We start from the raw sequence: 230,686 nt of genomic DNA on the forward strand, positions 1-230,686 counted from the left end.
TGATGTTGAAATGAAACCAATTTTTACAGATGGTTTATATATTGAAAATTCAACAATTGATTACAACAATATTAATAGATACGCAGTTCCTTTAAAAGAAAATGGTGCAACCGTTAAACAAAGTTGAAATGGTGCATATTACATTGAAGGTGAATTTGAAAACAAATCAGCCGCAATCGAATGATCAAAAGCTACAAAAGCTATTTCTCAACAACATAAAATTATTTTTATGTGAATTAACTTAGATGAATTAGTTGATTATGCTAAAGTTCAATTCCCTACTGAATGAAAAGAAGCACATGAAAACCCAGCTAACTTCTCATTCGTTTCAAATACTCCATTCAACCCAACAACACAAAAAATGAATGCAGTTAAAAAATATTCATTCGATGCTGCTAAATATTTAATTAGTATTGTTAGAGTTGATAGTGCTGCTCAAAATAATTTATTCTATATTCAAGGTAATGCTAAAGGTGAATATTTAACTAAATCTGAAGCGCAAGCTATTAGTTCAAACATAAACTTTAGTTCTAAAAATGGTTTAAAATTAAGCATTATTGGGACACCAAGTGTGGTTACACCACAAAACACAGAATACAATTTCAAATTAGTTTGAATAGCTGGTTTAGTAATTGTTTCATTAATTGCTATTATGTTAATGGTTAACTATGGTTTATTAGGTGCTTTAAGTACAATTGCAATGGCACTTTACATCTTCTTAACCCTAGTTATGTTCACGGTACTTAGAGGAGAATACTCACCTGCATCATTTGCGGCGTTATTCGGAGCATTACTATTAGGTGCAATGAACCCTATAGTCACGCTGAATAAGTTTAAACAAGATATTTATAAAGGTGAAAAGCCTAAGAAAGCCTTACGGAATGCTCAAAGTAAGACATTTATAAACTTACTGGATGTCAATGTAATGGTTTTAATCACTGCGATTATCTTCTTCTTTATGGGAACACAAGATATGAAAAACTTCTCGATTGTGTTTGCCTTCAGTTCATTATTCAGTATTGCTGTAATGTTATTAATTAATAGATTATGAATTACTTTAGTAGTTCATACCGAAACCTTTGATAATAAATTATCATGATTTAGTGTTCATAGTAAGAAAATTGGCGTATTTAATACGGATGCTAAATATAGAAAATTTGATTATGTTCACCTTGCTAAACTTTTAATGTTTATTCCAATTATTTTCTTTGTTGCCTCAATAATCGTTTATGGTTCAGTTGCTGGTGTTAAACATGATGGATGAGCTGGATTTAATAAATACGATATCTCCAGCGACCCTTCTAACTTAAACATCAGAATTGAAGTAGTTGAATTGCTTAAAGCATTAAGTATTGTCCTAGTTGCTATTCTTATTTATACCCTTGTAAGATACAAATGAACATTTATGGTTTCTTTTGTAGTTTCGATGATTATCAATATAGGATTAACATTTAGTGTTGTTGTAATTACAAGAATTCCATTTGATCACATTACTATATTAATCTTTATGATGAGCGTTATCTTCTCAGAAATTCAAACGATGGTATTATTTGGCTCAATTAAAGCTAAAATGCATGCCGAAGAAAGAGAAAGTGCATTTACAAAAGAACAAATTAGAACAATTTCAAACTCAGTATTCTTTGAAGAATTTGCTGATTACATGACATTGATGCTAGTTCAAATTGGTGTGTTTGCTTTATTAATTGCTTTCTATAGATCAACTAATGTATGATTAAACTTATTAGTAATTCTAGCTGCAATTTATGGCACATACAATGTCTTATTTATTACCATTTCATTATGATCAAAATGTGAAGAAAGAAGACAACACAATATTCAAAAAAGAATTGATACCAAATATTGAGTTATCCCAGGAATTCACGAAGAACAAGTGTTCCCTGGTATTAATTCATTTACTGCATAATTTTAAATCACCGCGAGGTGATTTTTATTATAATTTAAGTCCTAATATATTTAAGTAGCTAAAGGAGAAAAATGTTTTATCTTTTAAACAAAAAGAAAGGAGAATCATCCTTTCAAGCAATCAAAAAATTTGCTAGAGCAAATAGCATTCCCAAAATTGGACATACAGGTACATTAGACCCTTTAGCTAGCGGTTTATTATTAATAGCCACTGATTATGATACCAAGCTAATTCCTTATTTAAATAATGAAGACAAGACCTATGAAGTTGAAATTGAATTTGGCAAACAAACTGATACATATGATGCTGAAGGTAAAATAATTAACTCTTCAGATAAGCTAGTTAATCAAAAAGATTTAACTAAAATCCAAGAATGATTTATCAAGCAAAATTGTCAAATACCACCGATTTATAGTGCTAAAAAGATAAATGGACAACGCAGTTATGACTTAGCTAGACAAAACAAATCAGTTGAATTAAAACCTCAAAAGATAAAAGTTTATGATGCTAAAATTTTAGATTTTGATGAAAAACAACAAATTTTAAAAGCATCCTTGAAGGTTTCAAAAGGCACTTATATTCGTTCTCTTGTAAATGATTTAGGAGTATTTTTAGGAACCTTTGCCTACATGAAAAATCTTAAAAGAACTGCTATAAGTAATTTAGATATTTCACTATTAAATGGTTGAGATTTTGCTAAAATTAATATTACACACATTATAGGATTACCTATATTTGTTCCAACAAACAAAGAGTTTAATGAAATTAAAAACGGTAAAAAAATTAAAGTTTTTAACCACACAAATGGTGAGCATATACTAGAATTTCAAAACACAATTTTAGGCATAGTTTCGATAGAAAACAATCAACTCACTGTTAAAAAACTTTTTGGAAATAGACTAAAAGAAATAAATATTAATTAGGAGCAATCATGGATAAAATGAGCAAAACAGATTTGAAAAAGAACATTAAATTAGCTGCTTTTGATATTGACGGCACATTATTACCACATGGTGAATTAGAATTTAATGATACTGTTGTTAACATGTTTGATGAATTGCATAAAAACGGTATTAGAACAACTTTAGCAACTGCTAGAGAATTTGTAACAATTGGTAAATTAATGAAAAAACCTAGATCATTAGATTTTTTTATTGGTGCTAATGGTTCATTTGCATTTGATAATAATTCTAAAAAAATTATTTATGAAAAAACAATCAAGTTTGATCAATTTAAACTTTTATATGAAGCTATGATTAAATTTGAACCTTGTGATAGCGTTTTAATCATGGATCAAAATTATGGTTTTAAATCACCTAACATGGATACAAATACATGATTCTTACAACCACATAACGAAAAATTAATCGATATGGATTATGATAAAATGGACAAAAACCACTTACACATCATTACAATTGGTGCTGACGGTGATGAAAAAACGGTTAAGTGTGCTGAATATGCTAGAAAAATTATTGCAGACAATAATTTAGATTTAGAAATTGCAGCTAAATGAAGTAAAGGTATTTTCATTACACCTAAAGGTGTTACAAAAGCTGGTACATTAGAATGATTATGTAATTATTTAAATTTAGACATTAAAAAGAATTTAATTGCTTTTGGTGATAGTTCAAATGATTACGAAATGCTTAGAGAAGCAGCTTATGGTGTTGCTATGACAAGAGCAAACGACTGAGTTAAAGGCGTTTCAAAAGACGTTGCATTAGATTGTGAATATGATGGAGTTTACAAAAAACTTTGTGATTTACAATTAATTTAATAGGAATTAATCAATGAGTTTAGATATCTATAATTTTAATAATTTTCCAACTTTCAAGGATCCAGTTTTCATAATTGGGTCTTTTGAAAGTTTTCATTTAGGGCATTATGAGCTTTATAAAAAAGCAAAAGAATTGCAAGCAAACGAACCCGAAAGAGATATTGTTTTAGTTTTTTTTAAAGATATTGAAAACATTAATAAATATAAGAATCCATTTATTTTTAGTGATTTTAATAACCGCATTCAAGAATTTGCCAATCTAGGTTTTCAAAAAGCAATTTATTTAGAATTCAACAAAATAGCTAATTTAGAACCTTCTGAATTTATTAAAAAGTTAACAACCAACCAAAATAATTTTCATATTATTGTGGGCGAAGATTTTAAATATGGAGCTAAAGCAAAAGGGAATGTAAGCACTTTAAAAGAGGAAATTGGCTCTGATAAAATTACCGCAATGCCTTTTTTAAAGGTAAATGAGTCAATTAAGATTTCAACTTCTTTTCTAAAAGAATGCCTTGAATTAGGTGATATTGAATTAGTAAACTCATTAAATTGTTTTACATATAGCTTTAGTTCTAAGTTGATTAATCATAATTTAGACGACCATGTTATTAACATGCAAGTTGATGATAATTTAGTCTTATTAAGAGCTGGCTTATATTTAAGTTATGTAGAAATTAATAATTATGTTTATTATGCAATTTTAAGAGCAAACCTTGATGGCGATTATGATCTTAAATTTGTGGACTTTGCTTTAAAAGATAACGAAGAAATTAATTCTAGAATTAAAGTTCTAAAACCATTAAGGTTCTTTGTTAAACCTAGCGATGAAGCTATTAGTGAAACTGATATTAACAACAGCAAAAAACAATTTATAAAAAAATAAAATTATGGTAATATTAAAGAGCATTTAATATGAAACAATGCATTTTTATACTTGGTTTTAATTAAAATTAAAACTAGGGTAAAACATATATTTTAAATTCAAATATGGAGATTAAACATGATTACAAAAGAACAAAAAGCTCAACTTGTTTCAAAATACGGTAAAAACAAAAAAGATACAGGTAACATCTTCGTACAAATCGCTATCTTAACAGCTGAAATCGAAGACTTAAAACCTCACTTCCAAAACAACCCTAAAGACAACCACTCACGTAGAGGTTTCTTAGCAAAAATTACAAAACGTAGATTATTATTACAACACTTAAAAGAAGAAGATTTCAATCTTTATAACAAAGTTATTACCGAATTAAACATCAGAAAATAATCTTTTTTCAAGAAATAGTGAGAAATCACTATTTTTATTTTTTACAATATAGGAAGATCATTAATTCAAGCGTTCATTTATTCAATATTGCTGCTTTATAGTGGTTTTAGGAAATTACATCACATTATTTTTGCGGCTAATTTGCATATATAACACCATCTAAAATACATAACGAAAATGAAAAGTAGTATAAGTTAAAATACAAACGAATTTATTAATTTTTCAAGTTTTTTCATAATTAAATTTCTTAATGATACAAGCCTCAAAATTATTTATTGGAAACAATACCTATTTATTTATAAAATAAATAATTATTCTCTTTACTATGTGTGTGAACTGAACTTCAAAAATAACGATTTTTTTAAAACAAATTAATTATTGGAAAAACATTAAAATTCTTCTTTTTTAAAAGAAAAAAACTATAATCATCTTGGGTAGATTATAGTTTTAAAATTTTAAAATCTTTGCGTTTAAATGACGTCGAGATTTTTTGATTCTATTTCTAAAAGTCATTTATGGAAAAACTCTAGAATTTCATCGTTTTGAACAACAATATTCTTTAATGTTTCATCATCTGGATCAAACTTAATTAAAGCTTCTTTAAGCTTAAAAACTAAGTCATCAAGCATTCTATAAAAAGAATAGCCTCTTTTAAATCATTGATATATTTCTTTCGAACATGACTGACTAGAATCAAATTTAAAGTGAATACAAAATTGCCGAAAATCATTTAGCTCCTTGTCTTTTAAAATTTCAGTTTTGTATTCTTTTTGGTTTATTGAGAAACATAAACTTCCATCACTTTTAATAATAAATGCAGCATCGTCATCAGGCGAAATAAATTGCCTTTTGTTTTCTTCGTTAACAGCAACATAAAACTTATTTTGAAATTGTACAGTTGATGCGTATATCTTTCTTTTTATTGTTAAGTAGACACTACATTGACTTTCATCCATTTTAGAAAATATATTTTTCTTGTGCTCATAATCTTTTTTATTTCTTTTATTATAAGCTTGAATGATTTCTTCTTTATTGTGAATAAAATCTTCAAATGTTTTTATTTTCTTTAAATGTAAATATGGAGGTAAGAATTGTTGTAGAGAATTATTTGCTCTTTCAACATGAGGTTTAAAAATGGCAATACTAGAGCTTTGGAGTTCTATACCTTTTGAATTTAAATACTGTTTTAAAGGCGTATCCGAATAATCAGTACCTCAAAAAGTTCTTCTTTTATCAGTTCTAATTATTTTTGGTTTACCATAATTTCTAAATAAATCTTCCAATAATTTCATATAGCCTAGATTAGTCTCTTCTTGTTCAATATGTACTGCTAAAACTCTTGAAGTTGATGAATCTACAGCTACATAAATATTAGATTTTTCGCCATTCATTCAACGATGTTCACAAGCATCAAGTTCAACTATTTCACCAAAATCAAGGTTATTATCTCTACATTTTCTTGCTTTAAACATTGTCGTTTCCATAGTTTCATTATATTTAATTAATCTTTTTATTGCTATTACATCTCCATTATTTTCTTTAAGTTTTCTTAAATTTTCTCTTTCTTTTTTCTTTGTTTTCTTGGTCATATTTTTTGAATAAAAACCCTTAGCAACCAGATTCTTTATGAATGATTTATAAGTCATATTGTTCTTGTCAAAATCTTTTAAGCAATAATCATAAAAAAATATTAATGAAACAGAACAATCGCATTTTCGGTCATATACATCATCAATAAAAGTGAGATATTCATTAATCAACTCATCAATCCTATTAGTGCTAATTTTTCTATGGTGTTGATTACCTTTATTTTTATGAGAAATAATTAAGCAATTGTTTAACACTTTATCTCTAAGTTTCTTTGCTGTATGCCAATTAATTTGCAAATATTTACTAATTCAAGTGATGGATTTATTCATATTTTTTGCTATAAATTCTAATCTGTACTCATTTCTAAGTTCATAATTCAGAACAATTTATTTTTTCAATTTTTTTCATAGCATAAATAAAGATACCCAAAAGTTAAAAATTCGTTATTTTTGAAGTTATTATAAGTATCGTATTTTTGAAGTTCACTTCACACAATTTATAAAATAAATAATTATTCTCTTTACTATGTGTTTTTTCTAATTATAATATTAATTACTATGGATAACAAAGAAGAGCTAGGATTAAAAAAATTTAAAATTTTTTGCGATACAGTATCATTCAAAATTACTAAAGAATTCGAAGGAACTAGATTAGAAACATTATCTAGTTCATTAGATGATCCAAATGCTGGTTTAGATGTAAGATTTACATTTGCTCACCCTATTCCAGTAAAGGCTTTTAATAGTTTTTATGAATCTTGAAAAGACGAAAAAGTGTTTAAACTTAATCCTAGATTTGTTTTTCCAAAAGAACAATATACAAAGAAAATGTTGATTGAATATATTAAAAAAATCACTGATAAAAAATCTAAATGAAGTAGATTAGCAAAATTCAATTGAACTCAAATTATTAAAAATATTACTGAAACTGAAGATGGGACATTCAATGTATTAATTAGCAATGATAATATTGATTTTGAAAGCCAATATAAAGATATCATTGAAGCGTTGCAACATAAACTTGCTTCATATGGTTTCCAATGATTATCTTTTGTATTCCAACAATATAGTCCAGTTGATTATAAAGTTAAAGATAACACAAAAGAATGATACGAAAAGAATCAATCTACTCTCAAAAAGATGATTGAAGAAAATAAAAAAGAACTAGAAACTCCAACTTATGAAAGCGGTAGCAGACTAGCTCAATATGCTTCAAAAAATAGAAGAAAGTTCAAAAGAAGCTATACTGAAACTACAATTGATAATTTAAAAAATATGCCAGAACGTTCTGGCGTAAGTTTTGTTGGTGAAATTTACAATGTTAAAAAAGATATTACTGATGATAATGCTTTCCCTATTTATACAATTAAATTAGGTGATTATCGTGATGCTGTTACTGCGACATGATATACAAGAGATTTCTTGCCTAAAGAAATTGATGATATTTTAAATAGTGCTAAAAATGGTGAGCAAGGTATATGAATTAAAGTTGAAGGTAGTTTACCAAGCAGCGATAGAATGAAACGTAATGTTTTTGTTTATGTTGATAATATTTATCCAGCTGAACCGGCAATTGAACTTAAAAAAGAAACCTATCAAGGCGATATCAAAAGAGTTGAGTTGCATGCTTCAAGTAAAATGAATGTTATGGATAGTATAATTGAGCCTGAAAATATTATTGATGCAGCTAAATCATTAAATATGAGCGCTGTAGGTATCATGGATACTGATGGCGTTCAAGGCTTCCCAGCATTTTATACAAGAGCTAAAAAGAAGAAGATTAAACCTATTTTCGGAGTTGCCTTATCAACAATTACTAAAAATAATCACAGTATTTATGGAGCTATTCCTGAAGGATCAATTAAAGATGCAACTTATGTTTCATTCGATATTGAAACAACTGGTTTAAGTCCAAAATATCATGAATTAATTGAATTTGGTAGCATTGAAATCAACGAGAACTTCAAAAAGATTAATAAAAACCAATTCTTTATTAAACCTAAGACAAAACTCAAAGAATTTACCACTGACTTAACTGGGATAACAGATAAGATGTTAGAAAAAGATGGTCTTGATATTAAAGATGCCTTATTAAAAATTTATGACATTTTAAATAATAAGATTGCAATTGCTCACAATGCTAAGTTTGACTACAACTTTTTAAAAGAACAATTTAGAATTAATAATATTCCATTCCCAAATGTTACTGTTGTAGATAGCTTGATTGTTTCAAGAATTGCTTCACCAGAAAACACAAGACATAGACTTGAAGATGTTGCTAACCGTTTAGGTGTTAAATATGATCCAAATGTAGCACACCGTGGAGATTATGATGCTGATGTTTTAGCTGATGTTTGAATTCAATTAACTAGTTTATTAAATAAAGCTGGCGTATCTACTTTTAAAGAATTATATGATTATTCATCTCGTAATCTTTATGCGAGAGACTTCTCATATGAAATGGGAGTTATTGCTTTAAATAATGATGGAATTAAAACAATGTATGGGGCAATCACAGATTGTTTAACTAAGAATTTCATGGGTAAGCCAGTTACTTTTGTTGAAGATTTAGTGAAGATTGATAAAGAACAAGTATTAATAACTTCAGGTACTTTAAAAGGAAGATTGCTTGAAAAGTATTTCTATTCTTCAAGAGAAGATTTCATAAAAGAACTTAAACTTTATGATGTTATTGAAATACCTGCACCGCAAGTTTTTGCTCACTGAGTTGAAGATGAATTCATTACTCAAGAACAACTTTATGACGGCTTAAAAGACATTATTTTAACTGCTAAAGAAAATGGCAAAATTGTGATTGCAACTGCCGATCCTAAATATATAAATACAATTGATAAAATGAGTTATGATGTGCTAGTTTATGCAAAAGGTATAAAGAATGCTCGGCATTATTTATATGACTATAAAAAAGCCCAAACTGGAAAATTGAACATACCAAATTTTGACTTTTTAACTACTGCTGAAATGCTTGATCAATTTAAGTTTTTAAACGATGAAAAATTGATTAATGAAATTGTAATTGATAACACAAATTACATAGCTAACAAAGTTGAAAATATTGAAATAATTAAAGACAAATTATTCACGCCTAACTTTGATGATTCAGCTAAAAAACTTTCACAATTAGTTTATGAAAATGCTCATAAACGTTATGGTGAAAAACTACCTGAAGCTATTGAACAAAGAATAGCAGCAGAGCTTAACCCTATTATTAAATATGGGTTCGATGTTATTTATTGAATTAGTTATAAGCTTGTTCAAAAGTCATATAAAGAAGGTTATATTGTTGGTAGCCGGGGATCTGTTGGTTCATCATTTATTGCAACATTAATTGATGTTTCAGAAGTTAACCCACTTAATCCACACTATAATTGTCCAAATTGTAAACACTTTGAATTTGTTAATAAAGAAGGAATTACAAGTGGATTTGACTTAGAAGATAAAGCTTGTCCTAATTGTGGAACTGTAATGCATGGGGACGGACAAAGTATTCCATTCGAAACATTCCTAGGTTTTAATGCTGATAAAGTTCCTGATATTGACCTTAACTTCTCTGGTGTGTTCCAACCTGAAGTTCATAATGAAATTAAAAGACTATTTGGTGGCTCACACACATTAAGAGCTGGAACCATAGCCAAAATTGCTGAAAAAACTGCTTATGGTTATGTTAAAGCATATTGCGAAGAAGCCAAAAAAGATTATTCACCATCATTAATTGAATTCTTAGGTTCAAAAATTGAAAAAGTTAAAAGAACAACAGGACAACACCCTGGTGGTATCATCATTATTCCAAAAGAATATGATGTTTATGATTTCACTCCAGTGAACTATCCTGCTAACGAACCCGAATCTGATTGATTAACTAGTCATTATGATTATCGTTCAATTCATGATAATGTCTTAAAATTAGATATTTTGGGACATGATAACCCTACTATTATTAAGATGCTTGAAAAGTACACGGGTGTTAATATTAAAGATGTTCCAAAGAATGATCCTAGGGTTTTAAGTTTATTCTATTCACTTGATGAACTTAAAATTAAACCTGAAACAATTTCAGGAGAATTAACTGGAGCCTTAGGCTTACCTGAATATGGAACTCAATTTGTTAGACAATTGCTTCGTCAAGCACACCCAACTAGCTTTGCTGACTTAATTTCAATTTGTGGACTTAGCCATGGTACAAACGTTTGATTGCACAATGCTCAAAACTTAATTTTAAAACAAGGCTTATCATTAAAAGAAGTTATTTCCTGTCGTGACGATATTATGATTATGTTAATCGATCAAGGTGTAGATAGACTATTCTCATTTAACGTTATGGAAAAAGTTCGTAAAGGTAAAGGACTTAACGAAGAAGAAGTTGCAAAATTAAGAGAACATAAAGTTCCAGAATGAAAAATTGATAGTATGCAAAAAATTGAGTATATGTTCCCTAAAGCCCATGCTGTTGCTTATGCTACAATGGCTTGATGAATTGCTTGATTTAAACTTTATTATCCATTAGCTCACTACGCTTGTTATTTTGCAACACACGCTAAAGCTCTAGATATATCTACCATGATTGATAAAAGACATGGTACTAAAGTATCAAAAGGTTTATCTGATTTAAATAAAAAGAATGTAAACGAACTTTCTAATAAAGAAAGTGCGCTAATTACTGTTCTTGAAATAACCCAAGAAATGTATGCTCGTGGCTTCTATATTGCTAATATCGATATAGATAGATCATTAGCTCACGAGTGAATTATAGATGAAGAAAATAACTGCTTAATTCCACCATTCGATTCAATTGATGGATTAGGTGAAGCTATTGCTAACTCAATTGTTGAAAACCGTGAAATTAAACCTTATAGTTCGAAAGAAGACTTTAGAGTAAGAAGCGGTGTTAATAAAACATTGTTTGAAAAAATCGTCGATCTTAAGGCATTAGATTCAATGTCTGAAAGCGATCAATTTAAATTATTCTAGTTCACCTAATTTTCTAATTAAACTGTTTTATAGTTAAATAATGAAAATATAGAACCTATTAAAATGTAAATAATTAATTCAAATCCTAGTAATGCCGCTAGGATTTATTTTTATAACTTGTGGCAACCTGAGTTTCCAAGTTGGAGCTCTTTTTTATTACTTTTTTCAGTGTTATTTATATATAAATAAAAAAAGTTATTTTTTTACATAATTACATTGTAATTTGTGGTATAATAAAGATATGAAAAAAGACAAATGACTATTAATTTCAAGAAAAAATAAGAACTCTACTTACTTATCTTTAGCACTTTCAGGAGGATTTGGCAAAGGTTATAAGAAATCTATCGGTATCGGTACAGTTGAAAAATGAGAAAAATATTGTTCTGATCCAGTAGAAAAAATTAAAAAACTATCTCAAAACTACAATACTGATTGAGATAGAAATATGATAATTAGACAATTAGAGTTAGATATAAGCAAGGTTAAAATTGAAACAAAACAGTTCAATTATGGATATGATTTGTTATACAGTTTCTTAGAAAAATTAAATCCTTTTAAAGATGCTAAAGTATCAAAATCCAAGTATTTAAATGATTTATTAAAATATATGATTTCAAATAGAATTGTAAATCCGGGTAGCATGCTTTCATCCTTTAAAAATAAAGACAAATTCAATATAAATTTAGAAGTTGAAAAGACGACATTTTATAATACTTTAGACTATTTAGCTGAAAATAAAAATAACATTTTAAAGAGTGTTAACGATACATTGATCAAAGATAAAAATAGAAAAATAGATATTATTTGATACGACTCTTCAACGGTATATTTTGAAAGTTTTGTAAGAGAAGGATTGAGATATCCAGGTTATTCTAAAGATGGAAAATTCAAAGAAGATCAAATTGTTTTAGGTTTAGCAACAGATGAAAACGGCATTCCAATTCACTATAAATTATTCAAAGGGAACACTGCTGATGCATCAACATTTATTAATTTTATTTTGAATATAAAATCACAATATGAATTAAACAAAGTAACACTCATTGCTGATAGAGGAATGAGTACAAATAGAAACATAAGATTCTTAGAAGATAACGATATTGATTACATTTTATCTTATAGATTAAAAGCGGCTTCAAATGACCGAAAGACCTTTGCAATAGATGAATCCGGCTATTTTGGAGACAATAATTTTAAATATAAAGAAACTACTTTTTATTCGTTTTGAAAGAATAGAAGAGCAAACGGACACAAGAGAAGATTGGTAGTAACATATAGTAAAAAAAGAGCATTAAAAGATAAAAATGATAGACAAATTTTAATCGATAATTTTATTAAAAGACAAGATAAAGACGGACTAGTTCATGATCAAGTAATGTTCGGTCAAAAGAAATTTAAATTCTTCGAAAAAGTTGGTGGTAAAGGTTATTACAAACTTAACTATGACAAAATTATCGAAGATGAAAAGTTTGACGGATATTATGCTTATGAAACCTCTAGATTTGATTTATCACCTGAAGAAATTGTGAATTTATATTCAAAACAATGACAAATAGAATCAAACTTTAGAGCTTTAAAAAGTGCTTTAGCTGTAAGACCTATTTATGTATGAAGTGAAAAGCATATTGAAGGTCATTTCGTACTTTGCTTCTTATCTCTTGTTTTATTAAATTTTGTTATTTATTATTTAAACAAAGGTTTGAAAGAACTCGGTGTTGTAGATGAAAAAATCACAATCAAAAAATTACAAGATGTAATAAAAGAAACAATCAAAACATGCAAGATTATTGACGGAAAAATTGAAAGTGAAGAATATATTATTAACGACAACAATAATCAAGCAATTCAAGATTATCAAACATATTTAAGAATTTTAAATGAATTAAAATTTTAAATTATTAAAAACAGCTCATCAAACAGATGAGTTGTTAAAAATTACATTGTAAAAGTTGGAAACTCGGGAGAACCTATTAAAATGTAAATAATTAATTCAAATCCTAGTAATGCCGCTAGGATTTATTTTTATAACTTGTGGCAAATTGATTAAGAATATTTGACTAATTAAAGGCTCCGAAAAACAAAAGAATTCAGGATATTCATTTTTTAAAAAAACTATTATAAACACTAATATTTTTTACGAAAATAAAATACTTTTAAGTCAATTTAAAATAAAACAAATATAGTAAATTAATGAGTCAATATGTTATTCAAATGCTTAAATTTTAAGAATCATTAACCTTTTTGCACGCTTCATAAAAGCGCTAATACGATCGCAAATTTTCGTTATTTATTTAGTAATAAAAAACCCGACATTTTATAAATGTTGGGAATTTTACTTTTAGAATGAATATAAATAATTTTTAATATTCATTCCAGAAATAAAAGTCCCAACATTTATAAAATGTCGGGATTTTCTGTCCTTTTGGTAAAATAAAAATGATAAAAAGAAAGGACAACATAATTATATATGAAAAACGATAAAAAAATTTTCTGTACTTTGGTTAGAAGTAAAAATGTGCATAACAAAATTCAAACTTCACAAATTCATTTCGCTGTTGATAAGAATTACTCTGAAATTTTAAGCCGCTCGAAAAACTACTCGACACACAAAAACCATATCGGTTTTGCAGAAGTGTTTCAGATAATATATGGATTACTAAATTTTCAATCTTTAAAAGAAATATCTCAAAATATTGAAATATCGACTAAAGCGATTAAAAGGTTTTTATTTAAATATTCAAAAGGAATATATTTAGGCAAAGGCGATAGAAAAACCTGTGATTGTTGTGATGCTAAAATTAAAAAAGTTCGTTATTTAGATCTTGATGAATTTATGATAAATGTTGCTAATTTTGATAAAAGTAAAAGAATAGCATATTCAAAAAAGAAAATAGAACAATATCAAGATTTTAGAAATTTTTGAACAGAGCTTTTTGATGATTATACCCAAAATAGAAATAATAAAGATTTAGCAAAAAGAACGCCTAAGCTAAGCGCTAACGAAATATTAAGAAGATTTGAAGAAAAGTATCCAAACAGCTATAAACCTTCAAAATCTATGGTATATAATTTGATATCACAAAGAGTCTTTAAAGACCTTGAAATAGGCATTTTGGTCAATTTATCCACCAAAGGAATTAAACAAAAACGACCCCCAAAAAGAGACAGTCGAAAGCTTAAAAAGATTGGAGTTAGCATTGATCAACGCAGCACAGAAATCAATGAAAGACTTAGAGATAATGATTATGAATTAGATACTGTTATTGGTTCAAAAACTGATCAATGTTGTTTCGTAACGCTAATTAATAGAAAGACTAGACGCTTCTATTTTCATATGGTACGGCGGACTAGCACTGGTGTTAGAGATGGGCTGATATACCTAATGCAAAAATATAACTTGACAATAGATTCGCTAACCATAGATAATGGTAGTGAAAATGCGAAACTAGATGAAGTGCCAGGTATTAAGCAAATATATAAATGTCACCCATATTGTTCGGGAGAAAAAGGCTCTATCGAAAACTGCCACAGGTTATTAAGACGGTATTTTAAAAAAGGCAAGTCTATAGACCCTTACTACGGTCAAGATTTGACTCCTGTTATGGATTTTATAAATAATTACAAGAGAAGCATTCGCTTCTAATCCAAACTTTTTATGTGCTAAAAAGTTTGACAAAAAGGCACTTACTTTTTTGGAAAAAAGTAAGCAAAAACTCAAGTTTTTTACAAAACTTGGTATTTTCGTTTAAATTTTTTTAGGATTTTAAAGCTTTTCTTGGTAATAATTTATAATTTTTGTAACATTTTTGATTTTACGCAAAATTAGGACTTTTAAAATTGGAATTTATATAAATAATTTTTAAAAAAATATTTATCTTATTTTATTTGCTTTGCTATATAATATATATGCGTGGTCGCGTAGCTCAGCAGGATAGAGCACAAGCCTTCTAAGCTTGTTGTCAGAGGTTCGAATCCTCTCGTGATCGCCATTTTTTTATTTTGTTTTTGGGGCAAACAATATACAATAAATATAAATTATTAAATTAACTTAAAGATTTAATATAATTTATTTAGTAAATAAGTGTTCACGTAGCTCACAAGGTAGAGCACAAGCCTCCTAAGCTTGGGGTAATGGGTTCGATTCCCGTCGTGAACGCCATTTTTTTAGTGTTCAAACATAATAATGGAAGCAGTTATACTGCTTCTTTTTTAAAATAAAAAAACTGCAAAAGCAGCTTTATTTGGTTGATGCATAAATTGCATCTTTAATATCTTTTATATCTTTTAGAACGACAATTGTTGCATTTTGATTATTTGGCATTTTTTGGAAAATAGCCACTTTTTGAACGGTTTCATTTACAAATTGGAAAGGAATATCAGAAACCTCTGAAATAGTTTTTCCATAAATAATTTTTAGTTTGTCACTATTATTAACTACATCTTTTACAGCAACAGTTGTTAATTTTTCTAATTCATTTTTATTAATAGCTACTAAGAAATTATTGCTATCTGTGTGTTCGCCACTTACTTTGAATGCGATAACTATATCATTACCTTTGATAGTAGGTTGTTGCAAGACAATAAAAGATGAAGAATTATTTTTGCCTTTACCTTTAACTTCTTGAGCTAAAACGATTTCATTAGCGTAATTAAAATCAGTAATTTTATTGAAAGCTACTGCGTTAACAGCATTAGATACATTCACGGTATCTTTAACAAAAGCATTTTGAGTATTTACATTAAAATAGTAATAATTCGATTCTGTATTGAAAACAAATTGTGTTCAAAAAACGCTATTTTTTAGGCTTTTACTTAAAAGTGAGGTGTTAGCAAATGAGAATGTTGGTTCAAGCGTAGGTCTAATAAAGTAATCGATTTTTTTGCCATTAACTTCGTATTTTTTAAGAGTTTGAGCAAATGATTTAAAACCATCAAATTGAACAATTCTATTTACTTGAATACCTTTATATGTTCCAAAAACCGTAACATCTAAATTTCCAGTATAGTCTGATGAAGAGAATTTAAATGAAGAAGGATCAAGATTCATTTTAAAGTCTTTATCAATATCACTTGGAACTTCAATTTTAATATCAGCAGCTACAATATCTGAAGCAAATAATTCATTTTTGTTTTTGCTTGCATCTAAAGTTACATTAACTTTTGCAAAAATTTCTGTTGCTTTTCGTACATCTTTTGATGAGTTAAGCTCGCATCCTGCACTTAAAGCAATTAAAGGAGTGGCTAATGTGCTAGTCACTATAATGTTTGTAAATTTTTTCATTTTATCCTTAATTTTTAAATATTTGAATTAAATAAATTAACATGTAAATGTAGTCAAATGAAAGTCTGAATCCAAAGTATAATGAAAGTTTAAACATTTCTTTTTTAAGCATATCATCTCTTTGAATTGTCATATTGTATGCTTTATTGATTTTAGTAATACAGAATCAATCTAAAGCCATGTAACATAACATTAACATGAAACCTAAAGCTGGGAATAAAGCTCTAATTCATGAGTTAAATACAAAGAAACTTAAAAAGAATATAAAGAAGAATCCAATAGCAAAAATAATACTTGCTATAGTTCAAACATTAACTTTGATCAAATCATACATTCCTAAAATTCCAAATAGTCCCATTAATAATAATGGTGCAAGAATGATTGATAATATTTTAATTAAAACTAATGTTGAGTTTACATTATCACCAGGTGAAAATGCAAGAACTAGATTGAACAATCCAACTGATAAAACTACTACTCCTATTCCGATCATTGAGATTGTTACAACAAACAATTGAAGTCAAAAATTCATTTTTGGACCAACAAAAAATTCAATGGTTATTGCTATAAAAGTTACACAACTAAAAATAATCATAAAAATATAATTAGTTGTTAGCATTTCGAATGTTTTGGTGTTTTTAATAACAAATAAAGTTACAATTGCTGAAACAAAAGCAATTATAGTACCGTATATAAATCAAATAATAGAACCTGCTAAAAAGGTATTTTGTCTTGCCTTTTTAAGACTTTTTTGTTCTTGATTTAGTTGTTGGTAGTCTTGGTTAGTATTAATATTTTCCATAGTAAAATTATAGCATTATAAAAAGAAATAAAAAAAATCACCAAATGGTGATATGGCTGCCCCAGTTAGATTCGAACTAACGCGTGACGGAACCAAAACCCGTTGCCTTACCGCTTGGCTATGGGGCAAAATGGTGGAGGGGGAGGGATTCGAACCCCCGAACCGTGAGGAAGTGGGTTACAGCCACCCGCGTTTGGCCGCTTCGCTACCCCTCCATTTACTTTAAAAAGCAAAATTATTATATTATAAAATGTTAAAATAAAAAATAATTTTTCTTTTTTTCGTAAATGGGTTGTTTTATACTAAAACAACTGATTTATTGCTCTAAACGGCAATTTATAGACCGTTTATTCGTTAAAGAAATTTGCTTTAAAAATAAAAAATCTTTATTTTTCATTAATTATTGGTGTACCTGTGTCTTTATTATTTATTATTGATTAACCTTTATTATTAAGAATGAAAGCAATATCAATTTTTCAATTCATTTAAAAACAACAAGATCAAATAAGAACTAAATAAGTATCGGAACAGATATATAGCATGTTCAACGCTACAATTCGTTTCTAATATTATTCATTGGATCAACGTTGTTAATTTAACCAATTTTGATCTCGTTTTTTAGACAACGAAATTTAACAATTTGAGCAGCGAATAAAAACTCATTATCTGTTTTCATTAGCATATTAATCCTTCTAACATTTTATGTTAGATTTTTTATTTAAAATTTTTTAAAAACACAAAATTAGGTATTTTTGACCAAAAACTCTATTTTAAAGTTTCATAGTTAAACTATGTGTTATTTATTCCATTAAAAGTGCATTTTAACCCTTATTTATTTAGTATCGTAAATAGTTTTTAATATATAATATTACATGCAAATTATTAATATATATAGTATTTGCCATTTAAAATTTTTTTAAAACATTTTTTCATATACAAGAAGGAGGAAAAATGAAAATTAATTATGATGATAAAAAATATCTTAATAAAGTTGATGCTTGATGAAGAGCCGCAAACTATTTATCAGTAGGTCAAATTTATTTAAGAAATAATCCTTTATTAACAAGACCTTTAGTTTCAGATGACATTAAAATTTACCCAATTGGACACTGAGGAACATGTGCAGGACAAAACTTTATTTATGCTCACTTAAACAGAATTATTAACAAATATGACTTAAATATGTTTTACATTGAAGGTCCAGGACATGGTGGTCAAGTTGTTTCATCAAACGCATACTTAGACGGAAGTTATACAAAATTATTCCCAAATGTTACACAAGACATCAAAGGAATGACACACTTATTTAAATACTTCTCATTCCCGGGTGGTACAGCAAGTCACTGCGCTCCAGAATGCCCTGGCTCAATTCACGAAGGTGGTGAATTAGGTTATTCATTATCACATGCTGCTGGTGCTGTTTTAGATAACCCAGAAGTTATTGCTGCTGCAGTTGTTGGTGATGGTGAATCAGAAACAGGTCCATTAGCTTGTGGTTGATTCTTAAACTCATTTATTAGCCCAGCAAATGATGGTGCTGTATTACCTATCTTACACGTTAACGGTGGTAAAATTTCTAACCCTACAATTTGATCGCGTAGATCAAGCAAAGAAATCGAAGAATACTTTGCAGGTATGGGTTGAAAAGCATTTATCGTTGAAGGTGCCGACCATGAATACATGCATGAACACATGGCAAAAGCATTAGATGAATGTGTAAGAATGATTAAAGAAAACCAAGAACATGCAAGAAAAATTGGTGCTGAAAATTGCCACAGACCAGTATGACCAATGGTTGTTCTTAAATCACCTAAAGGTTGAACAGGTCCAACTGAATGAAACGGAGAAGCTATCGAAGGTAGCTTTAGAGCACACCAAGTTCCTATTCCTGTAAATGCTGCTAACATGCAATTTGCTCCAGCATTAGAAGATTGATTAAAATCATACCATCCAGAAGAATTATTTGACAAGAACGGTAAATTATTACCTGAAATTGCCGAAATTGCTCCTAAAGGAAATAGAAGAATGGGTATGAACCCTGTAACAAACGGTGGAATTAATCCTAAAGTTATGAATTTAGGTGACTGAAAACAATTTGGTCTTGATTTCAAAAAACCAGGTTCAGTAATTAACCAAGATATGGTTACATTAGGTACATACTTTGGTGATTTAGTTCTTAAAAACCCTACAAACTTTAGAATTTGAGGACCGGATGAAACTAAATCAAACAGACTTTACAACTTATTTAAAGTTACAAAACGTCAATGATTAGACAGAATTGACCCAGTTTATGATGAAGCTTTAAGCCCAGTTGGTAGAATTATTGACTCACAATTATCAGAACACCAAGCAGAAGGTATGCTTGAAGGTTATGTATTAACAGGTCGTCACGGTATCTTTGTATCATACGAAGCATTCTTAAGAGTTGTTGACTCAATGTTAACTCAACACATGAAATGATTAAGAAAAGCAAAAGAAATTCCTTGAAGAAAAGATTACCCATCATTAAACGTTATGGCTACATCTAATGCATTCCAACAAGACCACAACGGTTACACACACCAAGACCCAGGTTTAATTGGACACTTAGCAGATAAAAGACCAGAACTTATTAGAGAATACTTACCAGCTGATACAAACACATTATTAGCTACAATGGATAAAGCATTCAGAGAAAGAAATGTAATTAACTTAATTATTTCTTCAAAACAACCTAGAGAACAATTCTTCACAATGAAAGAAGCTCAAGAATTAGTTGATAAAGGTTTCAAAACAATTAGCTGAGCATCAACATGTTCAATGAATGAAGAACCTGACTTAGTTGTTACAGCATCAGGTACAGAATCAACAATTGAAGCTCTTGCAACAATTTCAATTCTCCACAAAAACTTCCCAGATCTTAAAATTAGATTTGTTAATGTACTTGACTTATTAAGATTAAGACACCCAAGCATTGACCCTAGAGGTTATAGTGATGCTGAATTTGATAAAATCTTTACAAAAGATAAACCAGTATTATTCGCATTCCACGGTTTTGAAGGTATTTTAAGAGACATCTTCTTCAACCGTCACAACCACAACTTAATCCCACATGGTTATAGAGAAAATGGTGATATTACAACATCATTCGACATTCGTTTATTAAGTGAAATGGACAGATTCCACATGACAATTGATGCAGTTAAAGCTGTTGAAAATGTTGTAGGTAAAAAAGCTGCAAACAAACTTATTAAAGAAATGGAAAAAATGATTCAATACCACCGTGAATACATTAAAGAATACGGTACAGATATTCCTGAAGTTAAGAACTGAAAATGAGAAAATGTTAACAAAAAATAATCATAAAATAATGAAAGCGGCTTAGTGCTGCTTTTTTATATATTTTGCTGTTTTATAGGCTAATAAAGAAAATAGCAGTCCTCAATATTACTTATATATTCCTAAATTTTTCCCGAGTTTCCAACTTTTACAATGTAATTTTTAACAACTCATCTGTTTGATGAGCTGTTTTTAATAATTTAAAATTTTAATGGATGTGTAGGAAAATGTAGGGTTAGCAAAATCATAAAGTGATTTTTCTTATCAATATAATTCTACCAAAATTTTATTAAATAATATAAATTTCTTTTTGAGTTTGCACTAGTGCAAGCACAAAAAGTGGCCTATATACGCGCGCGTATGCGGGCGCGCACCCTTGAATAGGGCAAGGGAAGAACCACTAAAACTACTTACCGTAGTGCGGTTTTTCCCTTTTAATATATTATTACAAAGTAATAATATATTATTTTTGCATGCACTTCAGTTTGCACTTTTTGATTTTTTAAAAAAAGTGCTTGCTAATTGTTAGCACTAACAACTTTTATATATAATTACTATGTAATTATATATAATTTTTTACAAAAAGTGCAAACTCAAAATAAAAAGGCAATAAAAAAACGTGATTTTATAAGAAAATCACGTTTATATTTTTAGGAATATTTAATAGAATTTTTAGTTTTAAAAGATTAATATTTTGTCTTGAAAATGCATTTTTTGTATATTTTTTTAAGTAATGTCCAATAAAAGTTTCAGCATTTCCACCAAAATAATTAGCATTTTCATAGGTATTTATAAGATAGTTTTTATTATTTTTTCACAGTCTTAATAAGCTTTTTATTTCTCAAATTTTTAATTTTGATATTTTATTTTTCTTTAAAAAATCAATGTTTTTTCTCAATAAATTTTCAAATTCATCATATTTTTTATTTTGCAAAAATCATAAAAATAAAGGAAATTGATTGCCAAATTCTTTTCCAAAAATATTTTTGTTTTGTTTATTTTTATTCTTGCTATAACCAAGACAATTGAACAAAATTTTATGAAAATGAAACTTATCATAGTGTCTAATAGCTTTAATATTTTGACTAAATTTTGTAATACATCTAGCACCATCACCTGATAAATTTATATTTTTATAGGTATAAAATTTATCTATTATTTCTTTAGTTTTGTTAGTTAAAAAGTCCATATTTTGATAAGCTAAAGCATTCTTATCAAATTGAAAAATAATCGTTTTATTTAATAATTTATGATTATTTTTATCCTGATATCCATTATAAATTCCTACCATTCTTACTCGATATTTACCATTATTTAAATGTATAAAAGCATCATCATTTTCTATCTGAATTGTTTGATATTTTTGAGTTAAAAATTTATCGTATTGAACCATAAAAGTTATGTATTTTATTTTTAAATAATAATGATAAATATCATAAGGAATTTTGCTTTTTAAAGCTTCATTTTGTTCCTTATTTCTACGTCTTAAATTTTGAGTTTTTATAGCTACTAAAACACTGCCTAATCAGTATCTTTTCTTACCCATTAATTTCAATATTTCATTATGATAATATGTAAATTTTTTACCTGTTTTTTTATCTAAATATTGAGTTAAATTGATAGTATATATTTCGCCATCGATAATAATAGTTTTAATTCTTCAATCCGAAACAATTCAATCTTTATCCCGAGTTTCCAACTTTTACAATGTAATTTTTAACAACTCATCTGTTTGATGAGCTGTTTTTAATAATTTAAAATTTTAATTCATTTAAAATTCTTAAATATGTTTGATAATCTTGAATTGCTTGATTATTGTTGTCGTTAATAATATATTCTTCACTTTCAATTTTTCCGTCAATAATCTTGCATGTTTTGATTGTTTCTTTTATTACATCTTGTAATTTTTTGATTGTGATTTTTTCATCTACAACACCGAGTTCTTTCAAACCTTTGTTTAAATAATAAATAACAAAATTTAATAAAACAAGAGATAAGAAGCAAAGTACGAAATGACCTTCAATATGCTTTTCACTTCATACATAAATAGGTCTTACAGCTAAAGCACTTTTTAAAGCTCTAAAGTTTGATTCTATTTGTCATTGTTTTGAATATAAATTCACAATTTCTTCAGGTGATAAATCAAATCTAGAGGTTTCATAAGCATAATATCCGTCGAACTTTTCATCTTCGATAATTTTGTCATAGTTAAGTTTGTAATAACCTTTACCACCAACTTTTTCGAAGAATTTAAATTTCTTTTGACCGAACATTACTTGATCATGAACTAGTCCGTCTTTATCTTGTCTTTTAATAAAATTATCGATTAAAATTTGTCTATCATTTTTATCTTTTAATGCTCTTTTTTTACTATATGTTACTACCAATCTTCTCTTGTGTCCGTTTGCTATTCTATTCTTTCAAAACGAATAAAAAGTAGTTTCTTTATATTTAAAATTATTGTCTCCAAAATAGCCGGATTCATCTATTGCAAAGGTCTTTCGGTCATTTGAAGCCGCTTTTAATCTATAAGATAAAATGTAATCAATATCGTTATCTTCTAGAAATCTTATGTTTCTATTTGTACTCATTCCTCTATCAGCAATGAGTGTTACTTTGTTTAATTCATATTGTGATTTTATATTCAAAATAAAATTAATAAATGTTGATGCATCAGCAGTGTTCCCTTTGAATAATTTATAGTGAATTGGAATGCCGTTTTCATCTGTTGCTAAACCTAAAACAATTTGAATCTCTTTGAATTTTCCATCTTTAGAATAACCTGGATATCTCAATCCTTCTCTTGCAAAACTTTCAAAATATACCGTTGAAGAGTCGTATCAAATAATATCTATTTTTCTATTTTTATCTTTAATCAATGTATCGTTAACACTCTTTAAAATGTTATTTTTATTTTCAGCTAAATAGTCTAAAGTATTATAAAATGTCGTCTTTTCAACTTCTAAATTTATATTGAATTTGTCTTTATTTTTAAAGGATGAAAGCATGCTACCCGGATTTACAATTCTATTTGAAATCATATATTTTAATAAATCATTTAAATACTTGGATTTTGATACTTTAGCATCTTTAAAAGGATTTAATTTTTCTAAGAAACTGTATAACAAATCATATCCATAATTGAACTGTTTTGTTTCAATTTTAACCTTGCTTATATCTAACTCTAATTGTCTAATTATCATATTTCTATCTCAATCAGTATTGTAGTTTTGAGATAGTTTTTTAATTTTTTCTACTGGATCAGAACAATATTTTTCTCATTTTTCAACTGTACCGATACCGATAGATTTCTTATAACCTTTGCCAAATCCTCCTGAAAGTGCTAAAGATAAGTAAGTAGAGTTCTTATTTTTTCTTGAAATTAATAGTCATTTGTCTTTTTTCATATCTTTATTATACCACAAATTACAATGTAATTATGTAAAAAAATAACTTTTTTTTATTTATATATAAATAACACTGAAAAAAGTAATAAAAAAGAGCTCCAACTTGGAAACTCAGGTCGCCATCGATAATAATAGTTTTAATTCTTCAATCCGAAACAATTCAATCTTTATATTCTTCATTTTCCAATCTAGTTTTGGTTCGAAATATTTCTTCTTCATCATTTAATTTTTCTATTATCATTTGTCCAGTAGATAAAATATCTTTCTCACTTACACCATTAACAAATAAATCTGTAGTCATAATAAATAAAATTAAAACAAAAAGCTAGAATAAACTAGCTTTATAGTTTTAACGTGAACGTCCTTTCGTTTCTTCTTCATCTTCGATATCATCATTAGAATTAGTATTCTCTTCTTGATTAACAATAAAATAATTACCAGATTCTTTATCTAATTCATATTGAAAGAAATATTCATTAGCTATATTTTGTTCTTTATCGATACATAATTTAATATCTTTTAAAGCTTCTTGTGTATTTTCTATATTAGATGTATTTACATTGTTAAGAAATTCATTTTTATCAAAATGTTTAGAATAATAATCTTTTGTTTCTCAATCAATTAATTTATTTTTAAAACTAAGAGTTGAAATTAATTGATTTTCAATTAAATCATTATTTGTATATAAAACTAAATTATTTTGTAAATTATTAGATACTTTTAAAATATTTAAATTTGGTGGTATTGAATTAATGCGTTTTTCTAAATCATTCAATATTAATTTTTTATCTTCTTTGCTTAATGTTTTTGTATTTTGATAGATAGTTTGATTAATATTATTTTCTAATAATTCTTTATCAATAATAAAAACATCTTTTGTAACAGCTACTTCATTAACTTTATTTCAATAGTTTAATTTTTGATATGAACTATTATCAATTAAGACATTATTTCTTATAGTAGAAGGAGTTGCGGTTTGTAAACGAATACAATAATAAGTTTTATCTTTTTTGCTTTCAAAAATAATTAATGGATGTGCTTGTATATTTCCATTAGATAATATTTTTCCATCTATGGGTAGATTAAATATATTTTGTAATAAAGGATTATTAATTTTTAAAGGTTTTCATAAATCTAAACTCATAGAAAAATTATACAAAAAAAGAGGCATTAAACCTCTTTTTAAGACGAACTAAGAATCTAATCGGTATCAGCAAACTCTAATATTATATGATCTTGTTTGCGTTCGTATTTATCATATAACATCAGCTTAGATAATGGTAAAAGTATAGCATATAAAAATTATTTTTTATGTATATTTTTATTTTATAAATTCCAATTTTAAAAGTCCTAATTTTGCGTAAAATCAAAAATGTTACAAAAATTATAAATTATTACCAAGAAAAGCTTTAAAATCCTAAAAAAATTTAAACGAAAATACCAAGTTTTGTAAAAAACTTGAGTTTTTTGCTTACTTTTTTCCAAAAAAGTAAGTGCCTTTTTGTCAAACTTTTTAGCACATAAAAAGTTTGGATTAGAAGCGAATGCTTCTCTTGTAATTATTTATAAAATCCATAACAGGAGTCAAATCTTGACCGTAGTAAGGGTCTATAGACTTGCCTTTTTTAAAATACCGTCTTAATAACCTGTGGCAGTTTTCGATAGAGCCTTTTTCTCCCGAACAATATGGGTGACATTTATATATTTGCTTAATACCTGGCACTTCATCTAGTTTCGCATTTTCACTACCATTATCTATGGTTAGCGAATCTATTGTCAAGTTATATTTTTGCATTAGGTATATCAGCCCATCTCTAACACCAGTGCTAGTCCGCCGTACCATATGAAAATAGAAGCGTCTAGTCTTTCTATTAATTAGCGTTACGAAACAACATTGATCAGTTTTTGAACCAATAACAGTATCTAATTCATAATCATTATCTCTAAGTCTTTCATTGATTTCTGTGCTGCGTTGATCAATGCTAACTCCAATCTTTTTAAGCTTTCGACTGTCTCTTTTTGGGGGTCGTTTTTGTTTAATTCCTTTGGTGGATAAATTGACCAAAATGCCTATTTCAAGGTCTTTAAAGACTCTTTGTGATATCAAATTATATACCATAGATTTTGAAGGTTTATAGCTGTTTGGATACTTTTCTTCAAATCTTCTTAATATTTCGTTAGCGCTTAGCTTAGGCGTTCTTTTTGCTAAATCTTTATTATTTCTATTTTGGGTATAATCATCAAAAAGCTCTGTTCAAAAATTTCTAAAATCTTGATATTGTTCTATTTTCTTTTTTGAATATGCTATTCTTTTACTTTTATCAAAATTAGCAACATTTATCATAAATTCATCAAGATCTAAATAACGAACTTTTTTAATTTTAGCATCACAACAATCACAGGTTTTTCTATCGCCTTTGCCTAAATATATTCCTTTTGAATATTTAAATAAAAACCTTTTAATCGCTTTAGTCGATATTTCAATATTTTGAGATATTTCTTTTAAAGATTGAAAATTTAGTAATCCATATATTATCTGAAACACTTCTGCAAAACCGATATGGTTTTTGTGTGTCGAGTAGTTTTTCGAGCGGCTTAAAATTTCAGAGTAATTCTTATCAACAGCGAAATGAATTTGTGAAGTTTGAATTTTGTTATGCACATTTTTACTTCTAACCAAAGTACAGAAAATTTTTTTATCGTTTTTCATATATAATTATGTTGTCCTTTCTTTTTATCATTTTTATTTTACCAAAAGGACAGAAAAATCCCGACATTTTCAAATGTTGGGACTTTTATTTCTGGAATGAATAGTATATTTTTATTTTTTTCTAGTTCTTTTTGATTTTTGATATGTTCTTTTTCTAAAAATTTCTTACGTTTTGCAATAGCTTTTTCATATTTCTTATTTTTATTACGTCTTGCTCTTTTACCAAAACTTCATCCATATTTTCTTAATAATGTTTTAGTTAAAAATATTCCGCCCACTAATAAACCAATAATACTAATCACCATAACTAAAGGGAATCATCAAGTTTTAGCTATTTTCTTAAATCCCTTATCTTTATTAGGTTTATTACTTGGATTAACAATATCATCATCTTCATTAGGATTAGGATTTGGTTTTCATTCTGGATATTTTGATGGATCATATGCCTTATCTACTCGATTAATAATATATCCATAACCAAAACCTTTAGTAGTATTAGTAGGTAATAAAATAATTTTTTTACTTAATACTTTTTCATTTAAACCATTATTATTTATTTCTCTTAATAACTCTTCAATAATTAAATTTTTATAATGTTCTAATTGATTTTTAATATTTAAATCTTTTGATTCAAATTCGATATCAATATCTTTATCTCCGTATTTAAAAGTTTTACGTTTTTTAAGTTCTTCTAAAGCTTTAACTAATTTATCATAAAACTCTTTATTTTCTTTTAATTTAGGGTCATCATATTTAGATACTAATTCTAATCAGTAAGCATCATTATTAATTGCAAATATTTTATAATCTTTATCAATTTGTAAAGCCAATTTATTTGCTGCTTCCTTGACCAATTCAATAACTTTTTCTTTAATCTTAGATGGGTTAGTTTCTTTAATTATGTTTTTATTATCCATTAAAACATAACTTAAATTTTTAAGATTAAACTTACCTCCATCTCCAAGATTTTTAAAATTAATAGTTTTATAGTTATATAAATTAGCATTTTTGCCAATAAGTTTTAATTCGATAGGTTTATCTAAAACCTTGCCTCTCATTAAATGTGCAATTACTTCATTAAAATTAGCTATTTCTAAATCTTTACCTAAAATCATTTCGATTTTTTTACCATTTTTTTTAGTTTTATTTTTATATTCTAACAATTGAAAATTAATAAAACTTAATACTTTATTTTCAATAGCTTTTCGATAATTTTCATCAGCAACTTCTTCAGGTATATTTTTACCTTCGAATGTTTGTTTTGAAATATTAAAAGTTAAATTATCTTGAATATCGATTTTAGATAAATCAATGGGAGGATTATAAATATGTCAAGCTTCATTTCTAATATTAAAGTTTCTTTTTTGGTTTGCTATTTTGCCATTTCCTCTAAGAGTAAAATTAATTCCTTTGTATTCTTTTTGTTCTTTAGTATTAAAAATATAAACCTCAGCCGCTTGTTTTAATCAATTAGCTTTTGAATTTTGATCAGCTCATTCTTCTATAAATCAATTATTCGAACTAACTTTTCATCACTCATTTTGATATGGAAAATATTCACTAAGTTTTGCAGATTGTTTTAAATTAAATTCAATATAATCAATAATTGTTTTTTCTATACGCTCTGTATTTGTCCTGAGTTTCCAAGTTGGAGCTCTTTTTTATTACTTTTTTCAGTGTTATTTATATATAAATAAAAAAAAGTTATTTTTTTACATAATTACATTGTAATTTGTGGTATAATAAAGATATGAAAAAAGACAAATGACTATTAATTTCAAGAAAAAATAAGAACTCTACTTACTTATCTTTAGCACTTTCAGGAGGATTTGGCAAAGGTTATAAGAAATCTATCGGTATCGGTACAGTTGAAAAATGAGAAAAATATTGTTCTGATCCAGTAGAAAAAATTAAAAAACTATCTCAAAACTACAATACTGATTGAGATAGAAATATGATAATTAGACAATTAGAGTTAGATATAAGCAAGGTTAAAATTGAAACAAAACAGTTCAATTATGGATATGATTTGTTATACAGTTTCTTAGAAAAATTAAATCCTTTTAAAGATGCTAAAGTATCAAAATCCAAGTATTTAAATGATTTATTAAAATATATGATTTCAAATAGAATTGTAAATCCGGGTAGCATGCTTTCATCCTTTAAAAATAAAGACAAATTCAATATAAATTTAGAAGTTGAAAAGACCACATTTTATAATACTTTAGACTATTTAGCTGAAAATAAAAATAACATTTTAAAGAGTGTTAACGATACATTGATCAAAGATAAAAATAGAAAAATAGATATTATTTGATACGACTCTTCAACGGTATATTTTGAAAGTTTTGTAAGAGAAGGATTGAGATATCCAGGTTATTCTAAAGAGGGAAAATTCAAAGAAGATCAAATTGTTTTAGGTTTAGCAACAGATGAAAACGGCATTCCAATTCACTATAAATTATTCAAAGGGAACACTGCTGATGCATCAACATTTATTAATTTTATTTTCAATATAAAATCACAATATGAATTAAACAAAGTAACACTCATTGCTGATAGAGGAATGAGTACAAATAGAAACATAAGATTCTTAGAAGATAACGATATTGATTACATTTTATCTTATAGATTAAAAGCGGCTTCAAATGACCGAAAGACCTTTGCAATAGATGAATCCGGCTATTTTGGAGACAATAATTTTAAATATAAAGAAACTACTTTTTATTCGTTTTGAAAGAATAGAAGAGCAAACGGACACAAGAGAAGATTGGTAGTAACATATAGTAAAAAAAGAGCATTAAAAGATAAAAATGATAGACAAATTTTAATCGATAATTTTATTAAAAGACAAGATAAAGACGGACTAGTTCATGATCAAGTAATGTTCGGTCAAAAGAAGTTTAAATTCTTCGAAAAAGTTGGTGGTAAAGGTTATTACAAACTTAACTATGACAAAATTATCGAAGATGAAAAGTTTGACGGATATTATGCTTATGAAACCTCTAGATTTGATTTATCACCTGAAGAAATTGTGAATTTATATTCAAAACAATGACAAATAGAATCAAACTTTAGAGCTTTAAAAAGTGCTTTAGCTGTAAGACCTATTTATGTATGAAGTGAAAAGCATATTGAAGGTCATTTCGTACTTTGCTTCTTATCTCTTGTTTTATTAAATTTTGTTATTAATTATTTAAACAAAGGTTTGAAAGAACTCGGTGTTGTAGATGAAAAAATCACAATCAAAAAATTACAAGATGTAATAAAAGAAACAATCAAAACATGCAAGATTATTGACGGAAAAATTGAAAGTGAAGAATATATTATTAACGACAACAATAATCAAGCAATTCAAGATTATCAAACATATTTAAGAATTTTAAATGAATTAAAATTTTAAATTATTAAAAACAGCTCATCAAACAGATGAGTTGTTAAAAATTACATTGTAAAAGTTGGAAACTCGGGCTTCATTAAAATTAGCTATTTCTAAATCTTTACCTAAAATCATTTCGATTTTTTTACCATTTTTTTTAGTTTTATTTTTATATTCTAACAATTGAAAATTAATAAAACTTAATACTTTATTTTCAATAGCTTTTCGATAATTTTCATCAGCAACTTCTTCAGGTATATTTTTACCTTCGAATTTTTGTTTTGAAATATTAAAAGTTAAATTATCTTGAATATCGATTTTAGATAAATCAATGGGAGGATTATAAATATGTCAAGCTTCATTTCTAATATTAAAGTTTCTTTTTTGGTTTGCTATTTTGCCATTTCCTCTAAGAGTAAAATTAATTCCTTTGTATTCTTTTTGTTCTTTAGTATTAAAAATATAAACCTCAGCCGCTTGTTTTAATCAATTAGCTTTTGAATTTTGATCAGCTCATTCTTCTATAAATCAATTATTCGAACTAACTTTTCATCACTCATTTTGATATGGAAAATATTCACTAAGTTTTGCAGATTGTTTTAAATTAAATTCAATATAATCAATAATTGTTTTTTCTATACGCTCTGTATTTGTATTTCCATTTAAATTATTTAATTTATTTCATTTCATAAATGAATCACTAAATAAATCAATATTTTGTATTTCAGCAGGAATTATATCAGGCAGATCATATCTTTGACTTCATGTAACAAATCTTTGATATTTTTCTAGTAAAGACTCATAGCTTAATTTTTGAGCTTCTTCTTTAGATATATTATCCTCTCAATATAAATAATTGTAAAAAGCTTCACTTATTGCATTTGTAGAATTTCAAAATTTATTAAATTTATTAATTAATTCTATTCCGTGATTATCTTTTGCATGTCTTATTTCATCTGTAAAAAAGTTTTCTGGTTTATTATTCTTATCAATTAAAACTAATTGTACGTTAGATATACTAGAATCGATATCAGTGAATACAATTCATAGTCCCTCCTCAGACATATAACTAAATTCTGAAGTTCCATTAGTTAAGGGTATTTCTGTTAATTGAATATCATTTTCTTTTGTTCATTCTAAAGTTTTAGTTTGATCATTATTAATTCTAAAATCTCCAATTTTACACTTTCAATATTTTGCTCCAGAAGCTTGTTGTATGTCTTTATCAATTGATATATTTCTTAAAGCACCCATTCCTAAAACAGAAGCTTCTGCAATTATTCCATAATCTAAAATTTTATTTCCGTTAGGCAAACAAGGATAAACAAAAGATAATTTTTCTTTAATTTTTTTAGATAATGAAGAATTATTAATTCAAATTATTTGTTTTTTGGTTCCTGTTGTTGGATTTAATAATGGATTATATTTAGGATTTTTTATAGGATTACCATCTTTATCATTTTTTATTTCACCTTTTGAATCTAAAATATATTTAGTAATTAATTCTTTTTGATGTGGATTTTTATCTGGATCTCATCCATAATATTTAAATATTTGATTTGTTGGTTTTTCAACTATTTTATAAATAACTTTATATCTTTTAATTGGCTCTCCTGTATTGTTAGTTCCAACCGCAAATTGTTTAATTTCAATAACATATTCATTTTTAGCTACTGAATTAGTACTATTAAATTTATCTTTATCTAATCCTTCTTGTAATCCTATTCTTGAATCATCTTTGATATTTTTTCTATTATCAATTAATTTTTTGTTGAATTCTAAATTCAATACATCTATTTTTTGACCATTAACAGTTATAATCTCATTTTCACTTTTTGAGCTCCGGTAATTTATATCAATTGGTCCATGAATTAATCATTTTCCGCCATATCATTCTTTATCTTTATCTGGATCATCTTCATTATCAGGTAATTTAATTGGTTCATCTTCCTTAAAAAAACACTTTCCTTCTTATCATCATAATAATTAGTGTTTGAATTTAAATCTGATAATTTGTAGTTGTTTGGAACTTTTGATTTTGTAATTTGCAATTTAGCTTTCAGTGAATCTGATGAATATTTTTTGTATATATCACTCTCTACAAATTTGACTGTTTCTTTTTCTCTCAATACTATTTGTTTTTCTTTTGTTATTTGAAAAAGAAAACTAAAGGCTTGTTGTCAAAGAATTTCTTTATCATTTGTAATAGAATTAAAAGTTTCTTTTAAACTTCTTTTTAAGTTATTATGTTCTTTATCTTCATCGAAATCTTTTAAATTAATAATCATATCCATATTTGAATTTGCAACATCAATTACTTTTAATAATTGAATTGAAATATCAATTTTATTATCAGGTTTTATTAATGGCACATATTTATATTCAAAATTGAAATTATTTATTTTTTTTGTAAATATTTTGTTGAATAAAATATTCAATTTTTCAATATTAGAAATTCCATTTTTAAAAACTAAGGTATCAATTTTTGTATTAATGTTGCCCATTGAATCACTTTCAATTTCAATCCATTTTTTACCATTGCATATATTCTCAATATCATTATTAATATTTGATTCATTACAGAAAGTTTTTAATTCTTTAAATAAATCTATAATTCGGTTTGTTTTAATATTTGTATTATAAAAACGATTATCTATATATTTTAAATAAGCTTCTTTTTCATAACTGATATTAAAATTTTTCATATAAGCTACATAATAATTATATCAATTAAAATGCCCATCTTTGAATGCATATTTAAACTCAAAACCCTTACCGTTATCAAGTTTTATAGCTTCATTAAACACAGAATCAAAATTAGAATTAATAAAATTGATTCTATGTTTTTTTCTAAAAAGGAATAATAACCGATATCAAATAAATTTTTATTTAAATTAAAAATATTATCTTCTAAACTTGTATCTGACATATAGTCTTCTTTAATTGAATATGTACCATTTTTATATAGTCAACCTCATTTATCAACTTTATTTATCATACTTTCATAATCAATCATTGATGTTCCTGTTTTGTATGATAAATTCATATTTAAATGATTATCAGCATTTGAAAAACCAACAAAAGGGCGATGTTTTAATATTTCATTGCTAGATGTATAATAACCATTTGAGTATCCTTTTGTTCTGCCAACAGCTATATGTCTATTTATGCCTCAAGAATCATTTTTTTTAATCTTTGCATCATAATAATTTAATGTTTTATTTTCTGTTTTTGTTAAAGTTCTTATTTTATAATCCATTTTTAAATTTTGTTCAGTAAATTTATATAAAAATTTGTAATTGTTTAAATTATTGAAGTTTTTATTTGTAGTACTTTCTCTTTTTGAATATGAAACACTACTACTTATAGAAAATAAAGAAGCTGAAACTAAACTTAAACTTCCAACTATTAATAATTTTTTATTTTTATTCATCTTGAATTGTTTTAAAGCCAAATTCGTTAAAGTCATTATTTTCTTCATTTTCTATTTCATTATTAATTAAATTTTTATTCTTTTTAGCTTTTACAGAGAAAGTAATATTTTTTGCTACTATCTCTGTTTTGTAAATTGTTTCATCATTTTTGTCAATATATTTAGAATTATTTAACTTACCTTCTATTTCTAATAAATCTCCTTTTTTAATATACTTAGAAATATTCATAGCTATTTTGTTAAAACATACAATTTCAACGAAATTAGTATTTTTACTTTTTTCAATTAAAGCAACTTTAAAAGTTAAAGACGTTCCTTTTTCTGATTCAAATAATTTAAAATCGTCATTAACTACTCGACCACTTAATATAACTTTATTCATAGTTTTTCTCCTTAGTAATTTAGTTTTATATAATGTGTTTCACATTCAGCAGAGCAAAATTTTAAAATACCTTCTTTTGTATCTAAAAAATATTGCTCATTATTAATTTGTTTTTTGCAAAAGCAACATTTATATATCATTGTTTAAAACCTTTCTAATTTTTAATGGTATTTTTTTATTTCTAAATGAAATAGGATCACAATCTCTTACATAAAAAAATTGATCCTCCTTATTTTTGTAATAACAAGTTATTTTAATTTCACATTCTTCTTCACCACAATAATCACAAAATAAAGAATATTCAAAATCATAAGTCATAATAAATCCTTTTTTGTCTTACACACGCTCGAGCATGTGCCTATTAATATACGCACACGTGCTAAAACTTATTTTTCTTCAATTTGTTCTTGAACAGTAGAATTAGTAGCTCCTATTTCTTCCAAAATATCATCAAATTCATTTTCACTTAAACTAGCTAAAAAATCATTTCAAGCACGTTCACCATTTTGAATTTTCTTAGCTATTTTTTTAGTTCAATCTTGAGATAGTTTATTTACCGCACCTCTAATTGTTTTTTCAAAGAATTTAGATTCAGTAAGTATTTCAGAACTAGGATTATCTATTTCTTTTTCTAACTCATCATTGCTCTTAAATAAAGCGTTAATAATCATATTAAGCTTTAAGTTAATAATCGACAATTCAATATCCATACTTCTAAATCTTCGATTTATTTGTAATTGATATGGACTTAAGGCCGATCAACTTACTTTTCTTAAAGCTTGAAATAAATCGTGTTTCCATTCACGCATTATTTCTTTTTTTTCATTTGCTAATAAATAGCTACGAATAATATTATTTATTTCTTTATAAACTGTTTTGCCATTCTTTTCAATTTCTTTTTTTCAGCGGTAAAACATTCCTACATCTTCAGCTTCAGTAAAACGACCGGAAAATTGAGCATCATAAGCACTTTGTGTTTTATCTCTAAATTTTTCTTTTTTAGTCATTTCTTTTTCTTTAGCTTTTTCTGTGTTTAAAGAATTCATAATATTATCTATTTGGTTATCTCCACTTAAATTAATACCATCAATGAAATCATTAACTTCTTTTTCTTTTTCGAGTTCTTGCAATCTTTCTTCTGATGGTAATAATGTTTCGATAGTTTTATCACTAATTTTATTTTTCTTTTTCATAATTTCCTTTCTTGCGCACGTTCGAACGTGTGCCTATTAATATATGCACACGTGCCTACGCGTGCTAGTCTGATGCATAAGTAAAAAACATCTCTTGTTCAATTTGGTTATAATAAATATTTACTCTAATACGTTTATTTGAACTAATATTAAACAAACATCTTCCTTTTTTATGATTAGTCAAATATCTAATTTCACTATTTAATAATTGATTAGAATTTTTAAATAAAGTTTGAACTTTTTCTATATCAGTATCTTTAAGCCCAAAAAATACTGAATATTGAGAGTTTTGAATAATTCTAGAAGCATCTTCGACTGTAGAACTAGTAATGGTAAAATCACCTGGATTTTGAGTAGTAAAAATCATACCTGCATTAAATTTCCGAACTGTTTTAGTCATTTGAACCATATATTTTAAAATCGAAGGATTATCAGGATCAACGTATAAATGTGCTTCATCTACTATAACAGCACAAAATTTAATAGTATCTTCAATTTGTTTAGCATTCATTAATCGAATATTATTTTTAGCAATATACTCTCGTTTTAATATTTCATTATTCATTCAATTATTAAAAACAATTTCGCTAACAAAATTTAATAAACACATTGTTCCTAATTTTGCACCTGTATTATCAGCACCATTAATAAGATTTTGTGTATTAAACACTACAAAATCATTATCAAGCTTAATATTAGAATGGCCATTAAACAAATTTTGATATCTTCCATCATTTTCAAATGAAAAAGTTAAGTTCTCTACTAATTCATCTAAAATAGCCTTTTTAGCCATAGGGTTATTTAAATGATTAGTTTTGTATTTAGACATATATTTTATCAACTCACTCATTGTAGGTCATTTAGAAGCCTTTAAATGCTCAATATCATTAAGTTCATATATTTTATTTTCTTTATAGAAATCTTTAATTACATTTTGAAGCAAAATTCAACGATGAGATTCTAAATTTAAAAGTGTTTTAAAAAAACTTTCTAATCAAGATAAATGATTATTAATTAAAGAAACTACATCATGTTTCATTGAATCTTTTAAAGTATTTCTAACTTGTAAAGGATTAATAATAGTATTTTTACCTGCTCCTAAATCGATAATTTGTCCATTTAATTTTGTAGCTATATCAGTATATTCACCTTGTGGGTCAATAACTACAACTTTATTATTAGCAGCTAAAATAGAAGTTAATAATTTTTTCGTAAAAGTAGTTTTACCCATACCACTAGTTCCATTAACAAACATATTAAAATTAGTTCGATTCGAGTGATACATATCAAATAATCTAAAACTAATAGGTGTTCTAGTGTTCTCTGTAAAACCTAATAATAAGTTATTGTTATCATTATGGTTTTCACTTTCAAAAGGCCAACCTAAAGCCAAATTAATCGAAGTAATTTGATAATATTCTTGGTCTAATCTTTCAAATGGATAATTACATACTTCAGATCAAGCTAATAATTGTCGATATCTCAAATCATTAAGTGTAATATTCTTTTTGCTTGCTATATTTTTAGCAATTCGATATTTATTATTTAAATTGGCTATATCTTGATCTTTAATCACAAAAAAGAAATTACTATCAAAAAGTTTGTAATCGTCTCTGTTTACTTGTAAAGCCATTTCTGTCGTAGCTTGTTCATCAATAGACCCGACCATATTAGAAACAGGACTTCCTACTGCATTAGTAGTGTCAATAGAAGCGAGAATTGATTTATCTAATTTTTTATTAGCAAAATCATCAGATAAAGGAAAATTATTTCATACACAAGTTCCTTTAATAGAAAACAATGTTTTTCCTGAGTTTCCAAGTTGGAGCTCTTTTTTATTACTTTTTTCAGTGTTATTTATATATAAATAAAAAAAGTTATTTTTTTACATAATTACATTGTAATTTGTGGTATAATAAAGATATGAAAAAAGACAAATGACTATTAATTTCAAGAAAAAATAAGAACTCTACTTACTTATCTTTAGCACTTTCAGGAGGATTTGGCAAAGGTTATAAGAAATCTATCGGTATCGGTACAGTTGAAAAATGAGAAAAATATTGTTCTGATCCAGTAGAAAAAATTAAAAAACTATCTCAAAACTACAATACTGATTGAGATAGAAATATGATAATTAGACAATTAGAGTTAGATATAAGCAAGGTTAAAATTGAAACAAAACAGTTCAATTATGGATATGATTTGTTATACAGTTTCTTAGAAAAATTAAATCCTTTTAAAGATGCTAAAGTATCAAAATCCAAGTATTTAAATGATTTATTAAAATATATGATTTCAAATAGAATTGTAAATCCGGGTAGCATGCTTTCATCCTTTAAAAATAAAGACAAATTCAATATAAATTTAGAAGTTGAAAAGACGACATTTTATAATACTTTAGACTATTTAGCTGAAAATAAAAATAACATTTTAAAGAGTGTTAACGATACATTGATCAAAGATAAAAATAGAAAAATAGATATTATTTGATACGACTCTTCAACGGTATATTTTGAAAGTTTTGTAAGAGAAGGATTGAGATATCCAGGTTATTCTAAAGATGGAAAATTCAAAGAAGATCAAATTGTTTTAGGTTTAGCAACAGATGAAAACGGCATTCCAATTCACTATAAATTATTCAAAGGGAACACTGCTGATGCATCAACATTTATTAATTTTATTTTGAATATAAAATCACAATATGAATTAAACAAAGTAACACTCATTGCTGATAGAGGAATGAGTACAAATAGAAACATAAGATTCTTAGAAGATAACGATATTGATTACATTTTATCTTATAGATTAAAAGCGGCTTCAAATGACCGAAAGACCTTTGCAATAGATGAATCCGGCTATTTTGGAGACAATAATTTTAAATATAAAGAAACTACTTTTTATTCGTTTTGAAAGAATAGAAGAGCAAACGGACACAAGAGAAGATTGGTAGTAACATATAGTAAAAAAAGAGCATTAAAAGATAAAAATGATAGACAAATTTTAATCGATAATTTTATTAAAAGACAAGATAAAGACGGACTAGTTCATGATCAAGTAATGTTCGGTCAAAAGAAGTTTAAATTCTTCGAAAAAGTTGGTGGTAAAGGTTATTACAAACTTAACTATGACAAAATTATCGAAGATGAAAAGTTTGACGGATATTATGCTTATGAAACCTCTAGATTTGATTTATCACCTGAAGAAATTGTGAATTTATATTCAAAACAATGACAAATAGAATCAAACTTTAGAGCTTTAAAAAGTGCTTTAGCTGTAAGACCTATTTATGTATGAAGTGAAAAGCATATTGAAGGTCATTTCGTACTTTGCTTCTTATCTCTTGTTTTATTAAATTTTGTTATTTATTATTTAAACAAAGGTTTGAAAGAACTCGGTGTTGTAGATGAAAAAATCACAATCAAAAAATTACAAGATGTAATAAAAGAAACAATCAAAACATGCAAGATTATTGACGGAAAAATTGAAAGTGAAGAATATATTATTAACGACAACAATAATCAAGCAATTCAAGATTATCAAACATATTTAAGAATTTTAAATGAATTAAAATTTTAAATTATTAAAAACAGCTCATCAAACAGATGAGTTGTTAAAAATTACATTGTAAAAGTTGGAAACTCGGGCGTCTCTGTTTACTTGTAAAGCCATTTCTGTCGTAGCTTGTTCATCAATAGACCCGACCATATTAGAAACAGGACTTCCTACTGCATTAGTAGTGTCAATAGAAGCGAGAATTGATTTATCTAATTTTTTATTAGCAAAATCATCAGATAAAGGAAAATTATTTCATACACAAGTTCCTTTAATAGAAAACAATGTTTTTATTCACTTATCATTTAATTCAAATGGTAAAGTATTTAAACAACTAACTTTTACTAGTTCATTATTTATCATTAAATGATCATTTTTAATAATGACTTTATCATAAATAAATAATTCATCCAAAGAATTTTCATTATTATATTTAGCTTCTAATTCATTACAATAACTTTCAATTTGTAAATTATCGGATGTGTAGGAAAATGTAGGGTTAGCAAAATCATAAAGTGATTTTTCTTATCAATATAATTCTACCAAAATTTTTATTAAATAATATAAATTGTTTTTTGAGTTTGCACTAGTGCAAGCACAAAAAGTGGCCCTATATACGCGCGTATGCGGGCGCGCACCCTTGAATAGGGCAAGGGAAGAACCGCTAAAACTACTTACCGTAGTGCGGTTTTTCCCTTTTAATATATTATTACAAAGTAATAATATATTATTTTCGCATGCACTTCAGTTTGCACTTTTTGATTTTTTAAAAAAAGTGCTTGCTAATTGTTAGCACTAACAACTTTTATATATAATTACTATGTAATTATATATAATTTTTTACAAAAAGCGCAAACTCAAAATAAAAAGGCAATAAAAAAACGTGATTTTATAAGAAGATCACGTTTATATTTTTAGGAATATTTAATAGAATTTTTAGTTTTAAAAGATTAATATTTTGTCTTGAAAATGCATTTTTTGTATATTTTTTTAAGTAATGTCCAATAAAAGTTTCAGCATTTCCACCAAAATAATTAGCATTTTCATAGGTATTTATAAGATAGTTTTTATTATTTTTTCACAGTCTTAATAAGCTTTTTATTTCTCAAATTTTTAATTTTGATATTTTGTTTTTCTTTAAAAAATCAATGTTTTTTCTCAATAAATTTTCAAATTCATCATATTTTTTATTTTGCAAAAATCATAAAAATAAAGGAAATTGATTGCCAAATTCTTTTCCAAAAATATTTTTATTTTGTTTATTTTTATTCTTACTATAACCAAAACAATTGAACAAAATTTTATGAAAATGAAACTTATCATAGTGTCTAATAGCTTTAATATTTTGACTAAATTTTGTAATACATCTAGCACCATCACCTGATAAATTTATATTTTTATAGGTATAAAATTTATCTATTATTTCTTTAGTTTTGTTAGTTAAAAAGTCCATATTTTGATAAGTTAAAGCATTCTTATCAAACTGAAAAATAATTGTTTTATTTAATAATTTATGATTATTTTTATCCTGATATCCATTATGAATTCCTACCATTCTTACTCGATATTTACCATTATTTAAATGTATAAAAGCATCATCATTTTCTATCTGAATTGTTTGATATTTTTGAGTTAAAAATTTATCGTATTGAACCATAAAAGTTATGTATTTTATTTTTAAATAATAATGATAAATATCATAAGGAATTTTGCTTTTTAAAGCTTCATTTTGTTCCTTATTTCTACGTCTTAAATTTTGGCTTTTTATTGCTACTAAAACACTGCTTAATCAGTATCTTTTCTTACCCATTAATTTCAATATTTCATTATGATAATATGTAAATTTTTTACCTGTTTTTTTATCTAAATATTGAGTTAAATTGATAGTATATATTTCGCCATCGATAATAATAGTTTTAATTCTTCGATCCGAAACAATTCAATCTTTATATTCTTCATTTTCCAATCTAGTTTTGGTTCGAAATATTTCTTCTTCATCATTTAATTTTTCTATTATCATTTGTCCAGTAGATAAAATATCTTTCTCACTTACACCATTAACAAATAAATCTGTAGTCATAATAAATAAAATTAAAACAAAAAGCTAGAATAAACTAGCTTTATAGTTTTAACGTGAACGTCCTTTCGTTTCTTCTTCTGATTCTTCATTAGAATTAGTATTCTCTTCTTGATTAAGAATAAAATAATTTCCAGAATCCTTATCTAATTCATATTGAAAAAAATATTCATTAGCTATATTTTGTTCTTTATCGATACATAATTTAATATCTTTTAAAGCTTCTTGTGTATGTTCTTTGTTTAATTCATTTGTATCATTTAGAAATTTTTCTTTGTTAAAATGATAAGCATAATAATTTTTAGTCGATTGCTTAATTCGATTATTAGATAATGTAGAAAATATTTGATTAGCAATTAAATTATCATTAGTATATAAAACTAAATTATGTTCTAAATTATTTGATATCTTCAAAATATTTAAATTTGGCGGAATAGAATTAATTCTTTTATCTAAATCTTGAATGATTAAATTTTTATCACTATCATTTAGTTCGATAGTGCTTTCATAAATATCTTGATAAATATTATTTTCTAATAATTCCTTGTCGATAATAAATATGTCTTTAGTTACTGCTACACCTTGATGAGTTTTTCAATAATCATTAGTTTGATATGTTTTATCGTTAATTAAAATGTCATTTTTTATTGTTGATTTATTAGCTGTTTGTAAACGAATACAATAATATGTTTTATCTGATTTATTTTCAAAAATAATTAATGGGTGTACTTGAATTTTTTTATTAGATAATACTTTTCCATCTATTGGTAAATTAAAAATATCTTCTAATAATGGATTGATAATTTTTAATGGTTTTCATAAATCTAAACTCATAATAAAAATTATACAAAAAAAGAAGCATATGCTTCTTTTTAAGACGAACTACAACTTAAGACTTATCATTAGGCATTATAAATGTTAGATTTATGGGCTGCCTACTGTTCGATTACCCATAAATGTCCTCTTAAGTTAATTAAAAATATCATATCATAGAAAAAAATATTTTTTTATTTTTCTTAATTTTTAAGTATATTATAAATTCCAATTTTAAAAGTCCTAATTTTGCGTAAAATCAAAAATGTTACAAAAATTATAAATTATTACCAAGAAAAGCTGTAAAATCCTAAAAAAATTTAAACGAAAATACCAAGTTTTGTAAAAAACTTGAGTTTTTTGCTTACTTTTTTCCAAAAAAGTAAGTGCCTTTTTGTCAAACTTTTTAGCACATCAAAAGTTTGGATTAGAAGCGAATGCTTCTCTTGTAATTATTTATAAAATCCATAACAGGAGTCAAATCTTGACCGTAGTAAGGGTCTATAGACTTGCCTTTTTTAAAATACCGTCTTAATAACCTGTGGCAGTTTTCGATAGAGCCTTTTTCTCCCGAACAATATGGGTGACATTTATATATTTGCTTAATACCTGGCACTTCATCTAGTTTCGCATTTTCACTACCATTATCTATGGTTAGCGAATCTATTGTCAAGTTATATTTTTGCATTAGGTATATCAGCCCATCTCTAACACCAGTGCTAGTCCGCCGTACCATATGAAAATAGAAGCGTCTAGTCTTTCTATTAATTAGCGTTACGAAACAACATTGATCAGTTTTTGAACCAATAACAGTATCTAATTCATAATCATTATCTCTAAGTCTTTCATTGATTTCTGTGCTGCGTTGATCAATGCTAACTCCAATCTTTTTAAGCTTTCGACTGTCTCTTTTTGGGGGTCGTTTTTGTTTAATTCCTTTGGTGGATAAATTGACCAAAATGCCTATTTCAAGGTCTTTAAAGACTCTTTGTGATATCAAATTATATACCATAGATTTTGAAGGTTTATAGCTGTTTGGATACTTTTCTTCAAATCTTCTTAATATTTCGTTAGCGCTTAGCTTAGGCGTTCTTTTTGCTAAATCTTTATTATTTCTATTTTGGGTATAATCATCAAAAAGCTCTGTTCAAAAATTTCTAAAATCTTGATATTGTTCTATTTTCTTTTTTGAATATGCTATTCTTTTACTTTTATCAAAATTAGCAACATTTATCATAAATTCATCAAGATTTAAATAACGAACTTTTTTAATTTTAGCATCACAACAATCACAGGTTTTTCTATCGCCTTTGCCTAAATATATTCCTTTTGAATATTTAAATAAAAACCTTTTAATCGCTTTAGTCGATATTTCAATATTTTGAGATATTTCTTTTAAAGATTGAAAATTTAGTAATCCATATATTATCTGAAACACTTCTGCAAAACCGATATGGTTTTTGTGTGTCGAGTAGTTTTTCGAGCGGCTTAAAATTTCAGAGTAATTCTTATCAACAGCGAAATGAATTTGTGAAGTTTGAATTTTGTTATGCACATTTTTACTTCTAACCAAAGTACAGAAAATTTTTTTATCGTTTTTCATATATAATTATGTTGTCCTTTCTTTTTATCATTTTTATTTTACCAAAAGGACAGAAAAATCCCGACATTTTCAAATGTTGGGACTTTTATTTCTGGAATGAATAATTTTTAAGTATATTTTTATTTTTTTCTAATTCTTTTTGATTTTTGTTATGCTCTTTTTTTAAAAATTTCTTACGTTTTGCAATAGCTTTTTCATATTTCTTATTTTTATTACGTCTTGCTCTTTTACCAAAACTTCATCCATATTTTCTTAATAATGTTTTAGTTAAAAATATTCCGCCCACTAATAAACCAATAATACTAATCACCATAACTAAAGGGAATCATCAAGTTTTAGCTATTTTCTTAAATCCCTTATCTTTATTAGGTTTATTACTTGGATTAACAATATCATCATCTTCATTAGGATTAGGATTTGGTTTTCATTCTGGATCTTTTGATGGATCATATGCCTTATCTACTCGATTAATAATATATCCATAACCAAAACCTTTAGTAGTATTAGTAGGTAATAAAATAATTTTTTTACTTAATACTTTTTCATTTAAACCATTATTATTTATTTCTCTTAATAACTCTTCAATAATTAAATTTTTATAATGTTCTAATTGATTTTTAATATTTAAATCTTTTGATTCAAATTCGATAGGAATATCTTTATCTCCGTATTTAAAAGTTTTACGTTTTTTAAGTTCTTCTAAAGCTTTAACTAATTTATCATAAAACTCTTTATTTTCTTTTAATTTAGGGTCATCATATTTAGATACTAATTCTAATCAGTAAGCATCATTATTAATTGCAAATATTTTATAATCTTTATCAATTTGCAAAGCTAATTTATTTGCTGCTTCCTTGACCAATTCAATAACTTTTTCTTTAATCTTAGATGGGTTAGTTTCTTTAATTATGTTTTTATTATCCATTAAAACATAACTTAAATTTTTAAGATTAAACTTACCTCCATCTCCAAGATTTTTAAAATTAATAGTTTTATAGTTATATAAATTAGCATTTTTGCCAATAAGTTTTAATTCGATAGGTTTATCTAAAACCTTGCCTCTCATTAAATGTGCAATTACTTCATTAAAATTAGCTATTTCTAAATCTTTACCTAAAATCATTTCGATTTTTTTACCATTTTTTTTAGTTTTATTTTTATATTCTAACAATTGAAAATTAATAAAACTTAATACTTTATTTTCAATAGCTTTTCGATAATTTTCATCAGCAACTTCTTCAGGTATATTTTTACCTTCGAATGTTTGTTTTGAAATATTAAAAGTTAAATTATCTTGAATATCGATTTTAGACAAATCAATAGGAGGATTATAAATATGTCAAGCTTCATTTCTAAAATATATTTCTTTTTTAGAATTAGCATATAATCCTTTTCCTATTAAAGTTAATTTAACTCCTTCGTAATTATTATTTTCACTTGTTCCATAAATAGAAACATTAGCTAAAGCTTGTAAAAATTTATTTTCATCATTTATATTAGTAAATTCGGAAATAAATCAATCTTTATTTTCAATTAAATTTTTAGTTAATTTATTAGAAGCTATATTTTTTCTAATGTAATTCAGAACAAATTCCTTAATAGCTTTTTGATTAGTAAATCCATTAAGATTATCTAATTTGCTTCATTTAAAATCATTAAATATATCAATAGTTTTATCTATCTCATTAGGATTATAAAATTCTCAAGAACCATTTACATATTCATTATAAAGAGGTAATAAAGCATCATAAGATATTTTATTAATTCTAGCTTCTTCATAATGTTTTTCATTTATTAATCAATTTTTGAAATAACCCCCTAAAGTAGAATTTCAAAAAAGTTCAAATTTTCTAAATAATTCAATTCCATTGTTATCAAATTTATTTTTAAGCTCATCAAGAAAGTAATTTTTAGGAGTGTTATTTTCATCAATAATTACAAGCTTAACATTAGATATAGAGCCATTAGAACTAGCAGCAATAAGTCAAATACCTTCTTCAGACATATAAGCATTTTGACTAGTTCCATTTTCTGGTGAAAGTTCTTGCATTTCTAATTCATCGTTTTTTAATCATTTATTAGTTTGTTTATCATAGATTTTACATTTATAGTATTTAACATTAGAGTTTTTAATAATGTTTTTATCTACAATTAAATTTCTTAAAGCACCCTTGCCTAAAACAGAAGCTTCAGCAAAAATACCATAATCATTTAAAATATCGATTTTAGGATATCAAAATTTTAATTTTTCCGTAATCTTCTTATTTAAGGTGCTTTTAGGAATTCAAAGAATTTGTTTTTTAGTTCCAGTATTAGGATCAATAGATTCATCATATTTAGGATTAATCAAGGGATTACCATCTTTATCAGTTAAGGTTTTACCATCTTTAGTAAGTTCTGGAGTAATTAATTCTTTTTGTTCAGGATTAATTTCTGGGTTTCAAGCAAACCACTTCAAAGATTGATTTAAATTTTGTTCGACAATTAAAAACTTAATTTTATATGTAGAAATAGGCTCACCACTATTATTTGAGCCACTTTTATATTTTTTAATTTCAATAATATATTCATTTTTCTTACGTGAATTATTATCATTTAATTCATTTTGAGTTTTATTTTTGTCCTTTTCATCTAAGGCAATTTTTTCTTCATCATTTGCTGAAGTTCTTAAATCTTTTAGATGATATTTAAAATGACGGTTTAAAACATCGATTTTTTGTCCATTAATAAATAAAACTTCACTTTCTTCTCGATTAGCTATAAACTCAACTTGTAAAGGAGAATTAATCAATCATTTACCACCATAATTACCATTAGGTTCTTCTAATTTAATAGGTTTATCAGTTTCAACTTGTTTAGTAATATCAAAATTAGGATCTTTTTGAATATCATGTAATGATCTTTGATTAATTACTTTTCCATACTTAAAGAATAAACGACTTTTAAATCCTTTCTCTCCATATGTATCATAAATAGAACTAGCTTTAAAAGCTACAGGGATATTATTAATTACATTTTGTCCATCAAATAAAACTTCATAAAACATTTGATAAAGTTTTCTAGATTTTTCTTTATTTTCTGGACTTTGAAAATTATTAGAAAAGGATCAATTATTCATTTTCCCCTTTCTTTTAATTCAACCCTTAACTTCTTTAGCAATAGCTTCTTTAAAAGTTTTAGTAATATCTTTATCTTTATAAAATATTTGTTTAACTTTAAAAACTAAATTAAAACTTTTAGCATCTAAATTAACTATGACATCATAACCATATTTAACCTTAAAATTATTGAATTCCACTACTTTTTCCAAATTAGCAACCATATCTTTTAATTTATCAATATTACTTTTACCCCCTATAAAAACATTAGTATCGATAGGAGTGGATAAATCGCCCATAGTATCAGAATCAATAATTATTCTTTGATTAGTATTTTTTAACTTAAAAGTTTCTAAGAAAGTTTTTAAGTGATTAAAACTATTAATCTTTGTGAAATATTTAATTAAACTATAAGCATCGTCTAAATCTAATTGATTTCATTTTTTTAAACTAAAATTTACATCAATTTTATCTGAACATTGCAAGAAAAATCTATCATAAACCGATACATGTTGATCTATATTTTTTGATTTAGATTTTTGCTCGATAAATTTGTTATTAGCATTTCATTTTGTAAAAGTAATTTTATTATTAAATTTATGTATTTCAATATCATAATCTTTAGTTAAAGAATCAAATTTATATCGATTAATTCAATTAATAGAATAGTTTTCCCTTTTAATAATTTGTTCAATTTCTCCATCTAATCATTTACATAAATTAGTTTCCAATCCTGTGCCAGGATCTATGAAACAATCATATCGAGAATATTTTATATTTTTTAAATATTTTTTAATTTCATCAGGAATGCCTAATTCATTTTCATCCCTAGCGTAAATTTTTGAACTTGCATTAAAATCACCAAAAGGATTTCGTTTATAAGTTTCATCTAAACTTTTAGCTTCGGTTTCAAAATACGTTTCTAATGTGTCAGCATTAATAAATTTTTGATCTTTATATGGATTATTATTTCCATTAGTTTCATTATTAAATTCAAAATTATTTTGATAATCATTACGATTAAAATTTAAATTAGTAAATAATGATTCTAATAACTTTTGATTGTTTAAAAAACTATACTCATTATTTTGAATATAAAATTCATTATTAATTTCTATATTTTTAGAAAGACTTAAAGAAAATAAAGAAGCTGAAGCAATACTAAATATTCCTCCAGCTATAAAAAGAATTTTTTTACTCTTCATCTTCATCATAAAAATCAAAACCGTAAATATTATGGTTATTAAATTCTTCTGTTTTATTTTCTTTTTTGTCTTCTTTTTGTTTGTGCTTTGATCTTACAGAAAAGGTAATATTTTTTGCTAATATCTCTGTTTTATAGATAGTTTCATCATTTTTAGCAATGTATTTAGAATTATTCAATTTACCTTCAATTTCTAATAAATCACCTTTTTTAATATATTTAGTAATACTATTAGCTAATTTATCAAAGCATACAATATCTACAAAATTAGTCTTTTTACTATTTTCAATTAAAGCAATCTTAAAAGTTAAAGATACTCCTTTATTTGATTTAAAAACTTTAAAGTCATCATTAACTAGACGACCACTTAATATAACTTTATTCATATTTTCTCCTTAATATTTTATTTTCATATATTCATCTAGGCATTTACCAGAGCAAAACTCTAAAATGTCTTCTTTTACATCTAAATAATATTTTTGATATTTAATAGGCTTTTCACAAAATAAACATTTATATATCATTGTTTAAAACCTTTCTAATTTTTAATGGTATTTTTTTATTTCTAAATGAAATAGGATCACAATTTCTTACATAAAAAATTTGATCCTCCTTATTTTTATAATAACAAGTTATTTTAGTTTTGCATTCTTCTTCACCACAATAATCACAAAATAAAGAATATTCAAAATCATAAGTCATAATAAATCCTTTTTTGTCTTGCACACGCTCGAGCGTGTGCCTATTAATATATGCACACGTGTCTACGCGTGCTAAACTTATTTTTCTTCAATTTGTTCTTGAGCAGTAGAATTAGTAGCTCCTATTTCTTCCAAAATATCATCAAATTCATTTTCACTTAAACTAGCTAAAAAATCATTTCAAGCACGTTCGCCATTTTGAATTTTCTTAGCTATTTTTTTAGTTCAATCTTGAGATAGTTTATTTACCGCACCTCTAATTGTTTTTTCAAAGAATTTAGATTCAGTAAGTATTTCAGAACTAGGATTATCTATTTCTTTTTCTAATTCATCATTGCTCTTAAATAAAGCGTTAATAATCATATTAAGCTTTAAGTTAATAATCGACAATTCAATATCCATACTTCTAAATCTTCGATTTATTTGTAATTGATATGGACTTAAAGCTGACCAACTTACTTTTCTTAAAGCTTGAAATAAATCATGTTTCCATTCACGCATTATTTCTTTTTTCTCATTTGCTAATAAATAGCTCCGAATAATATTATTTATTTCTTTATAAACTGTTTTGCCATTCTTTTCAATTTCTTTTTTTCAGCGGTAAAACATTCCTACATCTTCAGCTTCAGTAAAACGACCGGAAAATTGAGCATCATAAGCACTTTGTGTTTTATCTCTCAATTTTTCTTTTTTAGTCATTTCTTTTTCTTTAGCTTCTTCTGTGTTTAAAGAATTCATAATATTATCTATTTGGTTATCTCCACTTAAATTAATACCATCAATGAAATCATTAACTTCCTTTTCTTTTTCGAGTTCTTGCAATCTTTCTTTTGATGGTAATAATGTTTCGATAGTTTTATCACTAATTTTATTTTTCTTTTTCATAATTTCCTTTCATGCGCACGTTCGAACGTGCGCCTATTAATATATGCACACGTGCCTACGCGTGCTAGTCTGATGCATAAGTAAAAAACATCTCTTGTTCAATTTGGTTATAATGAATATTTACTCTAATACGTTTATTTGAACTAATATTAAATAAACATCTTCCTTTTCGAAAATGTCTTAATAATTAGTAATAATAACTTCTTCTACGCATCCTCTTCCATCACCTTTTGAACTGATGAGTCTTCTTACTTCAATTACATGAATATTGAAATCTTTATAAAGCTCATTTATAAATGGAGTATTGAGATTAGATAGCATTAGTTTTACACCTTTTTTGTCTAGTTTTTTAAATACTTCAGCTAATCTTATTTGTTCCTCTTTTCCGAAACCGTCTTTTGAATAATCAACAAATCCTTTTTTATCAGGAAGAACATCGTAAGGAGGATTGAAGTAAATGAAGCCATCTTTTTTAGCACCTTTTGTAGCTTTTTCAAAATCCATCATTGTAATTTTGACTTTATTATTTGCAAAATAATTTTGTATATTACACAAATTCGTTGTATCAAATATCTTAATTTTTTGTTTTTTGCCTAAAGGAACATTAAAATATCCTTGACTATTAACACGATATAAACCATTAAAACAAGTTTTATTTAAATAAATCATTCTTGCTGCTCTTACATAATCAGGTAATTTATTATAGTTAGGATCTCTATCCATGTTTCTTATTTCATAATAATATTTTTTGGAGTGATTTAATTCATGTGTTTGTAATAATTCAATTAATTTTGTAAAACTTTTATCATTTTGAAAACAATTCAAAGTTATAATTAATTCTTCATTAATATCATTGATATGAGCTTTTTTAGGTGTTCAATTAAATAATAGAGCTCCGCCACCGAAAAAAGGTTCATAATATTCTTTAATAGTTGTAGGATTAGGCAGATAGTGTTTTAATTTATTAATAATTTGACTTTTACCACCTGCTCATTTTAAAAAAGGATGAATAATATATTTTCTTTCAATATCCATACTTCTAAATCTTCGATTTATTTGTAATTGATATGGACTTAAAGCTGACCAACTTACTTTTCTTAAAGCTTGAAATAAATCATGTTTCCATTCACGCATTATTTCTTTTTTCTCATTTGCTAATAAATAGCTCCGAATAATATTATTTATTTCTTTATAAACTGTTTTGCCATTCTTTTCAATTTCTTTTTTTCAGCGGTAAAACATTCCTACATCTTCAGCTTCAGTAAAACGACCGGAAAATTGAGCATCATAAGCACTTTGTGTTTTATCTCTCAATTTTTCTTTTTTAGTCATTTCTTTTTCTTTAGCTTCTTCTGTGTTTAAAGAATTCATAATATTATCTATTTGGTTATCTCCACTTAAATTAATACCATCAATGAAATCATTAACTTCCTTTTCTTTTTCGAGTTCTTGCAATCTTTCTTTTGATGGTAATAATGTTTCGATAGTTTTATCACTAATTTTATTTTTCTTTTTCATAATTTCCTTTCATGCGCACGTTCGAACGTGTGCCTATTAATATATGCACACGTGCCTACGCGTGCTAGTCTGATGCATAAGTAAAAAACATCTCTTGTTCAATTTGGTTATAATAAATATTTACTCTAATACGTTTATTTGAACTAATATTAAACAAACATCTTCCTTTTTTATGATTAGTCAAATATCTAATTTCACTATTTAATAATTGATTAGAATTTTTAAATAAAGTTTGAACTTTTTCTATATCAGTATCTTTAAGCCCAAAAAATACTGAATATTGAGGGTTTTGAATAATTCTAGAAGCATCTTCGACTGTAGAACTAGTAATGGTAAAATCACCTGGATTTTGAGTAGTAAAAATCATACCTGCATTAAATTTCCGAACTGTTTTAGTCATTTGAACCATATATTTTAAAATCGAAGGATTATCAGGATCAACGTATAAATGTGCTTCATCTACTATAACAGCACAAAATTTAATAGTATCTTCAATTTGTTTAGCATTCATTAAGTGAATATTATTTTTAGCAATATATTCTCGTTTTAATATTTCATTATTCATTCAATTATTAAAAACAATTTCGCTAACAAAATTTAATAAACACATTGTTCCTAATTTTGCACCTGTATTATCAGCACCATTAATAAGATTTTGTGTATTAAACACTACAAAATCATTATCAAGCTTAATATTAGAATGTCCATTAAATAAATCTTGATATCTTCCATCATTTTCAAATGAAAAAGTTAAGTTCTCTACTAATTCATCTAAAATAGCCTTTTTAGCCATAGGGTTATTTAAATGATTAGTTTTGTATTTAGACATATATTTTATCAACTCACTCATTGTAGGCCATTTAGAAGCCTTTAAATGCTCAATATCATTAAGTTCATATATTTTATTTTCTTTATAGAAATCTTTAATTACATTTTGAAGCAAAATTCAACGATGAGATTCTAAATTTAAAAGTGTTTTAAAAAAACTTTCTAATCAAGATAAATGATTATTAATTAAAGAAACTACATCATTTTTAATTGAATCTTTTAAAGTATTTCTAACTTGTAAAGGATTAATAATAGTATTTTTACCTGCTCCTAAATCGATAATTTGTCCATTTAATTTTGTAGCTATATCAGTATATTCACCTTGTGGGTCAATAACTACAACTTTATTATTAGCAGCTAAAATAGAAGTTAATAATTTTTTAGTAAAAGTAGTTTTGCCCATACCACTAGTTCCGTTAACAAACATATTAAAATTAGTTCGATTTGAATGATACATATCAAATAATCTAAAACTAATAGGTGTTCTAGTGTTCTCTGTAAAACCTAATAATAAATTATTGTTATCATTATGGGTTTCACTTTCAAAAGGTCAACCTAAAGCTAAGTTAATCGAAGTAATTTGATAATATTCTTGGTCTAATCTTTCAAATGGATAATTACATACTTCATATCAAGCTAATAATTGACGATATCTCAGATTATTAAGTGTAATATTCTTTTTGCTTGCTATATTTTTAGCAATTCGATATTTATTATTTAAATTGGCTATATCTTGATCTTTAATCACAAAAAAGAAATTACTATCAAAAAGTTTGTAATCGTCTCTATTTACTTGCAAAGCCATTTCAGTTGTAGCTTGTTCGTCAATAGACCCGACCATATTAGAAACAGGACTTCCTACTGCATTAGTAGTGTCAATAGAAGCGAGAATTGATTTATCTAATTTTTTATTAGCAAAATCATCAGATAGAGGGAAATTATTTCATACACAAGTTCCTTGAATAGAAAACAATATTTTTATTCATTTATCATTTAATTCAAATGGTAAAGTATTTAAACAGCTAACTTTTACTAGTTCATTATTTATCATTAAATGATCATTTTTAATAATGACTTTATCATAAATAAATAATTCATCCAAAGAATTTTCATTATTATATTTAGCTTCTAATTCATTACAATAACTTTCAATTTGTAAATTATCAATATTAAACATATTTAGTTTAGATAAAAAGTTTAGTAATTTAACTTTTTCTAATCTTTCCAAACCAATCCCATTATCATTAAATTTATCAATAATAATTTCTAATGCTTCACTTAATCCAGATAAAGAATCACCATTAACAATTAAATAGTAATTATTTTGTAAAGCTTCTGTGTTTAATTTAGAAAAATCATTTTTGTTTAATTTGTAATAGTCATTCCAAAATGAATCATTATGTAATTTATTTTCTTTTGTTTGAATATATTTTATATTTTCATCATAATTAACTTTTTCTTCAAGCTTAACAAACGAAATTTTATAAGGAACATTATTTAAACTTTTAGCAAAAGCATCAATGAAAGAATCACGAGTAAATTCATCTTCGTTTCAAATATTAATTCCATTAAGTTTAAAAACAGATAAATAATTTTCTCTATCATTTTTAGGATTATAAAAACTAATTTTAGCGTTTTTATTTTTAATAGTATATTCATTAACTAAACAAGAATAAGGATTTAAATCAATGCTTTCACGCATATTTTTATCCTTATTTTTAGAATAATGTTTTGGTGTCGTTCAAAATACAAACATTCTTCATATGAGAATATAAACTTTACAGTTATTTTTACGATTAGGCAAAATAAGTATTAAACCTAAAATAAAAGTAGGAACTCAAAAGGCAAAAAAGATTAATCTAACATTTACTAATTTACTTAAACCAAAACTAATAAAAAACGAAGATATAAGAATAACGGTAAATTCAATAACATCTCTAGTTTTAAATTTCTTTCAAACTTTACTACTTCGATTTTTTATTCTACTCGGCTGTAATTGTGTCATATTATCTCCTTATTTATTTAAGGGCGGAAGTAATTAAACTTGCTCCACCAGTAGCCTTAGCTTTTGCTGCCTTAGCTCACATTTTTGCTATACTCATACCAGCCTTAGCGCTTTGACCACCACTTACTTCGCTACCTATAAATGCAATTGCTATTTCTGATAATTTTTTGAATGCAAAACAAGAACCTAATACTAAAATAACTATAGAAATTAAAGTAAATATAGCTTGATAACCACTAGCAACAATAGAAAATGAACCTAAAATATTATTTATTTGTGAATTTATAAACGTGTTAGATAAACCAATAAAAGCACCTAACATCATAAGCCCCAATCCATAAACTGAACAAGCTAATAAATTACCAAAATATTTTTCTTTTCATATTCTCATTTTCTTTCCACCATCATTAATTCCAAAAGCCGGAATAAATGGAAAAGAAATAAATAATAATCAGTTAATAAAAACTCTTGAAACAATATCAAACATAACAAAAATTAAAGGTATAGAAATTAATATTCCTACAAGAGCAATAGAAATACCAGTAGAAAAAGCATACCCCACAATATTAGCGTGTATATCTCATCAAAGAGGAAATGTATACACCCAATAAAGATTAGGGAATATCCCACCAATAAAAGGATCTGTATAATGTTTAGGATTAAATCCTTTTGATGGAATCATATTTCTAATAATATTATTTGCTATATTATCAAAACCTAAAGAAGAATTAGTAGCTCCATTAAAAATAGCTTTAGTTATTTCAATGAATAAAATATTAATAAATAAAATAATCACTTGAAATAATATAAGTGTTAAAATGCCTCCTACCGTAGCCTTTAAAGCACTAACATATATTTCTTTAGCTTTGGCTCCATTTGTTTCTTTAGCATATCTAAAAATGAAAAAGAAAAAATTAATAAGTCAAAGAATAAAACTAATAATTAAAAATTGATATCAAGGTCTAGCTGTAGCAAATTGACTATAGCTTTGGCCTGGAACTAAATTAAACATTAAGTAATTATTAAGATTTAAACTAAACAATTTAAATAAAATGAATATTAAACTAAATAAAGTAAAACCAATCAATCCAATTGTTGCTAATGGTGCAAATATTGCTAATCTAATTGGAGCAGAAACAGCATTAATAATTGGATTTATTATTGCTTGTATTAATTTCATCTTATACCATTAAATTTAGTTTAGGTAATTTAAGCATTAAAGCATTTTGCATTACTTGATTGTTTAAAGAATTTTGTGCTGTTCCAGAACCACTAGGTTTTTTAACATTAGATTTAATAAGTTCAATTAATGGTCACATAACAATAATGATAATAAGTGCAGATAAAGCACCTCATACCTTTAAATTATTTTGTTTTCTTTCATTAGGATTCTTTGTAGCGGCATTTTGGCTTCTGGCTCAAAGTATCATCCCAATTAAAACGATAATAGCTACAGGAATTAAGGCAATAAAAATACCTCTCATTACTGTTTCGCTAAAATCTCCTAAAAAACTAAAACTTTTATCATTGATTTTCATATTTTCCTTTCATGCGCACGTTCGAGCATGTGCCTATTAATATATGCACACGTGCTTACGCGTGCTAACACAATAAAGTTTTAAAGTAATAAAAACTAATAGAAATAAACAATTCGTTAAAATTGTTAGTTTTTTCTATTAGTTAGTTAGTTTTGTTTTTGTTTGCCCGCGTGATATTAATATACGCACACGTGCACTATGTTAAAATTCATTGGTTTTAACATTTATTTTAAATTGATAATTTCAGTGTTTTAAAACATTATCTAAAAATTTTTGTTTTCAAAAATCTTTATTTGTAATGTTTAAATAAGTTTTACGTTTTTCTAATAAGTTTATATCAGGAAATTTATCTTTAAAAATAACATTTAAATATTTAAAGATGTAATCATAAATATAAGAATCTTTACGGTTAGTATCAATTAAATTCTTTTCAAAATTGTCAAATTCATCAGGCATCACTCAATCATTAGCAATCATCGTAGGAACTAATTTTTCATATAAAAATTCATAAGCAAATCTATAAGTATATTCAAAATCAATTTTATTATCATCAAATGCTTTCATAGCAAATAAATCAGCTAAGGTATTTTTTTTATCACTAGGATCTTCAAATTCGCCAAGCAATAAATGATGTCAATCTAAATATTTGATTAATGTTTTTACTAAATTAATTGAAGCATTTTCTAATTTAGATTTATCTTCGATTTCACTTCATTTATTTTTATTTTCTGGATTTAATCTATTAAAAGCCTTAAATCATTTAATTAAATTTTTATAAACTTCAAAATTTAATCTTTCTGATAAATAAAATCTACTCATTTGATGAAAAGAAAAAGCCACAGGATTATAGTTATTATAAGATTGGTTATTATCAGTTTCATCTAATCCCTTTTTATGGGTATACATATTAAATTGTTCATTAGGAAATTTATTATTTATAAACTCATTAGAACCAAAAGAATAAGGAGCTATAAATCAATTTCTAGCATCATTTGCTTCATTTCACCCATTTTCCATAGCGTAAGTATATTGCTTTAATAAATTAAAAACAAAAGGAATCTTTACCATCTTTTTTAATTTTTTCTAATAAAGAATTTAAATAATTATTTCTAATATAAGAAGAAGGCATTTCAGTAGAAGCAGAATAAATAAGCTTAGTTTTTAATCAGTTCTTATCATTTTGAATTTCTGGAATTACTTTGTAATTAAAATAATCTTCACTACGATAAAGGCTATTAAATGCCATAGATGGATTTAAATAATCATCCATTTCATTTAAAAACCGCATTAATGCTTCATATTTTGTCTCATCATCTCTAGCTTCAAAATGCCCACCTTCACTAATTCCGTGCTTTGTAGCATCACTATTAGCAAAAGTTCTAATAATATTTCAAATGCCTACGGCAGCTTTCAAAATCATTAGTATATTCTTTATCAGTTAAATAAACTCCTAAAGCCTGAAATTTAGCAAGTAAATTATCCGCTTCTTTTAATGCCATTCACATTCTAGGACGATAATTTTTTCATCCCTGATTGTTATAAACTTCATTAGTTAATTTAACAGGTTTATAAGTTAATTCTTTAAAATAATAATTATTATTTTTCTTTAAATAATTTTCATTAGTAGATTTATATAAGACATAGCCATCTTTTTTAAGAGGTTTATTATCTTCATCAGGATTATTTCCATTAGGTTTATTAGGATTAGGAAATTTAGGATTTTCTACTTTATTATTTGGGTTAAAAGTCTTATTTCACCAATCACAACTCATAGTAGTTAATGGTAAAATCGAAATAGTTAAAGCAGAACCAAAACCTAATCAAATTTTATTTTTTTTCATATTTTTTCCTTATTTAAAATTTAATACACTAAAATTATAATACTAACTAATAGATTTAATGAATTTTCGCCTTTTTCTAACTCAAATATAAGGATAAATAAGGCTACTTAGTAATATTGCACATATAATATATAAAGCAATATTAAATTGTTTAATGCTTCATATCTTTTTTCTACTGATATTTTTGCTCCAAAAACATACATTCCGCAAAATAATCAAATAATAATTAAGAAAATAAAATATCAGATAAAACTTTTCCAAGTTAATCAAAAAGGTAAAAGCATTTTGATTTGCTTAGTAATTCTTATCACCTCCTTTATCACCTTCGTTTCTAACAATTTTGATAATTTGAATACGTTCAATTTGAACTTCTTTATATTGTTTCTTATCAATGACTTCTTTTGCTATTTCCATAGCTTTATCATATTGATAAGCTGAACCACAAGGGAAACTTTTTGCATTCTTACCAGTAGTATTACTTCCTCTCAAACGATAAAATCATTTAGCCATAAATACCTCTTATCTTTTTAATGAATTAGCATTGGTTTCTTCTTTTGATTCTTCATTATCACTATTGAAAAAACCAAAAAAAGTTATTTGATATTCATTATTATTTGCATCAATACTTTCTTTATTATTTAAATCAATGATTTCATCTAATTTTAAAGAAGCTAAATTTTCAATGTATTCTTCTTCAATATCCTTAATATCTTTATTATGCATATGTAAATATGGATCAATATATACATAATCTCCATATTCATTATTTAAAGCACTAGATGAATTAAATGAATAAATATATTGGCTATTTATTCCATTTTCTTTAAAATCTTGATCAATGATTTCTAGCATATCTTCTTTTAAAGCGTAATTATTTTCTGACATAAAATCACTCATACCATATTTTAAGTTTTGATCACTTTGATTTCATACATCTTCATTTCCAAGTGTTTTTAACAATACGTTATATTGTTTTAAATTTTCAATATTAGTATCACCGCCAAGTAAATTTCAACATATTTTTTGATTTATATCATCATGCACATTTGGCATATTGTTATTAATCTTAATAACTTCATTTTTATAATGATTTTGTAATTCATTATCATTAATTACCTTTAATCAGTAATTAAATTGATTTAAAACATCTTGGTCATTTTCTAATAAATCGGCATATTGAGTTAAATAAGAAATATCATCATATTTAAAATTAATCATTATTTATCTCCTTTATTTCTTAAAGCATCTTTTAATTCTTGAATACTTATTTTTTGATTATCTTCAAATTTAATAGGATCAAGTTTTTTTAAAGTGTCTAAATAAGGTTTTAAATAAATGCTTTTAATCCCATTTTGTTTTAAATCTTGATCTAATTTTTGTTTTGATTCTTCACTTAATAAAGTTTCATCAAATTTATTGTTTTTAATTTCTTGCATAATTTTTCCTTTCTGATAAAACTATGTCTTAGTCTTATCATTTTTATTAATTTGTAATTTTTGATCTGGATGTAATAAATCAATTAAAGTATCTGCATCTAAGTCATGATAATTAGGAATTTGTTTTTCTTTAGCTTCAGCTCAAAGAATATTAATCAAATCATTTTCTAAATCATCATTAACATATTGATCTCACATTTCAGAAAATATTCGATCTAATTTACCTTTAAGTATATTTTTCTTATGAGGAATTAAGGTTCGCATATGATCATTTTTAGTATTCTGATATTCATATCAAAGTTTTAACTTACCAAAAACTATTTTCATACGTTTAATTTTTTGTGCTTCAGTTAAACCATTATTTTCATTATTATTGGTATCAATTTGTTTATTTTGATTATTTTGTTTTTCTTCAGCTGCATTAATTCGAATTATTTTTTCTAAGCTACGAATATCAAATAATTCAAAATCTGCATTTCTAATTAATTTACTTTCATTTTTTGTATATACATAGTTATCATTAGAAAAATATTTATAAGCTAATAAAGTTTTAATTAAAATTGGCTTATATCCATTTTTAATAATTATTAAATCATCTGGTTTTTTAGATTTTAATTCTGCTACTTCCATTACAGGTTTAGATTTTTCACTCTCAGTAGAACTAGAATTATTATTTGTATTTGAAGAAGTATAACTTTTAGCAACAACTTCTTTAGTTCCTAAAGCTTTTGAAATATCATTAAGTGTTTGTTCATCATTAGAAGCTAAAAAATATACTACTTGACAACTATTTTTAATAACTTGTGCTGTTCCCTCTCCATAAATGTTATATTTTTTAATTTGATTGTAATCTTGAACAACTAACATAAAAAATATATTTCTAGAACGACAAATAGTTAATTTATTATCAAAATTTACAACTACTGGTAAATTTCCAAATTCATCAAGTAAAAAGAATGCTTTTCTATCTAATTTGAGTGTATCCGTTTTATTAGCAGTTTCAATCAAAGCTTGATAAATTTGTTCTACTAACATGCTGACTAAAAAATGAGAAGTAGGTTTATGATCTGGATAATGTATAAATATAGCAAAAGGTTTCGTATCAGAAGCAATATTGACTAAATCAAAACTATCAGTATCTCTTAAAATCATTTTTAAATTTTCATCATTATTAAAAACGTTTAAAACACTTTGTGCTTCGGCTAATATGCCACCAAAAGTTTCTTTAGGAGTTTTAGATAAATCTTCAATATTGTTATAAATTTTCTTTCAATAATAATCATTATCAACAAGAGCACGTTTTTTAGCATAAAGAATTCAACTAGAAATTTTCTTATCATTTTCTCAATGAGAAGTATTTAATAAAGAAGCAATAGTTTCAAAATTAAAGTTATCCTTATGAATTAAATTTTTATCATCAAGTGCTAAAAATAAAAGAAAGTTAGCGATAACAATTAAAGATTTTTTGCCTTGGCTAATTCACATATTACCATTCGTAGCCTTACCTCAATTAAGACTTTCAATAACATTATTAATTACTTCTAAAGCTTTATTGATTCTATCTTCCATAGTTAAATCTTTAAATTTATTATCATTTTTAACTAAATCTCAGGCATAAGATAATGGATTTCACTTTAAAGATAATTTTGGTTCACTAAAATCAATTGTATAAATTTTGTAATTATTTTCTTCTAAAAGTTTACCTGTAAACTTAATAATTTCTTTTTTAGGATCACTAATAATCAAATGAGGTTTTTTATAATAATCAAGCTGAGCCATAAATTCTATATTAGGCAAAATTACTCTATGTGTTTTACCAGAGCCAGGCGGACCATTAACTATTGCATTATCATCTTTATCATTTATATATCAATATTTTTGACTTTTACTAAAAGTAAATAATCAATTAGCTTCAGTTTTATTAGTAATCATTTTTCTAAATAATTTATTGTATTTACTTTTAGAACCTTCATTTAATCGATAATTTCATAGTCAATTTTGGCTAGCTTTGGCACCCAATAAATAGTTTGATATTTTTTTACCTAATGATTTAATTTGAGGCCAAAAAATAAAACCAAAAGTAAAAATCACAATTCCTATACCAGTGTAAATAAAAATATTAGTTTTTGTTTTCATTACATTAACTGTAGATTTTCAAAACAATTGATAATTTGTTGGACTTTTGTTTTTGCCTATCAAAATATTAATAATAAAAGCAAAAACAAAGAACAAAAATACACTAGCTATAATAGAAAGCAATGTTTTTCCAACTATTTTACCTTTTGAAATTCTTTCATCATCCATAATTACCTCTAATGTAATCTACTACGATATACATCTTCTATCATTTCTAGTTCTTTCATATCTTTAGCTAAGAATTCTCTTTCTGCTAAATTTCTTAATGCAAGTTCAGAACGGTTTAAACCAAATATATTCATAAACAATCTAAAAAAATTTCCAAAACCTTTAATATTGCTAAAGGCTTTTTTATTAGTTTCTTCGTAAGCTTTTAATAATGATTTAATAATTTTGTTTCCAACTTGTTTTTGAAAATCGTCCATTTCTTTTTCAATAATTTTATTAATTCGTTCTTTAAGAAATTTATCTTCTATATCCAATTTGTTTAAATTTTCAATTTGCTTTTGATATGAATTAAACAGCTTAGAGTAATCATTATCAGAATTTAGTAAAAATTTCTTAATAATTTCAATGTTTTCTTTGTTTTCATCAGATAAACGCATATATGAAATATTCTTTTTATTATTTATTTCATCAAGAATATTTTTAGATGCTTTAATAAATTCGCCATATAAATTTTTGTTATTATCAGTTTTAATATTATTTTGAAAATGTTTACTTATAATTTCTGTAATTTGTTTTCTAGTATCTCAAATTTCTTTAGTAAGTTCATTTATCTTTTGATAATCTTCATCATATTTAATTGACAAACCAACTTTATATCCAAATACATTTATAGAATTTAAGTCTAATTTTGCTCTTTTATGCTTAGGTTCTTTTTCATATCAAAACATATGTACATGAGGATAATTAGTATTTCCATGTATTGAATAATAAACATTAACATTATCTATATCAAAGTTATTAGCTTTTAAAAATCGCTTAAAGTTTTTCTTGTAATACTTCATGTCATTTATCTTTACATAAAATATTATTATCAAGTCCCAAATCACCAGGATTAACAATTAATTCTCAAAAATTACCTTTCAAATTTTTTAAATCATTTTTAACTTTTCCAAGTTCTACATCATTGGGTTCAGTGTCTAATAAGTTATAAAGACCAGATTGTTCGCTATTTTGATTAATTTTTAAATGTGAACGATATCAAGCAATTTTTTCTTTTTTGTTCATCATTAAATTCATAGCATCATAGTTATTTTCATCATTATTAAAAACAACGCATTTATCTTTTCTAGTAATATATTCAACTACCATTCCAGAATTAACTCAGTTTTTAAAATTATGTTCATTTCCTAATCCTGTTTTATATGAAGTATTAGGAGTTATGAAATTAAACTTTGTTTCTACTTTAAACACTACTTTCCCCATCATATGCAATGATTCACGGTAATAAATATTTATTACCGTTAATAATTTAAATTAATAATTTTGTCCTTAATAAAATTACTTAATTACAAATTTGTTATTTTTTTTCATCAACTTAAAACTAAAATAGACACATAGTGCCAAAATCATTATCAAAACATAAAATTCAATTAGTTTTTAAAACAGTAATTTTTTTTGGAACTTAATCCATATGGCGATTTAGACGGGAATTGAACCCGCGATCTCTTCCGTGACAGGGAAGCGTATTAACCACTCTACTACTAAATCATTTATTACCGTTTTAAAAAAGTTTTAAATCTAATTAAATTTGCATTAACAAATAACGTAAAGTTTTAAATTCATAACCAATAAATTTATGAATAAGTTTTTCTTTCTTACTTTTAACCGTTATAAATTTAGTTTTTCGTTTATGAATAATTCCAAACATTTCTCTATAACGAACTAAAAAATAATTACAAATCATTTTATTCAATAAATAAATTTTTGTATCCGAAATGTTTAAATTTTTATAGTAAGCATTTCGCAAAATTACCCTTCGTCTTGTAGGGACTGAATGCAATTTTCTATCTCACTTATAAACCTTACTTTTGAAGCTATTAATCACATACATAATAGCTGCATCTAAACCATAAAGCAAAAAGATTTTTCAAGTATCTTTTTTCTTCAAAATTCAAAAACTTTCTTTAGGTTTTTTAAGGACTATTTTTCTTAATTTTAACAATCTAAATTCTTTATAAATTTTCGAATCTAAAATTCCTAAATTAAGTAGTTTTTTAATAGCATTTTTAATACTTGTTTTTTTAAAACCAAAAGCTATCAAATCAGAAGTTTTAATTCCTTTTTTGCCTAATATTTTTAGCACTATAAATATTTCAAGTAATACCTTATTTGTTTTTAGCTTTTGATAATAACTTTCACCAATAACTATTTTTGATTTTAGTATCACCTCAATCAATTTTTCATCTAACTTGTCATAGATTTTTTTATCATAATTTTCCTTTCATTTCTGTTCTCTTCAAAATTTATCCAGTTCACTATAATCATTGTTTTTTCTAGCATCTTGTTCTAAAAAATGAAGTTCACTAAATTTACCCATAAAATGTCTCCTAACAAATTAAAAGTTTTTTTAAACGAAGGAAGAACATTTCTGGTATAATATATTTAGTGTTCTTCTAGGGGGTTCTTCCCTCGTTTTTTTATTCTTTTAACTAACTAATTTTTTTAACTAACAAAACGATAAAAAAGCAAGACCTTACGATCTTGCTTTTCCTTTTTTCTTAAAGGTTCAACCCTACATTTTTAAACACTTCCATTTTAATTCATTTAAAATTCTTAAATATGTTTGATAATCTTGAATTGCTTGATTATTGTTGTCGTTAATAATATATTCTTCACTTTCAATTTTTCCGTCAATAATCTTGCATGTTTTGATTGTTTCTTTTATTACATCTTGTAATTTTTTGATTGTGATTTTTTCATCTACAACACCGAGTTCTTTCAAACCTTTGTTTAAATAATAAATAACAAAATTTAATAAAACAAGAGATAAGAAGCAAAGTACGAAATGACCTTCAATATGCTTTTCACTTCATACATAAATAGGTCTTACAGCTAAAGCACTTTTTAAAGCTCTAAAGTTTGATTCTATTTGTCATTGTTTTGAATATAAATTCACAATTTCTTCAGGTGATAAATCAAATCTAGAGGTTTCATAAGCATAATATCCGTCAAACTTTTCATCTTCGATAATTTTGTCATAGTTAAGTTTGTAATAACCTTTACCACCAACTTTTTCGAAGAATTTAAACTTCTTTTGACCGAACATTACTTGAACATGAACTAGTCCGTCTTTATCTTGTCTTTTAATAAAATTATCGATTAAAATTTGTCTATCATTTTTATCTTTTAATGCTCTTTTTTTACTATATGTTACTACCAATCTTCTCTTGTGTCCGTTTGCTCTTCTATTCTTTCAAAACGAATAAAAAGTAGTTTCTTTATATTCAAAATTATTGTCTCCAAAATAGCCGGATTCATCTATTGCAAAGGTCTTTCGGTCATTTGAAGCCGCTTTTAATCTATAAGATAAAATGTAATCAATATCGTTATCTTCTAAGAATCTTATGTTTCTATTTGTACTCATTCCTCTATCAGCAATGAGTGTTACTTTGTTTAATTCATATTGTGATTTTATATTCAAAATAAAATTAATAAATGTTGATGCATCAGCAGTGTTCCCTTTGAATAATTTATAGTGAATTGGAATGCCGTTTTCATCTGTTGCTAAACCTAAAACAATTTGATCTTCTTTGAATTTTCCATCTTTAGAATAACCTGGATATCTCAATCCTTCTCTTACAAAACTTTCAAAATATACCGTTGAAGAGTCGTATCAAATAATATCTATTTTTCTATTTTTATCTTTGATCAATGTATCGTTAACACTCTTTAAAATGTTATTTTTATTTTCAGCTAAATAGTCTAAAGTATTATAAAATGTCGTCTTTTCAACTTCTAAATTTATATTGAATTTGTCTTTATTTTTAAAGGATGAAAGCATGCTACCCGGATTTACAATTCTATTTGAAATCATATATTTTAATAAATCATTTAAATACTTGGATTTTGATACTTTAGCATCTTTAAAAGGATTTAATTTTTCTAAGAAACTGTATAACAAATCATATCCATAATTGAACTGTTTTGTTTCAATTTTAACCTTGCTTATATCTAACTCTAATTGTCTAATTATCATATTTCTATCTCAATCAGTATTGTAGTTTTGAGATAGTTTTTTATTTTTTTCTACTGGATCAGAACAATATTTTTCTCATTTTTCAACTGTACCGATACCGATAGATTTCTTATAACCTTTGCCAAATCCTCCTGAAAGTGCTAAAGATAAGTAAGTAGAGTTCTTATTTTTTCTTGAAATTAATAGTCATTTGTCTTTTTTCATATCTTTATTATACCACAAATTACAATGTAATTATGTAAAAAAATAACTTTTTTTATTTATATATAAATAACACTGAAAAAAGTAATAAAAAAGAGCTCCAACTTGGAAACTCAGGGTGAATACATTAAAGAATACGGTACAGATATTCCTGAAGTTAAGAACTGAAAATGAGAAAATGTTAACAAAAAATAATCATAAAATAATGAAAGCGGCTTAGTGCTGCTTTTTTATATATTTTGCTGTTTTATAGGCTAATAAAGAAAATAGCAGTCCTCAATATTACTTATATATATTCCTAAATTTTTATAAATAATTAAGTATAATTTAAATAATTTATTTATATATAGAAAGGTATATTATGATTTTAGAACAAAAAGAAATTAAAAGCTTTTATTCAAAGTATACAAAGAACAAAAATAATAAAGTTGTTGAAAATGCCATGACTAAAAATGGTATTAAGAATTCAAGCATTAATAATGATGTTTTAAGATTCCACAACAATGAATTCTCAATTCAAGTACCTAAAGCTGGTATGACCAACCAAAAAAATTCAGGAAGATGTTGAATCTTCTCATCAACAAACATGTTAAAGACCAATGTATTAAAATCGTTAAATGTTGAATCATTTGAATTTTCAGAAAACTATTTATTCTTCTGAGATAAATTAGAAAAAGCTAACACCTTTTTAGAATTAATGATCAGTAATCCAAAATTAGATTACACAGATAGATTATTCTGTTCATTTATGGAAATGATGGTTTCTGATGGTGGATACTGAGAATGAGCACAAGGTTTAATTAAAAAATACGGTTTAGTTCCTAAAGGCGTAATGGATGAAACATTTAACTCAAGTAGTACAGGTGCTTTAAATGAAGTTTTAAACTTTCACTTAGTTGATGCTGCAAATAGAATTATACAAGCAGCTAAGGCTAAAGCAAGCATCGAAGAATTAAGAAAAATCAAACATGATGCATTAGCAATCGTATTTGAAGTAAATGCTAAAGCATTAGGTTTACCTCCAAGAACATTCGATTTTGAATATAGAGATAAAGATAAAAACTTTCATAGAATTGAAAATGTTACACCTCTACAATTTTTAGTAAAATATGTAGGTATGGAATTCTTAAATAAAGTAAACCTTCTTCATGATCCAAGAGATATACATCCTAAAAATAGATTATATGTTTCAAAATACTATAAATCAGTTATTGAAGAAAAAGCAGTTAACTCAATTAACACAACTCTTGATGAAATCAAGAAAGCTATTATTGTTTCATTAAAAGAAGGAACACCAGTTTGATTTGATTGTGATGTTTCATTATTTAGTGATAGAAAAGATGGTATTTTTGATACTGAAATCTATAACTATGAAGATTCATTACACATCTACAACACATTAACCAAAAAAGATAGAGTAAACTTCAGAATGTCTACTCCAAACCACGCAATGACTTTTGTTGGTGTTGATTTAGATAACGATGGTAACCCAATTAAATGAGAAGTTGAAAACTCATGAGGTGATGAAAACGGTAAAAAAGGTTACTTCTCAATGAGTGATAAATGATTTGATGAATATTGTTTTGGTGCAATCGTTGATCCAAAATATGTTTCTAAAAAAGTTTTAGATGCATTAGAAAAACCTGCTATTGAATTAGAACCTTGAGACCCAATGGCTTAAGATTAATAAAAATAGACATCCACGCGATGTCTTTTTATTTCACCAATTTCTTAAGAATATTAAGTTTCTTTTCATTATATGGATGGTAAGCTAAGTTAAAACCTAGTTTACCTTTTTTATAAAAGGCTTTAGCGTTGCTAAAAGTTTTAAAACCTTCAAAACCATGATATCTTCCAGTACCTGATGAGCCAACTCCACCAAAAGGTAAATAATCCGATGATAGTTGGCTTAATGTTTCATTTATAACTAATGAACCAGCTGATATATGTTTTGAAAAGTCATTAATATAATCATTATTTTTGCTAAACACATAAGAAGCTAAAGGCTTACCAAAATGTTTAATAAAATCATAAACTTCATTGATATTTTTATATTCAATAACTGGAAGAATAGGTCCAAAAATTTCGTGTTTCATAATTGGATCTTGTCAATCTGTTCTATAAATATAAGGAACTATTTTTTGATTTATACATCTGTTTTGTAAGTCTTTTGGTAAATATTGATTTAATCTTTCATGATGTTCTGAAGTTATAATTTTAGGATATTCTTTGTTATTTTCAGGTCGCTTTGTAAGTCATTCTTCAACAATTTCATTTGCATATTTTATAAACTCATTTGCTTTATTTTTAGGAACACAAACATAATCAGCCGCAACACATGTTTGACCTGCATTAACTAATTTACCAAAAAGAATTTTTTTAGCAGCAAACTTTAAATCTATATCATCAAATATAACTGTTGGAGATTTACCACCTAATTCTAAAACAACTGGAGTGTGATATTTAGATGCTTTTTCTGAAATAATTGTTCCAACTCTTTCACTTCCTGTGAAAAAGATTAAATCAAAACGATGTTCTAATAACTTAGTGATGTTTTCAATTGATGGTTCAATAACATAAACATATTTAGGATCAAAAGTATTATTGATTAGTTCAATTAAAACATTAGTTGTGTGTCTTGAAAATTCACTAGGCTTTATTATTGCTCTATTACCAGCAGCAATTGCTGCGATTAATGGAGATAATGATAAATAAAAAGGATAGTTTCATGGACTAATAATTAAAGTTAAACCTAATGGTTCATAGATAATTTTAGATGTTCCTGAGAACAATGTAATAGGTGTTTTAACACGTTTAGGTTTTGCTCATTTTGCTAAGTGTTTCAAGTTGTATTTGATACTTTTTAATACTAAACCAATTTCAGCAAAATATGCTTCATTAGGACTCTTGTTTAAATCTAAATATAAAGCATCCATTATTTTCTTTTCATTGTTTTTAACTAAGTCATAAAGTTTTGTTAATAACTCTTTACGCTTTGAAATAGGCATATATGGCATTTTAAGGTATTCAGTTTTTTGAAGTTCATAAATTTTTATATCATTCATAATAACCTCCACTATTTCCCGAGTTTCCAACTTTTACAATGTAATTTTTAACAACTCATCTGTTTGATGAGCTGTTTTTAATAATTTAAAATTTTAATTCATTTAAAATTCTTAAATATGTTTGATAATCTTGAATTGCTTGATTATTGTTGTCGTTAATAATATATTCTTCACTTTCAATTTTTCCGTCAATAATCTTGCATGTTTTGATTGTTTCTTTTATTACATCTTGTAATTTTTTGATTGTGATTTTTTCATCTACAACACCGAGTTCTTTCAAACCTTTGTTTAAATAATAAATAACAAAATTTAATAAAACAAGAGATAAGAAGCAAAGTACGAAATGACCTTCAATATGCTTTTCACTTCATACATAAATAGGTCTTACAGCTAAAGCACTTTTTAAAGCTCTAAAGTTTGATTCTATTTGTCATTGTTTTGAATATAAATTCACAATTTCTTCAGGTGATAAATCAAATCTAGAGGTTTCATAAGCATAATATCCGTCAAACTTTTCATCTTCGATAATTTTGTCATAGTTAAGTTTGTAATAACCTTTACCACCAACTTTTTCGAAGAATTTAAACTTCTTTTGACCGAACATTACTTGATCATGAACTAGTCCGTCTTTATCTTGTCTTTTAATAAAATTATCGATTAAAATTTGTCTATCATTTTTATCTTTTAATGCTCTTTTTTTACTATATGTTACTACCAATCTTCTCTTGTGTCCGTTTGCTCTTCTATTCTTTCAAAACGAATAAAAAGTAGTTTCTTTATATTTAAAATTATTGTCTCCAAAATAGCCGGATTCATCTATTGCAAAGGTCTTTCGGTCATTTGAAGCCGCTTTTAATCTATAAGATAAAATGTAATCAATATCGTTATCTTCTAAGAATCTTATGTTTCTATTTGTACTCATTCCTCTATCAGCAATGAGTGTTACTTTGTTTAATTCATATTGTGATTTTATATTCAAAATAAAATTAATAAATGTTGATGCATCAGCAGTGTTCCCTTTGAATAATTTATAGTGAATTGGAATGCCGTTTTCATCTGTTGCTAAACCTAAAACAATTTGATCTTCTTTGAATTTTCCATCTTTAGAATAACCTGGATATCTCAATCCTTCTCTTACAAAACTTTCAAAATATACCGTTGAAGAGTCGTATCAAATAATATCTATTTTTCTATTTTTATCTTTGATCAATGTATCGTTAACACTCTTTAAAATGTTATTTTTATTTTCAGCTAAATAGTCTAAAGTATTATAAAATGTCGTCTTTTCAACTTCTAAATTTATATTGAATTTGTCTTTATTTTTAAAGGATGAAAGCATGCTACCCGGATTTACAATTCTATTTGAAATCATATATTTTAATAAATCATTTAAATACTTGGATTTTGATACTTTAGCATCTTTAAAAGGATTTAATTTTTCTAAGAAACTGTATAACAAATCATATCCATAATTGAACTGTTTTGTTTCAATTTTAACCTTGCTTATATCTAACTCTAATTGTCTAATTATCATATTTCTATCTCAATCAGTATTGTAGTTTTGAGATAGTTTTTTAATTTTTTCTACTGGATCAGAACAATATTTTTCTCATTTTTCAACTGTACCGATACCGATAGATTTCTTATAACCTTTGCCAAATCCTCCTGAAAGTGCTAAAGATAAGTAAGTAGAGTTCTTATTTTTTCTTGAAATTAATAGTCATTTGTCTTTTTTCATATCTTTATTATACCCAAATTACAATGTAATTATGTAAAAAAATAACTTTTTTTATTTATATATAAATAACACTGAAAAAAGTAATAAAAAAGAGCTCCAACTTGGAAACTCAGGATCCATTATTTTCTTTTCATTGTTTTTAACTAAGTCATAAAGTTTTGTTAATAACTCTTTACGCTTTGAAATAGGCATATATGGCATTTTAAGGTATTCAGTTTTTTGAAGTTCATAAATTTTTATATCATTCATAATAACCTCCACTATTTATAAATAAATTATATTTTAAAGTTTTCAATTATGATAAAAATGAGCATAAAAAAACGGGCAAAAACCCGTTAATTATTAGTAGTTATTCATTCTTTCTAGAGAAAACATAATGTCCATTTTCAGTAACAATTACATCATCTTCAATTCTAGCTCCACCTAAACCAGGAATGTAAATACCAGGTTCAACAGTAATTACCATACCAGGTTCTAAAATGTAGTTGCTGAATTTGCTTACTCTAGGTAATTCGTGAACATCGATACCTAAACCATGTCCGGTTGAGTGAACAAAGTATTGACCATAACCTTGTTGTTCGATGTAATCTCTACAGATTTTATCAATTTCAGATGCTTTAATTCCTGGACGAACTGCTGCTCTACCAAGTCTTGCTGCTTCTTGAACGATTTCTAAAATTTTAAGAGCTTCTGGATTCTTGCAACTAGGTGCGCCACCAAGAATAATTGTTCTTGTAATGTCAGCACTATAACCTTTGTATAAAGCACCAAAGTCAACTTTAAGTAATTCGCCTTCTAATAACTTAGCATCAGTTGGGTGGTGGTGTGGTTCTGCTGCGTTTGGACCAGTAGCAACAATTTCATCAAAACTTTCTTTATCAGCACCATGTTTTTTAAGTAAGTAGTTTAAGTATGCAGCTACTTCTTTTTCAGTCATACCTGGTTGAACTCATTCCATTAATTCATTGTATGCTGCTAAAGAAATATCTATTGATTTTTGCATAATTTCTTTTTCTTCTTCATCTTTTTGGATTCTTAATTCTTGACTATGAATTCATCCAACGATGTTTGGTTTGATCATATTTACAAGTTTGTCATATTGTTCGTAAATTAAGTAATCTTTTTCTAAAACAATACTTTTATAGTGCTTTTCGTTAAAGAATTGTTGTAATGAATCACCTTCTAATAAACAAACTTCAACATTTTTAGCGTTTTCTTTGCAGTATTGAATGTAACGACCATCAACAAATAAGTATGCTTTATCTTTTTCGATAATAATGTAACCATCTGTTGTTTGGATACCTGCATATCAAAGTCTTGTTTGAGGTGCATCTGACACAATAGCATCAACATGTTTTGTTCTAAATAATTGATCTAATCTTGATCTGTTCATATCAATCTCCTTTTATAATTCCTTAATACTTAAATTATAAATTATTATAGCCAAATTTTTTCAATGACTTTTTATCATTTACTCATTTATCAGCTACCTTAACTTTTAGGTGCAATATAACTTTTGTTCCAAATTGATTTTGCATCTTTTTTCTAGCATTTGTGCCAATTTTTTTAATCATTGAAGCATCTTTGCCAATAAGCATTCCTTTTTGTGAATCTTTCTTCACATAAATAATGCCATTTATTTCAATTTGGTCCTCATCTTCAATAAAATCTTGTACTTCTACCGCAATTGAATGAGGTAATTCTTGATAAAGACAATTAATAGCACTTTCTCTAATGATTTCTTTTGCTATAAATCTCATTGACTTATCAGTTACATATTCAGGATCATATAGTGGTTCTGATTCAACTGCATATTTTTCAATTTCATGTTTTAAATCTTCAATTGAATTTGGATTATTAACTGAAACAGAAAGAATTTGGTCAAAATTATATTTTTTCAATTCAGTAATTTTATTTGTAATTTCTTCTGGTGATTTAGCAAGGTCAATTTTAGAAATAACAGCAATTTTGTGAGGAATTTTAGCTATTTTTTCTAAAATCATAGTATCGCCTTGCAAAATAGGTTCGTTGATTGGACTTAAGAATAATAAACAATCAACCCCCTTGGTTGAATCAAAAGCCTCTTTATTTAATGCTTCGCCTAATAAGTTTTCTGGTTTATGAATTCCCGGTGTATCCACAAAAACTAATTGATAGTCATCATCTGTATAAACTCCAGTTATTTGGTCTCTAGTTGTTTGTGGAGTGCTTGAAACAATAGTGACATCATAATTAACGATTTTGTTTAATAATGATGATTTACCAACATTAGGTCTTCCAATAATACTTGCTACACAAACTTTCATTATTTAATTTGCTCACTTCTTATAGCGTAAGGAATTAATTCTTTTATAGTGTTTACTCTAAATTTATCACCCTTAGCATTATATTGATATACTTTGGCGTCATCAGGCATGAATTCAGTCATAACTTGTCTGCAACCAGCACAAGGTGATATAAAGTCTTCACCTGATGAAATAATGTGCATTTCTTTAAAAGTTCCAACTTTAGCACCATATGCTACAGATCCAAATAATGCGCTTCTTTCAGCACATAAACCTGATGGGAATGCAGCATTTTCAACATTAACACCATAATGTTCTTTTCCATTTTCATCAATAGCAATAGCTGCTACTTTAAAGTGTGATCAAGGGCAGTATGAATATTTTAGTAAGCCTTTTAATTTTTCAATATCCATTTTAATTATCCTCTCTTGTAATTTTTAATGCTTCAAAAATGTCATCAACAATTTTATTCATTTGAATTCTTTCATTTTCTTCTTCATGGTCATAACCCATTAAATGAACTAATCCATGTGTAAATAAGTAGCAATATTCTCTTTTAACTGAGTGGTTAAATTCTTTGGCTTGCTCTTCTACTTTTTCATGACTAATAACCAATTCTCCTAATGGAAGAATAGGCAATGTTTCATATAATGATTTATCTCCAAAATCAAATGAAAGGATATCAGTTGCATAGTCTTTGTGTCTATATTCGTTATTTAATTTTTGAATTTTTTTGTTATTAACGATAGCCACATCGACTGAAACTAATTTATTTTCTAAATGAAAATATTTTTGAAAATTTTCAAGAATTTGAGTAAATTCTTTTTCAAATTTAAATGATGTTCCATTTTCAATATCTATGTTTATTTTGACCATACTTTAAATTATAAACTAATATTAAGTATTAAATTGTATATTAATACTAGGTTAAGAACAATTTGTTGAATAACGTAGTCGTTCCATAAATTAACTTAGAATTTAATGTCATGTTAGGCTTTAATTTTTCAATAAGTTGATACTCATTTGTTGTGAAATTAATTATTATTCCATCGTTCTTATATTTGAAGTTTTCAATGGTAATAATGTAATGTTTATTTTCTAAATCAAGTGTTAAATTTTGTCCAACTTCAAGGTTGTATAAAACATTATGCTGACCTACAATATATAGTTTTCTGTTCTCATCTATATTAATCACAACATTTGTTAATTTCTCTATTTTATAGGTTAATATGAAAAATATAATTCCAATAGAGACCATTAAAATTAATATAAAATAAGCTCAGATTCAATTAGAAACTTTGGTTAATTTCATCGAGTCTTACCTCCTTATTATTAAATATAAAATTGCTATTATGACTAATTTCAATAAAGAGTGAATCTTTATGAAAATCTTTAATTGCCTCTTTTAATTTAGCGCTATATCTTTCATCAATATTTTCAAATGCTTCATCTAAAATTACAAGATTATATTTTTTACAAAATAGCTTGAGCAAAATAATAATTTGCTTTTGCCCACTTGATAAGTTTGAACCATCATTATTAGCTTCTGAATTTAAATTTAGATTGATTTTGCTTAAATAATTAAATAGATCATATTTATCCAGATTATAGTTAAGCATTTGAAGGTTTTCATTATCACCGTTAGTTATATAATCAATTATCTTAAGATTTGGTAAGTATGTTTTGTTACCAGCATAGAAGATGGAGTTTTTAAAGTCTTCAAAATTGATTTGATTAAAGTTAGTGTTATTAATTAAATAATGACCATTAAAGTTATCAAAATCTCCTTTTAATAGTTTAACTAACGAACTTTTACCACAACCATTTGAACCAGTTAATTGGACATTTTGGTCAATTAATAATTCTTTAATATTTAAGATATTTTTAGAATCTTCATACCCAAATGTTAAATTTGTAAGTTTAATTTTATTGATTTTTTCAATTTTAGTGCCTTGCGAAAAGTTTTCTCTATTCTTTAATAAGAACACAAAATTTAATTGGTCTGAAAACTTCTTCATTAAGGTGTATGAAGTTAAAATACTTGACATTGATAATAATGGATTTATAAAGAAAGTAATTCCAGTTAAAAACATCATCATATCACCAGTTGAAAGTTTTTGTTTAATAATTAAAAAGGTTGAGATAAAGATAACTATATTAGAAATATTATTGATTAAAACTCCATTTAAAGTCATGTTATTATTTTTTGAATTAAAAATAATTTGGTCTTGTGTTTTTAAATTAATTGTTTTGTTATGCAATTTTCAAAGCATAAAATCAGCATATTCTGGATTTGATAAATCATGTTTTGAATTTACTAAATCAAGATCAATTTGTACTTTCTCATAATTTGCTAACATCAAGTTTGAATACTTTTTATCTATTTGATTTTGATGAATTACGTTGATGATAATTAGAATTAAACTAATAGCAAAAATAGTAACAAACAAAATGTAATTCAATCAAATTAATAATAAAGTAGCGCCAATGAAACTCAAGATTTCACTTATGAATGTATAAAAGAAATTAGCTTTATATTCACTAATAAATGCAATATATGAAGCTCTTTTAAAATAGTCAGCATTGTTTAGTTTATTTAGATTGTTTATTGAAGTATTTTTGAGTTTGTTAAAGTATTGTTCAGTGACTTTTAAAAAGATTTTATTACTTATCTTTTGGACGATATACCGTTTAAAATAGTCGTTTAGGAATTTTAAGATAGATAATCACAAGAACAAAACAAAGATAACGATCAGCGTTTGCTTCAAGAAATTTGGTAGAACTAAATCAAAGATTATCTTAATAAAAAATGTTGAAGAAAACGTCAAAATCAAATTAATGATTGCCGATAACAATAAAGGATAAATATATTCTTTACTAGTTATTAAATCTTTTAATTTATTTTCAATATGAAAGTTCTTATCGCTGATTTTCATATTAGTACTTGCTGTTGAAAGCACAATTCCTTGGTAAGTTTGCTTGAGTTCTTCTTCAGTATAAATTCGTTTTTTACCATAAGCAGAATCTAAAATAACAAATTTATCATTTTTAATATTTGTCAAAATAACATAATGGTTCAAGCTATTGTTTTGTGTCAAAAGCACCAATGGGAATTGGTCTTTAGGTATGCTTTTTAATGATTCTAAATCACAATAATATGGTTCTAACTTAACACCATGCATTGATGCTAAGTTTTTTAAATTTAATAAACTAATCCCTTCATTACTATAAGTTGAGTTAATTTTTAAATAATTTATATCTATCATGCGATTATGATATTTATAAATCAAACTTTGGAGCACATAAAGCCCACAGTCTTTTTGATCTTCTTGCTTGTAAATTTTCATACACTCCAATTTAGTTAAATAAGAAAAACTTAACAAAAAAAGAAAAAAATGGGAAAAATGCCTTGTTTTTACCAAAAATAGCATAATATTTATTAAGTATTAATAATTAGTAAGGAGATATATACTATGTCAAAAACAGTAGTACTTGCTAGCGACCACGGCGGTTGTGAATTAAAAAATGAAATTAGAGATTATATTAAAAGTTTAGGTTATGAAATTGTTGATTTAGGACCAGCGGATGCTTCGAAATCAATTTCATATGCTGAACAAGGACATAAATTAGCTAATTATGTAAATAGCCATGATGTTGCTTTTGGTGTAGGTTTATGTGGTACAGGTTTAGGTATTTCTTATGCTTTAAATAGACACAAAGGCATTAGAGCAGCTAGAGTTACAGATGTTGAAGATGCTAGATTAGCTAAACTTCACAATAATGCTAATGTTTTAGTTTTAGGTGGAAGATATGTACCATTAGCTGAAGCTAAAGCTATAATTGTTGAATACATTCACACTGAATATGAAGGTGGCAGACACCAAGCTAGAATTGATCAAATTGATGAATTTTAATTTATTTGCAAACAAAAAACTAACGCTTATGAGGTGTTAGTTTTTTAATTATTATTTGATGTTTAAAGCACTTTTTACATCCCCGAGTTTCCAACTTTTACAATGTAATTTTTAACAACTCATCTGTTTGATGAGCTGTTTTTAATAATTTAAAATTTTAATTCATTTAAAATTCTTAAATATGTTTGATAATCTTGAATTGCTTGATTATTGTTGTCGTTAATAATATATTCTTCACTTTCAATTTTTCCGTCAATAATCTTGCATGTTTTGATTGTTTCTTTTATTACATCTTGTAATTTTTTGATTGTGATTTTTTCATCTACAACACCGAGTTCTTTCAAACCTTTGTTTAAATAATAAATAACAAAATTTAATAAAACAAGAGATAAGAAGCAAAGTACGAAATGACCTTCAATATGCTTTTCACTTCATACATAAATAGGTCTTACAGCTAAAGCACTTTTTAAAGCTCTAAAGTTTGATTCTATTTGTCATTGTTTTGAATATAAATTCACAATTTCTTCAGGTGATAAATCAAATCTAGAGGTTTCATAAGCATAATATCCGTCAAACTTTTCATCTTCGATAATTTTGTCATAGTTAAGTTTGTAATAACCTTTACCACCAACTTTTTCGAAGAATTTAAACTTCTTTTGACCGAACATTACTTGATCATGAACTAGTCCGTCTTTATCTTGTCTTTTAATAAAATTATCGATTAAAATTTGTCTATCATTTTTATCTTTTAATGCTCTTTTTTTACTATATGTTACTACCAATCTTCTCTTGTGTCCGTTTGCTCTTCTATTCTTTCAAAACGAATAAAAAGTAGTTTCTTTATATTTAAAATTATTGTCTCCAAAATAGCCGGATTCATCTATTGCAAAGGTCTTTCGGTCATTTGAAGCCGCTTTTAATCTATAAGATAAAATGTAATCAATATCGTTATCTTCTAAGAATCTTATGTTTCTATTTGTACTCATTCCTCTATCAGCAATGAGTGTTACTTTGTTTAATTCATATTGTGATTTTATATTCAAAATAAAATTAATAAATGTTGATGCATCAGCAGTGTTCCCTTTGAATAATTTATAGTGAATTGGAATGCCGTTTTCATCTGTTGCTAAACCTAAAACAATTTGATCTTCTTTGAATTTTCCATCTTTAGAATAACCTGGATATCTCAATCCTTCTCTTACAAAACTTTCAAAATATACCGTTGAAGAGTCGTATCAAATAATATCTATTTTTCTATTTTTATCTTTGATCAATGTATCGTTAACACTCTTTAAAATGTTATTTTTATTTTCAGCTAAATAGTCTAAAGTATTATAAAATGTCGTCTTTTCAACTTCTAAATTTATATTGAATTTGTCTTTATTTTTAAAGGATGAAAGCATGCTACCCGGATTTACAATTCTATTTGAAATCATATATTTTAATAAATCATTTAAATACTTGGATTTTGATACTTTAGCATCTTTAAAAGGATTTAATTTTTCTAAGAAACTGTATAACAAATCATATCCATAATTGAACTGTTTTGTTTCAATTTTAACCTTGCTTATATCTAACTCTAATTGTCTAATTATCATATTTCTATCTCAATCAGTATTGTAGTTTTGAGATAGTTTTTTAATTTTTTCTACTGGATCAGAACAATATTTTTCTCATTTTTCAACTGTACCGATACCGATAGATTTCTTATAACCTTTGCCAAATCCTCCTGAAAGTGCTAAAGATAAGTAAGTAGAGTTCTTATTTTTTCTTGAAATTAATAGTCATTTGTCTTTTTTCATATCTTTATTATACCACAAATTACAATGTAATTATGTAAAAAAATAACTTTTTTTATTTATATATAAATAACACTGAAAAAAGTAATAAAAAAGAGCTCCAACTTGGAAACTCAGGAAAAACTAACGCTTATGAGGTGTTAGTTTTTTAATTATTATTTGATGTTTAAAGCACTTTTTACATCGGTTCATAATGAACTATTTGTAATTGATTCTTCTGTTGGATTTTTAGGATCGTTTTTGTTTTCAACGAAGTATTTTTTTAGAGCAAGTTCACTAAGAAAACTGTATGTTTGTTCTGAAGAATTATAAGCAAAAAATCTGCTTAAATTCTTATATGACTCACGATATTCTTTAACTCCTTTTAAGTCATTAAAGAAGAAAAACATATTTGGATAAAGTGTTGATAAACTAATATATGAATAATTTTTGTTTTTATTTAAGTAGGTAATTAAATCATCAATATCTAATGCAGATTTAAAATTAATATCCTTAATAATCGGTTCAAATTTTTCTTTATTTGACTGTAAAACAGAGTTATTTGTTCCAACACCAAGTAATTTTACATTACCATAGCCATAAAGTTCAAGCAAAGCTGTATCGCTTGAAAGCATAAATGATGGAACTCAAATATTGATTTTACGATCAGCATTAGCTTCAATTAATTTTCTAATTTCGTCAACTATTTTTCTAATACCAATAAAATACTTTTCTTTAATGTAAGATACTGAAGAAAGTTTCTCACTTTCAGCTTGAATTGTTTCAGTACTCATTTTCTTATTTTTAATTAATGAATTATATTTATCAATTACGCTTTTATCTAAAGATGTTGAATCATTTTTTTCTTCTTCGATATAAACTTTAACAGGCGTATCAGCAATTAAAGATAATTCCACTAAATCTTTTATAAAAGTATCTTGAGTATTTGATTTGTAATCTTCCAATAATTTAAAAATGAAAATGTTAAGCCCCGCGTTTTCATTACTTTTTGTTAAGTTCATTAAATTTGAAACTGGTTGCATATTTGGTGATGCGTTTTCATTGTTTAGAAAGTCTTGGTTTCAGTTGTAAGGAACAGTAGCTAGAAAAGCGTTATTTAAATTAGTTGTATTAGCGTTTGTTACATAATATTTTTTAGATGAGTAGTAACTACCCACTGTAACTAGCGTTGCAATTGTTACTGCTGCAATTGGCACACCAATACCAATTCCTAATTTAATTCTACGTTTTTTCTTTTCTTCTTTTATAGTTGGATCTTGCATAATATTTGTGTTTTTCATAATAAAAAGATTATATTAAATAATAATTGAACTAAAAGAAAACACTTAAGCAAAAAAAGTAAATAAAAAAATGGGGCGGATGAAGGGATTCGAACCCTCGGATGACGGGACCACAACCCGCTGTGTTAGACCGCTTCACCACATCCGCCACAAGCATTTTTTATTATAAAGGAAAAGTTAAGATTTTGAAATAAAAAATAATACTATTCATGCGAAATTAATTAATATATAATTTTGGATGTGTAGGAAAATGTAGGGTTAGCAAAATCATAAAGTGATTTTTCTTATCAATATAATTCTACCAAAATTTTTATTAAATAATATAAATTGTTTTTTGAGTTTGCACTAGTGCAAGCACAAAAAGTGGCCCTATATACGCGCGTATGCGGGCGCGCACCCTTGAATAGGGCAAGGGAAGAACCACTAAAACTACTTACCGTAGTGCGGTTTTTCCCTTTTAATATATTATTACAAAGTAATAATATATTATTTTCGCATGCGCTCCAGTTTGCACTTTTTGATTTTTTAAAAAAAGTGCTTGCTAATTGTTAGCACTAACAACTTTTATATATAATTACTATGTAATTATATATAATTTTTTACAAAAAGTGCAAACTCAAAATAAAAAGGCAATAAAAAAACGTGATTTTATAAGAAGATCACGTTTATATTTTTAGGAATATTTAATAGAATTTTTAGTTTTAAAAGATTAATATTTTGTCTTGAAAATGCATTTTTTGTATATTTTTTTAAGTAATGTCCAATAAAAGTTTCAGCATTTCCACCAAAATAATTAGCATTTTCATAGGTATTTATAAGATAGTTTTTATTATTTTTTCACAGTCTTAATAAGCTTTTTATTTCTCGAATTTTTAATTTTGATATTTTATTTTTCTTTAAAAAATCAATGTTTTTTCTCAATAAATTTTCAAATTCATCATATTTTTTATTTTGTAAAAATCATAAAAATAAAGGAAATTGATTACCAAATTCTCCTCCAAAAATATTTTTATTTTGTCTATTTTTATTCTTACTATAACCAAAACAATTGAACAAAATTTTATGAAAATGAAACTTATCATAGTATCTAATAGCTTTAATATTTTGACTAAATTTTGTAATACATCTAGCACCATCACCTGATAAATTTATATTTTTATAGGTATAAAATTTATCTATTATTTCTTTAGTTTTGTTAGTTAAAAAGTCCATATTTTGATAAGTTAAAGCATTCTTATCAAACTGAAAAATAATTGTTTTATTTAATAATTTATGATTATTTTTATCCTGATATCCATTATGAATTCCTACCATTCTTACTCGATATTTACCATTATTTAAATGTATAAAAGCATCATCATTTTCTATCTGAATTGTTTGATATTTTTGAGTTAAAAATTTATCGTATTGAACCATAAAAGTTATGTATTTTATTTTTAAATAATAGTGATAAATATCATAAGGAATTTTGCTTTTTAAAGCTTCATTTTGTTCCTTATTTCTACGTCTTAAATTTTGAGTTTTTATAGCTACTAAAACACTGCCTAATCAGTATCTTTTCTTACCCATTAATTTCAATATTTCATTATGATAATATGTAAATTTTTTACCTGTTTTTTTATCTAAATATTGAGTTAAATTGATAGTATATATTTCGCCATCGATAATAATAGTTTTAATTCTTCAATCCGAAACAATTCAATCTTTATATTCTTCATTTTCCAATCTAGTTTTGGTTCGAAATATTTCTTCTTCATCATTTAATTTTTCTATTATCATTTGTCCAGTAGATAAAATATCTTTCTCACTTACACCATTAACAAATAAATCTGTAGTCATAATAAATAAAATTAAAACAAAAAGCTAGAATAAACTAGCTTTATAGTTTTAACGTGAACGTCCTTTCGTTTCTTCTTCATCTTCGATATCATCATTAGAATTAGTATTCTCTTCTTGATTAACAATAAAATAATTACCAGATTCTTTATCTAATTCATATTGAAAGAAATATTCATTAGCTATATTTTGTTCTTTATCGATACATAATTTAATATCTTTTAAAGCTTCTTGTGTATGTTCTATATTAGATGTATTTACATTGTTAAGAAATTCATTTTTATCAAAATGTTTAGAATAATAATCTTTTACTTCTTGATCAATTAATTTATTGTTAGGGCTAATAGTAGAATAAAATTGATTAGTTATTTGTTTATTATTTGTATATAAAACTAAGTTATTTTCTAAATTATTAGATATTTTTAAAATATTTAAATTAGGAGGTATTGAATTAATACGTTTTTCCAAATCATTTAATATCAAACTTTTATCTTGATTATTTAACGATAATGTATTTTGATATATAGTTTCATCAATATTATTTTCCAATAATTCCTTATCAACAATAAAAATATCTTTTGTAATAGCAATTCCTTGATGGTTTGTTCAATAATGATCTTTTTGATAAGTTTTATTATTTACCCAAATATTATTTCTTATGGTAGAAGGAGTAGCAGTTTGCAAACGAATACAATAATAAGTTTTATCTTTTTTGCTTTCAAAAATAATTAAAGGATGTACTTGTATTTTTCCATTAGATAATACTTTTCCATCTATAGGTAAATTAAAAATATCTTCTAATATTGGATTATTTATTTTTAGGGGTTTTCATAAATCTAAAGACATAATTAAAATTATACAAAAAAAGAGGCATTAAACCTCTTTTTAAGACGAACTACAGCTTAAGTCGTATAAGTAGATTCTCATAATGTATAAGCATATCTACCGTTCGATTACTTATACAAATCATCATAAGCTAATTAAAATTATAATACCATAGAAAAAAATATTTTTTTATTTTTCTTAATTTTTAAGTATATTTTTCTTTTTTTCTAGTTCTTTTTGATTTTTGTTATGCTCTTTTTTTAAAAATTGTTTGCGTTTAACTATAGCTTTTTCACATTTTTTATTTTTATTATGTCTAGCTCTTTTACCAAAACTTCATCCATATTTTCTTAATAAAGTTTTAGTTAAGAATATTGCTCCTATTAATAAACCAATAATACTAATAACCATAACTAAAGGAAATCATCATTTTTTGCTAATAGATTTTAACCTATTTTGTTTATCATCTGGATTGTTTTTCTTTTCTATTGGTTTAACTCATGGATCATCAATAGATGGATCATAATCTTTTTCAACTTTATTAAATACTTTAAGCTGCGCAAATCCTTCAGTGTTTTTTGTTGGCATTATTACAACTCATTTTTCAAATAAATTAAGATTTAAATTTCTATTAAAAATATCATCTTTAATTTCATTTTTAATCTTTTCATAATACTTAATAAGTTTATTTTTTAAAATTTTGTCTGTTGGTTCAAATTCAATATTAATTATATTATTATCGATAACTATTGTTTTATAGTCATTAATGAATTTTAGGCTTTTTAAAAGCTGCTTTTTAAATTCTGGGTTTTTATTAATTCTAGGATCATCATAAGCTTGCACAAGTTCATACCAATAAGCTACAATATCAATACAATATATTTGATAATCCTGTTCATATTTTAAATTAAGCTGTTTAGCTTTTTCTTCTATAAAATTTTGTACCTTTTGAATTATTTGGTTGGGTTGTGTTTCTTTAAGTATTAGTTTATCTTCAAGAAACACATGGCTTAAATTTTTTAAATTAAACTTTCCACCATCACCTAAATTTTTAAAACTTATTTTTTTAACATTTAATAAATTTGCATTAATACCTTTTATCTCAGCTTCAACTGCTTTATTTAAAGCTTTGCCTCTAATGAGTTGTGATACAATTCCTTCAATATTACGTAATTCAACATCTTTATCTAATCACATTTCAATATTGTGTTTAACATAATAGTTATTTAATTCTTCAATAATTAGTTCTTTAATTTTTTGTTCAATTGCTTTTCTATAATCAGCATCAACTTCATCTATTGTTTTATTTGGCAGTTCAAATTCTTTTTTATCTAATTTAAATTCAAAGCTATCTTTTATATCTAATTTTGATAAATCAATTTCTTTATCATATTTATGTCAAGCTTCATTTCTAATATTAAAGTTTCTTTTTTGGTTTGCTATTTTGCCATTTCCTCTAAGAGTAAAATTAATTCCTTTGTATTCTTTTTGTTCTTTAGTATTAAAAATATAAACCTCAGCCGCTTGTTTTAATCAATTAGCTTTTGAATTTTGATCAGCTCATTCTTCTATAAATCAATTATTCGAACTAACTTTTCATCACTCATTTTGATATGGAAAATATTCACTAAGTTTTGCAGATTGTTTTAAATTAAATTCAATATAATCAATAATTGTTTTTTCTATACGCTCTGTATTTGTATTTCCATTTAAATTATTTAATTTATTTCATTTCATAAATGAATCACTAAATAAATCAATATTTTGTATTTCAGCAGGAATTATATCAGGCAGATCATATCTTTGACTTCATGTAACAAATCTTTGATATTTTTCTAGTAAAGACTCATAGCTTAATTTTTGAGCTTCTTCTTTAGATATATTATCCTCTCAATATAAATAATTGTAAAAAGCTTCACTTATTGCATTTGTAGAATTTCAAAATTTATTAAATTTATTAATTAATTCTATTCCGTGATTATCTTTTGCATGTCTTATTTCATCTGTAAAAAAGTTTTCTGGTTTATTATTCTTATCAATTAAAACTAATTGTACGTTAGATATACTAGAATCGATATCAGTGAATACAATTCATAGTCCCTCCTCAGACATATAACTAAATTCTGAAGTTCCATTAGTTAAGGGTATTTCTGTTAATTGAATATCATTTTCTTTTGTTCATTCTAAAGTTTTAGTTTGATCATTATTAATTCTAAAATCTCCAATTTTACACTTTCAATATTTTGCTCCAGAAGCTTGTTGTATGTCTTTATCAATTGATATATTTCTTAAAGCACCCATTCCTAAAACAGAAGCTTCTGCAATTATTCCATAATCTAAAATTTTATTTCCGTTAGGCAAACAAGGATAAACAAAAGATAATTTTTCTTTAATTTTTTTAGATAATGAAGAATTATTAATTCAAATTATTTGTTTTTTGGTTCCTGTTGTTGGATCTAATAATGGATTATATTTAGGATTTTTTATAGGATTACCATCTTTATCATTTTTTATTTCACCTTTTGAATCTAAAATATATTTAGTAATTAATTCTTTTTGATGTGGATTTTTATCTGGATCTCATCCATAATATTTAAATATTTGATTTGTTGGTTTTTCAACTATTTTATAAATAACTTTATATCTTTTAATTGGCTCTCCTGTATTGTTAGTTCCAACCGCAAATTGTTTAATTTCAATAACATATTCATTTTTAGCTACTGAATTAGTACTATTAAATTTATCTTTATCTAATCCTTCTTGTAATCCTATTCTTGAATCATCTTTGATATTTTTTCTATTATCAATTAATTTTTTGTTGAATTCTAAATTCAATACATCTATTTTTTGACCATTAACAGTTATAATCTCATTTTCACTTTTTGAGCTCCGGTAATTTATATCAATTGGTCCATGAATTAATCATTTTCCGCCATATCATTCTTTATCTTTATCTGGATCATCTTCATTATCAGGTAATTTAATTGGTTCATCTTCCTTAAAAAAACACTTTCCTTCTTATCATCATAATAATTAGTGTTTGAATTTAAATCTGATAATTTGTAGTTGTTTGGAACTTTTGATTTTGTAATTTGCAATTTAGCTTTCAGTGAATCTGATGAATATTTTTTGTATATATCACTCTCTACAAATTTGACTGTTTCTTTTTCTCTCAATACTATTTGTTTTTCTTTTGTTATTTGAAAAAGAAAACTAAAGGCTTGTTGTCAAAGAATTTCTTTATCATTTGTAATAGAATTAAAAGTTTTCTTTTAAACTTCTTTTTAAGTTATTATGTTCTTTATCTTCATCGAAATCTTTTAAATTAATAATCATATCCATATTTGAATTTGCAACATCAATTACTTTTAATAATTGAATTGAAATATCAATTTTATTATCAGGTTTTATTAATGGCACATATTTATATTCAAAATTGAAATTATTTATTTTTTTTGTAAATATTTTGTTGAATAAAATATTCAATTTTTCAATATTAGAAATTCCATTTTTAAAAACTAAGGTATCAATTTTTGTATTAATGTTGCCCATTGAATCACTTTCAATTTCAATCCATTTTTTACCATTGCATATATTCTCAATATCATTATTAATATTTGATTCATTACAGAAAGTTTTTAATTCTTTAAATAAATCTATAATTCGGTTTGTTTTAATATTTGTATTATAAAAACGATTATCTATATATTTTAAATAAGCTTCTTTTTCATAACTGATATTAAAATTTTTCATATAAGCTACATAATAATTATATCAATTAAAATGCCCATCTTTGAATGCATATTTAAACTCAAAACCCTTACCGTTATCAAGTTTTATAGCTTCATTAAACACAGAATCAAAATTAGAATTAATAAAATTGATTCTATGTTTTTTTCTAAAAAGGAATAATAACCGTTATCAAATAAATTTTTATTTAAATTAAAAATATTATCTTCTAAACTTGTATCTGACATATAGTCTTCTTTAATTGAATATGTACCATTTTTATATAGTCAACCTCATTTATCAACTTTATTTATCATACTTTCATAATCAATCATTGATGTTCCTGTTTTGTATGATAAATTCATATTTAAATGATTATCAGCATTTGAAAAACCAACAAAAGGGCGATGTTTTAATATTTCATTGCTAGATGTATAATAACCATTTGAGTATCCTTTTGTTCTGCCAACAGCTATATGTCTATTTATGCCTCAAGAATCATTTTTTTTAATCTTTGCATCATAATAATTTAATGTTTTATTTTCTGTTTTTGTTAAAGTTCTTATTTTATAATCCATTTTTAAATTTTGTTCAGTAAATTTATATAAAAATTTGTAATTGTTTAAATTATTGAAGTTTTTATTTGTAGTACTTTCTCTTTTGAATATGAAACACTACTACTTATAGAAAATAAAGAAGCTGAAACTAAACTTAAACTTCCAACTATTAATAATTTTTTATTTTTATTCATCTTGAATTGTTTTAAAGCCAAATTCGTTAAAGTCATTATTTTCTTCATTTTCTATTTCATTATTAATTAAATTTTTATTCTTTTTAGCTTTTACAGAGAAAGTAATATTTTTTGCTACTATCTCTGTTTTGTAAATTGTTTCATCATTTTTGTCAATATATTTAGAATTATTTAACTTACCTTCTATTTCTAATAAATCTCCTTTTTTAATATACTTAGAAATATTCATAGCTATTTTGTTAAAACATACAATTTCAACGAAATTAGTATTTTTACTTTTTTCAATTAAAGCAACTTTAAAAGTTAAAGACGCTCCTTTTTCTGATTCAAATAATTTAAAATCGTCATTAACTACTCGACCACTTAATATAACTTTATTCATAGTTTTTTTCCTTAGTAATTTAGTTTTATATAATGTGTTTCACATTCAGCAGAGCAAAATTTTAAAATACCTTCTTTTGTATCTAAAAAATATTGCTCATTATTAATTTGTTTTTTGCAAAAGCAACATTTATATATCATTGTTTAAAACCTTTCTAATTTTTAATGGTATTTTTTTATTTCTAAATGAAATAGGATCACAATTTCTTACATAAAAAAATTGATCCTCCTTATTTTTATAATAACAAGTTATTTTAGTTTTGCATTCTTCTTCACCACAATAATCACAAAATAAAGAATATTCAAAATCATAAGTCATAATAAATCCTTTTTTGTCTTGCACACGCTCGAGCGTGTGCCTATTAATATATGCACACGTGTCTACGCGTGCTAAACTTATTTTTCTTCAATTTGTTCTTGAGCAGTAGAATTAGTAGCTCCTATTTCTTCCAAAATATCATCAAATTCATTTTCACTTAAACTAGCTAAAAAATCATTTCAAGCACGTTCGCCATTTTGAATTTTCTTAGCTATTTTTTTAGTTCAATCTTGAGATAGTTTATTTACCGCACCTCTAATTGTTTTTTCAAAGAATTTAGATTCAGTAAGTATTTCAGAACTAGGATTATCTATTTCTTTTTCTAATTCATCATTGCTCTTAAATAAAGCGTTAATAATCATATTAAGCTTTAAGTTAATAATCGACAATTCAATATCCATACTTCTAAATCTTCGATTTATTTGTAATTGATATGGACTTAAAGCTGACCCAATATCCATACTTCTAAATCTTCGATTTATTTGTAATTGATATGGACTTAAAGCTGACCAACTTACTTTTCTTAAAGCTTGAAATAAATCATGTTTCCATTCACGCATTATTTCTTTTTTCTCATTTGCTAATAAATAGCTCCGAATAATATTATTTATTTCTTTATAAACTGTTTTGCCATTCTTTTCAATTTCTTTTTTTCAGCGGTAAAACATTCCTACATCTTCAGCTTCAGTAAAACGACCGGAAAATTGAGCATCATAAGCACTTTGTGTTTTATCTCTCAATTTTTCTTTTTTAGTCATTTCTTTTTCTTTAGCTTCTTCTGTGTTTAAAGAATTCATAATATTATCTATTTGGTTATCTCCACTTAAATTAATACCATCAATGAAATCATTAACTTCCTTTTCTTTTTCGAGTTCTTGCAATCTTTCTTTTGATGGTAATAATGTTTCGATAGTTTTATCACTAATTTTATTTTTCTTTTTCATAATTTCCTTTCATGCGCACGTTCGAACGTGCGCCTATTAATATATGCACACGTGCCTACGCGTGCTAGTCTGATGCATAAGTAAAAAACATCTCTTGTTCAATTTGGTTATAATGAATATTTACTCTAATACGTTTATTTGAACTAATATTAAATAAACATCTTCCTTTTCGAAAATGTCTTAATAATTAGTAATAATAACTTCTTCTACGCATCCTCTTCCATCACCTTTTGAACTGATGAGTCTTCTTACTTCAATTACATGAATATTGAAATCTTTATAAAGCTCATTTATAAATGGAGTATTGAGATTAGATAGCATTAGTTTTACACCTTTTTTGTCTAGTTTTTTAAATACTTCAGCTAATCTTATTTGTTCCTCTTTTCCGAAACCGTCTTTTGAATAATCAACAAATCCTTTTTTATCAGGAAGAACATCGTAAGGAGGATCGAAGTAAATGAAGTCATCTTTTTTAGCACCTTTTGTAGCTTTTTCAAAATCCATCATTGTAATTTTGACTTTATTATTTGCAAAATAATTTTGTATATTACACAAATTCGTTGTATCAAATATCTTAATTTTTTGTTTTTTGCCTAAAGGAACATTAAAATATCCTTGACTATTAACACGATATAAACCATTAAAACAAGTTTTATTTAAATAAATCATTCTTGCTGCTCTTACATAATCAGGTAATTTATTATAGTTAGGATCTCTATCCATGTTTCTTATTTCATAATAATATTTTTTGGAGTGATTTAATTCATGTGTTTGTAATAATTCAATTAATTTTGTAAAACTTTTATCATTTTGAAAACAATTCAAAGTTATAATTAATTCTTCATTAATATCATTGATATGAGCTTTTTTAGGTGTTCAATTAAATAATAGAGCTCCGCCACCGAAAAAAGGTTCATAATATTCTTTAATAGTTGTAGGATTAGGCAGATAGTGTTTTAATTTATTAATAATTTGACTTTTACCACCTGCTCATTTTAAAAAAGGATGAATAATATATTTTCTTTCAATATCCATACTTCTAAATCTTCGATTTATTTGTAATTGATATGGACTTAAAGCTGACCAACTTACTTTTCTTAAAGCTTGAAATAAATCATGTTTCCATTCACGCATTATTTCTTTTTTCTCATTTGCTAATAAATAGCTCCGAATAATATTATTTATTTCTTTATAAACTGTTTTGCCATTCTTTTCAATTTCTTTTTTTCAGCGGTAAAACATTCCTACATCTTCAGCTTCAGTAAAACGACCGGAAAATTGAGCATCATAAGCACTTTGTGTTTTATCTCTCAATTTTTCTTTTTTAGTCATTTCTTTTTCTTTAGCTTCTTCTGTGTTTAAAGAATTCATAATATTATCTATTTGGTTATCTCCACTTAAATTAATACCATCAATGAAATCATTAACTTCCTTTTCTTTTTCGAGTTCTTGCAATCTTTCTTTTGATGGTAATAATGTTTCGATAGTTTTATCACTAATTTTATTTTTCTTTTTCATAATTTCCTTTCATGCGCATGTTCGAACGTGTGCCTATTAATATATGCACACGTGCCTACGCGTGCTAGTCTGATGCATAAGTAAAAAACATCTCTTGTTCAATTTGGTTATAATAAATATTTACTCTAATACGTTTATTTGAACTAATATTAAACAAACATCTTCCTTTTTATGATTAGTCAAATATCTAATTTCACTATTTAATAATTGATTAGAATTTTTAAATAAAGTTTGAACTTTTTCTATATCAGTATCTTTAAGCCCAAAAAATACTGAATATTGAGAGTTTTGAATAATTCTAGAAGCATCTTCGACTGTAGAACTAGTAATGGTAAAATCACCTGGATTTTGAGTAGTAAAAATCATACCTGCATTAAATTTCCGAACTGTTTTAGTCATTTGAACCATATATTTTAAAATCGAAGGATTATCAGGATCAACGTATAAATGTGCTTCATCTACTATAACAGCACAAAATTTAATAGTATCTTCAATTTGTTTAGCATTCATTAAGTGAATATTATTTTTAGCAATATATTCTCGTTTTAATATTTCATTATTCATTCAATTATTAAAAACAATTTCGCTAACAAAATTTAATAAACACATTGTTCCTAATTTTGCACCTGTATTATCAGCACCATTAATAAGATTTTGTGTATTAAACACTACAAAATCATTATCAAGCTTAATATTAGAATGTCCATTAAATAAATCTTGATATCTTCCATCATTTTCAAATGAAAAAGTTAAGTTCTCTACTAATTCATCTAAAATAGCCTTTTTAGCCATAGGGTTATTTAAATGATTAGTTTTGTATTTAGACATATATTTTATCAACTCACTCATTGTAGGCCATTTAGAAGCCTTTAAATGCTCAATATCATTAAGTTCATATATTTTATTTTCTTTATAGAAATCTTTAATTACATTTTGAAGCAAAATTCAACGATGAGATTCTAAATTTAAAAGTGTTTTAAAAAAACTTTCTAATCAAGATAAATGATTATTAATTAAAGAAACTACATCATTTTTAATTGAATCTTTTAAAGTATTTCTAACTTGTAAAGGATTAATAATAGTATTTTTACCTGCTCCTAAATCGATAATTTGTCCATTTAATTTTGTAGCTATATCAGTATATTCACCTTGTGGGTCAATAACTACAACTTTATTATTAGCAGCTAAAATAGAAGTTAATAATTTTTTAGTAAAAGTAGTTTTGCCCATACCACTAGTTCCGTTAACAAACATATTAAAATTAGTTCGATTTGAATGATACATATCAAATAATCTAAAACTAATAGGTGTTCTAGTGTTCTCTGTAAAACCTAATAATAAATTATTGTTATCATTATGGGTTTCACTTTCAAAAGGTCAACCTAAAGCTAAGTTAATCGAAGTAATTTGATAATATTCTTGGTCTAATCTTTCAAATGGATAATTACATACTTCAGATCAAGCTAATAATTGACGATATCTCAGATCATTAAGTGTAATATTCTTTTTGCTTGCTATATTTTTAGCAATTCGATATTTATTATTTAAATTGGCTATATCTTGATCTTTAATCACAAAAAAGAAATTACTATCAAAAAGTTTGTAATCGTCTCTATTTACTTGCAAAGCCATTTCAGTTGTAGCTTGTTCGTCAATAGACCCGACCATATTAGAAACAGGACTTCCTACTGCATTAGTAGTGTCAATAGAAGCGAGAATTGATTTATCTAATTTTTTATTAGCAAAATCATCAGATAGAGGGAAATTATTTCATACACAAGTTCCTTGAATAGAAAACAATATTTTTATTCATTTATCATTTAATTCAAATGGTAAAGTATTTAAACAGCTAACTTTTACTAGTTCATTATTTATCATTAAATGATCATTTTTAATAATGACTTTATCATAAATAAATAATTCATCCAAAGAATTTTCATTATTATATTTAGCTTCTAATTCATTACAATAACTTTCAATTTGTAAATTATCAATATTAAACATATTTAGTTTAGATAAAAAGTTTAGTAATTTAACTTTTTCTAATCTTTCCAAACCAATCCCATTATCATTAAATTTATCAATAATAATTTCTAATGCTTCACTTAATCCAGATAAAGAATCACCATTAACAATTAAATAGTAATTATTTTGTAAAGCTTCTGTGTTTAATTTAGAAAAATCATTTTTGTTTAATTTGTAATAGTCATTCCAAAATGAATCATTATGTAATTTATTTTCTTTTGTTTGAATATATTTTATATTTTCATCATAATTAACTTTTTCTTCAAGCTTAACAAACGAAATTTTATAAGGAACATTATTTAAACTTTTAGCAAAAGCATCAATGAAAGAATCACGAGTAAATTCATCTTCGTTTCAAATATTAATTCCATTAAGTTTAAAAACAGATAAATAATTTTCTCTATCATTTTTAGGATTATAAAAACTAATTTTAGCGTTTTTATTTTTAATAGTATATTCATTAACTAAACAAGAATAAGGATTTAAATCAATGCTTTCACGCATATTTTTATCCTTATTTTTAGAATAATGTTTTGGTGTCGTTCAAAATACAAACATTCTTCATATGAGAATATAAACTTTACAGTTATTTTTACGATTAGGCAAAATAAGTATTAAACCTAAAATAAAAGTAGGAACTCAAAAGGCAAAAAAGATTAATCTAACATTTACTAATTTACTTAAACCAAAACTAATAAAAAACGAAGATATAAGAATAACGGTAAATTCAATAACATCTCTAGTTTTAAATTTCTTTCAAACTTTACTACTTCGATTTTTTATTCTACTCGGCTGTAATTGTGTCATATTATCTCCTTATTTATTTAAGGGCGGAAGTAATTAAACTTGCTCCACCAGTAGCCTTAGCTTTTGCTGCCTTAGCTCCCATTTTAGCTATATTCATACCAGCCTTAGCGCTTTGACCACCACTTACTTCGCTACCTATAAATGCAATTGCTATTTCTGATAATTTTTTGAATGCAAAACAAGAACCTAATACTAAAATAACTATAGAAATTAAAGTAAATATAGCTTGATAACCACTAGCAACAATAGAAAATGAACCTAAAATATTATTTATTTGTGAATTTATAAACGTGTTAGATAAACCAATAAAAGCACCTAACATCATAAGCCCCAATCCATAAACTGAACAAGCTAATAAATTACCAAAATATTTTTCTTTTCATATTCTCATTTTCTTTCCACCATCATTAATTCCAAAAGCCGGAATAAATGGAAAAGAAATAAATAATAATCAGTTAATAAAAACTCTTGAAACAATATCAAACATAACAAAAATTAAAGGTATAGAAATTAATATTCCTACAAGAGCAATAGAAATACCAGTAGAAAAAGCATACCCCACAATATTAGCGTGTATATCTCATCAAAGAGGAAATGTATACACCCAATAAAGATTAGGGAATATCCCACCAATAAAAGGATCTGTATAATGTTTAGGATTAAATCCTTTTGATGGAATCATATTTCTAATAATATTATTTGCTATATTATCAAAACCTAAAGAAGAATTAGTAGCTCCATTAAAAATAGCTTTAGTTATTTCAATGAATAAAATATTAATAAATAAAATAATCACTTGAAATAATATAAGTGTTAAAATGCCTCCTACCGTAGCCTTTAAAGCACTAACATATATTTCTTTAGCTTTGGCTCCATTTGTTTCTTTAGCATATCTAAAAATGAAAAAGAAAAAATTAATAAGTCAAAGAATAAAACTAATAATTAAAAATTGATATCAAGGTCTAGCTGTAGCAAATTGACTATAGCTTTGGCCTGGAACTAAATTAAACATTAAGTAATTATTAAGATTTAAACTAAACAATTTAAATAAAATGAATATTAAACTAAATAAAGTAAAACCAATCAATCCAATTGTTGCTAATGGTGCAAATATTGCTAATCTAATTGGAGCAGAAACAGCATTAATAATTGGATTTATTATTGCTTGTATTAATTTCATCTTATACCATTAAATTTAGTTTAGGTAATTTAAGCATTAAAGCATTTTGCATTACTTGATTGATTAAAGAACTTTGTGCTGCTCCAGAACCACTAGGTTTTTTAACATTAGATTTAATAAGTTCAATTAATGGTCACATAACAATAATGATAATAAGTGCAGATAAAGCACCTCATACCTTTAAATTATTTTGTTTTCTTTCATTAGGATTCTTTGTAGCGGCATTTTGGCTTCTGGCTCAAAGTATCATCCCAATTAAAACGATAATAGCTACAGGAATTAAGGCAATAAAAATACCTCTCATTACTGTTTCGCTAAAATCTCCTAAAAAACTAAAACTTTTATCATTGATTTTCATATTTTCCTTTCATGCGCACGTTCGAGCATGTGCCTATTAATATATGCACACGTGCTTACGCGTGCTAACACAATAAAGTTTTAAAGTAATAAAAAACTAATAGAAATAAACAATTCGTTAAAATTGTTAGTTTTTTCTATTAGTTAGTTAGTTTTGTTTTTGTTTGCACGCGTGATATTAATATACGCACACGTGCACTATGTTAAAATTCATTGGTTTTAACATTTATTTTAAATTGATAATTTCAGTGTTTTAAAACATTATCTAAAAATTTTTGTTTTCAAAAATCTTTATTTGTAATGTTTAAATAAGTTTTACGTTTTTCTAATAAGTTTATATCAGGAAATTTATCTTTAAAAATAACATTTAAATATTTAAAGATGTAATCATAAATATAAGAATCTTTACGGTTAGTATCAATTAAATTCTTTTCAAAATTGTCAAATTCATCAGGCATCACTCAATCATTAGCAATCATCGTAGGAACTAATTTTTCATATAAAAATTCATAAGCAAATCTATAAGTATATTCAAAATCAATTTTATTATCATCAAATGCTTTCATAGCAAATAAATCAGCTAAGGTATTTTTTTTATCACTAGGATCTTCAAATTCGCCAAGCAATAAATGATGTCAATCTAAATATTTGATTAATGTTTTTACTAAATTAATTGAAGCATTTTCTAATTTAGATTTATCTTCGATTTCACTTCATTTATTTTTATTTTCTGGATTTAATCTATTAAAAGCCTTAAATCATTTAATTAAATTTTTATAAACTTCAAAATTTAATCTTTCTGATAAATAAAATCTACTCATTTGATGAAAAGAAAAGGCCACAGGATTATAGTTATTATATGAATGATTATTATCAGTTTCATCTAATCCTTTTTTATGGGTATACATATTAAATTGTTTATTAGGAAATTTATTATTTATAAAATCATTAGAACCAAAAGAATAAGGAGCTATAAATCAATTTCTAGCATCATTTGCTTCATTTCACCCATTTTCCATAGCGTAAGTATATTGCTTTAATAAATTAAAAACAAAAGGATCTTTACCATCTTTTTTAATTTTTTCTAATAAAGAATTTAAATAATTATTTCTAATATAAGAAGAAGGCATTTCAGTAGAAGCAGAATAAATAAGCTTAGTTTTTAATCAGTTCTTATCATTTTGAATTTCTGGAATTACTTTGTAATTAAAATAATCTTCACTACGATAAAGGCTATTAAATGCCATAGATGGATCTAAATAATCATCCATTTCATTTAAAAACCGCATTAATGCTTCATATTTTGTCTCATCATCTCTAGCTTCAAAATGCCCGCCTTCACTAATTCCGTGCTTTGTAGCATCACTATTAGCAAAAGTTCTAATAATATTTCAAATGCCTACGGAGCTTTCAAAATCATTAGTATATTCTTTATCAGTTAAATAAACTCCTAAAGCCTGAAATTTAGCAAGTAAATTATCCGCTTCTTTTAATGCCATTCACATTCTAGGACGATAATTTTTTCATCCCTGATTGTTATAAACTTCATTAGTTAATTTAACAGGTTTATAAGTTAATTCTTTAAAATAATAATTATTATTTTTCTTTAAATAATTTTCATTAGTAGATTTATATAAGACATAGCCATCTTTTTTAAGAGGTTTATTATCTTCATCAGGATTATTTCCATTAGGTTTATTAGGATTAGGAAATTTAGGATTTTCTACTTTATTATTTGGGTTAAAAGTCTTATTTCACCAATCACAACTCATAGTAGTTAATGGTAAAATCGAAATAGTTAAAGCAGAACCAAAACCTAATCAAATTTTATTTTTTTTCATATTTTTTCCTTATTTAAAATTTAATACACTAAAATTATAATACTAACTAATAGATTTAATGAATTTTCGCCTTTTTCTAACTCAAATATAAGGATAAATAAGGCTACTTAGTAATATTGCACATATAATATATAAAGCAATATTAAATTGTTTAATGCTTCATATCTTTTTTTCTACTGATATTTTTGCTCCAAAAACATACATTCCGCAAAATAATCAAATAATAATTAAGAAAATAAAATATCAGATAAAACTTTTCCAAGTTAATCAAAAAGGTAAAAGCATTTTGATTTGCTTAGTAATTCTTATCACCTCCTTTATCACCTTCGTTTCTAACAATTTTGATAATTTGAATACGTTCAATTTGAACTTCTTTATATTGTTTCTTATCAATGACTTCTTTTGCTATTTCCATAGCTTTATCATATTGATAAGCTGAACCACAAGGGAAACTTTTTGCATTCTTACCAGTAGTATTACTTCCTCTCAAACGATAAAATCATTTAGCCATAAATACCTCTTATCTTTTTAATGAATTAGCATTGGTTTCTTCTTTTGATTCTTCATTATCACTATTGAAAAAACCAAAAAAAGTTATTTGATATTCATTATTATTTGCATCAATACTTTCTTTATTATTTAAATCAATGATTTCATCTAATTTTAAAGAAGCTAAATTTTCAATGTATTCTTCTTCAATATCCTTAATATCTTTATTATGCATATGTAAATATGGATCAATATATACATAATCTCCATATTCATTATTTAAGGCACTAGATGAATTAAATGAATAAATATATTGGCTATTTATTCCATTTTCTTTAAAATCTTGATCAATGATTTCTAGCATATCTTCTTTTAAAGCGTAATTATTTTCTGACATAAAATCACTCATACCATATTTTAAGTTTTGATCACTTTGATTTCATACATCTTCATTTCCAAGTGTTTTTAACAATACGTTATATTGTTTTAAATTTTCAATATTAGTATCACCGCCAAGTAAATTTCAACATATTTTTTGATTTATATCATCATGCACATTTGGCATATTGTTATTAATCTTAATAACTTCATTTTTATAATGATTTTGTAATTCATTATCATTAATTACCTTTAATCAGTAATTAAATTGATTTAAAACATCTTGGTCATTTTCTAATAAATCGGCATATTGAGTTAAATAAGAAATATCATCATATTTAAAATTAATCATTATTTATCTCCTTTATTTCTTAAAGCATCTTTTAATTCTTGAATACTTATTTTTTGATTATCTTCAAATTTAATAGGATCAAGTTTTTTTAAAGTGTCTAAATAAGGTTTTAAATAAATGCTTTTAATCCCATTTTGTTTTAAATCTTGATCTAATTTTTGTTTTGATTCTTCACTTAATAAAGTTTCATCAAATTTATTGTTTTTAATTTCTTGCATAATTTTTCCTTTCTGATAAAACTATGTCTTAGTCTTATCATTTTTATTAATTTGTAATTTTTGATCTGGATGTAATAAATCAATTAAAGTATCTGCATCTAAGTCATGATAATTAGGAATTTGTTTTTCTTTAGCTTCAGCTCAAAGAATATTAATCAAATCATTTTCTAAATCATCATTAACATATTGATCTCACATTTCAGAAAATATTCGATCTAATTTACCTTTAAGTATATTTTTCTTATGAGGAATTAAGGTTCGCATATGATCATTTTTAGTATTCTGATATTCATATCAAAGTTTTAACTTACCAAAAACTATTTTCATACGTTTAATTTTTTGTGCTTCAGTTAAACCATTATTTTCATTATTATTGGTATCAATTTGTTTATTTTGATTATTTTGTTTTTCTTCAGCTGCATTAATTCGAATTATTTTTTCTAAGCTACGAATATCAAATAATTCAAAATCTGCATTTCTAATTAATTTACTTTCATTTTTTGTATATACATAGTTATCATTAGAAAAATATTTATAAGCTAATAAAGTTTTAATTAAAATTGGCTTATATCCATTTTTAATAATTATTAAATCATCTGGTTTTTTAGATTTTAATTCTGCTACTTCCATTACAGGTTTAGATTTTTCACTCTCAGTAGAACTAGAATTATTATTTGTATTTGAAGAAGTATAACTTTTAGCAACAACTTCTTTAGTTCCTAAAGCTTTTGAAATATCATTAAGTGTTTGTTCATCATTAGAAGCTAAAAAATATACTACTTGACAACTATTTTTAATAACTTGTGCTGTTCCCTCTCCATAAATGTTATATTTTTTAATTTGATTGTAATCTTGAACAACTAACATAAAAAATATATTTCTAGAACGACAAATAGTTAATTTATTATCAAAATTTACAACTACTGGTAAATTTCCAAATTCATCAAGTAAAAAGAATGCTTTTCTATCTAATTTGAGTGTATCCGTTTTATTAGCAGTTTCAATCAAAGCTTGATAAATTTGTTCTACTAACATGCTGACTAAAAAATGAGAAGTAGGTTTATGATTTGGATAATGTATAAATATAGCAAAAGGTTTCGTATCAGAAGCAATATTGACTAAATCAAAACTATCAGTATCTCTTAAAATCATTTTTAAATTTTCATCATTATTAAAAACGTTTAAAACACTTTGTGCTTCGGCTAATATGCCACCAAAAGTTTCTTTAGGAGTTTTAGATAAATCTTCAATATTGTTATAAATTTTCTTTCAATAATAATCATTATCAACAAGAGCACGTTTTTTAGCATAAAGAATTCAACTAGAAATTTTCTTATCATTTTCTCAATGAGAAGTATTTAATAAAGAAGCAATAGTTTCAAAATTAAAGTTATCCTTATGAATTAAATTTTTATCATCAAGTGCTAAAAATAAAAGAAAGTTAGCGATAACAATTAAAGATTTTTTGCCTTGGCTAATTCACATATTACCATTCGTAGCCTTACCTCAATTAAGACTTTCAATAACATTATTAATTACTTCTAAAGCTTTATTGATTCTATCTTCCATAGTTAAATCTTTAAATTTATTATCATTTTTAACTAAATCTCAGGCATAAGATAATGGATTTCACTTTAAAGATAATTTTGGTTCACTAAAATCAATTGTATAAATTTTGTAATTATTTTCTTCTAAAAGTTTACCTGTAAACTTAATAATTTCTTTTTTAGGATCACTAATAATCAAATGAGGTTTTTTATAATAATCAAGCTGAGCCATAAATTCTATATTAGGCAAAATTACTCTATGTGTTTTACCAGAGCCAGGCGGACCATTAACTATTGCATTATCATCTTTATCATTTATATATCAATATTTTTGACTTTTACTAAAAGTAAATAATCAATTAGCTTCAGTTTTATTAGTAATCATTTTTCTAAATAATTTATTGTATTTACTTTTAGAACCTTCATTTAATCGATAATTTCATAGTCAATTTTGGCTAGCTTTGGCACCCAATAAATAGTTTGATATTTTTTTACCTAATGATTTAATTTGAGGCCAAAAAATAAAACCAAAAGTAAAAATCACAATTCCTATACCAGTGTAAATAAAAATATTAGTTTTTGTTTTCATTACATTAACTGTAGATTTTCAAAACAATTGATAATTTGTTGGACTTTTGTTTTTGCCTATCAAAATATTAATAATAAAAGCAAAAACAAAGAACAAAAATACACTAGCTATAATAGAAAGCAATGTTTTTCCAACTATTTTACCTTTTGAAATTCTTTCATCATCCATAATTACCTCTAATGTAATCTACTACGATATACATCTTCTATCATTTCTAGTTCTTTCATATCTTTAGCTAAGAATTCTCTTTCTGCTAAATTTCTTAATGCAAGTTCAGAACGGTTTAAACCAAATATATTCATAAACAATCTAAAAAAATTTCCAAAACCTTTAATATTGCTAAAGGCTTTTTTATTAGTTTCTTCGTAAGCTTTTAATAATGATTTAATAATTTTGTTTCCAACTTGTTTTTGAAAATCGTCCATTTCTTTTTCAATAATTTTATTAATTCGTTCTTTAAGAAATTTATCTTCTATATCCAATTTGTTTAAATTTTCAATTTGCTTTTGATATGAATTAAACAGCTTAGAGTAATCATTATCAGAATTTAGTAAAAATTTCTTAATAATTTCAATGTTTTCTTTGTTTTCATCAGATAAACGCATATATGAAATATTCTTTTTATTATTTATTTCATCAAGAATATTTTTAGATGCTTTAATAAATTCGCCATATAAATTTTTGTTATTATCAGTTTTAATATTATTTTGAAAATGTTTACTTATAATTTCTGTAATTTGTTTTCTAGTATCTCAAATTTCTTTAGTAAGTTCATTTATCTTTTGATAATCTTCATCATATTTAATTGACAAACCAACTTTATATCCAAATACATTTATAGAATTTAAGTCTAATTTTGCTCTTTTATGCTTAGGTTCTTTTTCATATCAAAACATATGTACATGAGGATAATTAGTATTTCCATGTATTGAATAATAAACATTAACATTATCTATATCAAAGTTATTAGCTTTTAAAAATCGCTTAAAGTTTTCTTGTAATACTTCATGTCATTTATCTTTACATAAAATATTATTATCAAGTCCCAAATCACCAGGATTAACAATTAATTCTCAAAAATTACCTTTCAAATTTTTTAAATCATTTTTAACTTTTCCAAGTTCTACATCATTGGGTTCAGTGTCTAATAAGTTATAAAGACCAGATTGTTCGCTATTTTGATTAATTTTTAAATGTGAACGATATCAAGCAATTTTTTCTTCTTTGTTCATCATTAAATTCATAGCATCATAGTTATTTTCATCATTATTAAAAACAACGCATTTATCTTTTCTAGTAATATATTCAACTACCATTCCAGAGTTAACTCAGTTTTTAAAATTATGTTCGTTTCCTAATCCTGTTTTGTATGAAGTATTAGGAGTTATGAAATTAAACTTTGTTTCTACTTTAAACACTACTTTCCCCATCATATGCAATGATTCACGGTAATAAATATTTATTACCGTTAATAATTTAAATTAATAATTTTGTCCTTAACAACATTACTTAATTACAAATTTATTATTTTTTTCATCAACTTAAAACTAAAATAGACACATAGTGCCAAAATCATTATCAAAACATAAAATTCAATTAGTTTTTAAAACAGCAATTTTTTTTGAACTTAATCCATATGGCGATTTAGACAGGAATTGAACCCGCGATCTCTTCCGTGACAGGGAAGCGTATTAACCACTCTACTACTAAATCATTTATTACCGTTTTAAAAAAGTTTTAAATCTAATTAAATTTGCATTAACAAATAACGTAAAGTTTTAAATTCATAACCAATAAATTTATGAATAAGTTTTTCTTTCTTACTTTTAACCGTTATAAATTTAGTTTTTCGTTTATGAATAATTCCAAACATTTCTCTATAACGAACTAAAAAATAATTACAAATCATTTTATTCAATAAGTAAATTTTTGTATCCGAAATGTTTAAATTTTTATAGTAAGCATTCTGCAAAATTACTTTTCGTCTATGTAGGGACTGAATGCAATTTTTTATCTCACTTATAAACCTTACTTTTGAAGCTATTAATCACATACATAATAGCTGCATCTAAACCATAAAGCAAAAAGATTTTTCAAGTATCTTTTTTCTTCAAAATTCAAAAACTTTCTTTAGGTTTTTTAAGGACTTTTTTTCTTAATTTTAACAATCTAAATTCTTTATAAATTTTTGAATCTAAAATTCCTAAATTAAGTAGTTTTTTAATAGCATTTTTAATACTTGTTTTTTTAAAACCAAAAGCTATCAAATCAGAAGTTTTAATTCCTTTTTTGCCTAATGTTTTTAGCACTATAAATATTTCAAGTAATACCTTATTTGTTTTTAGCTTTTGATAATAACTTTCACCAATAACTATTTTTGATTTTAGTATCACCTCAATCAATTTTTCATCTAACTTGTCATAGATTTTTTTATCATAATTTTCCTTTCATTTCTGTTCTCTTCAAAATTTATCCAGTTCACTATAATCATTGTTTAATCTAGCTTCTTGTTCTAATAAATGAAGTTCACTAAATTTACCCATAAAATGTCTCCTAACAAATTAAAAATTTTTTAAACGAAGGAAGAACATTTCTTGTATAATATATTTAGTGTTCTTCGAGGGGGGTTCTTCCCTCGTTTTTTTATTCTTTTAACTAACTAATTTTTTTAACTAACAAAACGATAAAAAAAGCAAGACCTTACGATCTTGCTTTTCCTTTTTTTTAAAGGTTCAACCCTACATTTTTAAACACTTCCATAATTTTTCAGCATAATATTAAATTCAATATTAAGCAAAAATTAAAATAAAAAGGAAGTTTTTGTAAAAAAAGCAGCAAAAATGGAATAGTTTGACTTTTTTAGGTATTTAGGCTAGATCAGTTTTACGAGAGAATCAATTTAAATTCATAGTAGTGAACTTGGAAATTGATATTCAATAAACTTTATTCTTGTTTGCTGTAGTCATACCAAAAAACTATTCTTTAGATAACAAGACATTTTTTATTGTGTCTTTTTACTTAAAAACTTTCAATTTAAAATAGTTTATGAAGTGAAAACGAAAAACTAATTATGTATTTTCTTTATATAAAATAAGAAAACGATATTTTGAGTTTCACATAAATTCTAAATTTTTACATTATCATTCATATTTGCAATTGCATTTATTCTTAATGTTAAAAAAATATAATTTCACGGATTAACAACCAAGGAGATGAAAATGAATAAAGAGAAAAAAGTCGCAGGTGCGCTTTTAGGTATTTGAATTGGTGCAGTTATTTTATCAATAGTTATGTTTGTAATTTGAATGCCAGTACTTACTCAATTATCGAAGGCAGATAATACTACTTCTGCTGAGGCAATAACTAAAAGTACACTCAAATCAACATTTTGAGCAATAATAGTACTTTTAGCTGCAGCAGCTCTTTCAATTACCTCATTTGTTCTTCAAATTGTTTTATGTGTTATTACACACAGTACAATTGTAAGAATATTGATGATTATAGGATTCTTTTTCCCATTATTATCTTTTATAGCTGCATGTATTAGTTTGGCATCAAGCAGCACTTCTAACTCAAAATAATAATAACAAGTGAAAAATCTTATTTAATAATTTTGAAAATTTTAAGTATCCTTCATGGATACTTTTATTTTTTATACCACAAAACAATTGAATAAGTTAAAATGAAAACACAAATAACAGCATGAATTGAAATTCAAAAATAACGATTTTCTAAAGCAACTTAACTAACAAAAAATGTTAAAAATATTGAGTTTTTAAAGAATTGTTAAACATTTTTTTGATCATAAAATAGCCTTATATGCGATATTAATAACATAGAATTTATTGCTAATTTCAGGTTAATAAATTGCAAAAACACAAACCTGACTTTTTTAAATGTTAAGGATTTTCAAATTTTAGAGAAGCATTTTAAAAGCTTATAAATTCAATTATTAAAAAATTATTAAAAATTAAATTAAATATTAAAATTAATCTATTATGAAAAATAAATATGAAGCAATAGTTGTAGGTGGAGGTCATGCAGGGTTAGAAGCTGCATTTGCCTTATCACATAAAAACCATGAAACGTTATTAATTTCTTTTAATTTGAAAAGACTTGGAATGATGCCATGTAATCCATCAATTGGTGGACCAGCAAAAGGAATTATCACAAGAGAAATTGATGCTCTTGGTGGTATGCAAGGATTATGAGCTGATTTATCAATGATTCAACTCAAGATGCTAAATCAATCTAAAGGACCTGCCGTGCGTGCTTTAAGAGCACAAATTGATAAAGAAAAATATTCTAAAATAGCTTATGAATATGCTGCAAAGCAACCTAAGTTAGATCTTTTAGAAGGCGTTGTAGAAGAAATTATAACTGATGAAAATAACAATTTTATAGGTGTGTCGGTAAAAGACCATGGCATTATTTATGCTGATGTTTGTGTAGTTACAACCGGTACATATATGGCATCAAGAATCTTAAGAGGAGAATCTATAACAATTAGTGGACCTGATGGTGAAAAAACCACACCAATGTTAAGTAAATCATTAAAAGACAAAGGTTTCATTATTCAAAGATTAAAAACTGGTACACCTCCAAGAATATATTCAGATTCAATTAATTATGATGAAGTTGAAGAAGAAGTTTTAAGCGATATAAATCTTTCTTTTTCATCTAGATCAAATGTAAAATTACCTAAACAAATTGCTTGCTATTTAACTTATACAACTCCAGAAACTCATCAAATTATTAGAGATAATATTAATCGTTCAGCAATGTATTCAGGTTTAATTGAAGGCATTGGTCCAAGATACTGTCCTTCTGTTGAAGATAAAATCGTTAAGTTTTCAGATAAAGAAAGACACCAAATTTTCTTTGAACCTGAAACTGCTGATGGAACTATAACTTACATTAATGGTTTATCAACCTCAATGCCAGTTGAAGTTCAAGAAAAAATGGTTAGATCAATTCCAGGATTAAGAAACGCGAGAGTTCAAAAATGAGCTTATGCTATTGAATATGATGCTATTGATCCATTACAACTTAAAAGTTCATTAGAAACTAAAGAGGTTCATGGTTTATATACAGCTGGTCAAATTAATGGAACAAGTGGTTATGAAGAAGCTGCTGCGCAAGGTTTAATTGCTGGCATTAATGCTGCTTTAAAATTAGAACATAAAGATCCAATTGTGATTTTAAGAAATCATGGATATATTGGAGTATTAATTGATGATTTAGTAACTAAAGGAACAAAAGAACCTTATAGAATGCTAACATCAAGAGCTGAATATAGATTGCTTTTAAGAAATGATAATGCTGATATAAGACTTGCTGAATATGCTTTAAAATCAGGAATGATTACTCAAGAAGAATACGACAAAGTAATTAAAAAATATAAATTAATAGATGATGAAATTCAAAGATTACATACTACTCACTTATCAAGTAAAAGTGAATGTGCTAAAAAGTATGGTATTTACAATGGTTCAACATTATTAAATGTTTTAGCTCGTCCTGATGTTGATCCAGCTGATGTCGATCCTGATTTTCCATATCTTGAAGAATTAACTATTATGGTGCGTTTGTATGGTTATATTGAAAAACAAAAATCAGATGCTAATAAAGTAGTTAGATTAGAAAACTATAAAATTCCTGAAGACATTGATTATAAACTTGTTCCTAACGTTGCAATTGAAGCTAAACAAAAGCTTGAAAAAATTAGACCTAGCACGATTGGTCAAGCAAGTAGAATTAGTGGAATTAATCCAGCAGATATTCAAATGCTTATGTTTTATTTAGAATCTAGAAAAGGTTCAAATGACAAAAATTAAGATTATTGCAGTTGGGACATTGACTCCAAAATTTAAAGCAATTTATGAATCGTATGCTAAAAATATCAGCAATTATGCTGAGTTAAATTTAGTTGAAATTAAAGAATTTAGCGAAGAAAAAAACATCGAAGTTAAAAAGGACAAAGAGACGAAAAACATTATAAAACAGGTGTTACCGAATTCTTTAGTTGTTTTAACTTCGCTTAGAGGCAAGCAATATAGTTCAGAAGAATTTAGTGAAATTATAAGAGAAAATATTAATAAAGATATTACCTTTATAATTGGTGGTTCTGATGGCGTGATTGAAGATGATATAGCTGCTAATTTAAAAATTTGTTTTTCAAAAATGACTTTTCCACATCAATTATTTAGAGTTATGTTAGTTGAGCAAATTTATCGTGCTTTTATGATTATTAATAATAAGAAGTATCACAAATAATAAATTTAAAACTTATAGATATTACTAGAAAAAGAATAGTAAAAATTGACGTTTTTTATAATTTAATATAAAATTTAAATATTATATATAACTAAAGGAGATAATTATGGTTATTAAAAGTAAAGAATTAAATAAAGATAAAACTTCTGTTGTTGTTGAAGTTGAATTCAGTGGAGAAGACTGAAAGAAAGTTTATGACACAGTAAAAGCTAAAAAAATTAAAGAATTAAAAATTCCTGGTTTCCGTCCAGGTAAAGCTCCTCAACATGAAATTGACAAAAGAATTACACCAGTTGTTGTAGCTTACGACGCTATTGAAGATATGTACCAACAAGATGCTCAAAAAATCTTTGATGAAGTACATAAAAAATATCCATCAGTAGTTGCTATGCCTGCATTAGTAGACTTACCAGTATTGTCAGAAGAAACTTCAGTTGTAAAAGTTGAATTTCCTTTTTTACCTGATTTATCAAAACTTGATTTATCAAAAATCAAAGTGGCATACGACAAAGTTTCTGTATCTAAAAAAGATATTGAAAAAGCTATTAGAAGATCTTTTGAAAATGAAGCATTATTATTACCACTTGGAAAAGATGACAAAACTGAAGAGGGTGATGTTTTAATTATTAACTACAAAGGTTATGTAAACAATGAACCATTTGATGGTGGTGAAGCAGAAAACTTTGAAATTAAATTAGGTTCTAAGACATTTATCGACAATTTTGAAGATCAATTAATTGGTAAAAAAATTGGTTGAAAAGGTGAAGTTAAAGTTACATTCCCTAAACAATATCCTGTTGATTCATTAAAAGGTCAACAAGCTACATTTGACTGTGAAATTGTAGATGCTAAGAGATTAGAAAAAATCGAAATTACTGATGAAAAAATTAAATCATTAAATATGCCATCAGGTGCTACTACAGTTAAAGAACTTGAAAAAGAATTTAAAGACAACATGACTATTGCTGAAGTAGTTGCTGCTGATAGAGATGCTATTTATTTCTTAGCAGATGCTGCTGTAGTTGAAAACAAAATCCAAATTGCTCCAATTATTGTTAGACAACAAGTTGAAGAAAAATTATCACAAATTAAAGCTCAATTAAAATCACAAAATATTAAATTAGAAGATTACTTACAATTACTTCAAAAAACTGAACAACAATTCACAGAAGCTCTTTACGAAGAAACAAAACTTGAAACAATTAAACAATTAGTAATGTCTCACATTATGCAAGAAAACGAAAAAGACTTCAAAGAACCAACAGAAGCTGATAAATTATATGCTTACTGCCTTATTGCAACAAGAGCAAATATGCCTCTTGATATGATTGTAACAATCTTTGGTGGTGAAGCTACTAAAGATAACGAACAATTTAGTAAGATGATAGCAGAATCTGCTAAAGAAGCTCACGCTTTAAGAAAATTAGCTGATTCACTTAATGCTGAAAATTCAAAACACAACCATGATGAAGTAGAAAAAATTGTTAAAGCTACAATTAAAGCTGCAAAAGAAAAAGAAGAAAAAGGAAAAGCTGAAGAAGCTAAAAAAGAAGAAAAGCCAAAGAAGACAACTACTAAAGCTAAAACAACAACTAAAAAATCAACAACAAAATCTGAAGAAACCAAAAAATAATAAGAAGTGAACTTTTTACAAAGTTCATTTTTTTATTGCCTTTTTTCCTGAGTTTCCAAGTTGGAGCTCTTTTTTTATTACTTTTTTCAGTGTTATTTATATATAAATAAAAAAAGTTATTTTTTTACATAATTACATTGTAATTTGTGGTATAATAAAGATATGAAAAAAGACAAATGACTATTAATTTCAAGAAAAAATAAGAACTCTACTTACTTATCTTTAGCACTTTCAGGAGGATTTGGCAAAGGTTATAAGAAATCTATCGGTATCGGTACAGTTGAAAAATGAGAAAAATATTGTTCTGATCCAGTAGAAAAAATTAAAAAACTATCTCAAAACTACAATACTGATTGAGATAGAAATATGATAATTAGACAATTAGAGTTAGATATAAGCAAGGTTAAAATTGAAACAAAACAGTTCAATTATGGATATGATTTGTTATACAGTTTCTTAGAAAAATTAAATCCTTTTAAAGATGCTAAAGTATCAAAATCCAAGTATTTAAATGATTTATTAAAATATATGATTTCAAATAGAATTGTAAATCCGGGTAGCATGCTTTCATCCTTTAAAAATAAAGACAAATTCAATATAAATTTAGAAGTTGAAAAGACGACATTTTATAATACTTTAGACTATTTAGCTGAAAATAAAAATAACATTTTAAAGAGTGTTAACGATACATTGATCAAAGATAAAAATAGAAAAATAGATATTATTTGATACGACTCTTCAACGGTATATTTTGAAAGTTTTGTAAGAGAAGGATTGAGATATCCAGGTTATTCTAAAGATGGAAAATTCAAAGAAGATCAAATTGTTTTAGGTTTAGCAACAGATGAAAACGGCATTCCAATTCACTATAAATTATTCAAAGGGAACACTGCTGATGCATCAACATTTATTAATTTTATTTTGGATCTAAAATCACAATATGAATTAAACAAAGTAACACTCATTGCTGATAGAGGAATGAGTACAAATAGAAACATAAGATTCTTAGAAGATAACGATATTGATTACATTTTATCTTATAGATTAAAAGCGGCTTCAAATGACCGAAAGACCTTTGCAATAGATGAATCCGGCTATTTTGGAGACAATAATTTTAAATATAAAGAAACTACTTTTTATTCGTTTTGAAAGAATAGAAGAGCAAACGGACACAAGAGAAGATTGGTAGTAACATATAGTAAAAAAAGAGCATTAAAAGATAAAAATGATAGACAAATTTTAATCGATAATTTTATTAAAAGACAAGATAAAGACGGACTAGTTCATGATCAAGTAATGTTCGGTCAAAAGAAGTTTAAATTCTTCGAAAAAGTTGGTGGTAAAGGTTATTACAAACTTAACTATGACAAAATTATCGAAGATGAAAAGTTTGACGGATATTATGCTTATGAAACCTCTAGATTTGATTTATCACCTGAAGAAATTGTGAATTTATATTCAAAACAATGACAAATAGAATCAAACTTTAGAGCTTTAAAAAGTGCTTTAGCTGTAAGACCTATTTATGTATGAAGTGAAAAGCATATTGAAGGTCATTTCGTACTTTGCTTCTTATCTCTTGTTTTATTAAATTTTGTTATTTATTATTTAAACAAAGGTTTGAAAGAACTCGGTGTTGTAGATGAAAAAATCACAATCAAAAAATTACAAGATGTAATAAAAGAAACAATCAAAACATGCAAGATTATTGACGGAAAAATTGAAAGTGAAGAATATATTATTAACGACAACAATAATCAAGCAATTCAAGATTATCAAACATATTTAAGAATTTTAAATGAATTAAAATTTTAAATTATTAAAAACAGCTCATCAAACAGATGAGTTGTTAAAAATTACATTGTAAAAGTTGGAAACTCGGGATTTTTTTATTGCCTTTTTTAGCCTGCAGTATATATTTATGAATTGCTATATTTCCCTATAAAACAACTTAATAAAGAAATTTAAGCTATAACAAAGGCAAATAAAAAACTAGCTTTATTATTGCTAGTTTAAAGATAATTTAAGTATATTAGTTTTTCTTAACTTTTTTGAGTGTTGGGAATAAAAGAACATCACGAATTGAATCAGTTTCAGTTAATAACATAACTAATCTATCAATACCAATACCACATCCACCGGTAGGAGGCATACCATATTCAAGAGCTTCTACGAAGTCTCAGTCGATATCACCAGCTTCATCATTACCCGCATTCTTTTCAGCTAATTGTGATTTAAATCTTTCAAGTTGGTCGATAGGGTCGCTTAATTCAGTATACATGTTTGCATATTCTTTTGTGTTGATAAATAATTCAGCACGTTCTGTAAATCTTGGATCGTCAGCTTTAGCACTTAAAGGTGAAATTTCAATTGGGTGTCCATACAAGAAGGTTGGTTCAATTAAAGTTTCTTCTACTAATTCTTCGTAAAGACCATTGATAATGTGACCGATTGTTCAGAATTTTTCAATTTTAACATTGTGTTCTTCCCGAGTTTCCAACTTTTACAATGTAATTTTTAACAACTCATCTGTTTGATGAGCTGTTTTTAATAATTTAAAATTTTAATTCATTTAAAATTCTTAAATATGTTTGATAATCTTGAATTGCTTGATTATTGTTGTCGTTAATAATATATTCTTCACTTTCAATTTTTCCGTCAATAATCTTGCATGTTTTGATTGTTTCTTTTATTACATCTTGTAATTTTTTGATTGTGATTTTTTCATCTACAACACCGAGTTCTTTCAAACCTTTGTTTAAATAATAAATAACAAAATTTAATAAAACAAGAGATAAGAAGCAAAGTACGAAATGACCTTCAATATGCTTTTCACTTCATACATAAATAGGTCTTACAGCTAAAGCACTTTTTAAAGCTCTAAAGTTTGATTCTATTTGTCATTGTTTTGAATATAAATTCACAATTTCTTCAGGTGATAAATCAAATCTAGAGGTTTCATAAGCATAATATCCGTCAAACTTTTCATCTTCGATAATTTTGTCATAGTTAAGTTTGTAATAACCTTTACCACCAACTTTTTCGAAGAATTTAAACTTCTTTTGACCGAACATTACTTGATCATGAACTAGTCCGTCTTTATCTTGTCTTTTAATAAAATTATCGATTAAAATTTGTCTATCATTTTTATCTTTTAATGCTCTTTTTTTACTATATGTTACTACCAATCTTCTCTTGTGTCCGTTTGCTCTTCTATTCTTTCAAAACGAATAAAAAGTAGTTTCTTTATATTTAAAATTATTGTCTCCAAAATAGCCGGATTCATCTATTGCAAAGGTCTTTCGGTCATTTGAAGCCGCTTTTAATCTATAAGATAAAATGTAATCAATATCGTTATCTTCTAAGAATCTTATGTTTCTATTTGTACTCATTCCTCTATCAGCAATGAGTGTTACTTTGTTTAATTCATATTGTGATTTTATATTCAAAATAAAATTAATAAATGTTGATGCATCAGCAGTGTTCCCTTTGAATAATTTATAGTGAATTGGAATGCCGTTTTCATCTGTTGCTAAACCTAAAACAATTTGATCTTCTTTGAATTTTCCATCTTTAGAATAACCTGGATATCTCAATCCTTCTCTTACAAAACTTTCAAAATATACCGTTGAAGAGTCGTATCAAATAATATCTATTTTTCTATTTTTATCTTTAATCAATGTATCGTTAACACTCTTTAAAATGTTATTTTTATTTTCAGCTAAATAGTCTAAAGTATTATAAAATGTCGTCTTTTCAACTTCTAAATTTATATTGAATTTGTCTTTATTTTTAAAGGATGAAAGCATGCTACCCGGATTTACAATTCTATTTGAAATCATATATTTTAATAAATCATTTAAATACTTGGATTTTGATACTTTAGCATCTTTAAAAGGATTTAATTTTTCTAAGAAACTGTATAACAAATCATATCCATAATTGAACTGTTTTGTTTCAATTTTAACCTTGCTTATATCTAACTCTAATTGTCTAATTATCATATTTCTATCTCAATCAGTATTGTAGTTTTGAGATAGTTTTTTAATTTTTTCTACTGGATCAGAACAATATTTTTCTCATTTTTCAACTGTACCGATACCGATAGATTTCTTATAACCTTTGCCAAATCCTCCTGAAAGTGCTAAAGATAAGTAAGTAGAGTTCTTATTTTTTCTTGAAATTAATAGTCATTTGTCTTTTTTCATATCTTTATTATACCACAAATTACAATGTAATTATGTAAAAAAATAACTTTTTTTATTTATATATAAATAACACTGAAAAAAGTAATAAAAAAGAGCTCCAACTTGGAAACTCAGGAAAACAACTTAATAAAGAAATTTAAGCTATAACAAAGGCAAATAAAAAACTAGCTTTATTATTGCTAGTTTAAAGATAATTTAAGTATATTAGTTTTTCTTAACTTTTTTGAGTGTTGGGAATAAAAGAACATCACGAATTGAATCAGTTTCAGTTAATAACATAACTAATCTATCAATACCAATACCACATCCACCGGTAGGAGGCATACCATATTCAAGAGCTTCTACGAAGTCTCAGTCGATATCACCAGCTTCATCATTACCCGCATTCTTTTCAGCTAATTGTGATTTAAAATCTTTCAAGTTGGTCGATAGGTCGCTTAATTCAGTATACATGTTTGCATATTCTTTTGTGTTGATAAATAATTCAGCACGTTCTGTAAATCTTGGATTGTCAGCTTTAGCACTTAAAGGTGAAATTTCAATTGGGTGTCCATACAAGAAGGTTGGTTCAATTAAAGTTTCTTCTACTAATTCTTCGTAAAGACCATTGATAATGTGACCGATTGTTCAGAATTTTTCAATTTTAACATTGTGTTCTTTAGCTACTTTTTTGGCTTCTTCTAATGTAATGTTTCTAAAGTCATGACCTGTTTTTTCACTTACAGCATCGACCATGTTAACTCTCTTAAATGGTTTTGATAAGTCAATTTCACGACCGTTGTTCATGAATTTAGATTTGCCTAATTTTTTAATTAAGAACTTGAATAAGTTTTCTGTTCTATTCATCATACCTTCAGCATTTGAGTATGCTTCATAGTATTCGATTGTTGTAAATTCTGGGTTATGTGTTGTATCGTATCCTTCGTTTCTGAAAATACGTCCTAATTCATAAACTCTGTCTAAACCACCTACGATACATTTTTTAAGTGGAATTTCAGTAGCAATTCTTAAAACAAAGTCTTGGTTTAATGAGTTATGGTGAGTTGTAAAAGGTTTAGCGGCAGCACCAGAAATATAGTCATGTAAAAATGGTGTTTCAACTTCTAAATAGCCTAAATCATTAAAGTATTCTTTAATTCATTGAATGATTTTAGTTCTTAAGATGAATTTTTCTTTAGATTCATCATTCATAATTAAATCTACATATCTGTGACGGTATCTTTCTTCAGTATCTGTTAAACCGTGGAATTTATCTGGTAAAGGTTTTAATGCTTTGGTTAATAAATCAATTTGATTTGATTTAACTGTTAATTCGCCAGTGTAAGTTTTCATCACTATACCTTTAACTCAAATAATGTCGCCTAAGTCATATGTTGCAACGATTTTAGCAACTTCAGGATCATCTTTTTTATTGAAATAAACTTGGATTAAGCCATCTCTATCTTTTAAAACTAAGAATGGTCCTCTAACTGTCATTAATCTACCAGCGATGCATACTTCGTTGTGTTGTGCTTCTAATTCTTCACGAGTAAATTTACCAAATTTTTCATTAATTTTGCCACTTAAAACTAATTCACCTAAACCGTAAGCTTTTTTAAATGGGACTACATTATTTTCTTTGTAAAATTCTAATTTATCACGCCTTACTTGTTCTTGTTCTGTGTATTTTTCCATAATAGTCTCCTAAAAATTAAGATATTTAATATATATAATAATTTATATATATATTTTAATATAAAACTTCTATATTAGATTTATATTTTTATAACTTACTTAAGAATATTTTGCTAGCCGCAAAAACCAAAATGATTGAGATAAAAAGCAGCGAAAAAGTCTCATTTTTTTATTTTATTCCAAGCAGAATATTTGAAATCATTATTAAAATAATGAATAATATCATTTATAATTAAATAACTAATTTATATAAAAATGAAAGGTGATTAAAAATGACAAGAAAATATAATGGTGTTGATTACATTTTAGATGAAAGTAAACATGTTGTAATTTTAAAACCTGAATATCACAATTTGCTTTTAAATAGCAAATCAGCATTTCAAGGTTTTAAATTATTTGGTGGTTCATCAATTGCTGATATTTTAGAAACTGATAGTTTCAAAAGCCAATTCGGTGCATTTTGCCATATGGCTAGATTAAAGTTGCCTGCATTACAATTAAAATACATTAATGCCGGTGTGGCTGTAGAACCTAAAATTTTTGAAGTTTTAAGAAAAAGTTCGCCAGATAAAAAGTTTGATCATATTATAGCTAGCGAAGTCGGATATAACTATTTTAAAGGCTTAAACGAATATATCGGTGGTGTTCCTGATGGTTTAATTCAAGCCGATAAAAACGTTTTAGAAATGAAAGCAGTTAATATCAAAAAATACGACCAATGAACTAGAAATAATAATAGTGGAGTGCCAACAGATTACATTAAACAAGCTCAACTTTATGCTTATTTATTGAATTATAAGCGCTTTACAATTGTGGCCGCTTTCCTTGAAGATGGAGACTATGCTGATCCTGAAGCAATCGATTTAAATCAAAGAATAGTTAAGACCTTCCCATATAAAATTAATGTTGAAGAAGCAAAAGACGATATCGAAAAAGTAGAAAAGTTCTACAAAAAATATTCAGTTTCTGGTGTTTCGCCTCAATATGAATTACCAAGAGATAGCGACCAAGTTGAATACTTAAGATGTAGAAATGAACAAGAATGAGAAGCATTATTTAATAAATGAAAAGCAATGGGAAAAGTTGACAAAGACCTCTCATTTGACAAATTTAAATAATATAAGGAGTTTTTATGGATTTATCAATTAAATATGTTGCAAATAAATTAAATTTAAAAGAAGAACAAGTAGAAGTTGTTTTAGATTTGCTTAAAAATGATGCTACAGTTCCATTTATAGCTAGATATAGAAAAAATGTAACTGGCGGATTAGACGAAGAAGTTATTAATAACATTTCAGATATGTACAACTACAATGTTGAGTTAAACAAACGTAAAGAAGCTGTTATTAATATTCTTAAAGAAAATAAATTATTAACTCCAGAGTTAGAACAAAAAATTAACGCTGCTGAAACTAAAGCAGAAGTTGAAAACATTTACGAACCATTTAAGGTTGGTAAGAAAACTAAAGCAACTGAAGCTATTGCTTTAGGTTTAGAACCATTAGCATTAGCAATTATGAATGCAACTGATCCTAAATTTAATCCTTATAAAGAAGCTCAAAAATATGTAAATGACAAAGTTCCAATGGCTGAATTTGCAATTGAACAAGCTAAATTTATTATTAGCCAAATCATGTCTCAAGATGCTAACAATCGTGAGTTTATCAAACATCAAATTTATGATTATGGTACAGTTCAATCAAAAGTTAAGAAAAATGCGGAAGACGAAAAAGAAAACTTCAAGCAATATTATGACTTTTCACAAAGAGTTAATAAGATTCCTAATTATAGAGTTTTAGCTATCGCTAGAGGTGGAGATCTCAAAATTTTATCATATGATATTGTTGATTACAACATCAAGAAAATCACATATGATTTAAACGAAAAGTACTTTAAAATAAAGACAACGGGAAAAATTTTAAATGAAGCTCTAAAAGATAGTTTAGACCGTTTATTAATTCCTTCAATCATTAGAGAAATTAAAAGCGAACTATTTGAAAGAGCTGAAAAAGAGGCAATTAAATTGTTTGCTGAAAATGTTGAAACAATGCTTTTATTCCCAGCTGTTAAAGATAAAACAGTTATGGCAATTGACCCAGCTTATATCAATGGTTGCAAGATTGCAATTTTAAACCCTCAAGGAACTTTCTTAGAAAAAGCCTTAATTTTCCCAACAACTAATTCAGATTTCAAAATCAAAGAAGCTAAAACAATAGTTAATAAATTAATAGATAAATATAAAGTTAATATTATTGTAATAGGTAACGGAACAGCTTCAAGAGAAACGGAAGCATTTATTGCTAATATTATTAAGGAAAGAAAGAAAAATAATCCAAATGAAGAATTACAATATGCTGTAGTTTCTGAAGTTGGTGCTTCAGTTTATTCTGCTTCACCAATTGCTCAAGAAGAATTTCCAAATTTACACGTTGAAGAAAGAAGTGCAATCAATATTGGTAGAAGATTCCAAGATCCACTTAATGAATTAATCAAAATTGATCCTAAATCTATCGGTGTTGGTCAATATCAACATGATGTTAACCAAAAAGAATTAAATAAAGCATTAAGTTTTAAAGTTGATAAAGCCGTAAACTTAGTTGGGGTTGATTTAAACAGTGCAACTAAAGAAATTCTTTGCTATGTTTCAGGTTTAAGTAAGAAACTTGCTGAAAATATCGTTGCTTATCGTAATGAAAATAAGAAATTCAAAAACAGAAAAGAACTTCTTAAAGTTCCAGGCGTGGGTCCTAAAGCTTACGAACAAGCAATTGGTTTCTTAAGAATCCATGATTCAAAAACTTTTTATGATAGAACAAACATTCACCCTGAAAGCTATGCTTTAGCAGATAAAATTGTTAATGAATTAAATATTGATTTATCAGATATTGATACAGTTGTTCTTGAAAAAGCAAACATCAAAGAACTTGCAAAGAAATTTGATTCAAACGAATATGATGTTCAACTTATTGTTAGCGCTTTATTAAATCCAACTAAAGACATTAGAGATGAAAAAGATGGATATGTACTTAAAGATGATATTTTAAAATTAGAAGATTTAAAACCAGGTATGCTAGTTCAAGGATCTGTTCAAAATATTACAGACTTTGGTATCTTTGTTTATATTGGTATTAAACAAGCTGTCTTAATTCATATTTCACAAATGAAAAGAAATCCTAATGAAAAAATTAATCACCCTAAAGATGCTGTAAAAGTTGGAGACAACATTACTGTCGAAATTCTTTCAATTGATAAAGACAAAGAAAAAATCCAAGGTAAGTTAATTTATAAATAATTTTTAGTTAATTTTCATGATAAAAACTAGGTTAAAAAATTAGACATTTTCGAAAGGAAGTGTTTTTTTATCTATAAAACAACCTAATATGGAAATTTAGGTTAGGAGCAAAGCATAAAGTTTCAACCTTAAGTCTATTCGCACCTGCTTTATTAGCAACCCGCTTCTACATTAAAGGTTTTTATAATCTTATATAAATAATGTCAAGAATAATAACTGAGTCTCGCAAAGGAATATCCTAAATAATATTTAATAAAATTATCAATCTTAAATCTAGTCTATTCATATATAGCGAAACACCAAAATAAAAAAAATAAAAATTTTTTAGCAGTCGAAGGCAAAGAGTGCTAAAATATAAATATATGAAAATAAAGGAGGCACATTATGGATTTCAATTTTGAAGATTTATTTAACATGGGTAATGATGGACAAAACAAAAAAGAAGATGAAAAAGATCCATTAAAACTCTATGGTAGAAATTTAACAGATTTAGCAGCAAGACATGAACTAGACCCTGTTATTAATAGAGATGATGAAATTCGTAGAATTATACGTATTTTATCTCGCAAGACTAAGAATAACCCCGTTCTAGTTGGTGAACCAGGTGTTGGTAAAACTGCTATTGTTGAAGGACTAGCTAGAAAAATTGTCGAAGGTCAAGTGCCTGAAAATTTAAAAAATAAAGATGTTTATGAACTTGATTTGGCAAGTATGATAGCTGGTGCTTCATACCAAGGTCAATTCGAAAAAAGACTTAAAGATGTTCTTAAAAGAATTGAAGATTCTCATGGCGATATCATCGTATTTATCGATGAAATTCATATGTTAGTTGGAACCGGTAAAAATGCTGATGGTGGTATGGATGCCGCAAACATTATTAAACCATTAATGGCTAGAGGTAAAATGCATCTTATCGGTGCAACAACTTTTGATGAATATAGAAAATACATCGAAAAGGATGCTGCACTTGAAAGACGTATGCAAAGGGTTGATGTTAAAGAACCATCAATTGATGATACTATAACAATCCTTCGTGGTATTAAAGCAAGGTTTGAAAATTATCACAATGTAAAAATTCAAGACGACGCTTTAGTAGCTGCAGCCAGATTAAGTGCTAGATATATTTCAGATAGATTTTTACCTGATAAAGCTATCGACTTAGTTGATGAAGCTGCTGCAACGATAAAAACCGAAATTAACTATGAACCAGAGGAATTAGAAAAACTCAAACAAAAACTTGCTAAACTTAAAATGGAAAAAATCGCTTTAAGTGATAACAAGAAAAGAAATGAAAAACGGATTGCAGAAATCAATACGGAAATCTCAGAAATTAATTCTAAGATTGATACATTGCAAGCCAAATGAAATACAGAAAAGCAAAGATTAGAAGAATTATCAAAACTCAAAAAATACCTTGATGATTTGAAATATAAATTAAAAATTTATCAACGTGATGCTGATTATGATAATGCTTCAAGAGTTCTATACTTTGAAATTCCTAGAACTGAAAGCAAGATTAAAGAAATCGAAAAAGAACTTAACGACTCTTCTTCATCTTTAATCAAAGATAGTGTAACTGCTGAAGAAATAGCTTCAATTGTTTCTAAATGAACTAGAATTCCTATTACTAAATTACTTGAAAGTGATAGAGAAAAATTATTAAACCTTGAAAATGATCTTAAATCAAGAATTAAAGGTCAAGATAATGCTATTAATTTAGTTACAAAAGCTGTTTTACGTGCTAAAGCAGATATTAACGACCCAAATAGACCACTTGCAAGTTTCTTATTCATGGGACCTACAGGTGTTGGTAAAACTGAATTAGCACGGGCATTAGCATTTTCATTATTTGATAGTGAAAAACAAATGATTAGATTAGACATGTCTGAATACATGGAAAAACACAGTGTTTCTAAGATTATTGGTGCTCCTCCAGGATATGTAGGTTACGATGCTGGTGGATCATTAGCTGAAAAAATTAGAAAGAATCCTTATACTATTTTATTATTTGACGAAATTGAAAAAGCAGATAGAAATGTATTAAATATTCTTTTACAAATCTTAGATAATGGTGCATTTACAGATTCACAAGGCAGATTAATAAACTGTAGAAACTTAATTGTTATTATGACTTCAAATATTGGCTCAAGTGAAATCATCAATAAAATGAATGATGAAATTCCTGGGCTTAAGGCTGAATTACTTAAGTTCTTAAGCCCAGAATTCGTAAACAGAATTGATGAAATTATTAAATTCGAACCATTAAGTGAAAAAGTAATACAAGAAGTTGTTGTATTAGAATTAGATAAATTAATTAATAGAATTAAAAGTTCAAAAGATATCAAACTTGAATATACACAAAAATTAATAGAATATGTCGCTAAAAACGCCTACGATCCAAACTTCGGTGCTAGACCAATTAGAAGATATATTCAAAATAATATCGAAAGCATTCTAGCTTACCAAATTATTGATGGTTCTATCAAACCAAATAATTCATATGTAATCGATGTTTTTGCTAACAAAATTATCGTTACTGACAAGAAGAATGCAATCAAAGAAAGTATTAAGAAAGATTCAGATAAAAAAGAATCTTCAAAATAATACGCAAAACAGCTGCCGCGAAAGCGGTGGTTTTTTTGTTGCTGGTTTCTACCTTAGCACGCCTTACACAAGTTAATAGCAATTTACTAATTAGGCTATAAAACAGAATAATAAAATAAATAGCACCCTTTAAAAGTGCTATTGTTTTTGAAATTTTATTGGAAACACAAGAATAAGTTTTTGAAGTTTTCTAATGTTTTTCCTGAGTTTCCAAGTTGGAGCTCTTTTTTTATTACTTTTTTCAGTGTTATTTATATATAAATAAAAAAAGTTATTTTTTTACATAATTACATTGTAATTTGTGGTATAATAAAGATATGAAAAAAGACAAATGACTATTAATTTCAAGAAAAAATAAGAACTCTACTTACTTATCTTTAGCACTTTCAGGAGGATTTGGCAAAGGTTATAAGAAATCTATCGGTATCGGTACAGTTGAAAAATGAGAAAAATATTGTTCTGATCCAGTAGAAAAAATTAAAAAACTATCTCAAAACTACAATACTGATTGAGATAGAAATATGATAATTAGACAATTAGAGTTAGATATAAGCAAGGTTAAAATTGAAACAAAACAGTTCAATTATGGATATGATTTGTTATACAGTTTCTTAGAAAAATTAAATCCTTTTAAAGATGCTAAAGTATCAAAATCCAAGTATTTAAATGATTTATTAAAATATATGATTTCAAATAGAATTGTAAATCCGGGTAGCATGCTTTCATCCTTTAAAAATAAAGACAAATTCAATATAAATTTAGAAGTTGAAAAGACGACATTTTATAATACTTTAGACTATTTAGCTGAAAATAAAAATAACATTTTAAAGAGTGTTAACGATACATTGATCAAAGATAAAAATAGAAAAATAGATATTATTTGATACGACTCTTCAACGGTATATTTTGAAAGTTTTGTAAGAGAAGGATTGAGATATCCAGGTTATTCTAAAGATGGAAAATTCAAAGAAGATCAAATTGTTTTAGGTTTAGTAACAGATGAAAACGGCATTCCAATTCACTATAAATTATTCAAAGGGAACACTGCTGATGCATCAACATTTATTAATTTTATTTTGAATATAAAATCACAATATGAATTAAACAAAGTAACACTCATTGCTGATAGAGGAATGAGTACAAATAGAAACATAAGATTCTTAGAAGATAACGATATTGATTACATTTTATCTTATAGATTAAAAGCGGCTTCAAATGACCGAAAGACCTTTGCAATAGATGAATCCGGCTATTTTGGAGACAATAATTTTGAATATAAAGAAACTACTTTTTATTCGTTTTGAAAGAATAGAAGAGCAAACGGACACAAGAGAAGATTGGTAGTAACATATAGTAAAAAAAGAGCATTAAAAGATAAAAATGATAGACAAATTTTAATCGATAATTTTATTAAAAGACAAGATAAAGACGGACTAGTTCATGTTCAAGTAATGTTCGGTCAAAAGAAGTTTAAATTCTTCGAAAAAGTTGGTGGTAAAGGTTATTACAAACTTAACTATGACAAAATTATCGAAGATGAAAAGTTTGACGGATATTATGCTTATGAAACCTCTAGATTTGATTTATCACCTGAAGAAATTGTGAATTTATATTCAAAACAATGACAAATAGAATCAAACTTTAGAGCTTTAAAAAGTGCTTTAGCTGTAAGACCTATTTATGTATGAAGTGAAAAGCATATTGAAGGTCATTTCGTACTTTGCTTCTTATCTCTTGTTTTATTAAATTTTGTTATTTATTATTTAAACAAAGGTTTGAAAGAACTCGGTGTTGTAGATGAAAAAATCACAATCAAAAAATTACAAGATGTAATAAAAGAAACAATCAAAACATGCAAGATTATTGACGGAAAAATTGAAAGTGAAGAATATATTATTAACGACAACAATAATCAAGCAATTCAAGATTATCAAACATATTTAAGAATTTTAAATGAATTAAAATTTTAAATTATTAAAAACAGCTCATCAAACAGATGAGTTGTTAAAAATTACATTGTAAAAGTTGGAAACTCGGGATTAAAGCCAGAAGAGAACAAGCAAGATTAATTAGAGAGCTTTATGCTAAGAAATTTAAAAACAAATTTAAATTAGAAATTTATAATCCAATTGAATTAAACGATACAGTAAAAGATGATGAACCTCAACTTAATATTTTTTACTACCAAAACGATATTGGTTTCATTGATAAAACTAACTTTATGATTATCGATATTGATAATTATGATTCAGGAACATTACTTGAATTTGGTTATATAAGTGCACTCAAAAAACAAAAACCAGGTATTAAAATAATTGTCTACAGTTCAGACTTTAGAAATCAATTAAATTGAAGTGAAAGAATGAATAGATTTTTAGATGGAATGATTCAATGCAATGCAACATTAGTTCATAATGAAGCAGATTTAATGAAAGAAGTTGAAAGCTTTTTCAAAACACTTTAGCAAATTTTGAAAGCTAATATAGGAGTTATAAGCTCCTATTTTTTAATGCTGTTTTTGTATTATTGCCTGTTTTATAGGATTATTAGAATTTTTTGAAAAACAAAAAGTCGGTTTCCCGACTCTTGCTTAGAATAAATTATTTCTTTCTAAAGTCAATAACAGCACGACCTAAGAATTCACCTTTTTGTAATTTGTCAAAAATGTCTGCAACGTCTTCAAGTTTAACAATCTTTGTAACTTCTGATTTAACTTTTCCATCAGCCGCATATTCAAGAGCTTCAGCTAAGTCTTGTCTTGTACCAACGATAGAACCAGCAATTTCTCTTTCACAAAGAACTGTTCAGAAAATTGAAACTTTGAAGTCATCTTTTCCTAATTTGTCTTTAGCTGGTAAACCAACTAATACTTGACGTCCGCCACGACGAAGCATTTCCATACCTTGTTCTGCTGCACTTGGGTGAACTGATGTATTAACAACAGCGTGAACACCACCACCAGTAACTTCAATAATTTTCTTAATGAATTCTGGATCTTTAGCTGAGTTGTATGCGTGTTCAGCACCTGATTTAATAGCTAATTTGCATTTGTCATCACTTAAGTCAATACCAATTGGACGGTATCCCATAGCTTTAGCATATTGAATAGCTAATTGACCTAATCCACCAACACCAATAACTGCTACATAGTTGCCTGGTTTAGCTTTAGTTTGTTTAAGAGCTTTATATGTTGTAACACCAGCACAAACAACTGGAGCACCTGTAATAATATCTAATTTTTCAGGAACGATTCCTACATAGTCTTCGTGTCCAATTGCGTATTCGGCAAATGAACCATCTTTAGTATAAGCTGACATGTTTTGGTTTGGACATAATGTTTCACGACCTGTTAAGCAGTATTCACAATATCCACATGCATCGTGTAATCATGCTAAACATACTCTGTCACCAACTTTAAGTCTTGTACATCCTTCACCTAAAGCAACAACTTTACCAATACCTTCGTGACCTGGAATTAATGGGTATTTTGGTTCAACTAATCAGTCATAGTTAGCTGCGTGTAAGTCTGTGTGGCAAATACCTGAAGTTTCCATTTCAATTAAAACTTCTTTGTATTTTGGTTTAGGCACATCTACTTCTTGTACGCTTCATGTTTTAGGCTTTGTAACAACAAAAGCTTTCATTTTTTCTGGAATTTTTTTCATTTTGATATCTCCTAAAATTCGTGTTTTAAATTCAAATATGAAAGTCTTAATCTCTCATATTGATATAATTTTAATATTTATTTTAGTGTTTTGGTCATCATTTTACAATTTAGTATATTATATATGGAAACATTTCTGTAAATAATTTATAGTAAAAATTGCCTTATTTTCTCATTTTTGTTCATTTTTAACCCAACTTTTTAGTTTTTTAGATATTAAAGTTTAACTTGGAAAGGAGTTAAAAAATGAACGATATTTTGTTATATTTTTCATACATTCATAAAGGAAATAACTATTTAATTTACAAATCAATTAAAAACAATGAACCTGTTGATAATGAAAAAATCGAGGAAATCAAGGCATTATTAAAAGAGAAAGATATCAAAACCTTAACGGTTTTTGATAAGGAATATCCTGAACAGTTGAAACATTTAAAATATGCTCCATTTATTTTGTATTATCAAGGCAATCTTGATCTGCTTAATTATGACTTAATTAGCATGACTGGAGATATTGAAACTGAAAACGTTGTAAACAATATCAATACAATAGTGCCTAATTTGATGACTAAAGGAGTACTAGTCACTAATAATTACAAAAATTTAGATCAAAAGATTATTGATATTTATCGTGAAAATAATCAAAAAATTATTTTTATACTAGCGAACGGCTTAACTTACGAACCATTTGAAATTAAAAAAGATACTGAGTTGGTTATTACTCAATATCCTTTTGATACTCATCCTAAATTAATTTATTTTAAGGAAAGAAATGTAATTTGTAGTGCATTAGCTAAATGTTTAATTATTTATAGTTCCAAGCGAAATTCAGGAATTATTAATCTAGCAATGTGCTTTGCAAACATGGGCAAAGAAGTTTATTGCTATCCTGGACTTACCTATGATGATGGAAATACATTTTTAATTAAATCAGGAGCTAATTTAATGACACACTTAGGAGATGTTAGTTATTATTAAGAATTTCCATTAACTTAATACCAATAGCACCAGTATTATAATCGCCGATTACTTCATTGGCATTTTCTTTTGCATCTTGTGTTGCATTGCCCATAGCAATGCCATGATCACAATGAATAAGCATTTGAACATCGTTACCTGAATCACCAAAACCATATGTTTCATAATTTTCTAAATGTTTGTTTTGAATTAAGAATTCTAAACCATGTCACTTAGAAATATTTTGGGGATTAACGTCAGTATAAATTGAATTAGTTAAATATACAGAGCATTTACCTTCAAACAATTTAGCGAAGTGTTTAGTTACTTCTTGAGCTTTGCCTCTGTAACTTCTAATAGCAATTTGGGTAATAATTGAATTAGGGTCACTTATGACGTTTTTCATTGTTTTATAGTCAGATTTGTTTAATTTTGCTAAGTCCATTATATCTTGAGTTTGACATCAGTCGGGTAGTTTTCCATTAATATCTGGAATGTATGAACCATTAAAAGTTGTGGTATCAACTGTTAAAATTAATTGGTTTTCTTTAGCATATTCAAACATAGGTTCGAATGCAAAAGCACCAACTTGACCAACTACGATAATTTCTTTTTTATGTAAATCATAAATTAAAGCGCCGTTAGAACAAATAAAATAATCAAAGCTTTCAAATTGATCAATTAAAGGTAAAACTTTTAATAAACCTCTACCAGTATTTAAAACGTTTAATCAACCTTTTTCTTCAACTTTTTTAAGAGCACTTTTGGTGTAATCATTAACAGTATTATTAGACATTAATAATGTGCCATCAAGATCGTACGCAAATAATTTCTTTTTCATTAAAATCTCCTTCAAAAATATACAAATTTTATATTTATATATTATATTTAATTTTTTAAAATCAAATTATATATATAATATTAGCAATATGTCAATCGAAAAAGATAATGAAATTGTGGTACAAGAGCAAAATCCTAAATTAGAGCAAAGGCGAAAAGAATTAATTAAGGAGCATAAAGCCAATTTAAGAGCTCTAAAAAGAGAAGGATGCGATGTAAATTGTGGATCTGAACATAGCATTCACAAATATAAAATGGGAAGATATTCCTATGATAATGACGAAAAAAATAAAAAGAATAAAGATGTAAAAAATAGAACTGTTGTTTTATATACAAAAAGATTATTTTTTATTTTTATAGCGTCAATTATTTTCAACTTTGGTGTAGTTGCTTTCTTAAATAGAGGTGATACTATCCCTAGTGGTTTGAGTGGTTTTCCAATGCTTGCGGTTCTTATAGCTAAAAATAATGGATATCCTCAAATTGAGAAATATTTCGCGTTAATGTTCTTAGCGGTAAACGTTCCTTTATTCCTATCTTATGGGCTTAAAGAGAAAAAAAGCTTCGTATTTTTAACCTTAGCATTTATGATTTTCCAAATCTTTGTTAACATGGTTTTCACAATGATTCCACAAGTAACGCATTTTATAAATCAATATTTAAATATCGTTCCTGGATGAAGAAAACAAATTAATGTTTATGATAGTTCCGGATTATTACTTGGTGAATTTGAAAACTCAATTAACTGACCTATTTTAGTAAATGGTTTCTTAGGTTCTTTATGTGCTGGTACAGCTATAGCAATTGCTTGAAAAAATGCTGGTTCAACAGGTGGTACAGATATTGTTGCTTACTACTACTCCACTAAAAAGCAAAAGAGTGTAGCTAGTGTTATTCTTATTATTAACCTTACTGCTTCATCAGTTTTCTTAATTATCTTTGGTTTTGCTGCTCCTCACAAAAATGTTTTAGACTTAGAATTAATGTCAGACTTGATTAATGAAAAAGCATTTAGTTCTCGTGATAATAACATTTTACTTGTCTATTTAAATCCTGGATTTAACTATAACTCATTTGCAAAATGTGTTTCACCTAGAACAATATTTGGTTTAAGAGAAGTATCAACCTTCTTATATATTCTTATTAATAATGTTGCACTTAACATCATTTATCCAAAATATAAGAAAGTTACTCTTGAAATTTCATGTAAGGATCCTAAAGAATTTGTTAAATACTTTAAAGATATTAAATACTGACATGCATATTCAATTTTCAAAGGTAAAAGTGGTTACACCGGTTCAGATATTTACATCATTTCAACAACATTATTATTACTGGAAACAAAAAGTATCTTGTCTGACCTTAAGATGATTGATCCAAATGCTTGAATTGCTATTAAGCCAGTCGATAATGTTTCTGGATTATTCGACACTAAATATGTGGAAGTTTAATATTAGTTGCCTACGGGCAACTTTTTTAATAAAAAAAGAAGCCTATTAAGACTTCTGATTTTGACTAAAAGGACTATAAAATAGGTTCATGTTCACCATATAAGTCTTTTTTAACAACTTCGAATTTAGCTTCTCCAAATAAAATTTTGATAATTGCTAAACCTAATGTTAAGGCAGCAGCAGGACATTTTCCAGTAAACATTTTACCTTGAACACAAGCGAAAGCTTTGCTTCTTAATGCACCTGAAGAGTGTTCGATATTTGGAATTGGGTATGATGAATAAACAATTTGATTATCAATAATACCATTTTCATATAATACGTTTGGAGCATCACAAATAGCGAAAATGTATTTATTCTTTTCTTTGAAACGTTTAATAATTTCAATTGATGTTGGATCATTTCTTAATAATTTAGCACCTTGACCACCTGGGATAAAAATAGCATCAAAGTCATCATAGTTAACATCATTAACTAAATTTAAAGTTACAACTCCGTGTTGACCGGTAGCAATTTTTAAATTAGGGTTGAAGTATACAACTGTTTCAAATTCTTTTGATTTGTTTAACACACTTAATACAGTTGTTAATTCCATATCATTAAAATTTTCATGAACTAATACAAGTAATTTCATATAAACCTCTTTCTTTATTTATTATTATCTATATTATATTCTTAATAATTAGGACTAATGAAAAATAGCAATTTATCTAAGTTATAAAAAATAAATTGCAAATAAAAAAGGATATTAATCCTCTTCATCCTCCCAATCATCGTCATCTTCGTCATCGTCATCATCTTCTCCCAGTTTCCAACTTTTACAATGTAATTTTTAACAACTCATCTGTTTGATGAGCTGTTTTTAATAATTTAAAATTTTAATTCATTTAAAATTCTTAAATATGTTTGATAATCTTGAATTGCTTGATTATTGTTGTCGTTAATAATATATTCTTCACTTTCAATTTTTCCGTCAATAATCTTGCATGTTTTGATTGTTTCTTTTATTACATCTTGTAATTTTTTGATTGTGATTTTTTCATCTACAACACCGAGTTCTTTCAAACCTTTGTTTAAATAATAAATAACAAAATTTAATAAAACAAGAGATAAGAAGCAAAGTACGAAATGACCTTCAATATGCTTTTCACTTCATACATAAATAGGTCTTACAGCTAAAGCACTTTTTAAAGCTCTAAAGTTTGATTCTATTTGTCATTGTTTTGAATATAAATTCACAATTTCTTCAGGTGATAAATCAAATCTAGAGGTTTCATAAGCATAATATCCGTCAAACTTTTCATCTTCGATAATTTTGTCATAGTTAAGTTTGTAATAACCTTTACCACCAACTTTTTCGAAGAATTTAAACTTCTTTTGACCGAACATTACTTGATCATGAACTAGTCCGTCTTTATCTTGTCTTTTAATAAAATTATCGATTAAAATTTGTCTATCATTTTTATCTTTTAATGCTCTTTTTTTACTATATGTTACTACCAATCTTCTCTTGTGTCCGTTTGCTCTTCTATTCTTTCAAAACGAATAAAAAGTAGTTTCTTTATATTTAAAATTATTGTCTCCAAAATAGCCGGATTCATCTATTGCAAAGGTCTTTCGGTCATTTGAAGCCGCTTTTAATCTATAAGATAAAATGTAATCAATATCGTTATCTTCTAAGAATCTTATGTTTCTATTTGTACTCATTCCTCTATCAGCAATGAGTGTTACTTTGTTTAATTCATATTGTGATTTTATATCCAAAATAAAATTAATAAATGTTGATGCATCAGCAGTGTTCCCTTTGAATAATTTATAGTGAATTGGAATGCCGTTTTCATCTGTTGCTAAACCTAAAACAATTCAATCTTCTTTGAATTTTCCATCTTTAGAATAACCTGGATATCTCAATCCTTCTCTTACAAAACTTTCAAAATATACCGTTGAAGAGTCGTATCAAATAATATCTATTTTTCTATTTTTATCTTTAATCAATGTATCGTTAACACTCTTTAAAATGTTATTTTTATTTTCAGCTAAATAGTCTAAAGTATTATAAAATGTCGTCTTTTCAACTTCTAAATTTATATTGAATTTGTCTTTATTTTTAAAGGATGAAAGCATGCTACCCGGATTTACAATTCTATTTGAAATCATATATTTTAATAAATCATTTAAATACTTGGATTTTGATACTTTAGCATCTTTAAAAGGATTTAATTTTTCTAAGAAACTGTATAACAAATCATATCCATAATTGAACTGTTTTGTTTCAATTTTAACCTTGCTTATATCTAACTCTAATTGTCTAATTATCATATTTCTATCTCAATCAGTATTGTAGTTTTGAGATAGTTTTTTAATTTTTTCTACTGGATCAGAACAATATTTTTCTCATTTTTCAACTGTACCGATACCGATAGATTTCTTATAACCTTTGCCAAATCCTCCTGAAAGTGCTAAAGATAAGTAAGTAGAGTTCTTATTTTTTCTTGAAATTAATAGTCATTTGTCTTTTTTCATATCTTTATTATACCACAAATTACAATGTAATTATGTAAAAAAATAACTTTTTTTTATTTATATATAAATAACACTGAAAAAAGTAATAAAAAAGAGCTCCAACTTGGAAACTCAGGAAAAATAGCAATTTATCTAAGTTATAAAAAATAAATTGCAAATAAAAAAGGATATTAATCCTCTTCATCCTCCCAATCATCGTCATCTTCGTCATCGTCATCATCTTCTTCTAATGCTGCTAATTCTAATTCTTCTAATTTTCTATATAAATTATAATCATGTATGCATTTAACTGCTGCTCTTCATCCTACTATATAACCTCAAAAAGGAACAAAAGCGGATAATATAAGCACTCAAAATTCCATGTCAAGTCCATCCATTCCGGCACATCTAAAGGCAAAAGTCAAATAACATCAAATATAGAATGCGGCAAATATTACATCATGGATTACTGCCGCTATAATTCAGAACTTGTCTCTTCATAATATCCAGCATACTAGAGATCATATTTGCATACCTAATCAAATAAGTGTTGAGATTCCTACGATAGTTACAAATAAAATAGATTGATTTCTATCATATTTGTCTACTTCTTCTACATCGTCAAGTGTTAATTCGTTTTTTATCATTGCTTAAATATTATACAAAATTCTAGTTATCTTCATTTTTGTGTTATACATTTACAAAAGTGTTAAATTGACTTATTCTGCTTTAAAATAGTAAGAATTAAAAATAGCAACTTGTTGTGTTGCTATCTTATTTGTCTTTCTTGCGTCTTAGGAAACCTCTTCAAATTGCTACTAATACTAAAGCAAGTGGAAGAAGAATAGTTAATATTACAACTACAAGATAAATTCTTAATCACATCTTGTTTCTGTCTTTTTTATCTTTTTCAATTTGTTCTTGAATTTCAACACTTCTTTCGCCTAAGAAGTCACTAATGTCTGCTAAACGTTTTTTATCAAAGAGTTTAATTATAATGTAGCCAGCAATTAAAGAAGCCATAATAATTACACTAATTAAACAGAATAATTGAGTATTGCCAAAACCTTTATCAAGAATTTGTCTTCAATCTAAATTAATATGGAATGAACCATTAGGATTACCAGCCTCTCAAGAACCTGATTTATATAAACCAAAAATGATAAGAGTAAATAAACCTAAATAAGTTAAGATAAAAATTAAAATTCATAATAAATTAATATCTTTAAGAATTATTTTACGATAAACAATATGGAAAGTTGTGCTTGATGTATAGTCTCCTGCTGAAATTGCATCCCTATACCTTTGTACTGTATGTGACCATTGAACATTTTCAATTGCATTTTTTATTCCAACAGCTATCGAAATAAATGCTACAGTTCCAAATAAAACTAAGTATCCATATAAAGGCGCTGATGTTTCACTCTTAAAAGGAGCTATTTTAAAGAAAGCTAGCACAAATGCAATAATTGAAAATAGAGCAATTGAAAAGAAAAGAGTCATCAAGGTTATTTTCAACATTTTCTCAGATCTAATTACACGATAAATCCTTGGAGAGAATTGATGTTTAGGGTCTTGATGAACTTTGCTTGACTTAGTCGCAGATTCTAATTCTCTGTTTTGTTCTACGATTTCAACAGTACCTGCATTTTGTATTGGTCTATATTGCATATTGTTTCCTCTATTTATTCTATTATAATTGAAATCTTATATATAAATACTTTTTTATAAGAATTGTGAAGATTGATAATATATCAAAAAAATATCAAAAAATGTGGTTTAGATTTGTGATCTAGCAAATTGGAATACTTTTAAATTTGTTTTTTTGTGATTTTTTAATTAATGGGTTATTTAAACTGTCTTAAGATTTTGTTTGGTAGTAATTTCGTTTTTTCTTTTAACCTAATAATAAAGCTTCAAAAATTGAATTTTTATTATTGTTGCGTAGCAAAGTAATATTTATTTTCTTAGTTTTAGTTAATGAAAACTAGCTTAATTTATTGATTAAAAATTAACTTTTTTGAATAAAAAAGACATTTATTTTGGATGTAAAACGAGCCATTTTAAAAAAATTTTTATAGTTTTTATCACTTTTTTCTTAGCAATTTACCTATATTATTAATAAATATTATTTATATAGAAAAATTTTGTTTGCCATTTGCAAAAATTTCATAAAAAAATTTTTTTGTTTTGCGATATTCAAAAGTAATATAAAATAATTGTGTTATGAATAGAAAATATACATTTACACAAATTATGGACAATTGCATTAAGTTCGCCTTAATGATTATTTGTTTATAAGTTTAACCTGTGTTAATGTGTTTATTACCAAAAGACAATAGTTAATAATAATAAAGATATATGGTGCAGGTAAACAAAAAAGCCTGCATTTTCTTTATTTTTTAGATAAATTCATAACAATGAGAAAAAACAACATAAGTAATTAAAAAAGAATAAAATATAATTCAAATATAAGATTTATTAATAGATTAATAAAAAACACGAAAGGAAAACATGAAAAGAAAATTTAAATTGGCATTGGCTCCTATATCCCTTGTTGCAGTTGCCCCTGTTCTTGCAGCTGTATCATGTAAACAAACACCATTTGATGTTCTAGCCAAAAAACAAGAATTTGTAATCTATACAACTGGTACATACCAAAAAGCTCCAGCATACTTTTTAGATACATCGAACTCATATGGTTTATGAATAAACAATGCTAATCAAAATGCTGCGGGTACATTAGTGAGAGTTCAATCAATTGGACGTCCTCGTTATGATGAAGGTACAAAAAGCGTTGTTAAACCAACAGTTTGAAAATATAAATTTGAATTAGCTAATAAAGTTGTTATCACAACAAAAACTAATGAAGTTTTAGAATTCGATACCGATGAAGCAGATTTAAACGTTAAACCAGACGCTGGTGACAAGAATTATAAATATATGTTATATCAAGCTCACTCAACTAACGAAAGAAGCATTAACTCAGAAAAATTTGCCGAAGCACTTAAAAATGCTAAACAATTACAACTTGTTATAAGAGAAGGCGCTAAATGATTCACACATGATGGTAAAGAAACTAAATATCAAGTTAAAGCAGAAGACTTCTTTATTTCATGATTAAGAACCTACTACTTAACTCAAGGTATAAGAGTTGGTACCCTTATTAAGAAATTTGGAGTTGCAGAACAAGATGCTGTAGCATTTGAACAAAAAATGAACTCAATTTTAGAAGATGGATCAAAATACTTCACAAAAGCTACTAAATATCCAAACGGTTATTTATATGATGTTTACAACATTAGCTACTCAAACTTATTTAAAAGAGATAAATTTATTACACAAGTAGGTGCTGATAAGAAAGAAGCTGTTACATTCTATATTGAAAATGAAAAAGATAAAGCTTACTTTGATGAAATGTTTGCTAACTTAGCAACTGGTCAAGAATTTGCCGCTGCTCCTAGTGAATACATTAAAGAAAACAATACAAAAGTAGCTTTAAAATCATTTAAAAACAACAACCAAGCAGTTGCTGATGAGCTTAGCAAAACAATTAGTGAATGAGGTTCAAAATATAAAGACAACCTTATGGTTGAAGCTGGAGCATACTGATATGGTATTAACTTAGAAGATACATTGCTTGCTGGTAGATACTACTATGGTGGTCACCAAGATAGTGCTCATACTGAAACATGAATCAAAAACAGTAAATACTGAGATGCTGAAAGTACTAAAACCAAGAAATATATTATTAAATATAAAGATAACACAGATGATAACCAATATAAATCATTAAGTTATTCAGATTACTCATATGGTTTAGTATCTATCTTAAACCCTAACAACTTAACTCCAAACGATAACTCTAAAGCAAGAAGGGACAGAAAGAAATTAGGTTCATTCTATACTACTGTTATTAATCCAAATAGCTCAACTGTTGCATCACTTCCAATTATTGTTCCTAAAACATATGAATTAGAAGAAGGCTTTGTTGCTAACGACTTTAGATTTAATGATAACTATTCAAAATTAGTTTATGGTGGCGGACGTGAAGAACTTCTTAACGGTAAATTAAAAGGAACCGATTACTACGGCAAATTCTTAGCTGGTAGAGGTTTAGCATTTAGAACCTTAATTAACGCTGGTATTAACTGAGAACAAATTGCATCAGCAGTTAGTGATGGTGCAAAGAAAAGTTGAATAAGTGGTTATGCTCCAGATGGTCTTATTGGGGCTAAAGACTCACATGACCAAAAACCAGTTGATCACTACGACAAAATTTCTGAATTATTTGGTCTTGATGAAAACATGAATAAAGTTTCAACTACAAACCCAACAGATAATGCTAAAATCTTGAAAAGCTCAAGAAATGACGACGAAAAAATGAGAGGTCATGACTTTGAACAAACTCAAAAAGCTATGACTAAATTGCTTGATGAATTCTATAAAGAAAATAATCTTGACGAAACAAAAGATAAAATTGAATGAGAAGTTCCATTTAGATTCTTGAACTTTAACCCAGTTAAATATCAACAAGTCTTCTTAGAAAAAATACCACAATTAATTAAATCATTAGATACAAAAGGTAGATTGGCTCCATCATATAAATACTACACAAACAAAGATCAATTATATGCTGCATTATTCAGAAGCGCTTCACCATACCAACCTGGTGGATGAGGATATGACGTTAACAGTCTTGGTTCTGGTATTGATGGATTAATTAACTTAGTTCAATTACACCCAGTTATCTTACTTATCGGTGCAGATACTCAAGTTAGCGATAAATTAAAAGGCTCATTCCCTGAATTAGTTAAATTCTCTAAAGCATTTGTTGCTAAATTGAAAGAACAAGGTTTCAAATCATTCTTTGAATTAGACAAAATCGGTGAATTACCTCTTAAATACTTCGCTGCACTTTCAGAAAAATTCCAATATGTAACAAAAACTGGTGATAATTATGAATTCACAAAAGATCCAAGAGATGACATTGATGATTTAGTTGCTGAATGTAGTAAATTTACCTTTGCTTATGTAGCTAATATGACAACCACTGATGCAATAGCATTTGCTGCTGAAGTTTCAAACTACATTGGTCCAATGACAGATACTCAAAGAACAATGCCTAAAGAACCTGAATTAGGATTTGTTAACCCTTATGTTGACTATCCATTCTTTGGTGTAAACGCTCAATGATATAGCGATGTTTCATACTTCACAACTACATACGGTGATAAACCTGAAGGATCAAAATAATCTAACTTATGCACAAATATTTATGAAAGAGAATAGCCTTGGCTGTTCTCACTCTATTTATTATATTAATATTCTCATATACTTTAATAGTAAGTTTCATTACTAACCCTTTTGAAATCAAGCTGCAAGATCCTAGCTTATCAAAAGAACTTAGAGAAGTTTATAGAATTAAAGCGAGAGAATATGATGCAACGCCTGTAATAGTCAAACTAGTAAATTACTTTAAAGGCTTTTTCCAAGGTAATTTCGGTGATATTATGTTCCCAGCCAATGGTACAGATGCTAGAACAATTCCGGAATTATTCTTCAAACCTTTAAAATACAGTTTGTTAGTCTCATTACCAGCATTCGTTATTAGTGCTGTTTTAGGTATCACCCTCGGTGTTTTTGCCGGATATAAACGGGGTACCTTATGAGACTCAATTATTAACATTTTCGTGTTTGTATTTATCGCAATCCCATCGTTTATCATCGCACCATTCTTTATTGATTTATTTGCAAAAGCTGGTTTCAGAGAAACCTTCGTTGCTGTAGGTAGTGAAACAGGACATGGACCAGCTACACCATGAGATAGCTTTGTGAGTGTTATTCCTGCTATCTTAGTTATAACTTTAGGTTCGCTTGCTGTTTATACTTTATACGCAAGAAACCAAACAGTTACAGTTTTAACAAGTAATTATATTTTAATCGCGAAAACTAAAGGATTAAGTGGAACTCAAATTTTCTTCAAATATGTTTTTAGAAACATTTCAATTCCTTTAATCGCAATTGTACTTCCATCATATATTGGTCTTTTATCTGGAAGTATTATTCTTGAACGTTTCTGATCAATACCTGGTTCATCTAGTGTTATTGCTAGTGCGTTCCCTAATGGTGAAATTAATATTGTTATGTTTAACATCTTCTTCTTCACCGCATTATCCTTATTTACAGAGATATTGGTCGATATATCATTTGTAATCCTTGACCCAAGAATCGTTTATGAATCAAGCAGTGGCTTTGATTTAGTGAAATACTTAAAAGCAAAAAGAATTAGAAGTAAAAAAATGAGAGCACTTTTTAAAGAACAAGCTTTAGAAGAAAGAAAAGCTAGTCCTAGTGTGTCTGCTATGTAGGAGAAAATTATGGAATATGAAATTCATTCAGACTTAACGCCAGAGCAGTTTAACCGAAAATATAAAATTAATGCTGCTTTTGCTGAAAAATTAAAATTAACAGACACTAAAAAAACTAATAATTCTATTGCTGGTAAACCTAAAATCTTAGCTGTTGAAATCCTTAAAAGATTCTTCTCAAACCCTATTGTTGTTATTTCTACGATTGTGTTTTTATCATTAATTATTCTCGCTTTTGTAGTTAAATATACTTCACCTTATTTACCTGGAAAACCGGTAGTTGATACCTGAAAATCACAAGGATATAAAATTACTGGTTCTGAGGTTGCTTATTATGCTGAGTTGCCGCCAACCTTTAGCCCATTTAAAGAATATGGTGGTAACGTAAAACAAATTGAAGATATTCAGAAATATACAAACCCTGATCCAAATGTAAACCCATATTATGAATACTTCAAAACTTATTTAATTCCTGATAAAACTTATTTTGTAATTGATAATTCATCATCATTCCCAATTTATAAAATTGATGTTTATAAACTTTGACAAGTAACTACTCTTGATGGTTACATGAGCCAATTAAAAAATCAATGATTAGCTGCACACCCTGGTTCAACACCAACTCAAAGCGAATTCAATATTTGATTTGCTGAAGCTAAAGAAGCTTTAAACCAAGTTAACTTACAAACTTGATTTGGTACAACTGGTAACGGTGCCGACATTTGAACAACCGTTTGAGCTGGAACCTTAGAATCATTATGAATCGCTTTAGTTGTTGCTACTATTGAAACAGTTATTGGTGTATTCGTAGGTGCTATCTTAGGTTTCTATGCTGGTAAATGAATTGACACCATTTTCAGTAGAGTAATTGAAATTTTCCAAGCACCTCCTTCAATTATTTGATTATTAATGTTCGTATCAATTTGAGGAACAAGTGCTCCTGTCTTAATTGCTGGTTTATTATTCGTTGGTTGAACTTATCCAATTGCTGCAACTCGTTTATTCGTGATTACAGTTAAAGACGAAGAATACATCACAGCATCAAAAAGTATTGGTGCTTCACCAGCAAGACAAATTTTCAGCCACGCTTTACCAGCTGTTATTGGTAAAATAGCTCAAAACTATGTACGTAGAATTCCAGCAATCATTATTAGTATTGCCTCACTTGCTTTCTTAGGTTTCTTCTCAGATCCTACATCATTCAACTTAGGTAAAATAATGATTGATAATACAGCACTTGCAACAGTTAACCCATGAGTAATGATTTTACCTGCTACAATTCTTTTATTAATCTCAATTAGCTTACAATTTGTCGCATTAGGTCTTCATGATGCTCTAGACCCTAAAGTTATTAAACTTAAAAAATAGTAGATATAGGAAACAAAATTATGAATAAACTATTACATAATCTTATTACTGATAAACTCCCTAATAATCAATTATTAAAAGTAAGGAATTTAACCGTTGATTTCCAAAATGGTAGAAACTCCTTAATTAGAATTGTTAGAGGAATTGACTTAGATATCGAAAACGGACAAATTGTAGGACTTGTAGGTGAATCTGGTAGTGGAAAATCAGTTACATCAAAATCTTTAATTAATGTAAACGAAAATGCTTTAACAGCATTTGATGAATTATCTATTGATGACTTAGACTTATCAAAAATTAAAAAACAAAAACAATGAGAAGGAATTAGAGGACATTACATAGGTTATATTCCTCAAGATCCTTTAACAAGCTTAAACCCAACTAGAACAATTGGTAAACAACTTCTAGATGCTCTTAATCTTAATGAAGAGTGAAAAGGTAAAAGTAGAAAAGTTAAAAGAGAATACCTTGTCGGATTATTGGACCAATTTGGTATTCATGAACCCGAAGAAGTATTCGACAGATACCCTCACACCTTAAGTGGTGGTATGAAACAACGTGTTGTTATTACCATGGTTGTTGCTCTTAAACCTAAATTAATTATTGCTGACGAACCAACCACTGCTTTAGACCCAACTGTTCAAGCTAGCGTACTTGCGCTATTTGAACAAATTAGACAAGATTTTAACATTTCAATTATTCTTATTTCTCACAACATTAGTGTTGTTGCAAAATTCTGTGATTACATTTATGTTATGTATGCTGGTAAAATTGTTGAAAGAGGAACTAGAAAAGACATTTTTACAGCTCCTGCTCACCCTTATACATGAGCCTTAATTTCCGCAATCCCAGAAAACGAAGATGAGAGATTATACTCAATTCATGGAACACCACCTGATATGGCTAACTTACCACTTGGTGATCCATTCGCACCACGTAATGATTTCGCTTTAGAAATTGACTTTGAAAAAGAACCACCACTTATTCCAATTAATAGTCATCACGCTGCTGCGACATGATTATTACACCCAGATGCTCCTAAAGTAAAATTACCAAAACCACTACAAATCAGACTTGAACATTTCAGAAAGGCTTTTAAAGAAGATGAAAAATAAAGATAGCAAAGTTATTTTTGATATCCAAGGATTAAAGAAATACTTTTTCAATAATGGACGTGTTAATAAAGCAGTTGACAATGTTTCATTTAATGTTCACGCTGGTGAAATAGTTGGTCTTATTGGTGAATCTGGTAGTGGTAAAACAACAGTTGGTCGTTCATTATTAAGACTTTATGACGACTTTAGCGGTTTTGTTACACTTGATGACAAAATTATTAGTGGTAATAAAATTACAAGCAAAAGAAATAGATTTTTACGTAAAAACATTCAAATGATTTTCCAAGACCCACACGCATCATTGAATGGTCAAAAAACTATTTTCAACATTTTAAAAGAACCTCTTGTAGTTAATAACATCATCAAAAGCAAAACAAATGATTTGTTTTCTGACTGAAAAGATGTTAAAAAGAACTTTAAATTCACCTTCAAACGTAAGGTAAAAGAATTAAAAATTGAAAACTTGCGTTCAATTAACAATTTAGCGAAAGATTTCTTCCCTAAATGAACTCAAATTTTCACAGACTTTTCATTTGATTGAGAAGAAAGCAGTATTGAAGATAATTTCATTTCATATTTTAACTATCTTGAAGAAAAACAAAATATGGAAAGTCAAATTATTAGCAATATGTACTCGAACACAGATGAGCTTATGTCTTTCTACTATGAAAAACAAAAGCAATTCCGTGATCAAAACTTAACTGATGATGAAAAACAACTTTTAGAAAGTACAAAAAATCTTGAAAGAATTCGTCAACTTACAACAATGTCTCAAAATAAATACGATGCCATCAATCGTAAAAAGATAATTAAAAGTGAGCTTGAAGAATTCAAAAATAACTTCAATGATGGCTATGAAACATCTAAAGGCGCTTATGATAACTTTATAAGCGAATGTAAAAATGATTGCAAGATTACACACTATGCAAAAATCTTTACATACGATCCTGATTTTTACTTTTTTAACTATAAAAAAGAAGTATTGCTCAAATATAAGTTAGCTTATCTTAAACGTTGACGTTCAGAATTACGCTACTTAAAAATTGATCAACTTAAAGAATTAATTAACGAACTTGAATTATATTCTGAAAGTTTCTTCCAAGAATTTTTAGAAAATGTTCCACTTCGTAAGAAATATAAAGAAATTGTTAAATATCTTTTTGAACAAAACTTTAATTTTGATTATTCAAAATATCTTAACTTAAATGCTAAGTCTCTTCTTACATACGAAGAAGAAACTGGTCGTTTAAAAGAACTTATCAAAGATTGTAATTCAATTATTGATATTAAAGAAGCTCCAGCTTGCTCACAACAAGATTTAGAAGAAGCTGAAAGACAATACAATGAAGCCTCAAAATACTTTGAAGCCGAAAATGTTAAATATGCTGAAAAAATTAAATCTGACATTAAAAGACTTGACCTTGAAATCGTCGATGAATCCCTTTTATATAAAAAGCTTAAGTCTCAACAAACTTACATAGATACTCAATTTAAAGCAATTAATAATGCCTTTTTTAAAAAACTAGAAAATGACTATAAACAAGCTAAAGCAAAATGCAACAAAAAAGATCCTAAAGAAGTTGCTGCCGTTAAAAGTCTTAAAAAGATGATTTCTATTTATAGAAACAAAATTCAAAATAAACTCTCAACCTTAAAATCATTCCAAATTGAAGTAAATTACTTTTTCAAAGATGTTAGAACTATTTATTTATTATTAGGCGTTGAAAAAACTGATAATAAATTAACTAACTGATGAAATAATTTATTCGCAAAACAAATGATTTCAAGATTGTTAACTAAATCTATTATTTATAAAGCTCTTGAAGACGTTGGTCTTCTTAAACAATTTGCTTACCGTTATCCTCACGAATTCTCAGGTGGGCAACGTCAAAGAATTGTTATCGCTCGCGCTTTAATTACTGAACCTAAGGTAATTGTAGCCGATGAACCTATCGCATCACTTGATATTTCAATTCAAGCTCAAGTTGTTAACTTATTAAAAGACTTATGTGAAAAGAAAAACATCGGTATGGTGTTTATCGCTCACGACTTAAGTATGATTGAATATATCGCTGATCGTGTTCAAATTATGCACCTTGGTAAAATTGTTGAATCTGGTAATACAGATGTGGTATACCATAAACCAATGCATCCATATACCATTAACTTATTCAAAGCTATACCTAAGATTTCTAATGCTAACGAAAAATTTGAAAACATTAGCTTTGAATTAGACTACTTAAAAGATCAACAATATCCAAATGTTCCTAGAACTTATTTAGTTGAAAAAGATCACTACTTATTTGGTACTAAATCACAAGTTGAATCATGAATTCATCCTTTCAAATTAGCAAATCCAAAACTAGTCCAAAACCTTAAAGTTGTAGATGAAGATGACCAAGACACCACTCATTTACCTTTTGATGGACGTAAAGAAATTCCAGATAATATAGAATATACACTGTTAGTAAATACTCCTGAAGAAACAACTGAAGTTAAAGTATCTTCATTATCGTTTGGTAAAACAAGTAATGAAGACGCTGGCTCAACAAATTCAACATCTGATAATAAAGTCAAAAAGTCAACTCCAAAAACCAAAAAAGATTCAGCTTCAAAAACAAAGAAATCAAGTAAGTCATCAACTGGCTCTGCTACTAAAAAATCAACTAAAAAAGACACAAAATAAAACAATACCTTTAATCGGTACTGCCTTATTATTGTAATTACAAGCGCAACACAAAATTTATTGTGGAGGCGTTTTTTATTATGCAAAATTTGTCTTAAAACTACTCATAAAGCTGTAGCTTTTGAGATTACAATTGCATTAAGTTATTTAATGCTATTTTCTATTTTAAAGAATGCATCATTGCTATTATCGGCAAATCTATTTTCATACATTGTCTTATCTAAAACAAAATAATAGTTTAGATAATATACATAATTTTGGGTTGTCTTTTAACATAATACAATCCAGCATTGGTGTTATTTACTTTATTTATATGATGATTAACTGTATGAGGTTTATTATCAAAATGCACTTCAGTTTTTTCTAAAACCTTTGTTTTATAGGTTTTTTGGTCAATAAAGTATAATTCAACTGTAGCTGTTTCACCAGGGTTTGCTTGTACGGTTGCGCTTAAATTAATATCATTTAAAATTAAGATTTTTGTTGATGGATTGATATTTATATTTTGAAGATTTTGATCTTTAACACCTGATTGAATTGGTAATAAACTATTATTCGAATCAAATGAAATATAGCTTGAATTTGTTTCAATAAAGTTGTCTGAATGATTTACTAAATATGCTTTGAGTTTGTAATATCCACTACCTTTAGTGTTTGATTTGTCTATCATTAAATCTTGAAATTCAACATTTTGTGCAACTAATTCAAAACCAGTATTATCTTTTGAATATAAAATGTCATATCTCATGTTTTCATTAGGATTAATAACATCTTTATAATTTACGAATGCTCTGATACCTTCAAAGTTATATCCATATTGAGGATTACAATAAACTTTAGTTGGAAGTTGTGATGTTCAAAGTAATTTCTTATTTGTTTTAGTAATATTTAAGTAGATCTCATTAAATTTAGATGCTATCTCTTTTACTTTATTTTCAATGTCTAGTGGACTAGTTAAATTAAGCTTTTCAATTCCTAAAAGATAATCAAGAAATTCTTTTTTAACTTTGTAAGAAATTTGACCTACATTTTCGCCAACTGTAAATAGATTAATAGCATTAGCATAATACAATGTTGTTTTAGTTAAATATGTCTTGTTGTAATTAATATTATTAAATACAAAGTCATACTCTTCCTTAGTTAATTTAACAGGATAAGTTTTGTCATAGCCTGCTGAAATATCAGCATAATAAATTTGATTATTTTTTACAAAAATACGAGCAACTTTACTGTTGGCTGTTATACTAATAATCTTTTTCTCTTTAGTTTTCATATTCAAAACAACTAATTGACCATTTGATGAATTAATATCTTGAGCATAAAATATGAAATTATCATTAACTCTAGCTAGCATAGGATTAAAGCTTTTTTCGATTCTTTGAACTAAAGCAGCATCATTAATTAATGAGTTTAGAGGAATGACTCAATTTGAGTTAAATGAATTAGTATTATAAAATGGAGTTTTTACGAAAGCTCTATAATTTCCATTTTTTACAAAACCGTATCATTCCTTATTGTAATATTCAAAACGACTGACTTGTTTAATATTCGGTGTTGAACCATCAAACAATTTATATAATGCTTTATTATCGAAATCAATAGTTGGCGAATCTCCATAAGCAAAATCACCACTATTAAATGCACCTCAAGGCATTCCTCAAAATTCACCTAATGAGAATTGAACTGGGTCTATTGGAGTGTGAAGATCTTTCCCAATAGGTTGTAAGAATTGTTTGTAATTTATTTGTTTTGAAAAACTAGTTGAAGAATCGTCAATAGGAGTCGTCTGTCCTTCTTTATCACCTCATGTAGCATCTGATAAATATCAAAGAGGTTTTGTTGTGCCCGGCAATTGAAGTTTTACATATACTACTTCGTGTAAGTCATCTGAACCTGGGGTTGTCCCTGTGTAGTTTACTAAAGCATTAATTCCAACTAAATTAAGCATATAGCCATAAGCTGTTGCATAACCAGCACATACTGTGCTTTGATCATAAATATCTCTTTCATAATTTGATTGAAGTTTCTTCAAATCATATTTAAAGTATTCTAAAGTATAAAGTCATAAGGCATATGCTTTTTCATAATCTTGCATACCTTCTTGAATCTTGCTTAAACCACCTTTTATGAAGTTATTGAAACTTTCTTGATACTTATCAATACTGTTTCATGGAAAGGCATATCTTGCTGGTGTCATTTGTTCCACATTTGCCTTATTATCCTTTAAAACAAAGGTAAACGTACCATTTAATAATGAAAAGTATGGAAAATTAACTCAATTCTTTTGAATTCATTCACTATATGTACTAGCCATTAAATTGCTTGAAATTTGTCTTGAACCAAAAGAATAAATTGAAATTATTTCATTACCTATTATGTAATTGAACATATCAATTAAATCTTCTTTAGTAATTAAATTACTCTTCTTTTTAATTAATGGAACATTACCAAAATTAAAGTTTGCTGGTTCTGTTTCATCAGCGGTAACTTTAAATAAGCTTGGGTTTATATAGTATCCATTAGTATCAATTTTAATTTCTCTATCGTATTCTTTTCCAACAGGAGTAATTGGTTTTTCAGGTTCTTTGTCTTTGTCTGGATCTTCAGGAGTTGCAGGTGTTTTATCTTTGTCTTTGTCAGGGTCTTCGGGTGTTACAGGATTAACTGGTGTTGTGCCTTTATCCTTGCTTGGATCTTCTGGTGTTACCGGAACAACTGGTGTTGTACCTTTATCCTTACCTGGTTCATCAGGATTAACAATAGGTTGTTTATCTTTATCGCCTGTAAATTTGCAACTAGAAACTAAAACCGTTGAAACTAAAAAAGGTGTAATTGCTATTGATAATGATAATATTTTGTTCTTTTTGTTTTTCATATTAATAATTATATATTAATATGGTTGTGCGATTAAATCTTATTAACACTTTGGTATAATTAAAACATGGCTTCAACAAGAACAAAAGAATATTTTAAAACTTCGTTTACATGAAAGAAATCGATTCACTTATTTGTTTCATTAATATTGGCAACAACAATAGTGCTATTGTATTATTTCTTAAAAGCTAAAAAAGAAACAAATATCACAAATTTAAAAATAGCTCAGAATATCACTTTTATCTTTGGAATTACTTTATTCTCATATGCTGGTTTGGTTTGAATATTTGTAATGGGATTTGGTTTATCGCTTTTTAGGGGCGGTAAAAACAAATACAAGCAAGAGAATGAGTTAGTATCTAAAATAGAGGCTGAGAAGCGAAAACCAAATAGTGAAGAAAAAACAATTCGTTTAAGAGTTCTTAATGATCAATTACAAGAAGTTAGAAATGCAAGAATGGAAAAAGATAATAAAACAAATGGTAACTTCATTCTTGTAATTGTTACGATAATTGCGGTAGTTACATTAATTGCAGCAGGAATATTAGCAGCTATAAAATAGCTGTTTTTATTTTTTATTAACTTCTTTAATTGATTTTAATAATTAAATAAAACTATTTAATATAATTTACATTATGAAACGAAAAAATACTAATGGTCCGAAGGTTAAATACTCTATTGAAAGAGTTAAACTAAGTGAAAAATTATTACACTTTTCTTCTTAACATAGAGTAAACAAATTCTGACAACAAATGCTTTATATTATTTTAATAGCGATTGTTTTTGCATTTTTAGGAATTATATTTGTCCAAAATACAGGTATTTATGGCTTTGGTGTAGATGCTCTGAGTCATGGGATTGCGAGATTAAGCGCTGGTTTAACAATTAAGTATACTAATGAGCCAGCTACCGCTAGAGCAATCTTTATTGTTAGTCAACCTGATTTTAAATATTCCTTTACTAATCTTAGCAAGTATTAAAATAAATAAAAAGTTCTCTATTTTAACCTCGATCTTTTTAATATTTATTACTATTTTTGGTATAGGTTTATCATACATTCCCGGTATTGATAAAATCAAATTAATGGGACCTGCTTTAAACAAAGATTTTCTTGAAGAATCTAAAGGTATTGTACAAATAGTAACTTGAACTAAACCAGATGATGCTGGTAAGCATTTAGCAGTTGTTATGTATGGTTTAATATGAGCTTTAATTCAAGGTTTAGCTTCAGCTTTAGTTTTAATTCTAGATGCTTCAACAGCTGGATTTGATATCTTAGTTGTTTGATACGCTCGTAAGAAATTTAAGAACTTAAGTTTTATGTATGCTATTTTCCATGTTTCAAGCTTATTAATAGGTAACTTTTTAGGAACATATGTGCCTGCATCGCTATATGCTGCAGAAGTCAGCATGATGCCTTGAACAGCAGAGTTATATTTCAACCCTAACTTCTGTAGTTCGTTAATTATGATTTTAGTAAATGGACTAGTTGTTGATGTTATTTTTCCTAAATATAAAATGGTTAAAATTGAAATTTACTCAAAGAAATTCCAAGAAATCCTTGATCAAATTTACTCATTAAAAGACAAAAGATTTTCAGCTAGTGTAGGTATTATTCAAGGGGGATATACAGGCGTTGAACAACACAGTATTATTGTTAATTGCTTCTATGTTGATGCTCCGATAATAATCAATATCGTAAATCAACTAGACAAAGATGCTTTAATTACAATCTACGATATCAAGAAAATGCTTGGACATATTTATGTAACAAACGTCGAAAATGAATCTAAACCAGAAACAAATGAAGTTAAAAATACCAAACAAAACAAACAAGATGATTAGCGTGCTAATTGTCTTTTTTTATTGTTTTATAGGTAAAAAAGAAAATTGGATAATGAAGAGTAACGCCATAAATATAATTTAAGGAACGAAATTTCACTATTACTTTCAAAATATACAAAAAGCACTCTCTTCGAAAGTGCCTATAAATTTCTTTGGAATTTATAAATTTGAAGTAAAAAGTATATTGGTCGCTGATAATGGCAATTTTAATGTAAAATTCTATGACAGTAATTTATTACATATCAAAACATATGTAATAAAAAATGATGTAATAGTAGGGACCTATGCTATGCGCTACTATTCAATACGTAACCATTCAAAAAACAAGTCAAATACTCTGTCATTAAGTTTATAACATAGATATTCTCTCAATAAAATTGATGTTCATTTGTTTGATGAAAAATTAATTAATTAATTATTGTCTCAAATAAATCTTATAAACGCAAATATTAGCCATTGTATAAAGTCAAAAGAAAAAATACTACCATTAATAATTAATGGAAATAACAATAAAGAAAAAGTCCATCTAATTAAAGGCGGACTTGTTTTTTACACTAATTGCTGATTTATAAGTAACGCCAATAATTTATTTTTTAATCTTTGTAATTTTATTATAGATTGTTCTATCTTTGAAATTTGCATATAAATAGGTTCAACTATAGAATTATATTTTTTTAATGAAATTTCATTAGGAATATTTATAAACGATTTAAGGAATATAGGCTTTTGCAGGTGTTTAAGCCCTGTTCCGTGAAAGTACAATTTATCCATTTGAGACTCAATGTGTTTAAGATATCCATACAAATAATATTGCAAATTATCCTTTGCTGTAACACACCAAGTATCCGTAGAATATGAAACATCACCATAATACGCTTGTGCTTTAGCATTACCGCCTGTGCTCAAAAATATATTGAACCCAGTAGCTAATTTTTCATTTGTGTATAAAATAGTTTCTCCACTAGTAAAGAATGGAATATCACCCGATGAATCAACGATATTATTTACTTGTATTGGTGACTTGTCTCTTTCGATAAGTATATCTCTTAAAACAACGCTATTTGAACCATCAATACCCTTTGAAAAATAGTCAAAACTATTGAGTGCCAAAACTTGTAATTTTTGAACCATTGCGTTATTACGTTCAATATGATCGTCTATTGAAGATAAGATACTAATTATTTTTCGTTGAGACTTTAAATCTATAAGCGGAACTTTTATTTTTTGCAACATAACCATTGTTAGTGCTTTTTGCACAGCCCCGATAAGATTATTGTTTAATTGTTTTTTAAAATAATCATTATGCATAAAGTAATATAGATACTTAGAATCAAAATCATCTCTAAAGTTGGTAAATTGTAATAAATTTCCATCTTTATAATAAAATTCAAATTCCTTATCTACGTAGCAAAGATTTCCTATTGTACCTACGGCTGTAATTAATATATCACCTTTTTGAGGAACACCATAATTCCTTTTTAATTCTTCATAACGTTTTTTTGAAATGTAACAATTGTACGTATTGCTATTAAAAATAGTTTTATTGGTCACTTCCTGCCCGCGTATAAATGGAATACCTATTGGAACATATTCGCTTTCAAAAATGCGCTTGGATGACTTTATATCACATAAATCTCCTAATCTAACTAGCATATCTCATTCCTCCATTTCTAGAAAAATTCAATGCTGGTTTAAAAACTGTAACTTTTGAACCATGTCATTATTTTTCTTAATTTTACTATCGAGCAATAGTATTGATTGCGCTATTTTTTTCTGTTAATCTAAGGTTATACCTTCAATTTGAATACCATCTAGTATTTTTATTATGAGAAATTTCGTATGAGAAACTGCATATTGTCTCTTCAACAATTCCAATTGAATACGAATCGAATAGTAAATATAATCGATGTCATAACCTGATTTGGGTTTGATTTGGTAAGTATTAAATTTACATATGTATCATGCGCGATGAAAATTACAACTAGCATTATTGCCAACTAATAAACTCGCATCTTCATCAAATACATAAGTATTAATCTTTAATGACTTAAGTGCACACGTAAAAAATGAATAAATGCCATTTTCATTAAAAGCATTGGAATCAAGTTTCCCTGTTTGCATAACACTTATATTGGTTAAAGATCTAGTTATCATTTTACCTTTAACTCCTTCAATGTTTGGCTAATTTCTTTTTGGAATTCAGTAGTATCATCAACATACTTTGCAAAGTCAGTCGTAAAGTCGTCAATCATTTTGTCATATTCTTCTTGGGAAATATCAACATATTCAATCTTAACATCAAAATATTGACCTGCAGAAAGTGAGTAATTCTTTTCTTTTATAGCATCGTATGTAACAGAAACTGTGAAATCATCTTCAATAACGTGACCTACAAAATCATCAACTATTTTATTTAACTCTTCGGGGGTTAAAACTGTTTTTTGTAAATCTTTGATTTTTTCTTTATGTCCCATTTTAGAAGCATCCATCAATAGAATTTCTCCATCAGAATTTGTTTTATCAATGAAAAGAACTGATACGTTTGTTCCTGTATTTGCAAAGATATTTGAAGGCATAGAAATTACACCCTTTAACCAATGGTTGTCAACAATTTTTTGTCTAATTGCTTTTTCAATACCGCTTTGAGCAGTTATAAAGCCCGTGGGAACAACTATTGCAGCTTTACCGTCATCTTTTAAAGAATAAAGGATATGTTGAATGAAAAGCAAATAAATTGCCATAGAATCCTTTTTCTTGTTTGGAATGGTAGGAACACCAGCAAAGAATCTATCTGTAGCAGACCACATTCTTTCGATAGTATCTCTTGTAGAAGAAAAGTCAGTTTTGAAAGGTGGGTTTGATGTAATATAGTCAAAACACTTTAAGCCTGAAGCGTTATCCCCTTTTGTTTTGAAGTGGGCAGGTGTTGTTAAAGTATCACCTTCAATGATATTTTCAAGAGACTCTTTAAGACCATTCAAAAGCATATTTATTCTTAAAAATCTTGATGACTTTTGTGAGATATCTTGTGTATAAACGCGTGCTTTATTGCCCAATTTACCATCACCAAGTTCGTTCGCAAGGTGTAGCACAAGAGAACCAGAGCCAGCACTAGGGTCATAGATTTCATATATTCTATCTTCCACAGGAGACATTCTAACTAAAATTTGAGCAATCGCTTTCGACAATGCTTGTGGTGTGAAATATTCCGCATACTTACCGCTTGCCGTGTTGTAGTCTGAAATCAAGTATTCAAAGATAGTTGAGAAAAAATCGTAATTATCCTCAAAAGCTCCACCGAAGTCGAATCTATCTCTTGTAATGTAAGAAAAGATACTTTTAGCGAATGCATTCCTCTTTGAAGGTTCTACATGGCTTGAAAGAGGAGTGAATAAAGGTTTCTTTGTACCTTCTGCCGTATCAACACTAAATGCGTCATTTTTATCATAATTAGAAATTCTAACAAGCGTTTCATCAAACTTTTTATAAAAATCACTATTATTTAAATCACCTATTAAATAGTCGATAGTATCTTCATACGAAAAAGCAACATCTTGAGGATAAGAATCATAAAATCCGTCCATATACTCGTTATTTGTAATAATTTCTTCATAAGGAACATTGATATCCTTCGCGAAAGCTTTTAAGTTAGCAATGAACTTGTCATTCAAAAATTTATAAAGAAACACAGATGTCACAACAATTTCTTCACCTGCCGTATTAGAAAGACCATTTGTTGAACACAATCCCTTTAAATCGTCAATTATTGATTTTATATTAATGTCTAATTCTACATAATTTGCCATATTTTTCTCCTTAAAATTGTTTATTTATAATTCAACAAGTTGTCATATAGCATACCTAAGATATTATCATAATGCGATTTAACCTTTTTGTATAAGCCATTTTTGAAGATAATTTTAGTAACCAATTCTTTAGTGGAATCTATAAATCCTTTTTTACCCTGTATAAGTAGAACGTCATGAGATACATTATCTTTGACATTTTCATACACGATAGCAAGCAATTTTTCAATATCCGTTCTATTGATTTTTGTTTCTGAAATAGCATCAGATATTGTGTCAACGAAGGCGTGATTCCCACCATAAAGTTGTGCTGAACGATCATTTTCTTCATTAATGTGTTTAGCCTCTTCACGAACTTTTATTAATTCATCCGTTACCTCAATGATATCGAATTTTGAAACTGAAAGCTTTTCAAAGATTTTTCGCAATGATTCGTCCAATTTTTGAATTTTTATATCTGTTTTGTTTTTATTCTTTTTAACTTCACTCTGTATATCTTCAACGACTTTCTTCAATTTATCAAAATCTTTTTCTTGGTGTATAGATTTTTTTAAATCAATTGAAGAAACTTTTGTTTTGGCGAATTTATAAATAACGTTGATACAGTCTTCATTATTCATAATATTAAGAGCGTCTATAGGATCAGATTGAAAATTAATAAAGGAAATTCTCGCGTTTACTTCTTTTATATATTTTTCAAGCCTATCATCGTCAATCAAGTCATAATATTCATTAGCTCCAGAAAGTTTGAATTCCGTAGAACATTCTTTGATATCGTTTAATAATTTTTTGATTTTATAAACTTCATCTTTAGTGTAGTGTTCCATATCATAAACAAAATGTTCAACATTGTCTTGCTTAATAAATTTCTTTAATTCAAGAACCACTTTGTCAAACTTTTTCTTGAAGTTTTCTTTGTCAATAATAATTTCAGAAAGATAAGTGTCGTCTCCGTCTTCACCACCCATGTCCTCTTCTAACTCTTTAATATAGGCATCAAGTGTGCTGTTATATTCTTTTTCAATGTCGACGAAGTCTACTATATAACCGTATCGATATACTTTACCTGAAGAAGTCTTGTAAGGTCTGTTAACTCTTGAAATTGTTTGTAATAAGTTTTGAGCTTTTGGTCCTCTTAACAAGTACATCTTTTTAAGACGTTTAACATCGTATCCTGTAGTAAGCATAAAGTGAACCACCAAGATGTCAGGGTAGCCATTTTCTCTAAAGTTGATTTGATTTTGTTTATTTATTTCATTTTGCACAGCAGTATTCTCACTATCAGATAAAACAAGACCAGTAGTTAGATTACTATGTTCCTTGAACCACTCGTGTATTTTTTTAGCCTGCGCGTTAGAACGACAAACAATCATACTGCCAATAGTAGAATCATTGTTTATCGTTCTAAAGGTTTGAAAATCGCTTTCAATATAACTGCTTACACCATCAATATAATCGTTTGACTCGTAAATGTCTGCACTATTCAAATCTTTATTCTCTAGTTCTAAATTTACTCTAATTTTTGCTTTGACTTCAGTATCAATTTGTTCCTTTTTAATTCTTAAAGTATAACCATCAGCGATAGACTTATCAAAGAAGTACTTGTGGATATAATCACCAAATTTAAGATTTGAACGCTCTTTTTTTGTCAAAAGCGGAGTTCCAGTCATAGCAATATAAATACCATTTTTATCACAGTTCATTAAATTTTTATAAAATTCTCCGTACATGCTATAGCCGCGGTGTGCCTCATCAATAAAGAATATTCTTTGTGTTTTTACGTTATAATCATTTAAAACAATAGGAAGTTTTGATTTTTCCATAAACTTATGAACGTTAACAACACATATAGTGCCTATGCCATCATATTTATCATCCAATGGCTTTTTAAGTTCTTTAGCAAATTGATTTCTGGATGAAACATTAACTACTCTAAAACCTCTGTTGCTAAATTCGGTAGTTGCTTGTATCATCAAATCGAGTCTATCTACGATAAAGAAAAAACGAGTATTGACTTTTTTCTTACTGAAATAGTCCCCGATAATAGGATTCAAGAAGGCACTTAATGCCGTTTTACCAGAACCTTGAGTGTGTCAAATAATACCGTTTTTGTCCTTTTCACCTAGTCTTTTGATAATTGCTCTGGTAGCAAAGAACTGAGGATATCTCATTATATGCTTTTGCTTTACAGGGATTTCTTCATCTTTATTAAGAGTTTTATTATGCACTTTTTTAATTTCGGTAAGATACATTATGCCATAATGCAAATAGTACAAGAAACGTTCTTTATCATAGAATGAAGTTATAAATCTGTTGCAAGGTGTTAAACCTGACAAAGCAGTTTGAAACTCTTGCGTTTCTGTTTCACTTGGATCGTAACCACCATCTTTTACAATATATTTGATAGTTTCCTCATCAATTTCTCTAAAAGGATAATTTTCATGATAATCAATTATATCTTCTCTAAAGAAAGAAAATGATGTGCTAGATCCATTAGGTGTAGTATAGAACGAACCGGCCTTTACCTCGTTTGCTGATTGGTCATCTGTATCTTCGTATTCCATATTGTTAGAGAATGATACTATTTGAATGATGTTGAAGAAATGATTGTAGTCGTCATTACTTAATCTCTTATTAATCATTCTATTAAATTCAACCTGAATACCGCCCGGGTTGTTTGGCTTTTTAACTTCTAAAAACGCTAAAGGCATACCATTGATTAAAATGTTTATATCAGGACGGAATGACCCTTCTTCAGTAGTCTCCTTAGTACTAAATGGTAATTCATCTACAACGGCAAAATCATTATTATCAATATTTTCAAAGTCAATAAGTTTGATAGGATATTCACTTGACAAAAGGCGATTATAGAACTCTTTGCCTAAATCGTTATTTTTTATCATCCTTGTAATGTCTGCTATTAATTGGTTTAACTCATCATTTTCAATAGTGCGTCCATTAATCTTTTCAAGTGCAGCCTTAAATCTATCAATGAAAATGTTTGTGCTGAAATCGATTTTAGCGCCCTTTAATGATTGGTATTCGTAACCGAGACGCATAAATTGAACTGTGGCAGGAAACTTCACCCTCGTATCTTCGTTAAAATGTTTATACACATTACATTTCCTCCAATTCAATATTGTGTTCTTTAAAAAGGGTTTTTAATTTTTCCTTCGCTATAATTGTAGGATTATACTTTCTTTTTTCCCATCTATTAATAGACGAAAAGGATACTCCTAGAATTTTAGCTAATTCCGTTTGAGAAACATTAAGTTTTACTCTTAATTTAATTATCGAATCAGAATAGTTAGATTTCATATATAAAGTCCTCCAATCTTTATTCACATTCTTTCATATTATAGCACATTTTTCAGAAAATTTCTAGCTTTATACAGGATTATTTGGTAAATTTTATGAAGAATACTTTAAAAATACAACACTTACAAGAAATTCAAAAATAACGAATTTTTAGCTGTAAAGTGAACTTCAAAAATAACGAATTTTTAACTGCAAAGTGAAATTCAAAAATAACGAATTTTAGCTTTTTGTTCTATGTATTTAGCTATAAACAAAATAGGCAAAATCAACTGTTTAAAGATGAACTCGGAAATTAGTTATCTGAATATTTTTTCCTGATTTATTTGCTTTAAAATAGTCCTTATTTTTAAATTTCATCATACAGCCAAATAACTTAGAGTTTTTTCGAAAAACTCAAAATTTATAATTTTTTAGCACAATAAATGATATAATATCATTTATTGTGCTAAATTTTTAAAAAACAAACTTTTTAACGGTAAAAAGTTTGAAAAAAACCGTCAGTTTTTTAGAAAAGTAATAAAAAAGAAAGTGATAATTTTAGAAAAGAGAAATTGGAGTATATTAAGAATTATGTTAATAGCCCTTTTAGATTGATAAATTTACCTGAAGATGTAGGACATTTACGTAAAGGCGATAAAATTGCTTTGGAGAGATATATTAATAACTATGCTAAAAATGATTTTGCGAAAGAAGTTTTTAAAAGTAATTTTAGTCCATATGTAATTGATGTACCTCCTACTTATTTTAGGGGCTCTAATTATGAAATGCAACTTAATAAGTTTAGAGATTTTATGAAGTTTGTTTATGTAGAAGATAAGAATAAAAAAGAAGATATAGAAATGGTACTTGGTAGAAAATTGAATAATTTAGATGATGAACAAAATAAATTAACCAAAGAAGAACAAAAGAAAGTTTTAAAAATGTTTTTTGATGATGATTATGTGGAAGACCTTATGAAAGATAGTACCGACACAAACAATATAAACAATAAACGATATAGCATAGAAGAATTCAAAAGTGCAATGGTGGATATGGTGTGAAAAAATATTAATGAAGATGAAAATAATTTGAGAACACCTAACAATAAAGACTTATTATTAAGTGAATTAGATGAAATGTTTAATAATACACCAAGACTAAAAAGAGAAATTGATAAAGATAGTGCTAAACAAAATGAATATGATATGAATAAGATGATTTTAGAAAAAATTGCAAAGCAATCACAAGAAGAAAAAGTACCTGAAATAAATAAAGTACCTAATACAGATGAGTGAGTCTTGTTTAATGAAGAAGAAAATAGAGAAGAAAATAAAGAAGAAAATAAACCTAAAAAAGCAAGTAAAAGGAGAGCGTGATGGGCAAAAATGTAGATTGAGAATTTGCTAAAAATATGATTGTTTTAAAAGAAGAGCCGGTACTTGCTTATGTAAATGAAATATTTAAGAAAAGATGTATGGGGATTGGTGGAACAACATCATTTAGACTTTTCAATGCAAAACCTGATTATTCTATTCTTAATAACCATCCTAATGCAATTAACATTTATGGCTTTCCTACAAAAGATAATATTTTCTTCTTACCAAGTGTGTTATCTTTTCCTGATAAAGAAAGCAAAACCGGTTGAAAAAAGATACATATGGATGAGTGGCCTTTACCTGCTAAAAACATTTTCAAGTATTTAGTAATGTCTGATAATTATTTGAAAGATACTACTTGAAAAGATGATATGGTAATGTATGAATTTAGAAAAGATTTAAGTAAAGAAGAAGAAAAAGAGTTAAGTGATGCTTGATTAGAGATTTTTACTAATATGGTAAATTCTTTAAGTGCTGCTTATGGATTGCCGTTAGACATCGCAGAACTTGATAAAGTAGGTAAGTATTACTTTTATTTATCAAGATGTCCTTTTGATAATGCAACAATTAATACAATGGATGATGCTAAAAAGAAAGGATGAATATCATCTGGCTTTGAAAGCATCAACTGGATAGAATATTTATCAAGTCCACAAGGGATTACATTTTTACAAAACCAGTATAAAAATAATGCTCCAGTAGAAATTGATAAATATAGTCACCCAGAGGCGTGAAAAAGATTAATAGAAATGTATAAATTAATACACGATACTGAAAAAGTGTTAATTAATTTTGGCTATTTGCAAAAGATTGAAGAACTTACTAATAATCATCATTGAAAAGTAAATGGCGAGACTATTTGAAAACTTACTGATGCTAAAAGATATAATGTGAAAGATTGACTTATTGAAGGATTAGAAGTAGAATATGAAATTAGGCAAAGGTCTAAAGAAAAGTATATGAATTTAAGAAAGTTTGCTGAATTAAAGGATGCGACGAGTTTTATTAAGCCGGAAGTTATAAATAAGGCTTTAGAATACACTAAAGAACCTTTCTGTATATATTTTAACCAGCCTGCTTTAATAAAAGATGCTTTAAAAGAAAAATTACTTGATGAAATGAGACATGAGTATAATTTTTGTGGTAATAAGATGGGGACGTTGAATACTGCTAAAAAAGATGATAGTGCCACAAGCACTACAAAGAGAAGAAGCTAAAGCACCACTAAGAAAGACAAAACAACTACTTCTAAAGATAAAAAATAATATGATCATTTACTATAAAGATAAATCAAATAACAGGTTTTATTAAACTTGTTATTTTTTGATCTTTTAATTGGCAATTACTTTAGCTAACCCTATAAAATTGATACATATTTGGCTGTTTTAAAGAGGTATTTGTCAAAGAGGCTCCATTTGCAAAAATAAATATTATGTGAATTATTTGAACAGAATTTAAAAAATGATGATTTTTTTAAAAAGAATTGGTTGTTGTAAAAATATTAAAATTCTTCTTTTATAAAAGAAAAAAACTATAATGATTTTGCGCAGATTATATTTTGAAAATTTTTAAATCTTTACGTTTAGATAACGTCGAGATTTTTTAATTCTATTCCTAAAGGTTATTTACGAAAAACTCTAGAATTTTATTATTTTAAACAACAATATTTCTTAATGTTCATCATCTGTAACGAATTTGTTTAAAGTTTCTTTAAACCCAAATACTAAATATCTAGCTTTTTGTTTTGTAAAATTTGATTTTTGCAAATTTATAAAAAGAATCGATTTACAAAAATAAATATTATGCAAATTAGTTTTTTAAATTATAATAAATACAACGCCATCATAGCTCAGTCGGTAGAGCACATCCATGGTAAGGATGGGGTCGCAGGTTCGATTCCTGTTGTTGGCACCATTTGTTAAAGGTTTGTTAAATACAAGCCTTTTTCTTTTATTTTATTAGGTTGAAAGATGTAAAATAGTAATATGAAAAATATTAATATATTAAAAAGGGAATGTCAGATTAAGCAATTTATTGCTTCAATCATTACTCAAGACTTAACTAATGCAAATATCCATAATCCAACAGTTGTTGATGTAGTATTATCGGATGATTTATCACATGTTAAAGTGTATCTAGCTTTTGAGGACAATGAAGTAAAAGGACTTAAAGCAGTTCAAAATGCTTCTGGTTATATTCGTAAAGCTCTCTCAAAATCACTCAATTGAAGAAAAGTACCTGAATTACATTTCTATATTGATGAAGTTGAAAAACAAGGAATGAAAATTGATCAAATACTTGAACAAATTAAAAAAGAGAATAACAAATAATTAAATATCACGATTGTTTGCATTTCGTGATTTTTAAAATTTTTGCGCTCATAAGAGGTAAAAAATGGAAGATGAAATCATTTTAAAAGTAAAAGATTTATGTAAATCTTTCAAAGGGAAAAAGGCTCTAAATAATTTGAGCTTTAAAGTTAATAAAGGACAACTTTATGGCTTTCTAGGAATTAATGGCGCTGGTAAAACAACAACCTTAAATATTATTGTTGGACTTCTTAAAAAAGATTCAGGAACTGTTCTTATTGAAAATAAAGAATTAACCACTGAAAAAGATTTTGAACAAGTTAGAAATAAAATTGGAGTGGTGTTTCAAGAATCGATTCTTGATGATAACTTAAGTGTTAAAGACAATTTATTGATTAGAGCTACTTTATATCATAAATACTTTAAAGATTTAAAACCAATTGATTTAGTAAATAAGGTTGTAAATGATTTTGGTTTAGAAAGTATTCTAAAACAAAAATATCGCACCTTAAGTGGCGGTCAAAAAAGAAGAGTTGATATTGCACGTGCTTTGCTTCATAAACCAGAGATTTTATTCTTAGATGAACCTACAACTGGTTTAGATCCAAATAACCGTCAATTAGTTTGAGACATTCTTAAAAGAATTCAAAAAGAAAGAAAGCTAACAATTATTTTAACCACTCACTATATGGAAGAAGCTAATAATTGTGATTATGCAATTATCATTAATAAGGGCGAAAAAATTGTTGAAGGCACTCCAGCTGAATTGAAACAAAAGTACAGTAAAACAGTGATATCCGTCTATTCGAAACCAATTTTAGAATTAGAAAAAGCTCTTGAACTTCATAAGCTTGAACACACTTTTGAAAACAATATTTATAACATCTACTTTGATAAATATCAAGAAGCTGATTCATTCCTAGATAAATATAAACATTTATTTAGTGACTATGAACTTAAAAAAGGAACAATGGATGACGTATTTTTAAATGTAACAAAGGAACAACAAAATGTGTAAAAATTTAAATGCTTTGTTTGTAAGAATTGTTAAATTATTCTTTACAGATGCTAGAAAAATAATTATGACGTTCTTTTCTCCAGTTCTTACTTTTATTATTTTCGTAGTATTTGGTAAATATTTATTTTCAACTAGTGTTAGAGGTTTAAGCGACATAGATGCTCTTAAATATGCTGATGCATGATTATTGTTTGGTTTAATGTCGATGACTGTATTAACTAATGCAGTTAGCTTATCCGTGTTCATGGTGCAAGATTCTGAAAAGAAAATATTCAATGACTTTACAATGACGCCTATTAAAACATCAACTATTAGATTAAGCTATTTATTCTTTAACTGCTTGCTTAATGTTTTAATAAGTTTATTAGTTTTTACGTTATTAATCATTTATATGGCTATTAGACAAACACTAAGCGTTCTTAGTGGTCCTAAAAGTATATATGTCCTATTAGTAGTTATTCTTGGCGCTTTAGCAAATTCAATCTTCTTTACTTTTGTTTTTAGTTATATCAAAAATGTTACTGCTTATTCAGCTATTACTGCTGCTCTTTCATCAGTTGCTGGATTCTTAATTGGAGCTTTTATTCCTTTAACTATATTACCTATCTGATTACAAGGCTTTTCAACTATTCTACCCGCAACTCAAGTCACATCATTAATGAAATGAATAGTACTTCATGATCTTTCACCTTTTAATGTTGGTGTATATGCTGATCAATATAAAATAACCTGAGCAACATTAGATATGCCTTGATGAGGTTCATTAATCTACACTGCTGGTTTTGCCTTATTATCATTAACCTTATCAGTTGCTTTAACTTATAATTCTAAAAAGGCTAGATAATTTACACTCCACACACTGAGTAATTAACTCACTACTGTGTGGAGTTTTTGCGTGCCGTTAATATAACACCTAGCATAATAAAGGCAACAAAAAACACACCTATTAATAAGATGTGTCTTGATATTAAATATTATTCATCTTCCATGCTATCACGTAATTCTTCATTACGTTCTTCATCTGAACCAAAAATATCTGCTTTAAGGTCATTCATAATTTTGGTAGTTGTTTCTTTCTTATCAGTTTTCTTAACTGTTACGAATTTAACTTTAACTTTTTCAAAGCGAGGATCGTTTTCTTCGCCTTCAAATAAGATAGTTGGAATAATAACTGGTCTTCTCCGTTTTTCCTTATAAAATAGAGCTTCTAGTCTATCAGTAATTAATTGTTTTAAATCAACAACGGTTCAATTTTCATTATTTTTAATATGATATAAAACGGCACCATGAGCTATTCTTTTAGCCTCTTCAACTAACTCTAAAGACGTTTTTACATAAAAGCTTCCACGACTAATTAAAGTTGGACGACCAACGATTGAATTGGTTTCTTTATTAATTGTAAAGATAATATTTACAAAACCACTGTTTGCTAATGTTGCTCTTTCTTTAATAATCGCACCATTTAAATTTAATGTAGTAATACCGTCGATATAAATTGGACCATATTCTATTTTTTCATTAGTTGGAGTTATAACATTATCAATCATGTTGTAAACTCTACCCATTTCAGGCACAAAAACGTTTTTAGGATCAACACCGTTTCTTACAGCACTTTCACCGTGTACAATACTCATTCTGTATTCACCGTGGTAAGGCATGAAGTATTTCGGTCTAGTTAATTGGAAAATTTTATCATGTTCATGTTTATAAGCATGCCCTGAAGTATGTAAATAACCATCAGGTCCGTTTTCTTTAATGATTGCTCCTAGTTTAGCTAATCTGTTAATTAATAATTCAGTAACCATTCTGTTTCCAGGAATTGGGTTAGATGAAAAAATAACCATATCACCTTTTTGAATGTTTACAGTAGCATGCTTACCGTAGCTCATTCTACTTAAAGCAGCTAATTGTTCACCTTGACTACCAGTGGTTAAGACTACTAATTCATTATCAGGAACATTATTAATTTCTTTCTTTTCAACAAAAACATTATTAGGTGCTTTAATGTATCCTAATTTACGACCAATCTTAACACCTTGAACCATTGAACGACCAAAGCAAGCTACTTTTTTCTTAAGTTTAACTGCTAAGTCAATAATAGCTTTAACTCTTGTTAAGTTTGAAGCAAAAGCTGTAACAATAGTTTTTCTTGTTGCTGCTCTCATGTGTCTTTCAATATCAATTAAGATATCACTTTCACTTGGTGAGTGAAATGGACGCATAGCATTAGTTGAATCAGAGAATAATACAGTTAAGCCTTCTTTACCAATTTGATCCAATTTTGTAAAGTCGGTATAAATTTCACCAATAGGATTGTAATCAAATCTGAAGTCACCAGTACACATTAATGAACCATTTGGAGTTGTAACTCTAATACCAAAAGCATCTGGAATTGAGTGTTGTGCAGTTCAAAAGTCTACTTTACATCCATCACCAAAATCATAAACATCTGATTTATCAATTTCAATAAATTCAACTTTGTGTGTAATTCTATGTTCATCAAATTTAAGTTTTAAATATTGAATAGCAATTCTAGGTGCGAAGATTTTTTTAAGATGAACTTGCTTAACTAAATAAACAACGCCACCGATGTGGTCTTCGTGACCGTGGGTAATAAATAAACCTTCAATATTATCTTTTTTATCTTCTAAGTATTTGTAATCAGGAATGATACCTTTAATACCAGTAGTTGCTGTATCAGCAAATTTAATACCAGCATCAATAATGAAAATATGTTTACTGTATTCAGCAATTAAAGTGGATTTACCAATTTCTTGAACTCCACCAATAGCAATTAAACGTGTTGGGGTCATATTAATCTCCTTCTTTATTTTAGTTTAATAATATAAATCATTTATTGAAACATTAAGGGTTTAACAACTTAATATTATTTTAATATATATTTACAATTTTAATAAATATTAATTATAGAAATTTTGCCAAAAAGAAAAATCAGCCTAATGCTGATCGGTCTTCTTTTTGAAGAAATGGTACATCGTGCAGGGTTCGAACCTGTGACCCGCTGGTTAAGAGCCAGCTGCTCTACCGACTGAGCTAACGATGCAATTGCGTTATTATTATATAACAAAACTTATAAATAACTAAGTATTTTTATGCAAATTTTGCGAGCGTTATTTTACCTAAAACCACTATAAAACAATTAAATAATAAAATTTATGGTTGTAGTTTAAAACTGCTAAACTCATTCTTAAATTTTATTTTGCGGTTCTAAAAATAAAAAATCTTAAAACCTTTTTGGATTTTAAGACTTACATTTTAGTTGTACATAATATCATTATTTTTATTAATAAGTGGCGCTATTACATTGTGTGTAAAGAAAATGATGAACATGTTAAATCAAATCTTTACTGGTGTAAACATAATGTGTTGGAACATATATGTAATAATCGTTCCACCAGCTGCTGAACTATTAGTTGCTGAGTAGTCAGCTAATGATAAAAGAGGTACATTAATTAATTCGATTAAAGCTGAGAAAATAACGATTGGAACTATTACTAAATAACGTTTAGGTTTCATTTTAAATCTAGCTACGATTAAGAAAATAAGCATGCAAATATAACCCGATTCCATCATTAATAACAGACCTAATTTGTTTGGAATAACACTGTAGTTAACAATAGTATTATTATCAATCTTTAAATAAACAATTATAAAAATGAATACACAAGCTAAAGCTATCACCGTTGTGGAGACTATCATATTAACATTTAATAAACTTGTTTCTGTTCCTAATAATTTAATCTTCTTACGGCTTTCGTTTGTAGCAATAATTTTGTTTTCTAGCTTAGTAATTTTTGGGCTATCAGGATCTTTTAGTTTAATTTTTTCAATCTTTAATCTATATTTATAAATTAAGCTTTCATAAGTAGCATCCTTAAATTCACCACCAAAAGCATATTTAAGAACTTTCATGAAGATGATACCAACAAAACCAGAAACTACACCATCAACTACTGCGGCTAGTGTATAGTAAATATTATAGAAAGTTGGGAACATAGCAAATGAGATTAAATCACTAATTAATCCAACCATTCCGCCGACTAAAGGACCAAAAATAAAACCGCTAATTTTAATCGGAAGTCCGATAAAACTTATCTTATATGATGGAATTGAGATAATAGGCACAAATGAAGCAAAGATAATAAAAATTACGACTGAGATTGCAATTAAAATACCTATAAAGGCAATTTTCCTAATTGTTAATTTAGGAAATAAACTAAATTCAGTTAAAAAATCTCTGATTGAGCTAGGTTTCTTCTTTTCTTTCTTCATTATGTTTTAATTATATAAATTATTTGGAGCTTTATTGCTTAAAATGATAAAATAATTATTATTATAGAAACTAATCAAAAAAAGGAGGCAAAGATATGAGTCTTTTTAAAAAATTTGCTACAAAAAGAAACAAATTAGTTTTATTACAAGCCGCTTTTAAAGATGAATTAAAAGATGACTTTTTAATTCAAAAACAAAATGTTGTTACAGAATACTTAAGTGAAAATAAAGCATACGCTTTTTTAGGTGATAAAAAAGAATTATGCTTTGGTGGTTTAACAACATTTTTCAAAACCTTAGCACAAAATGCAACTAGAGATTATCAAGTTGATCTAGCATCATTTGTAACTGAAAAATTAACACTTAACGATGTTATTGATTCATTTACACGTGCAATTTACTTTGTTCAAGGTCCAATTTACAGTGCTAAAGCAAAAGCTGACCAAGAACAATTTAAAACTTTAGAAGCTTTATTAGAACAACCTTCTAAAGAAAACGAAGAAGCTTTAAAGAAAGCTTTAATCTTAGCTGAAGCTACAAACTTTGCTAGAAACTTACAAATGACTCCACCAAACATTTGTAATTCAGAATACTTAGCTGAAGTTGTTAAAAAAGATTTAGCACAATACAAAAACTTAAAAGTAACTGTTTTAAATAAAAAACAAATCGAAGAAGAAAAAATGGGATTATTACTTTCAGTAAACAGAGGTAGCGTTTACGAACCTCGTGTTGTTGTTATTGAATACATCGGTGATCCTAAAACAAAAGAAAAAACAGCTATGATTGGTAAAGGTATTACATTCGACTCAGGTGGATACTCACTTAAAGGTCCAAGACATATGTTAGGTATGAAATTCGATATGTCAGGTAGTGTAATTGTTGCTTCAACAATGAAAGCTATTGCTCAATTAAAACCTAAGAAAAATGTAGCTGCAATTATGTGTATTACAGATAACAGAATTAATGGTGATGCTTCATTACCTGATTCAGTTTGAACAGCTATGAATGGTAAAACAGTTGAAATTAACAACACCGACGCTGAAGGTCGTTTAGTTATGGCTGATGGTTTAACTTACGGTGCTAGAGTTCTTAAAGCTACTCGTTTAATTGACGTTGCTACATTAACTGGTGCTATTCTTATTGCTTTAGGTACAACTTACACAGGTATTTGAGCAACCAGTGATAAAGCTTGAGATGAATTCTCAACAGCTGCTCACAAAGCACACGAATTAGTATGAAGAATGCCTTTTGATAAAGCATTTAGCAAAAACATCAAAGCATCTAAAGTTGCTGATTTAAAAAACACTGACTTATCAGGAAATGCTGGTTCATGTTCAGCTGCTATGTTCTTAAAAGAATTTACAGATGGTGTTGAATACATTCACTGTGATGTTGCTGGTACAGCAGAAATCGATGAAATGGCTCAAGGTGTTTTAATTAAAACACTTGCTGAGTTAAGCTTAATTTAATTCCAAAAATAATAAGACCTTAGTAGAATTTATTAATTAATTCCCTATGGTCTTTTTATTAATTAGTTTATTTGCGTAGCGAGGTATAAAAATGTATTTAAAAAATGGTTCAGGTCAACTTGAAGTTATAACAGGTCCAATGTTCTCTGGAAAAACAGAAGAACTACTTAAAAGAATTAAAATTTTAGAAATAGCTGGTATTAAGACATTAATCATAAAACCTCTATTTGATAATCGTTTTAGTGAAAACGAAATAGTAAGTAGAACTGGTGCTAAAAATAATGCGGTTAATGTTTCTTCATCAGAAGACATCTGAAATTATTGAGATCCTTCATATAAAGCAGTAGCTATTGATGAAGTAAACTTCATGGATGAAAAACTCCTTGAAGTTATTGATCAATTAATTTATAAAGGTGTTAGAGTAATTTGCTCTGGTCTTGATATGGACTTCAAAAGAAGACCATTTGGTATAATGCCTCAGGTATTAGCAATTGCTGATGATATTTTAAAACTAAAAGCAGTTTGTGTTTCATGTAAAATGGATGCTGGCTTTAGTTTTAGAAAAATAAAAGACGATAATCTTAATGTTTTAGGTGATTCTGAATATGAAGCTAGATGCAGAATTTGCCACATTAAGGGTGAAAAAGAAAAAACAAAAATAACAAAAGATTAATTTAGTATATAGGCTTATAACCTATATATTTTTTGTAAATTTAATAAATTTGAAAAACGTTTTTTTAAAATAACCAAATAAATTTTTAGATATATTTTGGGTTAAATTATCTGAAAGAAAATAACAGAATAAATTTTTGTATTTTTATTTTCGCACTATTTTATAGATGTATTTAGAAAGTCTGAAATAACATTAAATGCGTCTGTATTCTGCATTTTTAGTTATTTCAATTTTTAAGGAAAATTCAATATTGCTTAATTATTAAAAATCAATTTAAGAAGTTATTATGAAAAAATAGACTTTTCATTCTAAAATGAAAATATAAAACAAAAACAGCACTTTAATATAGACATTTTGATATATATTAGCTCAAAAAGTTAATATAACTTCAGCATTAAAATTCAGCGTTTTTATTACTTAAATAAATATATGGAAACATTTAAAGCAAGATAAAAGATCCATTTTTTAATATATTTTTGTTTTGTTTGAATTTTCTTATTTGCTTATTTTATAGTTAAATTTGTTAAAAAATGATGCTATTTATAAGGGGTATATAAACCATACTAAATACATTCAATTTCAACACATCGCTCTGGAACAAAATAATTATGTATAATTTTATAAATAATATAAATAGTTAAGGAGAAATCTTATGGAACACAATAATAAAAACAGTTTTACTAATGAGAAAAACACCAAACACGAAATTAAATCAAAATATTTTAAAATCAAAAACTTTAGAAATATTTGTTTAAAAAATGAAAACGATAAATTTGAAAAATTGTTCCTAAATGCTAATTTAGATAATTTTAAAATTGGGGACTTGATTATTCTTTTATCGAACAACAATGTTGGTAAGACCAATGTTTTAGATGCTTTAAAAATTTATGGCAAAGCAAATAGTTTTAATTGAGAAGTTTATAAACCAAATTACATTGAAGGATATGAACTTTATGATAATGGGTACTTAAGCGTTGACTTCTACAACAATTCAACATTACAAAAAGTTTATAAATTTACAGACGATAACAAAAGATTATACAATGATAAAGAATCGATTTTTATTTCACCTATCGAAATTAAAAACATTATTAAGAGCTACATAGCATATATCAACAATCGTGGTTTCTATACTTCAGAATTTGAAAACTCATGTTTGAGTTATATCACTGATAATTCGCTAGTAGAAATCATAACACCTGAAATCCACTTACAATTAGTATATGAATACCTTACAAATAATGGTACATTTGATATGGATTATAGAGCTCTAAACCAATTCCAAAAATCATTATTTTATGTATTAGTCAATAACTATACTTACTTATTAACACACTACTACTACCAAACGCCAGAATATACCGACTTTAAGCTTGTATTAAGCAATTCAAAACCATTAGTAGGAGTTAATAATTATAATGTTAGAACTCTTGTAGAAATCAAAGAAATACCATCAAATGATAAAATTACACTTGAAACATCACCAGATGAATTATGCAAGATTGTAAACGATGATAATTTAGATCAAATTAGAATTGGATGACCAATTATTGAACAATTAGATTTTGAAACATATGAAGATTCTGATTTTTCATGTAATTATGAAAAACTAGATGATTCAAAACTAGTAAAGAAGATTATCGCATTTTCAGGTTTTAAAACCTCAGAAATTGTTAATATAGTTGAAAAAAGTAAGAATGGTTATTCTTCATTAAGAGATAGTTTAGAAGAAAAAATTAATGATCGCCTTAAATCATTTATGAAAGGATTTAATTCACTAATCAATGATTTTGGTAGTGCTACTGAAGAATATACAATCAAAGTAAAACTTGATAGAAACTATATTGAAATTTGCTTAAAGAGCAAAAAACAACCTCTTCAATTCTCATCACAATCAGAAAGCTTTAAATGATTATTCTCATTCTTCATTTGAACTAAATGAGCTGCTAAACAAGATATTAGCGATTCAATATATCTTTTTGAAGACACATTCTGCTCAAATCTACAACCTAATGTTATAAAGAATGTAAGAACAATGCTAAAAGAATTAGCATATAAATCAAATGCTTTATTTATTATAGGAACACATAATCCTTACTTCGTGGATCCAAACCACTTTGAAGAAGTTAGATTATTAATAAAAGATGATGATAGCAAAGTTTCAATTGATAATAGCTTTTATCCAATCAGCACTAATCCAGAACATGCTTCAGTATCTTCATTATTAAAAGCATTTACATCTGCTAATTTAATTTGAAAAAGAACTAAAAAAACTCAAGTTGTTTTTGTTGAAGACCTCAATAACTATTGCTATATAACAGCATTTTATGAATACTTCACTAGAAACTCAAATAACAAACAAATAGACAATAAAGAATTAATCTTTATTCCAATTACCAATTTAGAAAGTGCAAAAGAAATAGTATCAAAATGTTATTCATTTACTGATAACCTTAATTTCTTATTAAACGGTGGTTCAGATAGCAAGAAAATTTCATCAGCTATAATGAAAGAAAATGATGCTAAAAACATTAATGTATTTATGACAAACGATATTAATTCAGAATGCCGCACACTTGCTGATTTAATTGTAAGCAGTGATAAACAATACATTCAAAATAATACTTTCGAAAATGCAATATCATTCAAAAAAGCTTTAATAAGTGGCTTAATTAAACCTAATGAAAAAACATTAGAAAACTCCCGAGTTTCCAACTTTTACAATGTAATTTTTAACAACTCATCTGTTTGATGAGCTGTTTTTAATAATTTAAAATTTTAATTCATTTAAAATTCTTAAATATGTTTGATAATCTTGAATTGCTTGATTATTGTTGTCGTTAATAATATATTCTTCACTTTCAATTTTTCCGTCAATAATCTTGCATGTTTTGATTGTTTCTTTTATTACATCTTGTAATTTTTTGATTGTGATTTTTTCATCTACAACACCGAGTTCTTTCAAACCTTTGTTTAAATAATTAATAACAAAATTTAATAAAACAAGAGATAAGAAGCAAAGTACGAAATGACCTTCAATATGCTTTTCACTTCATACATAAATAGGTCTTACAGCTAAAGCACTTTTTAAAGCTCTAAAGTTTGATTCTATTTGTCATTGTTTTGAATATAAATTCACAATTTCTTCAGGTGATAAATCAAATCTAGAGGTTTCATAAGCATAATATCCGTCAAACTTTTCATCTTCGATAATTTTGTCATAGTTAAGTTTGTAATAACCTTTACCACCAACTTTTTCGAAGAATTTAAACTTCTTTTGACCGAACATTACTTGATCATGAACTAGTCCGTCTTTATCTTGTCTTTTAATAAAATTATCGATTAAAATTTGTCTATCATTTTTATCTTTTAATGCTCTTTTTTTACTATATGTTACTACCAATCTTCTCTTGTGTCCGTTTGCTCTTCTATTCTTTCAAAACGAATAAAAAGTAGTTTCTTTATATTTAAAATTATTGTCTCCAAAATAGCCGGATTCATCTATTGCAAAGGTCTTTCGGTCATTTGAAGCCGCTTTTAATCTATAAGATAAAATGTAATCAATATCGTTATCTTCTAAGAATCTTATGTTTCTATTTGTACTCATTCCTCTATCAGCAATGAGTGTTACTTTGTTTAATTCATATTGTGATTTTATATCCAAAATAAAATTAATAAATGTTGATGCATCAGCAGTGTTCCCTTTGAATAATTTATAGTGAATTGGAATGCCGTTTTCATCTGTTACTAAACCTAAAACAATTTGATCTTCTTTGAATTTTCCATCTTTAGAATAACCTGGATATCTCAATCCTTCTCTTACAAAACTTTCAAAATATACCGTTGAAGAGTCGTATCAAATAATATCTATTTTTCTATTTTTATCTTTGATCAATGCATCGTTAACACTCTTTAAAATGTTATTTTTATTTTCAGCTAAATAGTCTAAAGTATTATAAAATGTCGTCTTTTCAACTTCTAAATTTATATTGAATTTGTCTTTATTTTTAAAGGATGAAAGCATGCTACCCGGATTTACAATTCTATTTGAAATCATATATTTTAATAAATCATTTAAATACTTGGATTTTGATACTTTAGCATCTTTAAAAGGATTTAATTTTTCTAAGAAACTGTATAACAAATCATATCCATAATTGAACTGTTTTGTTTCAATTTTAACCTTGCTTATATCTAACTCTAATTGTCTAATTATCATATTTCTATCTCAATCAGTATTGTAGTTTTGAGATAGTTTTTTATTTTTTTCTACTGGATTAGAACAATATTTTTCTCATTTTTCAACTGTACCGATACCGATAGATTTCTTATAACCTTTGCCAAATCCTCCTGAAAGTGCTAAAGATAAGTAAGTAGAGTTCTTATTTTTTCTTGAAATTAATAGTCATTTGTCTTTTTTCATATCTTTATTATACCACAAATTACAATGTAATTATGTAAAAAAATAACTTTTTTTATTTATATATAAATAACACTGAAAAAAGTAATAAAAAAAGAGCTCCAACTTGGAAACTCAGGATAACCAAATTCAAGTAATGTTCCTGAATCATAATTATCAATATCGATAATCATAAAGTTAGTTTTATCAATGAAACCAATATCGTTTTGGTAGTAAAAAATATTAAGTTGAGGTTCATCATCTTTTACTGTATCGTTTAATTCAATTGGATTATAAATTTCTAATTTAAATTTGTTTTTAAATTTCTTAGCATAAAGCTCTCTAATTAATCTTGCTTGTTCTCTTCTGGCTTTAATTTCATATTCTGAAAATAAAGGACCTGCTAAATATAGGTTAATTTCTTTCATATGCTGCCTCCTGGTTAACTACTAATTAAATTATATAAGTTAATACTAAAGGCGTTATGAACAAAAAATAATACCAGTTTTATCCGGTACTATTTTGAGTATTGAAATTATGCCTTTAATTGTTGTTCATAATAAGTATTAATTTGAGTTTGAGTTTTTTGATTAACTGGACTAATTGCAACGTGGTTTACATTGTATGTAATTTCGCTTCAGTCCTTAAATAAATCTGTACTTCTATGTCCGATTGTATATGATGATTTAATTTCATATAAGTTTTGAACATATTTCTTAAGATAATCATTAAGTTCAGTGAACTTTGGATCATCTGAAGGAATTATAGGATTATTAAAGGTATTGTTTAAAGCATAATCATAAACTAACTTAAATGCAGGTGTATATTTTACATAATCATAGTTTAGCATTGAGCCAAATGCTTTATAAGCTTCGATTTGTTGTTCTTTTGATCCATTAGCTGCATTAAAAGTTGCTTTTGAAACATTAGCTTCAGTTCATTGAGCAACTGGTTTATTTAAGCCACCTAAGAATGTGTCTTTAGATGATTCAATAATTGTATTAACAACTTCATCGGTTGTATCTTCTGAAATTACTAAACCATCAACAAGCAATAAGTTGACACTAGGTCTAATAAATCTAATTGAACCATCAGGCACATCACTATTTGTAATGTTATCTCTTGAATAGAATGCATCAAGAGCATCACCATTATAAATAATACCTACATTAGTAATCTTAGTTGGGTCAATTAAAGTATTTAATAAATCCAGACCATTACCACTAGTTCTAACATGAGCTGTGTTATTTAAAGCATAGCCAGTACCATCTTTGAATAAAGCTAAAAATTGATCAATTAATGTCTTATAAATAGGTGTTGTAATTTCTTTACCTGTGACACTAGTTGTTTCTTTGATAATAGCTCCACCAGTTGGTTGAGGTACATGTTTTTTCAATGTAGCATCTCAACGATATGAAGAACCATAAATCATATTATCTCTAACAGCATCAGTATATTCATAATATTGGAATGCATCAGTATCATTATTTTTACCATAAGGATTTCTTAATGTTTCTAAAGCATTAATCATTGGAATAGTATTTTTAAGTTGAGCTAATTGACTGTCCTTAGTACTATCATAAATAGTTTTTAAATCCTTATTGATTTTAGTTTCTAAGTCTTTAGTTACATTAAAGAAGAACTTTTCAACTGCTTTTGAATATGCTAAATTGTAAGCAGTTAAATCTTTATCATATTGATTTTTTTCTTCTTGCGTAGCATCTTCACTAGGTTCAGATGGTTCATCCATATTAACTGATTTATACATATCATTATATTTCTTAAGTTTTAATGGGTTATATGCGATAACCATGTCTTGAGCAAAATAAGGTATAAAATAGTTATATAAGTGAATTTTGTTAGGATCATCAGTGGCATAATCTTTATTGAAAAATGGTTTGCCATCAGCCTTTAATTTTTGTTCTCCATTTTTATCTAAAATAGGAATATCATCGAAATATTCATCATATGAAGCTAAATGATTAAACACAACATCAGTTAAAATATTTTTTAAGTTAGCTTGAACGCTTTTTGATTCATCTCAGTTTTCGCCGAAGATATTTTTGAAATCTTTATTAGTAAATCTACGTAATTTGCTAGTTCCTGTGTAATCATTAATGATTAATTTAGCAGCTTGAGCATCGTTTCCAATACCACCAGCTGTTTTGTGGGTTAAAATAGCTTTTGTAAATTCATTAATTGTTCCAAATTGTTTAAATTCAAAATCTTTTCCGAGTCTATTTACAATCCAATCATCCATATATGATTGATAGTTATAGAAAACTGGTCTAAATTTTTCTTTTGTATATTTATAAATTAAGGCAGCTGAAACACCAGCAACAGCAGCTACACCAAGCACACTAAATCCTACTGTTTTTGTAAAGACTTTAGTCTTCATAAAGTACTTAAATTTTTGTCATTTAGTACTGTTTTGAGGTGTTTTTGGTGAATTATCGTTAGGGGTTAATTCTGGATTAACTTGTTCATTGTTTAAGTTATTGTTGTCCATGATTACCTCCTATTGTGATAGTTTCTGTTTTAGGTTCTTGGAATAATAATGAGTGTTTTGAGTGTCTGTTTGCTCTAAGTTTTTTGTTCATTCTAGAAATAGAAATTGATTTGAAAGCAATGTAGAAAATGTTACTTGCTATAACAATAATTAATAAAGCAGCACCAACAACTAAACCTCAAGCTCTGAATTCACCTTCATAAAGTTTGGTACCTAAAGTTGAAGTATTTGATACAGTTCTTAAAATAATGAAGTCATCAAAACTTAAGAATGCAGCAACTAAAGCAGTGAATAAAATTGATGGAATCATAAACACAAAGTAAGTTTTAAATCAAGCTCTAACTTTGTTGTAACCTAAATCTTGAGCAGCTTCTAATTGTGAAAGTTGGAATTTTTCACTTCTTGGGAACATTAAGGTAATACCATAAGGAAGTGCCATAACTGTATGTCCTACAATACCTCTTAATAAACCTTCTTGTGTGTTAACTAAAGTCCCAAATAAAGCAGCAAATAATAAAGCTAAACCAAGGGCAATAATGTTATCAGGGTTAATTAACTTAACATTGTTGATAGCATGAACTACTTGAACATATCTTTTGTTCTTTTGTCTTCACATACCATAGCAAGTAAGTAAAGCAATAATAACTACAAGAATTGAAACTGCAACCGCAATAATAATTGAGTTAAGTAAGGCTATACCTCTACCTTCATTAAAGAAGTATTTTCAGTTATCACCTGTAAAACCGTTTCATGAACTTCTAATAAAACCTTTTTCAGTTGGTTTATTAAAACTGAATACAGCAGCAAAGAATAAAGGAATATAAACAATTAATAAAATAATATGAATATATAATCCACGCAATACTTTTGAAAGTTTCTTATGCATGGTGACCTCTTCTGATGCGGTTAATTCATCTAGGAATGAAGTTAATTAATGCATATGTTCCAATAAATACTGCTGCAACTGCTAATACTAATGTAGTTCCTAAAGCAACTTCATATCTATTAGCTGGGTTTGTATAGTTGTTAATCATTGTACCAACAGTTTGTAATTGTGATCCATCTGGTAATAATTTATCACTAATTACAAAGTTAGTAGCACTAGCTAAGAAGATAATACCAAAACCACTTAAAATAGCTTTTGAAGCATATGGTAAGATAACTTTTCATAATGTTTGGAATGAGTTATATCCTAAGTCATGTGAAGCTTCAATAATGTTTTCAGGCATATCTCTTAAAACTGAGTAAAGAGGCATAATCATATATGGTAAGTTTAAGTAAGTTAAACCAAAAATCATAAATCAAATTTCATTAAGGTCATTTTCTCTAGGCACAATGCTTAAGAAGAAACCTCTAATTGCATAAATTTTAGCAATTGTGAAAATAACCATTGGGCTAAGCATTAAGCTCATTGCATAAATTGGAACGATCTTACTTTTACTTCTAGCAACGAAGTAAGCATAAGGGAATCCAATTAATAAACATAAAATTGCTGAAATAATACCGATGTATAAACTTCTTCAAATTTTTGTTCATGTTTTAGGATCTTTAACTAATTCAGCTGAATCAAAGTTAGTTTGTCCAGTTGATGCAAAAGCGTTAATGATAATCATTAAAATTGGTGTAAATACGAGTAAGATAGCAATTATTAAATAAGGTAGGATTAATAATAATCTTTTATTTAATGAAAGCTTATTTTTAATTCTTGAATTCATTAGTACCGTAATCTCATTTGCTATCTTTATTCATTAAGTGAATTGAGTCGATAGTTCAACTAATATCTACTAAATCACCAACTTCAAATTTCTTACTGGTTTCTACATAAATGTGGTAACCATTATTTAGTTTAACTCTTAAGTAGTAGTAACTACCTCTATATGATAAGTGTTCAACGGTTCCTCTAAGTTTTTCTTTAGTTGTTTTTTTGCTTGCTTTTTTAGCTTTTTCAGCAGCTTCTTCTTCTAAGTCTACAGCAATAATATCAACGTCTTCAGGTCTAATTAAAGCATCAACTTCTTGCTTGTCTTTAAATTCATCTTCTTCGTGAATTGTTTTAAAGTTTTTGCCCATAATATCTACTGTACAGTCTTCTTGGTTAAATACACCATCATAAATATTTGAATCTCCAACGAATGAAGCAACTCATTTATTGATAGGATAGTCATAGATAGCTTTAGGTGTATCGTATTGTTCAATTCTACCACCACGCATGATAGCAACTTTATCTGAAAGTTCTAGAGCTTCATTTTGATCGTGTGTAACAAAGATAAATGTTAAGCCTAATTTTTGTTGAATGCTTCTTAATAAAACTTGCATTTTTTGTCTAATTTTAGCATCCAAAGCACTTAAAGGTTCGTCAAGTAAAAGAATACTTGGTTCAATAATTAAACTTCTAGCAAGTGCAACTCTTTGACGCATACCACCAGAAAGTTCGCTGATAGCTTTCTTTTCATTTCCTTCAAGACCAACAAGTTTAACGATTTCTTTAACTTGTTCGTTCATTTCTTCTCTTGTTAGTTTTCTCTTTAAGAATTTATTTTCGAAAGCTTCAGTTTGTTGTTGAACGTAGTTTTCTCAGTATGAATAGTTAAAGTCTGATTTATCTAATCATTTTTGTCTACGACGATAGGTAATGGTGTTTTCTTTTAAGGTTTCCATTTCCTTCATGTATTTATCTTGTAATTTATCAAGTTCATCCATTTTCTTTTGAGCTAAAGCAGATCATTTAGCTTGCTTTTTGGCTAAGATTTTTTCATATCTAGGATTAATAGTTTCTTTTGGAACTCTTTTTAAAGGAAGCCCAAATTTAATATTACCTTCAACATTTAAGTGAGGGAATAAAGCATAATCTTGGAAAATAGTTGATAAATCTCTTTTGTAAGGTGGTAAATCTTTAATGTCTAATCCATTAAATTTAATTTCACCACGGGTTGGTTTTTCAAAACCAGCAATTAATCTTAAAATAGTTGTTTTACCGCTACCACTAGGTCCAAGCAATGTCACAAATTCACCTTTGGTGATGTCTAAGTCAACATTATCTAAAACAACTTTATCATCAAATTCTTTATAAACTTCAAGCAGCTGAATAATTGATGAAGTTTTTTCTTTCTTTTGGACCATATAATCTCCTTGTTTTAATTTAACTCTTATTAATATAAAAATACAAAATTAACTGTTAGAAAAGTAAAAATTAAAAAGTAAAATACGACCCAATATGGATTAGTATTTTAGAAGATTAAGTGGAGGCTAAATCATATAAATTTTGAGAATATTCTATAACAAAACAAGACAATGAAGGGTTTGAGTCTCCATTGAATTCTAATAATATAAATTTAGATAAAAATTTGTCCGTTTTTAAATTTTGTATTCTCATATTAAATACATATTTTATAGTATATATTTAATAAATTAAATAATTTATAAATTATTATTTTTGAGCTTAAAACCCAGCAGAAATTTGGATCATAAATTAAATTATTTTTTCTTGTTTTGTATAAATAAAAACTAGCAAAATTTTAAATTGATTTAAGATACAAAAACTCAAAATTTAATATGTATAACCGAGAAAAAATTTTAAGCAAAATTTAATGATTAAGTTATTTTTAAAATTAAGATAAATAACACAATAAAAAATAAAAATTTAAACATAATTCCAATATGGGTTTTTGCCGTAAAACACTATAAAAATGTGGAATAAGTATATTTACTAGTATTTAATTAATAATTATTTGTTCAGCTTTTAAACAGAAAATTATTATATGAATCACGGAAGCATTTGTAAAAAATTTTCTATCATAAAGTTAAAATTAGAATATGATTTATTTAATATTAATCGTTGTTAAAAATCAATAAATAATATTTCTAAATATATAACCTGAACATGTTGAATTGTGTTAGCAATTTTTCATTTTCTTTTTTATAATATTTAATGTATTAATAACGCGAATGAGGTAAATATGAAGCAATTTTCAAATTATTCCAAAGTTGATAAAAAATATCGTTGAGATTTAGAAGATATTTTGCAAGGAAAAACATTGCAATTTTGAATGGACAAATTCAAGGATTTATTTAAACAACTTATTGAAACTAAGGACTCGAAATATGACAATATTGATAGTTTTATTAAATCTTTAGAAACCCAGGATGAATTAACTCTTGTTTATAATAAAATTAACAACTATTTATCAAATAAAACTAATGAAAATTTAGTTGATAACGAAATTCAAAAATTATGCTTAGCGTTCAATTCAATGAATGAAGAATTACATAATGAATATGGTTCTGAAATTAATAGATTGTATAAGCATATCGAAAAACTCAAAGTTTGAATTCAAGATGAAAGATTGCAAAAATATAAAAGAAATTTTGATGATCTTCTCGAATCTTATAATCATAAATTAAGCGATGATGTTGAAGAATTTATAGTTAAGAGCAGTTATGGTATGCCAAATATTGAAGATATGTTTAGTATTTTAACTGACGTAGAATTAGACTATAAACCCGCTATAGATTCTAAAAATAAAAAGCATGTTTTAGATCTAGCATCATTTCCAAAATTAGCTAAGTCAGACGATGCGCTTTTGCGTAAAAATGCTGTTTTACAGTATAAAAAAGCAAAATTACAAGTTAAAGAAACCTTAGCAACAATGCTTATTCAAGAATTTAAATCTATTTCAACAGATGCCAAATTAAGAAAATATAAAAGTAGTATAGATATGCTTACTTTTAGCGATAAAGTTAGTGATGAGTTATTAATTAATTTATTTAATCATGTCGCCTCATTAAAATATGATTTACGTAAATATGCTTCATATCATAAGAAATTCTATGAGACTAAATTTCACGAGAAATACCGCAATAAGTACGACGCATATCGTGAATTAATTAAAATCAAAACAAACTATACAATCGAAGATATTCAAAATATAGCTAAAAAAGTTTTTGCTCCATTTCCACAGGAATATGTAAACAAAATTCATGAAGCAATCGATAACAATTGAATTGATTACATGATGGTTAAAAATAAACTTTCAGGTGCATATTCAATTGGAGAAACATATGGAATTGATAAAAAGTATATTTTAATGAACTTCGATGGCGAATTAAGTTCACTTGAAACTTTATGTCATGAGTTAGGTCACTCAATGCATTCATATTATTCAGATAAAAATAATGATATTATCAATGCAAATTATCCAATTATCTTAGCTGAAATAGCTTCGCTTTTTAATGAATTAATGCTTTATGATTATTTATTAAAAACTAGCAAAGATGATAAATTTAAATTTTATATTTACGGCAAGATGATAGATGGTTTTATTGGTAGTGTAGTTACACAAACTATGTGAGCTAATTACGAATATGATTTATATAACAAAGTAGATAAAAATGAAGTTGCTTCAAGTTATGAAGAAGTTGCAAAAGTTTATTACGATTCAACTAGAAAATACACTTGTTCTAAAAAGAAATTTAATGCAAATGATTGTATTGCAGCTGTTTCAGTACCTCATTTTTACATGGGCTTTTATGTATATAAATATGCATTCGGTCAATTAGTAGCAAATTATTTTTATAGTAAATATAAAGAAGATGCAAGTTTTCTTCAAAAATATATCGACAACTTTTTAAGTGTTGGTAATAGATATTATCCACTAGAAACTTTAAAAAGATTAGGCGTTGATTTTATGGATGAAGATTTCTACACACACGGTTTTGCCTACTTTAAAACCATTATCAAAGAGTGAATAAAACTCGGCAAGAAAATTTTCAAAAGCAAAAAATAATTAAGATTTATTCACTCATCTTTTGAATGAATATCTCATTTAATTTTTGTAATAAGTGAACGAAAACGAGAATTTTAATGGCTTTTTCTCATTTTTGTTCACTTTTGTTTTAAAACTATTTTAAGCAGTTATTAAAATTTTGAAATAAAGCCAAATAATAGAAAAAATGCTTAAAATTTTGTGCTTAAGTTATATTAAATTTAAGTATTATATTATAATTGTAATATTATAAATATTACATGTTTGAGCAAAGGAGGTTTATATGTGAAAAATGATGAAGATGTTGCCAAAAAAAGTTAAAGCAATGTTTGCTTTTGGCTCATTCTTAGTTTTAATTTATGTACTTTTAAATATTATGTTACCTAACTTAATTGGTGCCTATATTAAATTAATGATGGACAAAAATCCTCAATTTAGGCTTGAATTTTTAGATGGCAGGATTTATATAGGCACTTTTGATCATGCTCAAGCCGTCAAAATATTAACGGTGGCTGTTGTTGTTCAGACGCTATTGACTGCTGCATTAGCATTTTTATCAACAATGGTTATTATTTATGCATCAGAAATGAGTAGTTATTTCTTTAGAACAACCATTTTTAAGAAAATCCAACAATTATCTCTTAAAAATATTGCTGATTTAAAATCAGAATCAATTATTACTAGAGTTTCTAATGATATAGCTATTTTCTGAGAGTTTTTAGTTAATGGTACAACCATTATGATTAGAAGTATATTCTTAATCGTAGGTGGTGTAGTATTATCATCATTAGTTGATTGAAAAATGGCTTTAAGTATTGTTGCTATTATCCCAGTTGTTGTAGTTTTAATTACTGTAATTGGTTTAACTGCTAGCCCATTACTTAAAAAGACTCAAAAAATTGTAGAAGAAGTTACAAAATCAGTTAATGAAAACATCTCAGGTATTAGAGTTATTAAAACTTTCAACCTTGAAGATGATAGATTTAATAAATTTAAAGATATTAGTCAACGTTGATACAACGTATCATTTAAATCAAGTATGATTTTCACAATAGCCTTCCCAATGTTCTACATGGTCTTAAACTGATTAATGATTGGAATTTATGCTGTAGCTGGTAAATCAGCTGTTAATGGTACTCTTAACCCTACAACTGTTGCTAACATTAACGTGTTTATCGATTACTTATTCTTAATCGCTGGTGGTATTTTATTACTTTTAACATTCCTATTTTCATTCTTTAGAGCAAAGGTTGCAGCTGGTAGAGTTGTTGAAATATTAGACTATAAAACAGATAATCTCTATGTAGCTGAAGGTAAATTTATTGATAAATATGACCTTGAAGTTAATAAACTTTCATTTAAATACTTTGAATCATCACCTAACTATGCTTTAGCAGATGTATCAGTAAGCCTTCCATTTGGTAAAACTTTAGGTATTATAGGACCAACTGGTAGTGGTAAAAGTACTTTTGTAAACCTTCTTATGAATAATTATATTTATAACGAAGGAAGCATTAAAATTGGCGATGTTGAAATTAAAGATATTAACACCAAAAATCTTCATGATTCAATTGGTATTGTTTACCAAGAAGCATTAATGTATACTGGAACAATTCGCAGCAACTTGTTATGAGCTAAACCAGATGCTACCGAAGAAGAACTTAAAGAAGCTTTAGACAACGCTTGTGCTAGCGAATTTATTTCTAAATTTGAAGATGGTTTAGATCACCCAGTTGTACAAGGCGGCAAGAACCTTTCTGGTGGTCAAAAGCAAAGATTATCAGTTGCTAGAACATTATTAAGAAAACCTAAAATTTTAATTTTAGATGACTCAACTAGTGCTTTAGATAACATTACAACTAAAAAAGTAATTAACAATATTAATTCAAACTACAATTGTTCAACAATTATCGTTAGCCAAAAAGTTGGTGCTATTAGAAATGCTGATCAAATTATGGTTTTATCTAATAATGGTTTCATTATTGGTAAAGGTACACACAATGAGTTAATTAAATCATGTGAATTTTATAAACAAATTTATGAAACTCAATTAGAACAATAAGGAGGCAAGATGGATAGATTACTTAAAAAAGACAATAAAATTTCAACTTGAACCTTATTAAGATCAGCTTTTAGATACATGGGCAAAGATAAAGGTGTTTTAATTTGAGGAATTGTATTAGCATTCTTCCAATCACTCTTTTATACTCTTGGTACAGCGATGACTGGTTTAATCGTCATGATATTCTTCCCACCTGAAGTAATTAACCATACTGCGCCATTTAGAACGACCTTATTTATTATCTCTTGTTCAGCAATGGGAGCATGTTTCCTTTTATATGGAATTTTAAGAATTCTACAAGGTAAATTATTTATTTCTTCAGCTTATAAAGTAACATGTAAAATGCGTGAAAAAGCAACTTACAATTTGCTTAATATGCCTATTTCATACCATGATAAGCAACAAGCTGGTAGTCAAATTTCAACTCTTACAAACGATATTAATAATGCTGCTCAATCATTAGTTCAAATCTTAAATGAAACTTTTGGTAACTTATTTAATATCATGTTCTCAGTAATATTTATGTTCCTTTACAGTGTTACTTTGAGTGCAATTATTGTACCAATTAGTCTTGTATTTTTATCATTAAGTTGATTAATTATAGCTAGAGCTAGAAAGCCATACATTAGAGTTATAAACCACTTTGCTGATTTAAATGGTTATGTAGAAGAAATGCTTAAAAACACCAAAGTTACCCAAACTTTTGATAGAGAAAAAGAAGCTAATGAACAATTAGATAAGATAGCTAAAACAATTAAAAAAGATGCCTTTATCGGTGACTTATATGCTAAGTTCTTTGATCCATGATTTACAATCTTTTCAAACTTTTTAGTTTTATTAATTTTAGTTATCACAATTTCATTTTTCAGCAAAAACATTCCATTTTTAGGTTTAGGTAGAGGTGAACCATATGCTTTAGTTATTGGTTATATTAACTTGCTTTGAAACTATACAACTACCGTTCAAGTTTTATTCAACGTTATTTTCTCAGTTCAAATTGGTGTTGCTTCAACTACAAGAATTTTCAAATTAGTTGATTTAGTACCTCCTGCACCTATTCAAAATCCACAATACTTAGATAATGTTCAAGGTCAAATTGAATTTAATAATGTTTCATTTAGATATGATCCAGATTCAGAAAAATACCAATTAAAAAATGCTACATTCTATGCTAAACCAGGTCAAACAATCGCGATTGTAGGACCAACTGGAGCTGGTAAAACAACAATTATTAACCTGCTTAGTAAGTTCTATGATTATGAAGCTGGTTCAATTAAAATCGATGGAATTGAACTTAAAGATATTCCAAAAGATAATTTAAGAGAAAAAATGGCTGTCGTTCTCCAAGATTCATTTATGTTTAACGAATCAATTTGAGATAACTTAAGAGTTGCTAATAAGCGCGCTACTGATAAAGATATTATTGAAGCTGCTAACTTAACAAGTGCTCACAACTTTATCCAAAAATATGAAAATGGTTATGATACTATAATTGAAAATAATGGAGCTAACCTTTCGCAAGGCGAAAGACAATTACTTTCATTAACTAGAGCCATTTTAGGTAATAAGAAAATTTTAGTTCTTGATGAAGCTACTTCAAACGTCGATTCAAATACTGAAAAAATTATTCAAAATGCATTGCAAGAAAGTATCGTGAAGAATAAAACATCATTCGTTATAGCCCACAGATTAAGTACTATTAGAAATGCTAACTTAATCTTAGTTGTTAATGATGGTGAAATCATTGAAAAAGGTACGCACGAAGAATTAATGGCATTAAAAGGTTATTACTACAATTTACATCAATCTCAATTCAAATAGTAAAAGGTTTAGTGCCTTTTATTTTATTCATTCCAGAAATAAAAGTCCCAACATTTGAAAATGTCGGGATTTTTCTGTCCTTTTGGTAAAATAAAAATGATAAAAAGAAAGGACAACATAATTATATATGAAAAACGATAAAAAAATTTTCTGTACTTTGGTTAGAAGTAAAAATGTGCATAACAAAATTCAAACTTCACAAATTCATTTCGCTGTTGATAAGAATTACTCTGAAATTTTAAGCCGCTCGAAAAACTACTCGACACACAAAAACCATATCGGTTTTGCAGAAGTGTTTCAGATAATATATGGATTACTAAATTTTCAATCTTTAAAAGAAATATCTCAAAATATTGAAATATCGACTAAAGCGATTAAAAGGTTTTTATTTAAATATTCAAAAGGAATATATTTAGGCAAAGGCGATAGAAAAACCTGTGATTGTTGTGATGCTAAAATTAAAAAAGTTCGTTATTTAAATCTTGATGAATTTATGATAAATGTTGCTAATTTTGATAAAAGTAAAAGAATAGCATATTCAAAAAAGAAAATAGAACAATATCAAGATTTTAGAAATTTTTGAACAGAGCTTTTTGATGATTATACCCAAAATAGAAATAATAAAGATTTAGCAAAAAGAACGCCTAAGCTAAGCGCTAACGAAATATTAAGAAGATTTGAAGAAAAGTATCCAAACAGCTATAAACCTTCAAAATCTATGGTATATAATTTGATATCACAAAGAGTCTTTAAAGACCTTGAAATAGGCATTTTGGTCAATTTATCCACCAAAGGAATTAAACAAAAACGACCCCCAAAAAGAGACAGTCGAAAGCTTAAAAAGATTGGAGTTAGCATTGATCAACGCAGCACAGAAATCAATGAAAGACTTAGAGATAATGATTATGAATTAGATACTGTTATTGGTTCAAAAACTGATCAATGTTGTTTCGTAACGCTAATTAATAGAAAGACTAGACGCTTCTATTTTCATATGGTACGGCGGACTAGCACTGGTGTTAGAGATGGGCTGATATACCTAATGCAAAAATATAACTTGACAATAGATTCGCTAACCATAGATAATGGTAGTGAAAATGCGAAACTAGATGAAGTGCCAGGTATTAAGCAAATATATAAATGTCACCCATATTGTTCGGGAGAAAAAGGCTCTATCGAAAACTGCCACAGGTTATTAAGACGGTATTTTAAAAAAGGCAAGTCTATAGACCCTTACTACGGTCAAGATTTGACTCCTGTTATGGATTTTATAAATAATTACAAGAGAAGCATTCGCTTCTAATCCAAACTTTTTATGTGCTAAAAAGTTTGACAAAAAGGCACTTACTTTTTTGGAAAAAAGTAAGCAAAAAACTCAAGTTTTTTACAAAACTTGGTATTTTCGTTTAAATTTTTTTAGGATTTTAAAGCTTTTCTTGGTAATAATTTATAATTTTTGTAACATTTTTGATTTTACGCAAAATTAGGACTTTTAAAATTGGAATTTATAAGTGCCTTTTATTTTTTGTTATTTATTTAGGAATTACTGTGAACTGAACTTCAAAAATAACGATTTTTTTAAAACAAATTAATTATTGGAAAAACATTAAAATTCTTCTTTTTTAAAAGAAAAAAACTATAATCATCTTGGGTAGATTATAGTTTTAAAATTTTAAAATCTTTGCGTTTAAATGACGTCGAGATTTTTTGATTCTATTTCTAAAAGTCATTTATGGAAAAACTCTAGAATTTCATCGTTTTGAACAACAATATTCTTTAATGTTTCATCATCTGGATCAAACTTAATTAAAGCTTCTTTAAGCTTAAAAACTAAGTCATCAAGCATTCTATAAAAAGAATAGCCTCTTTTAGATCATTGATATATTTCTTTCGAATATGACTGACTAGAATCAAATTTAAAGTGAATACAAAATTGCTGAAAATCATTTAGCTCCTTGTCTTTTAAAATTTCAGTTTTGTATTCTTTTTGGTTTATTAAGAAACATAAACTTCCATCACTTTTAATAATAAATGCAGCATCGTCATCAGGCGAAATAAATTGCCTTTTGTTTTCTTCATTAACAGCAACATAAAACTTATTTTGAAATTGTACAGTTGATGCGTATATCTTTCTTTTTATTGTTAAGTAGACACTACATTGACTTTCATCCATTTTAGAAAATATATTTTTCTTGTGCTCATAATCTTTTTTATTTCTTTTATTATAAGCTTGAATGATTTCTTCTTTATTGTGAATAAAATCTTCAAATGTTTTTATTTTCTTTAAATGTAAATATGGAGGTAAGAATTGTTGTAGAGAATTATTTGCTCTTTCAACATGAGGTTTAAAAATGGCAATACTAGAGCTTTGGAGTTCTATACCTTTTGAATTTAAATACTGTTTTAAAGGCGTATCCGAATAATCAGTACCTCAAAAAGTTCTTCTTTTATCAGTTCTAATTATTTTTGGTTTACCATAATTTCTAAATAAATCTTCCAATAATTTCATATAGCATAGATTAGTCTCTTCTTGTTCAATATGTACTGCTAAAACTCTTGAAGTTGATGAATCTACAGCTACATAAATATTAGATTTTTCGCCATTCATTCAACGATGTTCACAAGCATCAAGTTCAACTATTTCACCAAAATCAAGGTTATTATCTCTACATTTTCTTGCTTTAAACATTGTCGTTTCCATAGTTTCATTATATTTAATTAATCTTTTTATTGCTATTACATCTCCATTATTTTCTTTAAGTTTTCTTAAATTTTCTCTTGCTTTTTTCTTTGTTTTCTTGGTCATATTTTTTGAATAAAAACCCTTAGCAACCAGATTCTTTATGAATAATCTATAAGTCATATTGTTCTTGCCAAAATCTTTTAAGCAATAATCATAAAAAAATATTAATGAAACAGAACAATCGCATTTTCGGTCATATACATCATCAATAAAAGTGAGATATTCATTAATCAACTCATCAATCCTATTAGTGCTAATTTTTCTATGGTGTTGATTACCTTTATTTTTATGAGAAATAATTAAGCAATTGTTTAACACTTTATCTCTAAGTTTCTTTGCTGTATGCCAATTAATTTGCAAATATTTACTAATTCAAGTGATGGATTTATTCATATTTTTTGCTATAAATTCTAATCTGTACTCATTTCTAAGTTCATAATTCAAACAATTTATTTTTTCAATTTTTTTCATAGCATAAATAAAGATACCAAAAAGTTAAAAATTCGTTATTTTTGAAGTTATTATAAGTATCGTATTTTTGAAGTTCACTTCACAAAGTGCCTTTTATTTTTTGTTATTTATTTAGGAATTACTATTTATAGTGTATAATTTGAATTATTTATTTTATGAAAGTGAGCGATTTATGAAAAAGAAATTATTAAATCTAGCATTATTACCTTTATCAACTTTATCAGTTGTAGTATGTGCTTCATGCGGCAACACAAATGATAAAAAAGACCCAAAACCTATTGATAAAGATAAAGTTCAACCAAAACCTGAACCTGAAAATCCTGTAAATCCAGTTGAACCTGGTAAAAAAGAAGATGAGACAAAACCAACACCTACAGATCCTGTAGTAGATAAATCATTTGAAAACGGTGGAACTCAAAATGGTTTAACTATAAATAAATATTTAGGTCTTATTAATCTTTTCCAATTGTCTTCAAATAAAATTGCGTCGGTTCAATTAGATAAAATTAAAAATATTAAAGCGGATAAATATGATATTACAAACGTTGAAATTCTTTCATATAGCGATGAACATGGAACTTTAAGTTTTAAAGTTAATGGTTTATATGATGGCAAAACAAAAATTGAAAATCAAATTGTAACTTTAAGCGGTTTTGTCACACACGTTTATGGTCAATCAATTAACGCTAAATTTGATTCTAAAAAGCTTGCATTAGACAATCAAAACAACCTTGAAAATATCTTAAACTTGAAAAATCAAGAATTATTATCATACTTTACAGCTTTATCAATTTCAGGTGATGGCACAGAATCAATTGATGTTTTAGAAGAACTTAAAAAAGGAGAAAATGATAGTAGAGTTATTCTTAAATCAATGTCTCTTAAAAAGAAAAATCATGAAACTTATGAATTGAAATTAGTACTTGATTTCAAGCTATATTCTTATGAAAATGGCCATAAAACAGATAAAACAGTAAATTGATATAATAGATCAGTTGATTATCAATTAGGCTTTTTCCAATGATCATTATCTGAATATGTTAATTATATTGGAAATCATGAATTAGTAAAAAATGAAGAAACTATTAACAAGGAAGAAACATTTAATCGTTATGCTTCATTCTATTTAGGCAAATTGTTAAATGGCATCGATTTAGCGCATCAATTTTATACAATAAATTCTAAATATGATCATTTTAACAATGAACCATTAACAGTTAAAGCTAAAAGTATGTTTGCTAATGATTTAACAGGTACTTTATATATTAATTATGTTGTTGTATATGAAAATAGTTCATTAGGTGAATCAATTGAATCTGCCGGAATTTTAAAGGAAGTTTCTGGATTTAAAAAAGTTATTACTGAAGAATTCTTAAAGAAAGCATTTGATATTCAATTCAACATTAGTCAACAAAAACAATTTGAAGAAAGTCCAAAAAAAGGTAAAGCAATTTACAAAGAATTTAAAGAACATGAAAAAGATACTACTCCATATGTTATAACCGATGAAAACCGCATAAAATGAGCTTTTGGGACAAACAATATTGTATATTTACAAAATACTCTTGATGCTAATTCAAAATACAAACCAAATATTTATTTAAATGCTTACTATAACAATCAAAAAATACAAGAACCTGTTGACCACGAAAATAATCACTTCATAAAAACAAGTGCCACTGATCCTAATGGAATTGTAATCTCTGGTTTAGAATTTTCGATTGAAAGTTTAAGTGATTTCAAAGAAACGGAAAACCAAGGAACCAAATTCTTTGAATTTAATATTAATGGAACTATTTCAATTAGTGTTTTAGATTCAAACGCTTCACAAAGTGAAACAAAGACATTTAAATTCCAAGTAAAACCAATTAAAGTTCGTCTTAATGTTGTTAAATAATACAAAGTCGTGAAAACGGCTTTTTTATTTGTTTTATAGGTCTTTTAGACAAAAATGCAAAATAAAAAGCGGTACGTTTTTGTACCACTTAATTATTGAAATTATTTTGCATCTCTAGCAATTTTAATTAATTCCGAAAATACTTTAGGTTCGTTGATTGCTAATTCAGATAACATTTTTCTGTTAATTGTAATGTTAGCTTTCTTTAAACCATTGATGAATTTTGAGTATGATAAACCTTCAGCTCTTGTAGCTGCGTTAATACGTGCTATTCAAAGTTTTCTGAATTGACGTTTAACTTGTTTTCTATCTCTAAATGCGTATGTTCATGATTTAACAACTGCTTGTTTTGCAACTTTATAACCTATTGATTTGTGTCCAAAATAACCTTTAGCAAGTTTAAGTCATTTCTTTCTTCTAGCTCTTGTAACTGTTCCACCTTTTACTCTCATGTTTATGATCCTTTCTTATAATTGTTTGAATAATTAATTTAGTAATGTAAAAATTACATTAAAGCTTTGAATCTTTTTACATCAGAAGCGTGCATTTGAACTGATTTACGAGCTTGACGTTTTTGTTTTGTAGTTTTATTTTGGGCTAAATGTGAACGGTAAGCTTGTTCACGCATAACTTTGCCAGTTCCAGTGATCTTAATACGTTTTTTAAGAGCACTTTTAGTCTTCATTTTAGGCATTTTCTGCTCCTTCTTCGTTATTGTTAGATTCAACAACGTCGTCATCTTGACTATTTGTAGCTTTTTTATCTTCTAAGTTATGTTCTTTTTTGTATTTTGTAACCTTTATTTTATTTGGTTGAAGGTACATATCCAAGAAACGTTCATTAACAATTTCTGGTTCTTTAGTTTTTTCAGCAATATCTTCAACTAATGAGAAAAATTTTTCAAGTGCTTTATATCCAAGTTCAGGTCTAGTAATTTCTCTACCTCTGAACTTTAAACTAACCTTAAGTCTATCGCCTTCAAGCAAGAATTCCCTAGCTTTTCTTGCTTTAGTTTGGATATCATGATCACCAATAAGTGGTGTCAATCTAATTTGACGATTTTGAATTATGGTTTGTTTTTCTTTAGCAGCTTTTTGTTTTTTCTTTCTTTCGTATTTAAACTTACCATAGTTTAAAATACGAGCAATAGGTTTAGGATCAACTGCGATTAAAACTAAATCCATCTTTTGGTCTTTAGCAAGTTGAATTGCTTCAGCAGTGCTATAAACACCTAATTTTTCTCCTTCAGCGCCAATTAAGAACACTTTTGAAAATGGAATATTTTCATTAATTGTATGTTCTTGTTCAGGTTTTTTCATTTTTCTAAGATTTTGAATAATAACTCCTTTAGATAAATTCTTTTTTAAATATAAAAAATTAAAGTGATTTAAACCACTTTACTACATATAAAAGTATCAATAGATATTTTTAATTGTAGCATGAACCCAAGGCTATAACCATCAGGTGAGAACTTAATCTACTTCTGCAATTAAATATTGCTTAATTATTTTAACACAAACGCAATTAATATTTACTATAAATTTTAATAAATTTAAAGGTTATAAATTCCAATTTTAAAAGTCCTAATTTCGGTTCTCGAATATAATAATGTTTGTTATTTTTGATATACTATTATTAGTTATTCAAAGCTAGAATTCAAGTTTAACACGCAGATTATAGTTGAGTTTTTTATTATTTTTCATAATAAATTAAAATGCGTGATTGTTCTTGTTTTGGATACTTTTTTTATATAAAAAAACGCCCCACATTAAAGTTTTAACCTAAAATGTGTTGCGCTTGTAATTACAATCAAATTATTTTTTGTTCATTTTTACTGTAAGTAATATGTTTTGAATAATAAAGAATATTGAAAATATACAATTGAGTGCCATAAAAACAATTAATGTTATTTCTGATGCTGCATTGCTTTGTTCGAAAAATATTAAAGTTAATATGATTGAAACAAAATAGATTATTGCATAAGGTATAAATGCATAAAGAACAGCTTTTCTTTCCTTTGCTAAATTAGGATATATTGATCCATCTAACAATAAGAAAATGATGAAAAAGACTGTTAAAGCAAAGAAACCAAACATAAAGCTAAAGTTAGTTATCGGGAGAACATTTGCAATTTTTGAATTTAATTCATAAATAACTTTAATCATTTCAACAAGAGAAGTAATGAGAATGCCTAAAAATAAGAACATTAATGATATAGATTCTATATTTAAACTCTTATATTTTTTATTCATTTTTTGCTCCTCTTAATTTTTCATTTAATTCAAATAATAAAATTTGTCTAATATCAAGTTCATTATCTGAGCCTAAATTTTCAATGATTTGTTTATTGAATGGAACTAATACCTCATCGATATTGTTTAAGTTTTTAAACTTATTTTTAATATATTGATTTTTCTCATTAGCACTATTAAATAGTCTTTTTAGTGAATTTATTTCTCTCTTAGAATTTGTTGAGTGATTAAGAAATTCTTCTTCTATATTTTCTTTATTTGTAATTATTTCATTTACATATTTAGCGATATTTTTAATTTTTTCATTGTGCATTAATTCATTACATAAATCATCAATTAAGTATTGAACTTCTTCAATAGAATCGATTTTTGATATTTTTTCATTTATGTATTTTTTAAATTCTTTAATGCTATTATTAGTTGAAATGTTTAGAATGTGATGATTTGTAAAATAAGCAATAAATAAATTAGAAACATATAAATCTAGGATGTATTTAGCTAATATTTTTACATTATAGTATTGCTTTTTACTTAGTAGAAAAGCAATGTCAATTAAAGAATTTTTGATTTTTTGAAAACTAACTTTTTGTTCAGATTTTTCATCATGATCTACAGAATAAAAACTGAATAATTGGTGAATTTTCATAGCTAACATTCAATTATAATTTGGTATTACAACACCATCTTTTTGTTCTGTGTAATATGATAATATTGCTTTTGGAAATAGAACTTCGATTTCTTTACCTTTATAATCAAGTTTAGCAACTATATTGTCGATATAATTAATTTTTAGATTATCAATACTATTTAAAAATTCATAATCTTTTAAATTTCTAACACTGATAAAATCTAAATCATTCGTTTCTCTCCAAAAATCTTTATATTTTATCGATAATGCTTTACTTCCTTGTAAAACTAAATGATTGTTATTAAAGGTTTTTATAAGTTCAAGTTCATCAGTATTATTTTTTTGTATTTCTTCATTCAATTCTTTGAGCAATTGAGTTTTTATTAAAAAGGCAAATTTAATTTTTGCTCATTTAATCGCTCTAAAAATATTGAATTTATAATACTTATTTACTAATATTGATGATATCGAATTAAATAATCAAATGATCAAGCCTCATAAACCAAATATATTCATAACAACAAAAATAGGTTGAAAAATTTTTATAGTCTTTTTAGGAAAACCAAAAAAAGTAATGTATTTTTCAGGGCTCGAAATCAAGAATAAAGTTAAGTAACTTAAAGAAATTAAGAATATTGTCGAGAAAAGAGTAGACACATAATATTGAACTAATTTCTTTTTGATGACATGTTTTTCTATTATTGTACTTTTTTGTTCTAGTATCATGATGATGACCATCTTTCTCTTCTTAAAGCTTCTCTATATCTTTCACTAGCGATTTCCTTTTTGTTTTTAACAAAGGTTAATGTTCTATTAATTTTTCCTTTAGCAACTGGCAAGGTTAATAAATTAGTTATTCCCAATTCTATGTTATTTAAAGCTTTTTTGGCGAATTCCAAACTGCCTAAAATACCAATAAGATCTTTTTTCTCTTGAAATGTTACAATAGTGCCAAAAATATCAATTATAAATTGTTTTGAATATTCAAAGTCTTTTTCATCTTGTTCTAAAGCACTAAGGACAGTAGTTATTGTTTGCCCTATCATTACTGCTGTATCAATTTCGGCTACTCCTGTTTCATTGATTTCTGAAAGCATTGTACTAAGCGTTCCAGATAATTGTCATAATGGATTTAAGGCTCTTAAAAAATCCTTTGCACCCGAGAAGAAAGATTTTAACCCGCTGTGAAATTCATAAAACGATTTTATTTCTAGTGAAATTTTTTTGTTAATCTCATTTCATTCACTTTCAGTTAAATAATCACCTAAGGAATGTGATATCGAACTAATATAGGAGTCATAAATATCCATTGGGATTAAGTTTTCATAAGAATAAGCATTTCTAACAGCTTCGGTAGAATTTCTAATTTTTATGAATTCTTCATATTCTTTTTTAATATTATTTAATTTTTCTAAAAAGTGTTTGTGGTTTGAATTTTCTTCAATGTTTTGATTTTGTTGAATTTGTGTATTTGTGTTATAAACAATCATAAAACTCCTTTACTTTTATTTTTGCAAATAATTTAGAATTATCTGCACTTAAATTATAAAAAATATTAACTATTAACCTAGCCCTGAAAGAGTTTCCCATATAATTTAGTTAAAAATTTGTAATATTTTCGTTTTTTGTTAAAATATTTGTTTAAAATTAAGAATTTACAAAGTTTATAAATAATATTTATAATATGTATCTTTTAGTAAAATATTAATATATATTAATGAGGTACAAGATGTTAACAAAAAGATTCGTAACAAAAAATAATGATAATTTAATTGAAGTTGCGCAATATTTATTAGATCATTTAACTAAAAGTAAAGTTATTTTGCTTGATGGTGAATTAGGTGCCGGTAAAACAACTTTGTTAAAACATCTTGCTAAATTAATTAATATTAATGAGCCGATCACTTCATCAACTTTTAACTATATGAAAACATATAAAGGATTAGTTCATATTGATGCTTATAATTTAAAAGGAAGCATTGAAGAATTTGAAGATTATCAAGGCGAATCTGATATTTTAGCTATTGAATGAGCTTCGAAATTAGATTTATATTTTGACAACTATATTAGTGTAAAAGCTTATATTGATGGAGAATGCAATCATATTTTTGACATAGAGGTAATAAAGTAATGAAATTATATTTAGATACAGCAAATGATAGTTTTGTAATTGCAGCATTTGATAATGATGACAATTTAATTTACCCTAAGGTACTTGAAAACTATCAAAAAAAGGTTGAATTAATTCCGCTTTGTATGCAGGAATTACTCAATGCAACTCAAACTAAAATTGATGATTATGAAGCTTTTTATACTAATTTAGGTCCTGGTTATTTTACTGGTGTAAGAATTTCATTAGTTTATTTAAGAACAATTGCAACATGCTTAAAAAGACCTATTTATACAATTAGTACAATGCAATTACTTCAATATCAAAATCCTAAATTTAAAGAATTTTATATTAATGCTAAAGGCAATAAATATTACAAATATATAGTTAATAAAAATACCTTCTCTCCTGACTTATTAACCTGTGAAACAGGAGAAAAAGAAAATTACATAGAAGTTAATTATGATGAATTTTTAGAAAATTTTGCTGAATATAAAGATATGTTTAAGTCATATAACAACCTTGATGAAATTGAGCCATATTATATTAAGATGCCACAAATAGGAGAAAAGAAATAATGCGTATTTTAGGAATTGAAACAAGTCATGATGACACCTCGATAGCTTTATTAGAAGACGGTAAAGTTATTGATTTACAAACAATTAGTCAAATTGATATTTTCAAAGAATTTGGTGGCACAATTCCTGAAATATCTTCTAGAGAACATGTTAAAAATATCAATTTAATCTTAGAAATCTTTTTAAAAAAATATGATTTAAATAGCGTTGATTACATCGCTTATACTAAAGAACCTGGACTAGTCGGAACATTACAAATTGGTTATCTTTTTGCTAACGCTTTATCTTTAGTTTATAACAAGCCACTTATTCCAATTAATCACCTTGAAGGGCATTTTTACTCAACAGCTTTAGATAATAACATTAATTATCCAGCTTTATGTTTATTAGTTTCTGGTGGTCATACACAAATTATGTTAGTTCATAATCCTTTTGATGTTGAAATCATAGGACAAACATTAGATGATGCAGTTGGTGAAGCTTTCGATAAAGTTAGTGCAAGATTAAATTTAGGTTTTCCTGGTGGTCCAATTATTGATAAACTTTATGCTAATTATAAAGGCGGTTATATTAAATTCACTGAACCACATACTGATGGTGAATTTAACTTTTCATTTAGTGGATTAAAATCACAAGTTATTAATTATTATCATAATAAAACTCAAAAAAATGAAGAAGTTGATTCAATACAAGTAGCTGTTAGTTTTCAAGAATGTGCTGTTTCATATCTAATTGACCAATTTAAAAAAGCTTTTGATAAATATTCTGATGTTAAAACATTAGTTTTAGCTGGTGGAGTTAGTGCTAATAGCGAATTAAGAAAAAGGTTTTTAGCTTTAAGTCCAAAAGCAATTATTCCTAATTTAAAATATGCAACAGATAATGGAGCAATGATAGCTTCATGTGCTTATCAACAAATTTTATGAAAAGAAAAACATAAATCGTAGAAGGATATAAATGAAATTTAAAAAATTCTTACCGTTAGTATCAATTACTACTTTAAGTCCATTAATTTGTATTTCTTGTGGTCAAAAAGGACAACCCGATATCTTTAAATTGCAAGGAAAAGACGATGTGGAAGTTAAAGATATAATTAGAGGTTTAAGTTTAAAAGACTTAAAAACTTTTAATATTCAATCTCTCTTTATGGCGTTAAGAAACCATCAATTAAATTTAAATCTAAATGGTAAAGTTGAAGAGTTCAAATTAGATCAAAATAAAAAAGATATATCGTTTTTATATGAAGATAATGCTCATAAAAAAAGATGATATAGCTTAGGTGATTTTTTAAATAAGATAGAAGATTTTGAGTTTTCTTCACTAGCTTATTCACTTACTTTTACTAAAGAAAATAATAAATACAAGGTTATAAAAAATGATAATTTGAGCCTAGAAAATAATTTAGATATTCTTTTTATGGCTTCAAATAAATATAATCAATCTGAATTAGGTGTAGCAAAATATAATCAAGATATTTTTAACGAATTCTTCTATAAAACAGGCGATTTCAAAGAAAATAATATCCCTGATTTACAATATTTATTGCAAAGAAATATTTCTAATCCTAGTTTTATGTATCCTCTTCAAACCTTAAGCAATAACATTAGAAAAGAAGGTTTCATGAGTTCTAAATATCAGCAAGATATTCTAGCTAATAGAGTACTAGAACAATTATCATTTTATAATTTTGCTAAGGACAATAAGTTTATCAATAAGGTTGTTTTTAACAATGTTCAAATAATTCCTAGTGGCATTAAGTTAAACATTGATTTGCTTGATAATCAAAATAATTCATTACTTTCACAGAAACAAAAAGACCATGTTTTTTATATCAACAATTTTATGAGTAGCAACTTTTATAAAGATATTAAGAACCTTAAAACTAATGAACCTTTATATTTCAAAGATGATGCAGTCTTATTCAGTGAACAATATAATTATCCTAGTTTATCATTTTCAAGAAATCCATTAAACTTTACGGATTTCGATTCATTGATGCACCCAAGCGAAGCATATGAAACTTATAATCTAAATGCTTTTAGCATGCTTGTTGACTTCATGAAAGATGATTTAATTATTTTAGGAGCTAGTCCAAATTATCAATATAAAATTGCTGGTTTTCAAAATAGTGAATTATTAAATAATTCATATGCCTTAGGATACTTACTAGTTGATGAATATAATGGTGACAAGAAAATTAATACTTATAAATGATATTCAATTAATTTTACACACCACAAACACATTTTTGCTGATGGTTTTATTCTTGAAAACAAAGTAGGTAAAATAGACACTTCCAATAAAGATGACTATTTTAGTTATTATGTACATGCTAATGATTTTGATACTAATAACAATTTAGTGATTAGTAAACATATTAATCCTAATGATTTTGCTAAAGATTCACTAGATGACATTATTAATTTCTTAATGTATAAACAAAGTAATAATTTAAGTTTATGAAAAAATCATTTGATGGAAAACTTACCAGTTTTAAAAATTATTCAAGATAAAGATTGGTATGAAAAATACTTATCTATTATTATTTCGCAATATGTTCTTAAATACTATATTAATAATAGTGGCAATGCTGATGATTTAATTAAATATGTTAAAGTAGCAATTGATCCAGATTCCGATTATAGTGCCGAGTTATATGGTTTAGGTAATTTACCTATTCAAATTGATTTTATAAATCATAAAAATGAATCGATGTTAACTAAACCAATCAAGAAAATAATCTCTGGCTTTAATGGTTATGATAAAGAACCTTTTGCTTTAAAAATCAAAGAAATTAAAGATGAGTATAAAAGTTCATACCCAATTAAAGGTAAAACTTTGCCTTACATTAGAGAATTCAAAAAGCTATATTAGAGTACTTTACTAGGTACTCTTTTTTATTTCAAGAAAATAGAAAAAACAGGCATCAGCCTGCTTCGATCACGTATTCGTGAAATGGTACGCCCGGGAGGACTCGAACCTCTGACCCAATGGTTAAAAGCCATTTGCTCTACCGCCTGAGCTACGGGCGCATTTAATCTCCATGCGGAGATATGGTACCCAGAACTGGACTTGAACCAGCACGGACTAACGTCCGAGGGATTTTAAGTCCCTTGCGTCTACCTATTCCGCCACCTGGGCATTTGAAAAAATGCTATTTTATTATATTACATAATTTGATTTAATGAAAAATTTTTTATAATTTTATTGTTTATTGTGAAGTGAACTTCAAAAATACGATACTTATAATAACTTCAAAAATAACGAATTTTTAACTTTTTGGTATCTTTATTTATGCTATGAAAAAAATTGAAAAAATAAATTGTTCTGAATTATGAACATAGAAATGAGTACAGATTAGAATTTATAGCAAAAAATATGAATAAATCCATCACTTGAATTAGTAAATATTTGCAAATTAATTGGCATACAGCAAAGAAACTTAGAGATAAAGTGTTAAACAATTGCTTAATTATTTCTCATAAAAATAAAGGTAATCAACACCATAGAAAAATTAGCACTAATAGGATTGATGAGTTGATTAATGAATATCTCACTTTTATTGATGATGTATATGACCGAAAATGCGATTGTTCTGTTTCATTAATATTTTTTTATGATTATTGCTTAAAAGATTTTGGCAAGAACAATATGACTTATAAATCATTCATAAAGAATCTGGTTGCTAAGGGTTTTTATTCAAAAAATATGACCAAGAAAACAAAGAAAAAAGCAAGAGAAAATTTAAGAAAACTTAAAGAAAATAATGGAGATGTAATAGCAATAAAAAGATTAATTAAATATAATGAAACTATGGAAACGACAATGTTTAAAGCAAGAAAATGTAGAGATAATAACCTTGATTTTGGTGAAATAGTTGAACTTGATGCTTGTGAACATCGTTGAATGAATGGCGAAAAATCTAATATTTATGTAGCTGTAGATTCATCAACTTCAAGAGTTTTAGCAGTACATATTGAACAAGAAGAGACTAATCTATGCTATATGAAATTATTGGAAGATTTATTTAGAAATTATGGTAAACCAAAAATAATTAGAACTGATAAAAGAAGAACTTTTTGAGGTACTGATTATTCGGATACGCCTTTAAAACAGTATTTAAATTCAAAAGGTATAGAACTCCAAAGCTCTAGTATTGCCATTTTTAAACCTCATGTTGAAAGAGCAAATAATTCTCTACAACAATTCTTACCTCCATATTTACATTTAAAGAAAATAAAAACATTTGAAGATTTTATTCACAATAAAGAAGAAATCATTCAAGCTTATAATAAAAGAAATAAAAAAGATTATGAGCACAAGAAAAATATATTTTCTAAAATGGATGAAAGTCAATGTAGTGTCTACTTAACAATAAAAAGAAAGATATACGCATCAACTGTACAATTTCAAAATAAGTTTTATGTTGCTGTTAATGAAGAAAACAAAAGGCAATTTATTTCGCCTGATGACGATGCTGCATTTATTATTAAAAGTGATGGAAGTTTATGTTTCTTAATAAACCAAAAAGAATACAAAACTGAAATTTTAAAAGACAAGGAGCTAAATGATTTTCAGCAATTTTGTATTCACTTTAAATTTGATTCTAGTCAGTCATATTCGAAAGAAATATATCAATGATCTAAAAGAGGCTATTCTTTTTATAGAATGCTTGATGACTTAGTTTTTAAGCTTAAAGAAGCTTTAATTAAGTTTGATCCAGATGATGAAACATTAAAGAATATTGTTGTTCAAAACGATGAAATTCTAGAGTTTTTCCATAAATGACTTTTAGAAATAGAATCAAAAAATCTCGACGTCATTTAAACGCAAAGATTTTAAAATTTTAAAACTATAATCTACCCAAGATGATTATAGTTTTTTTCTTTTAAAAAAGAAGAATTTTAATGTTTTTCCAATAATTAATTTGTTTTAAAAAAATCGTTATTTTTGAAGTTCAGTTCACAGATTTAATGAAAAATTTTTTATAATTTTATTGTTTATATAAATTCCAATTTTAAAAGTCCTAATTTTGCGTAAAATCAAAAATGTTACAAAAATTATAAATTATTACCAAGAAAAGCTTTAAAATCCTAAAAAAATTTAAACGAAAATACCAAGTTTTGTAAAAAACTTGAGTTTTTTGCTTACTTTTTTTCCAAAAAAGTAAGTGCCTTTTTGTCAAACTTTTTAGCACATAAAAAGTTTGGATTAGAAGCGAATGCTTCTCTTGTAATTATTTATAAAATCCATAACAGGAGTCAAATCTTGACCGTAGTAAGGGTCTATAGACTTGCCTTTTTTAAAATACCGTCTTAATAACCTGTGGCAGTTTTCGATAGAGCCTTTTTCTCCCGAACAATATGGGTGACATTTATATATTTGCTTAATACCTGGCACTTCATCTAGTTTCGCATTTTCACTACCATTATCTATGGTTAGCGAATCTATTGTCAAGTTATATTTTTGCATTAGGTATATCAGCCCATCTCTAACACCAGTGCTAGTCCGCCGTACCATATGAAAATAGAAGCGTCTAGTCTTTCTATTAATTAGCGTTACGAAACAACATTGATCAGTTTTTGAACCAATAACAGTATCTAATTCATAATCATTATCTCTAAGTCTTTCATTGATTTCTGTGCTGCGTTGATCAATGCTAACTCCAATCTTTTTAAGCTTTCGACTGTCTCTTTTTGGGGGTCGTTTTTGTTTAATTCCTTTGGTGGATAAATTGACCAAAATGCCTATTTCAAGGTCTTTAAAGACTCTTTGTGATATCAAATTATATACCATAGATTTTGAAGGTTTATAGCTGTTTGGATACTTTTCTTCAAATCTTCTTAATATTTCGTTAGCGCTTAGCTTAGGCGTTCTTTTTGCTAAATCTTTATTATTTCTATTTTGGGTATAATCATCAAAAAGCTCTGTTCAAAAATTTCTAAAATCTTGATATTGTTCTATTTTCTTTTTTGAATATGCTATTCTTTTACTTTTATCAAAATTAGCAACATTTATCATAAATTCATCAAGATTTAAATAACGAACTTTTTTAATTTTAGCATCACAACAATCACAGGTTTTTCTATCGCCTTTGCCTAAATATATTCCTTTTGAATATTTAAATAAAAACCTTTTAATTGCTTTAGTCGATATTTCAATATTTTGAGATATTTCTTTTAAAGATTGAAAATTTAGTAATCCATATATTATCTGAAACACTTCTGCAAAACCGATATGGTTTTTGTGTGTCGAGTAGTTTTTCGAGCGGCTTAAAATTTCAGAGTAATTCTTATCAACAGCGAAATGAATTTGTGAAGTTTGAATTTTGTTATGCGCATTTTTACTTCTAACCAAAGTACAGAAAATTTTTTTATCGTTTTTCATATATAATTATGTTGTCCTTTCTTTTTATCATTTTTATTTTACCAAAAGGACAGAAAAATCCCGACATTTTCAAATGTTGGGACTTTTATTTCTGGAATGAATAAATTTTATTGTTTATATTTTTACTTCTATAAAAAAGATACAAACGACAAAAATGAATAAAAAAATTTAAGTAAATTCGAAAAGATTTTTAAGCTTTACAAATTTATAAAAAGATTTTAAATATTTTATTACATACTTTCGGTTTCTTTTCATACTTTTTCACTTTTGAAAAGAACTTTTTTCAATATTTAAAATAAAAATTTAAAATTTAATTATAAAAATAAAAAGGAGAACGATTATGAATGAAAGAGAACAACACAAGTCAAGACATCTATTTGCTTTAATTTCATGGACAATTGTCACAGTTATTTTAATTGCTCTAGTCTTGACTTTCAATATTATTTTCTTTACAACAAGCAATTCCACAACTAGTACATTATTAATAATGATCTTTCTAGCATTCATGTTACCTTTTGCACTTCTAACATGATTGCTTTTCATCTTATCATATTGACTAGCTGCTGCTTATAATTACGACCGAAATCTTTTTAGAAGAAATGAAGCTTTAAAAAGTTTTTACATTTTAACTTTCCAATATTCAAAACTCAAAACACTTAATAAAAGATATAAAACTAGTTTAGCAAAACTTGATCTATTTGAAAAATTATGTAAACGTGATTTAGTTGTTGATGGCAGCAATGCTATTCAACTAAAATATGATGGTTATTATAGACAAACTGGTGATATAGATTGTATACCTTGTAAAAATATTGATTTAGTACAATTTTTAAAAAATGAAGGAATTGATTATGATGGAAATATCGTACGCGCAAAGTTTCCATTTAAAAATAATACATTAGATATTTCAAATGCAACAATTGTTCCTAAAGCAATGACTGAAAAATGACACTGAAATATTAGAATTGCAAATTCCTCATGAATTTTAGCCGCTAAATTTATTCAAATTTTTGAGTTAGCAAATGCTTATCTAGATAATAAATATAATTCAGAGTATCTTAGAGTAATTATGAAAAAAGTTGATGATTTATGTTTCTTATTATCAAAAGATACATTCTTAGATTCGCTTAAAGTTCTTCCAGCATTAAAAACAGTTATGGTTTCTTATGCTGCTGCTCACTTTATTAAAAATCATGAAGCTACCTTCAATTTCTATGATGATTTTAGTCAATTAAACTTTAGAAGTTTTATTAAAGAACAATTATCTGTAACAGAAGGATATGGCGAAGCAATTAATTTCCTTAATACTATTAGCAAACGTTTATTAATTAGTCGTAAAGCAAAGAAACTTTGGATGGCTATTAATTATGTTTTAAAGGATGCAAAAGAAATTAAAGAAGAGTTAGTTAACGAAGCGATTTTAATTGATATGCCTAATAATTCATTCACCGTTCAAATTGATCCTAAGCTTTATGCAACACGTTATTGTGATAACAAAAAAACCTATGAAACAGACTTATATAAACAATCATTCAACTTTGCAGAATTTGATAAAAGCGATATTAGATTAATTTTTATTAAAGAAGTTGAAAGAGAATTAATTAAATTAGATAAAGAAATGTAACTCTTAATTTTAGCAATTAGCATGGACTTGGAACCATGCTTTTTTGTTATACTAGAATACTTAAAGCAAAAGAAAAGATGCAGCATTACTACATCGTTTTCAAACATTTTAACATTATTTAATAGTTCATAGCTTTTTCATATTCATCGAGTGTACCATGATAAATAAAACTTTTATCTGGCGCTATTTCAAGAATAACATTCGCTACTTGGTTAACTAAAGCACGGTTATAAGTTGTGAAAATTGCTCCACCACGATATGCTTTAAGACCAGCAATTACACTATCGATACTTTCAGCATCTAAGTGGTCAAGAGGTTGGTCTAAAATTAAGAAGTTAGCTTCTAAAAGCATCATTCTAGAAAACATTAATCTAGCTTTTTCACCTCCGGAAGTTACTTTTACTTTTTTAAAGACAGTATCATTAGAGAAAAGCATTCTACCTAAGAAACCTCTCATTCTTTGATCTGAGTTATCTTTAGTTTCTTCGGTTGAGTTATATGGAGGTCATTTACTTAATCAATCAATAATGGTTTCATCGTCATCAGTAAAATATGAAGCATTATCATTTGGATAGTAAGTATATTTTATCGTTTGTCCCCATTTTACAGTGCCTTTGGTTGGTTTTGTGATACCCATTAAGCATTCTAAAAACTTAGTTTTAGCAATGTCATCTTCACCAATTAAAACCATTTTTTCACCACGAGCTAATGTGAATGAAACGTTTTCAAATAAGGTTTCACCTTTTTCATTAACATAGGTTAAGCCGTCAACGCTTAAGATATCTTTACCAGGTTCACGGTTAACATCTCAATTAATATAAGGATATTTACGGTTAGAAGGTTTAATTTCATCTAAAGTAATTTTTTCAAGGAGTTTTTTTCTACTGGTAGCTTGTCTACTTTTTGAAGCGTTGGCGCTAAAACGAGCAATAAATTGTTGTAATTTTTCAATTTGTTCTTCTTTTTTAGCATTACTTTGTTTCATTAATTCGCGAGCAAGTTCACTACTTTCTTTTCAGAAAGTATAGTTACCTGTATACATTTTTGCTTCATTATAATCAATATCTACGATATGGGTACATACATTATCTAAAAAGTCGCTGTCGTGTGAAACAACAATCACAACATTTTGATAGTCAGCTAAAAAGTTTTCTAATCATTTAATTGTTCTTAAGTCAAGGTGGTTTGTAGGTTCGTCCATGATTAAGATATCTGGATTGCCAAAAAGAGCTTTTGCTAGTAAAACTTTAATTTTTTGATTAGCAGTTAATTCACTCATAGGTGCATATCATTTATCTTTAGGAATTTGCAAGCCAGCTAATAATTCTTGAGCGTCATTATCAGCGGTTCAACCACCTAAATCACCATATTTATTTTCAAGTTCTCCAGCTCTTTCGTAGTCTTTATCAGTTGCGTTAGGATTATTATAAATAGCATCTTTTTCTTCCTTAATTTGATAAAGATGTGTATTTCCCATAATTACAACATCGGTAACATTCATATCATTGTAGGCGTTGTGATCTTGTCCTAAAACACTTATTCTACGGTTCTTTTCGATTAAAATTTGACCACTTGAAGCTTCCATATCGCCAGCTAAAATTTTTAAAAATGTACTTTTACCAGCACCATTAGCACCGATTATTCCATAGGTATTACCTGCTGTAAATTTTAATGAAACATTTTCAAAAAGTTTTTTATCGCTAAATATTTTGCTTAAATTTTGAACTTCTACCATATTTCTCCTTCTTTATATTAATATATAAAATAATAAAAATAAAACCTAGCATACTAGAATTTTATTTTTGTCTTATGAAATATTTTTAATTATACAAATCTTTGTAAATCTTGTGAAATGAGATTGTAAGCATATGGATTATTAATTTTTAATAAGAATAAAGCCATTTTTTGATTCATGATAATTGATCTTACAGTTTCTTCTGTAATATCTTTTTCAGGAATAGCGCCTGAGTTTCTTAAGAAGAACATTTCTCTTTGAATTTCGTCAGACATTACATTAATACCACTTTGCATAATAATTACATTTTCAAGTAATTGATTTACGAACATTGCTTCAGCTTTTTCTCTTAGTCTTCTTCTAGTTGAAACACCAAGAGAAGTATTTTGAGCAACTTCTTGCATTAAGTTAACTCTATTACCTGGAGTTTTCATTAAATTCATATGTTCAATTAATAATAAGTTTGACACTTCAGCTTCAACATAATCGTTAGGAATTACAATTTGTAATGCTCTAACTAAAAATTGAAGAGCTTTTTGGAAATAACCTAATAATTCAGCAGCAGCATGTTCTCTTCTTGTATCAAAAGCCACTTTTGCTCTTAAGTCATTAAGAGTGTTAATGCCTTCAAGTTTAATTTCTTTTACATTTTCATCAGTTAAGTAAGTTGGTTCTGGGCGTTTAATTGAGTGAATTGTTGTTTCAATAAGATTGCCATCTGGTGCTTCAGTTATGAAAGTTTCATTAATCATACGACCTAAGATTATACGGTTTAATGAGAAATTAGGTGTATTTTGAGCTTCAATAATGATTTCATTATTTTCTTGTAATAACGCTCCATTTCTAGAAATCTTGCTTGAAATAACAACTAAATCTTCATCTCTAATTGGACCTTCAACTTCACGAATAATTGGATAAGAAGCAATAAACTTTTGGAAGTTAGCTTCTAATGTAGCTTGATCAATTGGCATGTATTGGAATGGAATAGGTAAACCAGCTAATTGAATTCTTTGAAGAACAAAGAATGGATAGAATACGATAAAGATTGCAAATCTTAATCCTTCATTTGTTGCACCTAAGAATTTAGTATGTGGTGGCATAAAGAATGCTGATCCGTTGGTTTCCATTCTTAATGTGTTAAGACATTCGTCACAAACTCTTTGTAAAATTCTGTCCTTAGCAATTTCATCAACATTTTGACTTAATATTCTTGGGTCATTCATATTTGGATTTGGTTGATTCCCCATAAGCTCCAACATAACTCTGGCTTTTTCATCTTCGAATTGTTTGTTAGTAATTAATACAGACAATGATTTTATTTGATAACTTAACATATCATCATCCTCCCTTTTTTCAATATATTTTTGTTCTCTTTTAACAAGATTGCAAAGATTTCTTTGCTTATTTTTTGATATCAATAAATTGATATCGAGTAATTTTCTAATAATTAATATATATATTATAAATTAAAATTTAATTTATATTATGAAAATCTAATCACTGCCGCATAAATTTTGGAAATTTCATTTATTTTTAAAGATTATTTTGGTTTTATGATCCAAAAATCTAAAATCTGAAAATCAAGCGATTTTTAAAAATAAAGAAAAAATTTCTAAAATATTTTTTAAAAATAATTAAAAATTAAGCAAGTCAAATTTCTTTTTATTACTATAAAACAAGCAAATAAGTCAAAAATAAATTTTTATAAAAAAATGAAACACACGGCAAAGTTGTAGTATAATGGAACCACTTATATTTTATTAATATAGGTCACAAAAATAGGACATTTATTAAATTAAAAATGAAAGGAAAATGAAATGCCTACAACAAATCAATTAGTTACAAATGGTAGAAGCAATAAAGTTCGTAAGCAAAATGCGCCTGCTTTGAGCTTAAGCTACAACCTTTTAACAAAAGAATCACGTAAGCTCCCTTCACCATTTAAACGTGGTGTATGTACAAGGGTTGCTACAATGACTCCTAAAAAACCTAACTCAGCATCTCGTAAATATGCTCGTGTTAAGTTATCAAATGGTATGGAAGTTACAGCATACATCGGAGGTGAAGGACACAACTTACAAGAACACTCAGTTGTTTTAGTTCGTGGTGGTAGAGTTAAAGACCTTCCTGGTGTTAGATATCACATCGTGCGTGGAACACAAGACTTAGCTGGTGTTGCCAACCGTAAACAAGGACGTAGTCTTTACGGTGCTAAGAAAGAAAAGAAATAATTTAGGAATTAGAAAGGAAATAATACTATGTCAAGAAAACACAGTGCCCCAATTAGAGAAGTACTTGCAGACCCAGTTTTTAACTCTGTTTTAGTTACTAAATTAATTAACCAAATTATGTTAGATGGTAAAAAATCTATCGCGCAAGATATCTTATACTCAGCTTTCAATATCATTAAAGAAAAAACAAACAAAGATCCTATGGAAGTTTTCAAAACAGCTGTTGAAAACGTTACTCCTCAATTAGAAGTTAGAACAAGAAGAATTGGTGGTACAAACTACCAAGTTCCTACAGAAGTTTCTGCTAGAAGAAAACAAACATTAGCTTTAAGATGATTAGTTCAATACGCTCGTATTAGAAACGAAAAAACAATGGACGTTAGATTAGCTAATGAAATTATCGATGCATCAAATAAAACAGGTGGAGCTATGAAAAAACGTGAAGACACACACAAGATGGCTGAAGCCAACCGTGCCTTCGCTCACTTTAGATGATAATAGTTCACTAGTTATTATTTATATAAATAGTAAAGATTATTATGTCAAGACAATATAAATTAGAAGATTACCGTAATATCGGTATTATGGCCCACATTGATGCTGGAAAAACAACAACAACAGAAAGAATTTTACTTCACACAGGTAAAATTCACAAATTAGGTGAAACACACGATGGTGCTTCACAAATGGACTGAATGGCTCAAGAACAAGAACGCGGTATTACAATTGCCTCTGCAGCTACAACCGCTTTTTGAAAAGGCAAAAGAATTAACATTATCGATACCCCAGGTCACGTTGACTTTACAGTTGAAGTTGAACGTTCACTTCGTGTTTTAGACGGCGCTGTTACCGTTTTAGATGCACAAAGTGGTGTTGAACCTCAAACAGAAACAGTTTGAAGACAAGCTACAACATATAAAGTTCCTAGAATTGTTTATGTAAACAAAATGGATAAAGCTGGTGCAGACTTCTTTATGGCTGTTAAATCAGTAAAACAAAGATTAAATGCAAACGCAGTTGCAATTCAAATTCCTATCGGTGCTGAAGCTAACTTCAAAGGTTTAGTAGACCTTGTTGAAATGAAAGCTTACGAATACGATGGAAAACCTGAAGAAATTGCTAAAGAAATTCCAATTCCTGCTGATTTAGTTGAATTAGCTAACACAAAGAGACAAGAATTAATTGAAGCAGTTGCTACATATGATGAAGAATTCATGATGAAAGTTCTTGAAGGTGAACAACCTACAATTGAAGAACTTAAAGCAATGATTCGTAAAGCAACAATTAGTGCAGACTTCTTCCCTGCAGTTTGTGGAACAAGTTTCAAGAACAAAGGTGTTAAGAAAATGATCGACGCTGTAGTTGATTACTTACCTTCACCACTTGATATTCCACCTATTAAAGCTCACAAAGGTGATGAAATCATCGAAGTTCCAGCTTCTGATGACTATCCATTTACAGCTTTAGCATTCAAAGTTATGACTGACCCATTCGTAGGTTCATTAACATTCTTTAGAGTTTATGCTGGTGTACTTACAAAAGGTAGCTATGTAGTAAACTCAACTAAAGGTACAAGAGAAAGAATTGGACGTATTATTCAAATGCACGCTAACAGTCGTCAAGAAGTTGACGAATGTTACACAGGTGACATTGAAGCTGCTGTTGGTCTTAAAACAACAACAACAGGTGATACATTAATCGCTGAAAAAGCCCCTGAAATTATTCTTGAAAAAATGGTGTTCCCAGAACCTGTTATTTCTCAAGCTCTTGAACCAGAATCAAAAGATGCTATGGAAAAACTTGCTTTAGGTTTACAAAAATTAGCAGCTGAAGATCCTACATTTAGAACATACACTGATGAAGAAACTGGCCAAACAATTATTGCTGGTATGGGTGAATTGCACCTTGATATTATTGTTGACCGTCTTAAACGTGAACATGGTGTTAAAGCTAAAGTTGGTGCTCCTCAAGTTTCATACCGTGAAACAATTACCAAATCAGCAGATGTTGAAGGTAAACACATTAAACAATCTGGTGGTAAAGGTCAATACGGTCACGTATGAATTAAATTTGAACCAAACCCAGACAAAGGTTTTGAATTCGTAGATAAAATCGTTGGTGGTAAGATTCCTAAAGAATACATTAAACCAATTCAAAAAGGTCTTGAAGACAAAATGGCTGGCGGTATTTTAGCCGGATATCCAATGATCGATATTAAAGCTACATTATTTGATGGTTCATACCATGATGTTGACTCTTCAGAATTAGCTTACAAAATTGCTGCTTCTAAAGCTTTAACAAAAGCTAAAGACTTAGTTGGAACTGTTCTATTAGAACCTATCATGGATGTTGCTGTTATTGTTCCTGATGATTATTATGGTGATATTATGGGTGACTTAACTCGTCGTCGTGGTCAAATTCAAGAAAGTGAATTAAGAAGTGATGGTGCTCACGTACTTCGTGCATTAGTACCTCTTAGTGGAATGTTTGGTTACGCTACAGACTTACGTAGTATGACTGCTGGTCGTGGTAATTACCAAATGCAATTCCACCACTATGAAAAATGTCCTAAAAATATTGCTGACGAAATTATTAAAAAACGTAACATTCAAGTTAAAGACGAAGACTAATTTCATTAGACACAAGGATAATAATATTCCTTGTGTTTTTTATTTGCATTTTTCTTATTAGGCTATAAAACAGGTTAATTATTCAAATAGCAGATAAATAAATAATAAAAAATCACATGCATAAGTATTGTACTTAGCATGCGAAAAAAGTTTATATTAGTGCTTTTATTTTTCAAATTTATTGTGATATTTAACACTTACAATTTTTAAAGTATTTATTATCTATTTTGTTTTACTTTTAACATTTTGATTTTACTAATTATATTCTTTTAGAAGTTTTAAAGCTTCATCATAAACCATGTTAGAGATATCTTCTTCTGAAAAAGCATCTAATAATCTTACACTACCAATTTTAGAAACATATTTTGCTATTTCGGGGTAAATATCATTATTTTCAATATTGTTATTAGCTTCAACAGCTCTTTTTTCTCCTTTTAGAATTCCTCTTACCAAATGTTCATTTGAAGAAAAAGAACGTCAAGTTAAGTTTCTATATCTTAAAGGATTTTCAATAACTCATTTAGATAATTCATATGGATTAGAAGAACTATTATTAACAGATAAAGCTACCCTATAATAACAACGAGCAAGAACATTAAACATCAGTCCTCTTCTTTTTCCTCGTTCTCCCATTCACATATTTAAAATCGTTGTCTCATCATTAATAGGTATCATTTCTTTAGCCACAGAATAAAATTTATCTAGCGTCAATCATAATCAAAATCTAATATCTGAAAGTATATATTTAGGCAATTTATTTAAATGTTCATAAAGTTTTATTGAGTTGTTAAAACTTATTGTTTTATTCTTTTCTTCAGGGTTTTTCTCTAATTGAAAATCTTCAATTTCATATGATCTTTCTGTAAATAAATTTTCAGGAAAAATTTCATATATTCATTTATTGGTTTCTTCTGTTTTAATTTTTTCACAAATCATTTTAATCTTCTTTTTCATAAAAATGAAACTATCATCAGATAATAATCTAATCTTAATTTGATTCTTATTCATTTGTGAGTTCATCATTTTGTAAATTGTCCTTTCTGCTAGATAATAAATTTTCTAAAGATAGTTTTAAAGGATTTCCTAACAATTCTTGTGCTAAAATCTCCTCATTCATTTCTATAAAATCTTCGTTTGTTAATTTTTTACCTTTTAACTTTTCATACGATTTTTCAATTGATTTAAACCATGGGTAGATATTGCTAATTTCATCTAAATCATTTTGATCATTATTAATAGATTTTTTGCATTCTAGAAGACCTTTAATTAAAGCAGGAACTAAAATCATACAAAAGAAAGTTTCTTTATAATCAGGATCTCTATAGATAGCCTTATAATTTTCATAAGAATTTTTTGGAAACGTTATTATAATTTTTCTACTATTTTGGTCACATTCAATTAAAAAACTTGAGTCATTATCGTTATTAGATTGTTGAATTGAAAATATTGAACTAGCTACCGATTGCCCCATTTCATAATGATTAAGTATATGAGTATATCCATTATTTGCTCCAATAATGACATATTTATCTATTTCAAATTCTCTGTCTTTATAATCATCTTGAAATTCATCAGATTTAATTACAAAATCTTGAGTAGCATAAGCAAACATTGAAATTTCAAATTTTTCATTTAAATCATTAGCATTTAATTGGATATCTTTGCCTTCTTTGCCTAGTTCAAATGTTTTTCTATAAATTGTGTCTGGACATTCTACAATTAATAGAACTTTTATTTTTCCTTCATCATAAAGCTTATTTATTACTTTGCTTTCTGTATAGAAACGGCAATTTTTTAATATATACTCTGAATTTGAATCATTTGGTTCTCCATCATATAAAAGTTCAAAATCATAATCAAAATTATAATTAGAAAAATTTTTTTCATGATGGATCATTGGATAGGGGAATGTTTTATTCTTTACATGCATATATAATTACCTCGCTTCCAAAATATCCTAATTGATTTGTTGTTATATCAATAATCATTTTTTTATGATTTAAAACGTTGAAAGGCCCAAAGACACCACCAGATTTAGTTTCAGGCACAGCATCATTAATAATTTCTGCGTCATTACACTTCATATTAATTATTTTTATTGGTAATTTTTTATTGTTATCATCAAGCATAAAAATTTTTAAATAACATTTTTCATAATTATCTGGTGACATGAAAGTTATTCTTAATTTTCCTTCGTTTTTATTTGTAGATATTGCCTTATAATTTATTCCTGATAATTTACTTAATTTATAAGTTATAGAATCGCCCTCTTTTTCTTGACTAAAAGATGAACCAGGGTGACTATCTCCAGATTGAGAGTCATTATGCCCCATAGGATTTTGTATATTCCCAGTTTCTTCTTCATCAAATGAACCAATGGTAGGCATTAATCCTTCATCATCATCAGATTCATGAGTAGGTTTTTTATTAATTGTAATATTCGGTTTTCTAGAAGAAAAGCTAGTTGATTCACTTACAGTGCTAATTCGTTTATTATTTTTTCCTTTTTCTTGATTATCTTCAGGAATATCCGGAAGAAATTCACTTGCTCCATTAGGATCTAATTGATCTTCATCGGTATATCCCAAACATTCAGCGACTTTTGAAATAATTTGTTCTCGAATTGACTTCATGAGATTGTTTGTTTCTCTTTGAAGATCTTTATTATTGTTTAGTCTTTTAATTTCTCATTTATTGTGCTGTGGATTTTCAATATCTCTTAGTTTTTGACATATTATTCCTTTGTCAATAATGCACAATGATGAAACATTATAATTTTGCCCTAATTTTCAATCAGTAATTTTCATTCATGGATATCTTATCATTGTGCATTGATTAGTAGCAAGCTCTTTTTCATCATTATTATAAGGCAAAATGCGTAATTCACAATTTCCTCAATCAGTTTCAATAGTGTAAATTGAAACATTTTCAGCGCCAGTCATTAATTTATATTGTGAAAGGATGTTGGCTTTTAATCTTTTATCTAAATCGTTGTTAATATCTGCAATAATTTGTGAAAGAGTTGTTTTATTAATTTGGATCTTATTAATATCAATTTCAAGTTCACCATTAACGATAGCGTACATGAAAGATTCTAAAATACTTTTAATTGTTTCTTTTTCAAAATTTTCTTGTTCAAAACCTATTATATAAATGTCAGTACCAGTTTTATTAGTTCTATGTTTTTGAGAGGGGTCAAGAAACAATAATTCTGGAATTGAGTTGTTTTTATCGCTGTCTGAATAAAATCCAGTTCCTTGTGAAACATCTCTATCCTCATTTAAGATATGTCCAGTGTTTTTTTGTGATTCATCATCAATATACCCAGAAATGAATTCTGCAACACCAATTCAACCTTTGTCAAGACCATCACTGTGTTCATAAGGAATTGCAAGGGTTGAAAAGAGGACAGTTTTTATTTCCGAAAGCAAGAATAGTGCATTTTTTCCAATGCCTTTAGAACCTCCAGCCGTTTTTGATGTACCTTTTTCAGAAACACCTGTACCTTTTACTAAAGCAAGAAAGTTGTTTTTATTAGGATTAGTGGAATTAACTCCTATCAATCCTGTAGTGTTATAATCACTTATTCTCAAACATTTAATTTTTTTATTTTTAAGTAGATCTAGCATTTTATTATAAGCTTCTAAATAATCAGGTTTTTGACTTCAATATTCCATACAGTTTTCAATACCTCTTTTAAGACCTGCTAATCCAGGGATTTCATCAGTATTAATTTCAAATTCTGCAAATATTATTTTAGTTGGTTCATCATCATTTCGGCGAGCATCAATAGAGTTTTGTACTATTTCTCTTGCAAACGAAGTCAAAGGATCTTGTTTAAAGGTTTCAGTTCCTGGCTCGCTCATACCTGTCGTTTTGCCATGATTGCTGCTAGGAAATCTTCATTTTTGATTCATCGTTTTTCCTTTCTAAAGTTTAATCTTACGATTAATCTTTTTCTTATTAGCATTTAGTAAGAAATTTTTTGTTTTTTGTGCCTCATTTATAATGGTTTCAAACATTTCTTCAATTTCTTCATCAGTATATTCATAAAAAGAGGAGTTGCTTAAATTTGTTAACTGATTTAGAGTAGAAACAATTTTGGAAACCCTATTTTCAGCAATTCTTTTAAAGTTATCTTTTTTTAATTCCATATTATTTTTTCTCTATCCTCCTAATTAAATTATAAAAGAAAAACTGCAAAACTCAAAATAGTTTTACAATATTTTCATAATATTTTTGAATTATTTTGGAAAAACAAAACCAGATCCGTATTTTATTACTTAAAATTAATCTTAAAAGAGCAATTGTTATCTTTAGAATTTTCATAAAAAATTTCATATTTTGAATTTAAATAATTCTTAACAATTTCTAGTAAGACATACTTGTTTCATTCTATTGATAACTTAGGGAAATTCACATAAGATTGAAATTCTTCACTCTTCAAGGAGCCAAAACTTGAAATAAAAAATGATAGTTCAGCATCTAATTGATTAAGAAATATCTCATTGACATTAAATGATTCTTTTTTAATTCATTTATTATCATCAATTCTAATATATGAATTTGTATTATCAATTAATTCTATTAAATTATCAGGTCTAGATAAATGAAGGTTATTGATAAAATTGCTAATATCTTTCAAACTAAATTGATTTAATGAATATATATAAGATAAGATGTGATCATTAGTATTTAACTTTGCTGTTTCTTCATCTAAGCAGATAAAAGGATCATTATAAAAGAATTCTTTGTTTAAATAAATAGATAGAACCTTAAAGAACATTTTTTCATTTGTAAAACATTTTCTTGTTTCCATTTCCTTAGGATAATTAAAACACATTTTAGCCCTAAGATAATTTTTTGAAATAAATTTATTATTAGCGTTAAAGTAAGAATTAATTTGTTCTTTAACAATGTTCATAAATGATTCATCTATAGTTCCATCGAAGATTCATAAGTATATTTGAATATTTTTATAATATTTTTCTAATAAATCCAAACATTTTTTAGATGGTTTATATTGTCCATAATATGTTTCATTAATATGTTCCAATATTCTAATTTTATAATTTTGGAACATTACTAAATCATCAAATAAAAAGAAATCATCATATCCTTGTGAAATTTTTGCGAGTGCAGTATTCAAACTATTAATACTTTTGATAATTATATTGATATCAGTTTCATCTATTTTTTCAAATGCTAGCATCTTTTTAAAGCTAGCAATATTTTTTTCTTTAATATAAGTTCTTATTTCTTCTGGTTCATAAATAAAGTGTCTCTTTATTAATAAATAACAGTCATTCAGATTAACGTTATATGCTTTCAGAATCATTTTTATATTTCACAATGCGTGAGTAGAACCTCAATTAGTATTTAAATAAAGTTCTTTAAATTTCATATGATTGGTTTTATTGCTTTTGGAGAAAGGCATTTGATCGCTTCATCCATATCTTAATGAAAGTAGCTCATCTTCAGTTTTAGGATTTTTTTCATCAAGTCTAGTAAGAATTTCTAAAGTTAAATTTTTCCAAGATGATTCTTTTATTTTAATATCATCGTATTTAAAGTAAAAAGGTGTCGTATTATCAATTCATTCATCACTAGAAAGTTCTAATTCATAATATCTTTTGTTATTTTCGTAAACAATATGATATTTTTCTTCTAAAGTCATTTTGTCTCCTTATTAAATCATTTTTTAATTATTGTGTAATATAAATTTTATAGAATTTTAAAAATATAAAAACTACGGAATACAATCATTATTAGTGATATTTAAAAATATTATAAAAATCCATAGTTTTATTGAAGCTAAAAAATATAAAGCAACAGACATAAAATTTTTATATTATATGTTTTGTCTTTCTTTTCAAAAGACTTTCTAATTATGATGATAGGAATCTTAAATTAACGAATAATTTTATAAAACAGCAATAAAAAAGAAATTTACAATGGAACTAAATATATTTTAATTTTTATAAAATTGGAAAATTAGTTCAATTAACTAGCCATTTCGTCTATTAATATGTTTTTCAAAAAAGTTATTTAATCAATCAAGTAAAGTTTGCTTAATACTTTCCTTTTTTCTTTTTTCAAAATTAAGTTTTTCAGTTTTTTTAATTCAGTTCAATTGTGGTTTAGCAAATTTATTTGTTCCATCATTTTGTTTTAATTCATCTTGTGAGTGATTATTAAATTTTTTATTTAAAGGGTTCGAAACCGCTACAAAACCATCAATAGAATCATATAATTTAATTTCTTTTTCATCCAAGCAGATCTTAATATTTAAATATTCTGGGTTTATTTCTATGTTTAGATGTTTACCATTAAATTTATTAAGAAGTTGAACACTAAGACAGTGGTGAAGATTATATTCGTTTGAATATTTATGATAAATTAATAATTGCCAACTCTTATATTGTTTTAATTTATTTCTAAAATTTTTAATTTCATCACTTTTATTAAAACTATTAGCAAAATCATTAGTTTTTCTTTCTTCTAATAAATCATAAAATTTAATTTCTTGTAATTCATTAATTAACTTAGGATTTATAAATAAAGTTAATGGACTAGCTTCATCGCTTCATTTTATAATATTACAAATGTTATTCAAAGTATTTGTATAGTCTTCTTTCACTTGATTTAAATAATCATTTTCAAATTTTTGTTTTTCTAAAAATGCAGCAAAATCAGAATAAGTTTTTGAAACTCATTTATCAGGCAAATCAAAAGTAGGCTCATATACTCAAATTAAAACTCCTTGTTCAACTTTGTCATCACTTCCATATCTTTTAAGTTGTTTAGCATTAGGAATAAATTTAAGTTTGTTTTCAATTATGTATTCTTTTTTGTCCTTTGTTTCAACCATTAAATCTATATGTTTATATTCTCTTTTTATAGAAATGTCTTTGTAATTATCTTTGAAAACACCTTCAAAAAAGAATTCAATTATTTCTGGTTTTTCAGATATCAAAAATGCTCAAAAATTACTATGAAATAGCTCTTTTGAGTGAAGAGACATATGATAAACCGGCGATTTTTTAAGTTCTTTTATTGCTTTTCGAATTTTTCCTTCGATGATTTCTGATCTGCTATTTTTGTTTGCATTCGTATACATTTTTTAACACTCTTTTCATCTATATTTTTATATTTTTACTTTTAGAAGTAACTTAACAAAATTATTTTTGTTAGCTTTTTCATCTTTAATTTTGCAAAAATGCAATTCACCAGGGAAAAATATAGCAAAGTGTCCTGGTTTTAAAGTAACACTCGAATCATATTTGCTCTTTTCAAAATAAGCAACATCATTCTCTGGGTTAAATAATAATAAATTTTCATGAACCGGATTATAGTTTGATTCAAAATAAATAATTTCCTCGCCAGAACCCCCATAAAGATGAATGTCAATTGTTTCGCTATGCAATTCACCAAAAATTTTTTCTTTTACTGGAAACGAAAAGTTCTTTTTAACAATTTTAACTTTATTGTTAATAACTAAATCGCCCATAGGTAATTTATCAAAGTCCATCATTTTAATTACTGCTAAAGCTTTATCAAGGTTTTTTGATGAACCTAAATAAAAATCAATGTGATTAATACTATCATAAATCATATTTATCTCCTTAATTTGTTGCATTTTAATTTTATTAAAAATTTGTTTAATTCCAAATGTTCAAGAAGCATCCATATTAATATAAATTATTAATAATAATAAAAATTTTATTCATTCCAGAAATAAAAGTCCCAACATTTGAAAATGTCGGGATTTTTCTGTCCTTTTGGTAAAATAAAAATGCTAAAAAGAAAGGGCAACATAATTATATATGAAAAACGATAAAAAAATTTTCTGTCCTTTGGTTAGAAGTAAAAATGTGCATAACAAAATTCAAACTTCACAAATTCATTTCGCTGTTGATAAGAATTACTCTGAAATTTTAAGCCGCTCGAAAAACTACTCGACACACAAAAACCATATCGGTTTTGCAGAAGTGTTTCAGATAATATATGGATTACTAAATTTTCAATCTTTAAAAGAAATATCTCAAAATATTGAAATATCGACTAAAGCGATTAAAAGGTTTTTATTTAAATATTCAAAAGGAATATATTTAGGCAAAGGCGATAGAAAAACCTGTGATTGTTGTGATGCTAAAATTAAAAAAGTTCGTTATTTAAATCTTGATGAATTTATGATAAATGTTGCTAATTTTGATAAAAGTAAAAGAATAGCATATTCAAAAAAGAAAATAGAACAATATCAAGATTTTAGAAATTTTTGAACAGAGCTTTTTGATGATTATACCCAAAATAGAAATAATAAAGATTTAGCAAAAAGAACGCCTAAGCTAAGCGCTAACGAAATATTAAGAAGATTTGAAGAAAAGTATCCAAACAGCTATAAACCTTCAAAATCTATGGTATATAATTTGATATCACAAAGAGTCTTTAAAGACCTTGAAATAGGCATTTTGGTCAATTTATCTACCAAAGGAATTAAACAAAAACGACCCCAAAAAGAGACAGTCGAAAGCTTAAAAAGATTGGAGTTAGCATTGATCAACGCAGCACAGAAATCAATGAAAGACTTAGAGATAATGATTATGAATTAGATACTGTTATTGGTTCAAAAACTGATCAATGTTGTTTCGTAACGCTAATTAATAGAAAGACTAGACGCTTCTATTTTCATATGGTACGGCGGACTAGCACTGGTGTTAGAGATGGGCTGATATACCTAATGCAAAAATATAACTTGACAATAGATTCGCTAACCATAGATAATGGTAGTGAAAATGCGGAACTAGATGAAGTGCAGGTATTAAGCAAATATATAAATGTCACCCATATTGTTCGGGAGAAAAAGGCTCTATCGAAAACTGCCACAGGTTATTAAGACGGTATTTTAAAAAAGGCAAGTCTATAGACCCTTACTACGGTCAAGATTTGACTCCTGTTATGGATTTTATAAATAATTACAAGAGAAGCATTCGCTTCTAATCCAAACTTTTTATGTGCTAAAAAGTTTGACAAAAAGGCACTTACTTTTTTGGAAAAAAGTAAGCAAAAAACTCAAGTTTTTTACAAAACTTGGTATTTTCGTTTAAATTTTTTTAGGATTTTAAAGCTTTTCTTGGTAATAATTTATAATTTTTGTAACATTTTTGATTTTACGCAAAATTAGGACTTTTAAAATTGGAATTTATAAATAATAAAATTTATATAGTTTGTTAGCAAACTAATGCGTTATGTGCTAAAATTAAACTATGCCTAATAAAGATTATTACAAAATTCTTGGTGTTCCAAAGACAGCTACAGTTAAAGATATTAAAGCTGCTTACCGTAAATTAGCAATGAAATATCACCCTGATAAGCTTAAAGATGGAACTAGTGACCAAAAAATGCAAGAGTTAAATGAAGCATATGATGTGCTTGGTGATCCTAAAAAAAGAGCCAATTATGATAAATTTGGAACAGACAATCCAAAAGCAAATGGTTTTGGCGGAATGAAGATGGGGGACTTCATGGGAGAAAGATTTACGGTCAACTTCGGAGATATCTTTAATGATATTTTCGGTGGTATGGGTGGACCTCACCAACAACAATCTGCTAGAGCAGGTGCTTCAGCTAAAGAACAAAGTGCTCCTAAAAAAAGAGGCGCTGATTTATTAAAAAACATAACTATTTCGTTTGATGATGTAATGAAAGGTTCTGTTTATGAAGATAAGCTAACTAAATGATCAGTTTGTCCAAGCTGTCATGGTGCTGGTGCGATGAGCAAAGACATTAAATTATGTGCTAAATGTAAAGGTTCTGGAAAACAAGTGGTTCGTAAAAGAACGCCATTTGGTATTACAGAAATGATTACAGGTTGTCCAGATTGTCACGGAACTGGTAAAGTAATTGTTAAACCTTGTCCTGAATGTCGTGGCAAACAATACATTAAAAAGACAAAAACTGTTAACGTTATTATTTCAAAAGGTGTTGATGATGACGATAGAATTAAATTACCAGGTTTTGGTGAAAAAGGCGAAAATGGTGGACCTGTTGGAGACATGTATGTAGTAATTCATGTTAAACCACATAAATATTTTGCTAGAAATGGTTTAGATTTAATGCTTAGCCCATTCCCTGTTTCATTTATTAGTGTTATTAATGAAACTGATATTTTAGTACCTACTCCAAATGGAAACCAAACAATTACATTAAGTAAAGCTTATAATAGTGGTCAATTAATTAGATTAAAAGGTTACGGTTTAACAAGTAAAGATGGTAAAAAAGGTGATTTAATTTTAAGACTAGAAATTGTAATCCCTGACCTTTCAAAAAGCCAATTGGAAGAAATTGGTGGCTTATTAAGTAAATACCCTGATAAAACTAACGATGACTACGTTAAAAAAGTTAATGAATAATACAAAATAAAAGAATTCATCATAGCGTAATAACTATGATGATTTTTTCTTTATTTAATTGTTTTACAGGCTTATTTTTCAAACAAACTAGGAATTACATTAGTAATAATTTGTGAATCTAAGTCTGGTGTATTATGTTGATTATTGTTATTATTTAAATGAACCTTACCTCTAAAAATACGATTTAATTCTCTAGCGTATTTTACATTAACAAAGACTGTAATAATGAATGATAAAGTTAATAAGAAGACTGAAAAGGCGATAGCTGTTCAATAAATTGTAATATGTGAATTTATGAATAAGTAATGAGCATATAAAGCATTACCTGTAGCACTAATTGATGAAGGGAAGGTTAATGCTCCTCATGAATATGAATATTTTGGAAGCATCATTGCTTTAGCAAAAATAATTAAATATAAACAAACACTTAAAGCTGCTCAACAAAACATCATAATAGCAAATACTTGATAAAAGATTTCATTATTTAAAGCACTTTGTGATTTATATCCATGATCTAAACGATGTGGGTCAAAAGCGTATAAGAAACCTATACTTAACATATTAGCTGGTGAAGCATAAATAGCCATCGATGGAATATTCTTTTTGTGAGTATGTGGTTGGAACAAGAATTTATATAAAACTAGTGGATACATAATTGCAAAAGTGGTAAAACCAATAAACCATTCAATTTGTCAAAATAATGCGGGTAATATATCACCTAAATTATTAATATAACCTGGTGTAATTGAAACCCCAATTAAAGGAACAAATCAAGAAGCGAATATTTCTCCAGTTCAACTAGCTTTTTTAAATCAAATATGTTTAATAAACAAAATGAAGTATGTAATTTGGAAAAATACAACTATTACTGTGTAGATATTAACTGATAGTAATAAGCCTCATTGTGTTTTTGAATCCGTTATAAAGTTGGTATATATTCAACCAAATGAATTTGTTAACGTACAAAAGTCAAGTAATGTAACTGCTAAGGGTCCAGTTAATTCAGGATTCACTAAGTCTTCTTTAAACTTTTGAAAACCTACTATTGATAATTTAATTGCAAGTAAAGTTAAATAAAATATACATACACAAATGCAAAAAATATGGATGCCTAAAAGTGAATATAAACCACTCATAGGTAAGTTCATTTTATTAGCACTTTTATATACTTCTGTTGTTAAACAAGTTAATGAGGCAGAGATACCCATTGTACCTAAAGCGACAGTATTAACTGCTAAAGGTATTTCAGACAATTTTTCTTTAATTTTCATTCTAAAATTTTAATTCTATTTTGAATTTTTGATATTAAAAAACTGAAAATTATTAATAAATTTTATATAGTTAAAAAATCGATTATTTTTAAGCCAATATTTTTGTTTTTCAACTATAAAATAATGAAATAAGGAAAATAGCACCAAGTTTTAATTAAAGGCATCATGATTATCATGAATGTTTAGAAACTAAATTAACGCATCATCATGATATATTGAATTTACACATTTATAAATTGCCAAAATTATGCAGATTATTTTTACAAACAATGAACCACTTTAGTATTTTTTAATATAATTAAAATATGAATAAAAAGTTAAGTATTGAACCATGCAGTAATTTAGATGCATATTCAGATAAAAATCTATTTTGAAGTCTTCTTAAAAAAGATAAAAAGTTGTCTGAAAATTATGATAAATTCAAGATGATTTTTAAAAATGAATTAATTGTTTCAAACACTAAAGCAATTGAAGAATCTTTAAAAAATTTTAAGTTGGATTACAAACAAGTTATTAAACCTTTAGATTCTAAGTTTTTAGATTCACTCGAAAATGATCTTGAAAAATTTGATTATGAAGTTCTAAAATACAGTGAGAATGATTTTAATGAAATTCTTTCATTTAGTTCAAATGAATTGCTTAATTCATTAAAGCTCGATGAAAATCCATTCATTGAAGAAGGTTCAACATTCAAGGAAAATACGGTTTCTTTTGATAATACAACAGAAATTACAATGAATGTACTTGAAATTAAAAAATAGCTTTTGATTATTGGTATAATATAAAATATTTTTATATTAATATTCACCATATTATTATTTTAAGGAGTAGTTATGCATAATAAAAAAATTAATATTGCAATTGACGGACCATGCGGTGCTGGTAAGTCAACAGTTTCAAAGGAAATTGCTAAAAGGTTGCATTATACATTTATAAATAGTGGTAGTGTATATCGTGCTATTGCTTTAAATGCTTACCGTAAAGGAATAAGCTTTGATGATACAGTTGGTATTGTAAGTACATTAAAAGATATTAACATTTCAATTGATGAAAATGAACACATTTATTTATCAGGCGAAGATGTTTCACATGAAATTAGAGAAGATGTTATTTCAAAAGGAGCATCAACAATTGCTCAATATCATGCAGTTAGAACTTATGTAGTTGATTTTATTCAAGCAATTACTAAAGCTCATAAAGGTTATATTATGGATGGGCGTGATACAACTTTTAAATTAATGCCTAATGCTGAGTTAAAAATCTTCCTTAATGCAACTCCAGAAGAAAGAGCCAGAAGAAGAATGATTCAAAATAAAGAACAAGGCTTCGAAACAGATTTTAATGTTGTCTTAAAAGAAGTTATTGCTCGTGATTATCAAGATACCCACAGAGAAACTGACCCATTACATAAAACTGAAGATGCGATTGAAATTGATTGTACATTAATGACTTTTGATGAAGTAGTTGATTGGATTATTAAATTAGCAAAAGAAAGAATTCAAAATGAAAAATAATGTAATTGCTATTATTGGTAAACCTAATGTTGGTAAAAGTACCCTATTTAATAGGCTTGTTGGTAAAAAAAGTTCTATTACTTTTGATCGTCCAGGAGTAACAAGAGATAGACTTTATGAAACTTTTACATGAAATGGAAAAGAAATTAATTTAATCGATACTGGTGGTATTGAAATCGAAAATAGACCATTTCAAGAACAAATTCAAATTCAAGCAAAAATCGCTATCGATGAAGCTAATGTAATTATCTTTATGGTTGAAGGTGCTTCTGATATTACAAATGATGATAAGATGATTTATAACATGTTGCAAAAATCAGGTAAACCAATCGTTGTTGTAGCTAACAAATTAGATAATATTTCGCAATTTGACTACTCTTGATATTCACTTGGTGTTGACCACATTTTTAAAATTAGTGCTTTACACGGTAATGGTGTAGGTGATGTTTTGGATCAATGTTTAAAATACTTAACTTTAAATGATGATATAACTTCAAACCATTTCAAACTTTCAATTATCGGTCGTCCTAATGCTGGTAAAAGCTCACTCCTTAATTATTTATGCAATGAAAATCGTTCAATTGTTTCAGATATAGCAGGCACAACAAGAGATAGTGTTAAAAGCTTAGTACAAATTAACGGCCAAGACTTTGAAATTATTGATACAGCCGGAATTACTAAAAAAAGTAAAATTGAAGACTCGGTTGAACATTTTGCTTTAATGCGTGCTATGACATCATTAGATGAATCAGATTTATCAATTATTTTAATTGATGCAACACAAGAATTAAGCCACTTTGATGCTAGAATCATTGGCTATGCTTTAGAAAATAATAAACCAATTATTTTATGTGTTAATAAGTGAGATTTAGTTGAAAAAGATCAATATACTATGGGAGACTTTAAAAAGAAGATGAAAAATAGATTTCATTTCGTTCCATGAGTTCCAGTTGAATTCATATCTGCTAAGACTGGTGCTAGAATCTCAAAATTAATTGATACCATTTTACAAGTCAAAATGAACCTAGAAAGAGATGTAAAACCATCATTACTTTCAAATTTAATTAGAGAAGCTCAATTAATCCAACCAGCTGCTCCTTATAACGGTGGAAGATTGAATGTTTATTTTGTTAGAAAGACTGAAGACAAAATACCTACTTTTATCTTCTTTGTAAATGACAAAAAATATTTACATTTTAGTTATAAAAGATTCCTTGAAAAACAAATTAGACAATCAATTGATTATACAGGTTGTCCAATCAATTTAGTGTTTAGAAATAAATCAAATGGTATGGAATAATAATTTTCTAAAATTACTATAAAACAGCATAATTATTCAAAAATAAGCATATTCAAAAGGTATGCTTTTTATTTTAACATTTTCACAAAGCAGGAGCTATAGTACTCTAATAGTTACTTGTTTTTTTCACCTTTCAAATTAATTCAACAAGCAACACAAAGTTTCAAAAGCAATAATTTATCCAGAAGATTTAGCATTATTTGATTGAATTTTAGGTCTTAATACAATTTTATATGCTCAAAATCGCAATGAATTATTTCCACATTTTTCCATACAAAAATATCGAAAAAATAGATTATTTTATAATTTAGGTAGCTTAATATAGATATTAAGCTGAACAAATAAAAGATTATTAAAAGGGACAAAATATGAAATTATTTAAGAAATTAACATTACCATTAATGACAACAATGACTGCTGTTTCATTTGTTGCTTTGTCTTCTGGATGTGGAACAAAGGATACAAACGTTGATAATCCAAAGGATCCAGAAAATCCAAAGAATCCAGATAATCCATCAAAGCCTGAAACTCCAACATCTAAAACAAATAAAGAGTTAGCAAATGCTTTAAATACAATTATTGAAGAAAAAGATAAAGCAATAGAAACTGCTTTCGGTGCCAATAAAGATATAGTTTTAGCAGCCCAACAGCTGATGAAGCAACTAAGATTGGTCAAATTATTGATCAAACTATTGAAAAGCTTAACAAGGAAAATATTTTAGATACCAAAGATTTAGATCCAAACTTAATTGCTTGATATAATGGTGTGAAATATAACCTAGAAGTTGAAAAAGGTAATTATACGTCAAATGTTAGATATTTATTACCAAGTTACACTTGAGGTCCTGCTTCAAGTTACATTGCTAATAGTTTCTATGAATCAATTCTTATAGAAAGTGCAGAAGTATTAAAACAAACTGAAGTAGCTCAAAGATGATTAGAAACTCTTAAAGAAGCTGTTTTAAAAGGAATCGTACCTTCAAAAATTTTTATTAAAACAAATATTAATCTTATTTTAGGAACAATGTACGAAACTGAATTGAAAACATTCTTGGAAGATACAACAACACAAGAAGTGACAATTGATGAATTCTTTACAAAATATGTTTCAAGACAAGCTGAAAACACAAAAGAAAAAGCCTTCGATGAATTCTACAAATACTATTGCACAACTTACTACGAATCATCTAAATATGGTTTAGGTGAAAATATTGAAAAAATTAAACTTTATAAAGCAAATACTACTAAAGATAAAGAAAGAATATTATATGTTAACAAGAAACCAATTTATGGTGTAGGTTTAACAGAAAAAGATTTAACACAAGAAAATGCTGGTTTAGGTTACATTCCAACCGTAGGTCCAGAAATCTACCAACAAGTATTAAAGATGGCTACATCTTCAAACTGAAGTGCTCAAAATGTTTATGACAAAGGTTATGATTCTACAAAAGCTAATGTTGACAACACAGTTGCAGCTGCTGAAAGAATTGCTGAAATTATTGTAGGTGATGCGACTAGCGAATGAAAAGAAACCATCAAATATGATAAAGATGGTGTAGGACCAGAAACACCAACTGAAGTAGAAATAGTTATTAGAGATAATACTGGAAAAATTAATCGTGAAAACTTCTTTAAATGACTTAACGATGAAGCATTCTTCTTTGGTAGAGAAGATAAAACAATTTACTCACCTGAATTTATGGATTGATTAAATAAACAACCTGGTGCCAAAGAAGGTAAAGCAGAACTCACAAAGTTTGGCTATGATTTTTTAATTGACCCAGCAAATAAAGACAAAATGTATGGTTCTATTACAGATCAACAATTTTATGATGGTGCTTTAAGTGCATTCGTAGCATACTACCAATTTAAAAATTCAACGGTTCCATTTGGAAACTCATTCTTTGAATACCCAGCTCCTAACTTTGAAATTCAAACATATAAATATGAAGATAGAGACAAAGTTGGGGTAGGCGCTTACGAAAGCAAAGTACAAAAATTCATGTTTAATGCAGATCCTTACTACTCATTACAAAAATGATCTGTAACATCATTTGCAAACCATGAAAGTGTTATGGGACACCACAACCAAATCTACTATGCAATTGACCATAAAGCAAAAGTAGAAGGTGTAGAACTTCATGATAACTTTGACTATACATCATATACTGAAGGTTGAGCATTATTTATGGAATGATTCGGTATTGAAGCGGGTTACTACGGAACACCTGATTATCAAAATTCAAATCTACACGCTATGCCAACTAACTTCAAATTTGCTAAAGGTATTACAAACTTCTACACTGAAGAAGAAAGCAAACAAGCAACTGTTAGTGCCAATGATATAGCAGCAATTAAAATGCTTCACAATGGTGTATATTGAAATAAAGTAAATAAATTCAATAAATACACAGATGAAAGTGCAAGAGCTAAAGCAGCTATTGAATTATGTAACATTCTTCAATTCATTGGTGCATTAAACGAAGCACAATTACGTAATATGCGTTTATCAATTGATACAGCATACAACGGCGGAAATGTTACTGGTAGAGAAGGTCTTAAAGGCGGAGCATCTATTATGCAAGCTAGAGAATATATGAAAGCTAACTCAGCTTTAGGTCTTGGTGATATTTCTAGTGAATCAATTAGATACTTTACATGTGTTGGTCAAGCAACATCATACAACTCAGGTAAAGAAATCTTTATGGATATTTACAAGAGCGTATATAAAAACAACAAAAAGGTAGAAAAGAATTTATTGAAGAAAACAACCATGAAAACACCAAAAAATTATTTGACATTATGTTAAGAAATGGTGCTCATCCAATGGATGCTGTAAGACAAATTACAAACTACATTTACCAAATTAAATAAATTTCATTAAACAAAAAACGCAGTATATTTTGGTACTGTCTTTTTCTTTTTTTATCTATAAAACAGGCTAATTATTAAAATTAGAACTGCTCTTCGTTTTCAATTTTCTTTCTGAAGAAATCAGTATCATGTATGAAAATTAAATTTTCAATGATGTTTTCCAAGCGTTCAATAATTCTATAATACGAGTGAAATTCAAAAGAGAACTTAATCATTTGTTCATACTTTTTAGCATCTATTTTTTTAGCTACTTTTTTAATTTGTTTATCGCATAAATCTTCATATTCAATTTTCTTGATTTTGAATTCTTCAAAGAATTTCTTAGTTGATTTTTCATCTTTAATTCTTGAAATATACTCTTCAAATATCTTGTTTAATTCAATACTTAAATTAAGAGAAATCTCCAAAACATTTTTAGATATATTAGGATTTTGATATATAAAACGAGACATAAAGAATAAATAATCACAAATTCTTTCAATATCACTTGAAGATGTTAGTACACAAATATATCAGCGCAAATGACTAAGCAATGGTTGATCTTTCGAAATATCTCATATTAATTCTTCAATAGTATTAACTTGAGTTAAATCGCTTTGATGTTCTTCTAGTTCAATCTTTTTAAATAAATCTGTTAAATCTTTGTTCTCGATAGCTAATTTGATTAATTCAATTAATTGATTTGCATCATATAAGCATGGTTTAAATAATCAAAAAATTCTTTTTTGATGTTTTCCTCTGTGTTTTTTAAAATTTTGTAATTAGTAGCCATATTCTTAACCTAACTTTCCCATAATATAATCTTTTGTTTTTTCATTTTCTGGTTTAGTAAAAATATTACGAGTTGAATTTATTTCAATTAATTCACCGTCAAGGAAAAAAGCAGTTTTATCACTTACTCTTTGCGCTTGAGCCATTGAGTGAGTTACTAAAATAATTGTGTAATCTTTTTTAAGTTGCAAAATTAAGTTCTCAATTTTTTGCGTAGCAATTGGATCTAAAGCGCTGGTTGGTTCATCCATTAAAAGTACTTGAGGTTTTAAAGCGATAGCTCTTGCGATTGCTAATCTTTGTTTTTGTCCTCCACTTAAATCATCAGCACTATCTTTTAGTTTATCTTTAACTTCCTTATATAATGCAGCTTTTTCTAGAGCTTCAATAACTCTTGAATCTAATTCTTTTTTATCTCTTATCCCTATGTTTCTTAAACCTATTGCCACATTATCATAAATAGATAAAGGAAACACACTTGGATGTTGAAATATCATACCAACTTGTTTTCTTAATTCAATATCACTAATTGATTTTTTAGCAAAAAGATCATTGTTTTCATAAGTTATTTTACCTTGCAACACATTATTATTTTTTGGTCCATGAATTCTGTTCAAAAGTTTAATAATTGTGCTTTTTCCACATCCACTTGGTCCAATAAGCGCTATTGTTTCATTTTTATATAAATCAAGATTAACGTTTTTTAATATTTGTTTTGACTTTTTGCTATATCAAAAATTAACATTTTCAATTTTAAAAATTATTTGATTTTCCATATGTCTCCTTAATATTTATGCTTCTTTCCTAATTTTGGAATAATGAATTCCGAAAATGATAAGAGTGTAGTAATTAATACAAATGACATCATTGCACAATAATACATAGTAGGTATAGCATATTTACTGCTTAGTGATAATTGAGCATTCATTCTAGTTGTAATAGTTTGACCAAATAGTAATAAGCTAAAATGTTTTGAATTAGTTAAACCACTTGTTAAAATAAATGGTGCAGTTTCTGAAAAGATTTTAGCAATCATTAAAACTACAACGTTTAATAATTTAGGTCAAATTTTAGGAAGTTTTATTTTAAATAAAATTGCACTTTCACTTAAACCTAAAGCAGCTGCTGAAATTCTTACATTTTCATCCACTGATTTAAGAGCATCTTTAATTCATGAGCAAGAATAAGCAAACAAAATTAAAGCAATTGTTAAAGCACCGGCTAATAAGGAATTACTACTTCTTCCACCTAAAGCTAATTGGAAAGTTCCTAAAAATATAGCAGCTCCAAAAACTCCAAAAAGCAATGTAGGTATTGAAGTTGTAACTAACACACAGTTTTCAAAAAAGATTTTAGCTTTATTGTTTCTACTAAATTCAACAAAGTAAATTGTAACTAGAAAGGCAAATGGGAAGGTTAAAATAATTGCTATTAATGAAATATAAGAAGTATTTAATAATGCTCTAAAATTACCGTTATTTACTTCACTATTAATAAGTTTTAAATTAAGGAAATTAAACACTCTATAAAATAAGTCAGACAAGAATCATATGTAGAAAAGAGAGACAAATATTAATGATAAAATTTCCCAAAATCATTGTTTTATAGAATATAAAGTATTTACTACTTTATAATTTTTGCTTTTTCTTAATACAAAATCTTTAACTTCTTGCCATGTTTTGAACTTCTCTAATCACTTTGGTTTTTTGAATTTTGTATTTAGCATAATTACAATAATTCCATTAACAAAAGCGATAATGATAAGCAAGATAAATGATAAAGCGAACATAAAGCTTCTTGAGACAACACCACCATTTTCAGCAAAGAAATTAGCGTTAATAAATACTGCTAAAGGGGGCATTGATGAGTTGAAAAAGTCTTTGATATTTTTAAAGTTATTAATAAAACTGTTGCTATTTAATATAAACATTAAGGCAGCAGATTCTCCAATAACTTTAGCAAATGAACTTAAATAAATTAACACAAGTTGTTTATTAGAAGCTTTCTTGATGATTTTATAAATAATTTGAGACTCACTTAAACCAATTGCATAACCTGATAAACTTAAGCTTTTTTCAACTTTTTCAAACTGACTTAAAATTGATCTAACCATCGTAGGTATACACATTAAAACTAACACTAAAGTAGCATTAAATAAGTTAGCGCCATTTTCCATATTGAAAACTTTTTGATTCATTCAACTTAAAGCCATCAAGCCAAATAAACCATAAAGTACAGATGGCAAACCTCCTAAAATTAAGAAAATAAACCTAAAAGTTTTATAAACATAAGGATTTTTATTCCGATAAAACAATAAGATGGCTATTCTTAAACTAATAGGACAACTAATTGCTAAGGTTAAAATTCCGATTATTATACTAGTAATTAAAGGGAAATATAAAGCCCCCTTAACACCATTAACACTAAAATCAAAATAAAATAATTTATAACCAAAAGTTTTTCAGCTTAATAATGATTTTAAGAAGATGTATAAAACAAAGGTGAGTAAAAGAGCGAGCGCCAGATAAGCGAATACTAGCGAGGTGTATTTTAAAGTTCTATTTTTGTCTCCCGAGTTTCCAACTTTTACAATGTAATTTTTAACAACTCATCTGTTTGATGAGCTGTTTTTAATAATTTAAAATTTTAATTCATTTAAAATTCTTAAATATGTTTGATAATCTTGAATTGCTTGATTATTGTTGTCGTTAATAATATATTCTTCACTTTCAATTTTTCCGTCAATAATCTTGCATGTTTTGATTGTTTCTTTTATTACATCTTGTAATTTTTTGATTGTGATTTTTTCATCTACAACACCGAGTTCTTTCAAACCTTTGTTTAAATAATAAATAACAAAATTTAATAAAACAAGAGATAAGAAGCAAAGTACGAAATGACCTTCAATATGCTTTTCACTTCATACATAAATAGGTCTTACAGCTAAAGCACTTTTTAAAGCTCTAAAGTTTGATTCTATTTGTCATTGTTTTGAATATAAATTCACAATTTCTTCAGGTGATAAATCAAATCTAGAGGTTTCATAAGCATAATATCCGTCAAACTTTTCATCTTCGATAATTTTGTCATAGTTAAGTTTGTAATAACCTTTACCACCAACTTTTTCGAAGAATTTAAACTTCTTTTGACCGAACATTACTTGAACATGAACTAGTCCGTCTTTATCTTGTCTTTTAATAAAATTATCGATTAAAATTTGTCTATCATTTTTATCTTTTAATGCTCTTTTTTTACTATATGTTACTACCAATCTTCTCTTGTGTCCGTTTGCTCTTCTATTCTTTCAAAACGAATAAAAAGTAGTTTCTTTATATTCAAAATTATTGTCTCCAAAATAGCCGGATTCATCTATTGCGAAGGTCTTTCAGTCATTTGAAGCCGCTTTTAATCTATAAGATAAAATGTAATCAATATCGTTATCTTCTAAGAATCTTATGTTTCTATTTGTACTCATTCCTCTATTAGCAATGAGTGTTACTTTGTTTAATTCATATTGTGATTTTATATTCAAAATAAAATTAATAAATGTTGATGCATCAGCAGTGTTCCCTTTGAATAATTTATAGTGAATTGGAATGCCGTTTTCATCTGTTGCTAAACCTAAAACAATTTGATCTTCTTTGAATTTTCCATCTTTAGAATAACCTGGATATCTCAATCCTTCTCTTACAAAACTTTCAAAATATACCGTTGAAGAGTCGTATCAAATAATATCTATTTTTCTATTTTTATCTTTAATCAATGTATCGTTAACACTCTTTAAAATGTTATTTTTATTTTCAGCTAAATAGTCTAAAGTATTATAAAATGTCGTCTTTTCAACTTCTAAATTTATATTGAATTTGTCTTTATTTTTAAAGGATGAAAGCATGCTACCCGGATTTACAATTCTATTTGAAATCATATATTTTAATAAATCATTTAAATACTTGGATTTTGATACTTTAGCATCTTTAAAAGGATTTAATTTTTCTAAGAAACTGTATAACAAATCATATCCATAATTGAACTGTTTTGTTTCAATTTTAACCTTGCTTATATCTAACTCTAATTGTCTAATTATCATATTTCTATCTCAATCAGTATTGTAGTTTTGAGATAGTTTTTTATTTTTTTCTACTGGATCAGAACAATATTTTTCTCATTTTTCAACTGTACCGATACCGATAGATTTCTTATAACCTTTGCCAAATCCTCCTGAAAGTGCTAAAGATAAGTAAGTAGAGTTCTTATTTTTTCTTGAAATTAATAGTCATTTGTCTTTTTTCATATCTTTATTATACCACAAATTACAATGTAATTATGTAAAAAAATAACTTTTTTTATTTATATATAAATAACACTGAAAAAAGTAATAAAAAAGAGCTCCAACTTGGAAACTCAGGAAAATCAAAATAAAATAATTTATAACCAAAAGTTTTTCAGCTTAATAATGATTTTAAGAAGATGTATAAAACAAAGGTGAGTAAAAGAGCGAGCGCCAGATAAGCGAATACTAGCGAGGTGTATTTTAAAGTTCTATTTTTGTCTTTTGATAGGACTTTATTTTGCATCTTTTCCTTTTAATATTTACCTTTATAATAACAAAATTTTTATGAAATTATTTAAAAAACTCAATATAAAAAAATCTAATTTTTTCATGCTTAAATTTTTTGATTATTAACGGAATAATCTATATAATTTTGATATGAAATTACGAATAAAATCATTCGTTCCAATTTTAACTTTTGCTAGTGGTTTTTTAGTGACCATTAGTTCTTCATGTGCCTATAATGCGTCAGTTATTAGTTTTAAAGGTTCAAATAGCATGATGCAATTTTTAAGTGATTTAAGCAAAGTATTAGACAAAAAATTTGAGATGAATATTTCGGGTGGAGGCAGCGGAAGCGGATTAAGTTTATTGCTTGAAAATCGTACTGATTTTGCCTCTTTAAGTAAAGAACCAAGACATGATATAAGCGAAGAAAATAAAGAATTATTTATTAAAAATAGAATAAAAACTATTTTAGTAGCTAAAGAAAATTTAGTTTTTGTAGTCAGAATTCCTAAGAGTAAAATGAACTCAAAAGAGTTTGAAAATACATTCAAAAACCATCCATTTTATTTTAATGAAAATAATTGAAAAACACTATTAAACAGCTTTGGTGGTCAAAATGAACTAACACTTTTTGATATTGCAACTACTAAAATTGATTCCCTAAAAAATGAACAAGTTATTCCAATTTATAAAAGCGGCGGAACTGATTTTAGCGGAACAGCAGAAGCATTAGTTGCTCAAAATCCTTATCTTGATATTACTCCTAATAATGAAGCTAAAAGCTTCCTAGAAAATACTCAAGGTAAAACAAAATATCCAGTTGAATTAAGCAATGATTCAAGCAGTGAAACTTGAATTAAAATGAAGAATATGAATAAAATTTCTATTGCATTTTTCCCACTAGATTTTGTTAAAAAGAACCTTGATAATTTCAAAAATAATGATGCTTACATTCTTAATTATTTAGATGCATCAAATAATAAAAAAGTAGATCCGCTTGATGAAATTCAAGTTGAAAATTACCCTTGAAAAAGAGGCTTTTATCTTTCGTTTAGTTTGAATACACACTTAAATAAAAAGGTTGAATTTTTACAAGCTGTCTTTGCTCCGCCTAATAGAGCAAAGATGAGAAAAGTTTATCAAGAAGATTCACTAACATATTTAAATACAACCAATCCTAAAATTATGCAAAAAGAAATCTTAGACAACTTTAATTTAAAAAATGACTCAATGGCTGAATGAGATAACTTAGCAAATTTACTGGAACCAGATTTTAAATAATAAGATTTGAGTTAATCATGCTTTTAATCACCCGATTTATCGTTTAAAAAACGATATTTTTATTTTACGTTTTCAAGGTATTGATTTATTTGACTTTTATCAACTCGTCCACAAGCCATATAATCTAAATATTTATATATGAGTATTAAATTATAATTTATAATATTAATTATGTTAGGAGTAGACTTAGCAAAAATTAATCGTTTTGATAATGTTAGTGACGATTTTATAGAAAGATTTTTATCACCTGCTGAAATTATTGAATTTAACAAAATTAAAGATAATTCAATTTTAAGAAGTAAATATGCAGCAACTCATTGAGCCATTAAAGAAGCGCTTTTAAAAGCTGATGGCAAACTTAATAAATTTAAGGAAATTTCAATAACTAAAATTGATGGGAAATACCATTTTTTAGATTTTGAAATTTCAACTTCCAATGAGGATGATATGGTAATCGCTATAGTTTATAAAAATTAAGGAGGAAGAATATGTTCATAGTTAAGATGATATTTTTCTGATGAATATTTCTTTGAAACTATTGAAGAGTAAATGTTTATGCTAGAAAATATCGTAAGGATCCAAATTACTATCCAACAATGCAAAGATACAACTGATTATTAAAGAAAACAAAATTATTCTTATGATTTTACGGAGTAAAAGTTAAAGTTGAAGGTTATGATAATTTAGGAAAAGGACCAGCAATTTTAACACCTAATCATAAATCAAATATTGACCCAATAGTGCTTGTTTATGCCCTTCAAAAGCAAACTAAAGAAGAAGCAGTTGATCATAAAGTGCCTACATTTATTGCTAAAAAAGAATTAACTAAAAAAAGAATTACTCGTAATGCTTTAAGCTTATTAGACACTTTTTATGTTAATAAAGACAACTTAAGAGAAACAATGCAATCGCTTAAAGATTTTGGAAATTTTGTAAAACAAAACTTAACTTTTGGTGTTATTTTCCCAGAAGGCACTAGAGTTAAAGAAGATGGTTTAGGTGAATTTCATCACGGTGCATTTAAAATAGCTCACGATAAATACTTACCAATTGTACCAGTTGCTATTTCAGATACAAGAAATGCACTAAACCCTAGAAGATTTAAAAAATGTGTAATTACTGTTAAATTCTTACCAGCTCTTAAACCTTCTACATTTATGACTATGGAATCACAAGCAATTGCTAATAAAGTTAAAGATGCTATTGAAAAAGCATTGAAAGAAGGTGAATAATTATGGCTAGACTTACAGATTCACTATATGCAACTAATGATCATAAATATGACATTAAACTTGAAAACTTTGATGGACCATTAGACTTACTTTTAGCGCTAGTTCAAGAAAAGAATGTCGACATTATGGAAGTTGACGTTGCTGAACTTGCGACAGCTTATTTAAAAATTATTGAAAACTTAAAAGAAAATGAAATTGATATTGCAAGTGATTATTTAGTTATGGCAGCTACCCTGCTTGCCTTAAAAGCAAAAATGATGCTTTATACTCCTGAAGAAAAACCAGAAATTGAAGAAGACAAGCGTGAATTGCTTAGACGTTTATATGAATATCAACAAATTAAAGAAGTATCAGTTGTATTAAGAGAACAAGAAAAATTAAGAAAAGAAATATTCATTAAAGCTCCTAGTGATATTGATGAATTTTTAGTAGATGACGATAAAACAGCTCTTGACGGAACAAGTAACCCTCTTAAATTAATTACTGTTTTAAGAAAAATGTTCGAAAGAACATATGCTCAAAAATTAAGAAAAACTAAACTTGAAACTTTTAATTTAACTCCTAAAGACCAGATTCCATTCATTATGAATCTATTTGATTCATGTGATAAAGTAACTTTTGAAATGATATTTAGTCAACCATCATTAAATCACTTTGTGATTACCTTACTAGCTGTTTTAGATCTAGCTAGAAGACAAATAATTATTATGAAACAAAACGAACAATTTGGTGAAATAACTTTTGAAAGAGGACCAGAATATGAAAAATA

181 protein-coding genes, 11 tRNA genes and 2 pseudogenes (3 of these 194 cut by a window edge) are annotated in these 230,686 nt (G+C 26.8%); 71 read left to right on the forward strand and 123 right to left on the reverse strand.

Annotation, left to right across the window (positions count from 1 at the left end):
• From secDF to rpsO, 5 genes are all read left to right on the forward strand, one after another.
• Positions 1 to 1,924: the 3' portion of a protein translocase subunit SecDF gene (gene secDF / locus ACJA22_RS00260; RefSeq protein WP_406617149.1), read on the forward strand. The gene continues 419 nt to the left of window position 1, outside the view; 1,924 of the gene's 2,343 nt are visible here — the last part of the coding sequence; the start codon falls outside the window, past its left edge; its stop codon occupies positions 1,922 to 1,924.
• Positions 1,925 to 1,995: 71 nt separating this feature from the next.
• Positions 1,996 to 2,847 carry a tRNA pseudouridine(55) synthase TruB gene (truB, locus tag ACJA22_RS00265; protein ID WP_406617150.1) on the forward strand — a complete coding sequence of 284 codons (852 nt, stop codon included), beginning with the start codon at positions 1,996 to 1,998 and terminating at the stop codon, positions 2,845 to 2,847.
• Between the two features lie 8 nt (positions 2,848 to 2,855).
• A complete protein-coding gene (locus tag ACJA22_RS00270) occupies positions 2,856 to 3,704 on the forward strand; it encodes a YcsE-related riboflavin metabolism phosphatase (protein WP_406617151.1) in 849 nt (282 codons plus the stop codon).
• A 13-nt stretch (positions 3,705 to 3,717) separates the two neighbouring features.
• Positions 3,718 to 4,590 (forward strand): FAD synthase, encoded by an 873-nt coding sequence (locus tag ACJA22_RS00275; protein WP_406617153.1) that lies wholly within the window; start codon positions 3,718 to 3,720, stop codon positions 4,588 to 4,590.
• A 117-nt stretch (positions 4,591 to 4,707) separates the two neighbouring features.
• Complete coding sequence (gene rpsO / locus ACJA22_RS00280) at positions 4,708 to 4,974, forward strand: 30S ribosomal protein S15 (protein WP_406617154.1); 267 nt, start codon at positions 4,708 to 4,710, stop codon at positions 4,972 to 4,974.
• Between the two features lie 470 nt (positions 4,975 to 5,444).
• Here rpsO and ACJA22_RS00285 read toward each other — a convergent pair whose 3' ends face one another.
• The gene (locus tag ACJA22_RS00285) at positions 5,445 to 6,893 is read right to left on the reverse strand and encodes a hypothetical protein (protein WP_406617156.1); all 1,449 of its coding nucleotides are present in this window, start codon (positions 6,891 to 6,893) and stop codon (positions 5,445 to 5,447) included.
• 228 nt (positions 6,894 to 7,121) lie between these two features.
• Here ACJA22_RS00285 and ACJA22_RS00290 point away from each other — a divergent pair, with 228 nt between their 5' ends.
• The 5 genes from ACJA22_RS00290 (at position 7,122) to ACJA22_RS00310 (ending at position 15,711) form a co-directional block, all read left to right on the forward strand.
• Positions 7,122 to 11,552 (forward strand): PolC-type DNA polymerase III, encoded by a 4,431-nt coding sequence (locus ACJA22_RS00290; RefSeq protein ID WP_406617157.1) that lies wholly within the window; start codon positions 7,122 to 7,124, stop codon positions 11,550 to 11,552.
• A 241-nt stretch (positions 11,553 to 11,793) separates the two neighbouring features.
• Positions 11,794 to 13,446, forward strand: a complete 1,653-nt coding sequence (locus tag ACJA22_RS00295) for an IS1634 family transposase (RefSeq protein WP_406616757.1) — start codon at positions 11,794 to 11,796, stop codon at positions 13,444 to 13,446.
• Between the two features lie 573 nt (positions 13,447 to 14,019).
• A complete protein-coding gene (locus ACJA22_RS00300; protein ID WP_406617158.1) occupies positions 14,020 to 15,195 on the forward strand; it encodes an IS30 family transposase in 1,176 nt (391 codons plus the stop codon).
• Between the two features lie 269 nt (positions 15,196 to 15,464).
• Positions 15,465 to 15,541 (forward strand) — tRNA-Arg (locus tag ACJA22_RS00305).
• Between the two features lie 94 nt (positions 15,542 to 15,635).
• Positions 15,636 to 15,711: transfer RNA gene (locus ACJA22_RS00310), tRNA-Arg, on the forward strand.
• Positions 15,712 to 15,789: 78 nt separating this feature from the next.
• Here the strand turns inward: ACJA22_RS00310 and ACJA22_RS00315 are convergent.
• The 4 genes from ACJA22_RS00315 to ACJA22_RS00330 all read right to left on the reverse strand — a co-directional run bounded on the left by ACJA22_RS00315 (position 15,790) and on the right by ACJA22_RS00330 (position 17,850).
• On the reverse strand, positions 15,790 to 16,833 hold the full coding sequence (locus ACJA22_RS00315) for a lipoprotein 17-related variable surface protein (protein ID WP_406617159.1): 1,044 nt from the start codon (positions 16,831 to 16,833) through the stop codon (positions 15,790 to 15,792).
• Positions 16,834 to 16,840: 7 nt separating this feature from the next.
• Positions 16,841 to 17,635, reverse strand: coding sequence for an MAG0110 family membrane protein (locus tag ACJA22_RS00320; protein ID WP_406617160.1), 795 nt, complete (start codon positions 17,633 to 17,635; stop codon positions 16,841 to 16,843).
• A gap of 53 nt (positions 17,636 to 17,688) precedes the next feature.
• Positions 17,689 to 17,763: transfer RNA gene (locus ACJA22_RS00325), tRNA-Gln, on the reverse strand.
• A gap of 3 nt (positions 17,764 to 17,766) precedes the next feature.
• A tRNA-Tyr gene (locus ACJA22_RS00330) sits at positions 17,767 to 17,850 on the reverse strand.
• 736 nt (positions 17,851 to 18,586) lie between these two features.
• Here ACJA22_RS00330 and ACJA22_RS00335 point away from each other — a divergent pair.
• Positions 18,587 to 20,974: a phosphoketolase family protein gene (locus tag ACJA22_RS00335; protein ID WP_406617161.1), complete on the forward strand. Its 2,388-nt coding sequence runs from the start codon at positions 18,587 to 18,589 to the stop codon at positions 20,972 to 20,974.
• Positions 20,975 to 21,578: 604 nt separating this feature from the next.
• Here the strand turns inward: ACJA22_RS00335 and ACJA22_RS00340 are convergent.
• From ACJA22_RS00340 to ACJA22_RS00365, 6 genes and pseudogenes are all read right to left on the reverse strand, one after another.
• Positions 21,579 to 22,652: an Mbov_0401 family ICE element transposase-like protein gene (locus ACJA22_RS00340; protein ID WP_406617162.1), complete on the reverse strand. Its 1,074-nt coding sequence runs from the start codon at positions 22,650 to 22,652 to the stop codon at positions 21,579 to 21,581.
• Positions 22,653 to 22,707: 55 nt separating this feature from the next.
• Positions 22,708 to 24,360: an IS1634 family transposase gene (locus tag ACJA22_RS00345; protein WP_406617163.1), complete on the reverse strand. Its 1,653-nt coding sequence runs from the start codon at positions 24,358 to 24,360 to the stop codon at positions 22,708 to 22,710.
• A gap of 19 nt (positions 24,361 to 24,379) precedes the next feature.
• Positions 24,380 to 24,661 carry a hypothetical protein gene (locus ACJA22_RS00350; protein ID WP_406617165.1) on the reverse strand — a complete coding sequence of 94 codons (282 nt, stop codon included), beginning with the start codon at positions 24,659 to 24,661 and terminating at the stop codon, positions 24,380 to 24,382.
• Positions 24,662 to 24,709: 48 nt separating this feature from the next.
• Entirely contained in the window at positions 24,710 to 25,504 is a 795-nt protein-coding gene (locus ACJA22_RS00355; protein WP_406617166.1) for an Mbov_0400 family ICE element protein, read from the reverse strand.
• Positions 25,505 to 25,894: 390 nt separating this feature from the next.
• Positions 25,895 to 27,070, reverse strand: a complete 1,176-nt coding sequence (locus tag ACJA22_RS00360; protein WP_406617158.1) for an IS30 family transposase — start codon at positions 27,068 to 27,070, stop codon at positions 25,895 to 25,897.
• Between the two features lie 38 nt (positions 27,071 to 27,108).
• Positions 27,109 to 28,524 (reverse strand): annotated as a pseudogene (locus tag ACJA22_RS00365) (conjugation protein); the annotation flags it as partial.
• 296 nt (positions 28,525 to 28,820) lie between these two features.
• On the opposite strand from ACJA22_RS00365, the gene ACJA22_RS00370 reads away from it, so the two are divergent.
• Positions 28,821 to 30,473 carry an IS1634 family transposase gene (locus tag ACJA22_RS00370; protein ID WP_406617167.1) on the forward strand — a complete coding sequence of 551 codons (1,653 nt, stop codon included), beginning with the start codon at positions 28,821 to 28,823 and terminating at the stop codon, positions 30,471 to 30,473.
• Here ACJA22_RS00370 and ACJA22_RS00375 read toward each other — a convergent pair.
• The 7 genes from ACJA22_RS00375 to ACJA22_RS00405 all read right to left on the reverse strand — a co-directional run bounded on the left by ACJA22_RS00375 (position 30,462) and on the right by ACJA22_RS00405 (position 37,258).
• Complete coding sequence (locus ACJA22_RS00375; RefSeq protein ID WP_406617583.1) at positions 30,462 to 32,387, reverse strand: Mbov_0399 family ICE element protein; 1,926 nt, start codon at positions 32,385 to 32,387, stop codon at positions 30,462 to 30,464. The genes ACJA22_RS00370 and ACJA22_RS00375 overlap by 12 nt on opposite strands.
• Positions 32,321 to 33,256, reverse strand: coding sequence for a hypothetical protein (locus ACJA22_RS00380; RefSeq protein ID WP_406617168.1), 936 nt, complete (start codon positions 33,254 to 33,256; stop codon positions 32,321 to 32,323). Before ACJA22_RS00380 ends, ACJA22_RS00375 begins: the two co-directional genes overlap by 67 nt.
• Positions 33,238 to 33,918, reverse strand: coding sequence for a hypothetical protein (locus tag ACJA22_RS00385; RefSeq protein ID WP_406617169.1), 681 nt, complete (start codon positions 33,916 to 33,918; stop codon positions 33,238 to 33,240). The genes ACJA22_RS00380 and ACJA22_RS00385 overlap by 19 nt, the downstream gene beginning before the upstream one ends.
• Entirely contained in the window at positions 33,875 to 34,264 is a 390-nt protein-coding gene (locus ACJA22_RS00390) for a single-stranded DNA-binding protein (RefSeq protein ID WP_406617170.1), read from the reverse strand. Before ACJA22_RS00390 ends, ACJA22_RS00385 begins: the two co-directional genes overlap by 44 nt.
• A 129-nt stretch (positions 34,265 to 34,393) precedes the next feature.
• Positions 34,394 to 34,582, reverse strand: a complete 189-nt coding sequence (locus ACJA22_RS00395) for a hypothetical protein (RefSeq protein ID WP_406617171.1) — start codon at positions 34,580 to 34,582, stop codon at positions 34,394 to 34,396.
• 68 nt (positions 34,583 to 34,650) lie between these two features.
• Complete coding sequence (locus tag ACJA22_RS00400) at positions 34,651 to 35,457, reverse strand: Mbov_0398 family ICE element protein (protein WP_406617172.1); 807 nt, start codon at positions 35,455 to 35,457, stop codon at positions 34,651 to 34,653.
• Positions 35,458 to 35,521: 64 nt separating this feature from the next.
• Entirely contained in the window at positions 35,522 to 37,258 is a 1,737-nt protein-coding gene (locus ACJA22_RS00405; RefSeq protein ID WP_406617173.1) for an Mbov_0397 family ICE element conjugal transfer ATPase, read from the reverse strand.
• A gap of 122 nt (positions 37,259 to 37,380) precedes the next feature.
• Between ACJA22_RS00405 and ACJA22_RS00410 the strand changes: the two genes are divergently transcribed.
• Positions 37,381 to 39,033 (forward strand): IS1634 family transposase, encoded by a 1,653-nt coding sequence (locus ACJA22_RS00410; RefSeq protein WP_406616757.1) that lies wholly within the window; start codon positions 37,381 to 37,383, stop codon positions 39,031 to 39,033.
• Here the strand turns inward: ACJA22_RS00410 and ACJA22_RS00415 are convergent.
• The 24 genes from ACJA22_RS00415 to ACJA22_RS00530 form a co-directional block, all read right to left on the reverse strand.
• Positions 39,022 to 39,423 (reverse strand): hypothetical protein, encoded by a 402-nt coding sequence (locus ACJA22_RS00415; RefSeq protein WP_406617174.1) that lies wholly within the window; start codon positions 39,421 to 39,423, stop codon positions 39,022 to 39,024. The two genes, ACJA22_RS00410 and ACJA22_RS00415, sit on opposite strands and share 12 nt — an antisense overlap.
• A 475-nt stretch (positions 39,424 to 39,898) precedes the next feature.
• Complete coding sequence (locus ACJA22_RS00420) at positions 39,899 to 41,089, reverse strand: Mbov_0401 family ICE element transposase-like protein (protein WP_406617176.1); 1,191 nt, start codon at positions 41,087 to 41,089, stop codon at positions 39,899 to 39,901.
• Between the two features lie 48 nt (positions 41,090 to 41,137).
• A complete protein-coding gene (locus ACJA22_RS00425) occupies positions 41,138 to 41,920 on the reverse strand; it encodes an Mbov_0400 family ICE element protein (protein ID WP_406617177.1) in 783 nt (260 codons plus the stop codon).
• A 406-nt stretch (positions 41,921 to 42,326) separates the two neighbouring features.
• A complete protein-coding gene (locus ACJA22_RS00430) occupies positions 42,327 to 43,502 on the reverse strand; it encodes an IS30 family transposase (RefSeq protein WP_406616729.1) in 1,176 nt (391 codons plus the stop codon).
• 85 nt (positions 43,503 to 43,587) lie between these two features.
• Complete coding sequence (locus ACJA22_RS00435; RefSeq protein ID WP_406617178.1) at positions 43,588 to 47,805, reverse strand: Mbov_0399 family ICE element protein; 4,218 nt, start codon at positions 47,803 to 47,805, stop codon at positions 43,588 to 43,590.
• Positions 47,795 to 48,190, reverse strand: a complete 396-nt coding sequence (locus tag ACJA22_RS00440) for a single-stranded DNA-binding protein (RefSeq protein ID WP_406617179.1) — start codon at positions 48,188 to 48,190, stop codon at positions 47,795 to 47,797. The genes ACJA22_RS00435 and ACJA22_RS00440 overlap by 11 nt, the downstream gene beginning before the upstream one ends.
• Before the next feature lie 127 nt (positions 48,191 to 48,317).
• The gene (locus ACJA22_RS00445; protein ID WP_406617180.1) at positions 48,318 to 48,506 is read right to left on the reverse strand and encodes a hypothetical protein; all 189 of its coding nucleotides are present in this window, start codon (positions 48,504 to 48,506) and stop codon (positions 48,318 to 48,320) included.
• Positions 48,507 to 48,583: 77 nt separating this feature from the next.
• On the reverse strand, positions 48,584 to 49,390 hold the full coding sequence (locus tag ACJA22_RS00450; protein ID WP_406617033.1) for an Mbov_0398 family ICE element protein: 807 nt from the start codon (positions 49,388 to 49,390) through the stop codon (positions 48,584 to 48,586).
• A gap of 180 nt (positions 49,391 to 49,570) precedes the next feature.
• A complete protein-coding gene (locus ACJA22_RS00455) occupies positions 49,571 to 50,908 on the reverse strand; it encodes a DNA adenine methylase (protein WP_406617181.1) in 1,338 nt (445 codons plus the stop codon).
• Positions 50,909 to 50,972: 64 nt separating this feature from the next.
• Positions 50,973 to 53,741, reverse strand: coding sequence for an Mbov_0397 family ICE element conjugal transfer ATPase (locus ACJA22_RS00460; RefSeq protein ID WP_406617182.1), 2,769 nt, complete (start codon positions 53,739 to 53,741; stop codon positions 50,973 to 50,975).
• Between the two features lie 13 nt (positions 53,742 to 53,754).
• A complete protein-coding gene (locus tag ACJA22_RS00465) occupies positions 53,755 to 54,921 on the reverse strand; it encodes an Mbov_0396 family ICE element transmembrane protein (RefSeq protein ID WP_406617183.1) in 1,167 nt (388 codons plus the stop codon).
• Position 54,922: 1 nt separating this feature from the next.
• Positions 54,923 to 55,279 (reverse strand): Mbov_0395 family pilin-like conjugal transfer protein, encoded by a 357-nt coding sequence (locus ACJA22_RS00470; protein ID WP_406617184.1) that lies wholly within the window; start codon positions 55,277 to 55,279, stop codon positions 54,923 to 54,925.
• Positions 55,280 to 55,480: 201 nt separating this feature from the next.
• Positions 55,481 to 56,347 carry a CDS14 family ICE transfer lipoprotein gene (locus tag ACJA22_RS00475; RefSeq protein WP_406617185.1) on the reverse strand — a complete coding sequence of 289 codons (867 nt, stop codon included), beginning with the start codon at positions 56,345 to 56,347 and terminating at the stop codon, positions 55,481 to 55,483.
• On the reverse strand, positions 56,322 to 56,699 hold the full coding sequence (locus ACJA22_RS00480; RefSeq protein WP_406617186.1) for a hypothetical protein: 378 nt from the start codon (positions 56,697 to 56,699) through the stop codon (positions 56,322 to 56,324). Before ACJA22_RS00480 ends, ACJA22_RS00475 begins: the two co-directional genes overlap by 26 nt.
• On the reverse strand, positions 56,659 to 57,120 hold the full coding sequence (locus tag ACJA22_RS00485) for a hypothetical protein (protein WP_406617059.1): 462 nt from the start codon (positions 57,118 to 57,120) through the stop codon (positions 56,659 to 56,661). The genes ACJA22_RS00480 and ACJA22_RS00485 overlap by 41 nt, the downstream gene beginning before the upstream one ends.
• Before the next feature lie 294 nt (positions 57,121 to 57,414).
• Complete coding sequence (locus tag ACJA22_RS00490; protein WP_254735168.1) at positions 57,415 to 57,630, reverse strand: hypothetical protein; 216 nt, start codon at positions 57,628 to 57,630, stop codon at positions 57,415 to 57,417.
• A gap of 9 nt (positions 57,631 to 57,639) precedes the next feature.
• Positions 57,640 to 58,338, reverse strand: coding sequence for an Mbov_0392 family ICE element protein (locus ACJA22_RS00495; RefSeq protein WP_406617026.1), 699 nt, complete (start codon positions 58,336 to 58,338; stop codon positions 57,640 to 57,642).
• Complete coding sequence (locus ACJA22_RS00500; protein ID WP_406617025.1) at positions 58,338 to 58,556, reverse strand: nuclease PIN; 219 nt, start codon at positions 58,554 to 58,556, stop codon at positions 58,338 to 58,340. The genes ACJA22_RS00495 and ACJA22_RS00500 overlap by 1 nt, the downstream gene beginning before the upstream one ends.
• 21 nt (positions 58,557 to 58,577) lie before the next feature.
• On the reverse strand, positions 58,578 to 60,860 hold the full coding sequence (locus tag ACJA22_RS00505; RefSeq protein ID WP_406617024.1) for a type IV secretory system conjugative DNA transfer family protein: 2,283 nt from the start codon (positions 60,858 to 60,860) through the stop codon (positions 58,578 to 58,580).
• An 8-nt stretch (positions 60,861 to 60,868) separates the two neighbouring features.
• On the reverse strand, positions 60,869 to 61,702 hold the full coding sequence (locus tag ACJA22_RS00510; protein WP_406617187.1) for a hypothetical protein: 834 nt from the start codon (positions 61,700 to 61,702) through the stop codon (positions 60,869 to 60,871).
• Complete coding sequence (locus ACJA22_RS00515; RefSeq protein ID WP_406617188.1) at positions 61,677 to 62,126, reverse strand: hypothetical protein; 450 nt, start codon at positions 62,124 to 62,126, stop codon at positions 61,677 to 61,679. Before ACJA22_RS00515 ends, ACJA22_RS00510 begins: the two co-directional genes overlap by 26 nt.
• A gap of 206 nt (positions 62,127 to 62,332) precedes the next feature.
• Positions 62,333 to 62,408, reverse strand: a tRNA-Asp gene (locus ACJA22_RS00520).
• 34 nt (positions 62,409 to 62,442) lie between these two features.
• Positions 62,443 to 63,237: an MAGa4850 family ICE element protein gene (locus tag ACJA22_RS00525; protein ID WP_406617189.1), complete on the reverse strand. Its 795-nt coding sequence runs from the start codon at positions 63,235 to 63,237 to the stop codon at positions 62,443 to 62,445.
• A 195-nt stretch (positions 63,238 to 63,432) separates the two neighbouring features.
• Positions 63,433 to 65,100 carry an IS1634 family transposase gene (locus ACJA22_RS00530; protein WP_406617191.1) on the reverse strand — a complete coding sequence of 556 codons (1,668 nt, stop codon included), beginning with the start codon at positions 65,098 to 65,100 and terminating at the stop codon, positions 63,433 to 63,435.
• Positions 65,101 to 65,458: 358 nt separating this feature from the next.
• Here ACJA22_RS00530 and ACJA22_RS00535 point away from each other — a divergent pair, with 358 nt between their 5' ends.
• Positions 65,459 to 66,778 (forward strand): C1 family peptidase, encoded by a 1,320-nt coding sequence (locus tag ACJA22_RS00535; protein ID WP_406617192.1) that lies wholly within the window; start codon positions 65,459 to 65,461, stop codon positions 66,776 to 66,778.
• A gap of 34 nt (positions 66,779 to 66,812) precedes the next feature.
• Here the strand turns inward: ACJA22_RS00535 and ACJA22_RS00540 are convergent, their stop codons facing one another.
• From ACJA22_RS00540 to ACJA22_RS00580, 9 genes are all read right to left on the reverse strand, one after another.
• Complete coding sequence (locus ACJA22_RS00540; protein ID WP_406617193.1) at positions 66,813 to 68,162, reverse strand: aldehyde dehydrogenase family protein; 1,350 nt, start codon at positions 68,160 to 68,162, stop codon at positions 66,813 to 66,815.
• An 85-nt stretch (positions 68,163 to 68,247) separates the two neighbouring features.
• Positions 68,248 to 69,900 (reverse strand): IS1634 family transposase, encoded by a 1,653-nt coding sequence (locus ACJA22_RS00545; RefSeq protein WP_406616757.1) that lies wholly within the window; start codon positions 69,898 to 69,900, stop codon positions 68,248 to 68,250.
• A 51-nt stretch (positions 69,901 to 69,951) separates the two neighbouring features.
• Positions 69,952 to 70,149, reverse strand: coding sequence for a hypothetical protein (locus ACJA22_RS00550; RefSeq protein WP_406617194.1), 198 nt, complete (start codon positions 70,147 to 70,149; stop codon positions 69,952 to 69,954).
• A 100-nt stretch (positions 70,150 to 70,249) separates the two neighbouring features.
• Positions 70,250 to 71,293 (reverse strand): M24 family metallopeptidase, encoded by a 1,044-nt coding sequence (locus ACJA22_RS00555; RefSeq protein ID WP_406617195.1) that lies wholly within the window; start codon positions 71,291 to 71,293, stop codon positions 70,250 to 70,252.
• Positions 71,294 to 71,327: 34 nt separating this feature from the next.
• Positions 71,328 to 72,206 carry a GTPase Era gene (gene era, locus ACJA22_RS00560; protein WP_406617196.1) on the reverse strand — a complete coding sequence of 293 codons (879 nt, stop codon included), beginning with the start codon at positions 72,204 to 72,206 and terminating at the stop codon, positions 71,328 to 71,330.
• Positions 72,206 to 72,598, reverse strand: a complete 393-nt coding sequence (cdd, locus tag ACJA22_RS00565) for a cytidine deaminase (RefSeq protein ID WP_406617197.1) — start codon at positions 72,596 to 72,598, stop codon at positions 72,206 to 72,208. The genes era and cdd overlap by 1 nt, the downstream gene beginning before the upstream one ends.
• A gap of 1 nt (position 72,599) precedes the next feature.
• Complete coding sequence (gene ybeY / locus ACJA22_RS00570) at positions 72,600 to 73,061, reverse strand: rRNA maturation RNase YbeY (protein ID WP_406617198.1); 462 nt, start codon at positions 73,059 to 73,061, stop codon at positions 72,600 to 72,602.
• Between the two features lie 46 nt (positions 73,062 to 73,107).
• Entirely contained in the window at positions 73,108 to 73,497 is a 390-nt protein-coding gene (locus ACJA22_RS00575; RefSeq protein WP_406617199.1) for an MAG1140 family protein, read from the reverse strand.
• Positions 73,475 to 75,532 (reverse strand): Mbov_0121 family peptidase domain-containing ABC transporter, encoded by a 2,058-nt coding sequence (locus tag ACJA22_RS00580; protein ID WP_406617200.1) that lies wholly within the window; start codon positions 75,530 to 75,532, stop codon positions 73,475 to 73,477. Before ACJA22_RS00580 ends, ACJA22_RS00575 begins: the two co-directional genes overlap by 23 nt.
• A gap of 126 nt (positions 75,533 to 75,658) precedes the next feature.
• On the opposite strand from ACJA22_RS00580, the gene ACJA22_RS00585 reads away from it, so the two are divergent.
• Positions 75,659 to 76,099, forward strand: coding sequence for an RpiB/LacA/LacB family sugar-phosphate isomerase (locus tag ACJA22_RS00585; RefSeq protein ID WP_406617201.1), 441 nt, complete (start codon positions 75,659 to 75,661; stop codon positions 76,097 to 76,099).
• A 149-nt stretch (positions 76,100 to 76,248) separates the two neighbouring features.
• On the opposite strand, the gene ACJA22_RS00590 is transcribed toward ACJA22_RS00585, so the two are convergent.
• The 25 genes from ACJA22_RS00590 to ACJA22_RS00710 all read right to left on the reverse strand — a co-directional run bounded on the left by ACJA22_RS00590 (position 76,249) and on the right by ACJA22_RS00710 (position 101,807).
• A complete protein-coding gene (locus ACJA22_RS00590) occupies positions 76,249 to 77,901 on the reverse strand; it encodes an IS1634 family transposase (protein WP_406616757.1) in 1,653 nt (550 codons plus the stop codon).
• 152 nt (positions 77,902 to 78,053) lie between these two features.
• Positions 78,054 to 79,178 (reverse strand): hypothetical protein, encoded by a 1,125-nt coding sequence (locus ACJA22_RS00595; RefSeq protein WP_406617203.1) that lies wholly within the window; start codon positions 79,176 to 79,178, stop codon positions 78,054 to 78,056.
• Between the two features lie 71 nt (positions 79,179 to 79,249).
• A tRNA-His gene (locus ACJA22_RS00600) sits at positions 79,250 to 79,326 on the reverse strand.
• Positions 79,327 to 79,826: 500 nt separating this feature from the next.
• Positions 79,827 to 81,017, reverse strand: coding sequence for an Mbov_0401 family ICE element transposase-like protein (locus tag ACJA22_RS00605; protein ID WP_406617204.1), 1,191 nt, complete (start codon positions 81,015 to 81,017; stop codon positions 79,827 to 79,829).
• A 48-nt stretch (positions 81,018 to 81,065) separates the two neighbouring features.
• On the reverse strand, positions 81,066 to 81,860 hold the full coding sequence (locus ACJA22_RS00610) for an Mbov_0400 family ICE element protein (protein ID WP_406617205.1): 795 nt from the start codon (positions 81,858 to 81,860) through the stop codon (positions 81,066 to 81,068).
• A 177-nt stretch (positions 81,861 to 82,037) separates the two neighbouring features.
• On the reverse strand, positions 82,038 to 84,824 hold the full coding sequence (locus tag ACJA22_RS00615) for an Mbov_0399 family ICE element protein (RefSeq protein WP_406617584.1): 2,787 nt from the start codon (positions 84,822 to 84,824) through the stop codon (positions 82,038 to 82,040).
• Positions 84,758 to 85,015, reverse strand: a complete 258-nt coding sequence (locus ACJA22_RS00620) for a hypothetical protein (protein WP_406617051.1) — start codon at positions 85,013 to 85,015, stop codon at positions 84,758 to 84,760. Before ACJA22_RS00620 ends, ACJA22_RS00615 begins: the two co-directional genes overlap by 67 nt.
• An 82-nt stretch (positions 85,016 to 85,097) precedes the next feature.
• Entirely contained in the window at positions 85,098 to 85,694 is a 597-nt protein-coding gene (locus ACJA22_RS00625) for a hypothetical protein (RefSeq protein ID WP_406617052.1), read from the reverse strand.
• Positions 85,676 to 86,146, reverse strand: coding sequence for a hypothetical protein (locus ACJA22_RS00630; RefSeq protein ID WP_406617207.1), 471 nt, complete (start codon positions 86,144 to 86,146; stop codon positions 85,676 to 85,678). Before ACJA22_RS00630 ends, ACJA22_RS00625 begins: the two co-directional genes overlap by 19 nt.
• 165 nt (positions 86,147 to 86,311) lie before the next feature.
• Positions 86,312 to 86,701: a single-stranded DNA-binding protein gene (locus ACJA22_RS00635; RefSeq protein WP_406617035.1), complete on the reverse strand. Its 390-nt coding sequence runs from the start codon at positions 86,699 to 86,701 to the stop codon at positions 86,312 to 86,314.
• 129 nt (positions 86,702 to 86,830) lie between these two features.
• Positions 86,831 to 87,019, reverse strand: coding sequence for a hypothetical protein (locus ACJA22_RS00640; RefSeq protein WP_406617208.1), 189 nt, complete (start codon positions 87,017 to 87,019; stop codon positions 86,831 to 86,833).
• Positions 87,020 to 87,096: 77 nt separating this feature from the next.
• Entirely contained in the window at positions 87,097 to 87,963 is an 867-nt protein-coding gene (locus tag ACJA22_RS00645) for an Mbov_0398 family ICE element protein (protein WP_406617209.1), read from the reverse strand.
• A gap of 180 nt (positions 87,964 to 88,143) precedes the next feature.
• Positions 88,144 to 89,481: a DNA adenine methylase gene (locus ACJA22_RS00650; RefSeq protein ID WP_406617211.1), complete on the reverse strand. Its 1,338-nt coding sequence runs from the start codon at positions 89,479 to 89,481 to the stop codon at positions 88,144 to 88,146.
• A 120-nt stretch (positions 89,482 to 89,601) separates the two neighbouring features.
• A complete protein-coding gene (locus ACJA22_RS00655) occupies positions 89,602 to 92,313 on the reverse strand; it encodes an Mbov_0397 family ICE element conjugal transfer ATPase (RefSeq protein ID WP_406617212.1) in 2,712 nt (903 codons plus the stop codon).
• A 13-nt stretch (positions 92,314 to 92,326) separates the two neighbouring features.
• Positions 92,327 to 93,493 carry an Mbov_0396 family ICE element transmembrane protein gene (locus tag ACJA22_RS00660; RefSeq protein WP_406617029.1) on the reverse strand — a complete coding sequence of 389 codons (1,167 nt, stop codon included), beginning with the start codon at positions 93,491 to 93,493 and terminating at the stop codon, positions 92,327 to 92,329.
• A 1-nt stretch (position 93,494) separates the two neighbouring features.
• Positions 93,495 to 93,851 (reverse strand): Mbov_0395 family pilin-like conjugal transfer protein, encoded by a 357-nt coding sequence (locus ACJA22_RS00665; RefSeq protein WP_406617213.1) that lies wholly within the window; start codon positions 93,849 to 93,851, stop codon positions 93,495 to 93,497.
• Between the two features lie 202 nt (positions 93,852 to 94,053).
• Complete coding sequence (locus ACJA22_RS00670) at positions 94,054 to 95,691, reverse strand: CDS14 family ICE transfer lipoprotein (protein WP_406617214.1); 1,638 nt, start codon at positions 95,689 to 95,691, stop codon at positions 94,054 to 94,056.
• 295 nt (positions 95,692 to 95,986) lie between these two features.
• Positions 95,987 to 96,202: a hypothetical protein gene (locus ACJA22_RS00675; RefSeq protein ID WP_254735168.1), complete on the reverse strand. Its 216-nt coding sequence runs from the start codon at positions 96,200 to 96,202 to the stop codon at positions 95,987 to 95,989.
• 9 nt (positions 96,203 to 96,211) lie between these two features.
• Complete coding sequence (locus ACJA22_RS00680; protein WP_406617026.1) at positions 96,212 to 96,910, reverse strand: Mbov_0392 family ICE element protein; 699 nt, start codon at positions 96,908 to 96,910, stop codon at positions 96,212 to 96,214.
• Positions 96,910 to 97,128 (reverse strand): nuclease PIN, encoded by a 219-nt coding sequence (locus ACJA22_RS00685; RefSeq protein WP_406617025.1) that lies wholly within the window; start codon positions 97,126 to 97,128, stop codon positions 96,910 to 96,912. The genes ACJA22_RS00680 and ACJA22_RS00685 overlap by 1 nt, the downstream gene beginning before the upstream one ends.
• Positions 97,129 to 97,149: 21 nt before the next feature.
• The gene (locus ACJA22_RS00690) at positions 97,150 to 99,432 is read right to left on the reverse strand and encodes a type IV secretory system conjugative DNA transfer family protein (protein ID WP_406617215.1); all 2,283 of its coding nucleotides are present in this window, start codon (positions 99,430 to 99,432) and stop codon (positions 97,150 to 97,152) included.
• 8 nt (positions 99,433 to 99,440) lie between these two features.
• Complete coding sequence (locus ACJA22_RS00695; protein WP_406617216.1) at positions 99,441 to 100,697, reverse strand: hypothetical protein; 1,257 nt, start codon at positions 100,695 to 100,697, stop codon at positions 99,441 to 99,443.
• 204 nt (positions 100,698 to 100,901) lie between these two features.
• Positions 100,902 to 100,977, reverse strand: a tRNA-Asp gene (locus ACJA22_RS00700).
• A gap of 34 nt (positions 100,978 to 101,011) precedes the next feature.
• Complete coding sequence (locus ACJA22_RS00705; protein ID WP_406617217.1) at positions 101,012 to 101,332, reverse strand: MAGa4850 family ICE element protein; 321 nt, start codon at positions 101,330 to 101,332, stop codon at positions 101,012 to 101,014.
• Positions 101,250 to 101,807 carry an MAGa4850 family ICE element protein gene (locus ACJA22_RS00710; protein WP_406617218.1) on the reverse strand — a complete coding sequence of 186 codons (558 nt, stop codon included), beginning with the start codon at positions 101,805 to 101,807 and terminating at the stop codon, positions 101,250 to 101,252. The genes ACJA22_RS00705 and ACJA22_RS00710 overlap by 83 nt, the downstream gene beginning before the upstream one ends.
• 675 nt (positions 101,808 to 102,482) lie before the next feature.
• On the opposite strand from ACJA22_RS00710, the gene ACJA22_RS00715 reads away from it, so the two are divergent.
• The 5 genes from ACJA22_RS00715 to ACJA22_RS00735 all read left to right on the forward strand — a co-directional run bounded on the left by ACJA22_RS00715 (position 102,483) and on the right by ACJA22_RS00735 (position 108,988).
• Positions 102,483 to 102,845 carry a hypothetical protein gene (locus tag ACJA22_RS00715; RefSeq protein WP_406617219.1) on the forward strand — a complete coding sequence of 121 codons (363 nt, stop codon included), beginning with the start codon at positions 102,483 to 102,485 and terminating at the stop codon, positions 102,843 to 102,845.
• Between the two features lie 417 nt (positions 102,846 to 103,262).
• The gene (gene mnmG / locus ACJA22_RS00720; protein ID WP_406617220.1) at positions 103,263 to 105,101 is read left to right on the forward strand and encodes a tRNA uridine-5-carboxymethylaminomethyl(34) synthesis enzyme MnmG; all 1,839 of its coding nucleotides are present in this window, start codon (positions 103,263 to 103,265) and stop codon (positions 105,099 to 105,101) included.
• Positions 105,088 to 105,540 carry a 23S rRNA (pseudouridine(1915)-N(3))-methyltransferase RlmH gene (locus ACJA22_RS00725; RefSeq protein WP_406617222.1) on the forward strand — a complete coding sequence of 151 codons (453 nt, stop codon included), beginning with the start codon at positions 105,088 to 105,090 and terminating at the stop codon, positions 105,538 to 105,540. Before mnmG ends, ACJA22_RS00725 begins: the two co-directional genes overlap by 14 nt.
• 106 nt (positions 105,541 to 105,646) lie before the next feature.
• Positions 105,647 to 107,173, forward strand: a complete 1,527-nt coding sequence (tig, locus tag ACJA22_RS00730) for a trigger factor (protein WP_406617223.1) — start codon at positions 105,647 to 105,649, stop codon at positions 107,171 to 107,173.
• A gap of 162 nt (positions 107,174 to 107,335) precedes the next feature.
• Positions 107,336 to 108,988, forward strand: a complete 1,653-nt coding sequence (locus ACJA22_RS00735) for an IS1634 family transposase (RefSeq protein ID WP_406616738.1) — start codon at positions 107,336 to 107,338, stop codon at positions 108,986 to 108,988.
• Positions 108,989 to 109,205: 217 nt separating this feature from the next.
• Here the strand turns inward: ACJA22_RS00735 and ACJA22_RS00740 are convergent.
• The 3 genes and pseudogenes from ACJA22_RS00740 to lysS all read right to left on the reverse strand — a co-directional run.
• Positions 109,206 to 109,658 (reverse strand): annotated as a pseudogene (locus tag ACJA22_RS00740) (amino acid--tRNA ligase-related protein); the annotation flags it as partial.
• Between the two features lie 70 nt (positions 109,659 to 109,728).
• Complete coding sequence (locus ACJA22_RS00745) at positions 109,729 to 111,381, reverse strand: IS1634 family transposase (RefSeq protein ID WP_406616757.1); 1,653 nt, start codon at positions 111,379 to 111,381, stop codon at positions 109,729 to 109,731.
• A gap of 204 nt (positions 111,382 to 111,585) precedes the next feature.
• Positions 111,586 to 113,055 carry a lysine--tRNA ligase gene (lysS, locus tag ACJA22_RS00750; protein ID WP_406617224.1) on the reverse strand — a complete coding sequence of 490 codons (1,470 nt, stop codon included), beginning with the start codon at positions 113,053 to 113,055 and terminating at the stop codon, positions 111,586 to 111,588.
• 272 nt (positions 113,056 to 113,327) lie between these two features.
• Here lysS and ACJA22_RS00755 point away from each other — a divergent pair, with 272 nt between their 5' ends.
• The 5 genes from ACJA22_RS00755 to ACJA22_RS00775 all read left to right on the forward strand — a co-directional run bounded on the left by ACJA22_RS00755 (position 113,328) and on the right by ACJA22_RS00775 (position 121,415).
• Positions 113,328 to 114,173, forward strand: a complete 846-nt coding sequence (locus tag ACJA22_RS00755) for an MAGa7180 family putative nuclease (protein WP_406617225.1) — start codon at positions 113,328 to 113,330, stop codon at positions 114,171 to 114,173.
• Positions 114,174 to 114,187: 14 nt separating this feature from the next.
• Complete coding sequence (locus ACJA22_RS00760; RefSeq protein WP_406617226.1) at positions 114,188 to 116,347, forward strand: Tex-like N-terminal domain-containing protein; 2,160 nt, start codon at positions 114,188 to 114,190, stop codon at positions 116,345 to 116,347.
• Between the two features lie 384 nt (positions 116,348 to 116,731).
• Positions 116,732 to 118,951, forward strand: coding sequence for an ATP-dependent Clp protease ATP-binding subunit (locus tag ACJA22_RS00765; protein ID WP_406617227.1), 2,220 nt, complete (start codon positions 116,732 to 116,734; stop codon positions 118,949 to 118,951).
• Between the two features lie 317 nt (positions 118,952 to 119,268).
• Positions 119,269 to 120,921, forward strand: a complete 1,653-nt coding sequence (locus ACJA22_RS00770; RefSeq protein WP_406617228.1) for an IS1634 family transposase — start codon at positions 119,269 to 119,271, stop codon at positions 120,919 to 120,921.
• 140 nt (positions 120,922 to 121,061) lie between these two features.
• On the forward strand, positions 121,062 to 121,415 hold the full coding sequence (locus ACJA22_RS00775) for a nucleoside 2-deoxyribosyltransferase (RefSeq protein ID WP_406617585.1): 354 nt from the start codon (positions 121,062 to 121,064) through the stop codon (positions 121,413 to 121,415).
• 136 nt (positions 121,416 to 121,551) lie between these two features.
• Here ACJA22_RS00775 and adhP read toward each other — a convergent pair whose 3' ends face one another.
• Positions 121,552 to 122,595 (reverse strand): alcohol dehydrogenase AdhP, encoded by a 1,044-nt coding sequence (adhP, locus tag ACJA22_RS00780; protein WP_406617586.1) that lies wholly within the window; start codon positions 122,593 to 122,595, stop codon positions 121,552 to 121,554.
• A 266-nt stretch (positions 122,596 to 122,861) separates the two neighbouring features.
• Here adhP and ACJA22_RS00785 point away from each other — a divergent pair, with 266 nt between their 5' ends.
• Positions 122,862 to 123,593, forward strand: coding sequence for a DNA-processing protein DprA (locus ACJA22_RS00785; protein ID WP_406617229.1), 732 nt, complete (start codon positions 122,862 to 122,864; stop codon positions 123,591 to 123,593).
• On the opposite strand, the gene ACJA22_RS00790 is transcribed toward ACJA22_RS00785, so the two are convergent.
• Positions 123,580 to 124,413: a Cof-type HAD-IIB family hydrolase gene (locus ACJA22_RS00790; protein WP_406617230.1), complete on the reverse strand. Its 834-nt coding sequence runs from the start codon at positions 124,411 to 124,413 to the stop codon at positions 123,580 to 123,582. The two genes, ACJA22_RS00785 and ACJA22_RS00790, sit on opposite strands and share 14 nt — an antisense overlap.
• Before the next feature lie 88 nt (positions 124,414 to 124,501).
• Here ACJA22_RS00790 and ACJA22_RS00795 point away from each other — a divergent pair, with 88 nt between their 5' ends.
• Positions 124,502 to 125,863 (forward strand): YitT family protein, encoded by a 1,362-nt coding sequence (locus ACJA22_RS00795; RefSeq protein WP_406617231.1) that lies wholly within the window; start codon positions 124,502 to 124,504, stop codon positions 125,861 to 125,863.
• Between the two features lie 73 nt (positions 125,864 to 125,936).
• On the opposite strand, the gene ACJA22_RS00800 is transcribed toward ACJA22_RS00795, so the two are convergent.
• The 4 genes from ACJA22_RS00800 to ACJA22_RS00815 all read right to left on the reverse strand — a co-directional run bounded on the left by ACJA22_RS00800 (position 125,937) and on the right by ACJA22_RS00815 (position 130,036).
• Entirely contained in the window at positions 125,937 to 126,497 is a 561-nt protein-coding gene (locus ACJA22_RS00800) for a DJ-1/PfpI family protein (RefSeq protein WP_406617232.1), read from the reverse strand.
• Positions 126,498 to 126,733: 236 nt separating this feature from the next.
• Entirely contained in the window at positions 126,734 to 128,386 is a 1,653-nt protein-coding gene (locus ACJA22_RS00805; RefSeq protein ID WP_406617233.1) for an IS1634 family transposase, read from the reverse strand.
• Positions 128,387 to 128,556: 170 nt separating this feature from the next.
• Entirely contained in the window at positions 128,557 to 128,736 is a 180-nt protein-coding gene (locus ACJA22_RS00810) for a hypothetical protein (RefSeq protein WP_406617234.1), read from the reverse strand.
• A 403-nt stretch (positions 128,737 to 129,139) separates the two neighbouring features.
• Positions 129,140 to 130,036 carry an MSC_0882 family membrane protein gene (locus ACJA22_RS00815; protein WP_406617235.1) on the reverse strand — a complete coding sequence of 299 codons (897 nt, stop codon included), beginning with the start codon at positions 130,034 to 130,036 and terminating at the stop codon, positions 129,140 to 129,142.
• 843 nt (positions 130,037 to 130,879) lie between these two features.
• Between ACJA22_RS00815 and ACJA22_RS00820 the strand changes: the two genes are divergently transcribed.
• The 5 genes from ACJA22_RS00820 to ACJA22_RS00840 are packed head-to-tail and all read left to right on the forward strand — an operon-like array spanning position 130,880 to position 139,905.
• The gene (locus ACJA22_RS00820) at positions 130,880 to 133,621 is read left to right on the forward strand and encodes an OppA family ABC transporter substrate-binding lipoprotein (protein ID WP_406617236.1); all 2,742 of its coding nucleotides are present in this window, start codon (positions 130,880 to 130,882) and stop codon (positions 133,619 to 133,621) included.
• An 8-nt stretch (positions 133,622 to 133,629) separates the two neighbouring features.
• The gene (locus tag ACJA22_RS00825; RefSeq protein ID WP_406617237.1) at positions 133,630 to 134,736 is read left to right on the forward strand and encodes an ABC transporter permease; all 1,107 of its coding nucleotides are present in this window, start codon (positions 133,630 to 133,632) and stop codon (positions 134,734 to 134,736) included.
• A gap of 9 nt (positions 134,737 to 134,745) precedes the next feature.
• A complete protein-coding gene (locus tag ACJA22_RS00830) occupies positions 134,746 to 136,104 on the forward strand; it encodes an ABC transporter permease (RefSeq protein ID WP_406617238.1) in 1,359 nt (452 codons plus the stop codon).
• Between the two features lie 20 nt (positions 136,105 to 136,124).
• Complete coding sequence (locus ACJA22_RS00835) at positions 136,125 to 137,219, forward strand: ABC transporter ATP-binding protein (RefSeq protein ID WP_406617239.1); 1,095 nt, start codon at positions 136,125 to 136,127, stop codon at positions 137,217 to 137,219.
• Complete coding sequence (locus ACJA22_RS00840; RefSeq protein ID WP_406617240.1) at positions 137,209 to 139,905, forward strand: ATP-binding cassette domain-containing protein; 2,697 nt, start codon at positions 137,209 to 137,211, stop codon at positions 139,903 to 139,905. The genes ACJA22_RS00835 and ACJA22_RS00840 overlap by 11 nt, the downstream gene beginning before the upstream one ends.
• A gap of 238 nt (positions 139,906 to 140,143) precedes the next feature.
• Here the strand turns inward: ACJA22_RS00840 and ACJA22_RS00845 are convergent, their stop codons facing one another.
• Positions 140,144 to 142,780, reverse strand: coding sequence for a hypothetical protein (locus ACJA22_RS00845; RefSeq protein ID WP_406617241.1), 2,637 nt, complete (start codon positions 142,778 to 142,780; stop codon positions 140,144 to 140,146).
• A 66-nt stretch (positions 142,781 to 142,846) separates the two neighbouring features.
• On the opposite strand from ACJA22_RS00845, the gene ACJA22_RS00850 reads away from it, so the two are divergent.
• From ACJA22_RS00850 to ACJA22_RS00860, 3 genes are all read left to right on the forward strand, one after another.
• Positions 142,847 to 143,341, forward strand: coding sequence for a DUF3899 domain-containing protein (locus ACJA22_RS00850; protein WP_406617242.1), 495 nt, complete (start codon positions 142,847 to 142,849; stop codon positions 143,339 to 143,341).
• A 190-nt stretch (positions 143,342 to 143,531) separates the two neighbouring features.
• Entirely contained in the window at positions 143,532 to 143,759 is a 228-nt protein-coding gene (locus ACJA22_RS00855) for a hypothetical protein (RefSeq protein ID WP_406617243.1), read from the forward strand.
• Between the two features lie 103 nt (positions 143,760 to 143,862).
• Positions 143,863 to 144,624 carry a DUF2179 domain-containing protein gene (locus ACJA22_RS00860; protein WP_406617244.1) on the forward strand — a complete coding sequence of 254 codons (762 nt, stop codon included), beginning with the start codon at positions 143,863 to 143,865 and terminating at the stop codon, positions 144,622 to 144,624.
• Between the two features lie 549 nt (positions 144,625 to 145,173).
• On the opposite strand, the gene ACJA22_RS00865 is transcribed toward ACJA22_RS00860, so the two are convergent.
• The 4 genes from ACJA22_RS00865 to ACJA22_RS00880 form a co-directional block, all read right to left on the reverse strand.
• On the reverse strand, positions 145,174 to 146,277 hold the full coding sequence (locus tag ACJA22_RS00865) for a restriction endonuclease subunit S (RefSeq protein WP_406617245.1): 1,104 nt from the start codon (positions 146,275 to 146,277) through the stop codon (positions 145,174 to 145,176).
• A 494-nt stretch (positions 146,278 to 146,771) separates the two neighbouring features.
• Entirely contained in the window at positions 146,772 to 148,430 is a 1,659-nt protein-coding gene (locus tag ACJA22_RS00870; RefSeq protein ID WP_406617246.1) for a class I SAM-dependent DNA methyltransferase, read from the reverse strand.
• 20 nt (positions 148,431 to 148,450) lie between these two features.
• The gene (locus ACJA22_RS00875; protein WP_406617247.1) at positions 148,451 to 151,546 is read right to left on the reverse strand and encodes a type I restriction endonuclease; all 3,096 of its coding nucleotides are present in this window, start codon (positions 151,544 to 151,546) and stop codon (positions 148,451 to 148,453) included.
• Position 151,547: 1 nt separating this feature from the next.
• On the reverse strand, positions 151,548 to 151,748 hold the full coding sequence (locus ACJA22_RS00880) for a helix-turn-helix transcriptional regulator (protein WP_406617248.1): 201 nt from the start codon (positions 151,746 to 151,748) through the stop codon (positions 151,548 to 151,550).
• 551 nt (positions 151,749 to 152,299) lie between these two features.
• Between ACJA22_RS00880 and ACJA22_RS00885 the strand changes: the two genes are divergently transcribed.
• The 6 genes from ACJA22_RS00885 (at position 152,300) to ACJA22_RS00910 (ending at position 157,274) form a co-directional block, all read left to right on the forward strand.
• Positions 152,300 to 153,118 (forward strand): hypothetical protein, encoded by an 819-nt coding sequence (locus tag ACJA22_RS00885; RefSeq protein ID WP_406617249.1) that lies wholly within the window; start codon positions 152,300 to 152,302, stop codon positions 153,116 to 153,118.
• The gene (locus ACJA22_RS00890) at positions 153,103 to 154,320 is read left to right on the forward strand and encodes a hypothetical protein (RefSeq protein WP_406617250.1); all 1,218 of its coding nucleotides are present in this window, start codon (positions 153,103 to 153,105) and stop codon (positions 154,318 to 154,320) included. Before ACJA22_RS00885 ends, ACJA22_RS00890 begins: the two co-directional genes overlap by 16 nt.
• A 621-nt stretch (positions 154,321 to 154,941) precedes the next feature.
• Positions 154,942 to 155,017: transfer RNA gene (locus ACJA22_RS00895), tRNA-Thr, on the forward strand.
• Between the two features lie 71 nt (positions 155,018 to 155,088).
• Positions 155,089 to 155,433, forward strand: a complete 345-nt coding sequence (gene rbfA / locus ACJA22_RS00900) for a 30S ribosome-binding factor RbfA (RefSeq protein ID WP_406617251.1) — start codon at positions 155,089 to 155,091, stop codon at positions 155,431 to 155,433.
• 64 nt (positions 155,434 to 155,497) lie between these two features.
• Positions 155,498 to 156,430 (forward strand): ATP-binding cassette domain-containing protein, encoded by a 933-nt coding sequence (locus ACJA22_RS00905; protein WP_406617252.1) that lies wholly within the window; start codon positions 155,498 to 155,500, stop codon positions 156,428 to 156,430.
• Positions 156,423 to 157,274 (forward strand): ABC transporter permease, encoded by an 852-nt coding sequence (locus ACJA22_RS00910; RefSeq protein ID WP_406617253.1) that lies wholly within the window; start codon positions 156,423 to 156,425, stop codon positions 157,272 to 157,274. The genes ACJA22_RS00905 and ACJA22_RS00910 overlap by 8 nt, the downstream gene beginning before the upstream one ends.
• A gap of 130 nt (positions 157,275 to 157,404) precedes the next feature.
• On the opposite strand, the gene ACJA22_RS00915 is transcribed toward ACJA22_RS00910, so the two are convergent.
• The 3 genes from ACJA22_RS00915 to ACJA22_RS00925 form a co-directional block, all read right to left on the reverse strand.
• Positions 157,405 to 159,243: a ribonuclease J gene (locus tag ACJA22_RS00915; RefSeq protein WP_406617254.1), complete on the reverse strand. Its 1,839-nt coding sequence runs from the start codon at positions 159,241 to 159,243 to the stop codon at positions 157,405 to 157,407.
• A gap of 175 nt (positions 159,244 to 159,418) precedes the next feature.
• Positions 159,419 to 159,494, reverse strand: a tRNA-Lys gene (locus tag ACJA22_RS00920).
• Between the two features lie 212 nt (positions 159,495 to 159,706).
• Positions 159,707 to 160,723 carry an ECF transporter S component gene (locus tag ACJA22_RS00925; protein WP_406617255.1) on the reverse strand — a complete coding sequence of 339 codons (1,017 nt, stop codon included), beginning with the start codon at positions 160,721 to 160,723 and terminating at the stop codon, positions 159,707 to 159,709.
• Between the two features lie 95 nt (positions 160,724 to 160,818).
• Between ACJA22_RS00925 and ACJA22_RS00930 the strand changes: the two genes are divergently transcribed.
• The 3 genes from ACJA22_RS00930 to ACJA22_RS00940 all read left to right on the forward strand — a co-directional run bounded on the left by ACJA22_RS00930 (position 160,819) and on the right by ACJA22_RS00940 (position 165,647).
• Positions 160,819 to 162,192 (forward strand): M17 family metallopeptidase, encoded by a 1,374-nt coding sequence (locus ACJA22_RS00930; protein ID WP_406617256.1) that lies wholly within the window; start codon positions 160,819 to 160,821, stop codon positions 162,190 to 162,192.
• Positions 162,193 to 162,283: 91 nt separating this feature from the next.
• On the forward strand, positions 162,284 to 162,865 hold the full coding sequence (locus tag ACJA22_RS00935; protein WP_406617257.1) for a thymidine kinase: 582 nt from the start codon (positions 162,284 to 162,286) through the stop codon (positions 162,863 to 162,865).
• Between the two features lie 652 nt (positions 162,866 to 163,517).
• On the forward strand, positions 163,518 to 165,647 hold the full coding sequence (locus ACJA22_RS00940; RefSeq protein WP_406617258.1) for a hypothetical protein: 2,130 nt from the start codon (positions 163,518 to 163,520) through the stop codon (positions 165,645 to 165,647).
• Here ACJA22_RS00940 and ACJA22_RS00945 read toward each other — a convergent pair.
• The 6 genes from ACJA22_RS00945 to ACJA22_RS00970 form a co-directional block, all read right to left on the reverse strand.
• On the reverse strand, positions 165,636 to 167,288 hold the full coding sequence (locus ACJA22_RS00945; RefSeq protein WP_406617259.1) for an IS1634 family transposase: 1,653 nt from the start codon (positions 167,286 to 167,288) through the stop codon (positions 165,636 to 165,638). The two genes, ACJA22_RS00940 and ACJA22_RS00945, sit on opposite strands and share 12 nt — an antisense overlap.
• Before the next feature lie 56 nt (positions 167,289 to 167,344).
• Positions 167,345 to 167,692, reverse strand: coding sequence for a nucleoside 2-deoxyribosyltransferase (locus ACJA22_RS00950; protein ID WP_406617260.1), 348 nt, complete (start codon positions 167,690 to 167,692; stop codon positions 167,345 to 167,347).
• Between the two features lie 107 nt (positions 167,693 to 167,799).
• Positions 167,800 to 169,773 carry a hypothetical protein gene (locus ACJA22_RS00955; RefSeq protein ID WP_406617261.1) on the reverse strand — a complete coding sequence of 658 codons (1,974 nt, stop codon included), beginning with the start codon at positions 169,771 to 169,773 and terminating at the stop codon, positions 167,800 to 167,802.
• Positions 169,760 to 170,659: an ABC transporter permease gene (locus ACJA22_RS00960; RefSeq protein ID WP_406617263.1), complete on the reverse strand. Its 900-nt coding sequence runs from the start codon at positions 170,657 to 170,659 to the stop codon at positions 169,760 to 169,762. Before ACJA22_RS00960 ends, ACJA22_RS00955 begins: the two co-directional genes overlap by 14 nt.
• Positions 170,652 to 171,488, reverse strand: coding sequence for an ABC transporter permease (locus tag ACJA22_RS00965; RefSeq protein ID WP_406617265.1), 837 nt, complete (start codon positions 171,486 to 171,488; stop codon positions 170,652 to 170,654). The genes ACJA22_RS00960 and ACJA22_RS00965 overlap by 8 nt, the downstream gene beginning before the upstream one ends.
• Complete coding sequence (locus ACJA22_RS00970; RefSeq protein WP_406617266.1) at positions 171,472 to 172,893, reverse strand: ABC transporter ATP-binding protein; 1,422 nt, start codon at positions 172,891 to 172,893, stop codon at positions 171,472 to 171,474. Before ACJA22_RS00970 ends, ACJA22_RS00965 begins: the two co-directional genes overlap by 17 nt.
• 836 nt (positions 172,894 to 173,729) lie before the next feature.
• Between ACJA22_RS00970 and ACJA22_RS00975 the strand changes: the two genes are divergently transcribed.
• The 4 genes from ACJA22_RS00975 to ACJA22_RS00990 all read left to right on the forward strand — a co-directional run bounded on the left by ACJA22_RS00975 (position 173,730) and on the right by ACJA22_RS00990 (position 180,721).
• Positions 173,730 to 175,556, forward strand: a complete 1,827-nt coding sequence (locus tag ACJA22_RS00975; protein WP_406617267.1) for a M3 family oligoendopeptidase — start codon at positions 173,730 to 173,732, stop codon at positions 175,554 to 175,556.
• A 262-nt stretch (positions 175,557 to 175,818) separates the two neighbouring features.
• Positions 175,819 to 177,597, forward strand: a complete 1,779-nt coding sequence (locus tag ACJA22_RS00980; RefSeq protein ID WP_406617268.1) for an ABC transporter ATP-binding protein — start codon at positions 175,819 to 175,821, stop codon at positions 177,595 to 177,597.
• A 9-nt stretch (positions 177,598 to 177,606) separates the two neighbouring features.
• Positions 177,607 to 179,418: an ABC transporter ATP-binding protein gene (locus tag ACJA22_RS00985; RefSeq protein WP_406617269.1), complete on the forward strand. Its 1,812-nt coding sequence runs from the start codon at positions 177,607 to 177,609 to the stop codon at positions 179,416 to 179,418.
• A gap of 127 nt (positions 179,419 to 179,545) precedes the next feature.
• On the forward strand, positions 179,546 to 180,721 hold the full coding sequence (locus ACJA22_RS00990; RefSeq protein WP_406616729.1) for an IS30 family transposase: 1,176 nt from the start codon (positions 179,546 to 179,548) through the stop codon (positions 180,719 to 180,721).
• Positions 180,722 to 181,105: 384 nt separating this feature from the next.
• Here the strand turns inward: ACJA22_RS00990 and ACJA22_RS00995 are convergent, their stop codons facing one another.
• A complete protein-coding gene (locus tag ACJA22_RS00995) occupies positions 181,106 to 182,632 on the reverse strand; it encodes a hypothetical protein (RefSeq protein ID WP_406617270.1) in 1,527 nt (508 codons plus the stop codon).
• 172 nt (positions 182,633 to 182,804) lie between these two features.
• Here ACJA22_RS00995 and ACJA22_RS01000 point away from each other — a divergent pair, with 172 nt between their 5' ends.
• A complete protein-coding gene (locus tag ACJA22_RS01000) occupies positions 182,805 to 184,529 on the forward strand; it encodes a hypothetical protein (protein ID WP_406617271.1) in 1,725 nt (574 codons plus the stop codon).
• Between the two features lie 101 nt (positions 184,530 to 184,630).
• On the opposite strand, the gene rplT is transcribed toward ACJA22_RS01000, so the two are convergent.
• The 6 genes from rplT to ACJA22_RS01030 form a co-directional block, all read right to left on the reverse strand.
• The gene (rplT, locus tag ACJA22_RS01005; protein ID WP_406617272.1) at positions 184,631 to 184,981 is read right to left on the reverse strand and encodes a 50S ribosomal protein L20; all 351 of its coding nucleotides are present in this window, start codon (positions 184,979 to 184,981) and stop codon (positions 184,631 to 184,633) included.
• Positions 184,982 to 185,034: 53 nt separating this feature from the next.
• Positions 185,035 to 185,223, reverse strand: a complete 189-nt coding sequence (gene rpmI / locus ACJA22_RS01010; protein WP_027335021.1) for a 50S ribosomal protein L35 — start codon at positions 185,221 to 185,223, stop codon at positions 185,035 to 185,037.
• Positions 185,216 to 185,848 (reverse strand): translation initiation factor IF-3, encoded by a 633-nt coding sequence (gene infC, locus ACJA22_RS01015; RefSeq protein WP_406617273.1) that lies wholly within the window; start codon positions 185,846 to 185,848, stop codon positions 185,216 to 185,218. Before infC ends, rpmI begins: the two co-directional genes overlap by 8 nt.
• A 495-nt stretch (positions 185,849 to 186,343) precedes the next feature.
• On the reverse strand, positions 186,344 to 186,781 hold the full coding sequence (locus ACJA22_RS01020) for a hypothetical protein (RefSeq protein WP_406617275.1): 438 nt from the start codon (positions 186,779 to 186,781) through the stop codon (positions 186,344 to 186,346).
• Entirely contained in the window at positions 186,774 to 188,135 is a 1,362-nt protein-coding gene (locus ACJA22_RS01025; protein ID WP_406617276.1) for an MAG4530 family protein, read from the reverse strand. The genes ACJA22_RS01020 and ACJA22_RS01025 overlap by 8 nt, the downstream gene beginning before the upstream one ends.
• A complete protein-coding gene (locus ACJA22_RS01030; RefSeq protein ID WP_406617278.1) occupies positions 188,126 to 188,899 on the reverse strand; it encodes a hypothetical protein in 774 nt (257 codons plus the stop codon). Before ACJA22_RS01030 ends, ACJA22_RS01025 begins: the two co-directional genes overlap by 10 nt.
• Positions 188,900 to 189,138: 239 nt before the next feature.
• On the opposite strand from ACJA22_RS01030, the gene tsaE reads away from it, so the two are divergent.
• Genes tsaE through ACJA22_RS01050 form a run of 4 tightly spaced genes read left to right on the forward strand, consistent with a single transcriptional unit; the run spans position 189,139 to position 192,971 of the window.
• Positions 189,139 to 189,540 carry a tRNA (adenosine(37)-N6)-threonylcarbamoyltransferase complex ATPase subunit type 1 TsaE gene (gene tsaE, locus ACJA22_RS01035; RefSeq protein ID WP_406617279.1) on the forward strand — a complete coding sequence of 134 codons (402 nt, stop codon included), beginning with the start codon at positions 189,139 to 189,141 and terminating at the stop codon, positions 189,538 to 189,540.
• Positions 189,540 to 190,097 carry a tRNA (adenosine(37)-N6)-threonylcarbamoyltransferase complex dimerization subunit type 1 TsaB gene (gene tsaB, locus ACJA22_RS01040; RefSeq protein ID WP_406617280.1) on the forward strand — a complete coding sequence of 186 codons (558 nt, stop codon included), beginning with the start codon at positions 189,540 to 189,542 and terminating at the stop codon, positions 190,095 to 190,097. Before tsaE ends, tsaB begins: the two co-directional genes overlap by 1 nt.
• Complete coding sequence (tsaD, locus tag ACJA22_RS01045) at positions 190,097 to 191,044, forward strand: tRNA (adenosine(37)-N6)-threonylcarbamoyltransferase complex transferase subunit TsaD (RefSeq protein WP_406617281.1); 948 nt, start codon at positions 190,097 to 190,099, stop codon at positions 191,042 to 191,044. The genes tsaB and tsaD overlap by 1 nt, the downstream gene beginning before the upstream one ends.
• Before the next feature lie 10 nt (positions 191,045 to 191,054).
• The gene (locus ACJA22_RS01050; protein WP_406617282.1) at positions 191,055 to 192,971 is read left to right on the forward strand and encodes an MAG3240 family lipoprotein; all 1,917 of its coding nucleotides are present in this window, start codon (positions 191,055 to 191,057) and stop codon (positions 192,969 to 192,971) included.
• An 82-nt stretch (positions 192,972 to 193,053) separates the two neighbouring features.
• On the opposite strand, the gene ACJA22_RS01055 is transcribed toward ACJA22_RS01050, so the two are convergent.
• A tRNA-Lys gene (locus ACJA22_RS01055) sits at positions 193,054 to 193,129 on the reverse strand.
• A 22-nt stretch (positions 193,130 to 193,151) separates the two neighbouring features.
• Positions 193,152 to 193,238, reverse strand: a tRNA-Leu gene (locus ACJA22_RS01060).
• A 237-nt stretch (positions 193,239 to 193,475) separates the two neighbouring features.
• Between ACJA22_RS01060 and ACJA22_RS01065 the strand changes: the two genes are divergently transcribed.
• Positions 193,476 to 194,924, forward strand: coding sequence for a hypothetical protein (locus tag ACJA22_RS01065; protein ID WP_406617283.1), 1,449 nt, complete (start codon positions 193,476 to 193,478; stop codon positions 194,922 to 194,924).
• Positions 194,925 to 195,308: 384 nt separating this feature from the next.
• Here the strand turns inward: ACJA22_RS01065 and ACJA22_RS01070 are convergent, their stop codons facing one another.
• Entirely contained in the window at positions 195,309 to 196,484 is a 1,176-nt protein-coding gene (locus ACJA22_RS01070) for an IS30 family transposase (RefSeq protein WP_406617284.1), read from the reverse strand.
• A 340-nt stretch (positions 196,485 to 196,824) separates the two neighbouring features.
• Here ACJA22_RS01070 and ACJA22_RS01075 point away from each other — a divergent pair, with 340 nt between their 5' ends.
• Entirely contained in the window at positions 196,825 to 198,108 is a 1,284-nt protein-coding gene (locus tag ACJA22_RS01075; protein ID WP_406617285.1) for an MAG4530 family protein, read from the forward strand.
• Between the two features lie 118 nt (positions 198,109 to 198,226).
• On the opposite strand, the gene ACJA22_RS01080 is transcribed toward ACJA22_RS01075, so the two are convergent.
• Together ACJA22_RS01080 and ACJA22_RS01085 are read right to left on the reverse strand one after the other, a co-directional pair.
• The gene (locus ACJA22_RS01080) at positions 198,227 to 199,843 is read right to left on the reverse strand and encodes an ABC-F family ATP-binding cassette domain-containing protein (protein ID WP_406617286.1); all 1,617 of its coding nucleotides are present in this window, start codon (positions 199,841 to 199,843) and stop codon (positions 198,227 to 198,229) included.
• Between the two features lie 89 nt (positions 199,844 to 199,932).
• Positions 199,933 to 201,177 carry a trigger factor-related chaperone gene (locus tag ACJA22_RS01085; RefSeq protein ID WP_406617287.1) on the reverse strand — a complete coding sequence of 415 codons (1,245 nt, stop codon included), beginning with the start codon at positions 201,175 to 201,177 and terminating at the stop codon, positions 199,933 to 199,935.
• A 483-nt stretch (positions 201,178 to 201,660) separates the two neighbouring features.
• On the opposite strand from ACJA22_RS01085, the gene rpsL reads away from it, so the two are divergent.
• Genes rpsL through fusA form a run of 3 tightly spaced genes read left to right on the forward strand, consistent with a single transcriptional unit; the run spans position 201,661 to position 204,704 of the window.
• Entirely contained in the window at positions 201,661 to 202,074 is a 414-nt protein-coding gene (gene rpsL / locus ACJA22_RS01090) for a 30S ribosomal protein S12 (RefSeq protein ID WP_406617288.1), read from the forward strand.
• Between the two features lie 27 nt (positions 202,075 to 202,101).
• Positions 202,102 to 202,572, forward strand: coding sequence for a 30S ribosomal protein S7 (gene rpsG, locus ACJA22_RS01095; protein ID WP_406617289.1), 471 nt, complete (start codon positions 202,102 to 202,104; stop codon positions 202,570 to 202,572).
• A gap of 41 nt (positions 202,573 to 202,613) precedes the next feature.
• A complete protein-coding gene (gene fusA / locus ACJA22_RS01100) occupies positions 202,614 to 204,704 on the forward strand; it encodes an elongation factor G (protein ID WP_406617290.1) in 2,091 nt (696 codons plus the stop codon).
• 255 nt (positions 204,705 to 204,959) lie between these two features.
• Here fusA and ACJA22_RS01105 read toward each other — a convergent pair whose 3' ends face one another.
• The 7 genes from ACJA22_RS01105 to ACJA22_RS01135 form a co-directional block, all read right to left on the reverse strand.
• Positions 204,960 to 205,712: a DUF6339 family protein gene (locus ACJA22_RS01105; RefSeq protein WP_406617291.1), complete on the reverse strand. Its 753-nt coding sequence runs from the start codon at positions 205,710 to 205,712 to the stop codon at positions 204,960 to 204,962.
• Positions 205,705 to 206,601 carry a hypothetical protein gene (locus tag ACJA22_RS01110; protein WP_406617292.1) on the reverse strand — a complete coding sequence of 299 codons (897 nt, stop codon included), beginning with the start codon at positions 206,599 to 206,601 and terminating at the stop codon, positions 205,705 to 205,707. Before ACJA22_RS01110 ends, ACJA22_RS01105 begins: the two co-directional genes overlap by 8 nt.
• A 16-nt stretch (positions 206,602 to 206,617) precedes the next feature.
• Positions 206,618 to 208,621, reverse strand: coding sequence for a hypothetical protein (locus ACJA22_RS01115; protein ID WP_406617294.1), 2,004 nt, complete (start codon positions 208,619 to 208,621; stop codon positions 206,618 to 206,620).
• Positions 208,622 to 208,633: 12 nt separating this feature from the next.
• A complete protein-coding gene (locus tag ACJA22_RS01120; RefSeq protein WP_406617295.1) occupies positions 208,634 to 208,858 on the reverse strand; it encodes a hypothetical protein in 225 nt (74 codons plus the stop codon).
• A gap of 125 nt (positions 208,859 to 208,983) precedes the next feature.
• Entirely contained in the window at positions 208,984 to 210,381 is a 1,398-nt protein-coding gene (locus ACJA22_RS01125) for a hypothetical protein (RefSeq protein WP_406617296.1), read from the reverse strand.
• A 330-nt stretch (positions 210,382 to 210,711) separates the two neighbouring features.
• Positions 210,712 to 211,824: a hypothetical protein gene (locus ACJA22_RS01130; protein ID WP_406617297.1), complete on the reverse strand. Its 1,113-nt coding sequence runs from the start codon at positions 211,822 to 211,824 to the stop codon at positions 210,712 to 210,714.
• A gap of 27 nt (positions 211,825 to 211,851) precedes the next feature.
• Entirely contained in the window at positions 211,852 to 212,319 is a 468-nt protein-coding gene (locus ACJA22_RS01135) for a YhcH/YjgK/YiaL family protein (RefSeq protein WP_406617298.1), read from the reverse strand.
• 211 nt (positions 212,320 to 212,530) lie between these two features.
• Between ACJA22_RS01135 and ACJA22_RS01140 the strand changes: the two genes are divergently transcribed.
• The 3 genes from ACJA22_RS01140 (at position 212,531) to ACJA22_RS01150 (ending at position 215,116) form a co-directional block, all read left to right on the forward strand.
• Entirely contained in the window at positions 212,531 to 213,316 is a 786-nt protein-coding gene (locus tag ACJA22_RS01140) for a hypothetical protein (RefSeq protein ID WP_406617299.1), read from the forward strand.
• Between the two features lie 80 nt (positions 213,317 to 213,396).
• Positions 213,397 to 213,600 (forward strand): hypothetical protein, encoded by a 204-nt coding sequence (locus ACJA22_RS01145; protein WP_406617300.1) that lies wholly within the window; start codon positions 213,397 to 213,399, stop codon positions 213,598 to 213,600.
• Between the two features lie 370 nt (positions 213,601 to 213,970).
• Entirely contained in the window at positions 213,971 to 215,116 is a 1,146-nt protein-coding gene (locus ACJA22_RS01150; RefSeq protein ID WP_406617301.1) for a DnaJ C-terminal domain-containing protein, read from the forward strand.
• A gap of 71 nt (positions 215,117 to 215,187) precedes the next feature.
• Here ACJA22_RS01150 and ACJA22_RS01155 read toward each other — a convergent pair whose 3' ends face one another.
• Entirely contained in the window at positions 215,188 to 216,387 is a 1,200-nt protein-coding gene (locus ACJA22_RS01155; protein WP_406617302.1) for a hypothetical protein, read from the reverse strand.
• Between the two features lie 305 nt (positions 216,388 to 216,692).
• Here ACJA22_RS01155 and ACJA22_RS01160 point away from each other — a divergent pair, with 305 nt between their 5' ends.
• The 5 genes from ACJA22_RS01160 to ACJA22_RS01180 all read left to right on the forward strand — a co-directional run bounded on the left by ACJA22_RS01160 (position 216,693) and on the right by ACJA22_RS01180 (position 222,010).
• On the forward strand, positions 216,693 to 217,148 hold the full coding sequence (locus tag ACJA22_RS01160; RefSeq protein ID WP_406617303.1) for a hypothetical protein: 456 nt from the start codon (positions 216,693 to 216,695) through the stop codon (positions 217,146 to 217,148).
• A gap of 72 nt (positions 217,149 to 217,220) precedes the next feature.
• The gene (cmk, locus tag ACJA22_RS01165) at positions 217,221 to 217,901 is read left to right on the forward strand and encodes a (d)CMP kinase (RefSeq protein ID WP_406617304.1); all 681 of its coding nucleotides are present in this window, start codon (positions 217,221 to 217,223) and stop codon (positions 217,899 to 217,901) included.
• The gene (gene der, locus ACJA22_RS01170; protein ID WP_406617305.1) at positions 217,891 to 219,201 is read left to right on the forward strand and encodes a ribosome biogenesis GTPase Der; all 1,311 of its coding nucleotides are present in this window, start codon (positions 217,891 to 217,893) and stop codon (positions 219,199 to 219,201) included. The genes cmk and der overlap by 11 nt, the downstream gene beginning before the upstream one ends.
• 368 nt (positions 219,202 to 219,569) lie before the next feature.
• Positions 219,570 to 219,923 carry a hypothetical protein gene (locus ACJA22_RS01175; protein WP_406617306.1) on the forward strand — a complete coding sequence of 118 codons (354 nt, stop codon included), beginning with the start codon at positions 219,570 to 219,572 and terminating at the stop codon, positions 219,921 to 219,923.
• 44 nt (positions 219,924 to 219,967) lie between these two features.
• Positions 219,968 to 222,010 carry a DUF885 family protein gene (locus tag ACJA22_RS01180; protein WP_406617307.1) on the forward strand — a complete coding sequence of 681 codons (2,043 nt, stop codon included), beginning with the start codon at positions 219,968 to 219,970 and terminating at the stop codon, positions 222,008 to 222,010.
• Between the two features lie 145 nt (positions 222,011 to 222,155).
• On the opposite strand, the gene ACJA22_RS01185 is transcribed toward ACJA22_RS01180, so the two are convergent.
• The 4 genes from ACJA22_RS01185 to ACJA22_RS01200 all read right to left on the reverse strand — a co-directional run bounded on the left by ACJA22_RS01185 (position 222,156) and on the right by ACJA22_RS01200 (position 227,137).
• A complete protein-coding gene (locus ACJA22_RS01185) occupies positions 222,156 to 222,527 on the reverse strand; it encodes a hypothetical protein (RefSeq protein WP_406617308.1) in 372 nt (123 codons plus the stop codon).
• Positions 222,528 to 222,851: 324 nt separating this feature from the next.
• Positions 222,852 to 223,622, reverse strand: coding sequence for a phosphate ABC transporter ATP-binding protein PstB (gene pstB / locus ACJA22_RS01190; protein ID WP_406617309.1), 771 nt, complete (start codon positions 223,620 to 223,622; stop codon positions 222,852 to 222,854).
• A gap of 8 nt (positions 223,623 to 223,630) precedes the next feature.
• Positions 223,631 to 225,160, reverse strand: a complete 1,530-nt coding sequence (locus ACJA22_RS01195) for an ABC transporter permease subunit (RefSeq protein WP_406617310.1) — start codon at positions 225,158 to 225,160, stop codon at positions 223,631 to 223,633.
• A 324-nt stretch (positions 225,161 to 225,484) separates the two neighbouring features.
• Positions 225,485 to 227,137 (reverse strand): IS1634 family transposase, encoded by a 1,653-nt coding sequence (locus tag ACJA22_RS01200; RefSeq protein WP_406617311.1) that lies wholly within the window; start codon positions 227,135 to 227,137, stop codon positions 225,485 to 225,487.
• Positions 227,138 to 227,554: 417 nt separating this feature from the next.
• On the opposite strand from ACJA22_RS01200, the gene ACJA22_RS01205 reads away from it, so the two are divergent.
• Positions 227,555 to 228,685: a phosphate ABC transporter gene (locus ACJA22_RS01205; RefSeq protein WP_406617312.1), complete on the forward strand. Its 1,131-nt coding sequence runs from the start codon at positions 227,555 to 227,557 to the stop codon at positions 228,683 to 228,685.
• A gap of 171 nt (positions 228,686 to 228,856) precedes the next feature.
• A complete protein-coding gene (locus ACJA22_RS01210; protein ID WP_406617313.1) occupies positions 228,857 to 229,162 on the forward strand; it encodes a 4'-phosphopantetheinyl transferase superfamily protein in 306 nt (101 codons plus the stop codon).
• An 11-nt stretch (positions 229,163 to 229,173) separates the two neighbouring features.
• Positions 229,174 to 229,917, forward strand: a complete 744-nt coding sequence (locus tag ACJA22_RS01215; RefSeq protein WP_406617314.1) for a lysophospholipid acyltransferase family protein — start codon at positions 229,174 to 229,176, stop codon at positions 229,915 to 229,917.
• A 2-nt stretch (positions 229,918 to 229,919) separates the two neighbouring features.
• Positions 229,920 to 230,686, forward strand: partial view of a segregation/condensation protein A gene (locus ACJA22_RS01220; protein ID WP_406617315.1) — the 5' portion only. It continues 1 nt past the right edge of the window; the window shows 767 of its 768 coding nt (coding positions 1–767); the start codon lies at positions 229,920 to 229,922; its stop codon straddles the right edge of the window (only 2 of its three bases are visible, at positions 230,685 to 230,686).
• A protein-coding gene (scpB, locus tag ACJA22_RS01225) for an SMC-Scp complex subunit ScpB (protein ID WP_406617316.1) crosses the window boundary here: on the forward strand, positions 230,677 to 230,686 show its beginning. Its footprint extends 569 nt past the window's final position; the window shows 10 of its 579 coding nt (coding positions 1–10); the start codon lies at positions 230,677 to 230,679; its stop codon lies beyond the right edge, outside the window. The genes ACJA22_RS01220 and scpB overlap by 11 nt, the downstream gene beginning before the upstream one ends.

The sequence above is a fragment of the Mycoplasmopsis adleri genome, assembly GCF_045276205.1.
Taxonomy (GTDB): Bacteria; Bacillota_I; Bacilli_A; order Mycoplasmatales; family Metamycoplasmataceae; genus Mycoplasmopsis; species Mycoplasmopsis adleri.